At 54.9% G+C, this 230,686-nt stretch carries 210 protein-coding genes, 3 tRNA genes, 1 other RNA gene, 1 pseudogene and 1 other annotated feature (2 of these 216 only partly in view); of the genes and pseudogenes, 104 read left to right on the top strand and 111 right to left on the bottom strand.

Going from position 1 to position 230,686, the window contains the following annotated elements:
• Positions 1 to 354, top strand: partial view of a ribulokinase gene (locus G5574_RS01315; protein WP_164481890.1) — the final stretch only. It extends 1,332 nt beyond the left edge of the window; 354 of the gene's 1,686 nt are visible here — the last part of the coding sequence; the start codon falls outside the window, past its left edge; the stop codon is at positions 352 to 354.
• Positions 355 to 366: 12 nt separating this feature from the next.
• Positions 367 to 1,857 (top strand): L-arabinose isomerase, encoded by a 1,491-nt coding sequence (gene araA / locus G5574_RS01310; RefSeq protein WP_039340462.1) that lies wholly within the window; start codon positions 367 to 369, stop codon positions 1,855 to 1,857.
• A 259-nt stretch (positions 1,858 to 2,116) separates the two neighbouring features.
• On the opposite strand, the gene G5574_RS01305 is transcribed toward araA, so the two are convergent.
• From G5574_RS01305 to G5574_RS01290, 4 genes are all read right to left on the bottom strand, one after another.
• Positions 2,117 to 3,112: a hypothetical protein gene (locus G5574_RS01305; protein ID WP_164481889.1), complete on the bottom strand. Its 996-nt coding sequence runs from the start codon at positions 3,110 to 3,112 to the stop codon at positions 2,117 to 2,119.
• A gap of 240 nt (positions 3,113 to 3,352) precedes the next feature.
• Positions 3,353 to 3,790 (bottom strand): bifunctional diaminohydroxyphosphoribosylaminopyrimidine deaminase/5-amino-6-(5-phosphoribosylamino)uracil reductase RibD, encoded by a 438-nt coding sequence (locus G5574_RS01300; protein WP_110267814.1) that lies wholly within the window; start codon positions 3,788 to 3,790, stop codon positions 3,353 to 3,355.
• Between the two features lie 62 nt (positions 3,791 to 3,852).
• Entirely contained in the window at positions 3,853 to 4,680 is an 828-nt protein-coding gene (locus G5574_RS01295; protein ID WP_033741294.1) for an MBL fold metallo-hydrolase, read from the bottom strand.
• Between the two features lie 73 nt (positions 4,681 to 4,753).
• Positions 4,754 to 5,638 carry an SDR family oxidoreductase gene (locus G5574_RS01290; RefSeq protein ID WP_164481888.1) on the bottom strand — a complete coding sequence of 295 codons (885 nt, stop codon included), beginning with the start codon at positions 5,636 to 5,638 and terminating at the stop codon, positions 4,754 to 4,756.
• A 114-nt stretch (positions 5,639 to 5,752) separates the two neighbouring features.
• Between G5574_RS01290 and G5574_RS01285 the strand changes: the two genes are divergently transcribed.
• The 3 genes from G5574_RS01285 to G5574_RS01275 all read left to right on the top strand — a co-directional run bounded on the left by G5574_RS01285 (position 5,753) and on the right by G5574_RS01275 (position 9,196).
• Positions 5,753 to 6,655, top strand: coding sequence for an AraC family transcriptional regulator (locus G5574_RS01285; RefSeq protein ID WP_039340470.1), 903 nt, complete (start codon positions 5,753 to 5,755; stop codon positions 6,653 to 6,655).
• Between the two features lie 502 nt (positions 6,656 to 7,157).
• Positions 7,158 to 8,141, top strand: coding sequence for a DUF1852 domain-containing protein (locus G5574_RS01280; RefSeq protein WP_006119056.1), 984 nt, complete (start codon positions 7,158 to 7,160; stop codon positions 8,139 to 8,141).
• A 26-nt stretch (positions 8,142 to 8,167) separates the two neighbouring features.
• On the top strand, positions 8,168 to 9,196 hold the full coding sequence (locus G5574_RS01275) for a methionine synthase (protein WP_039340472.1): 1,029 nt from the start codon (positions 8,168 to 8,170) through the stop codon (positions 9,194 to 9,196).
• A 231-nt stretch (positions 9,197 to 9,427) separates the two neighbouring features.
• Here G5574_RS01275 and G5574_RS01270 read toward each other — a convergent pair whose 3' ends face one another.
• Positions 9,428 to 9,595 (bottom strand): con-10 family general stress protein, encoded by a 168-nt coding sequence (locus tag G5574_RS01270; RefSeq protein WP_006119054.1) that lies wholly within the window; start codon positions 9,593 to 9,595, stop codon positions 9,428 to 9,430.
• A gap of 1,182 nt (positions 9,596 to 10,777) precedes the next feature.
• Between G5574_RS01270 and G5574_RS01265 the strand changes: the two genes are divergently transcribed.
• Entirely contained in the window at positions 10,778 to 10,945 is a 168-nt protein-coding gene (locus G5574_RS01265; protein WP_006119050.1) for a con-10 family general stress protein, read from the top strand.
• Positions 10,946 to 11,085: 140 nt separating this feature from the next.
• Positions 11,086 to 11,745 (top strand): hypothetical protein, encoded by a 660-nt coding sequence (locus G5574_RS01260; protein ID WP_164481887.1) that lies wholly within the window; start codon positions 11,086 to 11,088, stop codon positions 11,743 to 11,745.
• 426 nt (positions 11,746 to 12,171) lie between these two features.
• Here the strand turns inward: G5574_RS01260 and G5574_RS01255 are convergent, their stop codons facing one another.
• The 4 genes from G5574_RS01255 to G5574_RS01240 all read right to left on the bottom strand — a co-directional run bounded on the left by G5574_RS01255 (position 12,172) and on the right by G5574_RS01240 (position 18,797).
• Positions 12,172 to 14,502: an FdhF/YdeP family oxidoreductase gene (locus G5574_RS01255; protein WP_164481886.1), complete on the bottom strand. Its 2,331-nt coding sequence runs from the start codon at positions 14,500 to 14,502 to the stop codon at positions 12,172 to 12,174.
• A gap of 400 nt (positions 14,503 to 14,902) precedes the next feature.
• Entirely contained in the window at positions 14,903 to 16,453 is a 1,551-nt protein-coding gene (locus tag G5574_RS01250) for an MFS transporter (RefSeq protein WP_033741284.1), read from the bottom strand.
• 99 nt (positions 16,454 to 16,552) lie between these two features.
• On the bottom strand, positions 16,553 to 17,617 hold the full coding sequence (locus tag G5574_RS01245; RefSeq protein WP_033741283.1) for a Gfo/Idh/MocA family protein: 1,065 nt from the start codon (positions 17,615 to 17,617) through the stop codon (positions 16,553 to 16,555).
• A 10-nt stretch (positions 17,618 to 17,627) separates the two neighbouring features.
• On the bottom strand, positions 17,628 to 18,797 hold the full coding sequence (locus G5574_RS01240) for a Gfo/Idh/MocA family protein (RefSeq protein ID WP_164481885.1): 1,170 nt from the start codon (positions 18,795 to 18,797) through the stop codon (positions 17,628 to 17,630).
• A gap of 196 nt (positions 18,798 to 18,993) precedes the next feature.
• On the opposite strand from G5574_RS01240, the gene G5574_RS01235 reads away from it, so the two are divergent.
• Positions 18,994 to 20,067 (top strand): LacI family DNA-binding transcriptional regulator, encoded by a 1,074-nt coding sequence (locus G5574_RS01235; RefSeq protein WP_033741281.1) that lies wholly within the window; start codon positions 18,994 to 18,996, stop codon positions 20,065 to 20,067.
• A 359-nt stretch (positions 20,068 to 20,426) separates the two neighbouring features.
• Here the strand turns inward: G5574_RS01235 and G5574_RS01230 are convergent, their stop codons facing one another.
• The 5 genes from G5574_RS01230 to G5574_RS01210 all read right to left on the bottom strand — a co-directional run bounded on the left by G5574_RS01230 (position 20,427) and on the right by G5574_RS01210 (position 30,126).
• Positions 20,427 to 21,683: an MFS transporter gene (locus G5574_RS01230; RefSeq protein WP_006119040.1), complete on the bottom strand. Its 1,257-nt coding sequence runs from the start codon at positions 21,681 to 21,683 to the stop codon at positions 20,427 to 20,429.
• A gap of 842 nt (positions 21,684 to 22,525) precedes the next feature.
• On the bottom strand, positions 22,526 to 23,224 hold the full coding sequence (locus tag G5574_RS01225) for a hypothetical protein (RefSeq protein WP_164481884.1): 699 nt from the start codon (positions 23,222 to 23,224) through the stop codon (positions 22,526 to 22,528).
• Positions 23,225 to 23,652: 428 nt separating this feature from the next.
• Entirely contained in the window at positions 23,653 to 25,308 is a 1,656-nt protein-coding gene (locus G5574_RS01220; RefSeq protein ID WP_058709186.1) for a methyl-accepting chemotaxis protein, read from the bottom strand.
• Positions 25,309 to 26,565: 1,257 nt separating this feature from the next.
• On the bottom strand, positions 26,566 to 28,110 hold the full coding sequence (locus tag G5574_RS01215) for a methyl-accepting chemotaxis protein (RefSeq protein WP_162285660.1): 1,545 nt from the start codon (positions 28,108 to 28,110) through the stop codon (positions 26,566 to 26,568).
• Positions 28,111 to 28,695: 585 nt separating this feature from the next.
• Entirely contained in the window at positions 28,696 to 30,126 is a 1,431-nt protein-coding gene (locus G5574_RS01210; protein WP_058701977.1) for a purine-cytosine permease family protein, read from the bottom strand.
• Between the two features lie 286 nt (positions 30,127 to 30,412).
• On the opposite strand from G5574_RS01210, the gene G5574_RS01205 reads away from it, so the two are divergent.
• Positions 30,413 to 31,957: a methyl-accepting chemotaxis protein gene (locus G5574_RS01205; RefSeq protein ID WP_033741269.1), complete on the top strand. Its 1,545-nt coding sequence runs from the start codon at positions 30,413 to 30,415 to the stop codon at positions 31,955 to 31,957.
• Between the two features lie 317 nt (positions 31,958 to 32,274).
• On the opposite strand, the gene G5574_RS01200 is transcribed toward G5574_RS01205, so the two are convergent.
• The 3 genes from G5574_RS01200 to G5574_RS01190 all read right to left on the bottom strand — a co-directional run bounded on the left by G5574_RS01200 (position 32,275) and on the right by G5574_RS01190 (position 35,329).
• Positions 32,275 to 33,342, bottom strand: a complete 1,068-nt coding sequence (locus G5574_RS01200) for a mechanosensitive ion channel family protein (protein ID WP_033741268.1) — start codon at positions 33,340 to 33,342, stop codon at positions 32,275 to 32,277.
• Positions 33,343 to 33,853: 511 nt separating this feature from the next.
• Positions 33,854 to 34,477, bottom strand: coding sequence for a protein phosphatase CheZ (locus G5574_RS01195; RefSeq protein WP_033741267.1), 624 nt, complete (start codon positions 34,475 to 34,477; stop codon positions 33,854 to 33,856).
• Positions 34,478 to 34,654: 177 nt separating this feature from the next.
• Positions 34,655 to 35,329, bottom strand: a complete 675-nt coding sequence (locus G5574_RS01190) for a hypothetical protein (RefSeq protein WP_226374510.1) — start codon at positions 35,327 to 35,329, stop codon at positions 34,655 to 34,657.
• Between the two features lie 287 nt (positions 35,330 to 35,616).
• Between G5574_RS01190 and G5574_RS23845 the strand changes: the two genes are divergently transcribed.
• On the top strand, positions 35,617 to 35,748 hold the full coding sequence (locus G5574_RS23845; RefSeq protein ID WP_269751026.1) for a hypothetical protein: 132 nt from the start codon (positions 35,617 to 35,619) through the stop codon (positions 35,746 to 35,748).
• Between the two features lie 118 nt (positions 35,749 to 35,866).
• Positions 35,867 to 36,553, top strand: a complete 687-nt coding sequence (locus G5574_RS01185; protein ID WP_164481883.1) for an RluA family pseudouridine synthase — start codon at positions 35,867 to 35,869, stop codon at positions 36,551 to 36,553.
• Positions 36,554 to 36,629: 76 nt separating this feature from the next.
• On the opposite strand, the gene G5574_RS01180 is transcribed toward G5574_RS01185, so the two are convergent.
• A complete protein-coding gene (locus tag G5574_RS01180; RefSeq protein ID WP_039340501.1) occupies positions 36,630 to 37,169 on the bottom strand; it encodes a DUF2058 domain-containing protein in 540 nt (179 codons plus the stop codon).
• 225 nt (positions 37,170 to 37,394) lie between these two features.
• On the bottom strand, positions 37,395 to 37,877 hold the full coding sequence (locus tag G5574_RS01175) for a cold-shock protein (protein ID WP_164481882.1): 483 nt from the start codon (positions 37,875 to 37,877) through the stop codon (positions 37,395 to 37,397).
• 267 nt (positions 37,878 to 38,144) lie between these two features.
• On the opposite strand from G5574_RS01175, the gene G5574_RS01170 reads away from it, so the two are divergent.
• From G5574_RS01170 to G5574_RS01150, 5 genes are all read left to right on the top strand, one after another.
• Positions 38,145 to 38,810, top strand: a complete 666-nt coding sequence (locus G5574_RS01170) for a haloacid dehalogenase type II (RefSeq protein WP_164481881.1) — start codon at positions 38,145 to 38,147, stop codon at positions 38,808 to 38,810.
• A 24-nt stretch (positions 38,811 to 38,834) separates the two neighbouring features.
• Entirely contained in the window at positions 38,835 to 39,884 is a 1,050-nt protein-coding gene (locus G5574_RS01165; RefSeq protein WP_054687793.1) for a phosphotransferase, read from the top strand.
• Between the two features lie 14 nt (positions 39,885 to 39,898).
• The gene (locus G5574_RS01160) at positions 39,899 to 41,260 is read left to right on the top strand and encodes an aspartate aminotransferase family protein (protein ID WP_054687794.1); all 1,362 of its coding nucleotides are present in this window, start codon (positions 39,899 to 39,901) and stop codon (positions 41,258 to 41,260) included.
• Between the two features lie 15 nt (positions 41,261 to 41,275).
• A complete protein-coding gene (locus G5574_RS01155; RefSeq protein WP_033741252.1) occupies positions 41,276 to 41,779 on the top strand; it encodes an Lrp/AsnC family transcriptional regulator in 504 nt (167 codons plus the stop codon).
• Positions 41,780 to 42,269: 490 nt separating this feature from the next.
• The gene (locus tag G5574_RS01150; RefSeq protein ID WP_164481880.1) at positions 42,270 to 43,922 is read left to right on the top strand and encodes a methyl-accepting chemotaxis protein; all 1,653 of its coding nucleotides are present in this window, start codon (positions 42,270 to 42,272) and stop codon (positions 43,920 to 43,922) included.
• Between the two features lie 211 nt (positions 43,923 to 44,133).
• Here G5574_RS01150 and yjfF read toward each other — a convergent pair whose 3' ends face one another.
• Genes yjfF through ytfQ form a run of 4 tightly spaced genes read right to left on the bottom strand, consistent with a single transcriptional unit; the run spans position 44,134 to position 48,654 of the window.
• On the bottom strand, positions 44,134 to 45,117 hold the full coding sequence (gene yjfF / locus G5574_RS01145; protein ID WP_164481879.1) for a galactofuranose ABC transporter, permease protein YjfF: 984 nt from the start codon (positions 45,115 to 45,117) through the stop codon (positions 44,134 to 44,136).
• The gene (gene ytfT, locus G5574_RS01140; protein WP_110267558.1) at positions 45,114 to 46,130 is read right to left on the bottom strand and encodes a galactofuranose ABC transporter, ATP-binding protein YtfT; all 1,017 of its coding nucleotides are present in this window, start codon (positions 46,128 to 46,130) and stop codon (positions 45,114 to 45,116) included. Before ytfT ends, yjfF begins: the two co-directional genes overlap by 4 nt.
• Positions 46,123 to 47,643, bottom strand: coding sequence for a sugar ABC transporter ATP-binding protein (locus G5574_RS01135; RefSeq protein ID WP_164481878.1), 1,521 nt, complete (start codon positions 47,641 to 47,643; stop codon positions 46,123 to 46,125). The genes ytfT and G5574_RS01135 overlap by 8 nt, the downstream gene beginning before the upstream one ends.
• A gap of 54 nt (positions 47,644 to 47,697) precedes the next feature.
• Positions 47,698 to 48,654, bottom strand: coding sequence for a galactofuranose ABC transporter, galactofuranose-binding protein YtfQ (gene ytfQ, locus G5574_RS01130; RefSeq protein WP_033741249.1), 957 nt, complete (start codon positions 48,652 to 48,654; stop codon positions 47,698 to 47,700).
• A 665-nt stretch (positions 48,655 to 49,319) separates the two neighbouring features.
• Here ytfQ and ydgT point away from each other — a divergent pair.
• The 9 genes from ydgT to nth all read left to right on the top strand — a co-directional run bounded on the left by ydgT (position 49,320) and on the right by nth (position 56,902).
• Positions 49,320 to 49,535 carry a transcription modulator YdgT gene (ydgT, locus tag G5574_RS01125; protein ID WP_033741248.1) on the top strand — a complete coding sequence of 72 codons (216 nt, stop codon included), beginning with the start codon at positions 49,320 to 49,322 and terminating at the stop codon, positions 49,533 to 49,535.
• Positions 49,536 to 49,642: 107 nt separating this feature from the next.
• Positions 49,643 to 50,086 (top strand): DUF2569 domain-containing protein, encoded by a 444-nt coding sequence (locus G5574_RS01120; protein WP_033741245.1) that lies wholly within the window; start codon positions 49,643 to 49,645, stop codon positions 50,084 to 50,086.
• A 123-nt stretch (positions 50,087 to 50,209) separates the two neighbouring features.
• Positions 50,210 to 50,791, top strand: a complete 582-nt coding sequence (gene rsxA, locus G5574_RS01115; RefSeq protein WP_013025663.1) for an electron transport complex subunit RsxA — start codon at positions 50,210 to 50,212, stop codon at positions 50,789 to 50,791.
• Positions 50,791 to 51,369, top strand: coding sequence for an electron transport complex subunit RsxB (rsxB, locus tag G5574_RS01110; protein WP_033741239.1), 579 nt, complete (start codon positions 50,791 to 50,793; stop codon positions 51,367 to 51,369). Before rsxA ends, rsxB begins: the two co-directional genes overlap by 1 nt.
• Complete coding sequence (gene rsxC, locus G5574_RS01105; protein ID WP_164481877.1) at positions 51,362 to 53,881, top strand: electron transport complex subunit RsxC; 2,520 nt, start codon at positions 51,362 to 51,364, stop codon at positions 53,879 to 53,881. Before rsxB ends, rsxC begins: the two co-directional genes overlap by 8 nt.
• On the top strand, positions 53,882 to 54,940 hold the full coding sequence (gene rsxD, locus G5574_RS01100; RefSeq protein WP_164481876.1) for an electron transport complex subunit RsxD: 1,059 nt from the start codon (positions 53,882 to 53,884) through the stop codon (positions 54,938 to 54,940).
• Between the two features lie 3 nt (positions 54,941 to 54,943).
• A complete protein-coding gene (gene rsxG / locus G5574_RS01095) occupies positions 54,944 to 55,576 on the top strand; it encodes an electron transport complex subunit RsxG (protein WP_006119019.1) in 633 nt (210 codons plus the stop codon).
• Positions 55,569 to 56,273 (top strand): electron transport complex subunit E, encoded by a 705-nt coding sequence (locus G5574_RS01090; protein ID WP_054633871.1) that lies wholly within the window; start codon positions 55,569 to 55,571, stop codon positions 56,271 to 56,273. The genes rsxG and G5574_RS01090 overlap by 8 nt, the downstream gene beginning before the upstream one ends.
• On the top strand, positions 56,270 to 56,902 hold the full coding sequence (nth, locus tag G5574_RS01085) for an endonuclease III (RefSeq protein WP_006119017.1): 633 nt from the start codon (positions 56,270 to 56,272) through the stop codon (positions 56,900 to 56,902). Before G5574_RS01090 ends, nth begins: the two co-directional genes overlap by 4 nt.
• Positions 56,903 to 56,945: 43 nt before the next feature.
• On the opposite strand, the gene G5574_RS01080 is transcribed toward nth, so the two are convergent.
• A complete protein-coding gene (locus tag G5574_RS01080; RefSeq protein ID WP_006119016.1) occupies positions 56,946 to 57,650 on the bottom strand; it encodes a CTP synthase C-terminal region-related (seleno)protein in 705 nt (234 codons plus the stop codon).
• Between the two features lie 597 nt (positions 57,651 to 58,247).
• Between G5574_RS01080 and dtpA the strand changes: the two genes are divergently transcribed.
• Both dtpA and gstA read left to right on the top strand, forming a co-directional pair.
• Positions 58,248 to 59,732 carry a dipeptide/tripeptide permease DtpA gene (gene dtpA / locus G5574_RS01075; protein WP_033741223.1) on the top strand — a complete coding sequence of 495 codons (1,485 nt, stop codon included), beginning with the start codon at positions 58,248 to 58,250 and terminating at the stop codon, positions 59,730 to 59,732.
• Positions 59,733 to 59,885: 153 nt separating this feature from the next.
• Positions 59,886 to 60,491, top strand: a complete 606-nt coding sequence (gstA, locus tag G5574_RS01070; protein WP_174250611.1) for a glutathione transferase GstA — start codon at positions 59,886 to 59,888, stop codon at positions 60,489 to 60,491.
• Between the two features lie 29 nt (positions 60,492 to 60,520).
• Here gstA and pdxY read toward each other — a convergent pair whose 3' ends face one another.
• The 5 genes from pdxY to uraH all read right to left on the bottom strand — a co-directional run bounded on the left by pdxY (position 60,521) and on the right by uraH (position 64,535).
• The gene (gene pdxY / locus G5574_RS01065; RefSeq protein ID WP_006119013.1) at positions 60,521 to 61,381 is read right to left on the bottom strand and encodes a pyridoxal kinase PdxY; all 861 of its coding nucleotides are present in this window, start codon (positions 61,379 to 61,381) and stop codon (positions 60,521 to 60,523) included.
• A gap of 56 nt (positions 61,382 to 61,437) precedes the next feature.
• Positions 61,438 to 62,712 (bottom strand): tyrosine--tRNA ligase, encoded by a 1,275-nt coding sequence (gene tyrS, locus G5574_RS01060; RefSeq protein ID WP_033741218.1) that lies wholly within the window; start codon positions 62,710 to 62,712, stop codon positions 61,438 to 61,440.
• Positions 62,713 to 62,848: 136 nt separating this feature from the next.
• Positions 62,849 to 63,505 carry a pyridoxamine 5'-phosphate oxidase gene (pdxH, locus tag G5574_RS01055; protein ID WP_033741468.1) on the bottom strand — a complete coding sequence of 219 codons (657 nt, stop codon included), beginning with the start codon at positions 63,503 to 63,505 and terminating at the stop codon, positions 62,849 to 62,851.
• A 23-nt stretch (positions 63,506 to 63,528) separates the two neighbouring features.
• On the bottom strand, positions 63,529 to 63,843 hold the full coding sequence (locus G5574_RS01050; RefSeq protein WP_006119010.1) for an MliC family protein: 315 nt from the start codon (positions 63,841 to 63,843) through the stop codon (positions 63,529 to 63,531).
• Positions 63,844 to 64,118: 275 nt separating this feature from the next.
• On the bottom strand, positions 64,119 to 64,535 hold the full coding sequence (uraH, locus tag G5574_RS01045) for a hydroxyisourate hydrolase (protein ID WP_006119009.1): 417 nt from the start codon (positions 64,533 to 64,535) through the stop codon (positions 64,119 to 64,121).
• A 219-nt stretch (positions 64,536 to 64,754) separates the two neighbouring features.
• On the opposite strand from uraH, the gene G5574_RS01040 reads away from it, so the two are divergent.
• The 4 genes from G5574_RS01040 to ycgZ (G5574_RS01025) all read left to right on the top strand — a co-directional run bounded on the left by G5574_RS01040 (position 64,755) and on the right by ycgZ (G5574_RS01025) (position 66,547).
• Positions 64,755 to 64,988, top strand: coding sequence for a YgdI/YgdR family lipoprotein (locus G5574_RS01040; protein ID WP_033741212.1), 234 nt, complete (start codon positions 64,755 to 64,757; stop codon positions 64,986 to 64,988).
• A gap of 31 nt (positions 64,989 to 65,019) precedes the next feature.
• On the top strand, positions 65,020 to 65,247 hold the full coding sequence (locus tag G5574_RS01035; protein ID WP_033741210.1) for a YgdI/YgdR family lipoprotein: 228 nt from the start codon (positions 65,020 to 65,022) through the stop codon (positions 65,245 to 65,247).
• 563 nt (positions 65,248 to 65,810) lie between these two features.
• Positions 65,811 to 66,080, top strand: coding sequence for a hypothetical protein (locus tag G5574_RS01030; RefSeq protein ID WP_033741209.1), 270 nt, complete (start codon positions 65,811 to 65,813; stop codon positions 66,078 to 66,080).
• Between the two features lie 227 nt (positions 66,081 to 66,307).
• Positions 66,308 to 66,547 (top strand): regulatory protein YcgZ, encoded by a 240-nt coding sequence (ycgZ, locus tag G5574_RS01025; protein ID WP_033741208.1) that lies wholly within the window; start codon positions 66,308 to 66,310, stop codon positions 66,545 to 66,547.
• Between the two features lie 144 nt (positions 66,548 to 66,691).
• On the opposite strand, the gene G5574_RS01020 is transcribed toward ycgZ (G5574_RS01025), so the two are convergent.
• From G5574_RS01020 to umuD, 5 genes are all read right to left on the bottom strand, one after another.
• Complete coding sequence (locus tag G5574_RS01020; protein ID WP_033741206.1) at positions 66,692 to 66,895, bottom strand: hypothetical protein; 204 nt, start codon at positions 66,893 to 66,895, stop codon at positions 66,692 to 66,694.
• Positions 66,896 to 67,038: 143 nt separating this feature from the next.
• Positions 67,039 to 67,680 carry a TetR/AcrR family transcriptional regulator gene (locus G5574_RS01015; protein WP_369974372.1) on the bottom strand — a complete coding sequence of 214 codons (642 nt, stop codon included), beginning with the start codon at positions 67,678 to 67,680 and terminating at the stop codon, positions 67,039 to 67,041.
• A 140-nt stretch (positions 67,681 to 67,820) separates the two neighbouring features.
• Entirely contained in the window at positions 67,821 to 68,666 is an 846-nt protein-coding gene (hchA, locus tag G5574_RS01010) for a glyoxalase III HchA (protein WP_033741201.1), read from the bottom strand.
• A gap of 127 nt (positions 68,667 to 68,793) precedes the next feature.
• Positions 68,794 to 70,059, bottom strand: coding sequence for a translesion error-prone DNA polymerase V subunit UmuC (umuC, locus tag G5574_RS01005; protein WP_033741199.1), 1,266 nt, complete (start codon positions 70,057 to 70,059; stop codon positions 68,794 to 68,796).
• Between the two features lie 2 nt (positions 70,060 to 70,061).
• Positions 70,062 to 70,481 (bottom strand): translesion error-prone DNA polymerase V autoproteolytic subunit, encoded by a 420-nt coding sequence (gene umuD, locus G5574_RS01000; RefSeq protein WP_033741198.1) that lies wholly within the window; start codon positions 70,479 to 70,481, stop codon positions 70,062 to 70,064.
• A 663-nt stretch (positions 70,482 to 71,144) separates the two neighbouring features.
• On the opposite strand from umuD, the gene G5574_RS00995 reads away from it, so the two are divergent.
• Positions 71,145 to 71,432 (top strand): helix-turn-helix transcriptional regulator, encoded by a 288-nt coding sequence (locus tag G5574_RS00995; protein WP_155489647.1) that lies wholly within the window; start codon positions 71,145 to 71,147, stop codon positions 71,430 to 71,432.
• Between the two features lie 213 nt (positions 71,433 to 71,645).
• Here G5574_RS00995 and G5574_RS00990 read toward each other — a convergent pair whose 3' ends face one another.
• On the bottom strand, positions 71,646 to 72,512 hold the full coding sequence (locus G5574_RS00990; RefSeq protein ID WP_162285647.1) for a LysR family transcriptional regulator: 867 nt from the start codon (positions 72,510 to 72,512) through the stop codon (positions 71,646 to 71,648).
• A gap of 272 nt (positions 72,513 to 72,784) precedes the next feature.
• On the opposite strand from G5574_RS00990, the gene bla reads away from it, so the two are divergent.
• Together bla and G5574_RS00980 are read left to right on the top strand one after the other, a co-directional pair.
• Complete coding sequence (bla, locus tag G5574_RS00985) at positions 72,785 to 73,666, top strand: class A beta-lactamase (protein WP_052133179.1); 882 nt, start codon at positions 72,785 to 72,787, stop codon at positions 73,664 to 73,666.
• Positions 73,667 to 73,894: 228 nt separating this feature from the next.
• Entirely contained in the window at positions 73,895 to 74,683 is a 789-nt protein-coding gene (locus G5574_RS00980; RefSeq protein ID WP_164481875.1) for a BPL-N domain-containing protein, read from the top strand.
• 249 nt (positions 74,684 to 74,932) lie between these two features.
• On the opposite strand, the gene G5574_RS00975 is transcribed toward G5574_RS00980, so the two are convergent.
• Complete coding sequence (locus G5574_RS00975; RefSeq protein ID WP_110267569.1) at positions 74,933 to 75,157, bottom strand: hypothetical protein; 225 nt, start codon at positions 75,155 to 75,157, stop codon at positions 74,933 to 74,935.
• Between the two features lie 589 nt (positions 75,158 to 75,746).
• On the opposite strand from G5574_RS00975, the gene G5574_RS00970 reads away from it, so the two are divergent.
• Complete coding sequence (locus G5574_RS00970; RefSeq protein ID WP_039341596.1) at positions 75,747 to 76,004, top strand: biofilm development regulator YmgB/AriR family protein; 258 nt, start codon at positions 75,747 to 75,749, stop codon at positions 76,002 to 76,004.
• Between the two features lie 237 nt (positions 76,005 to 76,241).
• Complete coding sequence (locus tag G5574_RS00965) at positions 76,242 to 77,099, top strand: manganese catalase family protein (protein ID WP_039340546.1); 858 nt, start codon at positions 76,242 to 76,244, stop codon at positions 77,097 to 77,099.
• Positions 77,100 to 77,145: 46 nt separating this feature from the next.
• On the opposite strand, the gene G5574_RS00960 is transcribed toward G5574_RS00965, so the two are convergent.
• Positions 77,146 to 78,114 carry an apurinic/apyrimidinic endonuclease family protein gene (locus G5574_RS00960; RefSeq protein WP_110267570.1) on the bottom strand — a complete coding sequence of 323 codons (969 nt, stop codon included), beginning with the start codon at positions 78,112 to 78,114 and terminating at the stop codon, positions 77,146 to 77,148.
• Between the two features lie 326 nt (positions 78,115 to 78,440).
• On the opposite strand from G5574_RS00960, the gene G5574_RS00955 reads away from it, so the two are divergent.
• From G5574_RS00955 to budC, 7 genes are all read left to right on the top strand, one after another.
• Positions 78,441 to 78,617, top strand: a complete 177-nt coding sequence (locus G5574_RS00955; RefSeq protein WP_072021692.1) for a con-10 family general stress protein — start codon at positions 78,441 to 78,443, stop codon at positions 78,615 to 78,617.
• A gap of 234 nt (positions 78,618 to 78,851) precedes the next feature.
• Positions 78,852 to 78,992 carry a hypothetical protein gene (locus G5574_RS00950; RefSeq protein WP_158281337.1) on the top strand — a complete coding sequence of 47 codons (141 nt, stop codon included), beginning with the start codon at positions 78,852 to 78,854 and terminating at the stop codon, positions 78,990 to 78,992.
• Positions 78,993 to 79,129: 137 nt separating this feature from the next.
• The gene (gene katE / locus G5574_RS00945) at positions 79,130 to 81,394 is read left to right on the top strand and encodes a catalase HPII (protein ID WP_039340551.1); all 2,265 of its coding nucleotides are present in this window, start codon (positions 79,130 to 79,132) and stop codon (positions 81,392 to 81,394) included.
• Between the two features lie 465 nt (positions 81,395 to 81,859).
• Positions 81,860 to 83,647, top strand: coding sequence for a malto-oligosyltrehalose trehalohydrolase (treZ, locus tag G5574_RS00940; protein ID WP_164481874.1), 1,788 nt, complete (start codon positions 81,860 to 81,862; stop codon positions 83,645 to 83,647).
• Positions 83,644 to 86,175 carry a malto-oligosyltrehalose synthase gene (gene treY, locus G5574_RS00935; RefSeq protein ID WP_164481873.1) on the top strand — a complete coding sequence of 844 codons (2,532 nt, stop codon included), beginning with the start codon at positions 83,644 to 83,646 and terminating at the stop codon, positions 86,173 to 86,175. Before treZ ends, treY begins: the two co-directional genes overlap by 4 nt.
• 59 nt (positions 86,176 to 86,234) lie before the next feature.
• Positions 86,235 to 88,307: a glycogen debranching protein GlgX gene (glgX, locus tag G5574_RS00930; protein WP_164481872.1), complete on the top strand. Its 2,073-nt coding sequence runs from the start codon at positions 86,235 to 86,237 to the stop codon at positions 88,305 to 88,307.
• A gap of 138 nt (positions 88,308 to 88,445) precedes the next feature.
• Complete coding sequence (gene budC / locus G5574_RS00925) at positions 88,446 to 89,210, top strand: meso-2,3-butanediol dehydrogenase (RefSeq protein WP_033741178.1); 765 nt, start codon at positions 88,446 to 88,448, stop codon at positions 89,208 to 89,210.
• Positions 89,211 to 89,381: 171 nt separating this feature from the next.
• On the opposite strand, the gene G5574_RS00920 is transcribed toward budC, so the two are convergent.
• Entirely contained in the window at positions 89,382 to 89,657 is a 276-nt protein-coding gene (locus G5574_RS00920) for a hypothetical protein (RefSeq protein WP_033741176.1), read from the bottom strand.
• A 701-nt stretch (positions 89,658 to 90,358) separates the two neighbouring features.
• Between G5574_RS00920 and G5574_RS00915 the strand changes: the two genes are divergently transcribed.
• Positions 90,359 to 91,570, top strand: coding sequence for a diguanylate phosphodiesterase (locus G5574_RS00915; protein ID WP_006119001.1), 1,212 nt, complete (start codon positions 90,359 to 90,361; stop codon positions 91,568 to 91,570).
• Between the two features lie 228 nt (positions 91,571 to 91,798).
• Positions 91,799 to 92,032 carry a DUF4060 family protein gene (locus G5574_RS00910; protein WP_006119000.1) on the top strand — a complete coding sequence of 78 codons (234 nt, stop codon included), beginning with the start codon at positions 91,799 to 91,801 and terminating at the stop codon, positions 92,030 to 92,032.
• Positions 92,033 to 92,081: 49 nt separating this feature from the next.
• On the opposite strand, the gene anmK is transcribed toward G5574_RS00910, so the two are convergent.
• Entirely contained in the window at positions 92,082 to 93,203 is a 1,122-nt protein-coding gene (gene anmK, locus G5574_RS00905; RefSeq protein WP_164481871.1) for an anhydro-N-acetylmuramic acid kinase, read from the bottom strand.
• A 282-nt stretch (positions 93,204 to 93,485) separates the two neighbouring features.
• Between anmK and slyB the strand changes: the two genes are divergently transcribed.
• Positions 93,486 to 93,953, top strand: coding sequence for an outer membrane lipoprotein SlyB (gene slyB, locus G5574_RS00900; protein ID WP_006118998.1), 468 nt, complete (start codon positions 93,486 to 93,488; stop codon positions 93,951 to 93,953).
• 46 nt (positions 93,954 to 93,999) lie between these two features.
• On the opposite strand, the gene slyA is transcribed toward slyB, so the two are convergent.
• Positions 94,000 to 94,437: a transcriptional regulator SlyA gene (gene slyA, locus G5574_RS00895; RefSeq protein WP_006118997.1), complete on the bottom strand. Its 438-nt coding sequence runs from the start codon at positions 94,435 to 94,437 to the stop codon at positions 94,000 to 94,002.
• A 143-nt stretch (positions 94,438 to 94,580) separates the two neighbouring features.
• Between slyA and G5574_RS00890 the strand changes: the two genes are divergently transcribed.
• From G5574_RS00890 to G5574_RS00880, 3 genes are read left to right on the top strand one after another with little or no spacing between them, the layout of a single operon-like run.
• A complete protein-coding gene (locus G5574_RS00890) occupies positions 94,581 to 94,823 on the top strand; it encodes a DUF1656 domain-containing protein (RefSeq protein ID WP_164481870.1) in 243 nt (80 codons plus the stop codon).
• Between the two features lie 5 nt (positions 94,824 to 94,828).
• Positions 94,829 to 95,686, top strand: a complete 858-nt coding sequence (locus tag G5574_RS00885; RefSeq protein ID WP_216850765.1) for an efflux RND transporter periplasmic adaptor subunit — start codon at positions 94,829 to 94,831, stop codon at positions 95,684 to 95,686.
• Complete coding sequence (locus G5574_RS00880) at positions 95,683 to 97,683, top strand: FUSC family protein (RefSeq protein ID WP_164481868.1); 2,001 nt, start codon at positions 95,683 to 95,685, stop codon at positions 97,681 to 97,683. Before G5574_RS00885 ends, G5574_RS00880 begins: the two co-directional genes overlap by 4 nt.
• Here G5574_RS00880 and G5574_RS00875 read toward each other — a convergent pair whose 3' ends face one another.
• From G5574_RS00875 to G5574_RS00860, 4 genes are all read right to left on the bottom strand, one after another.
• Positions 97,684 to 98,151, bottom strand: a complete 468-nt coding sequence (locus tag G5574_RS00875; RefSeq protein ID WP_039340576.1) for a hypothetical protein — start codon at positions 98,149 to 98,151, stop codon at positions 97,684 to 97,686. It lies immediately after the preceding gene.
• 142 nt (positions 98,152 to 98,293) lie between these two features.
• The gene (gene sodC, locus G5574_RS00870; protein WP_054633889.1) at positions 98,294 to 98,812 is read right to left on the bottom strand and encodes a superoxide dismutase family protein; all 519 of its coding nucleotides are present in this window, start codon (positions 98,810 to 98,812) and stop codon (positions 98,294 to 98,296) included.
• A gap of 82 nt (positions 98,813 to 98,894) precedes the next feature.
• Positions 98,895 to 99,791, bottom strand: a complete 897-nt coding sequence (locus G5574_RS00865) for an aldo/keto reductase (RefSeq protein WP_033741168.1) — start codon at positions 99,789 to 99,791, stop codon at positions 98,895 to 98,897.
• A 65-nt stretch (positions 99,792 to 99,856) separates the two neighbouring features.
• Positions 99,857 to 100,147 carry a DUF1289 domain-containing protein gene (locus G5574_RS00860; RefSeq protein WP_191091045.1) on the bottom strand — a complete coding sequence of 97 codons (291 nt, stop codon included), beginning with the start codon at positions 100,145 to 100,147 and terminating at the stop codon, positions 99,857 to 99,859.
• Between the two features lie 124 nt (positions 100,148 to 100,271).
• Between G5574_RS00860 and G5574_RS00855 the strand changes: the two genes are divergently transcribed.
• From G5574_RS00855 to rnt, 4 genes are all read left to right on the top strand, one after another.
• Positions 100,272 to 100,874 carry a TetR/AcrR family transcriptional regulator gene (locus tag G5574_RS00855; RefSeq protein WP_164481867.1) on the top strand — a complete coding sequence of 201 codons (603 nt, stop codon included), beginning with the start codon at positions 100,272 to 100,274 and terminating at the stop codon, positions 100,872 to 100,874.
• Between the two features lie 46 nt (positions 100,875 to 100,920).
• Positions 100,921 to 102,018, top strand: a complete 1,098-nt coding sequence (gene nemA / locus G5574_RS00850) for an alkene reductase (protein ID WP_039340582.1) — start codon at positions 100,921 to 100,923, stop codon at positions 102,016 to 102,018.
• 113 nt (positions 102,019 to 102,131) lie between these two features.
• Positions 102,132 to 102,539 (top strand): lactoylglutathione lyase, encoded by a 408-nt coding sequence (gene gloA / locus G5574_RS00845; protein ID WP_033741163.1) that lies wholly within the window; start codon positions 102,132 to 102,134, stop codon positions 102,537 to 102,539.
• Between the two features lie 122 nt (positions 102,540 to 102,661).
• Positions 102,662 to 103,333: a ribonuclease T gene (gene rnt, locus G5574_RS00840; RefSeq protein ID WP_164481866.1), complete on the top strand. Its 672-nt coding sequence runs from the start codon at positions 102,662 to 102,664 to the stop codon at positions 103,331 to 103,333.
• Positions 103,334 to 103,371: 38 nt separating this feature from the next.
• Here rnt and G5574_RS00835 read toward each other — a convergent pair whose 3' ends face one another.
• Positions 103,372 to 103,707: a Grx4 family monothiol glutaredoxin gene (locus G5574_RS00835; protein ID WP_170317969.1), complete on the bottom strand. Its 336-nt coding sequence runs from the start codon at positions 103,705 to 103,707 to the stop codon at positions 103,372 to 103,374.
• Positions 103,708 to 104,071: 364 nt separating this feature from the next.
• Here G5574_RS00835 and G5574_RS00830 point away from each other — a divergent pair, with 364 nt between their 5' ends.
• Together G5574_RS00830 and G5574_RS00825 are read left to right on the top strand one after the other, a co-directional pair.
• On the top strand, positions 104,072 to 104,890 hold the full coding sequence (locus tag G5574_RS00830; RefSeq protein WP_164481865.1) for a C40 family peptidase: 819 nt from the start codon (positions 104,072 to 104,074) through the stop codon (positions 104,888 to 104,890).
• 79 nt (positions 104,891 to 104,969) lie between these two features.
• Positions 104,970 to 105,194 (top strand): hypothetical protein, encoded by a 225-nt coding sequence (locus G5574_RS00825; protein WP_164481806.1) that lies wholly within the window; start codon positions 104,970 to 104,972, stop codon positions 105,192 to 105,194.
• Here G5574_RS00825 and cydH read toward each other — a convergent pair.
• Positions 105,181 to 105,270 carry a cytochrome bd-I oxidase subunit CydH gene (gene cydH / locus G5574_RS00820; RefSeq protein ID WP_100208612.1) on the bottom strand — a complete coding sequence of 30 codons (90 nt, stop codon included), beginning with the start codon at positions 105,268 to 105,270 and terminating at the stop codon, positions 105,181 to 105,183. The two genes, G5574_RS00825 and cydH, sit on opposite strands and share 14 nt — an antisense overlap.
• 282 nt (positions 105,271 to 105,552) lie before the next feature.
• Between cydH and purR the strand changes: the two genes are divergently transcribed.
• Positions 105,553 to 106,578, top strand: a complete 1,026-nt coding sequence (gene purR, locus G5574_RS00815) for an HTH-type transcriptional repressor PurR (protein ID WP_006118983.1) — start codon at positions 105,553 to 105,555, stop codon at positions 106,576 to 106,578.
• Here the strand turns inward: purR and punR are convergent.
• Complete coding sequence (punR, locus tag G5574_RS00810) at positions 106,575 to 107,480, bottom strand: DNA-binding transcriptional activator PunR (RefSeq protein WP_110267577.1); 906 nt, start codon at positions 107,478 to 107,480, stop codon at positions 106,575 to 106,577. The two genes, purR and punR, sit on opposite strands and share 4 nt — an antisense overlap.
• Positions 107,481 to 107,588: 108 nt before the next feature.
• Here punR and punC point away from each other — a divergent pair, with 108 nt between their 5' ends.
• Together punC and cfa are read left to right on the top strand one after the other, a co-directional pair.
• On the top strand, positions 107,589 to 108,791 hold the full coding sequence (gene punC, locus G5574_RS00805) for a purine nucleoside transporter PunC (RefSeq protein ID WP_164481864.1): 1,203 nt from the start codon (positions 107,589 to 107,591) through the stop codon (positions 108,789 to 108,791).
• A gap of 284 nt (positions 108,792 to 109,075) precedes the next feature.
• A complete protein-coding gene (gene cfa / locus G5574_RS00800; RefSeq protein WP_033741158.1) occupies positions 109,076 to 110,224 on the top strand; it encodes a cyclopropane fatty acyl phospholipid synthase in 1,149 nt (382 codons plus the stop codon).
• A 187-nt stretch (positions 110,225 to 110,411) separates the two neighbouring features.
• On the opposite strand, the gene G5574_RS00795 is transcribed toward cfa, so the two are convergent.
• Positions 110,412 to 111,080, bottom strand: coding sequence for a riboflavin synthase (locus tag G5574_RS00795; RefSeq protein WP_033741155.1), 669 nt, complete (start codon positions 111,078 to 111,080; stop codon positions 110,412 to 110,414).
• Positions 111,081 to 111,273: 193 nt separating this feature from the next.
• Here G5574_RS00795 and G5574_RS00790 point away from each other — a divergent pair, with 193 nt between their 5' ends.
• The 6 genes from G5574_RS00790 to G5574_RS00765 all read left to right on the top strand — a co-directional run bounded on the left by G5574_RS00790 (position 111,274) and on the right by G5574_RS00765 (position 115,343).
• Entirely contained in the window at positions 111,274 to 112,647 is a 1,374-nt protein-coding gene (locus tag G5574_RS00790) for an MATE family efflux transporter (protein WP_164481863.1), read from the top strand.
• 152 nt (positions 112,648 to 112,799) lie between these two features.
• Positions 112,800 to 112,876 (top strand) — tRNA-Val (locus G5574_RS00785).
• Positions 112,877 to 112,879: 3 nt separating this feature from the next.
• A tRNA-Val gene (locus tag G5574_RS00780) sits at positions 112,880 to 112,956 on the top strand.
• 10 nt (positions 112,957 to 112,966) lie between these two features.
• Positions 112,967 to 113,043 (top strand) — tRNA-Val (locus tag G5574_RS00775).
• Between the two features lie 344 nt (positions 113,044 to 113,387).
• Positions 113,388 to 114,800 (top strand): pyruvate kinase PykF, encoded by a 1,413-nt coding sequence (gene pykF, locus G5574_RS00770; RefSeq protein ID WP_033741152.1) that lies wholly within the window; start codon positions 113,388 to 113,390, stop codon positions 114,798 to 114,800.
• 306 nt (positions 114,801 to 115,106) lie between these two features.
• A complete protein-coding gene (locus tag G5574_RS00765) occupies positions 115,107 to 115,343 on the top strand; it encodes a major outer membrane lipoprotein (protein WP_006118977.1) in 237 nt (78 codons plus the stop codon).
• 244 nt (positions 115,344 to 115,587) lie between these two features.
• Here the strand turns inward: G5574_RS00765 and G5574_RS00760 are convergent, their stop codons facing one another.
• Genes G5574_RS00760 through sufA form a run of 7 tightly spaced genes read right to left on the bottom strand, consistent with a single transcriptional unit; the run spans position 115,588 to position 122,187 of the window.
• Complete coding sequence (locus tag G5574_RS00760) at positions 115,588 to 116,550, bottom strand: L,D-transpeptidase family protein (RefSeq protein WP_039340609.1); 963 nt, start codon at positions 116,548 to 116,550, stop codon at positions 115,588 to 115,590.
• Between the two features lie 55 nt (positions 116,551 to 116,605).
• Positions 116,606 to 117,022, bottom strand: a complete 417-nt coding sequence (sufE, locus tag G5574_RS00755; RefSeq protein WP_006118976.1) for a cysteine desulfuration protein SufE — start codon at positions 117,020 to 117,022, stop codon at positions 116,606 to 116,608.
• A gap of 21 nt (positions 117,023 to 117,043) precedes the next feature.
• A complete protein-coding gene (gene sufS / locus G5574_RS00750) occupies positions 117,044 to 118,267 on the bottom strand; it encodes a cysteine desulfurase SufS (RefSeq protein WP_054633960.1) in 1,224 nt (407 codons plus the stop codon).
• Entirely contained in the window at positions 118,267 to 119,544 is a 1,278-nt protein-coding gene (gene sufD, locus G5574_RS00745; RefSeq protein WP_133745197.1) for a Fe-S cluster assembly protein SufD, read from the bottom strand. The genes sufS and sufD overlap by 1 nt, the downstream gene beginning before the upstream one ends.
• Positions 119,519 to 120,265 (bottom strand): Fe-S cluster assembly ATPase SufC, encoded by a 747-nt coding sequence (gene sufC, locus G5574_RS00740; protein WP_006118973.1) that lies wholly within the window; start codon positions 120,263 to 120,265, stop codon positions 119,519 to 119,521. Before sufC ends, sufD begins: the two co-directional genes overlap by 26 nt.
• A 46-nt stretch (positions 120,266 to 120,311) precedes the next feature.
• Positions 120,312 to 121,805, bottom strand: a complete 1,494-nt coding sequence (sufB, locus tag G5574_RS00735; protein WP_033741147.1) for a Fe-S cluster assembly protein SufB — start codon at positions 121,803 to 121,805, stop codon at positions 120,312 to 120,314.
• Positions 121,806 to 121,812: 7 nt separating this feature from the next.
• A complete protein-coding gene (gene sufA / locus G5574_RS00730; RefSeq protein WP_006118971.1) occupies positions 121,813 to 122,187 on the bottom strand; it encodes a Fe-S cluster assembly scaffold SufA in 375 nt (124 codons plus the stop codon).
• 391 nt (positions 122,188 to 122,578) lie between these two features.
• Here sufA and G5574_RS00725 point away from each other — a divergent pair, with 391 nt between their 5' ends.
• On the top strand, positions 122,579 to 122,983 hold the full coding sequence (locus G5574_RS00725) for a hypothetical protein (protein WP_006118970.1): 405 nt from the start codon (positions 122,579 to 122,581) through the stop codon (positions 122,981 to 122,983).
• 30 nt (positions 122,984 to 123,013) lie between these two features.
• Here the strand turns inward: G5574_RS00725 and ydiJ are convergent, their stop codons facing one another.
• Positions 123,014 to 126,067 carry a D-2-hydroxyglutarate dehydrogenase YdiJ gene (gene ydiJ / locus G5574_RS00720; RefSeq protein ID WP_058708699.1) on the bottom strand — a complete coding sequence of 1,018 codons (3,054 nt, stop codon included), beginning with the start codon at positions 126,065 to 126,067 and terminating at the stop codon, positions 123,014 to 123,016.
• Positions 126,068 to 126,274: 207 nt separating this feature from the next.
• Here ydiJ and ydiK point away from each other — a divergent pair, with 207 nt between their 5' ends.
• Positions 126,275 to 127,369, top strand: coding sequence for an AI-2E family transporter YdiK (ydiK, locus tag G5574_RS00715; protein WP_006118968.1), 1,095 nt, complete (start codon positions 126,275 to 126,277; stop codon positions 127,367 to 127,369).
• 259 nt (positions 127,370 to 127,628) lie between these two features.
• Positions 127,629 to 127,738: antisense sRNA RprA (gene rprA, locus G5574_RS00710), an RNA gene on the top strand.
• A 205-nt stretch (positions 127,739 to 127,943) separates the two neighbouring features.
• Here the strand turns inward: rprA and ppsA are convergent.
• Positions 127,944 to 130,328, bottom strand: coding sequence for a phosphoenolpyruvate synthase (gene ppsA, locus G5574_RS00705; RefSeq protein WP_033741141.1), 2,385 nt, complete (start codon positions 130,326 to 130,328; stop codon positions 127,944 to 127,946).
• A 439-nt stretch (positions 130,329 to 130,767) separates the two neighbouring features.
• Between ppsA and ppsR the strand changes: the two genes are divergently transcribed.
• Together ppsR and G5574_RS00695 are read left to right on the top strand one after the other, a co-directional pair.
• Positions 130,768 to 131,595, top strand: a complete 828-nt coding sequence (gene ppsR / locus G5574_RS00700) for a posphoenolpyruvate synthetase regulatory kinase/phosphorylase PpsR (protein WP_006118966.1) — start codon at positions 130,768 to 130,770, stop codon at positions 131,593 to 131,595.
• 151 nt (positions 131,596 to 131,746) lie between these two features.
• Entirely contained in the window at positions 131,747 to 132,793 is a 1,047-nt protein-coding gene (locus G5574_RS00695) for a 3-deoxy-7-phosphoheptulonate synthase (RefSeq protein ID WP_164481862.1), read from the top strand.
• 1 nt (position 132,794) lies between these two features.
• On the opposite strand, the gene G5574_RS00690 is transcribed toward G5574_RS00695, so the two are convergent.
• From G5574_RS00690 to G5574_RS00620, 15 genes are all read right to left on the bottom strand, one after another.
• Positions 132,795 to 134,231, bottom strand: a complete 1,437-nt coding sequence (locus G5574_RS00690) for a protein adenylyltransferase SelO (protein ID WP_164481861.1) — start codon at positions 134,229 to 134,231, stop codon at positions 132,795 to 132,797.
• A 91-nt stretch (positions 134,232 to 134,322) separates the two neighbouring features.
• Positions 134,323 to 135,057, bottom strand: a complete 735-nt coding sequence (locus tag G5574_RS00685; RefSeq protein ID WP_006118964.1) for an EAL domain-containing protein — start codon at positions 135,055 to 135,057, stop codon at positions 134,323 to 134,325.
• Positions 135,058 to 135,348: 291 nt separating this feature from the next.
• A complete protein-coding gene (locus G5574_RS00680; protein ID WP_033741136.1) occupies positions 135,349 to 135,807 on the bottom strand; it encodes an NlpC/P60 family protein in 459 nt (152 codons plus the stop codon).
• Positions 135,808 to 135,873: 66 nt separating this feature from the next.
• Positions 135,874 to 136,623 (bottom strand): vitamin B12 ABC transporter ATP-binding protein BtuD, encoded by a 750-nt coding sequence (gene btuD, locus G5574_RS00675; RefSeq protein WP_033741133.1) that lies wholly within the window; start codon positions 136,621 to 136,623, stop codon positions 135,874 to 135,876.
• On the bottom strand, positions 136,624 to 137,169 hold the full coding sequence (locus tag G5574_RS00670) for a glutathione peroxidase (protein ID WP_039340642.1): 546 nt from the start codon (positions 137,167 to 137,169) through the stop codon (positions 136,624 to 136,626).
• Positions 137,170 to 137,184: 15 nt separating this feature from the next.
• A complete protein-coding gene (gene btuC / locus G5574_RS00665) occupies positions 137,185 to 138,192 on the bottom strand; it encodes a vitamin B12 ABC transporter permease BtuC (protein WP_164481860.1) in 1,008 nt (335 codons plus the stop codon).
• Between the two features lie 99 nt (positions 138,193 to 138,291).
• On the bottom strand, positions 138,292 to 138,594 hold the full coding sequence (gene ihfA, locus G5574_RS00660; RefSeq protein ID WP_006118960.1) for an integration host factor subunit alpha: 303 nt from the start codon (positions 138,592 to 138,594) through the stop codon (positions 138,292 to 138,294).
• A gap of 4 nt (positions 138,595 to 138,598) precedes the next feature.
• Entirely contained in the window at positions 138,599 to 140,986 is a 2,388-nt protein-coding gene (pheT, locus tag G5574_RS00655) for a phenylalanine--tRNA ligase subunit beta (RefSeq protein WP_164481859.1), read from the bottom strand.
• 14 nt (positions 140,987 to 141,000) lie between these two features.
• Complete coding sequence (pheS, locus tag G5574_RS00650) at positions 141,001 to 141,984, bottom strand: phenylalanine--tRNA ligase subunit alpha (protein ID WP_033741123.1); 984 nt, start codon at positions 141,982 to 141,984, stop codon at positions 141,001 to 141,003.
• Positions 141,985 to 142,055: 71 nt separating this feature from the next.
• Positions 142,056 to 142,181, bottom strand: a sequence feature (Phe leader region).
• Positions 142,132 to 142,176 (bottom strand): pheST operon leader peptide PheM, encoded by a 45-nt coding sequence (gene pheM / locus G5574_RS00645; protein ID WP_106120997.1) that lies wholly within the window; start codon positions 142,174 to 142,176, stop codon positions 142,132 to 142,134. It overlaps the preceding feature by 45 nt.
• 116 nt (positions 142,182 to 142,297) lie before the next feature.
• On the bottom strand, positions 142,298 to 142,654 hold the full coding sequence (gene rplT / locus G5574_RS00640) for a 50S ribosomal protein L20 (protein ID WP_006118956.1): 357 nt from the start codon (positions 142,652 to 142,654) through the stop codon (positions 142,298 to 142,300).
• Positions 142,655 to 142,698: 44 nt separating this feature from the next.
• The gene (rpmI, locus tag G5574_RS00635) at positions 142,699 to 142,896 is read right to left on the bottom strand and encodes a 50S ribosomal protein L35 (protein WP_006118955.1); all 198 of its coding nucleotides are present in this window, start codon (positions 142,894 to 142,896) and stop codon (positions 142,699 to 142,701) included.
• A gap of 100 nt (positions 142,897 to 142,996) precedes the next feature.
• Positions 142,997 to 143,548, bottom strand: coding sequence for a translation initiation factor IF-3 (gene infC / locus G5574_RS00630; protein ID WP_006118954.1), 552 nt, complete (start codon positions 143,546 to 143,548; stop codon positions 142,997 to 142,999).
• Positions 143,549 to 143,551: 3 nt separating this feature from the next.
• A complete protein-coding gene (thrS, locus tag G5574_RS00625; RefSeq protein WP_006118953.1) occupies positions 143,552 to 145,480 on the bottom strand; it encodes a threonine--tRNA ligase in 1,929 nt (642 codons plus the stop codon).
• Positions 145,481 to 145,727: 247 nt separating this feature from the next.
• Positions 145,728 to 146,489 (bottom strand): DUF481 domain-containing protein, encoded by a 762-nt coding sequence (locus G5574_RS00620; protein ID WP_006118952.1) that lies wholly within the window; start codon positions 146,487 to 146,489, stop codon positions 145,728 to 145,730.
• 351 nt (positions 146,490 to 146,840) lie between these two features.
• On the opposite strand from G5574_RS00620, the gene ghoS reads away from it, so the two are divergent.
• Together ghoS and G5574_RS00610 are read left to right on the top strand one after the other, a co-directional pair.
• Entirely contained in the window at positions 146,841 to 147,143 is a 303-nt protein-coding gene (gene ghoS / locus G5574_RS00615; RefSeq protein WP_006118951.1) for a type V toxin-antitoxin system endoribonuclease antitoxin GhoS, read from the top strand.
• 79 nt (positions 147,144 to 147,222) lie between these two features.
• The gene (locus G5574_RS00610; RefSeq protein WP_033741121.1) at positions 147,223 to 148,116 is read left to right on the top strand and encodes a fructosamine kinase family protein; all 894 of its coding nucleotides are present in this window, start codon (positions 147,223 to 147,225) and stop codon (positions 148,114 to 148,116) included.
• 4 nt (positions 148,117 to 148,120) lie between these two features.
• Here the strand turns inward: G5574_RS00610 and G5574_RS00605 are convergent, their stop codons facing one another.
• Positions 148,121 to 148,657: a YniB family protein gene (locus tag G5574_RS00605; RefSeq protein ID WP_006118949.1), complete on the bottom strand. Its 537-nt coding sequence runs from the start codon at positions 148,655 to 148,657 to the stop codon at positions 148,121 to 148,123.
• A 153-nt stretch (positions 148,658 to 148,810) separates the two neighbouring features.
• Between G5574_RS00605 and hxpB the strand changes: the two genes are divergently transcribed.
• The 4 genes from hxpB to G5574_RS00585 all read left to right on the top strand — a co-directional run bounded on the left by hxpB (position 148,811) and on the right by G5574_RS00585 (position 152,346).
• Positions 148,811 to 149,479, top strand: a complete 669-nt coding sequence (gene hxpB / locus G5574_RS00600) for a hexitol phosphatase HxpB (protein ID WP_033741119.1) — start codon at positions 148,811 to 148,813, stop codon at positions 149,477 to 149,479.
• Between the two features lie 131 nt (positions 149,480 to 149,610).
• Positions 149,611 to 150,201 carry a metal-dependent hydrolase gene (locus tag G5574_RS00595; protein ID WP_033741117.1) on the top strand — a complete coding sequence of 197 codons (591 nt, stop codon included), beginning with the start codon at positions 149,611 to 149,613 and terminating at the stop codon, positions 150,199 to 150,201.
• Between the two features lie 149 nt (positions 150,202 to 150,350).
• The gene (locus G5574_RS00590; RefSeq protein ID WP_006118946.1) at positions 150,351 to 151,742 is read left to right on the top strand and encodes an L-cystine transporter; all 1,392 of its coding nucleotides are present in this window, start codon (positions 150,351 to 150,353) and stop codon (positions 151,740 to 151,742) included.
• 193 nt (positions 151,743 to 151,935) lie between these two features.
• Positions 151,936 to 152,346 (top strand): DUF6515 family protein, encoded by a 411-nt coding sequence (locus G5574_RS00585; RefSeq protein WP_006118945.1) that lies wholly within the window; start codon positions 151,936 to 151,938, stop codon positions 152,344 to 152,346.
• A 53-nt stretch (positions 152,347 to 152,399) separates the two neighbouring features.
• Here the strand turns inward: G5574_RS00585 and osmE are convergent, their stop codons facing one another.
• Positions 152,400 to 152,735 (bottom strand): osmotically-inducible lipoprotein OsmE, encoded by a 336-nt coding sequence (osmE, locus tag G5574_RS00580; protein ID WP_006118944.1) that lies wholly within the window; start codon positions 152,733 to 152,735, stop codon positions 152,400 to 152,402.
• A gap of 244 nt (positions 152,736 to 152,979) precedes the next feature.
• Here osmE and G5574_RS00575 point away from each other — a divergent pair, with 244 nt between their 5' ends.
• From G5574_RS00575 to cho, 4 genes are all read left to right on the top strand, one after another.
• Positions 152,980 to 154,170, top strand: a complete 1,191-nt coding sequence (locus G5574_RS00575; protein WP_006118943.1) for a multidrug effflux MFS transporter — start codon at positions 152,980 to 152,982, stop codon at positions 154,168 to 154,170.
• A 128-nt stretch (positions 154,171 to 154,298) separates the two neighbouring features.
• Positions 154,299 to 155,123 (top strand): ammonia-dependent NAD(+) synthetase, encoded by an 825-nt coding sequence (gene nadE, locus G5574_RS00570; RefSeq protein WP_033741113.1) that lies wholly within the window; start codon positions 154,299 to 154,301, stop codon positions 155,121 to 155,123.
• A gap of 79 nt (positions 155,124 to 155,202) precedes the next feature.
• Positions 155,203 to 155,715, top strand: a complete 513-nt coding sequence (locus G5574_RS00565; protein WP_164483178.1) for a drug/metabolite transporter permease — start codon at positions 155,203 to 155,205, stop codon at positions 155,713 to 155,715.
• A gap of 67 nt (positions 155,716 to 155,782) precedes the next feature.
• Positions 155,783 to 156,646: an excinuclease Cho gene (gene cho / locus G5574_RS00560; RefSeq protein WP_033741457.1), complete on the top strand. Its 864-nt coding sequence runs from the start codon at positions 155,783 to 155,785 to the stop codon at positions 156,644 to 156,646.
• 199 nt (positions 156,647 to 156,845) lie between these two features.
• On the opposite strand, the gene spy is transcribed toward cho, so the two are convergent.
• From spy to G5574_RS00530, 6 genes are all read right to left on the bottom strand, one after another.
• Positions 156,846 to 157,334 (bottom strand): ATP-independent periplasmic protein-refolding chaperone Spy, encoded by a 489-nt coding sequence (gene spy, locus G5574_RS00555; RefSeq protein WP_006118940.1) that lies wholly within the window; start codon positions 157,332 to 157,334, stop codon positions 156,846 to 156,848.
• A gap of 290 nt (positions 157,335 to 157,624) precedes the next feature.
• Positions 157,625 to 158,620: a succinylglutamate desuccinylase gene (astE, locus tag G5574_RS00550; RefSeq protein ID WP_054633910.1), complete on the bottom strand. Its 996-nt coding sequence runs from the start codon at positions 158,618 to 158,620 to the stop codon at positions 157,625 to 157,627.
• Between the two features lie 49 nt (positions 158,621 to 158,669).
• Positions 158,670 to 159,995 (bottom strand): N-succinylarginine dihydrolase, encoded by a 1,326-nt coding sequence (astB, locus tag G5574_RS00545; RefSeq protein ID WP_058708706.1) that lies wholly within the window; start codon positions 159,993 to 159,995, stop codon positions 158,670 to 158,672.
• Positions 159,992 to 161,461 carry a succinylglutamate-semialdehyde dehydrogenase gene (astD, locus tag G5574_RS00540; protein ID WP_164481858.1) on the bottom strand — a complete coding sequence of 490 codons (1,470 nt, stop codon included), beginning with the start codon at positions 161,459 to 161,461 and terminating at the stop codon, positions 159,992 to 159,994. Before astD ends, astB begins: the two co-directional genes overlap by 4 nt.
• Complete coding sequence (astA, locus tag G5574_RS00535) at positions 161,458 to 162,489, bottom strand: arginine N-succinyltransferase (protein ID WP_033741105.1); 1,032 nt, start codon at positions 162,487 to 162,489, stop codon at positions 161,458 to 161,460. Before astA ends, astD begins: the two co-directional genes overlap by 4 nt.
• The gene (locus G5574_RS00530) at positions 162,486 to 163,706 is read right to left on the bottom strand and encodes an aspartate aminotransferase family protein (RefSeq protein ID WP_058701716.1); all 1,221 of its coding nucleotides are present in this window, start codon (positions 163,704 to 163,706) and stop codon (positions 162,486 to 162,488) included. Before G5574_RS00530 ends, astA begins: the two co-directional genes overlap by 4 nt.
• Positions 163,707 to 164,583: 877 nt before the next feature.
• Here G5574_RS00530 and G5574_RS00525 point away from each other — a divergent pair.
• On the top strand, positions 164,584 to 165,675 hold the full coding sequence (locus G5574_RS00525; RefSeq protein ID WP_033741100.1) for a porin: 1,092 nt from the start codon (positions 164,584 to 164,586) through the stop codon (positions 165,673 to 165,675).
• A gap of 68 nt (positions 165,676 to 165,743) precedes the next feature.
• Here G5574_RS00525 and G5574_RS00520 read toward each other — a convergent pair whose 3' ends face one another.
• The 8 genes from G5574_RS00520 to G5574_RS00485 all read right to left on the bottom strand — a co-directional run bounded on the left by G5574_RS00520 (position 165,744) and on the right by G5574_RS00485 (position 174,254).
• Positions 165,744 to 166,649, bottom strand: coding sequence for a bestrophin family protein (locus G5574_RS00520; protein WP_033741099.1), 906 nt, complete (start codon positions 166,647 to 166,649; stop codon positions 165,744 to 165,746).
• 96 nt (positions 166,650 to 166,745) lie between these two features.
• Positions 166,746 to 168,218: a YchO/YchP family invasin gene (locus tag G5574_RS00515; RefSeq protein ID WP_164483176.1), complete on the bottom strand. Its 1,473-nt coding sequence runs from the start codon at positions 168,216 to 168,218 to the stop codon at positions 166,746 to 166,748.
• A gap of 164 nt (positions 168,219 to 168,382) precedes the next feature.
• Positions 168,383 to 169,177 (bottom strand): SDR family oxidoreductase, encoded by a 795-nt coding sequence (locus G5574_RS00510; RefSeq protein WP_164481857.1) that lies wholly within the window; start codon positions 169,175 to 169,177, stop codon positions 168,383 to 168,385.
• A gap of 12 nt (positions 169,178 to 169,189) precedes the next feature.
• A complete protein-coding gene (locus G5574_RS00505; RefSeq protein ID WP_164481856.1) occupies positions 169,190 to 170,257 on the bottom strand; it encodes an ABC transporter permease in 1,068 nt (355 codons plus the stop codon).
• A gap of 16 nt (positions 170,258 to 170,273) precedes the next feature.
• Positions 170,274 to 171,800: a sugar ABC transporter ATP-binding protein gene (locus G5574_RS00500; RefSeq protein WP_164481855.1), complete on the bottom strand. Its 1,527-nt coding sequence runs from the start codon at positions 171,798 to 171,800 to the stop codon at positions 170,274 to 170,276.
• A gap of 10 nt (positions 171,801 to 171,810) precedes the next feature.
• On the bottom strand, positions 171,811 to 172,422 hold the full coding sequence (locus tag G5574_RS00495) for a DUF2291 family protein (protein WP_164481854.1): 612 nt from the start codon (positions 172,420 to 172,422) through the stop codon (positions 171,811 to 171,813).
• A gap of 44 nt (positions 172,423 to 172,466) precedes the next feature.
• Positions 172,467 to 173,402, bottom strand: coding sequence for a D-ribose ABC transporter substrate-binding protein (locus G5574_RS00490; RefSeq protein ID WP_033741095.1), 936 nt, complete (start codon positions 173,400 to 173,402; stop codon positions 172,467 to 172,469).
• A gap of 54 nt (positions 173,403 to 173,456) precedes the next feature.
• Complete coding sequence (locus G5574_RS00485; RefSeq protein WP_164481853.1) at positions 173,457 to 174,254, bottom strand: GolD/DthD family dehydrogenase; 798 nt, start codon at positions 174,252 to 174,254, stop codon at positions 173,457 to 173,459.
• 343 nt (positions 174,255 to 174,597) lie between these two features.
• Here G5574_RS00485 and G5574_RS00480 point away from each other — a divergent pair, with 343 nt between their 5' ends.
• Positions 174,598 to 175,410, top strand: a complete 813-nt coding sequence (locus G5574_RS00480) for a DeoR/GlpR family DNA-binding transcription regulator (protein ID WP_033741089.1) — start codon at positions 174,598 to 174,600, stop codon at positions 175,408 to 175,410.
• 34 nt (positions 175,411 to 175,444) lie between these two features.
• Here the strand turns inward: G5574_RS00480 and cobA are convergent, their stop codons facing one another.
• The 7 genes from cobA to G5574_RS00445 form a co-directional block, all read right to left on the bottom strand.
• Positions 175,445 to 176,275 carry a uroporphyrinogen-III C-methyltransferase gene (gene cobA / locus G5574_RS00475; protein WP_058701711.1) on the bottom strand — a complete coding sequence of 277 codons (831 nt, stop codon included), beginning with the start codon at positions 176,273 to 176,275 and terminating at the stop codon, positions 175,445 to 175,447.
• A complete protein-coding gene (locus G5574_RS00470; protein ID WP_164481852.1) occupies positions 176,272 to 178,893 on the bottom strand; it encodes a nitrate reductase in 2,622 nt (873 codons plus the stop codon). Before G5574_RS00470 ends, cobA begins: the two co-directional genes overlap by 4 nt.
• Positions 178,890 to 182,963 carry a nitrite reductase large subunit NirB gene (nirB, locus tag G5574_RS00465; RefSeq protein ID WP_164481851.1) on the bottom strand — a complete coding sequence of 1,358 codons (4,074 nt, stop codon included), beginning with the start codon at positions 182,961 to 182,963 and terminating at the stop codon, positions 178,890 to 178,892. Before nirB ends, G5574_RS00470 begins: the two co-directional genes overlap by 4 nt.
• A gap of 10 nt (positions 182,964 to 182,973) precedes the next feature.
• Complete coding sequence (locus tag G5574_RS00460; RefSeq protein ID WP_006118921.1) at positions 182,974 to 183,762, bottom strand: ABC transporter ATP-binding protein; 789 nt, start codon at positions 183,760 to 183,762, stop codon at positions 182,974 to 182,976.
• A gap of 10 nt (positions 183,763 to 183,772) precedes the next feature.
• Positions 183,773 to 184,645, bottom strand: coding sequence for a nitrate ABC transporter permease (gene ntrB, locus G5574_RS00455; protein WP_006118920.1), 873 nt, complete (start codon positions 184,643 to 184,645; stop codon positions 183,773 to 183,775).
• Positions 184,645 to 185,907: a CmpA/NrtA family ABC transporter substrate-binding protein gene (locus G5574_RS00450; protein WP_033741083.1), complete on the bottom strand. Its 1,263-nt coding sequence runs from the start codon at positions 185,905 to 185,907 to the stop codon at positions 184,645 to 184,647. Before G5574_RS00450 ends, ntrB begins: the two co-directional genes overlap by 1 nt.
• 259 nt (positions 185,908 to 186,166) lie before the next feature.
• Positions 186,167 to 187,390: a nitrate regulatory protein gene (locus G5574_RS00445; protein WP_164481850.1), complete on the bottom strand. Its 1,224-nt coding sequence runs from the start codon at positions 187,388 to 187,390 to the stop codon at positions 186,167 to 186,169.
• Between the two features lie 951 nt (positions 187,391 to 188,341).
• Between G5574_RS00445 and icmH the strand changes: the two genes are divergently transcribed.
• From icmH to G5574_RS00410, 7 genes are read left to right on the top strand one after another with little or no spacing between them, the layout of a single operon-like run.
• Complete coding sequence (icmH, locus tag G5574_RS00440; RefSeq protein ID WP_033741082.1) at positions 188,342 to 189,559, top strand: type IVB secretion system protein IcmH/DotU; 1,218 nt, start codon at positions 188,342 to 188,344, stop codon at positions 189,557 to 189,559.
• Entirely contained in the window at positions 189,559 to 191,667 is a 2,109-nt protein-coding gene (gene tssM, locus G5574_RS00435; protein WP_033741079.1) for a type VI secretion system membrane subunit TssM, read from the top strand. The genes icmH and tssM overlap by 1 nt, the downstream gene beginning before the upstream one ends.
• A 13-nt stretch (positions 191,668 to 191,680) precedes the next feature.
• Positions 191,681 to 192,379, top strand: a complete 699-nt coding sequence (gene tagF / locus G5574_RS00430; protein WP_058701708.1) for a type VI secretion system-associated protein TagF — start codon at positions 191,681 to 191,683, stop codon at positions 192,377 to 192,379.
• A gap of 34 nt (positions 192,380 to 192,413) precedes the next feature.
• On the top strand, positions 192,414 to 193,541 hold the full coding sequence (gene tagH, locus G5574_RS00425) for a type VI secretion system-associated FHA domain protein TagH (RefSeq protein ID WP_164481849.1): 1,128 nt from the start codon (positions 192,414 to 192,416) through the stop codon (positions 193,539 to 193,541).
• Positions 193,538 to 194,317 (top strand): PP2C family protein-serine/threonine phosphatase, encoded by a 780-nt coding sequence (locus G5574_RS00420; protein WP_058701706.1) that lies wholly within the window; start codon positions 193,538 to 193,540, stop codon positions 194,315 to 194,317. Before tagH ends, G5574_RS00420 begins: the two co-directional genes overlap by 4 nt.
• Positions 194,318 to 194,327: 10 nt before the next feature.
• A complete protein-coding gene (locus G5574_RS00415; protein WP_033741071.1) occupies positions 194,328 to 195,269 on the top strand; it encodes a hypothetical protein in 942 nt (313 codons plus the stop codon).
• Positions 195,270 to 195,313: 44 nt separating this feature from the next.
• The gene (locus tag G5574_RS00410) at positions 195,314 to 196,720 is read left to right on the top strand and encodes a serine/threonine protein kinase (protein ID WP_006118911.1); all 1,407 of its coding nucleotides are present in this window, start codon (positions 195,314 to 195,316) and stop codon (positions 196,718 to 196,720) included.
• Positions 196,721 to 196,749: 29 nt separating this feature from the next.
• On the opposite strand, the gene G5574_RS00405 is transcribed toward G5574_RS00410, so the two are convergent.
• Positions 196,750 to 197,424, bottom strand: a complete 675-nt coding sequence (locus G5574_RS00405; protein ID WP_162835475.1) for a gamma-glutamylcyclotransferase — start codon at positions 197,422 to 197,424, stop codon at positions 196,750 to 196,752.
• A 427-nt stretch (positions 197,425 to 197,851) separates the two neighbouring features.
• Positions 197,852 to 198,082 (bottom strand): putative cation transport regulator ChaB, encoded by a 231-nt coding sequence (chaB, locus tag G5574_RS00400; protein WP_006118909.1) that lies wholly within the window; start codon positions 198,080 to 198,082, stop codon positions 197,852 to 197,854.
• 364 nt (positions 198,083 to 198,446) lie between these two features.
• Here chaB and chaA point away from each other — a divergent pair, with 364 nt between their 5' ends.
• Positions 198,447 to 199,538 carry a sodium-potassium/proton antiporter ChaA gene (gene chaA, locus G5574_RS00395; RefSeq protein ID WP_006118908.1) on the top strand — a complete coding sequence of 364 codons (1,092 nt, stop codon included), beginning with the start codon at positions 198,447 to 198,449 and terminating at the stop codon, positions 199,536 to 199,538.
• A 62-nt stretch (positions 199,539 to 199,600) separates the two neighbouring features.
• On the opposite strand, the gene kdsA is transcribed toward chaA, so the two are convergent.
• Genes kdsA through hemA form a run of 6 tightly spaced genes read right to left on the bottom strand, consistent with a single transcriptional unit; the run spans position 199,601 to position 204,939 of the window.
• Positions 199,601 to 200,455: a 3-deoxy-8-phosphooctulonate synthase gene (gene kdsA / locus G5574_RS00390; protein WP_164481848.1), complete on the bottom strand. Its 855-nt coding sequence runs from the start codon at positions 200,453 to 200,455 to the stop codon at positions 199,601 to 199,603.
• Between the two features lie 25 nt (positions 200,456 to 200,480).
• Positions 200,481 to 201,290: an invasion regulator SirB1 gene (sirB1, locus tag G5574_RS00385; protein WP_033741062.1), complete on the bottom strand. Its 810-nt coding sequence runs from the start codon at positions 201,288 to 201,290 to the stop codon at positions 200,481 to 200,483.
• Complete coding sequence (locus tag G5574_RS00380) at positions 201,287 to 201,685, bottom strand: SirB2 family protein (protein ID WP_006118905.1); 399 nt, start codon at positions 201,683 to 201,685, stop codon at positions 201,287 to 201,289. The genes sirB1 and G5574_RS00380 overlap by 4 nt, the downstream gene beginning before the upstream one ends.
• Positions 201,686 to 201,715: 30 nt before the next feature.
• A complete protein-coding gene (gene prmC, locus G5574_RS00375) occupies positions 201,716 to 202,558 on the bottom strand; it encodes a peptide chain release factor N(5)-glutamine methyltransferase (RefSeq protein WP_006118904.1) in 843 nt (280 codons plus the stop codon).
• A complete protein-coding gene (gene prfA, locus G5574_RS00370; RefSeq protein ID WP_006118903.1) occupies positions 202,558 to 203,640 on the bottom strand; it encodes a peptide chain release factor 1 in 1,083 nt (360 codons plus the stop codon). Before prfA ends, prmC begins: the two co-directional genes overlap by 1 nt.
• Positions 203,641 to 203,682: 42 nt before the next feature.
• A complete protein-coding gene (gene hemA / locus G5574_RS00365) occupies positions 203,683 to 204,939 on the bottom strand; it encodes a glutamyl-tRNA reductase (RefSeq protein ID WP_058708723.1) in 1,257 nt (418 codons plus the stop codon).
• A 216-nt stretch (positions 204,940 to 205,155) separates the two neighbouring features.
• On the opposite strand from hemA, the gene lolB reads away from it, so the two are divergent.
• The 4 genes from lolB (at position 205,156) to G5574_RS00345 (ending at position 209,089) form a co-directional block, all read left to right on the top strand.
• Positions 205,156 to 205,782, top strand: a complete 627-nt coding sequence (lolB, locus tag G5574_RS00360) for a lipoprotein insertase outer membrane protein LolB (RefSeq protein ID WP_006118901.1) — start codon at positions 205,156 to 205,158, stop codon at positions 205,780 to 205,782.
• On the top strand, positions 205,779 to 206,636 hold the full coding sequence (gene ispE / locus G5574_RS00355; RefSeq protein WP_058708725.1) for a 4-(cytidine 5'-diphospho)-2-C-methyl-D-erythritol kinase: 858 nt from the start codon (positions 205,779 to 205,781) through the stop codon (positions 206,634 to 206,636). The genes lolB and ispE overlap by 4 nt, the downstream gene beginning before the upstream one ends.
• A gap of 136 nt (positions 206,637 to 206,772) precedes the next feature.
• Positions 206,773 to 207,720 carry a ribose-phosphate diphosphokinase gene (gene prs, locus G5574_RS00350; protein ID WP_006118899.1) on the top strand — a complete coding sequence of 316 codons (948 nt, stop codon included), beginning with the start codon at positions 206,773 to 206,775 and terminating at the stop codon, positions 207,718 to 207,720.
• A 220-nt stretch (positions 207,721 to 207,940) separates the two neighbouring features.
• On the top strand, positions 207,941 to 209,089 hold the full coding sequence (locus tag G5574_RS00345) for a GGDEF domain-containing protein (RefSeq protein WP_033741053.1): 1,149 nt from the start codon (positions 207,941 to 207,943) through the stop codon (positions 209,087 to 209,089).
• On the opposite strand, the gene ychH is transcribed toward G5574_RS00345, so the two are convergent.
• Positions 209,090 to 209,365 (bottom strand): stress-induced protein YchH, encoded by a 276-nt coding sequence (ychH, locus tag G5574_RS00340; RefSeq protein WP_033741052.1) that lies wholly within the window; start codon positions 209,363 to 209,365, stop codon positions 209,090 to 209,092. It lies immediately after the preceding gene.
• 258 nt (positions 209,366 to 209,623) lie between these two features.
• Here ychH and pth point away from each other — a divergent pair, with 258 nt between their 5' ends.
• Together pth and ychF are read left to right on the top strand one after the other, a co-directional pair.
• Complete coding sequence (pth, locus tag G5574_RS00335; RefSeq protein ID WP_164481847.1) at positions 209,624 to 210,211, top strand: aminoacyl-tRNA hydrolase; 588 nt, start codon at positions 209,624 to 209,626, stop codon at positions 210,209 to 210,211.
• Between the two features lie 107 nt (positions 210,212 to 210,318).
• Positions 210,319 to 211,410, top strand: coding sequence for a redox-regulated ATPase YchF (ychF, locus tag G5574_RS00330; protein WP_033741049.1), 1,092 nt, complete (start codon positions 210,319 to 210,321; stop codon positions 211,408 to 211,410).
• Positions 211,411 to 211,710: 300 nt separating this feature from the next.
• On the opposite strand, the gene G5574_RS00325 is transcribed toward ychF, so the two are convergent.
• The gene (locus G5574_RS00325; protein ID WP_164481846.1) at positions 211,711 to 213,675 is read right to left on the bottom strand and encodes a methyl-accepting chemotaxis protein; all 1,965 of its coding nucleotides are present in this window, start codon (positions 213,673 to 213,675) and stop codon (positions 211,711 to 211,713) included.
• 586 nt (positions 213,676 to 214,261) lie between these two features.
• On the opposite strand from G5574_RS00325, the gene G5574_RS00320 reads away from it, so the two are divergent.
• Positions 214,262 to 215,806 (top strand): methyl-accepting chemotaxis protein, encoded by a 1,545-nt coding sequence (locus tag G5574_RS00320; RefSeq protein WP_033741048.1) that lies wholly within the window; start codon positions 214,262 to 214,264, stop codon positions 215,804 to 215,806.
• Between the two features lie 308 nt (positions 215,807 to 216,114).
• On the opposite strand, the gene G5574_RS00315 is transcribed toward G5574_RS00320, so the two are convergent.
• Together G5574_RS00315 and G5574_RS00310 are read right to left on the bottom strand one after the other, a co-directional pair.
• Positions 216,115 to 216,429: an ArsR/SmtB family transcription factor gene (locus G5574_RS00315; protein WP_006119667.1), complete on the bottom strand. Its 315-nt coding sequence runs from the start codon at positions 216,427 to 216,429 to the stop codon at positions 216,115 to 216,117.
• 14 nt (positions 216,430 to 216,443) lie between these two features.
• Positions 216,444 to 217,562 (bottom strand): alkene reductase, encoded by a 1,119-nt coding sequence (locus G5574_RS00310; RefSeq protein WP_058708727.1) that lies wholly within the window; start codon positions 217,560 to 217,562, stop codon positions 216,444 to 216,446.
• 683 nt (positions 217,563 to 218,245) lie between these two features.
• On the opposite strand from G5574_RS00310, the gene G5574_RS00305 reads away from it, so the two are divergent.
• Both G5574_RS00305 and G5574_RS00300 read left to right on the top strand, forming a co-directional pair.
• Positions 218,246 to 218,797, top strand: a complete 552-nt coding sequence (locus G5574_RS00305) for a GNAT family N-acetyltransferase (protein WP_164481845.1) — start codon at positions 218,246 to 218,248, stop codon at positions 218,795 to 218,797.
• A 118-nt stretch (positions 218,798 to 218,915) separates the two neighbouring features.
• Entirely contained in the window at positions 218,916 to 220,340 is a 1,425-nt protein-coding gene (locus G5574_RS00300) for an alpha,alpha-trehalose-phosphate synthase (UDP-forming) (RefSeq protein ID WP_164481844.1), read from the top strand.
• A 105-nt stretch (positions 220,341 to 220,445) separates the two neighbouring features.
• On the opposite strand, the pseudogene G5574_RS00295 reads toward G5574_RS00300, so the two are convergent.
• Positions 220,446 to 220,943: pseudogene (locus tag G5574_RS00295) on the bottom strand (glutathione peroxidase).
• Between the two features lie 499 nt (positions 220,944 to 221,442).
• On the opposite strand from G5574_RS00295, the gene ycgZ (G5574_RS00290) reads away from it, so the two are divergent.
• The 6 genes from ycgZ (G5574_RS00290) to G5574_RS00265 all read left to right on the top strand — a co-directional run bounded on the left by ycgZ (G5574_RS00290) (position 221,443) and on the right by G5574_RS00265 (position 226,448).
• A complete protein-coding gene (gene ycgZ, locus G5574_RS00290) occupies positions 221,443 to 221,676 on the top strand; it encodes a regulatory protein YcgZ (RefSeq protein ID WP_006119672.1) in 234 nt (77 codons plus the stop codon).
• A 90-nt stretch (positions 221,677 to 221,766) separates the two neighbouring features.
• A complete protein-coding gene (locus tag G5574_RS00285) occupies positions 221,767 to 222,042 on the top strand; it encodes a hypothetical protein (protein WP_033741039.1) in 276 nt (91 codons plus the stop codon).
• Between the two features lie 816 nt (positions 222,043 to 222,858).
• Positions 222,859 to 223,119 (top strand): hypothetical protein, encoded by a 261-nt coding sequence (locus tag G5574_RS00280; protein ID WP_006119675.1) that lies wholly within the window; start codon positions 222,859 to 222,861, stop codon positions 223,117 to 223,119.
• Between the two features lie 641 nt (positions 223,120 to 223,760).
• Positions 223,761 to 225,239: a SulP family inorganic anion transporter gene (locus G5574_RS00275; protein ID WP_058708732.1), complete on the top strand. Its 1,479-nt coding sequence runs from the start codon at positions 223,761 to 223,763 to the stop codon at positions 225,237 to 225,239.
• Between the two features lie 160 nt (positions 225,240 to 225,399).
• On the top strand, positions 225,400 to 226,092 hold the full coding sequence (locus G5574_RS00270; protein WP_164481843.1) for a haloacid dehalogenase type II: 693 nt from the start codon (positions 225,400 to 225,402) through the stop codon (positions 226,090 to 226,092).
• Positions 226,093 to 226,199: 107 nt separating this feature from the next.
• Positions 226,200 to 226,448 carry a DUF2543 family protein gene (locus G5574_RS00265; protein ID WP_006119678.1) on the top strand — a complete coding sequence of 83 codons (249 nt, stop codon included), beginning with the start codon at positions 226,200 to 226,202 and terminating at the stop codon, positions 226,446 to 226,448.
• A 219-nt stretch (positions 226,449 to 226,667) separates the two neighbouring features.
• Here the strand turns inward: G5574_RS00265 and G5574_RS00260 are convergent, their stop codons facing one another.
• From G5574_RS00260 to fdhF, 3 genes are all read right to left on the bottom strand, one after another.
• Entirely contained in the window at positions 226,668 to 228,251 is a 1,584-nt protein-coding gene (locus G5574_RS00260) for an APC family permease (RefSeq protein ID WP_164481842.1), read from the bottom strand.
• An 813-nt stretch (positions 228,252 to 229,064) separates the two neighbouring features.
• Positions 229,065 to 229,547, bottom strand: a complete 483-nt coding sequence (locus G5574_RS00255; protein WP_039340755.1) for a helical membrane plugin domain-containing protein — start codon at positions 229,545 to 229,547, stop codon at positions 229,065 to 229,067.
• Positions 229,547 to 230,686 carry the 3' end of a formate dehydrogenase subunit alpha gene (fdhF, locus tag G5574_RS00250; RefSeq protein WP_164481841.1) on the bottom strand. Its footprint extends 1,827 nt past the window's final position, so 1,140 of the gene's 2,967 nt are visible here — the last part of the coding sequence; its start codon lies beyond the right edge, outside the window; it ends in the stop codon at positions 229,547 to 229,549. The genes G5574_RS00255 and fdhF overlap by 1 nt, the downstream gene beginning before the upstream one ends.

The raw sequence follows: 230,686 nt of genomic DNA, 5'->3' as shown, positions 1-230,686 counted from the left end.
ATGGAGTGCTTCGAGCAGCAGGCAATTCCGGTGGAAAACATTCTTACCCTCGGCGGCATTGCCCGTAAATCCCCCGCCATTATGCAGGCCTGCTGCGACGTGATGAACCGGCCGCTGGATATCGTCGCCTCCGATGAGTGCTGTGCGCTGGGCGCTGCCATCTTCGCTGCCGTCGCCGCGGGCGTTCACCGCGATGTGGAGCAGGCACAGGACGTCATGGCCAGCCCGATTGACGTGACGCTGCAGCCCGATCCGCAGCGCGTCGCGCGTTATCAGGCACTTTATCAACGCTATCAACAATGGTGCGAGACGGCAGAACCCCATTATGCCGCCCGTTCCGCTTCCGCTAAGTAAAGGAGTGGTTTTATGCAACAGTTCAACGTGTGGTTTGTCATTGGTACACAGCACCTCTACGGCGCGGAAACGTTACGTCAGGTTGAACACAATGCCCGGCAGGTGGTGGACGGATTAAATCAGGCGGGTTTGCCTGTACGTCTGACGCTGAAACCGCTGGTCAAATCGCCTGATGAAGCGCTGTCGCTGTGCCGTGACGCCAGTCACGATCAAAACTGTATCGGTATCATTACGTGGTTGCATACCTTTTCGCCGGCCAAAATGTGGATCGGCGGATTGAATGTCTTAACGAAGCCCCTGCTACAGTTTCATACCCAGTTCAATGCCGAGATCCCCTGGGACAGCATGGACATGGACTTTATGAACCTGAATCAGACGGCGCACGGTGGCCGTGAGTTTGGCTTTATTGGTGCGCGCATGGGCCTGCAGCACAGCGTGGTGACCGGCCACTGGCAGGATAAACACAGCCAGCAGCGCGTCGCCAACTGGATGCGTGCGGCGCTGGCCAAACAGGCCAGTCAGCATCTGAAAGTCGCGCGTTTTGGTGACAACATGCGTGAAGTCGCGGTCACCGAAGGCGATAAAGTGGCGGCGCAAATCCAGTTCGGCTATGCGGTTAATGGCTGGGGCGTGGGGGATTTGGTGGAGGTGATCAACAGCGTCAGCGAGGGTGATGTCAATGCGCTGGTTGACGAATATGAAAGCCAGTATCGTTTCTCCGACGTGGCCGCCGCAGGCGGTGAAAAACGGCAAAACGTACTGGACGCCGCACGCATCGAGCTGGGCCTGAAGCGTTTTCTGGACGACGAAGGCTGCAAGGCGTTTACCACCAACTTCCAGACGCTGCACGGCATGACGCAGTTGCCCGGCCTGGCGGTACAGCGCCTGATGGGCCAGGGTTATGGCTTTGCGGGCGAAGGAGACTGGAAGACCGCCGCGCTGCTGCGCATCTTTAAAGTGCTGGCGGGTGACCGTCCCGGCGGCACCTCCTTTATGGAGGATTACACTTACCACTTCTCGCCGGGCAACGATTTAGTGCTGGGTTCTCATATGCTGGAAGTGTGCCCGTCTATCGCGCGGGAAGAGAAGCCGCTGATCGACGTGCAGTTCCTCGGCATCGGCAACAAAGCCGATCCGGCGCGGCTGATTTTCTCCACGCCGGCCGGTCGTGCCATTAACGCCAGCGTGATCGATATGGGCGATCGTTTCCGCCTGCTGGTTAACGTAGTGGACGCGATTGAACAGCCTAAACCACTGCCAAAACTGCCGGTAGCCCGCGCGTTGTGGAAAGCGCAGCCGTCTCTGGCGACCGCCTCTGAAGCCTGGATTCTGGCAGGCGGTGCGCACCATACGGTGTTCAGTCAGGCCCTGACGCTGGACGATATGTATCTGTACGGCGAGATGCACGGCATTGAAGTGCTTGTAATTGATGAGCACACCCGGCTTCCGGCCTTTAAAGATGCGCTGCGCTGGAATGACGCCTATTACCATATGAAGCGTTAAGCACTGCTAGCGAACGCATTAACAAAGTGGCGGGTCAGCCCGTTGGCGGCCCGCTTTTTTATGCGTCGCGCTCAACCTGAGGCACAGCGTTACTGCCCTGATATCGGGCAATAATCCCCCCTGACCGCTGTCTGTTTCCCTTGCCAGTCGATCGGCAAAAGCCGCTGCCGGCCTGGCGATATGACCGCCCGATAACGGGACAGGTTATCTTCGTTAACCTTCCCCTCCGCGAGGCACCGTTACATGGCTGTCATGCGGCTCAGACGTTGTGCGTGAGGGCAGTGTGACGCGGCGTCACGCTATGACTGCCCGTCTGATCGTTAATGTTTTGATAGTGAACGTCGCTGTGGCTGACGCGCGCGGGCCTGTCAGACAGGAAGCGGCTGTCTTGCTCTGTCTGTTGCGTGGGCGTCCCGGCGGCCTTGTCTGCCTTGACCAGAAGCGGCTTCACGGGCGCTGCCGAAGGCTGCCAGGCTATCCGCGCCTCGGTCAGCGTATTTTGGGCCAGATTCTCATTCACCTGCGCCAGCTGCCGCCGCAGCACATTGAGTTTCACTGCGGTCGCCAGCGGAATCTGACGTTCCTGATCCTCCAGCACGCTTAACTGCTGACGGGTCGCATACTGCTGTTGCAGCAACGCGCGGTACTGGCTTTCATAGCCCCAGACCACCGACTGCTCCTGTGCAAACTGCAACGCCGAAATATAGCCTTTGTTCAGCAGCGGTCGCCATTTGTTGACCAGGTTTTGCGCCATGCCAACCTGCGCGGACTCGATTTTGATTTGCTGATCAAGTTGCGCCAGTTGTCCGTTCAGCATAGCGGCCTGGAAGTGGTTATCACTGACCTGTTGCAGTGCCAGCTGCTGCGTGTGGGCCATGTCCTGCAGCAGGCTGCCCTGCTCCAGCTTCAACTGATCGCTGACGAGTTGCATGCCTTTGAGTGCCTGACGGTTTGCCTCGGCGATCATAACGACTGAAGGCACGGAGGCATGCGGCAAATGTTCACTGACGGCAGCGATTTGTCCGGTTGGGTTGGGTGCAGTAGCGGCGCTGAGCGGACGCGCGGACGCGTGTCGGCTGGACAGCACCTGGCGCAGACCGGACGCATGATTGTCGACAAAACAGATCAGGCTCACCGTCCCCACCACCAGCGAGAACAGATTACGCCGCACAAACAGTGAGGCAGAGGAAACGCCGCCAGCCGCGGCCACGCGGGACGACTCAGGTGATGGCTGTTGTAAAAATGGTTTTTCCATTTTTTACCCTTAACTCAGTGCGCGTTGGTGGTCTGTTTACGGGATGTCGCGGAAACGTTTTGCTCTCTGGCGGGCAAAAGGCCTCACCGCACACCTAACATCACATGCCCCGGAGCAGAGATAAAACAGAAGTTCATTTCCAGTCGTTACGCTTTGAAAGGGAATCTCACGATGTTTCACCAGCGGTTCAGGGATGTAAATGCCGATGTCTGGCTAACAGCACGCCTTCTCACCTACATTTTACGCAAGCGAGCGAATTAAATAGGGCGCCAGAAAACACTCAACGTCATTTCTCGCCACCCCCAGCGTCACGCCGATGCCCGCTTGCTTTAAGATCGCAATCCCTTCTCCGCGATTACGCGGATGCGGATCTTCAATGGCGATATAAATATGTCTGGGCCTGAGCCGGGCCAGTGTTAGTGCGCAGGACGGGGTTCTGCCCTGAAAGGCACAGGGCTCTAGCGTGACATAGATTTCGCACTCTTCTACAGGTAACGTAAGTGTGGAAAGTGCATCAGCCTCAGCATGGTACTGACCCGGTGAACGGGTAAATCCGGTCGAGACAACCCGACCATTGTGAACAATTACGCACCCTACCGGTGGGTTAGGTCTGCAATGCGGCAGCGCATGGCGGGACTGCGCCAGCGCTAACAGCATAAATTGTTGTGATTTTTGCATCATTAGCAGGACTCGTCTCATTACCGTTTTACGTCCGTGAGCTTAGCTACAGAACGTAAAACTCAGATAAACTGCCATTCAAATCCCGCAGAGGTCTGGCTGACATGACCTGCCGACGAGCCCGGAAAATGCGAACTAAACCAGCGTGCCTGATGCTCACTCGCCCACGTCATTGCCCAGCGCCGCTGGGCTTCGGCCTGCGCGGCATCAGCACAAAAGCGCGAGGCAAGCTGGGGCTGACTGACCTGCAAATCGTTATGCATCAGGTCACCGGAAAACAGCGCATAATCGCCCGCACTGTGCAGAATAATCGACGCGTGGTCATGACTGTGGCCGGGCGTGGGCACATAGCGCAGCACATCAGCAAACACCGGCTCTTGCGTCACATCGAACGTCTCCAGCAAACCCGCCGCGATAACCGGATTAATGCTGTCCTCTAACAGCGTTTTGCGTGCCGGATCGTGTTGCCAGCCTTTCAACCCGCTATCCGAACAGTAGTAGCGGGCATGTTTGAAAAACGGTGTCCATTTACCGTCCATCCAGTGCGTATTCCAGCCCACATGATCGCCATGCAGATGGGTGATCAGCACGATATCCACCGCGTCAGGATCGACGCCCGCGTCACGTAAGCGCTGCGCATACGGCGTATTCAGCTGATGGGAGAGCGGAGAGCCTGCCCGCTCGCGACCATTGCCGCTGCCCGTATCGATCACAATAAGGTTGTCAGGCGTGCGGACCACCCAACTGTGAACAGAGAGCGTAATCGTTTCCGGCGTTCCGCTCGCTAACGCCTGCGCGGGAAACAGCCATTCCGTGGACAGAGACGCGTCCAGTTCAGGAATTTTAAAGACCTCGCACTCACCCACGCGGTAAACCGGCGTCACAGACATATGACCTCTCAAATCAGGGGGAAAATGATACTGACTCGTCGCATCTTGCCATCTTCCCAGCCGTTAAGCACGCTTAGCCCGGCATGCGTTCAAGATCGGCAATCAATCCCGGCCCTGTGGGCTGCCATCCCAGTTGCGCCCGAGTAAGCCTGCCTGAGGCGGACATATCCTGCGCAACGAAATGACTCAGCCAGCCAAAATGATCGGTAGCTTCAGCGGCTGAAAGGGATATGACCGGCAGGTTGAGGATCCGCCCGAGGGCGTCGGCAAGCACGCGCAGCGTAATGCCTTCTTCGGCGACAGCATGATAACGGCTTCCTGGTCTGTTTTTTTCCAGCGCCAGCCTGTAGAGGCAAACCGTATCGTCAAGATGCACTGCTGACCAGCGGTTTTGGCCTTCATCAATAAAAGCGGAAACGCCTGTCTGTCTCGCCACCTCAATCAGCGACGTAACCAGGCCCTGTTTCAACGGATTATGTACCTGAGATAACCGCACAACGGAAACGTTGACCCCTTTTTCCAGTGCCACTATTGCGGCCAGCTCGGATGCCCGGCGCGGATTAGGATGAAGCGGGTTGAAATAGTCTTCTACGGCAGGTCTTCCCTGCCCCGGCGAGCCCAGTCCCACCGCCGAGGTGATGATTAAGGGCCGTGCGCTTCCTGCCAGTGCCGTGGCCATCGCGGCGATTGCCTGCCGATCGGCTTCACAGTTTGTCAGAAACGTCGAAAAATCATGGTTAAAGGCGGTATGGATCACTCCCTCGCAGCTTGCCGCGCCCCGTTGCAAACTATCGTGATCGTTAATATCCCCCCAAAAGGGCTCGACGCCTGCTTTGCTGAGCCTGTCGACACCCTGCTGATGTCGGGTCAGTCCGACCACCTCATGCCCTGCCGCGATCAGATCGGCCGCAATCGCCGACCCGATAAAACCCGTTGCTCCTGTAAGAAATAGCCGCATGTCTGTTCGTCCTCTTGTCAGCCTTCGCAACCGTGGTTGTCTACTTTACGGTGGAGAAGGAATGCGCTCTATGTGATAACGTCGCTTTTTTATGTCTGACCGTCTGGGATGATCATGGACCCGCTTTCACAGCTCTTAGCCCTGCTTGAACCACAACGTTACGTTTCCGGTGGTGTGATACTGACGCCGGAGATGTCGGTACAATGGCCCGCTCATGATGGCGTGAAGTGCTATGCCGTCGTAGCGGGTGCCTGCTGGCTGACCGTTGACGGTGTTGCGGAACCCTTGCGCCTTAACGCCGGCGAGTGCTATCTGCTCCCGCCAGGCGCACCTTTCAGGCTGGCCACAAACCCGGACGCGCAGACTGTCGATTTTCAGACGGTGCGGTCTGAGATGGTTGCCGTGACAGCGGCAAAGCTTGATGAAACCTCCGCCTGTTTACTGGTAGGCGGGCATTTCCTGCTGACCGGACGGCCCGCACAGATGCTGTTAGGTACGCTGCCGCCAGTGGTGCATATCCGGCGCAGCGCAGACAGAGCCGCCATGCAATGGGCGCTGGAAAGAATGTCACAGGAAGTCCGTGAAGCGCAGCCCGGCAGCGTCCTCATCGTGCAACAGCTGGCATTTATGCTGCTCATTCAGGCGTTACGGCTGTATGCAAATGACCCGCAGCAGTCAGGCTGGCTTGCGGCCCTGAAGGATAAAAAGCTGGGCGCGGCGCTGGCCTGCATGCACCAGCACCCCGAACACAAGTGGACGCTGGCGGAACTGGCAGCCAGGGTGGGAATGTCACGCGCGGTTTTTGCTGAACGATTTAAGCAAACGGTGGGCATCGCGCCCGTCGACTATCTCACGCAATGGCGCATGCATCTTGCCTGCGACCAGTTAAAAAAAGGGAATGGCGGGCTTACCGCGATTGCTGCCGGTCTGGGCTATGAATCTGAGAGCGCCTTTGCAAAAGCCTTCAAGCGTGTCATCGGTGTTTCACCAGGCAAGTTCAGTAAAGAAAACGCCTGATCGGGCGGCCCGAAACCAGGGATGATGGCGGGCTTCAGGGGGATATGGCTGCGCGGGGCTGAAAATCCCTGCGTGAGTACGGTAGCGCTTGCTGCGGGCCTGTACAACGCTCATGAAAGAGGCTCATTAACCTGAATAAATATCACCGCTTTTCCCGCAACATGAGAAACCTTCACATGAGCCGTTTTCATGAGGAGACGGAAACCGGGATATTGGCAGGCCTTACGCCACAAGGGTTCAGGGCGCATTGCATCACGGCACACTCTGTCCGTTTGTCTCCATTACGCGTATGGCAGAGGCTTTACCTCTGTCGACCATGAAGATGGCTCATGTTGTGTTGAAATTAAGTCGCTTTCCCTTCCTCCGCGGCTCTGGCATAAAATATGCTTTATTGACAAACACACAACGTGAAAGCGGTTAAACGAAAAACCAGAATGCAGGCCAGTCTGGATAACTAACAGCCACAGACCGTTTTTCACATCAGAACGCAGGGTGCATCACGATGAAAAAAGAATTCACATTTACGATTAAGAGCAGTGTTTTTGATGAGAATTACAACCCGTCTGAAAATACGCGCATCACCACCAATTTTGCTAACCTGGCGCGCGGGACAAACCGTCAGGAAAACCTGCGCAATGCCTTAACGATGATTGATAATCGCTTCAACTCGCTGGCGCACTGGGATAATCCAAAGGCCGATCGTTATGGTGTGGAACTTGAAATTATCTCGGTTGAGTTAAATATCGAAAACGAGACGCAACGCGGCGCGTTTCCTGTAATTGAAATTCTGAAAACCCATATCGTCGATAAAAAAACTCAGCAGCGTATTGAAGGTATTGTTGGCAATAACTTCTCCTCTTACGTGCGCGATTATGATTTCAGCGTGCTGCTGTCTGAGCACAATAAAAACAATACCGGCTTCAGCGCGCCTGCCAACTTTGGCGATTTACACGGCAATATTTTCAAGTGCTTCGTGAACTCTGCGGCTTTTAAAGAGAACTTTAAAAAGCAGCCGGTCATTTGCCTGAGCGTGTCCAGCAAAAACGTTTATACCCGCACAGGAAACCGTCATCCGGTACTGGGTATTGAATACCAGCAGGATGCCTATTCCCTGACTGACCAGTATTTCCACAAGATGGGCCTGACGGCGCGCTATTTCATGCCGGAAAACAGTGTTGCCCCGTTGGCGTTTTATTTCTCGGGTGACCTGTTGAGTGATTACACCAATCTTGAGCTGATCAGCACCATTAGTACGATGGAGACGTTCCAGAAAATTTATCGTCCTGAGATTTACAATGCTAATTCACCGGCTGGCCAGTGTTATCAGCCAAGCCTGAATCATCTGGACTATTCATTAACGCGCATTGTTTACGATCGCGAAGAGCGTAGCCTGTTAGCGGTAGAACAAGGGAAATTTACCGAAGAGAAATTCATTAAACCCTATAAAGCCGTTCTTGAAGAGTGGTCTGCCAGTTACGCGCTTTGATTAACCGAAATACAAGGTCACCTATTATGAAAACGTTGTTACCTACCTCAACCGCAGGCAGTTTACCGAAGCCATCCTGGCTGGCTCAGCCTGAAACGCTGTGGTCGCCCTGGAAGCTGCAAGGCTCAGAACTGGCTGAAGGGAAAAAAGATGCGCTGCGTTTAATTCTGGACGATCAAATCCAGGCCGGGATTGATATCGTCAGCGACGGTGAACAAACGCGCCAGCACTTTGTGACGACATTTATTGAGCACCTGAATGGTGTTGATTTCGAGAAGCGCGAAATTGTCCGTATCCGTAATCGTTATGATGCCAGCGTACCGACGGTGATCAGCGCGGTTAGCCGTCAGAAACCCGTCTTTATTGACGATGCGAAATTCTTGCGTCAGCAGACTAAGCAGCCAATCAAATGGGCGCTGCCGGGTCCGATGACCATGATTGATACGCTGTATGACGGCCATTACAAGAGTCGTGAAAAGCTGGCCTGGGAATTTGCCAAAATTCTGAATCAGGAAGCCAAAGAGTTAGAAGCGATTGGCATCGACATTATTCAGTTTGATGAGCCCGCTTTTAACGTGTTCTTTGATGAAGTCAACGACTGGGGCATCGCCGCGCTGGAACGCGCTGTGGAAGGCCTGAAGTGCGAAACCGCTGTGCATATTTGCTACGGCTACGGTATCAAAGCCAATACCGACTGGAAGAAGACGCTGGGGACGGAATGGCGTCAATATGAAGAAGTCTTCCCGAAACTGCAAAAATCAAAAATCGATATCGTTTCGCTGGAATGTCAGAATTCGCGCGTGCCGATGGAGCTGATTGAGCTGATTCGGGGTAAAAAAGTCATGGTGGGTGCCATTGATGTAGCAACCAATACCATTGAAACGCCGGAAGAAGTGGCCGCGACGCTGCGTAAGGCGTTGCAGTTTGTGGATGCCGACAAACTCTATCCGTCAACCAACTGCGGTATGACGCCATTATCCCGTGAGGTGGCGCGTGGCAAGCTCCATGCCTTAAGCGCGGGCGCGGCTATTGTCCGTCAGGAGCTTTCAGCATAGTTCACGCGCGGGTAATCTGCAGCAGGTGAGCGCGCTGACGTGACTCGCCTGCCATCCCTGCCTTGTCGTTATCATCCCTTTGTGTAAGAGCAGCCTGGCACTGACCGGGCTTTTTCGTGCGGGGACCGCTGCCGTCTCTGATGAATTAGCCTGGGCATTGATGATGCCTGCGGAAACGGTGGGATCATGGAGCAGTCCCTGCTCCGCTGTTCAGTCCCTTATAAGCCGGTATCAGGAGCCACGATGGCTGTTCTGGCCCCCTTTCTTACCGGCTTCTGAGGCTTTTTCACGATCGTTTTTAAAATTGCCGCCGCTGTTCTGTCCGCCTTTTTTACCGGCTTCAGAAGCTTTCTCTTTATCTTCCGCGAAATTACCTGATCCACCACGATGTTCAGTCATAATATTTCCTCTTCAGGTTAAAGTTGTCTGCTTCTTTGCTTCACCATTTGCATGGCACTGTTAAGGTTATAACGCGCCTGTTAATCTGCAAGCGTGGCGGATAAAACATTCGCCGCTTTGTTTAGCGCTTTTAATACTGCCGCGCAACCGCAACGGAGGGCGGAAAATAAAAGCGAAAAACAACAAGATAATCACCCAAAAACCCGCTTCTCTTGTTTAAATGCGACTGTTTTCATTCGTCAAAAAATTAACAAGAGGTTACATTTAGGCGTGTAGAACGGCAATTTTCAGGCAAAATAAATACTCAGCCTTAGGCTGACATCCCTTCACGGTTAAAAGACAATCTGTTTACGCACCACCAAGTGCTCCCGCAGCATCCCACTCAACCTTTTGCCAGCCTCAGAAAACGACGCTACCACGTCTGACGCCTGCCCTGTAATACCGTGCTCTGCCATTAAGCTTTACCTGTGGGCGTCGGCCACGTGTTAACGGCCTTATTGATCAGGGGCACACTAACGCTGCCTGGAAATAAAAGAGAGTGGTCTGTCGTCAGGAGCAGGTAATGTATTTCAGTCATCCGTCAGCGGCAACAGCGCGCGCTCAGGAAAAGCCACGGCGATTGTGAATATTCATTACTCATCGCGCTCTAAATAAAACCCTGCGCCTAAAAAAGGCTCCCCGCGCCTGTCGCGCGTGTGAATATACCGCTTTATTTTCTCGCCTGGCGGTTTAAAAAGACGACCTCCCGTTTCGTCGGTTAAAACATAACAGGACGCCCCCAACGCCAGCTATGAAAATAGTGGCATTCACTGACATCAAAAAATGCTATCGCGCTCTGTGTGTTGATAAGCGGATTGAGCGTTTCTGTTGGGTAAAAAAAGAAAATGGGATCGTTGCGTGGCAGCCTGAATATGTCGCCGTCAGGCCGACAGGCTATAAAAAAGTTAAGATTCGTCTTAAAAAAATCGGGCAGTAAAGCTGTACATGGAATGAAACTTTCGTACAAATTTAATGCTAATAATCCTCATTTTCAAAGAGTAAAAAACCTTTCAAGACGAAGCGGCATTAAAAAAACCGTTTTTTATTTTTTTCCATTGTATTGTTTCGCATTGGAATTATCAGAAACCATCGACCAAAATGAGGCTTTCCACTGTTAATGATGAAATGAGAGAGGATAGACCCATGGTCAAATATCGTGGCGGCGCAGGAAATTTTGCAGCAAACCCCGAGAGAGCCTCTGAAGCGGGTCGGAAAGGCGGCAAAAACAGTAGCGGAAACTTCAGGAATAACCCCGAGCGTGCAGTAGAGGCGGGCCGTAAAGGGGGAAAAGTCAGCCGTCGTACGGGCTAGTTCCCTTTGCGATTTCGCCCGTCTGCCTTTGCCGCGCTGGCGAGCATCTCTTTATACCTCCACCGAAACGCGCAACGCCAGGAAGGCCGCTTATCTTCCTGGCGCTGGCGCACATCTGATTTTTATAAACAGGAGTTTTTATGTTGTCATCCGACACGCTTTGTGCGCTCACAGGCGCCTCCCTGACCAATGTACGACGCTGGCAACGGTATGGACTTGTTGCTGTAGATCCCGTGACAGACTACTGGACAGAAGGCCAGCTCGAAGAAATCCGCGAAGTCATGTCAGCCAATGCCCACGGCGCAACGGCGCAGGAAATGCACGATGGCCGCAGGCAATCAGAGGGCGTAATGACGTATGGCTGGCCCGCCCGCCGTGGCGAAATCCTGACCAGTCTGGAGTTTGGTTCAGACAGGCAGTTGATCCGGGTTATCCGTAGCCTGAGTCGGGACTTTGCCGGTGACGATTTTATCCGGTCTTTAATGCGTCCACTCTGCAGTTGGCTGCGCGAGGACCAGCGTCGTGGCGCTGCGCGCAGGCTTGCCCGCTTTGAACATGTCACGGAGCATCATCACGCCTGTGTGACCCGCGCAGCCTCTCGCTCGGCCAGCGTACCGCTGTTGCTTGAGATTGCAGGTGAAGTACAGAACACGGATGTGCTGCTTGAGGCCATCCGGTTAACGGCACAGGGCTTTAATGTGGATGTCTGCGTGGACACCTCTGTGCCGCTGCCAGCCCATCAGCGTAAGTCTTACGATCACCATCTGATCTGGCAGGCCAGCCAAATCAGCGTTCAGTAGCCGGTTCACGTTAATGCTGCCCTTCCCCTCTTCATTCCGCAAACAGGTTAGCGTTTTCTCTGCACTCCGCGTGGCTGCGGTATGTTCTCCGGCGCTTTCCCTTGCGTTCTGACACCACCTTGCGTGCTGTTTTGGTGCGGATATGCGTGACCCCAGCCTTACAGTAAACGCGCTCATTTATCCTTCAATCCTGACGTTTTATGAAAGACCGTGGACTAACGCGGGCCATAGCATGGCGGTGATTGCACCGGACAGGTTAGTTCCGGGCCGCCTTTTCCGGTTACGCATCCCCGGCGGTGCACGCCCCCAGTGATGCGCCCCATACAGCTCAATGCCACTGGCGGCGCACAATGCGGTGGCGACGCGATTCTGCGCCCGCTGCGTACCGCTTCTCTCAGAGGGCGCACACGTTCTGTGAATACCGGGCTAACGACGCGTGGCAGAGCCGGCCAGTGCGCTTTCAGGCTGAACGCGTTCGAGCCTGACAGGGGTGCTTTTATAGGCCGGTATACCGCTTTTGGTATCATGGCTGTCCAGCCGTACCAGCACGTTCGCTTCCGGATAATAGGCTGCGACCGAACCATAGGCCATATCGTGCACCACGATGGTCAGCTTATCCATGCGCCTTGAGGTCGGGTTGCCGTCCGGGTCCAGGGCGATGACGTTGACCTGCTCGCCGACGCGTAACTGCCGTTTTTCGGCCTCATCCGGGTTGATAAACAGCACATCCCGGCGTCCTGTTACGCCCCGGTAGCGATCGTTCAGACCATAGAGCGTTGTATTGTATTGGTCGTGGCTGCGCAATGTCGTCAGCACCAGATCGTGGCAGGTCAGTGAGCGTGGATCTTCATTGATGCCCGCCATCACCAGGAACTGCGCTTTTCCTGACGGCGTGTGCCAGATGCGCTCGGATGCGCCATTGGGCAGGCGAAAACCACCCGGTTGTTGAATGCGCTGATTATAGTTTTCGAAGCCCGGAAACACCGCTTCAATGGCCTGGCGGATATTACTGTAATCGCGCGTCATCTTGTCCCAGTCGACAACCGTATCAGGCAATGTGGCTTTCGCCAGGCTGGCCACCAGCAGCGGCTCTGACTTCAGGTGCGGCGAGGCGGGATCGAGCGTGCCTCGTGAAGCATGTACCATCGACATGGAATCCTCAACCGTGACACTTTGCGCACCCGAGGGTTGCTCATCCACCTCCGTGCGTCCCAGTACCGGAAAAAGATAACTGTGCTTTGCCATCAACAGATGTGAACGGTTCAACTTCGTCGCCATGTGCACCACCAAATCCAGATTGCGCATGGCAGGAAAGGTGACCTGTGGGTCAGACATGGCTTCAGCCAGGTTGCCGCCAAGGCACAGCAGCGCTTTAGCACTGCCGTCACGGATGGCGCGAATTGCCTCAACCGCGCCGTGACCGTGTTGTCTGGGCGGCGTAAAGCCAAACACCTTTTCCAGACTGTTCAGCAGACTGTCAGACGGGATTTCGGTAATCCCAACCGTGCGATCACCCTGAACATTGGAGTGGCCGCGCAGCGGACAAATGCCGGCCCCCTTTTTGCCCATGTTGCCGCGCATCAGCAACAGATTCGCGATTTGCTGTACATTCTGTGTTCCGTACTGATGCTGTGTAATGCCCATGCCGTAGCAAATAATGGTGCGATCCGCCTCCGCATACAGTCGGGCCAGATGCTGAATCTCTTCACACTCCATCCCTGAGACTTTCAGAATGTGCGCCCAACTGGTCGCCTCCAGATCGGCCTTCAGCGCCTCGAAGCCCTCAGTGTGTTCATGAATAAAGGCCTCATCCAGCACACCCGGTTCGCCCTGTTCTCTGGCCGTCGCATCCATAGCGAGCAGGAATTTCATCATCCCTTTCAACATGGCCGCGTCACCGCCTACGCGCACTTTATAATAGGTTGACGCCAGCTCGGTTGAGCCCATCGACAGCATCTCGATTGGGCTTTGCGGTGAGGTAAACCGCTCCAGCCCGCGTTCGCGTAACGGATTAATCGCAACAATCGTCGCACCACGTTTTGACACCTCTCTGAGCGTGCCCAACATGCGCGGATGGTTGGTGCCCGGGTTATGACCAATACATAAGACAAGGTCGCAATGGTCAAAGTCATCCAGCTCAACGGTGCCTTTTCCTACGCCGATGGATTCCGGCAACCCCACACTGGTCGGCTCGTGGCACATATTGGAACAGTCTGGGAAGTTATTGGTACCGTATTCGCGGGCAAACAACTGCCAGAGAAAAGCGGCTTCATTCGATGCGCGACCAGAGGTATAAAACTCAACCATGTTCGGATCGCTATAGCTGCGCAGCCGCTCACCTATTTCACGAAAGGCCGTTTCCCATGCGATGGGCTGATAGGTATCGCTGGCCGCATCATATTTCATCGGATGGGTCAGCCTCCCTTCGCCTTCCAGATCCAACGCGCTGCGCGCCCACAAATCGCTGACCTTGTTAGCCGCGAAAAAATCGGGCGTGGCACGCTTACTGGTGGCTTCCCACGACACCGCTTTGGCCCCGTTTTCGCAAAACTCAAAAGAAGACGTATGCTGCGGATCAGGCCAGGCGCAGCCGGGGCAATCAAAGCCCTGGGGCTGGTTCACCCTGAACAGGGCAATGACGTCCTGTTTCACCGCCATTTGTCCCCGAATCGCATCCGCTACAGCTTTTAATGCGCCCCAGCCACCCGCTGAGCCGCCATACGGTTTGACCCCAAAAGTACGATTCGTTTCTTTCATTTTTATCCCAACCTGTGTCAATGACTTTTGCTTAAGCCTGGTACAGGATTGGGAACACGCCTGTTAAGCAGGCCGCAAAGCCTGATTTAATTTTTGCAAAATGTTACCTCGCTGCGGTTAATTGCAGCCCATGCGCTTTTAGTGTCCCAACGGCGTTACCCGCCGTGTTTCGCTTAAAAGGCAGAATTTTAAATCACGCATAAATAGCGAGCCGGCGTCACTTTTCATTTGCATAATCACGGGCAGGCAGCGTCCGCCAAATAGCGGGATAATGACGACGAAAATCATATCCACGCGCGTCGCGTGATATTTATTTATCCGTTCTGCTTATTTCTGGCTGGCCATTGACGCTTCTGGCGGTTTATATTTCTCCGGTGAGTCACGCCAACGGCATGTTCGCTTACCCTTTCAGTTCTGACTTTACAGCAGCATCCTGTAGAGGTTCTTTTTTACTGGCGCCCCAGACATCATCATAGGCATAGCCGGTCAGCGCTTTGATCACCTCACGGGTTTCAGCATCACAGTCTTTAGGTGAGCCGCCCAGCTTACGGCGTGCGACCTCTTTAATCAGCAATTTGTGGCTGCGCTGGGTCAGTTTGAACTGGAACGTCAGCCAGAAACTCACGGCCAGAAGCGCGCCTGTCACGCCTGCCATCAGCAGGACAATGGCGGTGATTGCGCTATCAGGCTGAGCGCCGTTCCCTTTGGCAAACCCGCTTTCCTGGAGCACCACGCCAATAATAAAGATGGCAATCGCGACCGAACTTTTGCGCGTAAGCACCATGACGCCCGCGAAGATGCCTTCCCGGCGCTGACGGGTTACCATTTCATCAATATCGGGAATGAAGCTGTAAATATTCCACGGAATATAATACAGCCCCGCGCGCGCTATCCCCATAAACAGGAAGGCGGCGCTAAATAACAGCACGGGTACATGCCACTGCCAGAGATAAACGGCATACAGAAAAAGCAACACGACGGCAATAGATATATAAGAGAGTCTCAAGGCGTTAGAGGGCGTCATAGAAAATCTGCCCAGCAACAGCATAAATAAAAAGGTGCCGGGGATAGACATAAACATCATATTACTCAGAAGCAGCGAGGCTAATGAGGCATCCTGTTTTAACCCATAAATAACGAAATAGGTAAAAACGGCAAGAAACACATCCATCGCTGTGAACGAGCAGATATAAATGAGCAGGTGCTGACGAAACGCCCGAATTTTAAATGACGAGGCGAGATCCACAAACATGTGTTTCACATGCGAAAGAAAATGACGCGCGGGTGCCGGTGGCTTTTGAACCTCGTCTGCATCCTGAATATCTTTCGCTTCCCAGGTGGTATACCAGGTAATAAATACCGCGACGCAGTAAATCACTGAGAAAATCACGCCCGTCAGTGTATAGGTGATGGCGTTGTCTTTGCCCGTGTATGTCATGATGACGCCAGGTACCGAGACCGCAAGAAAACTTCCCAGCGAGGAAAACATCATCCGCACGCCGGAAAGGCGAGTGCGTTCACTGAAACGGTTGGTCATTTCTGACGACAGGGTTTCCCACGGCACCAGCACCATGGCAGATAACAATTCGATGGTGAGATAGGTGCCAAGATAATACCAGTAGCTCATATCCGTGACCCACAATGCGCCGTACAGCAGCATCAGAGGCGAGGAAATTAACAAGAAGAAACGACGACGGCCGAATTTGCGCCCGGCCCAGGTATGGCCGAAATTATCCGTGATATACCCCATGATCGGACTCAGTACGGAATCAATCACCCTGGCGATGGCGAAGATGGATCCGGCTTCCAGCACCGATAACCCGCAGTAGGTGGTATAAAAAAACAGTAACCAGGCACCTATCACTGCAAAGGCACCGCCCCCAAATAAGTCGGTAATGCCGTAGCCTGTTGCTACGCCATACCCGACGCGACGTTCAGTCGGTTTAACCATTTATCTGCTTCCTGTTCTGGTCGGTGTTTTATAACGGCAAGCCAGTGCCTGCCGTCGCTGTTATCAACAGAATTGGAAAAGAATGGGCGTGCGGGCTGACTACACCGCGTTAGCTAACATTTGGGCTTTGATACACAGTTCAGCCGCTTTAAACGCATGTTCCTGCGTCATGGCGTGCTCGGTGCGATGCAGACAGTCGGTGATCAACTGGCCAAAGAACGGGAAACCCACCGTGCCCGCCACGCTGTAGCGAAACTCACCGTCCTGATTCACCAGGTAAACCACATCCTGCTCGTCACGCGTGAGATCGGTATACTTGCGAATTTCGATGTAACCGTCGGTTCCGAGCAGCGTCATTCGCCCGTCGCCCCAGGTCGATAAGCCTTCCGGGGTGAACCAGTCACAGCGAAAATAGCCGGTTGCGCCATTTTCCCCTGCCAGCATCGCCTCGCCGAAATCTTCAAACTGCGGATGGTGCGGATGGTGAAAATTGCGCACCTGACTGGCAACCACTCGGGCCTGACCATTGCCGGTGTAATAGAGAAACTGCTCGATCTGGTGGCTGCCGATATCGCACAAAATGCCGCCAAAGTAGCGACGTTGATAGAACCAGTCCGGACGACCGGTTCCTTCGCGATGCGGCCCCGTGCCCAGCGTTTGCACCACCCGACCAATCGCGCCCTGTTCCACTAACTGTCCCGCGAAAACCGCGCTCTCAACGTGCAGACGCTCGCTGTAGTAAACCGCATATTTGCGGCCGGTTCTGGCGCACATGGCTTTGGCATCGTCCAGCTGTTCCAGGCTGGTCAGCGGGGCTTTATCGGTGAAGTAATCTTTCCCGGCCGCCATGACTTTCAGTCCCAGCGCACAGCGTTCCGAGGGAATGGCCGCCCCTGCCACCAGCCGCACCTGTGTGTCAGCGAGGATCGTGTCCAGGGAATCCGCCACCTGAGCCTGCGGAAACTGTTGCAGGAACCTGTCGACTTTGGTCGCATCCGGGTCATAAACCCATTTCAGCGTCGCCCCGGCTTCAGTCAGGCCATTGCACATCGCATAGATATGCCCATGATCCAGCCCGGCGGCAGCGATAATAAACTCGCCTGGGTTTACAACCGGCTGGGGTTTGCCTTTCGGCGCGTAGTTCATGCCATCCTTTTGATTCATGGTGTTGTCCTCACGCAAAGTTTTTGCCTAACGGGATCGCATCCTCATCCGCGAAATTTTCCACGGAGGCCTGTTTTTCATAAAAGTGCGGTGCGCTGGCAATCAGGCCACCGGTACGGTAGAAGGTGTCGTTGCTGGCAATCGGCAGCGTGACGGTGGTATGGGTTATAGCCGACTTGTAGATGGCGGTGATTAACGCCAGGGATTGCTTGCCCTGCTCACCGTCTACCAGCGGCGCACGCTGCTGCTCAATGGCCGAGAAAAAGTCATCCACCTGACCGGCATGCAGTGTCCATGTCAAGGACGGGATCTGCGCATACAGCTGGTCCAGTTCGTTTTCCAGCGCGATGTGATGATCCTGTTCCGGAAAGCCGTTTTCCGCCGCCTGATAAGCAACGGGTTGCCAGGGCGCAGAGAGCCGCGCTTTCTCGCCCTGTAAAATGATTTTTTGATCTTCACCGTGATGCACCACCGAGGCCGTCAGCTGTGCCAGCGTGCCGTTCGGGTAACGGAAAATAGCGGCACTGAGATCTTCGACCTCCGCATTGTCATGGGCGACATTGCTCATCATGGCGACCACCTCCGTCGGTGCGCCGAGCATCCATTGCAGCGCATCGATGTGGTGCACAGCATGATTGAGCGTGCAGCCCCCACCTTCTTTTTCCCACGTCCCGCGCCACCACAGGTCGTAGTAGGCATGACCGCGCCACCACAATGAATCAACCTGGGCGTGACAAATCTTTCCTGCCAGGCCGGAATCCACGGCCGCTTTTAACCGCCAGAAGGCATCGGTAAAGCGGTTCTGCGCCACCACGGAGAGCACTTTGCCGCTGGCCTTTTGCGCCGCGATCATGGCATCGCACTCTTCAAGCGATGCCGCCATCGGCTTCTCGCACAGCACATGTTTGCCTGCCTGTAGCGCCGCTATCGTATTCTCGGCATGCACATAAGGCGGCGTGCAGACATCCACCACATCGATATCTGCGCCATCCGCCAGCATGGCGAGATGATCGCTGTACACACGTACATCCTTCAGGCCGTAACGCTGCAATTTATCGCGGGCTTTGTCCGGGTACACATCCACTACCGCCACAATTTTGCCGCGTTCGGGAAACTGCAAAAACGCCTGAATATGTAAATTGGCAATATTACCCATACCTACTATCGCAATTTTTAACATGCCACTTCTCCGTCTTTGATCGTCGCTGTCGTCTTTGCGAGGAACATAGAAAAGCGGCTGTCGTGGGACAAACTGTTTTTGTGAGAATGTTCGCAGAGCGGCAAGGTAGTTTGTGAACAGCATGTAAAACCGCATTACTATCAAGCCACTACGGCTGCAAAAAATTGCAAAAATTGATTGGGACGGGGATCACACTATGGCGGGCAAGCTCAGGATGGACGAAATTTCGGCAAAAACCGGGTACTCTGTCAGTACCGTTTCGCGCGTACTGAGCGGCAAGGCCTATACCAGTGAAAAAGCCCGTAATGCGATTGTGCGCTGTGCACGTCAACTGGGTGTGTTGCACGACATGGTCAGCAGCCGCCTGTTAATTAACGGTCTGGTGGTCTTTGCGCCCGCCCGGACCTTTGCGCCGCGCGGCGATCACTTCTATCTGGAAGTAACGCGCGGGATTGCCGAAGCCTGTGCCAGCCATGATGTGCACATCAGTTACTGCCCACTGGAGGAACAGCGTGCCGATGTGAAACTGTTTCTGGAGAAGGCGGGCGCAAAAAGCAACGATGCGATCATCATCATCGGCACCGACGATCAGGCGATATTCAGCCTGGCAGCCTCGCTGAATAAACCCTGCGTCCTGATAAATTCCCGCGATAAAGACATGAAACTGGATGCGGTCTCCCCCGATCACCATGCGATTGGGTTCAGCGCCATGCAGCACCTGTTTGAGCAAGGGCACCGCCGGGTTTTGACCGTCACCTGTCTGCGCCGTGAAACGCTGTTTCTGCGGCTGGAGGGAATTAAAGACGCGTATCGCCATTTTCACCTGCCCTTTAGCGCGCAGAAGGACCTGATTGTGGTTGAAGCCTATTCTGAGCATGAAACCGAAGCCGCCCTGAATGGCTGGCTGGACGAACATCCGCGTGAGGAGTGGCCCGATGTGATAGTGCCGGTGGGCAAAGGGATTATTACCGGCGTTCAGACTGTGCTGGCGGCACGTTCCTTGCGTATTCCCGAAGATATCTCACTGATGACGACCGATCTGGCAAGTCAGCTGGCGGGCGCGGCCGGCAGGCCGGTGACAGGCTTTGCCGTCCCGTGTCGGGAACTGGGCTACGAAGCCATCCAGCTTCTGCAGAACCGTCTGAACCGGCCCCATGCGCCCGTGTATAATCTGCTGTTGCAGGCAAAACTGATCGACCACGGCACGGTCGCCAATGCCACACGCCATGCGGCGCGGGAGGAAATACGGGACGATCAGACACCGGCCTGAACAGAGGGATGCGGGTTTGCAGCGGGCAAGTCATCTGTTGCAGGCCCCGCTCAACGCTAGCATTTGTGATTAGCCGGCTGACACGGGCACAATAGGCGTGAATTCTCACCGAGCCCACAAGGCAAACTGTGCAAAACAGCCTGCCTTTCCTGCCCACATAGCTGAATACAGGCTTCCCTCTTCACCTCATCGTGCTTTGTAAACCGGTTTGCATCGTAGACCTGCCCTGCCGACGCTCTTGCTGGTTCGGCATCCTGACCTCCCCGCCGGACAGTTATCACGCCTGACCCGATCTTCTGGTTCGTTGCTGCGCATGTCAGTTGCCGTGACCGCCTCCCGTTTGCGCTATACAGGTGCCTTCACGATTTCGCCTGCAAACGTGCCAGCATACGTTGCCTGTTGACATAAATAATGGCGCAGAGCAGGAGGCTCAGCATGGCCGTGCTTATAAATACGCCCGGCCCGGTCATGGCCAGCATCACACCACCCAGTAGCGGCCCGGCAGCAATACCGAGCGTTGACAATGTTGAGGCGCCCAGGTAGGCACCTCGATGTTCTGCGGGTGCCAACTGGTCGAGTAAAATATTCAGGTTCGGCATCAGAATCGCTTCGCCTGCACTAAACAACACGGTGACAGACAGCCAAAGCCAACTATCCGCTGTTCGCAGGGAGAAAAAACACAGCTGTGAGAAAAAGAAAATCACTGCACCCAACAGAATTCGCTGAGGTAAATGCATCCTCGCCATAATGCGGACCAGAAAGGTTTGAAATACCAGCACGGTCGAGGCATTCGTGACCAGTATTAACGTCACCAGCTTTACAGCCGCGTCGCTGTTCAGTAACAGAAGGTACTGGGGCAGTACCGCTTCAAAATGAATAAAAACGATACTGCACAATGTGCTGCACAAAAGCCCGGCCACAAAAATTTTATCTCTGATAATAATTCCCATAACCTGGTGAAGTCTAACAGCGGAAACCTTGTCGGCCGGCGGCGTGTTCACCGGTTTACCCGCCGGGATAAACAGGAGCACGTAGATAAAAAAAGGGAAATAGCTCAGGCCGGTTATCAGAAATGTGCCTTTCTGAGACGTCAGGCCAAAAGCAATGCCCACCAGGGGGCCCAACACCGCAGCGACGTTGACCAGGTAGTAGCGCACTTGCAAAGCCAGTGCGCGGCGGCGACGATCGCCCAGTAAATCACTCATTAACGCACGCAAAGGCGGATCGACCCACGCAAAGCAAACGCCGATAATCATCAGGCCGGTAATAAACAGACCGACTCCCGTCGCCTGCGCCAGAAGGATATAGCCGACTGCCGAAAATCCACAGCCCATCAGCAGAATAATCCGTCGTCCTAACCTGTCCGAAATCTGGCCGCCATACATGCCCAGCCCCACGGATACCAGCGCACTACTGGTCATCGCGCAACCGATGGCAACAGGCGACATGTGGTAGTTCTGTGTCATGATCATTGCGATAAATGGCCAGGCCATAAAATAGCTGAACCGAATAATCAGGGTAAAAATGAGCAGCGCGTGAACTGTCGCCGGAAAGGTTTTTAACGTCTTAAATACACCGGGTTCTACCCTGATTTCAGCGGCGGGCTTTGTTGTCATACGTCACCTTATGATGGGTCTGTTGCACACTGAAGCGTCAGAGAAGCGCACGGCTTGTCAATTAGTAATATAAGTATTCCTCACACGATGCAATATAAAATCACGCTAACTCTTTGATTCACAGGCTTATGACGTATTCAACCCTCGCCACAGGATAATGTAATGAAAAGCCTGTTAATGATTTATAACGTCAGGCGTTAATCCTGAAACAAACACCAAGACCGCCAGGGGCGCAGGCGAGAAACAAGGCGATATTGCGCATCGTTGGAAAATTACGCCTGATTCTCACGTCAGCCTGAATGCGCAGGATGGGTTTTACCCACTCTTTAAAGTTCGCCATCCCATCAATGTAAGGCGGCCATTTTTTCTCCTAACGCAGCGGTTTTTAACTGTTTCCTTACTAAAAGGGACGCCGCGCAGAGATAGCCGTTTTTTTATCCGTACATCATGCAGGCCCGGACGCTGCCTGAAATCAGACACTGTCTTGTCAGTGGTTACCCGACAAAGACCCACTCGATTGTGAATAGCAGGGATTATGTGCTCCGGGAAGAAGCCGGGATCGCCGTCGTTCAGGTGATAAGACCGGTTACACCGGATAACAGGGAACGGCTTACAGGTCGTCATACAGCGGGTCGGTTTCAGAGGAAATGGAGACAGGTCTGCCCGCACCAGGTGTTGCTGCCAGTAGAAAGCTTTAACAGGTTGCATGAAGCGAACAGCGCTACAGGCTGGCTGTTTCACCATGTGCTTGTGTTTTCAGACCGGAAATAACGGACCCTGTTTAGCATAATATGGCACCCCTCAGGCTGGTGATAACAAGGCGCTAAGCGCCCCGAATACCCTTATTGCGGTAGTGCATGCGCAAAGAATTTAACCCCATCAGGCCAGGCGCCCCGATGGCCTGAAAAGGCGGCAGCGGCGTGACCGATCGTCATATTTCGGCTGCCTGCCTGAGTGATATCCGGACCGTCAGCGCGTAATCTTGCCAGCGAGATGCGTGACGGCCTGACAACAGCGATATGACCCGGTCTGTGCTGATCGGGGCTTTCATAGGCGACCACCACCAGCATGCCTTTATTCGCCAGCTGCTGAGCGTGCCACGCATCGCTGACCCTGATCCAGCCTGACTGACGCCCTTCACTACTGTCAAACCAGCGCGTTTGTGCGCTCGCCAGGAAAATCTGGCTGTGCTGAGGCGGCCTGAGCATATAGACGCCCAGGCGTGCGCCTACCGCCGCCGCAAACGCGCTGCAGTGCGTATGATTACCGGGACCAGAATAGGTATCCGGTCTGTCAGGCTTGCCCGTTTCCCAGTTGACGTGATGATGATTCAGCCATAAATGCTCCACGTCCGCATGGTCAAGCACGGCAAGAATCTTTTGCGCGTTGGGCGTGAGCGCGCCGCAACAGGGCGCATCCTGCGGCGGCACGGACTGGACGTTGCCAGCCGGAACCGGGCTGGCGACAGCCGGCAGGGACGGGAAGAGAAAAGCCGCACTCGCAAAGACGGCCAACGCATATCTGCTCAGTGATGGTTTCATAGTGACCTGACTGTATAGAATTAAGGTTCGTCATTGAAAGGGCTCCTTGAGGAAGCGCACGCGCGCGCCCCTTCGCCCGCCATTCCGTGCGGTGAAGCGCCGGAACCCATCGCGCCTGCCTGCACCTTTATTTTACGCCTCTGCCACATCTTCAGGGTTGGGTTTCTGCATGACGAATTGAGTTCTGCCTCCCGGGTTTCCCGCCTGAAGCGGCGAACAGCCTGCATGTTTCTGTCATCGCACACCCGGTCGTGGCGTGCCTCGGTGACGTGACACGTCAGGCGGATTTCAACTTACTCCGGCAGGGGTTTTTTTTGCAAGGGTCACGTTCTGTAAGAACCGCAAGGTCACCACGGAAAATCTGTGGTGACTCCTGCCCGTTCAGAGCCTGCGCCCGTTTTCAGCAGCACAGGCGTTTGTGTTGATTTTCAAAAACTCTGCCAGTTGGTCTCCGCTGCAGCGGGAACAATATTGCTGACAGGGCGCATCATGGCGGGCGGAGCTATCGCGCTTTTCACTTCCTTAAGCGCGTCAGGTCCTGCACGCTGGATAACAAACGTGGCAACCAGGCGGTTTAATGCTGAGGCCTGTTCCATTAATGAACGCGACGCAGAGGATGCTTCTTCCACCAGGGCCGCATTTTGCTGCGTCACATCATCCATTTGATTGACGGCCAGATGGACCTGGCTAATTCCCTGAGACTGTTCCTGGGCGGCGACAGAGATTTCATCGACCAAATCGGTAACCTGCCGGACGGCATCGTTCATTTTGTGCATATTTGTACCCACCCCTTCAGCCTGTACCGCACCGGCTTCCACAAAGCCCATTGACGATTCAATCAGCGCTTTAATCTCGCGGGCTGATGATGACGAACGCTGCGCCAGGTTGCGCACCTCGCCAGCCACGACCGCAAAACCACGGCCCTGCTCACCTGCCCGTGCGGCTTCGACCGCCGCATTCAGGGCAAGGATATTGGTCTGAAAGGCAATCCCCTCAATGAGAGAAATAATGTCGGTAATTTTGGCCGAGCTTTCGCGTATATCGCCCATCGTCGTCAGCATTGTTTTCACCCGATCTGCGCTGTCTTCTGAAATCTCACGCGCATTTTTCGCTAACTGGCTGGCCAGTCGGGTATTTTCTGCCGTCTGACGCACCGTTTCACTCAGCTCTGACATACTGGCAGCCGTTTGCTCAAGTGATGCCGCCTGCTCTTCAGTCCTTGCCGATAAATCCTCGTTACCCGCTGACATTTGCGATGACGCTGTACTGACAGACTGCGCGGCACTTTCTACTGCGTTCAGTGACAGCGACACAGTCTGAATCAGATGGTTAAACGCTTTTGCCGTCAGGCCGATTTCATCAGAGCGTGTGTCATCTGCTTTGAGAGTGAGATCGAGGTTTTCGCTGGCCTGCTCCATCGTCAGGCGCATGGCATTCAGCTGGCGGCGAATGGCTAAAATTGTCTTAACGGTAAAGAACCCCAGCAGCAAAATAGCGGCGGCTGAGCCGGTGATCAGGGTTAACAGCGTATGATGATAGGTTCTGTCGTTTTCTCTGCTGAGCGCATTGGCGAGATTGGTATTGAGCTGAAGTTGCTGCTGATAATTCGCAATGAGCTGTCGGGCTTCGGCGCCAATCCCTGTTGTCCCCTGCAACATTCCCAGAGACACAGCATCATTCTGAGCACGTGAGGCGGCCAGAAAGGCCGGCAGGTCGCGTTCTATTTTATTAATCATCGTAAACGCCTTTTCCGTCATTTGCCTGTCTTGCTCGTTGGACGTGTCCTCTGCAAGGTAGTGCTGATTAAGCGCACGAATATGTTTGATTGTGTCGTTGACTTCTTTTTCGATGACAGCCTGCCTGGCCAGGTCAGTCACGCTCTGATGATGATAAAGGGCGATGATGACGGCATTACTGCCTTCAATCATCTTTGAAATACCGGTGATTGACGGGACCGTATTTTCGTTAACGTATTTGAAGCGGGTCTGAAACCCTTGCGACACGCTGACAGATACGACAACCATAGCAACCAGCGCTGCAGAAAGCAGCGAAAACGTGAATAAAAGACGCTGAGTTATAGTCATTGTTTTTACCTGGTAAAAGAGAAAAGAAATACGTCTGATATGATTCAGAAAAGAGGCCACATACAGACAGTCAAATAAAATATCGGCGCCATAAAAAAATAATCAAACGGAGTTCCCGCTCTGTTTACACGCCATTTATACATGCCTCCCTCCTGAAAAAACAACTCACTGAAAGGCCTCAGTTATTTTTGCAACGCTGTTTTCTAAAAATTTAATGCCGCGCATTTAAAACGTAATAACACCACTTTTTCTGTGCCTGACGTTAAGCCCCCGCCTTTATCATTCATTTTTCCTGTTAAAAGGGAAAAACCATCAAGAAAATTAAAGCAGTATTTTAAATGACATATTTAAATATTTTTTCTTTACGCGGGAGCGCTGTTCTGTAAGGGGGGAATCCTGCATCGCGTCCTCACATTGCAGAGCGGCGTCCTGCTGCTTTCTGATGCGACAGCCAGCCTCACTACACGAAAACGCCATAAAAATACTGTTAAAACAAAAAATTATGGCAAAATCGCGTTGCGACACGTGCCATTAAACCATTACCCTGTCGTTTTCAATACGGGAACATTTCACGTCATCAGCCACGCTGAATGCCTGTACAGTGATGAACCGGCAACGCATAAAACCCTATTTTTAATTTATCCTTAAGCGATAACTCATTACTTATAGCCATAAAAAAAGCCCGGCATGCCGGGCTAACACCAATCAATAAACTGCCACCTTTAGGCCGACACTGTATAGCGCAGCGCAGGAAGTGTAGTTGAGCGCCGCATTATTACTGTAGGGAATACCATAAGAGATGTAATCAGATGTTATTTTTTCGCAAAACTCAATTAAGCGCCGCACTATTTTAATAGCCTTATATCATTTTTCTCTTTTCTGCAATGCTGTGTCATTGCAGCCATATAAACGCTTTGCTGCTGTCTGCTTTTTTAAACGGCATCGTGAACATGAGGTTATTTTTTTACGACGCAGGCGCGGGACATATTTACGTTAACAGAAAAGTGTCTCACAGGCGGCTTTCGCCATCAGCCGGTCAGCGCGCATCAGAAAACCCTGACAGGGGCTGCGCCTCACCGGGCGTTGATTTTCGCAGCCAGGCGCATCCTGTTAGTCACCCGTGTCATGCTGATAATGACTCGCTGTCAGCTGAGACAGTGAGGATATCCCCCTCAACATTCATGACGTTGCATCAGATAACAGGGTTCATCCGGTTACTGCACCGCCCGCCCGGATAGCCCGGCGGGCGGTGATCTGTCAGACCTGAAATGCCTCCACCATGTTACGCAGCGCATGCGCTTGTTCTGACAACGAATGGGAGGCAGAGGATGACTCCTCGACCAGGGCTGCATTGTTCTGCGTTACGCCATCCATCTGGCTCACCGCGATGCTGACCTGCGAAATGCCCTGCATTTGCTCAGAGGAAGCCAGAGAAATATTATCCATAGCCTCAGCCAGCTCGTTCACCCTCCCCACAATATTGACAATGCTCTGTCCGGTCGTAGACGCCACCGTGGTGCCGTTTTCTACCTGACCTACCGCCTCTTCAATCAGCAGTTTGATATCGCGCGCAGCCGTAGCGCTGCGCTGCGCAAGCGTTCTGACTTCACCGGCCACTACCGCAAATCCCCGGCCCTCTTCGCCTGCGCGTGCCGCTTCAACCGCAGCATTGAGCGCCAGAATATTGGTCTGGAAAGCGATGCCTTCAATGACGGTCGTAATATCACGCACTTTCGTTGCGCTCATGGATATGTCCTGCATGGTATCGACCATCCGCTGCACATCCTCTTCGCCGCCTCGGGCAAGACGGGCGGTTTCGCGGGCAGATTCGGCGGTCTGCCGTGCGCCGCTGGTGTTGCTTTTCACCGTGGCCGTCAGCTGCTCCATGCTGGCGGCCGTTTCCTGTAAAGCTGCCGCCTGCTGTTCGGTGCGGGAAGAAAGCTCGGCATTCCCCTTAGAAATTTCATCGGCGGCTAACGCGACAGCGTTCGACGTATCCCGGATATTCGCGACCATGTTGCGCAGGTTGGCCTGCATGACATGAAGGGAAGCCAGCAGGCTGGTCGTGTCGTTGCGACGAAGTGTGACAGGTGACGTTAAATTTCCGGACGCAATCGATGCTGCCAGCGCCTGTGCCTGCGCCGGTTCGCCGCCCAGCTGGCGCATCAGCGTACGGATAATGATAACGCAGGCCATCACAGCAACAACCAGAGACAAAAAGACCATTATCGCCATCAGACTGGCCGTACGTGACGCTGACTCTCTGGCATCAGAAACCGTTTTTTGACTCACCTCCATCTGAATCTCGGAAAGCCGATCCAGGGCGTCCAGCATTTTCCGCTGTACCGGCCGTACCGTTTTCAGCAGGTAATCAATCGTGGCCGCCTGGTCGCTTTGCATCGCCTTCTGGCCTGCCATGGTGATCAGGTTCAGCGCCTGGTCATCTTTAGCGAGCAGGTTCTCCAGGGCATTTTTCCCTTCGGCTGATACATTCTGCGACATGCTGCTGACCAGTTTTTCGCGTTTCGCCAGGTAGTTCGCTTTCTGGTTCTGCACCCGCTCCCACTCGGTTTGCTTCTCTTTTGCATCGCTCAGTAAGGCAATATTTCTTACCGCAACGGACATATCCCGGGCAGCACTGCGCATATCCTGGATCAGATTGTACCGATACATTTTATTGTTGACGGCATTATCCATGTCGTCCCGTGCCTGCCAGAGTGCGTGAAGCGCAATGCCTGTGCAGAGCACAAAAAGCAGGATGAGCAGACTGAAGCCTGCAGCGAGACGTGTGGCAATTTTCATGGTGTTTTCCCCGATAATGTTGCTACTGCTGTGTGTAGTCCGATTTTGCTGAATACATTTGCCGGAAAGATCTCTGCAAATGAAAATGTGTGTTTCCTTCACCTGTCAGTAACGGCTGACAGGGAAATCTATATAGATGACAAAATGGAATTTAGGTGGGACAGAGCGGACAGAAAGCAAAGCCAATACGGCAAAGTCGCGCATAGCGCGGCTGGGAGGGCGAAAACTTATTTTTCAGAATATTGTTAGTAAACATGTCACGATAAAACGCGGCGTATCAGACATCTCCCGACACAGGGGGATCATGCTGTTCGAATGCGATCTCCAGCTTCTGTGAACAGCAGTGTGTTACGTTGACGGCAACGCCCGCAGGCCAGGCGTAACCTCATGAATTCTGTACGGGCGGAGGCGGTTCTGTGCCCGGTTTGCGATGAACATCGACACGGTCAGGATGATTCATCGGGTCCCTTTCGGAAATGCCTGTGACGCGATGTTGTCCGTTGTTGAGACGGGGAAGATGCCGTAAACCGCTTTTCCATTCCCCCGTTAACCCGTCTTACCTGCCGCCAGAAAGCATGGCAACGGCTATTCTGCCGGGGAGACTGAATGGACGGGTGTGCCCCGGCGATCCCAGCGGCGGGCCATCCACCACAGCAGTGCCGTGATACACCAGCCAATACACCACGACACATCGTTACCGGCAAACAGCCAGGTGAGTGAACCATGGTGAAGTGGATTGTCGATAAACGGCAGTTGTACCAGCACACCCAGGACATAAACGGTAATCCCCACCCTGTTCCAGCGGCCATAACGTCCGTCTGGCTGTGACAGCGCAGGAATATCCACTTTGCCCTGGGTGATCACATAAAAATCGATCAGGCTAATCGCGCTCCATGGCACGAAAAACGCCAGTAAAAACAGCAGAAAATGGGTGAACGTTTTCAGAAAAGCGGGTTCACTCAGCAAGGCAATCACACAGGCCACACTGACCATCAGGACCACAAACAGAATGCGTGCACCCCGACCCATTGCGGATTGCTGGCGGAAACCCGAGACAATAGTGGTCAGTGCCATAAAACTGCCGTAAGCGTTCAGGGTGGTGAACGTGATTTTGCCGAAGCAGATAGCGAAATAGATCACCATCGCCATCGTGGGCGTACTGCCCAGGCTGACAATATAGCCAACCTCATTGCCCGCAAACGCCTTTCCGGCCAGCGCCGCGACAATCACACCCAGCGTCATGGACGCCTGCGTCCCCGTTACGGTGCCGAAAAACACTGACCAGAACAACGTTTTCGCGGAGACATTCGCAGGCAAATAGCGCGAATAGTCGGAGACATAAGGGCAAAATGCGATCTGCCATGAGGAGGAGAGCGACACCGCCAACAGGAAATGAGCCAGCGTGAAGTGCTGATTCTGCCAGACAGGCGTTAAGTCATGCGTTACCACCAATGTGATAAACAGATAAGCAAAAGCCAGTACACCAACAAGGCTGGCCAGTTTGCCAAGCTGATGGATCACCCGGTACCCCAGCACCGCAATGACGATGATTAGCGCGCTAAACAGGATCATGCCCGTCGCATTGCTGACATGCACCAGCTTAGCCAGCGCCTGGCCGGCCAGCACGGTACCGCTGGCCGAAAAACCGACGTACATCATGCATACCAGCAGCAGCGGAATGACTGCCCCATAGACGCCGAACTGCATGCGGCTGGTGATCATTTGCGGTAAACCCAGGCGCGGCCCCTGAACCGCATGTAATGACATGATACCTGCGCCCAGGATCTGTCCGACCAGTAATCCCACCAGTGACCAGACCACATCGCCCCCCAACACCACCGCCAGCGCACCCGTAACTATCGCGGTGATTTGCAGATTTCCGCCAAACCACAGTGTGAACTGGCTAAAAGGATGACCATGTCGCTCCCGCAGTGGGATGTAATCAATGGAACGGCTTTCAGAGAGGCGCGGTTTCTCAACGCCTGAATAACCTGCTGCAGATGTTTCGGCTGGCATCATTTCCTCACTGGGCAGTGTATGGGGTGCGTTGCTGTTTACGTCCGGCGGACGCCAACGCAGGGTGACAGTACATGTATAGACAGGCAAGGATAGTGTCATGCTCACGCTGAAGTGACAAGGCCATGCGTCATTGGAAAATGTGATGAGGCCTGTTCGGCAAAATGTGCGCACGAAAAAGCAAAACTGCTTATTTCTGATACGATTTAAACGTAGCCGTAAAAAGTAATGTCCTTTTTGCTACGAACGCAAACACAGCAAATTTAACCTACATAATGAGACAATAATGAAAATATCCACACGCCTTATTGCAGGTTTTGGCCTGCTTATTCTTTTGTTCATCCTGTGCACCGGGATCGCCCAACAGGCCCTGCATCATGCCCGTGAAGGCATGGACGATACCGTCAACATCAAGATGAAAAAGTATCAGTTAGCGCAATCCATGTACGGTGAAGTCAGAGATATGGGCATTGCCGTCAGGAATATCGCGCTGCTCAGCGACACCCAGGCGATGCAGCCTGAAGTCACGCGGATTCAGAAACAGAAAGCGCTCTTTATTGCTAACCGTCAGGCGCTCGGCGCTATCCTGGCAACCGACTCTACGCCGGCGGGTCGTGAGGCTTTCAAAAGAATTACCGACAGCGAAGGACCAACGTTTGCCGCCCTGGATCAGGCAACCAGGCTCGGGCTGGCCAATCTTGATAAAGAAACCACGGACTATCTGTTAAAGGACGTGCGTCCTGTTCAGACTAAGTTACTGAATGCTCTGCGCGATATGACAGAGATTCAGGAGAAAAACAGCCAGGCTGCTGTGCAACAAAACAGCCATTCTACTGCCCGCGCCTCGCTGATTCTGATGCTACTGGCCACCGCTTCTGTGATTGTCGCGGTCGGTGCCTGTGCGGTCACTATCAGCGTGCTGATGCGCCAACTGGGCGGTGAACCGGCACAGGCGCAGGCGCTGGCCGCCTCCATCGCAGCCGGCGATCTGACCGCCACCGTGTCACTGCGCCGCAAGGACACCACCAGCCTGCTGGCCTCCCTTGACGTCATGCAAGCCAGGCTCCGTGCGCTGGTTTCCCAGATTAAAGAGGCTTCGGCCTCCGTTGCGCTGGCTGCCGATGAAATCGCGCAGGGCAATACCGAACTGTCCTCACGTACCGAACAGCAGGCGGCGGCTTTGCAGGAGACGGCTGCCAGCATGGAGCAGCTGACGGCCACGGTGAAAAGCAATACGGCCGGTGCACAGCAGACAGCCGATTCGGCACGTGAAACCGCACAGCTTGCCCGCACGGGCGAATCTGACGTGCAGCGCATGACGCACACCATGCATGACATTTCGGTCAGCGCCACTAAAGTGCGCGACATCACCGCCGTGATCGAAAGCATTGCCTTTCAGACCAACATCCTGGCCCTGAACGCGGCTGTTGAGGCGGCCCGTGCCGGCGAGGAAGGACGCGGTTTCGCCGTGGTCGCAGGCGAAGTGCGCACGCTGGCCCAGCGCAGCGCTACGGCAGCACGTGACATTAAAACGCTGATAGAACAGGCCGTTGAACAGGTGGAAAGCGGCGTGACGGTTGCCTCCTCAACCGGTCAGAGCATCCTGAAAATCGTTGGAATGGTCGGCGAACTGGCTGACGCCATGGATAATATCTCTCTGGCCTCCTCCGAGCAGATGCAGGGCATTTCGCAGGTCAGTATCGCGGTGAGCCAGATGGATGGCGTGACGCAGAACAATGCCGCACTCGTTGAAGAATCGTCTTCGGCGTCACGCTCACTGTCAGAACAGGCGCATGCGCTGCGCGGCATGGTCGCGGCATTCCAGGTGTAAAAAAGGCGGCAACCGCCGCCAGAGAGCAATAAATTCGGCACAAACCACCAGGGACAGGCGGGCGTCGTCATGACAAAGCCTGTCCCTGGCGGACTGTCGACAGCGGCAGTTATCTTGCTCAATCACGCTGTCCGCCAGGAACGCCACCGCCCCGCACGCAGCGGTGCCGCTGTCCGTCCCTGAGACCGGCGTGTCAATGCAGTCCAGACGTCGCGCCCGCCTGTGGCTTAACGCCACACTTTCCTTGCCCCACGCCCGTTTGCCCCACACGGGTGAGCCAGCCTCCTGCCTCAATACAGACGTGAGAACCCCTGGCGTCAGCGCGAGTCCGTCTCAGTCAGCGTTGCCCTGACATGCGGCAGGCTCTGCGGGTAGTTCTGCTGAATAAATTCGATCATTTTTTCCCGCACGTAGCAGCGCAAATCCCATGCGGTGGGCGAATTTTGTGCCGTCATTAATAATCTGATTGTCATGGTTTTTTCAGAGGTGTCGGTGACCTGAAGCACCTGGGTTTGCTGATCCCAGAGTTTGGTTTCACTGAGCACTTTCTCGAAATGCTGACGCAGCGGCTCAAGCGGCAGGGAGTAATCCACATACAGAAACACCGAGCCCAGGATTTGCGCGTTGTTGCGCGTCCAGTTCTGGAAGGCGTTTTCCGTGAAATAGGTAATCGGCAGCACCAGCCGACGGAGATCCCAGATACGCACGACCACATACGTCAGATTGATCTCCTCTATCCAGCCCCACTCTTTTTCCACCACAACAGCGTCATCAATTTTGATCGGCTGGGTAAAGGCAATCTGAATACCGGCAAACAGGTTAACCAGCGACTTTTGCAGCGCAAAACCGATGATGATGCCTGCGACGCCCGCACCGGCCAGGATGGTCGTGCCGAATTTACGCACGCCGGGAAAGCTGAGCAAAATCATCGACAGACTCAGCGAGACCAGGATCACGATGGCCACTTTTTTCACATAAATTAACTGCGTGCGAATCTTGCGGGCACGCAGATTGTTCGACAGATTGATATCGTAGCGAATGAAAAGCATATCCTGCGCCACATTGGTCAACCGAATCAAAATGGAACAAATCGATAAAATGATAAAGATATTGGCGGTGGAGGTGATAAACGCCACGGTTTCAGGACGCAGATCGATGTAGTTAATGCCGATATTGATCAACACCAAGGGGATAAACAGAAACAGCGAACCGCGCAGGTGCTTTTCCAGTGATTTGAACAGTTTTCGGTCCCGGTTCTGCCAGAAGCGGATGAACCTGAGAAAAATAAACCGGGCCAGAAAGCCCACGATAAATGAAAGCGTGACGAGCAATACAGCAGGTATCCATGTTGGCGCACCCGATAACTCCCCAATAAGTAATGGCATCATTTCCCCTTATAGTCCGTCAGCAACCTGAGTTGTCGGATAAGTCACTAAAATCAGTAACCGTTGTGTTCCCGGTTATCTACGAATGAAGTCATTGCGCACATTAGTTTATGAAATTTTTTAACAATTGACTGACCTGTCGGTAAAAAAGCCCTGCCAGCATGCATATGGCCCGAGACAGCCGAATGCAATCTACTGTTATTTATAGCATTTTTATTCTTTCGCGAAGCAGCGGATCGCCGTTCTGTGTGGGGATGTTTATGTCAGCGCAAGCCCTGACAGCCGACGGCCAGGCAGGCATACGCGACTGCCGCCGTTGACAGTACCGCGCCAGGATGCACGGTGCGGCTGGCAAAACGGGAGAAGAAATCTGTCCCGCTGTGCCGTCGGTGTTGCGGAAAAGGCGCCGGTGGGCGGTATCGCTGAGAGGTCGCCCCCCTGCCTGACGAATGGCGCAGGCAACCCTTTAGTATGCCGGAAGAGATGGGTCTTAAAGAGAGCGAGTCCAGCCTTAGAGTCCCAGGCTGGCGAGCAAATCGTCCACGTCATCCTGCGAGGCTGACGGGCTCTCTGATGGCTGTGCAGCAGCCGGTGGACTGGCCACTTTGGCCACAGGCTGTGCGGGCACGTTATCCCTCAGCACCTGAACCAGGTGGACTTCCAGCTCATTCAGCATTTTCGTCATGCGCTGGATAATCTGGCCCGTCAGGTCCTGGAAACCCTGAGCCATCATCACCGCCTGAAGTTGCTGACGGGTGAAACCGGTTAACTGCGGCACTGTGCCAAGCCATGTGCGCGTTTCTTCCGCCAGCGCCCGTGCCGCGCCCTCGTTTTCCGGTGTGATAGCCGTGCTGTTCCAGCGCGCCAGCAGACTTTCCGCCGTATCCTGTAGCGTTGTCTGCGCAGGCTGTGTCAGCTCCACGCAGCCCAGTACCTCACTGGCCGCATTTTCGGTCATGGTCACCACATAGCCCAGACGCGCGCGGGCATCCGGGATCCCGCCCGCGACCTCTGACAGGGTTTGATCGTAGCCCAGTTCACGTAGGCTGTTACGTAAATTACGCAGCATAAAACCTGCACGAATGATCAGTGTGCGCGTATCATCCGCAGATAAAGACAGTTTAAGTTCAGACATCGAAACGCCCTCCGTTCAGAGTTGTGATTAGATTATCGGCAGGCGCGGCCTGAAAATTAATTGCTGTGGTCATTATCTTTATGGCGCAGCGGATAAAGGACGTTGTGAGGCGGATTTACAGCGGAGACTAAGGCGCTTGTTGCACGGCCTGCCGGTTAAAACAGGCCGTACTGCTCACTATTTTTTCAGTAAGCGTGGCAGTTGATTATCCAGCTCCAGCAGGCAGGCATCCATCATCTTTTGCGTCACCTGCGTGACTTTGGCGTAATGGTTGGCCGTCCAGTCATTCAGCGGTGCGGTGACATGCGCGGGTTCACATTCCGCAACCACATAAGGACTCAGGATCGTGCCGCCTTCCGGACGTTTATAAAACAGGACCCGATACGTTAAATCGTAGTTACTGTTGCCGGACGACATATCGGTGTACACCAGCGACCATTTTGAGGCAGCAATGAACAAGGGTTGTGTGTAAGCATAACCCCCGCCATTTTTATTCAGCCATTGCTGGATTTTGACGTCGGCTTTGGGCGTGAAATACGCGGCGGTGGGTTCCGGCATGCTGTCAATATCACTGCCCTTGTAGTTATTCTTATCAAATGAACCCGTGCTGATGCCGCCCCCCAGCACGGCACTCAGTACCGCTATTCCCATTCCTGTCCCGGCTCGGGCCGGCGTGACCTGGCGCAGTTTAACATCCGCGTAGGTATTATTATTCATATCGGTAGGTGCGAAAATCGTGTTGACGGTTAGTGAACTGCCGTTCTCCGCCTTGATCAAATGCGTATTTTTATTCTCCGCACATCCCGTCAGAAAGAGTAAAGCCAGCGTGCCCGTAACGATAATTTTGTTCATCATGAATGCCATTCCCTTTATTCAGTCGCCCTAAATCGTTATTTTTTATGCAGTTATAATGATCACACTGCATTTATCTATAACGGGTATTCATGAAAAACCTTTAGGTATTTTTTATTAACCTTTTTTGACGCCCCGTAACCGGCTGTGTCGCTGCCAGCGCCAGGGAAAGACGGAAAGATAATGCAGCCTGTTGTGGCGCGGGCCCGGTTATCTGGCAGGATGCGCCTGGTCTGTCGCGCCCTGTCGTGATGTCTGTTCCCGCCTGCAACAAGGCGGTGAACAGCGTGTCACGCCCGGAGCTTACTGGCCCGGTGCCCGCAACCGTGCTGATCTGGTCAGATCCCCGCAGTGAACTGATGACGTTCGGCCTGCCGGTAAGCACGCCAGCGATCACCGCGCTGGCTATCAGCCGTTAGCCGCTGTGACCGGCATTAACTAACGCGGCGTGCGCGGGCTTGTCCTGCGCCTGGCGTGATTCGCCTGCGGGCGGAAAATGGGTTACTATCCGCGCCCGCTTCCCTTTGAGGCTGCCTGATGTCTGCCCTGTTCGACGATTTTATTGCGCCGCCCTGCCATGAGACGATCGCGATCCTCTATGAGGACGCGCACCTGCTGCTGATTAACAAACCCAGCGGGCTGCTGAGCCTGTCCGGCAGGCACCCGAAAAATCAGGACTCGGTCCATTTCCGGCTGGCAGCGCGCTTTCCCGGTTGTACCCTGGTTCACCGGCTGGATTTCGGCACCTCCGGGCTGATGGTCATTGCCCGTAATAAGGCGATCAATGCCGCCCTGTGCGCGCAGTTCAGTCAGCGAAGCGTCAGCAAAGTTTACACCGCGCTACTTTGCGGCCACGTTGAACACGATGAGGGAAGAGTGGATGCGCCGATTGCGAAGCAGTTTCCGTTGATGGCGATTTGCGCACGCACCGGCAAACCAGCGCGCTCGCGCTATCAGGTGTTGGCGCGTTTTACGTATGTCCCAGATGACGGGCCGTCTCTGCCGGTCACGCGGGTGCAGTTACGTCCTGAAACCGGCCGCACTCACCAGCTGCGTATTCACTGTCAGCACCTGGGGCACCCTATTTTAGGCTGTGAGTGGTATGGCGGTCTGCCGCCGCACAGCGCACGACCACCCAGACTGATGCTGCATGCCAGCGAGCTGCATTTTACCCATCCTGTCAGCGGAGACGCGATTCAGGCTCGTCATGACAGTCCGTTTTAGGGGGAAAACGCCACGCGGTTATTCTGCGCCCCCGCGACCAGGCGGAGGCGCTCTGAAGCGGCTGATGTCGCGTGGATTACCACATCAAATCGTCTGGCACTTTGAAATCGGCATAAGGATCGTCCTCTTCCTGCGCGTCCTGACTGAGTGCACTGTTTAAGACAATGCTGTCGGGATCGCGCTGCGCGATCTTATCCGCGACGCTGGCCGGAATAATCGCGTAGTGCGGCTCGTCGCTGTTTTCTGCCATCAGACGGGCAATGGCCAGGCGACCGTTAATCAGTTGGGTCTGCACAGGTTTATCGACCATGATTTTTTTAATCAGGTTGTTATCCGTGAAGTTAAAACCGATCTCACCTTTTGCCACGACGATTCTGTTCATTTCAATTAACTGCTTCACCTGCGCTTTATACTCTTTCGCCAGCACCGCTTGTTTATGCTGTTCGCTGAGCTGCCTGTCCCGCTCGATCTGCGCTTTTTTGTTTTCTTCTACGGCTTCTCGCGCTTCGCGCGCCTGCACGCGTGATTTTTTCGCGGTTCTCTGGACCTTGTCCATTTTTTTACTGGTTACCAGTCCCGCTTTTAATAACTGCTCCTGAAGAGTGAGTTTTGTCATTGTCGTCTCTGCATCGGTGAAATTAGGGTGTAGAAGTGAGCCTGAGGCGTTACCGCCCCGCCTTTTTGCGTCGGCAGACAGGCGGAAAGCGCGAGGTCAGGTGCGGATCTGCGGCGCGTGGCAGGTGCGTCATAACGGCGCTGCTGGCGGCGCATGACCTCGCTCCATGAACATCGCCTTGTCGGCCAGGCCGTCGTCCCAGCGGGCCAGCGGCGTTATCGGGCATCAGACTTTGAGCATTTTGACGGTAGCGTCAATATCAATCTCATCTTCCGTGAAGATTAAGGTTGCGCCCTGAAAGGTCGTGATCGCCAGTTTTTTCAGGGTGCGCATCGCTTTCGTCTTTTCTGCTGATTTGGGTCGGATATTATTCATCAGTATTCCCACCGACAGCACCGTGTTTTCTTTATAAATCCCTGCATCTGCCGGAACGTCTTCACTGAAAACAACGTAAGATTTAATCGCGGTAAGTTTGATGCGCTCACCCGCAATATAAATGTATTTACTCTCCGGCAGGACTTTCACCGCAAACGCTGACAGCCCTTTATTATTCGTCGTAGGTTCGAACGTGACCGAGGCATCTTTTTTAATCAGGTCAGGATTGGCAACTTTGATGACATGAAAATAACGGTTATCGCCGTTTTCATCTTTAATAAAACCAAAGCCTTTATCCTGAAACCAGGTAGTAATTGTACCGTTCATCGCCATTGTCGCCTGTTTAATCGTTTATCACCTTAATTTTTGCAGCGCGCAGTGTAAAACACAATGCCCGTACGCACTACGTTTTTGGGCATCATTACGTCCGGTCCCGCCGTTTCAGCCTGCCCCGTCAGTGAGGATCTTCCCCACCACCCGGGCCGATGCCGTAAAGCGGCCGCAATTGAGCAAAAACCCCTTCTTTGTCGCGGTAATAAGAAATTATGTGTTTGTGTCGCGCGATATACTTCTTTCATCCACATGAAAGAGGTTAAGCAAATGATTTTCAGGCCAAAATTTATCAGCTTTGATTGCTATGGCACGCTAATCAATTTCGAAATGGGCCCAACGGCAAAGGGCATTTATGCCGATCGGGTCAGCGAAGCGCACATGGCGACTTTCCTGGCGCATTTTCGTTTCTACCGGCTTGATGAGGTGCTGGGTGCCTGGAAACCGTTTTACCAGGTGATTGAAAATGCGCTTCAGCGCGCCTGTCATGCCCATGGCGTCGTCTATCGGGAAAGAGATGCGCAGACGCTTTATGCTGCCGTGGCCAGCTGGCAACCTCATCCGCATGTGGTTGAGACGCTGACGACGATAGCACAGCATATTCCGTTAGTGATTTTATCCAATTCCATGATCGACCTGATCCCGCACAGCGTTACCCGTCTCGGCGCGCCCTTTCATGCGGTGTACACCGCCGAAGAAGCCCAGGCCTACAAGCCGCGTGCCCGGATTTTTGAGTATATGTTCGACCAACTGGGCTGCGGCCCCGAACAGATAATGCACTGTTCATCCAGTTTTCGTTATGACCTGATGACAGCGTGCGATCTGGGCTTTATGGCCAGGGCGTTTATCGATCGCGGTCATGAGCCGGCCATTGACGGTTACGGTGTGAACCGCCTGACCGACTTCCGCCAGCTTCCCGGCCTGCTGGGCCTGTGATCTCTTCAACGGCAGGGAAACATCATGTCTGAAACTGAGACACATCAGGCTGTCGCTCTGAATACCGCAGCGCCTGCGCTGTCGTTATCTGCCGTACAGGCGTTAGTGGCAGAGCGGTACGGTATGACGGATACCGTTGTGCAGCCACTGGCAAGCGAACGCGACCAGAACTGCTGCATTGAAACCCCGACCGGTACGCGTTTTGTCCTGAAAATCAGTAATCCCGCCGAAGCGAAGGCGATTGTCGATTTCCAGATCGCCGCGCTTGAGCATATCGCCGAGGTGGCACCGGATCTGCCCACACCGCGCGTCGTGCGCACATCAGCGGGTAAGAAATGTGACGTTGTCACGTTACCAGCAGGGAGCACCACGCTGGTTCGTATGCTGAGTTGGCTGGAGGGCACTCAGGTCAGGGATACCCAACCTACCCCCGCACAGCGTCGGGCCATGGCGTGCTGTCTGGGCCGGCTGAATTTGGCGTTGCAGGGTTTTTCACATCCGGCCGCCCGCCACGATCTGCTGTGGAATGTTTCCGCCGCGCATCGCCTGATGGACAAACTGGAGGCAGTCATCGATCCGGCACGGCATCGCCTCGCAGAAAAATTTATGATGCGCTTCACCACCCAGGTATTGCCGCGTCTTGGCTCGCTGCGGGCGCAGGTGATCCATAACGATTATCACCTGTATAACGTGCTGGTTGCGCCAGACGCACAGGATCGTCTCACCGGCATCATTGACTTTGGCGACATGATCTATGCACCGCTGGTAGGGGAAGTGGCCACTGCCGCGGCCTTTCAGATGACCGGCTGTGACGATCCCTTCGCAGGGGCTGCGCAGTTCGTCGGTGCCTACCACAAAACCCTGCCGCTCACCGATCTGGAACAGGCTCTTGTCACCGACCTGATGGCGACGCGTCATCTGATTACAGTCCTGATTACCGAATGGCGCGCGGCCCGCTATCCACATAACCGCGCTTACATCATGCGTCACAATCCTGCCGCCTGGGAGGCGCTGTCGATGCTGGCAGACCTGACCCGCGACACAGCACGTGATCGCCTGCTGGCCGAACTCTGATACGGGAGACTTCCATGAAAAGCACCACCGACCTGAATATGGTTAATGCCTATATCCCCGGGCAGGCCGATGTTGACCCGGTAACCGCGGCGATGATTGACCGCCGCGATGCGTTGCTGGGCCCGGCCTATCGCCTGATGTATGAACATCCTCTGCACATCGTGCGCGGTGAGGGTGCCTGGCTGTTCGATCCCGAAGGGCGCCGCTATCTGGATGTGTATAACAACGTGACCTCGCTGGGGCACTGCCATCCGGCGGTGACGGACGCCATCTGCAATCAGGTCAAAACGCTGGCCACCAACACGCGCTATTTGCATGACACGATTCTGACCCTGGCTGAGCGCCTGCTGGCGACGGTACCTGAAACCCACCTGGCTCACCTGATGCTGACCTGCACGGGCAGTGAAGCCAACGATCTGGCCTTTCGTATTGCCAAAATCCGGACCGGTGGCACCGGAATTATTGTGACCGAAACCGCCTATCATGGCATTACGGACGCCGTCTCACAGTTCTCACCCTCGCTGGGCAAAAGCGTCGATCTGGGGCCGCATGTTCGGCTGGTCCCTGCCCCGCGCGCCTATCACGCCGACGGTGTCGATCTGAGCGAACGTTTTACCCAGGATGTGGAAATGGCCATTGCCGATCTGCAACGTCACGGCATTCAGCCTGCCGCGTTGATCGTGGATTCACTCTTTACCAGCGACGGGATCCTGCCCGGCCCGACCGGCTTCCTGCACGGCGCGGTGAACGCCATCCGGCAGGCTGGCGGCCTGTTTATCGCCGATGAAGTCCAGCCCGGCTTTGGCCGCACGGGCGAAAACATGTGGGGTTTTCAACGTCACGGACTCAGACCGGATATCGTGACGCTGGGCAAACCCATGGGCAACGGTCAGCCTGTTGCCGGTTTACTGGCCACAGCCGACGTGCTGGCGGAGTTTGGGCAGCGCTCCCGCTACTTCAATACCTTTGCCGGTAATACTGTTTCCTGCGCGGCGGCCCTGGCGGTGCTGGATACCATTGAGCGAGAGGGACTGATTGCGCATGCGCGTGAAACCGGGAACAGGCTGCTGGAAGGCATTCGCGGCCTGAGCCACCGGCACGAAGCCATCGGCGATGTCCGGGGGGCGGGCCTGTTTGTCGGCGTGGAACTGGTTTCTGATCGGCAGAGCCGCGCAGCCGACCGCTGGCTGACCAGTCAGGTGGTGAACCGGATGCGGCAAAAAGGCGTATTGCTGAGTGCCTGCGCCATGGGCCATAACGTATTGAAGATCCGTCCTCCTCTGGTGTTGACGGCCGAACAGGCGGAAATAATAATCGACGTGCTCGACCAGGCGTTGACGGACGCCACCGCAGCACGCATGGGCCATTCAACCTGAGAGAATACGCCATCTATGTCACATGCCAGGCTCCCTGACCGCACCGATATCCGGATACTTGAGCATCTGCAACGCGAGGGGCGCTGTTCGATTGTCGAACTGGCTGAGGCAATAAACCTCAGCCCCAGTCCCTGTCTGGCGCGAACCCGCCGTCTGGAGCAGAGCGGCATTATCGCCGGTTATGCCGCCCGGATTTCACTGAATAAACTGGGCTGCAATCTGGTGGTGTTCTCCGAGATCACCCTGGCGAGTCATTACCCTGCTGATTTCCTGCGGTTTGAAACCGGTGCCCGTCAGTATCGGGAGATTGTCGAGTGCTACAACATCAGCGGCGGCTACGATTATCTGTTGAAAATCATCGCCCCCAACCTTTACCGGTTTCAGGATTTAATGGCGCGGCTGCTGGACGACGAAATCGGCATTGCCAAATTCGCCAGCCGCGTGGTGCTCAGGCACCCCTGGCCGTGGCGGGAAGAACCGTTGAGCGAAATTGCCAACGGAAACTGCAGCTGGGAATAGGCAAGTAACGGGCCTGTGCACGGGGACGGGCGTTACCTGAGACATCAACCGTTGAACCGCCTTTCCGTCTGTTTCGTTGCGGTGTGGGTCCGCGCCCTGTCCGGCCGTTTTGCGCCCGCTACCGCTGCTGTCTGGCGGCCATATCGACACAGATACGTTTTTTCCTCACCCGACGGGTTACGCCCTTTCTGAACCTGGCAGTTTACGCCTGTCACGGCTTTTAGCGGTCTCGTTCTGACGATGTGCCGCACGAGGCCATAAGACAACCACTCAGCCGTGCTTTATTTAACAAATTATTCACATGGGTAAATGTTACTCAACGTGAATATTTCACCTAAAGCCTTTGTCGCATAATGCCGATACAACGACTGGCGATAGTTAACCTTACAAAATTTTATACCGATCACCTTCCGACCTTTACGTAAAACATTTTCGCATCAGCTCGCCCATCGGGCTCGTTCATGCCGGGGCCTGACACTATGGAATGCATATGAACAACATCAGAATTGGAATACGGCTTGGGGCCGCCTTCGGCTTTATGGCGCTGCTGGTTATTTTTATGGTCCTGATCGGCGTGATAAAAATTAACTCACTCGGCAACGCCAATGATGAGATCTCGGGCGCGCTCTACAGCAAATCCTCCTCGTCTGCTGCGTTGCGCTATTACACCTCTGATATGAGCCGTCTGGCACGTAATGCCATTCTTCTTAAAGACGTGACGAAAAGAGAGAAAGCCATAAGTGATTACCGTGGGGAACGTCATGAAGTGGATACGCTGATCGCGCAGATGGGCAATCAGGTCAGCACGTCTCAGGGCAAAGCGATTTTTGACCAACTGAACGCCCACTCAGCCCTGTTCCTGCCTTTTATCGATGAGGTTGTCGCGCTGGCTCAGCAGGGAAAAAGTGATGAGGCGACGCAGCTGCTTTTTGGCCCCCGTTACCAGACGCAGGGTGACTTCATGGCGTCGCTGAAAAAGATGCAGACGTTTCAGGAAGCGCGCATGAAATACGCGGCCGACAAATCGGGGGAAGATCGCGCCGATGCGCTGATGATACTCATTATTGCCGGGATTGTTGCGCTGCTGTTGGCCGCCATATCCGCCGCGATTATCACCCGCAGTATTACACGTCCACTGAAAGAAGCGGTTGAGGCCGCCTATCGCGTGTCCCACGGCGATCTGAGTGGTGTCGTCGTAACCACGGGTAAAGATGAAACGGGCAAACTGTTGTCCGCCATCCGCGAAATGCAGGATTCGCTAATCAATACGGTCAGCCTGGTCAGGAAAAACGCGGAGAGTGTTGCCTCGGCCAGCACACAGATTGCTCAGGGTAATGCAGAGCTTTCACAACGTACCGAAGAACAGGCCAGCTCGCTGGAACAGACCGCCGCAACGATGACGCAGTTGGGTATGACGGTCAAAAATAACGTCGACAATGCCCGTCAGGCGGGGCAACTGGCGGTCAGTGTGCGTGAAGTGGCCAATAAAGGCAGTGACGCGACAGAGGCGATCACCGGCACCATGAAATCCATCAGCGACAGCTCCGGCCGTATCGCTGAAATCACCGCCGTTATCGACGGGATCGCTTTCCAGACCAATATCCTTGCGCTTAACGCCGCGGTGGAAGCCGCCCGTGCAGGCGAGCACGGCAAAGGCTTTGCGGTCGTCGCCAGTGAAGTGCGATCGCTGGCACAGCGCAGCGCCACCGCAGCCGGTGAAATTCGCCAGCTGATCGCGGCAAACGCCCAAAGCGTAGGCCAGGGAAATGAACTGGTCGTTCACGCGTCTGAAACCATGTCAGGCATTCTGTCTGCTGTGGGCAAACTGACAGATACGGTAGAAGAGATTACCACTGCCAGTGCCGAACAGGCGCGTGGCATTGAGCAAGTGGGCACCGCCGTGACGGAAATGGACAGCACCACACAGCAGAATGCGTCACTGGTGGAAGAATCCGCGTCTGCCGCATCCAGTCTGAAAGAACAGGCCGACATGCTGTTACAGGCCGTTTCCGTGTTCAGCCTGGGTTCTCCGGCGACCACGGTGGCGACGGCCGGTGTCGCGCCCACGGTCATGTCTTCACGCCAGACGAAGGCGGTTACCACGAAGGCGGACAATGCCGACGACGGCTGGACGAGCTTTTAATAACCTTACCGCGTCGGGTACCGGCGCGGCGGTTTCAAAGACAGAGCCCGGCGGCCGTGCGGGCTTATTCCCCCTGTGCCCGAGTCCTCATCGTTGATGCTCGCGCCTGAGATGACGATAAGGTTGCCGCAGGTTCGTCGCGTCCCTCTTCCCTGCCCGACACCGACAAAAGCGGCGCCGCAGCGCCGCTTTCTCATGCACCTGCCTGACGTCAACTCAGCCGCTTCACCGGTGCATTCTGCTGCCTGTCCCACATTACAGTGAGTAACCGTTGCAGGGCGATAAAGGCAAACAGCAGGATGCCGATGGCGATTTTGGTCCACCAGGAACTGAGCGTGCCGTCGAAATTAATCCAGGTCTGAATCAGCCCCTGAATCAGGACGCCAAATAACGTGCCGAGAAGCGTACCCACCCCACCGGACAGCAGGGTTCCCCCGATGACGACAGAGGCGATGGCATCCAGCTCAACGCCCAGCCCGGCCAGCGCATAACCCGCAGAGGTGTAGATGGAAAACACAATACCCGCCAGCGAGGCTAACGTGGTCGACAACATATAGATTTTGATGGTCGTGGCGCGGGTTGAAACGCCCATCAGCTGCGCGGAAGTCATATTGCCCCCGATGGCGTACACCTGATTACCGAACCGGGTGCGGTGCGCCAGAATCATCCCGCCCCCAACCACCAGCAACATGATCAGCGCCAGCAAACTGAGCCGCCCGCCGCCCGGCACTTTCCAGGCCAGGCCGGAAAGCGTGGCGTACAGCGGATGATCAATCGGAATGGAGTTTTCGGAGACCAGATAGCTGCATCCACGCAGGAAAAACATGCCCGCCAGCGTAATAATAAACGCAGGGATTTTGAGTGCGTCGATTAGCCAGCCCATCATCGCACCAAACAGCGCCCCCATGCAGAGGACCAGGGCAAAGGCCACCAGCGGATTAAGGTGATAATCGCCGATGACTTTGGCCAGGAAGACGCCAGAAAACGCGATGACGGCCCCCACAGACAGATCGATGCCGCCCGACAGAATCACAAAGGTCATGCCCACCGCGATAATGCCCAGAAACGCGTTATCCGTCAGAATATTACAGATGACCCGCGTCGAGGCAAAACCGGGAAACTGGCTCAGGCAAAACAGATAGCCGAGTACAAACACCAGCAGCGTAATCATTAAAGGCAGATGACGTTTAATCATGATGCACGTCTCCGTTTAAACATCGCAATAAAGCGCGGGGATTGCAGCAGCAGTACACACATCACCACCACCGCCTTCACCACCTGATTAAGTTCCGGCGGAAAGCCCGACAGTAAAATACCGGTATTCATCGCCTGAATAATCAGTGCCCCCATCAGCGACAGCAGAATGTTAAATCGCCCGCCCATCAGCGAGGCACCGCCAATCACCACCGCCAGAATGGCGTCCAGCTCCAGCCACAGCCCCGCGTTGTTCGCATCGGCCCCGCGAATATCGGCCGCCACAATCAGCCCCGCCACCGCTGCGCAGATTCCGCTGATGGCATAGGTGGACATCACGACCAGCCAGCCATTCACGCCCGCATTACGCGCAGCGCGCAGGTTGATCCCGACGGCTTCGATAAACAACCCAAGGGCCGTTTTACGCACCAGCAGCCAGACCAGCAGCGCGACCGCAATCGTGATCCAGACCGGCACCGGCAACAGCCAGAGTGCGCCGTTGCCGAACCAGCCCAGGCTGTCGTTGTTAAACGTCACGATCTGTCCCTGCGTAATTAACTGGGCGATGCCGCGCCCGGCCACCATCAAAATCAGGGTCGCCACAAATGGCTGTATGCGTAACAACGCAACCAGAATGCCGTTCCACAGCCCGCAGGCCAGCCCGCTGGCCACCGTGACCAGAATAATAAACGGCACGCTGTGGCCCGCCACGGTCAGCGTGGCCGCCGTCGCGCCGGCAATCGCCATAACGGCGCCGACCGATAAATCGATCCCGCCTGTGGCAATCACTAAGGTCATGCCGACGGCCAGTAAGGCTACCGGCGCAGCCCGGTTGAGGATATCAATCGGGCTGCCAAACAGCCGGCCATCCTGTAAATGGATGGCGAAGAAATTCGTGGCAACCAGGCTGTCGACCAACAGCACCAGCAACAGCGCGATAAGTTGCGGCATGCCTGGCGGCAGCCTGAACGTGCGACGTGTCGCCCGGGTCGGGGTAACCGGTGATTCAAGCATGCTGCGTACCTCCATCAGCAATGGCGTTAACGATTGCCGCCACAGAAAGCGCTTCCAGTGGGATTTCTGCTACCTGTTTCAGATCGCGCATAATGATGACGCGATCGGCATAGCCCACCAGCTCTTCCAGCTCCGAGGAAATGACCAGTAGTGCCAGCCCATCGGCACATAACGATTCAATTAAGCGGATAATTTCGGCATGTGCGCCCACGTCAATGCCGCGCGTGGGTTCATCCAGAATCAGGAACTGCGGTTTTGTCACCAGCCAGCGAGACAACAGCACCTTTTGCTGGTTTCCGCCCGACAACAGCTCGACGGGCTGCTCCGCGTGCGGTGTGCGAATGCCCAGACTTTTAATAAAACGCTCGGCAATCGCCTGCTGCTCGCGTTTCTTGATCGGGCGCAGCCAGCCGCGCTGCGCCTGTAACGCCAGAATGATGTTCTCGCGGACAGAAGCCGCCCCGATAATTCCGTCCGTTTTTCGGTCTTCCGGACAAAAGCCCATCCCCAGACGGGAAGCCTGCGCGGGGGTACGGATCGGTTCAACCCTGCCCTTGATTTTTGCTGTGCCGCGATCGGCGCGGCGAATGCCAAACAGCACCTCTGCGGTTTCGGTCCGCCCCGAGCCCAGCAAGCCTGCCAACCCGACCACTTCACCCGGCCGGACCTGAAGCGTGAAGGGTTCGATCGTGCCCTTCTTACCATAATCTTCGAATGACACGACCGGCTGGTTGCTCTTCAGCGTACTGCCCTGACGCTGCAGCGCGGTCGCCATCAGTTCCCGGCCAATCATCAGTTTGACCAGCTCAATTTGCGGCAGCGTAGCGGTGTCGTGCGTGGCAATAAATTTGCCGTTGCGCAGAACGGTAATGCGATCGGTAATGCGGTAAACCTGGTCCAGAAAATGGGTGACGAAGATCAGGCTCATCCCGCGATGTTTTAACTCTGTCATCAGGGTGAACAGCATTTCCACTTCGCTGGCATCCAGACTGGCGGTGGGTTCATCGAGGATTAATACCTGGGCGGAGAGATCCACCGCCCGGCAGATCGCAATAATCTGCTGCATCGCGACGGAGTAATGACCAAGCGGCCGCGTGACGTCCAGTGCAAAACCGTATTTGCGCATCAGGGCATCCGCCTCGCGCACCATGTGCTTACGATCAATCATGCCGAACCGACGCGGCTCGCGCCCAATGTACAGATTATCGGCCACCGACATATTCGGCAGCATATTCACTTCCTGGTAGACCGTGCCGATACCGATTTTCTGTGCTTCAGCAGTACTGCGCGGCGAAATGGCCTGACCGTTTAACGTAATCGTGCCGCTGTCGCGGGTGTACACGCCGGTCAGCACTTTGATCAGGGTTGATTTGCCTGCGCCGTTCTCACCTAACAGCGCCATGATTTCGCCTTTGCGCAGGCTGAAAGAGACATCGTCCAGCGCTTTCACGCCGGGAAAACCTTTACTGACGCCGTTGATGGCTAAAAGAGGTGATTCATTGTGTGTCGTCATGCTGTCAACTCCGCCCTACATCAAAGAAGACCGCCCCGAAGGGCGGCCTGCGGCTTAGTAACCCATGTTCTTTTTCTTGTCTAACTCGGCCTGCGCGTCAGCAGGTAAAAAGAGTTTTGATTCGGTTCTGATAATTTTGGGTGGCAGGGTGCCGTCTTTTTTGAATTTTTCCAGCGCGTCAAAGGCCGGGCCTGCCATATCTGGCGTCAGCTCGACGTTAGCGTTGGCTTCCCCGGCCAGCATCGCTTTGTAGATATCCGGCACACCATCGATCGATCCGGTCAGAATATCTTTGCCCGGTTTCAGACCGGCTTCTTTGATCGCCTGAATGGCCCCGATGGCCATATCGTCGTTATGGGCATAAACCATGCAGATATTTTTGCCGTTGTTCTCGGCCTTGATGAAACTTTCCATGACTTCTTTCCCTTTACTGCGGGTAAAGTCGCCAGACTGAGAGCGAATCACTTTAATATTCGGGTGGCCACTGATCGCTTCAGCAAAGCCTTTTTTACGATCGATGGCGACGCTCGCGCCGACCGTGCCTTGCAGCTCTACGACATTACATTTTTTATCGCCGACGGTTTTTACCAGCCAGTCACCAATCAGCTTACCTTCCAGAACGTTATCGGCGGTGACAACGGCCTGATAGAGCGAGTTATCTTTTACGACGATGGCGCGGTCCAGCAGGTATACCGGGATTTTGGCATCTTTGGCTTCTTCTAATACCGGCTCCCAGCCCGTCTGCACAACAGGCGCAATAAAGATGGCGTCCACGCCCTGCGCGATAAAGGAGCGCACGGCTTTAATCTGATTCTCTTGTTTCTGTTGACCATCGGCGATCTTTAAATTAATGCCGCGTTTTTTGGCTTCGCTTTTTGCGACATTGGTTTCAGCCGAACGCCAGCCGGATTCTGAGCCTACCTGTGAGAATCCCACTGTCATTTCCGCCGCTAACACTGAGCCACTTAATGCGGCGCTGACCATTGTCGTCAGGAGTAAACGTTTCCACATAGTTTTTCTTCCTCTGAAGGGCGTTTGCTGTACAGGGTAAAGTGCCTGTGTAGCCTGACGTAAAAAAGGGCAGATTAGGGCGACACGCCTCACAAAACTGAGCGATTTAAAGGGGTTACGTTAATTGACGGAATGCTCTCAGCGCGGGCTTATGGACAAAACGCCTGTGTCTTTTTTCAACTTACGTTAAATAAATGTAATAAACAGAATCGCTTAAGTGTGACACTGCTGAAAACGATTACAGCCAGGTGTACAGAATGAGCCATCCCGTTTTCAGCCCCGGGAAAAGTCTGTTTTGTGATTTCCAGCACACACAGAAATCCCCTGTCTCCGGCATGAAACGATTCCGCTGACCGCACTGGCCTGAGGTTTATCCTGATTATGTTGTTATCCGGCCCTGAATCGCAGTTATACACAATCGATTCGTACATAAAAGCAGATAAAAAGTGACTTGTGACTCAGAAATGATTCTTTTAGGTTGGGTCTGGATGCACCGCTTTACAGCGACAGGATTATGGCGACGATCCAAAACCTGATAAAATTCACCTTTAGCGAGCTATGCCCCACGTTTGTCTGATTTTTGCTTTTTTTCATCCGCGGAACTGGACAGCGTTAAGCGGCTCCCTATACTTGGCCTTCTTTCTTATTGATTCGTTATGACAAAAATGACTGCGCACGATTACCTGTTAAAATTTCGCAAAGTGAATAACCTTGAAAGTCTTGAAAAACTGTATGACCATCTGAATTATTCGCTGTCGGACGACAAAGACATTATCAATATGTACCGGGCAGCCGACCATCGTCGTGCTGAACTCGCATCGGGTGGCCGCTTGTTCGACCTGGGCTGCGTACCAAAGTCAGTCTGGCGCTACGTGGTGTAATCCCGCGCATCTCCCCTGTTCCCGCCCTCCTGTTTTCACTGTTGGTTTGCGTCTGTCTTAACATGCTATTCTGACCCGCTGACGACGTTGAAACAGGATGAACCGCAATGACGACCCCGATGACAGCCCCACGTATTGGCGGCTGGCTTTTACTGCCACTGGCATGGTTGCTGATGACGCTGCTGACCACCGCGCTGGTGATGGCCATGTATCTGACGCCACTGTTTGATGCGCAATGGCGCGAAACCTTGTTTAACCACCGTTCGCTGGTGACGGGCTATTGGGCCATTTCATTATTGACCGCCACCGCATTGTGGGCTTACAGCATGTGGGTTGTGTGGATGTTCTTTAAACGTTCGCACCGTCTGCCGCGCCACTATATCGTGTGGTTGCTGATCACCGTTTTGCTGGCGCTGAAAACCTTTGCCTTTACGCCGGTGTCTGATGCACGTGCGTTGCAGACTTTGCTACTCTCACTGGCCGCCGCCGCCGTTTTTGTTCCCTATTTCAAACGTTCCGCGCGGGTAAAAGCGACATTTACTCAGCGATAACGCTGCTGTTTTCGTCAAGAGTTTAATTCTGAGTGCGGTTGGCGGCTGGCAATAATGCGATGGAGTTGTGATGCAGCGCTTTATCAATGATAATAAGCCGCTTTCTGGTATTCAGGCGAAAAAATGACCGATTATCTTCTCCTTTTTGTTGGCACAGTGCTGGTGAACAACTTCGTGTTGGTGAAGTTTCTCGGCCTTTGCCCGTTTATGGGCGTTTCCAAAAAGCTGGAAACGGCCATTGGCATGGGCCTCGCCACCACGTTTGTGATTACGCTGGCCTCCATTTGCGCGTGGCTGGTGAATCACCTCATTCTGGTTCCGCTGGACTTAGTGTATCTGCGGACCATGGCTTATATCCTGGTGATCGCGGTTGTCGTTCAGTTCACCGAAATGGTGGTGCGCAAAACCAGCCCATCGCTGTATCGCCTGCTGGGTATTTTCCTGCCGTTGATCACGACAAACTGTGCGGTACTGGGCGTCCCCCTGTTGAGCGTTAACCTCAATCACACCTTTCTTCAGGCGGCGCTGTATGGATTCAGCGCCTCGCTGGGCTTCTCGCTGGTGATGGTGTTATTTGCCGGGATGCGTGAGCGTCTGGTGCTGGCGAATGTCCCGGCCCCCTTCAAAGGGAATTCTATTGCGTTGATCACCGCGGGGCTGATGGCACTGGCCTTTATGGGCTTTACAGGTCTGGTGAAATTCTGATGAGTGCAATTTGGATAGCGGTGGCGGTACTGAGCGCCCTGAGCCTGGTCTTTGGTGCCCTGCTGGGTTACGCGTCACGCCGCTTTGAAGTCGAAGAAGATCCCATTGTTGAGCAGATTGACGCCGTGTTGCCGCAGAGCCAGTGCGGTCAGTGTGGTTACCCCGGCTGTCGTCCCTATGCTGACGCCGTGGGCAACAATGGCGAAGCCATTAACAAATGCGCGCCCGGTGGTGAGCAGACCATGCTTAAGCTGGCCGCCCTGCTCAATGTTGAGCCACAACCGATCGATGGCGATGACGAGGCCAAAGCGCCCGTGCGTACCGTCGCGTGGATTGACGAAGAAAACTGTATTGGCTGCACAAAGTGCATTCAGGCCTGCCCGGTTGATGCCATCGTCGGTGCCACGCGCGCCATGCATACCGTGCTGAGCGATGTCTGCACCGGCTGCGATCTGTGTGTCGCCCCCTGTCCTACCGACTGCATTGAAATGCGTCCGGTTGCCACCACCACGGCCAACTGGAAGTGGGATCTGAATACCATTCCTGTTCGGGTGATCCCGGTAGAGAGTCATGCTTAATCTGCTTAATTTCTTTAAAAAAGAGAAGATCTGGGATTTTCAGGGCGGGATTCATCCGCCTGAAATGAAAACCCAGTCCAACGGCACGCCGCTCGCTGAATTGCCGCTGCCGCACCGGTTTATCATTCCCCTGAAGCAACATATTGGCCACGAAGGCGAAATTTGCGTTTCCCCTGGCGATAAGGTGCTGCGCGGCCAGCCGCTTACGTTTGGACAGGGCAGAATGCTGCCCGTACATGCGCCCACGTCGGGCGTCATTGACGCTATCGCTCAGCACATGACAGCGCACCCGTCTGGCCTGTCAGAGCTGTGTATTTTTCTGACGCCTGACGGTGACGATCGCTGGATGCCGCTCTCCCCGCTTCCGGACTACCGTCAGCATGAACGCAGCGCCATTCTTAAACGCATACATGATGCCGGCATCGCCGGTCTGGGCGGCGCGGGCTTCCCGACGGCCACCAAACTGAAAGGCGGCCTGCAGGGCGTCAACACGCTGATCATTAACGCGGCTGAGTGCGAACCTTACATCACCGCTGACGATCGTCTGATGCAGGACTACGCCGCCGAGGTGCTGGAAGGATGCCGCATTCTGGCCTGGGTGCTTCAGGCGGAGCGCGTGCTGATTGGTATCGAAGATAACAAACCCGAGGCTATCGCCGCCCTGAAGCAGGCGTTGGGTGGTGAGCGGGATTTACAGATCCGCGTTATCCCGACGAAATATCCGTCCGGCGGCGCTAAGCAGCTGACCAAAATACTCACCGGCATGGAAGTGCCGCATGGTGGTCGCTCTACGGATATTGGCGTGCTGATGCAAAACGTCGGTACGGCATGGGCCGTGAAGCGCGCCATTATCAATGGCGAACCGATCACCGAGCGCGTGGTGACACTCACCGGTGAAGCCATCGCGCAACCCCGGAACGTGTGGAGCCGCTTAGGGACGCCAATCAGCCACCTGTTGCACCAGGTCGGTTTTCACCCTTCACCAGGACAAATGGTCATTATGGGCGGCCCGCTGATGGGCTTTACCCTGCCGTCGCTGGATGTGCCGGTCGTGAAGATCACCAACTGTATTCTGGCCCCGTCCGGCACTGAGATGGGCAACACGCAACAGGAACAGTCCTGCATTCGTTGCTCTGCCTGTGCTGACGCCTGTCCGGCCAACCTGCTGCCACAGCAGCTGTACTGGTATAGCCAGGGGGGCGATCACGATAAAGCCCGTGCCCATCACATTGATGACTGCATTGAATGTGGTGCGTGCGCCTACGTCTGCCCGAGTAACATTCCGCTGGTGCAGTACTATCGCCAGGAGAAAGCTGAGCTGCGCGCCATCGACCTGGAAGCCAAACGCACGCTGGAAGCGAAAGCGCGTTTTGAGGCACGCCAGGCACGACTGGAGCGGGAAAAGCAGGCGCGTGAAGCACGTCATGCTGAAGCCAAACAGCGCGTAGCCCGCAGCGAAAGCGGAGAACTGGCTGCGGCAAAAGCCCGCGCCAGAGCGAAACAATCTGCTGAGAATGAAGATGCCGCTGCCGAGGCACGTCATGCGCAGGCCCGGTTACGACAGGCTGAGGCACAGGCGGAAACCCAGGCGCTGAGTCGTCAGACGACCGATCCACGCAAGGCTGCGGTTGAAGCGGCGATTGCACGTGCCAGAGCGAAGAAACCGGTGACGCCTGACAGTGCGGACACGACTGAAACGGCGGTGGCGGATCCACGTAAAGCCGCGGTGACCGCCGCCATCGAACGTGCCAAAGCGAAGAAAGCTGCCCAGGCGGCGGCTGACGCTGAGACGGCCGACACCGCATCTGAAGATCCACGTAAAGCCGCGGTGACCGCCGCCGTCGAACGTGCCAAAGCGAAGAAAGCCGCCCAGGCGGCTGACGCTAAGACGGCCGACACCGCATCCGACGATCCGCGCAAAGCCGCGGTAGCCGCTGCCGTCGAACGAGCCAAAGCGAAGAAAGCCGCTCAGGCGGCGGCTGACGCTGAGGCGGCCGACACCGCATCCGACGATCCGCGCAAAGCCGCGGTAGCCGCTGCCGTCGAACGAGCCAAAGAGAAGAAAGCCGCTCAGGCGGCGGCTGACGCTGAGGCGGCCGACACCGCATCCGAAGATCCGCGCAAAGCTGCGGTGGCCGCTGCCATTGAACGTGCCAAAGCGAAGAAAGCCGCCCAGGCGGCGGCTGACGCTGAGGCTGCCGACACCGCATCTGAAGATCCACGTAAAGCTGCGGTGGCCGCCGCCATTGAACGTGCCAAAGCGAAAAAGCGCGCTGCCGCACAGGCGCAGGCAGAAGACGCGTCCCGTGAGGCGGCTGTCGCGGCGGCCGAAGCGCACAGGGACGTTGAGCAGGCAGAGAGGGCGCAGGAGCAGGCTAATCATGCCAATGCCGAAGCCGAAGAGGCACCTGAACTCGATCACCCCGCCGATGCGCGTAAAGCCGCGATTGCGGCGGCTGTCGCCCGTGCCAAAGCGCGTAAAGCGCAATCGACATTGACACCTGAGGATTAAATGGCGTTCCGTATCGCAAGTTCACCTTATACTCATAACCGCCGCAGTACCGGCAACATCATGATGCTGGTTATCCTGGCGGCGCTGCCTGGTTTTGCCGCGCAGTGCTACTTTTTTGGCGTGGGAACCTTATTGCAGGTTGTGTTGGCCTCGCTGACAGCGTTGCTGACAGAAGCGGCTATCCTGCGCCTGCGTAACACACCGGTCGCCCCTCAGCTGGCCGACAACTCCGCCCTGCTGACGGCAATTCTGCTGGGGATCAGCATCCCGTCTCTGGCCCCCTGGTGGTTAGTGGTGGTCGGTACGGTATTTGCGATTGTTATTGCCAAACAGTTGTACGGTGGCCTGGGACAAAACCCCTTCAACCCGGCCATGGTCGGCTATGTCGTTCTTCTGATCTCATTTCCGGTTCAGATGACCAGCTGGATGCCGCCAGAAGCCTTACAGGTGATTAAACCCGGCGTGCTGGACTCGCTGAGCATGATCTTTACGGGTCATACCCTGGCGGGCGATACGTTACAGCAACTGCAGTTGGGCGTAGACGGTGTCAGCCAGGCTACACCGCTGGATACCTTTAAAACCGGCTTGCGCGCAGGCCACAGTGCAGAGCAACTGTTAGCCCAGCCCATTTACAGCGGCGTTCTGGCCGGTCTGGGCTGGCAATGGGTCAACGTGGGTTACCTGCTTGGCGGGGTATTCCTGCTGTGGAAAAACACCATTCGCTGGCATATTCCGGCCGCGATGTTGCTGTCGCTGGCCGTCTGCGCCACGCTTGGTTGGTTACTGGCTCCCGCCTCGCTGAACAGTCCGCTAATTCATCTGTTTTCCGGGGCGACGATGCTGGGCGCATTTTTTATCGCCACCGATCCGGTTACCGCCTCCACCACTGACCGTGGCCGTCTGATTTATGGTGCCCTTATTGGTCTGCTGGTATGGCTCATTCGGAGTTTTGGCGGTTATCCGGACGGCGTTGCTTTCGCCGTTCTGCTGGCTAATATATGCGTACCGCTGATTGACTATTACACGCAGCCGCGCGTTTACGGTCATCAAAAGGATTAAATGATGCTGGACACCATACGCAAGAATGGCGTGACCCTGGCTCTCTTTGCCGCGATTACCACCGGCGTTACTGCTGTTGTAAATACCGTGACCAAACCCACCGTCGAGCACCAGACGCAGTTACAGCAAAAAAATCTGCTGGATCAGGTGGTGCCGACCGATATGTACGATAACCACATTCAGCAGGAATGTTACGTTGTCACTGATGCGGCACTGGGTAATGCCAGCCCTCATCATCTTTATCTGGCGCGAAAAGGCAACGAACCTGTGGCCGCCGCCCTGGAAACCACCGCTCCGGATGGCTATTCTGGCGCGATTCAGATGCTGGTCGGCGCGGATTTTCACGGTAAGGTACTCGGCGTGCGGGTGATTGAGCACCATGAAACGCCGGGCCTGGGGGACAAAATCGAGTTACGGATTTCTGACTGGATCAACAGTTTTAATGGCAAAGTGGTAACCGGGCCGAATGACAAAGCGTTTGCCGTCAAAAAAGATGGCGGCGAATTCGACCAGTTTACCGGTGCCACCATTACCCCGCGCGCCGTCGTGAATGCCACCAAACGTACGGCATTGTTAATTGAATCCCTGAAAGGGAAACTCTCTTCGTTACCCGAATGTGGAGACGCCAATGAGTGAAGCGAAAAACCTGCTGGTCGGCGGGCTGTGGAAAAATAACTCGGCGCTGGTGCAGCTGCTGGGCCTGTGCCCTTTGCTGGCGGTGACCGCCACGGCCACCAATGCTCTGGGGCTGGGGCTTGCCACGACGCTGGTGCTGACCCTGACAAACAGTTTTATTTCGGCCTCGCGTCGTTGGGTGCCTTCTGAGATCCGTATTCCTATCTACGTGATGATCATCGCCTCTGTCGTAAGCTGCGTGCAGATGCTGATTAACGCTTACGCCTACGGTCTGTATCAGTCACTCGGTATTTTTATTCCGCTGATCGTGACCAACTGCATCGTAGTGGGCCGGGCTGAAGCCGTGGCCTCGAAAAGCAGTATTCCCCTTGCCGCACTGGATGGCTTTGCTATCGGTATGGGCGCCACCTGCGCAATGGTGGTACTGGGATCGATCCGTGAAATCATCGGCAGCGGCACATTGTTTAACGGTGCGGATCAGTTACTGGGTCCCTGGGCTAAAGTGTTGCGTATTGACGTGATTCATTTTAACTCGCCAATGCTGCTGGCAATGCTCCCGCCGGGTGCCTTTATCGGTCTGGGCATGATGCTGGCGGGGAAATATGTGATCGATCAGAAAATGAAGCAGCGCGCAGCGCGTCGCGCAGAAGACGCGGCGCTTGATGCGCCGCAGGGCAACACGGGAAAAGCCGTGTGAACCAGACGAAACGCATTGAGATTCTCAGTCGTCTGCAGCAGGCCAACCCTCACCCTACGACCGAGCTGCAGTTCACCTCGCCGTTTGAACTGCTGATTGCGGTTCTGCTGTCGGCTCAGGCGACGGACGTGAGCGTTAACAAGGCTACTGCAAAGCTGTACCCCGTGGCGAATACACCTGCTGCGATGCTGGCGCTGGGCGTGGACGGCGTGAAGGAGTACATCAAAACGATCGGCCTGTTCAACAGTAAAGCCGAGAACGTGATTAAGACCTGCCGTATTTTACTGGACCAGCACGGCGGTCAGGTGCCTGAAGATCGCGCCGCGCTCGAAGCCTTACCTGGCGTCGGCCGTAAAACGGCTAACGTGGTGCTGAATACGGCTTTTGGCTGGCCGACGATTGCGGTGGATACGCACATTTTCCGCGTCTGCAACCGGACGAATTTTGCGCCGGGTAAGAACGTCGAGCAGGTCGAAGAGAAACTGTTAAAAGTCGTGCCGAAGGCGTTTAAAGTCGACTGCCATCACTGGCTGATTCTGCACGGTCGTTACACCTGCGTGGCGCGCAAACCGCGTTGCGGGTCCTGCCTGATTGAAGATCTGTGTGAATATCCCGATAAGGTCGAATAAGCCCGGATAACAGCCTGTGACTGGTCACAGGCTGTTTTACTGTTCAGCGCTGACGCTGCGCCAGCGCCGCCCGCATCCAGGCCATCACCAGCGGCGAATCCTTATCCTGTAATGCCGCCCGTTCGGACTGGAATAAGGTGGCGACATAGAAAGGATGATCGGTCAGTTCAATGCCGCGCACATCGCCGTTCAGATCCCAGGACGTGATCCGCATGTTTTTACCCTGCAGCGCCGCACTGAAAGCCGGGTTCACGCCAAAATTGCAATGATAACCTTCATCGCTGGTCAGCGCACCGTAGGCGCTGGCCATACGCGAGCCGGGTGCAAACGTGACCTCCCCTCGCTGTTCGACCAGTGAGCAGCTTAGCGGCGCAATCACCATCCGACCGGTTTCGCTGGTTTCGGCATGACTGGCATCTTCCCAGCCCAATACGTGGCGGGCATAGTCGATAACCGCATACTGAAACCCGCCACAGGAGCCGAGAAAGGGCTTACCGTTTTCCCGTACCCAACGCAGCATGCTAAACACGCCGTCATCGTTTTTATAGGGGCTGCCGGGCACCAGCCAGACGGCATCATGCTGCGTAACGGCGGACAGATCATCTAAATCCGGGGTGGGAATCCAGTCAGGCTCAATCGGGATGGCAAGGTGCGCCGCGGCGCGCGCCAGCGCCAGGGGAATGGATTGATGCGAAACAGCGTCCGGGCGGTAGTCACCCACTAAGGCGAGACGTAAAGATAACGACATAGCAACATCCTTTTTAGGAAATAAAGAGGCTACGTGAGTGCGCGTGCGCTGTCGAGCAGGTGAGCGCATTTTTGCTGGTTTTTTACGCCTGTTAATTAAGGGCCGGACGCATTATTTCCTGATGAAACCATTTTTCTTCTGCTGAAATAACAGCGAATAATGTGAGTTTAATCAACTTTATTGCGCACCCGAGGTCGTTTTGCGTCATAATATGCAGATTATTTCAGCAAAACGACGTCAAAAGCCGCATTTCCGGCGCTTTATTCTGATGAAAGATCACTTTCCAAAGCAAAGCTCTACGCAACCGCCGTTTAGTGGTTAATGTCATTATTGACGATCTGAAAAGCTCCACGCAGGTATTTTGAACCAATAAAAAACCTGAAAACATGACAAAATTTCAATCAGTAATATTTATTTAGGTTTTAACACCATATTGACCCTGTCTGGCAGAAGGTAGAAAACGCTTGCCCTGCCGCCTTTATTCAGCCAAATTAGTCGCCGTTTTTCCCATCTAATAAAAATCTGGCCCATGGTGTGATCACATGGCGCGGACGGAATGCCTGTCACGACGCAGGATATGAAATAACAGAGGTACAAGTGTCAACTGCAAACAAACACACCGACGAGGCCGTCAGCCTTAATGCTTTTAAACAGCCCAAAGCGTTTTACCTGATCTTTTCAATCGAATTATGGGAACGTTTTGGCTACTACGGCCTGCAGGCCATTATGGCCGTCTATCTGGTTCGACAGCTGGGCATGTCGGAGTCCGACTCCATTACCCTGTTCTCGTCCTTTAGCGCACTGGTTTATGGTCTGGTCGCTATCGGCGGCTGGCTGGGCGATAAAGTGCTGGGAACCAAACGCGTTATCGTGCTGGGTGTACTGGTGCTGGCCATCGGCTACGCGCTTGTCGCCTTCTCCGGTCATAACGTCAGCGTCGTCTATATCGGTATGGCGACTATTGCGGTGGGCAGCGGCTTGTTTAAAGCGAACCCCTCTTCCCTGCTTTCCACCTGCTACGAGAAAGACGATCCGCGCATTGATGGCGCCTTTACCATGTTCTACATGTCCATCAACATCGGCTCACTGTTTTCAATGATGCTGACGCCGTGGTTAGCCGAAAAATATGGCTATAACGTGGCGTTTTCGCTGTCGGTGATCGGCCTGGTCATCACGCTGCTTAACTTCCTGTTCTGTAAGCGCCTGGTGAAAGACTTTGGTTCCAAACCGGACTTTGCCCCACTCCAGTTCGGCAAACTGCTGATGACGCTGGCAGGTATTGTGGTGTTGATCGCCCTGGCTAACTGGATGCTGCACCATCAGGCCATTGCCCGTATTCTGCTGGGCCTGATTGCGCTGGGCATTATGGTGATCTTTGCCAAAGAAGCCTTCGCACTGAAGGGCGCGGCACGTCGCCGTATGATTGTCGCTTTCCTGCTGATGGTCGAAGCCATCGTCTTCTTCGTGCTTTACATGCAGATGCCTACGTCGCTGAACTTCTTTGCGATTCGTAACGTTGAGCACACCCTTTTTGGCATTACCTTTGCGCCAGAGCAGTTCCAGGCGCTGAACCCGTTCTGGATTATGCTGGCCAGCCCCATTCTGGCAGCCGTGTATAACAAGCTGGGCGACAAGCTGCCGATGCCGCACAAGTTCGCTATCGGCATGGTGCTGTGTTCTGCCGCGTTCCTGGTATTGCCTGTCGGCGCGAAATTTGCCAGCGATGCCGGTATCGTGTCCCTGAACTGGCTCATTCTCAGCTATGGCCTGCAAAGTATCGGCGAACTGATGATTTCGGGACTGGGCCTGGCGATGGTGGCACAGCTGGTTCCACAGCGCCTGATGGGCTTTATCATGGGCTCATGGTTCCTGACCACCGCGGGTGCTGCCGTCATTGCCGGTAAAGTGGCCAACCTGATGGCGGTGCCTGAAAACGTTACCGATCCGCTGATTTCGCTGGTCACGTACGGCAAAGTGTTCCAGCAGATCGGTATTGCCACCGCCGTCATCGCTGTGCTGATGCTGGTGACGGCCCCGCTGCTGAACCGTATGACGCAGACGACGGAAGCGGAAAAAGCCTGAGTGCGATTTTGACACGCAGCAAAAACCGGGCCTTGCCCGGTTTTTTTGTTTTTGTCGCCGATCGGTTCCTGGTAGATTACTCATGCTAATAACTGGTAATTCTGCCACAGGGGATTACTATGCAAACACGACTCGCAACATGGTGGCTTCATGATGAAACTGTTTTGTAAAGCTGGTGCCTGTTCTCTTTCACCCCATATTGTTCTGCGTGAATGTGGTCTGGATTTCACTCAGGTCAATGTCGACCTGCAAACCAAGCTCACCGAGCGCGGGGATGATTTTCGTCAAATCAACCCCAAGGGTCAGGTACCGGCGCTGCAATTAAGTGAGGGTAATGTCCTGACCGAAGGCGCGGCGATTGTGCAGTACCTGGCCGATCTCAAGCCCGATCGTCATCTTCTGGCCCCCGTCGGCAGCCTGACGCGTTATCACACCATTGAGTGGCTCGGCTACATCAGCAGTGAGTTACATAAGAGTTTTTCACCGCTGTTCCGCAACGATGCGCCCGACGAGTACAAAGCGCTGGTGCGCCGTCAGCTGGAGGCAAAATTTGCCTGGGTAAACGGTGAACTGCAGGACAAGCCGTGGCTGATGGGCGTGCATTTCAGCGTTGCGGATGCTTATCTGTATGTGGTGACGCGCTGGGCGAAAGCGCTGAACCTGGATGTCAGCGCGTTGAACCACCTGCAACAGTGGTTTGCGCGCGTTGAAGAACGGCCATCGGTTCAGGCCGCGCTAAAAGCGGAAGGCCTTATCTGACACGATCAGGGCCGTTACCGGCCCTTTTTTTACAGCTTCTCTGCCGGAAAATAGTGCGTTGGCCGGGCAATAGCGTCCTGCGCGGCAACCAACTGCAGCTCATATTCCCCCATCTCATGCGTTTTCAGCATCACTTCATAGACGGCGGCCGTGACGTGCTCCAGCGCCGCCTGCAGCGACTGTCCGTGCAGCAGATCGACCAGCAATAAGCCGCTGGTTAAATCGCCCACGCCTACAGGCTGGCGAACGCCAAAGTCCACCAGCGGACGGCTGATGTGCCAGGCTTCGTCGGCGGTGACCAGCAGCATTTCAAAGCGATCGCTGCGGCGTCCTGCCCGTGCCAGATGCTTAATCAGCACCACTTTTGGCCCCTGCGTGATCAGCAGGCGGGCAGCCTCAACGGCGGATTCGACACTGGTTACCGTGCGTTCGCTGAGCATTTCCAGCTCCAGCAGATTTGGCGCGATGATATCGCTGGCCGGTAGCGCCATTTTGCAGTGAAACTCCGCCACGCCCGGTGCCACAATGCAGCCCTTTTCCGGATGCCCCATGACCGGATCGCAAAAATACCAGGCCTCGGGGTTGGCGGCTTTTACCTGATGCACGATGTCCAGAATCTTTTCGCCCTGTTCGGCCGATCCCAGATAGCCGCTTAACACCGCATCACAGGTTTTCAGGCGGTCGATATCGGCGATGCCTTTGACGATGTCGGTGAGATGCGACGCCGGCATGACGGTGCCGGTCCAGTGCCCATACTGCGTATGATTGGAAAACTGCACGGTATTCAGCGGCCAGACGTTCACGCCCATACGGCGCATCGGGAACTCTGCCGCCGCATTGCCTGCATGACCAAACACCACGTGCGACTGAATTGCTAAAACGTTTTTCACTTTTTTACCCTGTCGTGCCTTGCCATAAAAAAGGGCCGGAAACCGGCCCTGAAAAGCTACTGCCAGTTGATCAGGCAGTAATGTTTTTTACCGCGGCGTAATAACGTGAAGCGGTTAAACAGCTTGTCGCTGTCGCGGAAGCGGTATTCCGCATCCGACTGCTTCTCACCGTTCAGCGATACGGCATTTGAGCCAATCATGGTGCGCGCCTGGCCGCGTGACGGTACCAGCTCCGCTTTAACCAGTGCCTGCTGCAGATCGTCCTCAGCAGACAGCGTAATGGTGGGCATGCCGTCCTGCGCCAGCTGTTCGAAATCAGCCTCGGTCATGTCACTGAGCGCACCGGAGAACAGACTTTCCGTGATGCGTTTCGCGGCTGCCAGACCCTCTTCGCCATGAACCAGGCGCGTAACCTGCTCGGCCAGTACATACTGTGCACGCGGCGCGGTTCCGCTGTTTTTATCTTCTTCTTCCAGGGCAGTAATCTCTTCAATGCTCAGGAATGTGAAGAATTTCAGGAAACGGTAAACATCCGCATCGGCGGTGTTGATCCAGAACTGGTAGAACTTGTACGGGCTGGTTTTCTTAGCATCCAGCCAGACCGCGCCGCCTTCGGTCTTACCGAACTTGGTGCCGTCCGATTTGGTAATCAGAGGAACGGTCAGACCAAACACTTGGTTCTGATGCAGACGACGTGTCAGATCGATACCGGAAGTGATGTTGCCCCACTGGTCCGAGCCGCCGATCTGCAGCGTTACGCCGTGCAGTTCGTTCAGGCAGGCAAAATCATAGCCCTGCAACAGGTTGTAGGAGAATTCGGTAAACGAGATCCCCTGGTCGTCACGGTTCAGACGCTGTTTGACCGCTTCCTTGTTGATCATCTGGTTAACCGAGAAGTGTTTACCAATGTCACGCAGGAAGGTCAGCACGTTCATATTGCCAAACCAGTCATAGTTGTTGGCCGCAATCGCACTGTTCGCACCACAGTCAAAATCCAGGAATGGCGCAACCTGTTTACGGATTTTTTCGACCCATTCACCGACGGTTTCGCTGGTGTTGAGCTTACGCTCTGCCGCTTTAAAACTGGGATCGCCAATCAGACCGGTTGCGCCGCCCACCAGCGCCACCGGCTTGTGTCCGGCGTCCTGAAAACGTTTCAGGCAGAGCAGCGGTACCAGATGGCCCAAGTGCAAGCTGTCAGCAGTGGGGTCAAAGCCGCAATAGAGCGAAATTGGCCCTTGCGCCAGTTTCTCGACTAACGCGTCTTCATCCGTCACCTGGGCGATCAGGCCCCGTTCTTGCAATTGTTGTATCAGGTTACTGCTGGTCATCACTGACTCCAAATTGATCAGACTGCACCTAGGCTGGTACACAGCTTTCCGCTGAGTTGCGGAAGAAAAAAATGAGGGCTATAGCATAAAGCGCTGACGGCTTCTGTGCCAGCGCTGATAAGGGGAAAGCGCAGTTTTACGGGGCGAGTCGGTCAATTTTCCAGCCGTCGTTATCCCGTTGGTAGAGGAAACGATCGTGAAGGCGATGTTCGCCCCCTTGCCAGAACTCCATGGTGTTAAATTTTACCCGATAGCCGCCCCAAAAACTGGGCAGCGGCACATCGCCCTGCTGGAATTTCTGCTTCAGTTCCAGAAACTTCGCTTCCAGCACACCGCGTGCAGAAATCCGGCTGGACTGACGCGAAACCCAGGCACCGATCTGGCTGTCACGCGGGCGGCTGCTGAAATATTTCAGGACGTCCAGCGGCGACAGTTTTTCGACTTCGCCCAGCACCATGACCTGGCGCTCCAGAAAATGCCACGGGAAATGCAGCGAAATACGCGGATTGTTGGCCAGATGTTGTGCTTTACGGCTGCCGAGGTTGGTATAGAACACCATGCCCTGTTCATCATAATGCTTCAACAGCACGATACGCTGATAAGGCTGGCCTTGTTCATCGACCGTGGCTACCGTCATGGCTGTAGGATCGGGCAATTGTGCCTCGCAGGCCTGCTTTAACCAGCTTTCGAACAGCGCCAGCGGATTATCCGGCAAATCGTTACGACGCAGACCACCGCGCGTGTATTCACGACGCAGGTGGGCAATGTTTTGCAGCATTTCATTGTCACTCATCATGCACACTCACTCAGATAACGTTAACCAGCCGGTTGCAGCTCGCAGTCATTCACGACGATTTTATCGTTGCGCTCAATAAAAGCACCGTTTCCTTTAGACCAGAAAACATACTGTCCGTCGCTGTAGCGGGCCCCGGAGGCAGAAACGGTTTGCGTCAGCGTCAGCGGTTTGCCATCCATGATAAAGCTGACCTGATCTTTAGCGTTATCCAGGGTGACGGTGAGCGGCAAGGTGCCACAGCGATAGTGTAACGTTTCTGGCGCGGGCGACGATTTGTGCATCAGGCTGCAGCCTGACAGCATGACCATGGCAACCACAGTTAATCCTTTTCGCATCAGCGATTCTCCTGTACGTAAAGCAGGCACAACGCGCCCTGCTTTGTTCGGTATGAAGGTTCCGGCACCGGCAGGTTAACCGTTCCGGCACAGAGGGGCAATTTAACCGATGATCGCCCCCGTAGCAGCAAAAGTTTTTTTGTCCGGACGTGGCAAGGTGAAGACTGCAAAGCCAGGGTTTGGTCGGGAAAACGCGACATCGCGCGGCGATGACCAGGGCGGAGGGGGCGAAAGAGACCGGCAACACCCGGGTATTCAGGCGTTGCCGGTGAGGATTAATTACCGCGATAGGTAGAATAGCCGTACGGGCTCAGCAGCAATGGAATATGGTAATGCGATTCACTTTTGTCCATGTGAAATATCACCGGAATTTCCGGGAAAAAGGACGCGTGCTGAACCTTCTGATAATAATCTCCCGTTTTAAATACAACTTTATAATCGCCCGTTTCATATTGTTTATCTGTCGGGAATAGTGCACTAATTCTGCCGTTTTTATCGGTTACCCCTGAGGAAAGCTTAACCCACTTGCCCTGTTCTTTATGTTCGAGGTCAACAGAAATACCGGGAGTCGGCGTGCCGGTCTCCAGATTTAATACGTGTACACTCAGCGGATTCTTCATCGCGGTTGTTTCTGCCGCACAAGCAACGGAACCCATTAATAACGCTGCAACTGCACCCATTTGCCATTTCATTCTCGATTCCTTTTTTCGTTAACCTGTCAACGAGCGTAAAGGGCCGCAGACTAAATACCAAACCGCAGGCGCTAAATGTGAAATTTCTGAGAGGCATAAATACGCTTTAGCTATTCGCGCTTTTTCTGCGCAAGTGCGTTTATTGTTTCGCTCACCGCCCTGCAAAATTCTCAAAAGCGACTATGCTGTTTAATTCAAGGTCCACTTCAAGGAGATGAAATGCATACTAAATCCCTGTCAGCTGCCGTTTTGCTTGCCCTCTCTCTGGCAACGTTAGCCGGTTGTTCTTCCAACCAGTCCATTAAAACGTCAGACGGCCGTACAATAGTGACCGATGGTAAGCCTCAAATTGACAGCGATACGGGGCTGGTGTCCTATCGTGACGCCCAGACAGGCAAAACCGAACAAATTAATCGCGATCAGATCAGCAATATGAGTGAACTTGATAACTAACGGACTCAATCACAGAAATAAGGTGGATAATATGAAGAAGACTCTGATTTTACCGCTGGCAGTTTTGATCGGCATGACCGCATTAACAGGCTGTACCCGCACAAGCTACGCTATTCATACCAACGATGGCCGCACTATTATCAGCGACGGTAAGCCGTCTGAATCTGATGCCGGTTTACTGGGTTATACCGATGCCAATGGTGTGAAACAGCAGATCAATAAAGCGGACGTTAAAGCCGTTTCCGAAGTGCCAAAATAACAGCGTTGCCGCCTGATCAGGGCGGCTTTTTTATTTCCTGCCGCCTCTTCATTGCTTCACCCTCTCAATATCTTTTTATCCGGAAATAACGGTTCGTCGTAAACAGTGTAATAACGACTTACACGGCATGATCAGGGCTCATATATCCTTTTGTCTTTCTGACGCAGGCGCTCGCCTGTTATGGCCTTTTTCATTACTTCTCACTTTGCTTTGCGACAACACAAAAACATTAGCATCTCTTTCTTATGTACATTTTATTTACAGCGTCAGGTTGCGGTCCGGAATGCCGCTGACGGCCAGGTCACCGTGTCAGGGACCTATCGTAATTTCAGGCCAGTTCGCCACTATCTAGTGGTTTAATCACTTCAATTCTGGCGGATAAAACGGGTCTGTATAAATTTTCGCTCGCTTATTAAGGTGTTAGCCTGCGGTATGAAAGTTCACTTTTTTTAATGTTTTCTTTGATAGGTATCACCGAATGAAATCACACTATCGCTATTCATTCCTTTTACTAAACTGATCACTGGGTCGACGACATTCTCACTCACTCTCAGGAGGTGCATATGAATTTTCACGATGAGGCTACCGGTCATAAGATTATTGGTGAAGCTGCGGTGAACCTGGCACTACAGAATGAGGAGATCACGGTGGTTTCACTGATTCGCCAGCTCAGCACGATGGCGGACCATGAAAGCGACGATGAGCGCGTGCTCCTGATCGCCGATGCGCGTAAATGGCTGAAAAGCTTTATTAACGTGGCCACGCGCGAGCGGGCCGAACTCAACTGGATGGTAGTAACGGGCCAGGTTCCCGCCAATGTGACCGAGCATTAACGCTGACAGGTTAATGCGATACCGCGCTTCGCGGACGCCGGATGCGTCCGCGTTTACTGCGTGCCAGCTGTCTGTATTCTCTCTGTGTTCGCTTTCCGCCCTTCTCTCTGTCCCCGCCTGAATCGCGCCGCACGCTTTTTCTGCGAAAATAGCTGTACAAGTTTTATTTTATTGTATAACTTTACGCTACTTTCAACTGACTACTTTTGAACCACCCGAGAACCTCTATGCAACGCAATCATCGCTTACCGCAGAGCGCCGACGATATCTCCCGCTATTTTTCTGCGGCGGGTCTCCCTTCACAGCAGGAAATGCTGGGGCAAATCGTGGTAGATATTTTACGCGCCGGCCAGAACGTGAACCGTAAGTCTATCTGCACTAAACTGCTGCGCCGTCTTGAGCTGTCAGCCAGTCAGGAAGAAGAGCGCCTTTGCCGTGAACTGATTGGGTTGCTGTTTGGTCGTTAAGACGGCCAGTGACTGCCGTGACGGGACGGGGCATCGTTGCGAAGCCGTTGCGGCCTTTTCGCTGCTGCTGCTGGCATTATTGTTGCTGCTGTCGTTACTGTGACGTGATGGCCGTACAGGCTTCCTTGCTTCAGCCCGTCGTCATTAATGGAGTTTATGTGCGAGGATACGGATAGCCTCTTCGCAGGTCTGTCGGGTCGTTTTACAGCTTGTCTGGAGACTTTGCTGGTGCAACGCACCAATAATTTCCTGCAGTGTGAGCGTTTTACCCGGCTGCAGGATGCCTGACACAACGCGCCCTAAAAGCGCGTGAATCTCTTCACCGATGTTTGCCCTGTCATGTTTCACGCATAATCCTCAAATTTTACTTTTTCTGTAACAGCAAAGTGTTTTAGAGAAGGCACACTGTGCCTGTGTCTGGCAGCCCATGGGTGACCGGCCGCCCTGCATGGATGACATAAGGGAATATTTACTTCCTAAATGAGCAAAGATTAATCCAGGATTTTCAGGGCCAGCGCAATCGTAGCCTGTTCATCGTGTACATCCGCCACCTTGCCGGTAACACGCATACCAAAGGCAATACGCAAAATCAGTCCTGCAGCCGTCTCCACATCCAGGTCGCGCCTGATGGAGCCATCATGCTGCCCTTCCTGCAAAAGTGACATCAGAAAGGCCTTATTGCGGAAGATAACCTGTGTAACCTGTTGGGACAGCTCCGCATCCAGCACCTGTAATTCAATAGCACTGCCTACGACCAGACAGCCGGTGCGCCCTTCCGTTGACCGCGAAGAATCCAGATAAAACTGGAGTAGTTCACTTAACTTTGCGCGGCCGGTCGAAAAGCGGGCCAGGCGTCCGCGCAGATCCTCGTTGCGGACCGTGATATAACGCTGAAAAACCAGCAGGAACAACGATCGCTTGTCCTGAAACGCTTTGTAGATACTACCGACAGAAAGCTGCATTGCCTCACTCAAATCGTTAAGCGAGGCGGCATGATATCCTTTCTGCCGGAACACGATCATCGCCTGGTCCAGAGCCTGTTCGATATCAAATTCTCTGGGCCTGCCGCGTTCTTTTTGTTTATTCGCTGTGGATTGTTGGCTGCTCATGACGACCAGTTTGAGAGGCTGCATTTCCGACATTACCCGGAAACGATAGGCAGAACGATTGTATCTCAGGCACCGGGTGCAAGTACACCCGAATCCCACCCCGGCGCATCGTCTGCACAAAGTGCGGTGCAGGCGATGCCGTGGTGGGATAAAAAGCAGGCCGATCAGGCGTTGGCTTTAAGCAGCTCGTCTGCCGCCAGTTTACCAAGCGCGTTCGCCGCAAAGGGACTGTCGCCCGTCAGTACCCGGCGATCTTTATGCACGGTCCCTTTAATATCGCTGTTCACCAGCGTCAGTCCCATGGCCTGAAGTTTCTCTCCGAAGAACCAGGTTAACTGTCCCGGCATGTAGCCGATATCTGGTGTTTGTTTGTCGGTCGCATCGGGGAAGGCGCAAATTTTATAGCCATTAAGCGGATTGTCGCCTTTGTCCAGAGCAAGAAAGGCAGCCGGGCCATGGCACAGCGAAATCAGGTGACGATCGTTGGCCAGCGTCCAGCGGATCACCTCAGCGACGGCTTCACTTTCGGGCAGCCCTATCAGCGCGCCGTGACCGCCCGGAATAAAGACGCCTGCGTACTCTGACCGGGGCGTCAGTGACTGAACGACAGCGTTCAGCGTCAGCGGGGAACGAAACAGCGACAGGCAGTGATTGTAAAAGCCAATGACCACCTCATCCTGCTGGGGCATCGCCCAGTGTTCAAACTTCACCATCTGTCCGGACAATGTCGCCACATCAAACTGGAAACCGGCCTGATACAGGTGATACATCGGAAGCAGCGTCTCAATCGGATGGTTACCGGTGGAAAACAGGGTGTCGTTATCAAGCGGCAGATAGCGCTCGTCGGTGCAGATCACCAGGACCTTTTTATTCCCTGAATACGGCTGGGGATAGTCGGCATCACCGAGATCAGATGTGGGGCGGGTGAACTGGTCAAGTGAGTAGGCAGAAGGAAAAAAGGCGTTATGTTCGGCCCGATCTGCCACCGGCGATTTACTGAGTTCTGACATGACAAAGCTCTCCTTAAGGGGATGGATACCTGTTTTAGCCTAGACCACAACGCCAGATTTAAACCGAGCGGCAGCCCAAACGGCCCCCTTATAAGAGCATTCTGTTGCTGTCATCCCTGCCCGCGCCTTACTTCACCACCGGCAGATCGCTGATGCGCGTGGTATAAGCCGGCGACAGCATTTCGCGCTTCATCGCCCAGCGCTTCTCTGTCCCCTGTCCGGCGAACCACATTTTCCCCTTGCCCGCTTTGTGGATCTGATCGATAACCTGCATCAGATCGTTACGGCCCGGGTTGACCGGTCGCTCATCAAACAAATCCAACTGAGTCACGCCGTGGTCAAAGAAGTCGCTCAGGACAACGCCCGCTTTGATATAGCGGTGGCCCGCGATCCAGATGTAGTCCAGCATGTCGGTCGCCACCCGGATAATGTCGCGCGTATCGTGCGACGGCGTCAGTAACTGACCAGTGGCCTGATTACCGTAAAAGTTTTCACCAACGGCATGGGGGCTGGTGCGCAGAAACACCCCGATTTGTCGGCAGTACTGTTTTTCTTTCCGCAGTTTTTCGGCGGCACGTTCGGCATAGGTACAGACTGCCTCACGCACCTGTGCATAGTCTGAAAGACGGCTACTGAAAGAACGTGAGCACATGATCTGCTGTTTGGTGGGTTCGAGGGCTTCTAAATCCTGACAGGGTTCACCGCATAATTCTCTGACCGTGCGTTCCAGCACCACGCTGAAATTCTTACGAATCAGGCTGGGACGCTGACGCGCCAGGTCTGCGGCCGAGGTTATCCCCATCTCCTCAAGCCGCTGGCTGAGACGGCGGCCAACGCCCCAGATATCCTTGACCGACACCTTCGCCAGCAGTTTTTGCTGGCGCACCGGATCGGACAGATCGACCACACCGTTGGTGTAGCCCGCCCATTTTTTGGCCGCAAAATTCGCCAGCTTCGCCAGCGTCTTGGTAGGGGCAATCCCGACACAGACGTTAAGATGAATTTCTTTTTTGATGCGTTTTTTAATCTGGTGCCCCAGGGTATCAAGCGACATGCAGTGGCTGACGCCGGTTAAATCCAGAAAGGCCTCATCAATCGAATAAATTTCTACCGACGGGGCCATTTCCTCCAGTAGCGTCATGACCCGGGTGCTCATATCCGCATACAGCGCATAGTTAGAGCTAAAGACCTGCACGTTATGGCGGGCAATGATTTCTCGCATTTTAAAAAACGGCACGGCCATGGTGACGCCAAGGGCTTTGGCCTCGGCATTACGCGCAATCACACAGCCATCGTTGTTGGAGAGCACAATAATGGGCTTGCCCTTGAGATCCGGTCGAAACACCGTTTCACAGGAGGCATAAAAATTGTTCACATCGACCAGCGCAAACATGATTAATAAACCGACTTGATCACATAGGTCACAACGCCAAACACTTCGAGCGCGTCTTCTGTGCTAATCACAATGGGTTTGAACTGACGGTTCATTGGCATCAGTTGCAGGCAGGGCTGAAGCTGAAGCCGCTTGACGGTAAATTCGCCCTCAATCGCGGCCACCACAATATCGCCATGAGAAGCCACCAGTGCGCTGTCCACCACCAGCATATCGCCGTCGTTAATGCCCGCTCCGGACATCGATTCTCCACTGACGCGCACAAAGTATGTCGAACTGGGATGCTGAACGATGAGCTTGTTCAAATCAATCCGCTGCTCAACGTAGTCCTGCGCCGGAGACGGAAAACCGCACGGCACCCGCTCGACAAACAGCGGTAATTGCAAAGGCGTGCTCACTTTTGCTGGCCTGATAAATTCCATATTCACCTCTCACGCCAAATTACTGTATATAATTACAGTAATAGCGATCTGCCAGTGCGATCAAGCGAAACCGGAGAGGTTTATGTAAACCAGTTGATGTGGATGGATATTTTTTTCTGCCCTTTTCACCGCCTTATGACAGGCCTGTGCAGCCATTAACCGTACCGGTTGTTTTTTCGCCGGCGCATGCAGAATTCTTCTCTTCGCTGAACGAATGTTTAAAAAGCACGGAACGCTGCCCGTTAGCGACGCGTATTTATTCGCCGCACAACCCGGGCGGAAATAATGCTGACAGCGTTAGCAACATCAATCGGCTAAGCGTACAAGCGGCGCGCAGACGATAACGGAAATAAACAACCGCCTGACCGTGCATAGTGATAAAAATAGCCCTAAGCAAGTCCGAAAAAGGCGTCAAAATAGCAGGCGATAAACGGGGTCTGATTTGCCAGCGCTGTTTCACGCTGCACGCTCGCCCTTTATGACGGGAAAATCACTACAGCCAATCTTTTTTGCAAAAATGAAGACAGGATCGCCGGATACAACGTTCATCTTTTGTGATGTGAACGTGTCTCATCCGGATTAAAAATGACAATAATCATATAGTTAAAAAAATAAGATAACGTGAAATGATTTATACTGTGATATCCAACACGTTTGCCTATCATGCCTGCATTACCGCCGAACACGGCTATCACCGTGGCATTGAAAAAAGCATTGAGAGGCAGAATAAAAATGGAATTGAAAAGTACACAGGGAAAAAAGGTCTATTTAACCGAGCAGGAACTTTCTTTAAGCTGGCTTTTTATGACCGGTATGACGGTTAACCAGATCGCGTACCAGATGGCTTCACCTGTACACGTCATCTATTATCTTAAGCAAAAAATCATGCAGAAAGTAGGCGTGAGAAATAACAGTGAGTTTATCCTCTGGCTGATTCATCTCAGAAAATAAAAAACGTCGCGCTGTTTTGCCCGCATGGCAGGATAATACGTTGCCTCCGCCCGTGTGATGAATACGCACAATGTCCGCGCAGGCATCATCGGTTAACCCTGCGCCGTCATCATGCCGGGATAACGTCACCGCGCGCCTGACTCGCCCTGCGCTTTCCGCCTGCGCCCGTAACCTGAGCGGCGTGTGGGGCGCATGGGCTTGTGACCGATCCGGTCAGCCATTTACCTGCTGCCTTATCCATTCGCGAAATATCTCCATCGATGGCGTCAGCGTTTTTGATCGCAGCCAGGTTAACCAGTAGCCACCGACATCAATCTCAATGTCAAAAGGCCGCACCAGGATGCCCGCCTCCAGCTCCCGCTGAAACATGCAGACCGGCACCAGCGCGACACCGCCCGTCTGAACCGCTGCCTCGACCATCAGCCGCGAGGAGTCGAAAACCGGACCAGTCATTCTGGGGGGCGTGATATTTGCCGCAGTGAACCAGTTGCCCCACTCATCCGCGCGATAAGAACGCAGCAGCGTTTCCCGTAACAGATCGCCGGGCTGCTGCAGCCGACGGGCGATATCCGGCCGGCAAAGCGCAGTCAGCGGTGCGGTAAACAGCGGTTCGTTGTGCGTTGCAGGCCAAGCCCCCGTTCCAAAGCGAATGGCATAATCGATGCCTTCGCCCGCCAGATTCACGACGTTATTATGGGTGCGCACGTTCACTTCCAGCGCAGGATGCTGCTGATGAAAGGCATCCAGACGCGGCAGCAGCCAGCCCAGCGCAAAGGTCCCGACACAGGCGAGGGTCATCACTTCGCGGTATTCACCCCCTTCAAACCGGCGCCAGGCTTTTTCAAGCTGGGTGAACGCCTCGGACACCTCGGCAAACAGCAGTCGGGACTCGTCCGTCATCTCCAGCCCACGCGGTAAGCGCCGGAATAACGTCACGCCCAGCCGCTCTTCAAGTAGCCTGACCTGCTGGCTCACGGCCGCCTGCGAGACGAAAAGTGCCATACCTGCGTGAGTAAAATTCAGGTACCGGGCCGAAGCATAAAAGGCCCGGAGTGCATTAAGCGGAACATCATTTTTCATTGTTAACCCCAGAAATTCTTTTGGCTCCTCTCAAATTATCTCGCTTGTCGATAATTTGAAATCCCTTACTCTTTCCCTCGTCACACTTTTGACAGGCGATATGTCCCGCAATAACGCGACCTTCGTGTAATAACGGGGGGCATCAGGTGGCAGAAACTGACATAAGTTTCACGAGGGGCGCATTTCACACGTTTCGCTCAGTACGCGCCGCTTCCTGAGGCGGTGAGGTGCCGGGTATGTCTGAATGCAGATACACATTAACGGAGGTTTATATGGCTACGGCTCCCCGGCTGCGCATCTGTGCAGCGGCAACCCTACTGGCGCTGGCGGTCCCTTTTGTCGCCGAGGCCCATTTCAATGACGCATTGTTAGCGCAACCTGTCCGGCAGCTGGAACACGCCGCAGGCGGACGCTTAGGCGTGGCGGCGATCGACACCGGTGATGGTTCTGTTTTTACTTATCGTGGTAACGAACGTTTTCCCCTTTGCAGCACCAGTAAAGTCTTTACGGTGGCGGCCATTCTGAAGAAAGCGGAAACCGCACAAGGCCTGCTGAATGAAAACATCGCGATTCGTCACGCCGACCTGGTGAATTACAACCCCGTGACCGAAAAACAGGTGGGCGGCACGATGACCGTGGCAGAACTCAGTGCGGCGGCCTTGCAGTACAGCGACAACGCGGCGATGAATAAACTGCTGACGCACCTTGGCGGGCCGCATGCCGTGACCGCCTTCGCCCGCAGCATCGGCGATAACACGTTTCGTCTCGATCGGACCGAGCCCACGCTTAATACCGCTATTCCGGGTGATACACGTGATACAACGTCACCGACAGCGATGGCGCAGAGCCTGCAAAAACTGGTTTTAGGCACGGCGCTGGCACCAGCTCAACGCCAGCAGTTAGCCGACTGGATGAAGGGCAATACAACCGGCACCTACAGCATACGTGCGGGTCTGCCTGCTGACTGGGTGGTCGCGGATAAAACCGGCAGCGGTGATTACGGCACCACCAACGACATCGCCGTGATCTGGCCACCGCATCATGCCCCGCTGGTGCTGGTGACCTACTACACGCAGACCGACAAACACGCGGCCTCGCGTAAGGATGTGCTGGCCAGCGCCGCAAAAATTATCGCCTCAGGTTATGAAAACTAAGCGACCGTAACGGCGTTAACACGTGATATGGCCTGTCTGTACGGGCTGTATCACGCCGCTGAAAAGGTTTGTCAGGTCAATAAACCCGTTGACAGGCATCCGTCACTTCCCTAAATTGAGCGCTTGCTCAAGTCACCGGTTTACCGCCAGCACGCCTGCCTGAGCACAGGCGACTGGCCGGGATTACGCCGTGCATACCCACGTTATTTAACCGACAGGAAACAACCTATGAGGCTGGCTTATCATGCAATCCTTCGCCCCCGTAACGGAAGACTGACCGCCCTGCTGCTTGTCTTAAGCCTGGTGCCCGGCGCGGTGCTGGCTGTCCCGCCGCCGCTGAACATCGCCGTTTATCGCGGCGCGGCAGGATGTGACGGCTGTTCGGAAATGGTGGTGAAATCGCTCCACGGCCTCACCCGGCCGGTTCGCACAACGTACATCGGCGAGCATGAAACGCTCAGGCTGACGGCACAGAACCTGCGTCAGTTTGATCTCTATATTCAGCCTGGCGGCGGTCAGGATATTCCCGCGGCTTATGCCGCACTGGGAGAGGAAGGCGTCCGGGCTATTCGACAGTTTGTTCGCAGCGGCAAGGGGTTTCTGGGTCTTTGCATGGGGGCCTACCTGGCAGACAGTCAGTGGCTGGGGCTGATTAGCTCACCGCTGGAATCGGAAGTGGGCCGTCCAGGCTCGGGCATTGCTGATGAGGGCGATTACACGATTCGCGTTGACTGGCAGCGTCAGCCAACGCGGTTCTATTATCAGGACGGTCCGTACCTTGAGGGCAATCAAGCCCGGGATGGTTTTACCCCTCTGGCCTTTTACCGGAATGGTGACGTCGCTATCGCCCACTATACGTATGGAAAAGGCACGGTTGTGTTAACCGGACCGCATCCGGAAGCCGACGAGAGCTGGATGGGCCAGGCAGACGGCGGTAAAGACGGCGTTGACACCACGCCCCAGGCAAAAATGTCCCGCCTGTTGGCCGGGTTTGATAACACCCGCCGCGTGCCTTAAGCCCGCACTGCGTGAGTGTCCGTGGCCGGGCGGCGTGGTCCTGTCGTGGCGGTACCGCTTTTCCTGTACGCGATGTGAGCGGCATCCGGATCGCTGCGTAGCTGTCTGTCGTGAATATAACCGGGAGAATCCGGCTGGCGGACAGCTGACGCTCACGTTCCTTAATCCGCCCTGCGCCCGCCAGGTCGCCGTGCCTGACGGCTGGCACGTGAAGGCAATCAGCGTCGCGCATCCCGTCAGGCAGGGAGATTACACGGTGCTGTCGGCCTCCAGCGCATCCTGAATCGCATCCGCCAGATTGGCAATTTCGTTTGCCACGGCCTGCAAATCCCAGGCTGCTTTAGAGCCATTCGCTGACGTCGAGGCGCTGACTGACTCTTTTGCCACTGCCAGCGCCGCCGCAACGGCGACCGTACGTTTGTGTTGTTCCTGCGTCATGCCCGCGGGCGGCAGTGAAAAATAGTCGTTAACCATTATCATGTCCTTGTGATTCAAGAGGCGTAAACCTTAACGCCCTGCGCGTTCATAAGAAAGTAAATTATGACCACGGTTCCCGACAGATTCACACGGCGCTTCCAGGCAACGCGCCCGCCCCGGCCTGTTTGCAGAGTTCACCTGCCAGACGCGGTTCCCCGTCTGCGCTCAGGGGTTATTAGCCTGCTATGTCGACGTTGCCGCCAGGGAGGACGCTGCCGCACACAGCACGCGTGACAGTGATCCGTTCCCGCGTCGCCTGTACAACCCGGCCCGCTCAGAAAAGCCATCTTGTACAAGGTTGTACAACTTTCCAAAGAGGCGCCGCGCAGAGGGCACCCTCAATAATCCCTTAAAAATCAACAGCAAATGTTAATGCTTTTAGATTTTATGTTGCAATAAGCGCCGAAAAGTCATCCGACCACTTAAAATTTTATACAAAAAATTGTACAAACTTGGTTTTTTTGTATAACTTTACGGCGTGATGTTAAGTCACTTGTAACGAAAGGTGCTTTGCACCGCATCTGAAGGTGAGTGGATTTCCACCTTCAGATGCAAAATTTTTCTTTCTAACGATTTTGAGGCCATGATGCAAACGACAACGAATACTGAGTCTCAGATTTCAGACTATTTCATGAACGCGGGTGCCCATTTCACCAGCGAAAAAGATGTGATTGCCGAAACCTGGTCAGAGCTTGCTGCCTATAAGACTCACGTTTCTGAAAAAGACATCGTGCTGGGTTTGATCCACAAACTCGAATGTGAAACCGATGTGACCATGCAGGATATCTATCGTCAGGCCTTGGAGATTGTGCTTCAGCGTACGCCGGGCGATGTCCGTTTTTGATAAGTTGTGATGAAACGCTAATTAGCATGGATGCTTTGCCTTCCCTAAAAATTCGCCCCTGATTCAGGGGCTTTTTTTTTATTTTTTTTCAGCTTACCTCGCCTCTCCTTTCGCGGTAAATCAACAGGTTAAACGCAGCGGCGATGAAGAAAACCTACCTCGCTGCGCTTTATTTCTCTGGCATTCATGACCAGGCTTTTGGCTGTTGATCGATTCCTCACTAACCAGGAGATAACCATGTTTCATCACTCATCAAAGCTGCAGTACCCCGTGCGAGTAGAGAAACCCGATCCTGAATTCGCCATGTTACTCCAGCAAGCCATTGGTGGCGTGGAAGGCGAAATACGTGTGGCAATGCAGTACTTCTTCCAGGCCATGGGCGCACGCGGCGATGCGCGAATCAAAGATCTTCTTATCTCTACGGCAACTGAAGAACTGAGCCATATTGAGATGCTGGGCCATGCGGTGGCCCTCAACCTGGAGGGCGCGCCCCTTTCTTATCAGGAAGCCTCGGCAAAAGATCCCGTGGTGAATGCGATTCTCGGCGGAATGAATCCCCGTCATATCCTGTCATCAGGGCTGGCTGCCCTGCCGGTGAATGCGAACGGCATGCCTTTTGACATGAGCCATATTTACGCGTCCGGCAATGTGGCGGCCGATATGCTGGCAAACGTGACGGCTGAAGCCACAGGCCGGGTACTGGCGACGCGCCTGTACAATCTGACTGAGGATAAAGGCATGAAGGATTTCCTGTCTTTCCTGATTGCCCGCGACACGATGCACCAGCAGCAGTGGCTGGCGGTAATCGAAGATTTAGGCGGCCTGGATGCGTCGCTGCCCATCCCGGACAGTTTCCCACAGGAAGGGGAAGCGCAGGAACATGCTTACTACTGCCTGAATACCTCACTGGATAAACCGTTGCCGAAAGGCCGCTGGAGTGAAGGCCCTTCCTTCGACGGTCGCGGTGAGTTTAGCGCGAAAGAGCAGCCGGATATTTTAGGAGAAGAGCCGCTGCTGGGGAATGCCCGCCCCGGTTCCGGTGCTCAGCAGGCACAAATCGAAGGTGGCGTTCCGCCACTGAAAAAGGGATTGTGATGATCTGAAGGGCCACCGGCCCTTCTTTTTTTGCCCGCCGGTCCTGTCAGGCCACCAGCCTGTGACTTTTTGCCTGCGTGTAAAGCGTTTCTCTGGCCAGGTTCTTCATTTTCACTTCGCACATAATGTCGAAATCGCTATACGACAATGCCCAGTCATTGAGCGTCGCGTTGAAATAATAATCGGAGTGCGCCCGCAGTTTGGTTTTTGGCACCGCCAGTTGCTGCTGATCGGGGAACCCCTTCTCAGGGATAAGGCCCTCCTGCGAAATGGAATAGTGCAATACTGGCCGTACCCCACGCCAGGACTCTGTAATTTGGGCAATACGAACATCATCGGCCTGAATAAACTGATTCTCTTTCACCCAGTGATGATGAATGTCTAACACGACGGGACACAATGCACGGGCCTGAAGCACGTCGTCCAGCGAACAGGATATCTCATCATTTTCTACCGTCAGCATCAGGCGGGCTTCGGGACTGAGACGGTGAAAGGCCTGTTTAAACCCGTCAAAACCCCGTTTGCCATTCATATGGATGTTGATTTTAAAATCCTGAAAGGTTTTGCCGTAGCCCATCAGGCAGGCGCACAGGGCGTGGTATTCCACATCTTCCAGCGCGCGGGTTACTACATCGGGATTGTCTGACGCCAGCACGCTGTACTGTCCCGGATGGAATGACAGACGAATGTTATGCCGTCTGGCCAGTTCACCGCAGCGGGCAAAAAGCGGATACAGTTCCGGCAAAAAACGGGCAAACAGGGGTTTTGCTTCTGGCACGGTGTACAGCGGCAGTAAATCGCTACCAATGCGCATCATTCTTAACGCGTCAGGCTGTGTCGCTATCGCCTCCAGCGTTAAATACAGATTCTGCAAATTAGTTTGCGCGATCTCATAAAGCAGTGCGCCGCCCTGCGCCTTATCCAGGCTGAGAAAACGTGTCCGGGTGGTGGCGCGAAAGGGAAAGAACTGCTTGCCGTCCGCATTTAAGTACTTGCATGCAAAGCCTAATTTCATAGTCACTCCTGAAAGGTATTCAGAAAGTGTAACAGCTAATTTTTAACTCGCCATTTTGGGCAATTTTATCAATAGGTTAATGACCATCTTTCCAGGTAATGCTTCATTAAACCCATTCTGACAGTGGGTGAACGATAAGCGTCACTCATCCCGTCACAGCCGCTCACCCGTAACAGAATATTACTTACTGATTTTTCGGGAAATAATTTACGGAAGCCGCAAAAAGTCTGCGCGTGCAGAGTGGCATAATTTCCTGTAACAACTAAAATGACAGTGTGACTAGCTAGTCCTTTTTATCTTACGGAACACTGATATGAGGTCTGACTATGACACAACAGAAATACAGAGGTGGAGCCGGAAATTTTGCTAACGATCCTGATCGCGCCAGTGAAGCTGGCAGTGCAGGAGGCAAAGCCAGCGGAGGTAATTTCAGAAACGATCCTGAAAGAGCCAGGGAGGCCGGTCGGAAAGGCGGCAAAACCAGCCGACGCACGTCTAAGTAGTTCTGAGTAAGGCGCCTTGAGGAAGGACGACGCCATGGACTGGCACTTTTTCTCTGTCAGTTCCCCCTTTTATCCGCTCTGCACACTATCACCGGCTCTGCTTTGTCTTTTGTCTGACTCAATCACTTCGCCCTTTATCTTAATAAGCGCAGCGGTATAACGCTATGCGTAAAATACCGTATCGCCAGCAAAGTGCGTTAATCACGAGAGGTGACCTGTTTCAGAAAATACCGCATGAAAAATAAACGTGCGACGATTGCCCGGCCCTTCCCCGTCTTTACAGAAAACAATCAAACAAATGAAAAACAACGAAAAAATATCCAAAATTTGCTATTTAATTTCGCTAATAAATTATTTCCGCCTGTGCTTTGCTGAAAATAAAAAAACAGGCATCACACACCGTGCGATATTTAAGCGCACCGGTTAAACAGAATATTTTCAGGCGTAATCGGTGAGGTGTTCTATATTTACAGCCACCTCACGTCGTATAAAAAAAGCTGGAGCAATGTGTCATGTCGAATGAGAAATCTACTACGCCCCTGAATCACCGTGCCCCAACCACCGGCCCCGAATCCTCACAGCCCGGCCTGGGATCATTAGCCCCCAAAGACGGTTCACATCAGCCTCCTGCCGAACCCACACCACCGGGGAAACAACCAACGGCGCCCGGCAGCCTTAAAGCCCCTGAGACGCGTAATGCAAAGCTGGATCAGCTGGAGGTGAACCGCAAAGGCGGCACAGGCAGCGCGCTGACCACCAACCAGGGCACCCGTATTGCAGACGACCAGAACTCATTGCGCGCCGGATCACGCGGTCCGACGCTGCTTGAAGATTTTATTATGCGGGAGAAGATCACCCATTTTGATCATGAACGCATCCCTGAGCGCATCGTCCATGCGCGCGGCTCGGCCGCGCATGGTTACTTCCAGCCTTACTGCTCGCTGAAGGACGTGACCAAAGCCCATTTTCTGAGCGAGCCTGAGCAGATCACGCCGGTTTTTGTGCGCTTCTCAACCGTTCAGGGCGGTGCCGGTTCGGCGGATACCGTGCGTGATATTCGTGGCTTTGCCACCAAGTTCTATACCGAGGAAGGCGTTTTTGATTTAGTGGGCAACAATACGCCCGTCTTTTTTATTCAGGATGCGCATAAGTTCCCGGACTTTGTGCATGCGGTGAAACCCGAACCGCACAATGAGATCCCTCAGGGCCAGAGTGCGCACGACACATTCTGGGATTATGTCTCGCTGCAGCCCGAAACCCTGCACAACGTTATGTGGGCGATGTCCGACCGCGGTATCCCACGCAGCTACCGCACGATGGAAGGCTTCGGCATTCATACGTTCCGCCTGATCAACGACGAAGGTAAAGCCACGTTTGTGCGTTTCCACTGGAAACCGCTGGCCGGTAAAGCCTCATTGCTGTGGGACGAATCTCAGAAGCTGACAGGCCGCGATCCCGACTTCCACCGTCGCGATCTGTGGGAAGCGATTGAAGCGGGTGATTTCCCTGAGTTCGAGCTTGGCCTGCAGATGATTCCGGAAGAGGATGAGTTTAAGTTTGACTTTGATATTCTGGACGCCACCAAACTGATTCCTGAAGCGCTGGTGCCTGTGGTGCGCGTCGGCAAAATGGTGCTGAACCGCAACCCGGACAACTTCTTCGCCGAAACCGAGCAGGTCGCCTTCCATCCCGGTCACATCGTTCCCGGCCTGGATTTCACCAACGATCCCCTGCTTCAGGGCCGTCTGTTCTCCTACACCGATACGCAAATCAGCCGTCTTGGCGGGCCTAACTTCCATGAAATTCCGATTAACCGCCCGGTTTGCCCTTACCACAATTTTCAGCGTCAGGGCATGCACCGGATGGACATTGATACCAATCCGGCCAACTACGAGCCGAACTCGATCAATGACAACTGGCCACGGGAAACCCCACCGGCGGCAAAAGGTGGCGGCTTTGAAAGCTATCAGGAGCGCATTGAAGGACATAAAGTGCGCGAACGCAGCCCTTCATTCGGCGAATACTATTCACAGCCGCGACTGTTCTGGAACAGCCAGACTGCCATCGAACAGCAACATATTATTGGCGCGTATTCGTTTGAACTGAGTAAAGTGGCTCGCCCTTACATTCGTGAGCGCGTGCTCGATCATCTGCTGCGCATTGACGTCACGCTGGCGCAGGGCGTTGCCGCCAATCTGGGGATTGCGCTCAGCGACGACCAGTTGAATACCGCCGCGCCAAAAGAGGTTAACGGCCTGCAAAAGGATGACAGCCTGAGCCTGTACGCGATCCCGGATGGGGATATCAAAGGCCGCCAGGTGGCGCTGTTAGTCAGCGAGGGCGTCAACGCCGATGATGTGCTGCATATCCTGCAACACCTGAAAACGGCCGGCGTGCATACGAAACTGCTGGCGGCGCACATGGGCCAGGTCAGTGCCGACGATGGATCACAGTTACCCATCGATGCCACCTTTAACGGCCTGCCTTCCCTTACGTTCGACGCCGTGATCGTTCCCGATGGCAACATGGATGCGCTGCTGAAAAGCGGTGATGCGCGCTACTTCCTGCTGGAAGCGTACAAGCACCTGAAAGTCATTGGTCTGAGTGGGGAAGCGCGTCGCTTTAAAGCGCAGTTTGACCTGGATGAGAATCAGCAGGAAGACGGCATCGTGGAAGCCGACAATGCTGAAATCGCGCTGATGAATGATTTCACGGCGGCCATGGCCGAACACCGCGTCTGGTCACGTAGCCAAAAGGCGGAAACCATCCCGGCCTGATGGCGCGTCAGCCAGGCTCTCGGGTCTGGCTGACGTTATCGTGACAACGTCACATAAATTCACCTGTTTGACCGCGAAACCGCTGTTTACGGCGGTTTTTTTGTGCATAACGGCACAGGGTTTTATCTGATTTTCCATAAAATTCAGCGAAAACCAGGGCGGGCCCGATGGCGGTGCGTATCAGCCTCGCTGAGGAATAAATCGTGTACAAAGGCGGGCACGCGCAGTAAATGCGGCAACGTAGTCTATGATTAGGGCTTAAGCATGGTGTGAATCAGACGCTGCCTGGCGTCTGAAGCGGTATGACACATAACACTTTCTGAATAGTAACGCAGGCAGAGGTGATGAAGGCGTTCCCCTCTCCTGGGTGCCTGATCTCGTTAACAACATTTTCAACCCGTACCCTCGGCTGATCGATAGCGTGAGGGTGCTTATTGCGTACTTTCTGATTAAAGAGGCAACGGAATGGGATCGACAGCATTTTGTAAGAGTTGGGGGGCGGAGTTTCTGGCCGACGGGAGCGTGCGTTTCCGCGTTTGGGCGACCGGCCAGCAGCAGGTCACGCTGCGACTGGGCGGTCAGGATAGTGCCATGACACCCGCCGAAGACGGCTGGTTTGAACATCATGCCAGCGGCATTCAGGCGGGCGCAGCGTATAACTTTGTGCTGAACGATGGCACCGTTATCCCCGATCCCGCCTCACGCGCGCAGCAGGATGATGTCAGTGGACCGTCGCTGGTTATCGATCCGACACACTATCGCTGGCAGAACACCGACTGGCGTGGTCGTCCGTGGCAGGAAAGCGTGGTCTATGAAATGCATATCGGCACGTTTACGGAAGAAGGTACTTTCCGGGCCGCAATTAAAAAACTGCCTTATCTGGCTGAGACCGGCATCACCATGATTGAGGTGTTGCCGGTCTCGCAGTTTGGCGGCCAGCGGGGATGGGGCTACGATGGCGTGCTGCTTTACGCACCGCATGCCGCCTACGGTACGCCCGACGATTTCAAAGCGTTTATTGATGCCGCGCATGGCTATGGCATTGCAGTTGTACTCGACATCGTGCTTAACCACTTTGGTCCGGACGGAAATTATCTGCCGCTGCTGTCACCCGACTTCTTTCACAAAGATCGCATGACGCCGTGGGGCGCGGGTATTGCCTATGATATTGACGCCGTTCGCCGCTATATCGCGGAAGCGCCCCTTTTCTGGCTGCAGGAGTATTGTCTGGATGGCCTGCGTTTTGATGCCATCGATCAGATTGAGGATATCGCTGACAAGCACGTGCTGACGGAGATTGCTGAGCGGATCCGGGTGGACATTCCTGACCGCCAGATTCACCTCACCACCGAAGATTGCCGTAACGTCATTTTCCTGCACCCCAGGACGGAAGACGGCGGCGTGCCGCTGTTTACGGCGGAGTGGAATGACGACTTCCATAATGCCGTGCATGTCTTCGCCACCGGTGAAACGCACGCTTACTACAAAGACTTTGCCGATCAGCCTGAAAAACGCGTGGCGCGCGCGCTGGCCGAGGGCTTTGTCTATCAGGGTGAGGTGTCCGTTCAGTCCGGTGAGAAACGCGGTGTAGACAGCACGGGACAACCGCCTGTGGCCTTTGTTGATTTTATTCAGAACCACGACCAGGTGGGCAACCGTGCGCAGGGCGAAAGGCTGATTTCGCTGGCCGGCGCTGAACGCACACAGGTGCTACTGGCGACATTACTGTTATCACCGCATATCCCGCTGCTGTTTATGGGGGAAGAGTATGGCGAAACCCACCCTTTCCTGTTCTTTACCGATTTTCATGGTGATCTGGCTAAAGCCGTGCGTGAAGGCCGGGCAAAAGAGTTTGAAGGCCATGCCGGTCATGAGGGCGAAAGCGTGCCCGATCCAAACGACGAAGCGACGTTTGTGCGTTCAAAGCTGGACTGGCGCAAGCTGGAAAGTGAGGAAGGCCAACGCTGGCTGACGCTGACCCGGTCACTGCTGGCAATCCGACAGCAGTCCATTGTCCCGCTGCTGGCCACCGCAGGCGGTCACAGCGGTCAGGTGCTGGCGACCGCCAAGGGCTTTGTTGCCGTGAGCTGGACCTTTCCTGCGGGGACACTGTCCATGGCGCTGAACATAGGTGAGCAGGCCCAGCCGCTGCCTGAAATGCCCGGTGAAACCCTCTTTGTCTGGCCGAAAGCGGCCGATCGGTTGCCCCAACATTCCATCGTAGTTCGTCTGGCTGCGGGAGACAGCAAATGAGTATTCCAACCGCTACCTACCGTATTCAGTTTCGTAACGGCATGACGTTTGATCGTGCTGCGGCGCTGGTGCCCTATCTGAAAGACCTGGGCATCAGCCATCTTTATGCCTCGCCCATTTTTACCGCTACAAAGGGATCCACCCACGGCTACGATGTCACCGACGTCAACGCGATCGATCCGGCCATTGGCGGTCGTGCGGGCTTTGATCGTCTGGTCAGCGCCCTGAAAGCCGCCGGACTGGGATTGATTATTGATATCGTACCCAACCACATGGCGGCCTCGCTGGAAAATGGCTGGTGGCGCGACGTCCTTGAGCATGGTCAGGACAGCCGCTATGCACGTTACTTTGATATTGACTGGTCACGGCGCTTAACGCTGCCGTTCCTGGGTGACGATATCGATACCGTGCTGGAAAATGGCGAGATCAGCGTGAAGCGCGATCCCGATACAGGCAATCCCGCGCTGGCCTATTTCGAAAGCTATTATCCGCTGACCCCGGCAAGCTGGGCAGGCCGAGAAGCGGCGGTGCTCCAGCTCAGCGGCAAAGGCGACCTGGCGGCACTGCATGAGCAGCAGCCCTGGCGGCTGATGTCGTGGCGCGATGCTGCACACGACCTCTCCTATCGTCGCTTTTTCGAGGTCACCGGTTTAGTGGGCGTGCGGGTGGAAGATCCGGCGGTGTTCGAAGATGCGCACCGGCTTATTCTGAGCCTCGTACACAGCGGTGCGGTTGACGGGCTGCGCATTGACCACGTTGACGGGCTGGCCGATCCCAAAGGCTATCTGGAGCAGCTCCGCCAGGCCGCCGGGCCAGATTGTTATCTCACCGTTGAGAAAATCCTGGGCGCCGGAGAACACCTTCCGGCCGACTGGCCCATCTCAGGCACCACGGGCTATGAATTTATCAGCGCGTTGTCTCATGTGCTGGTGGATAATAAAACGCTTGGATCACTGCGTCAGGCCTGGGAAGACGTCAGCGGCGCTGACGTGCAGATGGAAGAGGAACTGCGTAAAGCGAAATGCCTGATGGCAGACCGTAACTTTGCCGGCGAGTTTTCACGTCTGCTGCAGCTGGCCACGGCTATTGCCGAAGATGAACACGTCGCCGTGCGCCCGGACGATCTGCGCAACGCGCTGCGTGAGCTGCTGGTGGCGTTTCCGGTTTATCGTACCTATGGCAATACGCAGGGCCTGACCGCCGATGACCAGCAACGGTTGCAGGCGGTCGCCGCAGACGTCAAGGCATCAGCCCATGCACCGGACAGCCACGCGCTGGATTTCCTGCTGCGCATTATGCAGGGTGATGTGGCGCATGCGGTGACCGGGCAGGCAAACAGCTTCCGTACACGTTTCCAGCAACTGACCGGCCCGCTGATGGCGAAATCCATCGAAGACACGCTGTTTTATCGTCAAAACATGGCGCTGGCGTTGAATGAAGTGGGCGCAGAACCGCTGCAGGCGCAGTTTTCACCGGCGCAGTTTCATGAGGAAATGCAGGACCGCCTTGCGCGCCAGCCCGATGCTCTTTCCGCCAGTTCAACCCATGATACCAAGCGTGGCGAAGATGCCCGTGCCCGTCTCTATACCCTGACAGAAGCACCGCAGCAGTGGGCAGCCTGTGTCGCGCGCTGGCGTGAGCTGAATCGCCCGGCGGTCCGCTCGCTTGCGGAAGGTCCGGCACCCGAAGCCACCGTGGAATGGCTACTCTTTCAGGCACTGGCGGGCGTCTGGCCGCCGACGTTGCAACCGGATGATCGGGCCGGACTGGCCGCCCTGGCCGAGCGCTTTGCCGGCTACGTTGAAAAAGCCCTGCGTGAAGCCAAGCTGCGTACCGACTGGACGGAAAACAATACGGATTACGAACAGGCGGTACTGGATTACGCTCATCATCTGCTCTCCCCTGATAATCAGGCTTTTCTGCAGGATTTTGTCGCCGCATTACAGCCGTTTATTCAGGCCGGGCTGATAAACAGTCTGAGCCAGCGAATTATCAAACTTACCGCACCCGGCGTGCCGGATATTTATCAGGGAAGTGAAGCGCTGGACTTCAGCCTGGTCGATCCGGACAACCGGCGTGAGCCCGATTACGCGGCGCTGGACAAGATGCTGCATGCTGGCATCACCGCGCTGCCCGATACGCCTGAGGGCTGGCTCAGTGGTCATGTGAACCAGTATGCCACGCAGGCATTGCTGAACGCCCGGCAGTCGCACCCCGCGCTGTTTGCCCGGGGCGCGTACCTGCCGCTGACGGCACAGGGCGCCCATGAGGACGCGCTGCTGGCGTTTGCCCGCACGCAGGGTGACGAGGCGATTATCGTGATTACGCCGCGATTGATTTTTAACACGCTACAGAGGCTGACGTCCCCGCCTGCCGGACGCTGGGATGACACCGCGATCCCGCTGCCTGAGGCGCTGGCGCATCGACGCTACCGCGATCTGCTGAGCGGCGAGGAAATCACCCTGACCGACCATATTGCGCTGGACAGGTTAAATAACTTTTGGGCACTGGCACTGTTAGCTTGCTAGAAACAGGCTGGTACAAGGACTAAAACGCCGTTACTGGGTTCGTTAATTGAGAGGGACAGATGTCAAATCATCGTTTTGAAATTACGTCGGGATCGGCCCATCAGCTTGGGGCAAATTATGATGGGCAAGGCGTCAACTTTGCGCTGTTTTCTGCGCATGCAGAACGCGTAGAGCTGTGTCTTTATGATCCCAGCGGCAAGCAGGAGATCGCCCGTCTGGAGCTGCCAGAGTTTACGCATGAGATCTGGCACGGTTACGTGCCGGGTTTACAGCCAGGTGCGCTTTATGGCTACCGGGTGTATGGCCCTTACGACCCGGAAAACGGTCACCGCTTCAACCCTAACAAATTACTCGTCGATCCGTATGCGCGCGAACTGGCCGGAGATATCGCCTGGAATGAGGCGCACTTCGCATATGATTTGTATCACGACGATAAAGATTTGACGTTTGACGATCGCGACAGTGCGCCTTTTACGCCGAAATGTCGCGTCATCGATCCGAACGAATTTGACTGGCAGGATCAGAACCGACCGCAGATTCCCTGGTCAGAAACCATCGTTTATGAAACCCATGTGAAAGGCTTCACCCAACTGAACATGGCGTTACCTCCGGAGATGCGCGGCACCTACGATGGCATGAGCCATCAGTCGACGGTGGGCTATATCAAAAGTCTGGGCATTACGTCAGTAGAGTTGCTGCCGGTGCACTGGTTTCCCGACGATCAACACCTGCTGGATAAAGGGCTGAAAAACTTCTGGGGCTATAACTCACTGAACTTTTTTGCCCCGGCCACACGTTATTTCGGCTCGCGTGGGATTCAGGGATTCCGCGATATGGTGCGCGCCTTCCATGATGCCGGTATCGAAGTGATTCTGGACGTGGTTTATAACCACACGGCCGAGGGCAATGAGCTCGGTCCAACCCTGTCGTTTAAAGGCATCGATAACTTCTCCTACTACCGTACATTACCGGACCAGCATCGTTACTACATTAACGACACCGGAACCGGTAACACGGTCAACACCTCGCATCCACGTGTGTTGCAGATGGTCACGGACTCCTTGCGCTACTGGGCAGAATCCATGCATATCGACGGCTTCCGCTTCGATCTGGGTACAATTCTGGGACGTGAACCGGAAGGCTTCGATCCACGCGGCGGCTTCTTCGACGCCATTACTCAGGATCCGCTGCTTTCCCGATTAAAACTGATCGGGGAACCGTGGGACATTGGTCCGGGTGGTTATCAGGTTGGTGGTTTCCCGCCGGGCTGGGCGGAATGGAACGATCAGTATCGCGATACGGTGCGTGATTACTGGAAAGGCAATAATGTCTCTACCGACTTTGCGGCGCGGTTGCTTGGCTCCGGCGATCTGTATGACCAGCGCGGTCGCCGCCCCTGGGCCAGCGTCAATTTTATCACGGCGCATGATGGCTTCACGCTGAACGACCTGGTGTCGTACAACGAGAAACATAATGCCGACAATGGTGAAGACAATAACGACGGGCATAACGATAACCGTTCGTACAATTATGGCGTTGAGGGGCCGACGGATGACGAAGGCATCAATGCCGTCCGTGAGCGTCAGAAGCGTAACTTCCTGGCCACCCTGTTTTTCTCGCACGGTACGCCCATGCTGCTGGCAGGCGATGAGTTTGGCCGTAGCCAGATGGGCAACAATAACGGCTATTGTCAGGACAGTGAAATTTCCTGGGTTCACTGGGACAATCTGCCCCCTTCCGCCGAAGCGTTACGCGAGTTTACCCGTCACATTATCGCCTTACGTAAAACCCAGCCGTTATTGCGGCGCGAAAGCTGGCGCGATGGCATGGAAATTAAATGGTTCAATGCGGGCGGCGGTCTGCAACAGGCTGAACAGTGGGATGAAGGCTCAACCCTTGGCGTTTATATCGGTCGGCCCGACCTGCAGAATCAGGAAGGAATCTGGTATGACGTGCTGATGTTAATTAATCCTTTCGAGGGTAATGTGCCCTTCCGTATTCCGCAGTTCGGTGACGGCGGCTGGGTGCTGGAGCTGACCACCAGCGATGTGGATAAACGCGGTCTGGTGATTACCAAGGAAAAGGACTTCGAACTGGAAGGCCGCAGTATGGCGCTGTTCAGAAGGCCGTAGGCCGGCGTTAGCGCAACGCGTACCGCGATTGCTCAGGTTAAACTCTGCGCATCCGGACGCGCTGCGCTTGACCTGAGCCTGGTGGCTGCCAGGCTTAAACGCGTATCAACAGAAAAGCAACGCCATTAAGGAGGCAACATGTCCAGATTTACAGGAAAAATCGTTGTAGTGACAGGCGCCGGATCAGGAATTGGCGCAGCGAGTGCAAAACGCTTTGCGGAGGAAGGCGCGTCTGTTGTGCTGGTGGGACGTACCCGGGATAAACTGGAAAAGGTCGCGGCACAACTGTCGGGTCAGGACCATATGGTTGCCGATTGTGATGTCGCTGAAGCCGACCAGGTTCAGGCCCTGGCAAGCCGCGTTGAAGAAAAATATGGCCGCGTTGATGTGCTGGTGAATAACGCCGGGATCATCGTGCAGGGCCGCATTCACGAGATTGAACTCGCTGACTGGAAAAAGCTGATGAGCGTTGATCTCGACGGCGTCTTCCACTGCGTGCACTATTTTATGCCTGCCCTGCTGAAAACCCGGGGCAACGTCGTGAACATTTCGTCAGTATCAGGCCTGGGCGGCGACTGGGGCATGAGTGTGTATAACGCGGCGAAAGGCGCAATCACCAATTTTACCCGCTCACTGGCGATGGACTACGGCACCGATGGCGTGCGGGTCAACGCCATTTGTCCTGGCTTTACGTTTACCGACCTGACCGAAGGCGTTAAGAACGATCAGGCACTGCTTGAACGCTTCTACGACCGTATTCCGCTGCGTCGCGCCGGGGAGCCGGAAGATATCGCTGATGCGATTGCGTTTATTGCCAGCGACGACGCCCGCTACATTACCGGGGCGAATCTGCCTGTCGATGGCGGCCTGACCGCCTCAAACGGTCAGCCTAAACAGGCTTAACCGACTTAAGCAGCTGTTCGCAGCTGCTTTTTTATTGACTGCACGACAGCGCCGCTGCCCGTTATTTCACGGGTTCAGCAACCGCCATTTCAACTTCTGGCATTCACGTCGGGCTGACCGGCGCCCTCCGCCTTCTGACATCATAGTCCCTGCTTTATCACGCAGCCTTATTCAGGATGATTTTGGCGTATGTCGTGTCGGCAGCGGACGGCCACGGGAAGTGAGACGGTTGCCGGCTGTGGGACAGACATAGTGGCTCAGACAGACCGTACACAGAATCGCTTCGGGATGATGGATTTTTGCCACTGTCAGCGCCTGCTGACGGCTATACAGTGAACCAATAAATTCCCGGCCACGGCTGTTATAAAGATGAACACAGCCTTCTTTATGAATGATCCATCCGCTTCTGTTGTATGGACACACATAATAGTAGCTTGATTTAAGCATGGTACTGCCCCCGGTGGTTGCTGTATCAATCAGGTGAGAAAAAGCAAAATATGATTTTATTTAATAATGTAGCGTCATTAACACTAGCTGAGAATTATGCCTAAAACTACGCAGGCAATTATAAAACGGTGGTTTTGAGATTTATTCGCAACCCATCTTCGCCCTTCCGTTAATGTTGTATCAGCATCCTGTTTTACAAAACGGTTTATACGAAAAGTTCGGTTCGCCGTCTTAATCATTACGTTCGGCCTTATCGTCTGGCCTCCCGCTGAGAAAATCATACCAAATCAAGGCACTACCCTTTTTAAATCCCGTGCAGGAGACAATGAAAGAGAAAATTTGATTACCTCGCGTAACCTGACTGCTGAGGCAGAGAAACCGCTTTATTAACCGTTCATAAACTGCAAAAAAGACACCAGGATTTCCTCGCCGGACGTCGAAGTACTGATATAATGGAAACGATGCGATACCACGCTGGTAAAGAAAAAACCAGAGCAAATCGGTTGATGCCCGACAGCGTGTTCTGAACGCTATTAACCCGTCTGTGACAACGGAACCTCACAGGTAAGCACCCTCCTTGCGCCATGCTGGAAACGCCTGGCTCAAACACATTTTGCAACGGGATTCACGCAGGCTCGGGGCCGCCCGGTCTGGGTTTTGGCAATGTGTGCGGTAAAAAGAACAAGAATCTGGAAGACGTTATGTTGTCGACAATTATCTATCGCAGTCACATCGCTGATCATGTTCCACTGAAAATGCTGGAAGGCCTGGTCGCTAAAGCCAATAAAATTAATGAGTCATCAAGCGTTACCGGCATCTTATTATTTAATGGCACCCATTTTTTTCAGGTTCTTGAAGGTCCAGAGAATGATGTACTGGCGGTTTACGAACGTATCTGCCGTGATACCAGCCACCATAATATTGTGGAATTAATGCGGGATTATGCGCCTTCCCGCCGTTTTGGTAACGTGGGCATGGAGCTGTTTGATCTGCGTGAATACGATAAAACCACTGTGCTTAATGCCGTGCTTGAAAAAGGCACAACCAAATATCAGCTGACCTATGAAGACAGAGCGCTTAAATTTTTGCGCACCTTTGTCGAAGCACGGGAAAAAGAGAATTATTTTGAAATTCCCTCAGCGGAAAGCTGGGATTTTATCAGTGATGATGAGGAAGTGCGCGAAGGTGACGACGCGCTGATTAATCACGAAGGCGTCAATTTTGCTTTTCAGGCGATTATCGATCCCCTTGCACGTAAAATCGTCTCGCTGGAAGCCCTGCTTCGGGGCTCGCAGGGCGAAACACAACAGGATTACTTTTCACGCCTCCCGCCGGAGAACATCTACCGCGACGATCTGCAGTCCAAACGCATCGCTTTTGCACAGGCGAAGGCGCTGGGGATAGACGGCATTATGCTGTCAGTCAACCTGTTGCCCATGTCGCTGGTGCTGGTGCCGGATGCCGTAACGTTTCTGCTTACTGAAATCTACGCCCACGATTTGGTTCCTGAGCAGATCGTGGTCGAGTTTACCGAAAATGAAATCATTTCCCGTCCTGACGACTTTGCAGCGGCGCTGAAACAGCTCAAAGCAGCGGGCATCAGCGTGGCACTGGATGATTTTGGCGCGGGCTATGCCGGGCTATCCTTACTGACGCAGATTCAGCCCGACAAAATAAAAATTGATCGCAGCATTATCAGCAATGTGCATAAAAGCGGCCCGAAGCAGGCTATTGTGCACGCTATTTTAGCCTGTTGTTCGTCACTGGAAATTACCGTGATTGCAGAGGGCATTGAACAGCCCGAAGAATGGATGTGGCTGGAAGCGGCCGGCGTTTCACAATTCCAGGGGTTTCTTTTCTCCTGGCCGAAAGTCAACGGCGTCTCCTCTGTTACCTGGCCCGAGTTAAAATAAGACGGTTATCCGCAGGAAAGTGAATTTTTCGTTCTTCCTTGCCGGACTGAAAACGCGCTGCTAAATATTAGAAGCGCGTTTCAGATTGTGTCATCGCATTGCAATAGTCGACGTGCACGCTGTTTTTAAATTATCAAAGATGTTAAGCAGTCAGATGTTCAGTGTTAAAGGCCGAAGTCACGCGCCGTCTTAAGGCGCGCCCCACAGGTACAGCATTTGAGGAACTGAATGAAGCAAATCATCCGCGGTGATAAAGAACCCGTCCATATCGTAGCCGCCTCGCGCGCGCTTGAAGCCCATATGTCCCGCTATGGTGAGGGAAACAAATACCATCCGGTTATCTATTCAATTGCCTATCGCAGCAAATACTACCAGGTTGAAGTCATTACACGACGTGAAACGATCGTCGCCACCGTCATTACCGGCGTGCGTAAACTGACGCACCTGCCCGGCGTGGCCTGATGCTGTTTTACGCGCCTTCTGCTCAGGGGACAAACCTGTCCCCTTTCTCTCAGCGGTAAAAGCGCGGATTCGCCGGATAAATCGCTCCGATGATGCTTTTCTCCCGCGCCCCGGTCACCGCAGGTAAATTGCCCGGCAAACCAGACAGCGTGCGGTAAGCCAGCCAGGCAAATGCCAGCGCTTCCATGTCGTCACCATTAATCCCGACGGTATCGGTTGTCGTGACTTCTGTTCCGGCCAGATGCGCCGCCAGGCGGGCCATCAGCAACGGATTTCGGCTGCCGCCCCCGCATACCAGCAACCGATCGCAGCCATCATTGAGTTGCACCTGTTGCGCAATGGTCACGGCGGTGAACTCGTTTAGCGTGGCCTGTACATCCTGAGCAGCGATGCAGGGAAAGTGGCGCAAATGCTGTTCAAGCCAGCCCAGATTAAACAGTTCGCGTCCGGTACTTTTGGGCGGCACCCGCGCCAGCCAGGGTTCACGCAGTAGCGCTTCGAGTAATGCAGGACTGACCTTACCGCTTCGCGCCCAGTTCGCGTCCTTATCATAGGCTTTCCCCTGATTACGCCATATCCATGCGTCCAGCAGCATATTGCCCGGCCCGGTATCAAAGCCGCGCACGGGCTGCCCCGGAATCAGCAGGGAGAGATTGGCAATACCGCCGATATTCAGCACCATGCGCCGTTCCGTGGCATCCATTAACAGGGCCTGATGAAAGGCAGGCACCAGCGGCGCGCCTTGCCCACCCAGCGCCATATCGCGCCGACGGAAATCCCCGACAACCGTCACGCCTGTTGCCGCCACTATCTGGTTGTTATCGCCAATTTGTAAGGTATTGGGTGCCGCGCTGTGGGGTTCATGCCATACCGTTTGACCGTGACAGCCAATCGCCACCACATCGCTCATCTCCAGCGCCTCGCGCTGCATAAGCGTCAGTACTGCGTCAGCGAATAGCTGGCCCAGTCGCGTGTCCAGTTGCCCCAGTTGCGACAACGTCACTGCCTGGCCCTGACAAATCGCCAGAATGCTCTGGCGCAGATCGGGCGGCATGGGATGGCAATAGCTCGCCTGCTGCGCCACCATATTTTCGTCGATGGCGGCCAGCACGACATCGACCCCATCAAGGCTGGTACCCGACATCACGCCAATGTAGCGTCCTGATTTCATAGCCGTTCCTTTCATCGGGATGAAAAAGTGAATACGCTGCCTGTAGCCTGACAAAATATCGGCCCTGAATCCACGATTACTTTGTTTTAAATCAACAAAGTGTCTGGTGGTTAACGTCCCGGATATTTTTATGATTGATTGAATCATTGTTAAAAATTTGCGGTCTATGCTGTCGACAGCCATGTTTTATTCCGCAGAAGGTTAATTCGCCAGTTTTCTGTCTTATACTGTTTACAGGATTTCGCGATAGAGATGGCGCATTCTTGAATAAAGGAGTTTCAAATGATTAAGCGTTTAATTGTGGTCGCTTTGACTGGTGCGATGCTGGCGGGCTGTAGCAATACCGATACGTTATCGGGCGATACCTACAGTGCCAGTGAGGCCAAGCAGGTACAAAGTGTTTCTTACGGTACCTTAGTCTCAGTTCGCCCGGTTAAAATCCAGGGTGGAGACGACAGCAACATCATTGGGGCCATTGGCGGCGCCGTACTGGGTGGATTCCTGGGTAATACCATCGGCGGTGGTGCAGGACGTAGCCTGGCAACAGCGGGAGGCGCGGTGCTGGGTGGCGTTGCAGGTCAGGGCGTACAAGGCGCAATGAACAAAACTGACGGCGTTGAACTGGAAATCCGTAAGGATGACGGCAATACCATTATGGTGGTGCAGAAACAGGCAGCCAGCCGTTACTCAGTCGGACAACGTGTTGCGTTGGCCACCGACGGTAGTCAGGTTACCGTTTCTCCGCGTTAACGCAGTGACCAACCGACGCCGGTGCCGGTCGCACTGCGCGTCGGTCTTATTTCTCTTTGTTTTGCAGTTCGAGAATATTCTTTTCAAGACGCGCAATCAGCGTCACCATCTGGTTGATTTCGTCGCGGCTGATACCGGAGAGAATGTCATCCCGGGTAATATCAATCACGTGTTCAACCTGCTGAATGACTGGCTCTGCCTGTTGTGTCAGCTTAATGCGTTTGGCCCGGCGATCGTGGGCGCAAGTGGTCCGGGTAATCAGCCCTTTCTCCTCAAGTTGATCCAGGGTTCTGACCAGAGAAGGTTGCTCGATACCAATGGCTTTCGCTAACTGGATTTGCGACTGCTCAGGCGGCAGTTGATGGATATTGTGCAGTGTTACCCAGTGCGTTTGAGTCAGCTCTAACGGCTTCAAACGTTGATCAATCAGTGCTCGCCAGATTCGCACCAGCCTGGACAGATCCGTGCCGAGAGGGGTATCCATGCTATCTCCTTATAATGTATGTACGCAGCTATCAAGCTGCATTGTATAGCATTTTGCAAGCCCGAAGTTTAAATTACAAATAACCAAGTGAACAGTTTCGGCTGAAATTGTTTCACGCACAGGTTCCAGGATACTGCACTGCAATGGATATCATTCGCCAAGGATTTTTCAGCATCAGCCCGCTTTCCGAATTTATTTTCGGCGCCTCACTCTATTTCCCTCCCCTGTTTAAAGCGGTGCTGGCCGGCTTTGTTCTCTGGTTATTTATCCACCCGCTTCTGCGCGGCTGGCTTGCGTCGGGTGAGGTCTGGCATCCCACCCTGTTCGATCTCTCGCTGTTTGTGTTGTGTGTAACAGGCGCACTCTGGTTAATAGCGCACGGATGAAAAAGATGAACCTTTCAGGATTAAAGTACTTTTCTACGTTGATTGTTTTCACGCTGGCGCTTCTCAGCGCCTGGTGGGCCTGGAACTACTATATGCAGTCACCGTGGACGCGCGACGGCAAAGTACGTGCCGAGCTGGTCACGATCACCCCGCAAATTTCGGGACGGATCACGGCACTGAACGTGGTCGATAATCAGTATGTACATAAAGGGGATCGGTTACTGACGCTGGATCCTGTGCCCTGGCAAATCGCTCTGCATAAAGCCGACGCACAGCTGAGCCAGGCGCAGGCCGATATGGCGAAAGCCCAAAATGAATTCAACCGGCGCAGTAAACTGCCGCGCAATACCATCTCGGGCGAAGATCTGGATGTCGCCCGACTGAATGCAGCGGCGGCGCAGGCCAACGTCAAGGCCGCGCAGGCCGCGCGTGAACAGGCCGCATGGAATTTACAGCAAACCACCGTGAACGCCCCCACGGACGGTTGGGTCAGCAATCTGACACTACGTCCCGGCAATTTCGCCACGGCTGGCACTCCGCTTTTTGCGCTGGTGGACAGTCACGCTTTTTATGTCGTGGGCTACTTTGAAGAGACCAAATTGCGCCATATTCGTCCGGGTGCGGCCGCACAAGTGACGCTCTACAGTACGGGCCGGCAGTTATCCGGTCAGGTTGAGAGCATAGGGCGCGCGATTTACGATCAGAGTCTGGACGCCGACAGTGGGCTGCTGCCCGATATCAAGCCGAACGTGCCCTGGGTGCGCCTTGCTCAACGTGTTCCTGTACGCATTCGTCTCGCTGCTCTCCCGGATAACGCTCTGTTAATCGCCGGTACGACCTGCACGATTACGATACAACCATGAATCTCAACGGACTGGCCTGGCAAAACCTGCCCTGGCTGAAAGCGGACAGCAATCAGTGGCGTTATGCTCTGCGTAACGCGACTGCCATGTGCCTGGCCCTGAGCATTGCCTATGGACTGGATCTTAACGAACCCTACTGGGCCATGACCTCCGCTGCGGTGGTAAGCTTCCCGACAATCGGCGGTGTGATCAGTAAGAGTCTGGGACGTATTGTTGGAAGCCTGCTGGGGGCAACGGCCGCCTTGCTGATTGCGGGCCATACGCTTAATGAACCCTGGCTGTTCGCCTTTTTTATCGCAGGCTGGCTGGCGCTGTGTACCTGGGTGGCCAACCACTATCAAAATAATGTCGCCTATGGGTTTTCGCTGGCCGGGTACACTGCGGCGATCATTGCCTTCAGCTGTGTCAATCTGACCGATATCAGTGGCCTGTGGGACATTGCCCAGGCGCGCGTCTGTGAGGTGATTTCCGGGCTGCTCTGTGCGGGTTTAATGATGATGATCCTGCCCAGTACGTCAGACGGTGAAGCCCTGATCTCCGCCCTGAAGCAGATGCACACGCGTCTGCTGGATCACGCCACGCTGCTCTTGCAGGACACCCGGAACGACGAGATTCGTCACGCTCACGAAGCGGTGATTGGCCAGATCCTGACCATGAATTTATTGCGTATCCAGGCATTCTGGAGCCATTACCGCTTTCGTCGCCAAAATAACGTTCTGAACTATATCCTGCATCAGCAGCTTCGTCTGACCAGCGTCCTGTCCAGCCTGCGGCGCATGCTGCTGAACTGGCCAGATGCGCCGGAAGCGCTGTATCTGGCCTTAACACGCATTACGCAGGAGCTGGCAAAACCGGACTGTGATAAGTACCGGCTGGCAGCTTTGTTACGCAGCATCACCCCTGCCAGCGATGGTGATTACCGGCAACGGGCGTTTTGTCAGCGGCTGCGCTACTTCTGCTGGATGTACCTCAATGTGTTGCGCTGGATAAGGCAGCTGGAACAGGCTGATGCCGATACCCGCTTTCAGCCGCCCGCAGTGTCTGCGCTGGCCAGCGAAAGTGACAGCGCAGAAGCCGGCTGGAGTGCGCTACGAACATTCAGCATCATCGTGGCAGGCTGCGCATTCTGGATCGCGACACAATGGACCTCGGGTGCCTCAGCCCTTACGTTTACGGCGATTGCCTGTGTCCTTTACGCGTCGGCCCCTTCGCCCACAGGCAGCATTACGCTGTTACTGAAAACATTGCTCTGGCTGTTTGCTTTTAGCGTGCTGTTTAAATTTGGTGTGATGGTGCAGTTTAATCAGCTGTGGCAACTGCTTGCCATCCTGTTTCCGCTGCTGCTGACGCTACAACTGTTCCGGGTACAGCAAAAACAGCGGGCGGCGATGTGGGGCCAGTTTATTGTTTTTCTGGGGTCGTTTCTGGCCGTCACCAATCCGCCCGACTGGGATTATCAGGGGTTCGTGAACGATAACATAGCGAAAGTCTGCGGTGTGCTGCTGGCCTGGCTGGCTTTCCAGATCCTGCGTCCCAGCTCCGATTCACGCCGCAGCCGTCGCCATATCCAGGCGTTGAGGCTGGCGTTTCTGGATCAGCTTCGTCAGCATCCCCACCGGGATCAAAACCGTTTTGAGTCGCTGATTTATCATAAAATTGGTCAACTCAGTAACAGTAAAGATGAAACGGCGCGCGTCTGGCTACTGCGTTGGGGCGTCGTTCTGCTTAACTGTTCCCATCTCGTCTGGCAACTGCGTGACTGGCAAACAGACACCCCGATACTGAACCAGTACCGGAGCGAAGCATTGCACAATCTGCAGAATATTATGAGCTTACACGGTGTGCAGCATCGCCACCTGGACACCGCGCTGGACGCGCTTCAGGGCCTCACAGAAGAGGCGCTTAGTGTCAACAGTGCCGACGCCAGCACCCTGGCCGGCCTGCTGTGGCGGTTGCGCTGTTCACTGGCGCAGCTGAAACAGGCGATTCCCGACTGATTACTGGCAATACTGCTGGTGCTGCCGGTTAAAATCATCCTGAAGTTGCTGAACGGTTTTTTGCCCTTCGAACCGGGTTTTATCGGCTTCGGAAACAGGCTCAATCACCAGGGCTTTTTCGTCGGGTGAATAGATAAAACGCCGGTAAATCATCGACCCCGTAAAACTTTTGCCCAGGATGCCACCACAAATCATTGTCGTGTTATGCCGGTAAATGGTGGTATCCGTGAAATTGGTTTCCGTGGCGCTGCGCAGAACATTCTGGCAATGCTGCGCTTCAAGCTTTTGCCGCACATCCCGACTGAGCCGTTCACGGCCCTTCGCAATCTCTTCGCAGCGAAGGCGTGCTGAACTGGTATCAATGGTGCGCTGCAGTTCACGTCCTGTTTCTGTGATCAGTTGCGTATCATTGGGTTTATCGCATCCTGCCAGCAACAGACACAGTAGCCAGGCGCCCTTCCATTTCATTTGCACTGCTCCTCAGTTTGTCAGGCTTTGTAACGGGAATCAGTATCATAGGGGGGAATAAGACGATGATGCTACAACAAATTGTCAACAAGCGAAAAGCCGTGATGACGGCAAAATCTGCCGCCATCAGCGACACACAGCGTCAGATAACACCGCAGGCAAACCGTGCCCCGCCACCGCCCAAAGGTTGTGGGTGATCCGCATGGTTATCCCCGCCCACATGCACCATCAACGCTTTGCCTTTCACCTCGCTCAGCGTTTTAATGCGCGGTGCCAGCACCGGATAGGTGGCTTTACCCTGCGCATCGACATAGAGCGCAGGCAGGTCGCCTAAATGGCCCTCAGCATAGGGCCCCAGGTGCTTGCCGGTGTTCGCCGGATCAAGATGCCCCCCTGCCGCCCCCGCGGCCACCCTTTTTCCTTCCGATTCGCCGGGTTCACAACTGCCTTTCGCATGGACATGAAAACCGTGAATGCCCGGCTTCAGTCCTTCCAGCATGGGCGTCAGTTGCAAACCGTATTGCGTCTCTTCAATATTTACCGTGCCGATGGCATTGCCGATTCCCTGCGCCGAAACGGCATGAATTGTCACCTGTTCGCTGGCCGCCTGCGCGGCACCGCAGGCTAACAGCGTCGCTATCGCAATTGCGTTCACTTTCATTGTGGCTCCTTTTTGCTCTGGGGTTCAGCTTAAGCCTGGCCCCGTAGCGCAAAGATTGCCGCAAATTGACGAATGTTTACGCTCAGGGCACGTCATAGCCCAGTGCGGCTTTGCGGATGCGGAACCACTGCTGCCGACTGAGCGTCAGCCCGGCCGCCCCTGCCGCTTCTGTAATGCGATGGGTTTTGCCTGACCCGATGATGGGCAAGGGTTTACTCGGCAGACGCATCACCCAGGCATAGACGACCTGCTCAAGGCTTGATGCCCCGATCTCCTGACGAATGGCTTCCAGCTCGTCGCGCAGCGGCTGAAAATGCGGATCGCTGAACAGACGTCCGCCCCCCAGGCACGACCAGGCCATTGGGCGCAAACGCTGCTGCTGGCAGTGATCCAGCGATCCATCAAGCAGAACATGTTGCTGAACGGGTGAGATCTCAAGCTGGTTGGTCACGAGGCTAAACGGCAAACGAGACTGCAGCAGGGCAAACTGCGAGGGGGTAAAATTGGACACGCCAAAATGCAACACTTTGCCTGCCTGATGCAGGTGCAGAAAGGCTTCGGCAACCTCATCGGCCGCCATGAGCGGGTCGGGGCGATGAATCAACAGCAGATCAAGGCGATCGGTATTGAAATGTCCCAGCGAGCGTTCGGCACTGGCCACAATATGCGCTTTTTCCGTAATGTAATGGCCAATCTGGTGTTCAGGTTTTGCGCGGGTCGCGATACCGCACTTGGTGACGATCTGCAGCCGATCACGTAATCCCGGGGCCTGTCTGAGCGCCTCACCAAATGCGGCCTCACAGCGGTAATCACCATAAATGTCGGCATGATCGACTGTCGAAATGCCCAGTGAAAGATGGTGCTCAATAAACCCCACCAGCTGCTGTGGTGTCATGCCCCATTCCATCAAACGCCAATAGCCCATAATCAGCGGTGAAAAGTCGGGGCCCTGTGGCGCGATGGCTTGCGGTTGTAACATAGTGTTCTCCCTGTGGCCTTGAGGCTGGATGTGTGTCAGGGAGTATAACGGAAATCACCATGCGGTCAGAATAAGGTGGGTTGTTGCGGTTCCTGCGGTTCTTCTTTGTGCTGCTGACGTAACAGGCGCAAACGGCGCTGGTGGCAGAGGCGGAGCACCTCACGCTTTTGACTGTCGCTGTATTGCAGCCAGTTAAAACGTTCCTCACGGCTACGCAGGCAGCCTTTGCAGTAGCCACGTGAATCGGTTTCGCAAATACGCCGGCATGGACTGGGTACCGGAAAAAACTCAAGCTGCTCTGCCACAACGGCCTCTACTGAAACGGTGATACGTCTATTGAAGCCAGAGTCCGGCATTTGTGCAAGAAATAATCATAACTTGAACAATTTATTCACTCTAAATCGCTTTCAATTTAACACTGCGTGCCTGGCGCGCGATAAAAGTTTGCATTAGACCGATTGGTCTACCAGGATGACCCCCATGAATAAGATGCCGCAACGTAATGAAACCCGGGAACACCTGCTGACGACAGGCGAATCGCTTTGCCTGCAACGGGGCTTTACCGGCATGGGCCTGAGCCAGCTACTGGATCAGGCGCAGATCCCTAAGGGATCGTTTTATTACTATTTTCCCTCTAAAGAAGCCTTTGGCGTGGCGTTGCTTGAGCGGTACTTTGTCCGTTACCTGCAGAACCTTGAGCAGCAGCTCTTCCAGCCTGCGGGATCGGCGGGTGAGCGATTACTGGCCCATTTTCGCCATGCGCTCGATCTGTTTGAACGGCAGGGCAATATTGTGGGCTGCCTGAGCGTAAAATTATCAGCCGAAGTCTGCGACCTGTCAGAGCCTATGCGCATAGCCTTGCAGCAGGGAGCCAGCCACGTTATCGCCGCCTATGTTAAGGCGCTGACGCAGGCACAGCACGAAGAGGATTTATCTCTGCCCTCGCCTCCGGAGCAACTGGCTGAACTGCTGTATGTTCTCTGGCTGGGTGCGAGTTTACAGAGCAAGCTATCCCGTAATGCACAGCCTATGCGGCTGGCCTTAATTACCATCGAACAGTGGCTAACAAAACCGCTGGTTTAAAAAAACCACCATTTGTAGACGACCGGTCTACTTGAAAGGAGTTGTTATGGCGAGTACTCAGTTGTTTCGTCCGTTAAAAGTGGGCGCAATTACCGTTCCTCATCGTGTCTTTATGGCCCCACTGACACGTTTACGTAGCATCGAACCCGGCGATATCCCGACGCCGTTGATGGCCGAATACTATCGCCAACGTGCGGGTGCGGGGTTAATTATCACTGAAGCGACTCAGGTCTCCTTCCAGGCGAAAGGTTATGCGGGCGCGCCAGGCCTGCACACGCAGGAACAAATTGCCGCGTGGAAAGTCATCAATGAAGGCATTCATCAGGCAGGCGGCCACAGCGCAGTCCAGCTTTGGCACACCGGCCGCATTTCACATAACAGCGTTCAGCCTGAAGGTAAGGCACCGGTTGCACCGTCCGCCATTCCGGCAGGCACCCGCACCTCATTGCGTGCTGAAGACGGCAGCGTGTATCGCGAAGATACCTCGATGCCGCGCGAGCTGAGCGTCAGTGAAATCCAGCAGATTGTGGCGGATTTTGGTCAGGCAGCCGCCAATGCGCGTGAAGCTGATTTCGACCTGCTGGAACTGCACTCTGCTCATGGTTATCTGATGCATCAGTTCCTGTCGCCGTCGTCTAACCATCGTACCGATGCCTACGGCGGCAGCGTGGAAAACCGTGGCCGTTTTGCGCTGGAGGTCGTCGATGCCGCCATTGCTAACTGGTCCGCAGACCGCGTAGGTATTCGCGTGTCGCCTGTTGGCAGTTTCCAGAACCTGGATAACGGTCCGAACGAAGAAGAAGATGCGCTGTGGTTTATCGCTGAGCTGGCGAAACGCAACATCGCTTATCTGCACATGTCCGAACCGGACTGGGCAGGCGGCACGCCTTACAGCGATGCGTTCCGCCAGAAAGTGCGGGATACCTTCCCGGGCGTCATCATTGGTGCCGGCGCTTACACCGTCGAAAAAGCCGATGACCTGATCAGCCGTGGCCTGATCGATGCCGTTGCGTTTGGTCGTGACTACATCGCCAACCCGGATCTGGCGCAGCGTTTACAAAAAGATGCTCCGCTTAACCCACAACGTCCCGAATCGTTCTACGGCGGTGGCGCAGAGGGCTATACTGATTATCCTGCGCTGTAAAACAGCAGGCAGCCGTGAGAAGGTGTCACGGCTGCGGTTATTGTTTGGCGATGATCGTCGCTATACTGCGTATTTATGTCATCCGGGGATGACGTTTTTTTAAAGAGGAAATTATGCGTTTACTTCATACCATGCTGCGCGTTGGCGATTTACAACGCTCAATCGATTTTTACACCCGTGTGCTGGGCATGCGTCTGCTGCGTCAAAGCGAAAATGCTGAATATAAATATACGCTTGCGTTCGTCGGCTACACCGAAGAGAGCGAAGGCGCGGTGATTGAACTGACCTATAACTGGGGCGTAGACAGCTACGACCTGGGGAATGCTTATGGCCACATTGCGCTGGGCGTTGATGATGTCGCGGCAACCTGTGAACGTATTCGTAACGACGGCGGCAACGTGACCCGTGAAGCGGGCCCGGTGAAAGGGGGCTCCACCATCATCGCCTTCGTTGAAGATCCTGACGGTTATAAGATCGAGCTGATCGAAAACAAACATGCCGGTCACGGCCTCGGTAACTAACCGTTACCGCCCATCAGCCTGCCTCCTGCAGGCTGATTCTTACTTCCCTCGCCCACATCTGCTGCAGAGAGTGCGCTTTTTTGGCATACTACGCGCTGCCCTTTTTCTGCAATGAGATCCTGATGCCTGAATCGTCTTCCCCCAACGCACTCAATCAACGCTTTCGTGGTTTTTATCCTGTCGTGATCGATGTTGAAACGGCGGGCTTTAATGCGCAAACCGATGCGCTGCTGGAAGTCGCTGCCATCACCCTGAAAATGGATGATGAGGGTTGGCTTCATCACGACGAGACGCTGCATTTTCATGTGGAACCCTTTGTCGGTTCGCTCCTGCACCCTGAAGCGCTGGCGTTTACGGGCATCGATCCCACGAATCCTTTGCGCGGCGCAGTCAGCGAATATGAGGCCCTGCATGCCATTTTTAAAATGGTGCGAAAAGGCATCAAAGAGACCGGATGCAACCGCGCCATCATGGTCGCTCACAACGCCACGTTTGATCTGAACTTTATGAATGCGGCGGCGGAACGTGCGGGCCTGAAACGCAATCCCTTTCATCCCTTTGCGACCTTCGACACGGCTGCGCTGAGCGGACTGGTGCTGGGCCAGACCGTGCTGGCGAAAGCCTGCAAAGCCGCAGGAATGGCATTCGACAGCAGTCAGGCGCACTCCGCGCTCTATGATACACAGCAAACGGCGACCTTATTTTGTGAGCTGGTTAACCGCTGGAAACGGCTGGGAGGCTGGCCGTTAGCTGTAACGGAAGCGTCGGCGACGGGTGGAGAAACAACCGAGTAACGCGCGTAAAAAAGGCCGACGAGGTCGGCCTTTTTCAGTTATTCCGCTTCTTTAAACTTCTCAGCGGTTTCTTTGATTAACGGCTGCAACTCGCCGCGCTGGAACATTTCAACAATAATGTCGCAGCCGCCGACCAGTTCGCCATCAACCCATAACTGCGGGAACGTGGGCCAGTTGGCGTATTTTGGCAGCTCTGCGCGAATATCCGGGTTCTGCAGAATATCCACGTAAGCAAAGCGCTCACCACAGGCAGACAACGCCTGGACCGCCTGCGCAGAGAAACCGCAGCTTGGCAGTTTCGGCGAACCTTTCATGTACAGCAGGATCGGGTTTTCTGCGATCTGGCGCTGAATTTTTTCTACAGTACTCATTATTGCCTTCCTTAATTCGTCACTTCGTGTTTCTTTATTGTAGCGACTTCACGCCAGGACTGAAAACGAGATTTTGGCTCGTCCGACGTTAAATCGCCATGTTTGCTAAGTAGGCTGGTCAGGCATTCGCAGGAAACTGTGACAAAGACTATGAATGTATTCATAATTTGCAATGAATTTGCTGTTATAAGAGACTGAAATTCCTGATTTATGCCTGATTTTTATCCAGGCCATCAATTAATAAAAAAAGGACTTACTCTTTTAAAAAAAACTGGACTAGAATGACTTCGGCGCTGATCGGTGATCAGATTTTTCTTAACTTTGTCAGAGACCTGTTTGATCTGACAGCTTAACCAGTAAACGGACTATGCGTTCAATCATTACGCTTCTTATTCTGGCTTTTGCGCAACTCTTCTTTAACATCGCTGCTGCCTCCCCGCATGCGACGGTTAAGGCCAGCTTGCATAAGGTAGAGAAAAAAAGTGCGCGCGACGATGATCGGCGCAAACGACGCGCGGTTAAAGCCTCATCTAAAAAAAGTCGCACCTCCGCTGTTCAGAAAGTCAGTAAGACCACGAAAACCAGCAAAACGACCTCTCACACCACCACGCACAAAACGCTCGCTAAAACGACTGCCTCGCACAAGACGCTGAGCAAAAAAGTCGCCGCCAATGCCGCCAGCAAAAAACGGTATGGTCATCAACGTGCTGCGAAGGCGTTAACGGCAGACAATACCGAAACCGGCACCATTAAAATGAGTAAAGCGCATCGCCAGCGTTACCAGAAAGCGCGTGAAACGGCGATGGCAAAACTGATGGGGCAACTTGGCAAGCGTTATCAGTGGGGAGGCAAATCGCCCCATACGGGTTTTGATTGCAGTGGCCTCGTATGGTACGCCTACAAAGACGTCGTGAAGTTTAAGATCCCCCGTACCGCTAACGAAATGTACCATCTGCGGGATGCAGCACCGGTCAACCGCGAATCCCTTGAAAAAGGCGATCTGGTTTTCTTCCGCATCAACGGGCGTGGAACCGCAGATCATGTCGGGGTTTACCTGGGCAACGGTAAATTCATTCAGTCACCGCGTACCGGTAAAGATATTCAAATCAGTGCGTTGAGCGAAGATTACTGGCAGCGCCATTATATTGGTGCGCGTCGCGTTATGACGCCAAAGACCGTTCGCTAAACGTCCTTCATACAAAAAAGCCGGGAAAGGCAACTTCCCGGCTTTTTTATTGCCCACCTCACCCCGATTGTGCAGCCGGATGTTCCAGGCGAAAATGCCGCACCTGCCGGTGATACGGTCTGACAGACAGGACGTATCACCGGCAAGGCTGGACGCGCAGTCAGCCAGTCAGCCAGCCAGTCAGCCAGCCAGTCAGCCAGTCAGCCAGTCAGCCAGTCAGCCAGTCAGCCAGTCAGCCAGTCAGCCAGTCAGCCAGTCAGCCAGTATAGCGTCGCTGCAAACGAATGCGGCTAGTGCAGAATAGCGGTGAAGCTAAACGCGATGATCATTAACAGTGCGGCTGCCGTCGTCATTAATGACAGTTTTAAATCGGTACTCATCCCCTCTCCTTTAACCCTGACGTTTGTAAGGTGAAAGCATTTTCACATACGCGTGGGTAAAAATCTCGTTTTATCCGCACAGCCTTGTTAGAATCCCCCCTTTGTTGCGCAACAGCGCGCAATATCGGTTGCGTCCGCGCCCTTTTCAGACGTTATTTCCTGCCCTGATGACTCAATACCGGACAGAAAAGCGATGTTTTTCGCAGAAATAACCGTCCGCTGACGCAAACGTTTAACAATATGCTTATCAATAATTTAGATAGGCCCGGGAGTTCGATTTACATGGCAACAATTAAAGATGTGGCGAAGCGTGCGGGCGTGTCCACCACGACCGTCTCACACGTCATCAATAAAACGCGCTTTGTCGCAGAAAATACCTGCGAAGCGGTGTGGGAAGCGATTCGGGAACTGCATTATTCTCCCAGCGCAGTCGCGCGTAGCCTGAAGGTGAATCACACCAAAACGCTGGGCCTGCTCGCCACGTCCAGTGAAGCGCCCTACTTTGCTGAAATTATCGAAGCCATTGAGAATCACTGCTTCGATAAAGGCTATACCCTGATTTTGGGCAACGCACATAATGACCTGCAAAAACAGCGCGCCTATCTGTCGATGATGGCGCAAAAGCGCGTTGACGGGCTTCTGGTGATGTGTTCAGAGTATCCGGATGATCTGCTGCAAATGCTGGAAGCGAACCGCAATATTCCGATGGTGGTGATGGACTGGGGCGAATCCCGTGCCGACTTTACCGATACCGTACTGGACAATGCTTTCCAGGGCGGTTATCTGGCAGGACGTTATTTGATTGAGCGTGGTCATCGCGATATTGGTGCCATTCCCGGCCAGATGGAGCGTAACACGGGAGGCGGTCGCCATGCCGGTTTCCTCAAGGCGCTGGAAGAAGCAGGTATTCAGCCACGTGCCGAATGGATTGTGCAGGGTGACTTTGAACCCGAATCTGGCTATCAGGCCATGCAGCAGATTCTGTCACAGAAGCAGCGCCCAAGCGCCGTATTCTGTGGGGGCGACATCATGGCGATGGGCGCAATCTGCGCGGCCGACGAAATGGGCCTGCGCGTGCCGCAGGATATCTCCGTCATCGGTTACGACAATGTGCGCAATGCGCGCTATTTCACCCCGGCACTGACCACGGTGCATCAGCCTAAAGCCCAGTTGGGTGAGAAAGCGCTGGAGATGTTGTTAGATCGCATCACCAGTAAGCGGGAAGAGTCGCAGACAATTGAAGTCCACCCGACGCTTATTGAGCGACGTTCGGTGGGCTATGGTCCTTATCGCGATTATCGCCGTTAATCCTCGCTCAACCACTCCTGATTTAGCGTTTGCGCATCGCCCAGGTACTGGAGTAACCACCCCAGCGCCGGTGATGCGCGATCTTCCGCCCAGCTGACGCAGCAGGGACTTTCCGGAAACGCCTGCGGTAAGTTCAGCTCTGCCATCTCGCCGCTGTCCAGTAAGGGCCGCGCTAAATGGCCCGGTATCATCGCGACACACAAACCGGCGCGCACACAGTCCAGACCGGTTTGCCAGTCCGGGACCACCAGCCGGCGTTGGTTATCCAGCGCCCAGGTCATACGACGCGGTAACGCGCGCGACGTATCTTCCAGCACCAGAGAAGGCCAGTTGCGCAACGCCTCATCATCTAGCGTAGCAACCTGCGTCAGAGGGTGCTGACGCGCCACCACGCAACGCCAGTTCAGGGTGCCCATATCGCGAAAGGCGAAACGCCCCCCCACCGGAATCGCCTGTGTCGCACCTATCGCCACATCCACTCGCCCGTCTGCCAGCGCATCCCAGACGCCGTTAAAGACCTCATAGCTGATGTGCAACTCCATGTCGGGAAAATGGCGGTAAAAATCCCTGACAAACTGCCGGGTCCGCTGCGGTTTGACGATGCAGTCGACGGCAATACCAATCTGACCGCGCCAGCCGTTGGCGAGCTGTTGACACTGACGTCGTGTGGCATCCATTTTTTTGATAACGCTGCGCCCTTCCCGCACAAAATGCTCGCCCGCCGGGGTGAGAATCACCTCCCGGTGCTGGCGTTCAAACAGCGGCACAGCCAGCCAGGTTTCCAGCTGGCGAACGGTATAGCTGATGGCAGAAGGCACACGGTGCAGTTCCTGGGCGGCCGCGCTAAAGCTGCCACCGCGTGCGACCGCATCCACCACTTCCAGCGCATATTCAGACCACATAATTTGCCTTCAAAATTTTTAACAGCAACAGGCAAATTTTACCGTTTCACAGCGTGAAGTACAGCTTTTACACTGCCCCGCGTTTATTCTGCAACTGATGAGAACCCGATGTCCGCTTCAAAAGGCTTTATTCCCTATCTTGCCGTGCTCAGTATGCTGGGCTTTCTGGCAACCGATATGTACCTGCCCGCCTTCGGCGCTATGCAGCAAAGTTTTAGCACGTCAGCCGGGATGATCAGCGCCAGCATGAGTCTGTTTCTGGCCGGTTTTGCCTGTGGTCAACTGGTCTGGGGCCCCTTATCTGATCGGTTGGGGCGTAAGCCGGTGCTGCTGGCAGGCCTCGTCCTGTTTGCTCTGGGCTGTGCGGGTATGTTGTGGGTAGATAATGTGATCCTGATGCTGGTACTGCGTTTTGTACAGGCTATCGGCGTGTGCGCGGCGGCCGTCAGCTGGCAGGCGCTGGTCGTTGATCGCTATCCTCAGTCACAGGCCAATAAAGTCTTTGCTACCATTATGCCGCTCGTCGCGCTGTCTCCCGCCCTGGCGCCGTTACTGGGCGCCTGGCTGATCGGCCATTTTCACTGGCGCGCCATTTTTGCGGTGCTGACGGGAATTGCTGTGGCGCTCATCCTGGTCACGCTGCGCCTGCCTTCGCCGCAAAAAAATCAACGTTCCCCTGCTTCGCAGCCTGGGTTTCTGACGCTGCTGCGCGCACGTGCCTACAGCGGTAACGTACTGATGTATTCCGCCTGCTCGGCCAGTTTTTTTGCATGGCTGACGGGTTCGCCGTTTATTCTGGCTGAAATTGGTCTGTCTCCTGCGGATATCGGGCTCAGTTATATTCCCCAAACCATCGCCTTTTTAATCGGCGGGTTTGGCTGCCGTGCGCTGCTCAACCGGTTTTCTGGCGCAACGCTGCTGCCGTGGCTGCTCGGCGTCTATAGTCTGAGTGTCGGGGCGCTGTTTGCCGTCGCGCTTTCGGGAAGCCCGTCACTCACGGCGTTACTGGTGCCGTTCTGCGGCATGGCGCTGGCAAATGGCGCGATTTATCCGATTGTGGTGTCCAGTGCGCTGCTGCCCTTCCCAAATGCCACCGGGAAAGCGGCGGCATTGCAGAACACGCTTCAGCTCGGACTCTGTTTTGCCGCCAGCCTTGCGGTGTCCGCAGGCTTGATCCAGGCTCTGTTTACGACCACGCTAATTATGATGGTGACGATTGGTCTGGCATGGATGGGCTATCAGTTAAAGCGCCGCGCCGGCGCACAAACTGATATTGCCTCATCTGCACATCCCTGCCAGGATAATCACTGAGGCAACGATTTGCGTGTTACCCGTTTTCACTGACTGAATCAGGGTCTGCCAGTGTGCCTCCTCTGCCAGACCCACTCGCACTGTCATCATAATAAAAATGTTTCACACAGCCTTCAGGCTGTGACGGCATCTGTGTGAGCAACGCTGCATGGATACCGACGTTTTCTCTTCTCTGTACCCTTTTTGTTGTCTGGCGCAAGGCGTCATCTGTGACTTTTCTCATAATCCTGAGAAACAGCTCCTGCTTTTTCTCAGGTTCTGACGGTTCTGATGATGGAGTGGCTATGAGTTCATCATGTGTAGAAGAAGTAGGCATCGAACGTAACCATTGGTATCGCATCGTTCAGGAGTTACTGCAAAAAGCCGATATTGAAATTAACGGTTCGCGGCCCTGGGATATTCAGGTTAAACACCCCGATTTTTTCAAACGCGTTCTGCAGAAAGGATCCCTGGGCTTGGGCGAGAGTTATATGGATGGCTGGTGGGAATGCGAGCGGCTGGATATGTTTTTTCATCGGGCGCTGAAGCATAAACTCGACGAGCAACTGCCGCATCATATTCAGGACATCCTGCGTATTGCGCTGGCGCGTCTGGTGAACCTGCAATCCAAAAAGCGGGCCTGGCAGGTGGGTAAAGCCCACTACGATTTAGGCAACGATCTCTTCAGCCTGATGCTGGATCCTTACATGCAGTATTCCTGCGCGTACTGGAAAGACGCCACCACGCTTGAGGCGGCGCAGGAAGCCAAACTCGATATGATTTGCCGCAAGCTGCAACTCAAACCGGGAATGCGCCTGCTGGATATCGGCTGCGGCTGGGGCGGCCTGGCGGCCTTTGCCGCCAGAAATTATGGCGTGAGCGTTCAGGGCGTAACCATCTCGGCAGAGCAACAAAAACTGGCTCAACAGCGCTGTGAGGGGCTGGATGTCCAAATCCTGTTGCAGGACTACCGCGATCTCGATCAGCAGTTTGACCGCATTGTGTCCGTGGGCATGTTTGAACATGTCGGGCCTAAAAATTACCCCACCTATTTTGCTACGGTCGATCGCAACCTGAAGCCTGACGGGATTTTCCTGCTTCACACAATAGGCGCGATCAAAACGGATATGCATGTCGATCCCTGGATTGGCAAATATATCTTTCCGAACGGCTGCCTGCCCTCTTTGCGCCATATCGCCGACGTCAGCGAACCCCATTTTATTATGGAAGACTGGCATAACTTTGGCGCGGACTATGACACGACATTGATGGCCTGGCACGAACGCTTCTTACATGCCTGGCCGCAGCTTGCCGGGCGCTATGACGAACGCTTCCGCCGCATGTTCACGTACTATCTGAATGCCTGCGCGGGTGCGTTTCGCGCCCGCGAGATCCAGCTATGGCAGGTGGTGTTTAGCCGAGGCATAGAGGGAGGATTGCGCGTAGCACGGTAACAGGACGCGCTGCGGTTTAGCGCCGCGCATTGCCCGAACCGGCTCAGGTCGGTTGGCTGAGATGCCGGGGCGACGAAACGCGACGGCGCGTCAGCGGTTTCCCGATAAAAAAGCAGCCCTGATAACAGGGCTGCTTTTTTTGCAATACCCGCATGCGGATGACAACAAGATTGTTGCCAGGCGGGCCTTATTCGTGATCGGCTTCCGGCTGATCGGCCTGCTCCGCAAGTGCCTTCACGGCAGCGGCTTCACGCTGCGCCAGCACGCGCTCTACCGTATCCACAATGGCCTGTGTATGGGGATCGATTTCAATGTTGACCCGATCGCCAAAGGTTTTGGCTCCCAGGGTGGTACGCTCCAGCGTTTCAGGAATCAAATGGACGCAGAACTTCGTTTTTGTCACATCACCCACGGTCAGACTGATGCCATCAATGCCGACAAATCCTTTGTGCAGGATGTATTTCATCTGCAGAGGATCCTGAATCCTGAACCACACTTCGCGGTTGTTTTCAGAGCGGATAATTTTGCAAATTTCTGCCGTGGTCATGATATGGCCCGACATCAGGTGTCCGCCAATCTCATCACTGAATTTGGCCGCGCGTTCAATATTCACCACGTCGCCCTGGCGCAAGTCGCCCAGATTGGTCACGCGTAAGGTTTCTTTGATCAGGTCAAAACTCACCAAATCACCGTTAATCTCGGTAACGGTCAGGCAACAGCCGTTATGGGCCACGGATGCGCCAAGTGCCAGTCCTGGCACCAGTTCAGCGGGAAGCCGGACAACATGAGTACGGAATAAACCTTTATCTTCAATGGACACGATTTCTGCGGTGCCCTGCACAATACCGGTAAACATAATCTTTGCCTCTGTGAAGTTTGCCTCCAGTTTATCACAGGCGCGCTTAACTTTTAGATTTCAACGTGCTGAGAGATGCGCAACCGCAAAGCGTGACAAAGATTGGAGAAATCGGCTGCGGCAGTTACACTAGTGCCGACTTCGCCTGAAGTCGTCCTCATTTCCTTATTAATCACACAAGTCAGGTGTTTACGTGCAGAAGTATTTAACAGAAGCGCGTCAATTGCTGGCCCTCGCGATTCCCGTTATCCTGGCTCAGGTGGCGCAAACCGCGATGGGATTTGTAGATACCATTATGGCCGGCGCCGTCAGCGCCACGGATATGGCCGCCGTCGCTGTTGGCACGTCCATTTGGCTTCCCGCCATCCTGTTTGGTCATGGTGTTTTACTGGCATTGACGCCGACCATTGCGCAACTTAATGGTTCAGGTCGCCGCGAGCGCATCGCTGAACAGATTCGTCAGGGGTTTTGGCTGGCGTTTTTTCTCTCATTGCTCATTATGCTGGTCCTCTGGAACGCGGGCTATTTTATTAGCTCGATGCACGATATCGATTCGCTGCTGGCTGAAAAAGCGGAAGGTTATCTGCATGCCCTGCTGTTTGGCGCGCCGGGTTACCTGTTTTTTCAGGTGATGCGTAACCAGTGCGAAGGGCTGTCTAAAACCAAGCCCGGCATGGTGCTGGGCTTTCTGGGATTGATGCTCAACATTCCGCTCAACTATGTCTTTATCTATGGGCATTTTGGTATGCCCGCGTTGGGCGGTGTGGGCTGTGGCGTCGCCACCGCCTCCGTTTACTGGGCGATGTTTATCTGTATGCGCTTTTGGGTGCGGCGCATGCGCAGCATGCAGGATATCCGGCCTGAACAGCGCTGGTCATCGCCCTCGGCCGCCATTCTGAAACGTCTGGCCGGTCTGGGCCTGCCTGTCGCCCTGGCGCTGTTTTTTGAAGTGACTCTGTTTGCCGTGGTGGCGCTGTTAGTCTCCCCGCTGGGCATTGTGAATGTGGCCGGTCACCAGATTGCCCTGAACTTCAGCTCACTGATGTTCGTGCTGCCGCTGTCACTGGGCGTCGCGACAACCATTCGCGTGGGCTATCGTCTGGGTCAGGGATCAACCGAACAGGCGCGCGTGTCCGCCTGGACCGCGCAGGGCGTGGGCGTGAGTATGGCCGTGCTTACGGCGATCTTTACGGTGACCTTCCGCCATCACATTGCGCAGCTCTATAACGATAACCCCGACGTAGTGACGCTGGCTGCTCAACTGATGATGCTGGCCGCCATTTACCAGATTTCGGATTCCATTCAGGTGATTGGCAGCGGTATCCTGCGCGGTTACAAAGACACAAGGTCTATTTTCTTTATAACCTTTATCGCCTACTGGCTACTGGGGCTGCCTTCAGGGTATATCCTGGCGTTGACCGACTGGGTGGTGCCGCGCATGGGCCCGGCAGGATTCTGGTGTGGGTTTATTGTCGGCCTGACCTCAGCCGCCGTCATGATGCTGTGGCGGGTTCGGCGTTTGCAGCAACTCCCGGCCGCGTTAATCCTTTCGCGCGCATCGCGTTAAAAGCAGAACGGGCCGTAACAGGCCCGTTACGTTCAAAAAAACGACGCTTCGCACAGATGATGTTCATTCATTTGCAATTTTGCGTTTTTCCCCTTGCCAGCCTTCTGCGCTGTCGTTAATATTCGTCCCCGCTGTCGCCCTGACAGCATGTTGCGCTCTTAGCTCAGTTGGTTAGAGCACCACCTTGACATGGTGGGGGTCGATGGTTCGAGTCCATTAGAGCGCACCAAGTGCGTCCGTAGCTCAGTTGGTTAGAGCACCACCTTGACATGGTGGGGGTCGGTGGTTCGAGTCCACTCGGACGCACCAAATTTATTTTGCGCTCTTAGCTCAGTTGGTTAGAGCACCACCTTGACATGGTGGGGGTCGATGGTTCGAGTCCATTAGAGCGCACCACTCTTTTACTTCCTTTCTTCACTTGCGCAACGACCCATTTCTTGATTTACATTGCCTTTACGTACTGTTTTTCGATTGGTTTTCGCATACTTAGTGATTATACTGGCCGCGTTGTTTACTTGAAAGGTTTCAGCGACTACGTGCTTATGACGATAATTAAGATTGTTTGCGCAACAACGTCCCGGTGGTTAAGCCAACTAACCACGCAACTTCTCTGCACGCCTTGCCTTCGTCACCTATTCTTATCCTGTATCACCCTTTTCTCTTTCAACCAGCGTTTTCATTTCGGTGCGCTGTCATCGAAACCCTATTTATCATCCATCACAACTTACAGATAACCCGTCATGAAAAAGACTAAGATCGTTTGTACTATCGGCCCAAAAACCGAATCCGAAGAGATGTTGACCCAGCTGCTTGAAGCAGGCATGAACGTGATGCGTCTGAACTTCTCGCACGGCGACTATGCAGAACACGGTCAGCGCATCACCAATATGCGTGCTGTCACCCAAAAAACTGGCATTCCTGCCGCTATTCTGCTGGATACCAAAGGTCCGGAAATCCGCACCATGAAGCTGGAAGGTGGCAATGATGTGTCACTGAAAGCTGGCCAGACCTTTACTTTTACCACTGACCAGAGCGTGATTGGCAACAGCGAACGTGTTGCGGTGACGTATTCTGGCTTTGCCAACGATTTGAAAATCGGCAATACCGTTCTGGTTGACGATGGTCTGATCGGCATGAAAGTGACTGAAGTCACCGAAAACAGCGTCATCTGTGAAGTCCTGAACAACGGTGATTTAGGTGAGAATAAAGGTGTTAACCTGCCAGGCGTTTCTATCCAGTTGCCTGCGCTGGCCGAGAAAGACAAACGCGACCTGATTTTTGGTTGTGAACAAGGCGTTGATTTCGTTGCCGCGTCCTTTATCCGTAAGCGCTCTGACGTGCTGGAAATCCGTGAGCACCTGAAGCAGCACGGCGGCGAAAATATTCAGATCATCTCTAAAATTGAAAACCAGGAAGGCCTGAACAACTTCGACGAGATCCTGGATGCGTCTGACGGCATCATGGTCGCCCGTGGCGATTTGGGCGTTGAAATCCCGGTTGAAGAAGTGATCTTCGCGCAGAAGATGATGATCAAAAAATGTAATAAGGCGCGTAAGGTTGTTATCACCGCCACCCAGATGCTGGATTCCATGATCAAGAATCCACGCCCTACTCGCGCAGAAGCCGGCGACGTAGCGAACGCCATCCTGGACGGGACGGACGCCGTCATGCTGTCGGGCGAAAGTGCGAAAGGCCGTTATCCGCTGGAGTCGGTCACCATCATGGCGACCATCTGTGAGCGTACCGACCGCGTGATGAAGCCGCGCATTGATGAGCAGAATGACAACCGCAAACTGCGTATCACCGAAGCGGTGTGCCGTGGTGCCGTTGAAACCGCCGAGAAGCTGGAAGCGCCACTTATCGTTGTCGCAACAGAAGGCGGTAAATCAGCGAAGGCCGTGCGTAAGTACTTCCCTAACGCCACCATCCTGGCCTTAACCACCAATGCCACCACAGCGCGTCAGTTGATTCTGAGCAAAGGTATTGAGACGCGTATGGTCAGCGAAATTGCCTCAACCGACGATTTCTATCGTCTGGGTAAAGAAGCGGCGCTGGAAAGCGGTTTTGCTCAAAAAGGCGATGTTGTTGTGCTGGTTTCTGGCGCGCTGGTGCCAAGTGGAACCACGAATACCGCATCGGTACACGTGCTGTAATACGGGGTTTATGGCTTTATTATCGAAAGCGCCTTAAAAGGCGCTTTTTTTATGGGCTTTGTAATACAGATTCCTGAAAACGCCAGCCCAAAACAACAATAAAAATGCCCCTGAAATTAAGGTTAATCCGATTAAATCTCTCTGTTTTAGCTAAATTTTTTTATCTTCTTCTTTGATCCGCTGTTTCTTTGAGCGAACGATCATGTTTAAGCATGTTCTTATCAAAAAATTATTCTCAACTTAAAAAGCTTTGTGTAATACTTGTAACGCTACATGGAGATTAACTCAATCTAGAGGGTATAAATAATGAATCGTACTAAACTGGTACTGGGCGCGGTAATCCTGGGTTCAACTCTGCTGGCTGGTTGCTCAAGCAACGCTAAAATCGACCAGCTGTCTTCAGACGTTCAGACTCTGAACGCTAAAGTTGACCAGCTGAGCAACGACGTGAACGCAGTGCGTTCTGACGTTCAGGCTGCTAAAGATGACGCAGCTCGCGCTAACCAGCGTCTGGACAACCAGGCTCACTCTTACCGTAAGTAAGAGTTCTGGTTTTAAAAATGGTGCCCTTGTGGCACCATTTTTTTTGTCTGCTGATCCGCAACTAACGCCTTCTCTTTCACTAATGCCGCATCGTTCGTCGACAGCACGTTTGCCCTGTCCTGCCTCGTTTACTGTCGCGACTGTCCGTTAGCCCCATTCCGCATCGGTTATGTCCAGGCAGGCCTGTCGCCTCAATCTGCTTCGGTTACTGCACTGACAGGACTCGCGCCCTGTCCCGCATTAATTAGTGTGCCGACAGGACGCTTGCCTCATCCCGCACCGGCTCACCGGCACTGACCAGCACCGGCATGCCCGAACGGCGCGTCAGTGTAGCGTTAATTAAGGCCTGGTCACTTTTCTCGCTTTTCATAAACGTCCTGAAGCCAGCACTTAAGGCCAGAGGCGCGGTTTGCGGATCGTCTTTCTCGCTGCGCGACAAGGGCTGATGGACTTCAACGTAACGTTTGCCATCGGGCTCAACGGTATATTTCACCGGTTGGTTAATCACCTGCACACGCGTTCCCACCGGCACCGCATTAAACAGCGCTTCAATATCGTCCGTGCGCAGGCGAATACAACCCGAACTCACGCGCATGCCGATACCAAAATTGGCATTAGTACCATGGATAAGATATTGCCCGGTTCCCCGCGCCATACGCAACGCATGCAGCCCCATAGGGTTATCCGGGCCTGCGGGCACCACTGCAGGCAGGGTAATGCCCTCTTTCGCGTAGCGCTTGCGAATATTCGCGGTAGGCGTCCAGGTGGGGTTGGGGATTTTCTGGCTGATGCTGGTCACCATCACGGGCGTCATGATCCCCATCTGACCGATACCAATCGGATACACAATGACCTTGTTTTCACCTTTTGGGTAATAGTACAACCGCAGTTCCGCCAGGTTTACCACAATGCCTTCGCGTGGCGTATCCGGCAGAATCATCTGTAGCGGAATGGTCAGCTGCGTACCCGGCCTGGGCAACCACGGATCGGTGCCTGGGTTCGCTTCCAGCATGCCCAGCAGGCCAACCTGATAACGCGCAGCGATATCTTCCAGCGGGCGTTTATTATCTGGCACCTGGGTAACAAGATTTTCACCTGTCAGGCGGCTGCCAGGCGGCGGCAAGGGATATTCGGTAGCAAAACCGGGTGCAGAGAGCCCAAAACAGGTCAGCAGCAATGCACCGGCTATATAAAAAGCAGGTTTCATGCGATGTTCTCATCAGACAGTAAAAAGACGCCGGATGGCGTCTTTGGAGTGTATCTTAGCTGAGGTTCTGAGCGGTATGGCGAATTGACTTAATCATCGCCTCCAGCCCCTGCGAGCGCGTCGGCGTGAGGTGCTGAACGAGGGCCAGTTCGCTGAACCAGTGGCGAACGTCCAGTGCCACGATTTCAGCGGGTTGCAGGTTCTGATAAAGGCTAAATACGATAGCAATCAGTCCCTTAACGATAGCTGCATCACTGTCACCTTCAAAGGCGATCGTACCGTCTGCCTGCGGGGTCATCTTGATCCACACCTGACTCTGACAGCCGGTAATGGCATTTTCAGGCTGGTGCAGTGTTTCAGACGATTCCGGGAGTTTGGCACCTAATTCAATGATGTACAGATACTTCTCTTCCCAGTTAGCGCAACGATTAAAGTTGCGCACCAGTTTCTCTTTTTCTGGCAACGTGGCCATGAATCACTCCGTTTACGTTGTTCAGCCGCCCAGCAGGCGATGAATACGCGTCAGACCTGCCGCCAGCCGATCCACTTCGTCTTCACTGTTGTAGAACGTGAAAGAAGCGCGACACATCGCGGGGACCTGATAATGGCGCAGCAGCGGCATAGCGCAATGGTGGCCGGTACGAATCGCAATACCGTACTGATCAAGGAAGCTGCCGACATCAAAGGCGTGATGTTTGCCCAGGTTAAAGGCAATCACACCGGTACGCTGCTGCGAACCGTAGATCTGGATATCCGGCACGGAGGCGAGCTTATCAAGCGCATAATTCATCAGGATTGTTTCCCGCTGATGAATCGTATCCAGTCCCAGCGCCTCAACATACTCCAGCGCGGCGCCCAGACCAATGATGCCACCGGTATTCGGCGTTCCGGCTTCAAAACGCCACGGTGCCGTATTCCAGGTGGTGCCGGTGGGCAGCAGGACTTCGCCAATCATCGATCCGCCCCCTTCCCAGGGCGGCATGATGTCCAGCAGCGCCTTGCGGCCATACAGCACGCCAATGCCCGTTGGGCCATAGAGCTTATGGCCGGAGAACACATAGAAGTCGCAGCCGATATCCTGTACATCGACAGCGCTGTGCATCACGGCCTGCGCCCCGTCGATCAGGGTAACCACACCTGCTGCCCTGGCCTGCGCGACGATGGCTTTGACCGGATTCACCGTACCAAGCACATTGGACACATGGGTGACCGCCAGCAGGCGCGTGCGGCTGTCAATCAGCCCCGCCAGTTGATCCAGCGCCAGCTCACCGTTGTCGGTCAGGGGCAGTACCCGAATTTCCGCACCACAGCGTTCAGCCACCATCTGCCAGGGCACGATATTCGCATGGTGCTCCATCTGCGTGATAATCAGGTTATCACCGGGTTGCAGTTGACTGCCCGCCCAGCTGTTGGCAACCAGGTTGATGCCTTCCGTCGTACCTTTAACAAAAACGATTTCTTCCGCAGAAGCCGCATTCAGAAAACGTGCCGCCTGTTCGCGAACGTTTTCCATATCGCTGGTTGCCTGCTGGCTGAGCGTGTGAATACCGCGGTGCACGGCGGCATAGCCGTGCTGGTAGAAATGGCTTTCGGCATTGATGACCGACAAAGGACGCTGTGCGCTGGCCGCGCTGTCAAGGTAAGCCAGCGGATGACCGTTGACCTCACGCTTCAGAACCGGAAAATCCGCTCTGATACGCTCGAGATCGAAGTTCATCATGAGTTGTCTCCTGGAAAACGCTGAGCAATGCGCTGGAGCACCGCCTGGCGAAGAACGGGGTTCTCCAGCGTTTCGGTTAACTCAGCCGCAAAGGCGTGAATGATCATGGTCTGCGCGGCGTCCTGCTCGATACCGCGCGAACGCAGGTAGAACATCTGCTCGTCATCAATACGGCCTACGGTCGCACCGTGGCTGCATTTAACGTCATCGGCATAAATTTCCAGCTGCGGCTTGGTATCCACTTCGGCCAGGCGGCCTAACAGCAGATTGTTGTTGGTCATCTGACCATCTGTCTTTAACGCATGCTGCGCCACTTTGATGTGGCCGTTAAACACCGCACGCCCTTTGTCACGCACGATGGTTTTGTGCATCTGACGGCTCAGGCAGTGGCCTTTGTTATGCTCAAGATAGGTGCGGGTATCCGCCACTTCCTGATTCACGGGCAGCACCAGACTGTTCAAAGAAAGCTGGGTGTTTTCACCATTGAGCTGCGTACTGGTGTTATGACGGCTTAAACCCGCACCCAGTAAGAAGCTGGTGCTGGTCACCTGCGCATCACGGTTAATCACGATGTCATTATGGGCAAAGTGATAACTTTTAGTGCTTTCAAAGGCCAGCTTGGTGTGCTTCAGCGTAGCATTATCAGCGACAGCGAAGCTAAAGCGACCGCCGGTGAAGTGCGCGCTGTCGTTCAGCGTGACATAGTGCTCGATGACTTCCGCTTCTGCACTCTCTTCCAGTTGCAGATGATGACGGTAATGAACGGTGTTCATGCCATCATCTTTGCCGCTGGTGATGTGCAGCAGGTAAAGCGGACGTGAAGCCGCCTTACCGCGCGGCAGACGAATATGAGTCACTTCTTCAGCCAGGCTTTCCGTCAGATGCAGAAAGACTTCGGGCTGAACCGGCGCAGGCAGATCGCGACGCTCAGCGGCAACGCTGTGCTGAATCTCGAAAAAATCAGTCCCGGTCGCACTCAGCGCAGACTGGAATTTGCCGTCGACAAACACCAGACGAATAGCATCCAGCGGCAGAGCCAGCGCTTCAACCTGTGAAGCACTGACGTCCTGAGACTCAGGCAATACAAAGTGCTGTGCCAGCAGGCCATCCAGCGGCGTGTATTTCCAGTTTTCATGCTTGCGCGTGGGCAAGCCCAGACGCATTAACTGCTGCCAGTGCTGCTGTGCCTGCATGGAGCGCAGTTCACCGCGCGATTCAAACAGGTGGTGCCACTGTTGCAGCGCAGTATCACTCTTCGTCGGTAAGCCAGCCATAACCCTGCTCCTCCAACTGTTTCACCAGCGAGAAGTCGCCAGATTTCACGATTTTGCCCTGATACAGCACATGCACAAAGTCAGGTTTGATATAGTCCAGGATACGCTGATAGTGCGTGACGATGATGAACGCACGCTTCTCATCGCGCAGGCTGTTTACGCCGTTAGCCACGATTTTCAGGGCATCGATGTCGAGACCGGAGTCCGTTTCGTCCAGAATGCACAGATCGGGCTCAAGCGCGGCCATCTGCAGAATATCGTTACGCTTCTTCTCACCGCCGGAGAAACCGACGTTGACAGAACGGGTCAGCAGATCTTCAGGCATCTTGAGCAGATTAATTTTCTCTTCGATGAAATCCTGGAAATCAAAACGATCGAGCTCATCCTGCTGACGGTATTTGCGCACTGCGTTCACAGAGGTCTGCAGGAAAAACTGGTTGCTGACGCCAGGAATTTCAACCGGATACTGGAACGCCATGAAGATCCCTTCACCCGCGCGCTCTTCCGGCTCCAGCTCCAGCAGGTCTTTGCCTTTAAAGGTCACTGAACCGCCGGTAATTTCATAGTCTTCACGGCCAGCTAAGGTCGCAGACAGCGTACTTTTACCTGAACCATTCGGTCCCATGATGGCATGAACTTCGCCTGGTTTAATCTCAAGGTTCAGACCACGTAAGATCGCTTTGTCTTCAACGCTAACCTGTAAATCTTTAATACTTAACATACTTATTCCTTCACATTGCTTCCGGCAACGCGTGTGACGGCGTCAATCAGCCCACACTGTGCTCAAGGCTGATGGCTAACAGTTTTTGTGCTTCCACTGCAAATTCCAGCGGCAGCTCAGAGAATACGTCTTTACAGAAGCCGTTCACGATCATCGAGATAGCATCTTCTTCACTGATGCCACGTTGCAGACAGTAGAACATCTGATCTTCGCCGATACGTGAAGTGGTCGCTTCATGCTCCAGCTGGGCGGTGTTGTTGCGGGTTTCAACATACGGGAACGTATGTGCTCCACAATCTGGCCCAATCAGCATGGAATCACACTGGGTAAAGTTACGTGCGTTGGTGGCCGTCGGCATGATTTTCACCAGGCCACGGTAAGTGTTCTGGCTTTTACCGGCAGAGATACCTTTGGAGATAATGGTCGACCGGGTGTTTTTACCAATGTGAATCATCTTGGTACCGGTGTCCGCCTGCTGGCGTCCGCTGGTTAAGGCGACGGAGTAGAACTCGCCCACGGAGTGATCGCCACGCAGGATACAGCTCGGGTATTTCCAGGTAATGGCCGACCCGGTTTCCGACTGCGTCCAGGACATTTTACTGTGGTCGCCTTCACACAGCGCACGCTTAGTCACGAAGTTAAGGATACCGCCCTCGCCTTCACCGCCCGGGAACCAGTTCTGCACGGTGGAGTATTTCACTTCCGCATTCTTGTGGATGATCACCTCGACCACCGCTGCGTGCAGCTGATAGCTGTCACGGACCGGTGCAGAACAGCCTTCAATGTAGCTGACATAGCTGTCTTCATCAGCAATCAGGATGGTGCGTTCAAACTGACCGGTTTTCGCCGCGTTAATACGGAAGTAGGTCGACAGCTCCATCGGACAACGCACCCCTTTCGGGATGTAAACAAAGGTACCGTCTGACGCAACCGCTGAATTCAGGGCAGCGAAGAAGTTGTCGTTGGGTGGGACTACCGTGCCCAGATATTTCTTCACCAGTTCCGGATGATCGTGAATGGCTTCACCGAACGAGCAGAAGATAATGCCCTGTTCCGCCAGCTTGCTACGATAGGTGGTGGACACCGACACCGAGTCAAAAATGGCGTCAACCGCCACTTCCTTGCCTTCACGCACCGGTACACCCAGTTGGTTGAAGGCGTTTTCCACTTCCTGCGTCAGGTAATCGTTGGCAGGCGCCGCGCCTGAAGCCTGCGTGGCTCCCGGCTCCGACGCACAGGTATCGTCACAGTTGCCGCACGACGGCGCGGAATAGTAACTGTAATCCTGATAGTCGAGCTTTTCGTAGTGCGCTTTCAGCCAGTGTGGCTCTTCCATTTCCAGCCAGGCACGAAAAGCTTTAAGCCGAAACTCCAGCATCCACTCTGGCTCGTTACGCTTAGCCGAAATTGCGCGCACGACATCTTCATTGATGCCGTTGGCAAATTCTTCGGTTTGCAACTGGGTAAAGAAGCCCTCTTTATAATTGAGCTTGCCTTCCCACATTTGTACATCGTCAGATGTTTCGCTGTGTCGTGACATATTTCACTTACTCGACGCCAAAGCTTTCACCGCACCCGCAGGCGTGTTGAGCTTTAGGGTTATTGAATTTAAAAATTTGATTCAGGCCTTCACGGACGTAATCCACTTCAGTGCCATCGATAAATGGCATCGCCTGAAGCGGTACAAACAATGTTGCGCCGTAGTAGGTAAACTGCAGGTCGTCATCTTCTGGTTGCTTCACCAGATCCATGACATAACCAAAGCCGGCACAACCGGATTGTTTAATCGCTAAACGCAGGCCCTTGACTTCTGGGTTTTCTGCGGCCAGATTTAGAATTTGTTTCGCTGCGGTTTCGGTCAGCGTTAACCCTTTCCACACATATTCGTCAGGTGAGAAAGAGTCTGCATTCACGGATGACATGTTGCTACCTCTTGTGAGTCCGGACCTTTTCAGGCTATCCCCCTATGGTAGTGATCTCACTGATCACTTCAACCTCTTGTTTTGCAGGGATAATCATTAGATGCTGTTTTTAACAGCGCATTTATTAAGCATAGCGTCTTCAGCCAGGCTTGCATTCGCAAAACAGGCAGGAAGCACGACCCCGTAACCTGTTAATAACTGGTGAATTTTAAAATCATCACTTTATGATAAACCCTTTATTGATAGGTTACGCCTTTCTGTGTTGTAAACAGATTGTTATTTCCGATTATACCGACAGGTGAAATAAATCGGAAAAAAATTCTCATTTGCCAATTGCAATCGCTGTTCAGTTGAATATGATAATTATTATCATTCAGCATCAGGATGCGTTATGTCGTTATCGGTTTCCGCCTGGCTTCAGCACAAACTTGATGAATACCGTTTTTCGGTTCGCGATCTCACTGTCGATTTTTACCTGGCGCAGGCCAGACTTGACCGGGCTGAGTGTACCGTTCAGCAGTTACGTCAGTTCAATGATACCTGTCTGGATATGGCAGAACTTTGCCAACTGAACGGTGACGACCAGAGTTATTTGCATGCCATGGGTAAGCTTCATCACCGACTGGTCGTAGAAATGCAAAATCCCGACCGGGATCGGCTGTTTCGCATTCAGGCTTACCAGCTGGCAAGACTGTCACTGACCCGGCTATGCCACCAGCTGGCCATTACAGGTGAATGGGAACAGGCGACGGTGCTCCAGAGTAACTTTGTCAAACATGCAGGCTGGATATTCTAATCCAGCCTGCGGTTGACGTCTCCTGCCTTTTTACACCAGCTCAAGCAGAGCCTGAAGCGGATGGCGCATGCCATTGCCTTCAACACGTTTAACCTGGCTCCGGCAGGAAAAACCGGTTGCCAGACAGCGTTGACGCGGCAGCTTTTGCAACTGCGGATGCCATGAGAGCGCATATATGCCCAGCGAATTGTCCAGATTTTTGCTCTCGTGTCCGTAAGTGCCCGCCATGCCACAGCAGCCCACGTTGATGTTTTCCAGCTTTGCACCAAAACGTAAAAAAATCGCCTGCCACTGACCGGGCGTTGCAGGCAAGGCGGTGACTTCGGTGCAGTGCGCAAACAGATACCAGGCTTCGCCGCTGGCAATCTGGACGTCACGTTCCTGCACCGCATTCTGCAACCATTCATGCACCAACAGCACATTGAAATCGCCCCGCGCCTCCCCCAGCGTCTGACGATATTCATCGCGATAACACAGGACCGTGGCGGGATCGATGCCGACCATTGGCATGCCCAGTCGGGCGACGCGATTAAGAAAATCAGCGGTTTTACTGGCCGTGCGGGCAAAACGTTGTAAAAAGCCTTTAACGTGCTGTGCCTTACCGTTTGGCGAGAAGGGCAACAGAACAGGTTGATAGCCGAGTTTCTCAATCAGCCTGATAAAGTCGCTGACCAGCCGGGCCTCATAGAAGCTGGTAAAGGGATCCTGCACCACCAGCACCGTTTTCGCCCGCTGCGCCTCCGTCAGCCCTTCAAGCTGTTCCAGCGTCATCTGCATTGCCGGATGGCCGCTCAGCTGCTGTTTGAGAGTGGGTGAGGAAAGCAAGGGCAAATCCACCATGCCAATGTGCGTTTTGCTGAACGATGCGGCCCAGGGCTGTTTAAGGAAGAAGTTAAAGACCGTAGGCGCTTTTGCCATCACGGGCGCATAGCTTTCCACCGCGGCCACCAGATGATCGCTCAGGGGACGAAGATAGCGCGTATGATAAAGCTGCAAAAAACGCGAGCGGAAAGCCGGCACGTCAATTTTAATCGGGCACTGGGTTGAACAGGCCTTACAGGCCAGGCAGCCTGACATGGCGTCCTTCACTTCATGCGAAAAATCATATTCCCCTTTATTCGCATACCAGGTGTTCCGCATGCGGCCAACCAGCCCCCGCAACGACAGTGTCTTCTCCGGCAGTTTTTTCTCCAGCATCACCGGATCCACGCCCTGCTCTGCCAGCAAGCGCAGCCATTCGCGTGTTAAGGTGGCGCGCCCTTTAGGTGAATGAATGCGGTTGCGCGTGATTTTCATCGAGGGGCACATCGGGCTGCGCACGTCGAAATTGAAGCACAAGCCATTACCGTTACATTCCATCGCGCCACGCCAGGTGTCACGCACCTGTACAGGAATCTGGCGGTCATAGCTGCCGCGTTTGGTGGCATCCACCTGCATCATCGCCGCATCGCTGTTGTAAGGCGTACAGATCTTGCCGGGGTTCAGCCGGTTATCGGGATCGAACGCCGCTTTGATACGGCGCAGTTCGTTGAACAGGGTGTCCCCGAAGAAGGCCGGACTGTATTGCGCGCGAAAGCCCTTGCCATGTTCGCCCCACAGCAGACCGCCATAGCGCGCGGTCAGTTCGACCACCTCATCAGAAATCTGCTTCATCATCATTTCCTGATGCGGATCGCACATATCCAGCGCCGGCCGGACATGGAGCACGCCCGCGTCCACATGGCCAAACATGCCGTAACTCAGGCCATGGCTGTCAAGAAGCGCCCGGAACTCGACGATGTAGTCGGCAAGGTGTTCCGGCGGCACGGCCGTATCTTCGACAAACGGAATCGGCTTCGCCCGCCCTTTCGCATTGCCCAATAATCCCACCGCTTTTTTACGCATGTTATAAATGCGTTCGATGCTGTCCAGGTCGTTACAGCGTTGATAGCCAATGACGCCGCCTTCCTGCTGCGCGATCAGCGCATCAAGTCGGCTGCACAGTTGCGTCAGTTGCTGCTCAATTTTCGCTTCGTCATCCCCGGCAAACTCCACAATATTCAGCCCTGACATCGTTTTGTCGGGAACATCGGTGATCAGCGCTTTCACGGAGTGCCAGACGATGTCCTCCCGTGCCAGATTGAGCACTTTCGAGTCCACCGTTTCGACGGAAAGAGCCTGCGCCTGTACCATCAGAGGCGCATTGCGCAAAGCAGAATCAAAGGAGTCGTATTTGATATTCACCACGCGCCGCACTTTAGGCAGGGGCGTAATGTCCAGCCGGGCTTCACTGATAAAGGCCAGCGTGCCTTCTGCGCCGCACAGCAGGCGCGTCAGGTCAAACGTTTGCATATCGTCGCTAAAGACATGACGCAAATCGTAGCCGGTCAGGAAGCGGTTCAGTTTGGGAAATTTTTCCAGAATCAGGTCACGCTGTTCGCGACATCGCGTCAGAACCTGCTGATAGATGCGGCCCTCTGGCGTGGGCGTTTGCGCCAGGCTTTCGGCCAGCGCCGTGGGCATGGGCCGGGTATCCAGAATATCGCCCCCCAGCAGGACCGCCCGCAAACCAAGAACATGATCAGAGGTTTTACCATACACCAGCGATCCCTGGCCGGAGGCATCGGTATTGATCATGCCGCCCAGCGTAGCACGGTTACTGGTCGACAACTCTGGCGAGAAAAAGTAACCAAACGGTTTCAGATACGCGTTAAGTTGATCTTTAACCACGCCCGCTTCTACACGCACCCATCCCTGTTCGGTGTTAACCTCCAGGATACGGTTCATGTAGCGGGACATATCCACAATAATGCCCTGATTCAGTGACTGGCCGTTAGTGCCGGTCCCGCCACCGCGCGGGGTGAAAACCAGACTCGAGAACGCCGGGTCCCCCGCTACGCGGGCAATCAGCGCGACATCAGCCGTCGAGCGCGGAAACAGCACCGCATCGGGCAGCAGCTGATAGATGCTGTTGTCGGTTGAGAGAGAAAGCCTGTCGGCATAACTGGTGGCGGTGTCGCCGGTGAAGCCCTGTTCTTTGAGGGTTTCAAGGAATGTCAGCACCCGCTGGATAAGACCCGGTGCCTGAGAAATCTGTGGGATCATGATTCTGTGACCAAAGATGTTGTGTAGGTTTGCGTCTGTCGCGTGCGTTAATCTCCTGTTTTATCACATTTCTGTCAGCCCTGTCGTTTTTTCAGGAAAGGCTGAAACCATTTCTTTACAAGCCTGTTTAAACGCCCTCAAATAGCTCATGATGACGGGTCACTGTCATCCCCTGCGTTGACGGATCTCAAAGAGGTAATGCTTAAGATGAAAAGCCTGGAACGGCAGATAGACCTTCCCCAAATGTTGTTCACTCTGATATTCATTTTGCTGTTGATTGCCGCCTGCTTATGGGTGGTGCAACCTTTTATCCTCGGCTTCGCCTGGGCCAGCATGGTAGTGATTGCGACCTGGCCGTTGATGCTGAGAATTCAGCGACTGCTCTGGGGCCGGCGTTCTCTGGCCGTCATTGTGATGACCATTCTGCTTCTGTTGCTGTTTATTATTCCGGTTGCCCTGCTGGTGAACAGCCTGATTGATAACAGTGCTCCGGTAATTGCCTGGGCGACGCAGGGCCATATGCTGCCGACGCTGAGCTGGCTGAATGACATTCCTGTGGTCGGGGAAAAACTGTATGCCAGCTACCAGAAACTGGTGGCCGGCGGGGGTGCGGCCATCATGGCCAAGCTTCAGCCTTACGTCGGTCGTACAACAGGCTTCTTTGTTGCGCAGGCCGGACACTTTGGCCGGTTTATGATTCATCTGGCCGTGATGCTGCTGTTTAGCGTGCTGCTCTACTGGCGCGGTGAACAGGCGGCGCTGGGAATTCGCCATTTCGCTGTGCGCATGGCGGGCCGTCGCGGTGATGCCGCCGTTTTGCTGGCCGGGCAAGCCGTACGTGCGGTGGCGCTGGGCGTGGTGGTGACTGCGCTGGTACAGGGCGTGCTGGGCGGTATCGGGCTGGCCATCTCCGGCATTCCTTATGCGACCTTGCTGACCGTCCTGATGATCCTCTGCTGTCTGGTCCAGATTGGTCCCCTGCTGGTGCTGGTGCCCGCCATCGTTTATCTCTACTGGAGCGGCGATACGACCTGGGGCACGGTGCTGCTGGTGTGGAGCTGCGTCGTCGGAACACTGGACAATATTTTGCGTCCCGTGCTGATTCGTATGGGTGCCGACCTGCCGCTGATTCTGATTTTATCCGGTGTCATTGGCGGACTCATCGCGTTTGGCATGATCGGACTGTTTATCGGCCCCGTCGTGCTGGCCGTCTCCTATCGCCTGGTGTCCGTCTGGATGAATGAAGTGCCCAGACCACCGGTCGATCCGCTCAAAGCCCTGGACGAAAAGACGGATCAATAGGCCCTGTTCTGCATTTCATATGATTAGTAGTGGTTAAGTAGGCTGGCTGATTAAGATATCACCAGCCTTTTTTCCATTAGTAGTTTTTAAGATAAAACGCATATTTAGCGCTTTAAGCCCATTTTTCGGCCTGAAATGATTATTTTTCATACATAATAACTCTCCTGAACGCTCTTAATGATGGTAAAAATATTATTTCCTTTAAACTAATAAGAGGATTCTTAAAGACGCCAGCAAGCGGTATGAATAACATATTTAACAAGTTTGAAATCAACTCACTGATTTCTAAACACCCTTATTTCCCCTGAGTAGCGTAAAGAATTGCTGTGTGTAGTCTTTGCCCATCCCCTGTGATGGGCTTTTTTTTTTGCCTGTCGAAAAGGGGTTGCGCCCCTTTTTCACCGGTCAGGTTGTATGAACAGGCCGAAGAGCAACCTCGCCCCTTATACGCTTTCCGCGCAAGTGATATCTCGACAACCGGAGCGGGTCAGCACTGATCAACCCCGTCTGTTTTTCCGCCGGGAATAAAAAAGCCAGCTTGCGCTGGCCTTAAAATAACAGTGTAAACGTCGCGTCAGGCAGACTTATTCAGGGCCGCCAGGCTCAGCCACGTTTCCACGACGGTATCCGGGTTAAGTGACAAACTGTCGATGCCCTGCTCCATCAACCAGGCCGCAAAATCCTGATGATCCGAAGGCCCTTGTCCACAAATACCGACGTATTTACCCTGTTTTTTCGCCGCCTTGATCGCCATGGACAGTAAGGCTTTCACCGCCTCATTGCGTTCATCAAACAGGGCAGACACGACGCCGGAATCACGATCGAGCCCCAGCGCCAGCTGCGTCATGTCGTTCGAGCCAATGGAGAAGCCGTCAAAGTGCTGTAAAAACTGCTCCGCCAGCAGAGCATTTGACGGGATTTCACACATCATAATGACCTTCAGTCCGTTCTCACCCCGCTTCAGGCCCTGGCGACCTAACTCTTCGACCACCGCCTGCGCCTGGTCCACCGTACGTACAAACGGCACCATGATCTCGACATTGGTCAGTCCCATGTCATTTCGCACCCGCTTCACCGCTTCACACTCAAGCGCAAAACAGTCGCGGAAGCTTTCTGACACGTAACGGCCAGCGCCGCGGAAGCCCAGCATGGGGTTCTCTTCTTCCGGTTCGTACCGTTCCCCGCCGACCAGATTGGCGTATTCATTGGTTTTGAAGTCGGACAATCGCACAATCACCCGTTTGGGTGCGAATGCCGCGCCCAGGGTCGCGATACCTTCAGTCAGGCGCGCAATATAGAACTCGACGGGATCGTCAAAGCCTTTCATCAGCTGACGGATGTGTTGCTGCAACGCCGGCGGTTGTTGGTCAAACTCAAGCAGCGCTTTAGGATGCACACCGATCATGCGGTTGATGATGAACTCCAGGCGCGCCAGCCCAACCCCTTCATTGGGTAAGCAGGCAAAATCAAAGGCGCGATCCGGGTTACCCACGTTCATCATCACCTTCAGCGGCAGGTCCGGCATGGTATCGACCTGCGAACTGGTCACGTCAAAATCGAGCAGTTCGTCGTAAACATAGCCGGTATCGCCTTCCGCACAGGACACGGTCACGGTATGACCTTCTTTCAGGCGCTCGGTGGCATCGCCGCACCCGACCACCGCCGGAATTCCCAATTCACGCGCTATAATCGCGGCATGACAGGTACGCCCCCCGCGATTGGTGACAATAGCGGAGGCCTTTTTCATGATCGGTTCCCAGTCAGGATCGGTCATATCGGTCACCAGCACGTCACCTTTTTCGATACGGTTCATTTCGCTGATGTCATGAATCACCTTAACCGGCCCGGCACCAATGCGATGGCCAATTGCACGGCCTTCAATGACCACATTTCCCTGGCCTTGCAGGGTGTAACGCTCCATCACCTGACCATTTGAGCGCACGGTTTCCGGTCGCGCCTGCACGATGAACAGCTTGCCGGTATGCCCGTCTTTTGCCCATTCAATATCCATCGGGCGCTTATAGTGCTGCTCGATCAGTACCGCCTGCTGTGCCAGCGCCTGAACTTCGCTGTCGTTCAGGCAGAAGCGGTCGCGTTCCGTTTCCGGCACATCCTCGATTCGCACCTGCTCGCCGTGCTCACGTGAATCGGCATACACCATCCGCACTTTTTTCGAGCCCATGTTGCGGCGCACGATTGCCGGACGCTTCGCGGCCAGTGTGGGTTTATGCACGTAAAACTCATCCGGGTTGACAGCGCCCTGCACCACCATTTCGCCCAGACCCAGCGCCGCCGTGATAAACACCACCTGATCGAAGCCAGATTCCGTATCAATGGTAAACATCACGCCTGATGCGGCCAGATCGGAACGGACCATACGCTGTATGCCTGCCGACAGGGCAACACCCCGGTGATCGTAGCCCTGATGAACACGGTAAGAGATGGCACGATCGTTAAACAGGGATGCGTAAACATGTTTCACCGCTACCATCACAGCTTCGATGCCCTGCACGTTCAGAAAGGTTTCCTGTTGTCCGGCAAAGGAAGCATCGGGCATATCTTCTGCGGTGGCCGAGGAGCGTACGGCAAAAGAGGCCTCGGCATCGTCTGCTGAGAGCTGTTCGTAGGCCGACAAAATGGCGGCTTCAAGTTCAGGCTGGAAGGGCGTTTCGACGACCCACTGACGAATCTGCTTACCTGCTTTCGCCAGTTGATCAACATCATCAATATTGGTGTCATCCAGCAATGCATAAATACGCTGGTTCAGACCGCTCTGCTCAAGAAACTGATTAAAGGCCCAGGAGGTGGTCGCGAAACCATTGGGTACCGAAACCCCCAGAGAGGACAAATTGGTAATCATCTCACCCAGAGACGCATTTTTGCCTCCTACCCGATCAACATCATGCATGCCAAGCTGGTTGTACCAGAGTACTAACGGCTGTTCGCCTTTATTGGACATTGAACTGATCCTTTATTAATGAATGGGCACATGGAAAATCCTGCTATTAACACAATCAGCCTGGCATAACGTTTTGGCAAACACGATCTGTTGAATCGTTAAAGCAGATTCTGCACGGCAGTTTCAGACTATAACCCGCTTTTTTAAGACGTTGCGCAAAGGATATTTTTTATCACAACCCACTCATTTAAAAGTGTTTTTCATTTCAGTGCCGCCTGAAGCGTCGTTTTTGTTGCGCAACAAGGCGGGTGAAAAAGGCAGCTTCAGGCGCGATTTTCATGGCAAATCTGTGGCGGAGAAAAGGAATATTTTCTGTCGGTTATGCTAAAACTGTACGACAAATGGTTAAGCCAGACTTCACATGCCCCCGCTGGGATTCGCGCGCCTGAACTTAACCCTGCTCCGTCTTTTCACGACTTCCTTGCACGAGGCATGCTCCATGACCACCGACAGAAGCGTTTTTTATATCTCCGACGGCACTGCGATTACCGCCGAAGTGTTAGGCCACGCTGTGCTATCGCAGTTTCCCGTAAACACCAACAGTGTCACCCTGCCGTTCGTTGAGAATGTTCAGCGCGCGCAGGCGGTTAAAGCGCAGATCAATGCCCTTTTTCAGCAAAGCGGCGTGCGTCCACTGGTCTTTTTTTCTATCGTCACGCCGGAAGTGCGCGACATCATTCTGCAAAGTGACGGGTTTTGTCAGGACATTGTTCAGGCGCTGGTCGCTCCGCTTCAGCAGGAGCTTGGTCTCGCACCGGCACCGGTCGCACACCGAACGCACGGACTGGATGCCAGCAATCTGGGTAAATACGATGCGCGTATTGCGGCGATTGATTACACCCTGGCACATGATGACGGCATTTCACTGCGCGGCCTGGAAGACGCGCAGGTCATTCTGTTAGGCGTTTCCCGTTGTGGTAAAACCCCCACCAGCCTCTATCTGGCGATGCAGTTTGGTATTCGTGCTGCGAACTATCCGTTTATTGCCGATGATATGGATAACCTGAAACTGCCGCCCGCTCTGCGCCAGCATCAGCATAAACTGTTTGGTCTGACAATTGACCCGGAACGCCTGGCGGCCATACGTCAGGAACGCGCGGAAAATACCCGCTATGCTTCCCTGCGTCAGTGTCGACTGGAGGTGGGCGAAGTGGAAGCGCTGTTCCGTACCCACCAGATTCGCTATCTCAACAGTACCAACTATTCCGTGGAAGAGATCGCCACCAAGATCCTCGATATTATGGGCCTGACGCGCCGCATGTACTGATCCGCCGCCGGCAGCGCCCTGTAACGTGGCGCTGCCGTAATTTTGCCTGCGATTGTCACGTTGGTGCTTGAATTCACAAGCTAATGGTTTATTGTGACCCTCATCACTTCCCGGTATTCCACCGCTGCGAAGAACACATTTAGAGAACACCATGAATAAAACTGACGAACTGCGCACGGCGCGCATTGGCAGCCTGATCTCTCCTGCCAGTCTGGCAGCTGAATATCCGCTTTCCTCCGCCATGGCCGATAATATCACCGCAGCACGCAAGCGCATTGCGCGCATCCTCACGGGCGACGATCCCCGTCTGCTGGTCGTGATTGGTCCCTGCTCCCTGCATGACCCGGTGGCGGCTTTAGACTATGCCCGGCGTTTAAATGTGCTGCGCGAGCAGTATCAGGACCGGCTGGAAATCGTGATGCGGGCCTATTTTGAAAAGCCACGTACGGTGGTCGGCTGGAAAGGCCTGATCTCCGATCCGGATCTGGACGGTAGCTTTGATGTGAACCGCGGCATCGGCATTGCCCGTAAGCTACTGATTGATATCAACGCCCTCGGCTTACCCACAGCAACGGAATTTCTGGATATGGTGATCGGGCAGTTTATTGCCGATCTGATCAGCTGGGGGGCCATTGGAGCCCGCACCACTGAAAGCCAGATCCATCGTGAAATGGCCTCTGCGCTCTCCTGTCCTGTCGGCTTCAAAAACGGCACCGATGGCAATGTGCGTATTGCTGTGGATGCCATTCGCGCTGCCCGAACCAGGCATATGTTCCTGTCGCCGGATAAACAGGGGCAGATGACCATTTACCAGACCAGCGGCAACCCGCACGGCCATGTGATTTTACGTGGCGGTAAACAGCCCAATTATCATGCCGCCGATGTCGCCGAGGCGACTGCCTGCCTGAATGAATTCGGCTTAGCGCCACAGCTGGTGATTGATTTCAGCCACGGCAACTGCCTGAAACAGCATCGTCGTCAGCGCGACGTTGCTGCTGATGTGGCTGAACAGATCAAAGGAGGTTCACGCGCGGTAGCGGGCGTGATGATCGAAAGTTTTATCGAAGAAGGCAATCAGAAAGTGGTGAGCGGTGAGCCCCTGACGTACGGTCAGTCCATCACCGATCCCTGCCTCAACTGGCAAGACAGCGAAGCTGTACTGGCCCTGTTAGCTGAGGCAGTTTCTCACCGTTTATAACTTAGCTGGAACAACTGACTTCCAGTGATTTGCCCCAGTCCGGCGGCCGTTGACGATACTCAGCGGCCGTCGCGTCACTGAAGGGCTGCTGAAGCGCCTGATGTAAACGGGCCAGCGCCCCGCTCTCACCCTGCTCCGCCGCCTCGATCGCCTGCTGTGCCAGATAATTTCGCAATACCAGCGCCGGATTGGCCGCTTTCATCACCTGCTGGCGCGTCGCATCGCTGACCTGCTCCTGCAACAAACGGGTGCGGTAATCCTGATACCAGCGATCAAAGGCAGCGCGATCGATAAATTCATCCCGTAACGGCGATCGCTGTTCTGACTGCTGCGTTTCACTGAGCAGGCGGAACGTCAACGTATAATCGCGCCGTTCCTGACTCATTAAGCTGAGCAGACCGGTCAGAATCGCGTTATCCCCTGCCTCTTCGGTCAGAAAGCCCAGTTTCGCCCGCATCCGCTGGCCCCAGACGCGCATCAGTTCGTTTTCATAACCGCTCAGCGCCTGCTTTAGCTGCTCGGTACTGAGTAATCCTGACAGGGCATGCGCCAGACGATTAAGATTCCACAGACCGATCATCGGCTGATTCTCGAAGCTGTAGCGCCCCTGATAATCACTGTGATTACAGATAAAGTCCGGCTGGTAGTCATCCAGAAAACCGTAAGGGCCGTAATCCATCGTCAGGCCAAGGATCGACATGTTGTCGGTATTCATCACACCATGCGCAAAGCCCACGCTCTGCCACTGCGCAATCAGGCGTGCTGTGCGCAGGACGATATCGGCGAACCACAGATAATAACGGTCGGCGTCCTCCGCCAGATGCGGCCAGTGATGACGAATGGCATACTCCGCCAGCTGTTTGACCTTGTCAGGCTGCTGGCTGTAAAAGAAGTGTTCGAAATGGCCAAAGCGCAGATGACTCGGCGCGATCCGCATCAGCATTGCACCGCGCTCAGCGGTTTCACGGTAAACCGGCTCATCGCTGATGGCTATCGTTAACGCGCGCGTGGTCGGGATCCCCAGATGGTGCAGCGCCTCCGAGGCCAGAAACTCACGCACCGTCGAGCGCACCACAGCACGACCATCGCCCATGCGAGAATACGGCGTCAGCCCTGCGCCTTTTAAATGCCAGTCGAGACGGCTGCCATCTTGCTGGCGCTGCTCACCCAGCAGAATGCCGCGCCCGTCACCCAGCTGACCTGCCCAGACGCCGAACTGATGGCCACTGTATACCTGCGCCAGCGGTTGCATACCCGGCAACAGTGACGCACCGTACCAGACACCGTGCCCCTGCCCGGTAAACAGATCGCTCTCCAGCGCCATTTCGTGCGCCAGCGGACCGTTGTGATATAACAGTCTGCCACCGGCAAGCGGGGTGGGATGTAAGGCGGTATAAGTACCCGAAAGCTCTCGAAACCAGCTGTTGTCAAAGACCATGTCTACTCCCAAACGACACCGGGTATCGTATGATAAAACCCACAGTGTAGCGTTGATAGCCGGGATTAAACAGGCGACAGTCGTGCAAATATCAGGGAGAGTGCAGGAATTGCTCGGAGTAGATCAAGGACTCAAACGCATCAGATTTCACCACCGGGAACAAGGCACCCTGCAGATGCACATTACTTAGATGGCTAACTTTATCCAGTAAAATTTCGTCATCTACGCCACAAATAATCATCCGATCGCAATGGCTACGGAAATTATCAATGATGCTTTGCATAAATGGTAAAAAAGAAGCACGTTTAGCAAGCGACTGAATAAAGTGTTTATCCAGCCTGATACAGCTAAACAGATTATCGTAAACGGCAGTCGTCGACGATTTCCCCGCGCCAAAATGCGACAGAGACAATTTAAACTCACCATATAACGCCGCGAGAAGCGGATTATTTTTTCCCAAATGGAGCGAGAGAAACGTTTCGCTGATATCCAACCTTAAAAAGGGCAGTTGTTTTATTTTACGCGTCAGAAACTCACTTTCGAGCAGGGTGCTTGCCATGCCCTCGTCTGTGGGCATAAAGGCCAGCAGGTTGTGCGTTTCGAAAAAGGTCTGATGCTTTTCCAGTAACGAAACCTGCCGCTGCAGCAGGCGCAGGCGCTGTGTCTCATCAAGCTGCGGCAACAGAACATCCTGCGGCAACGTGATAGGCGCACTTTCGTGGACGAACTGGGTAGCCAGCTCAATAGCGGTTAAGTGCCCTTCCTGGGAACAGGCGGCATAAAACCAAATTTCCGACTCATAGTCGGCCGACAGATGAATTTTCATTTTACAGCCAGTATATGTGGCGATAGTGCATCGTATATGATTAAAAACTTACTGGCAATAGTAGCAAAGGACTGATGAGATAGATATTTTTAGGCCATTACTGGCTTTAGTTTTAAGAAAATAAACTTTAAGCCAAATAATTTTTGGGACAATTCTGTAAAGTATGAAAAAGATTCCCGCTCCCAATGTTATAAATAAAATGAGTTGGTTAAAGCCAAATTAGGAATATTTTTTAGATCCGGTCATTTTCTGAATTAATCCGCACTAACCGGGCGGGCTTAGGTTGACAAATTATATGCGTCGCGCCTGCCAAAACACTTTCCGCCAGTAGACATTATCCAGCGAGGACCGAATGACGCCCTGACTGGTTGAAGCATGGATGAAGGCGTTATCCGTGTCGTAAATGCCCACATGTAAGCCATTTTCGCCACTGCCGGTCCTGAAGAACACCAGGTCGCCGGGCAGAAGGTCCTCTTTGCTGATGCGCGTGCCGATATCACTCTGGGCGGCGGTACTGCGTGGGAGCTGCAAATCAAACTTATCCCGAAATGTCAGATAGACAAAACCCGAGCAGTCAACGCCCTTGCGGCTCATGCCACCATAGCGATACGGTGTTCCCCGCCAGCTCCCCAGTTGATCGTTGAGCTGCGCGATAACGGTAATGGAGTCAGAGAGGCGACCATTGACGGGCGGTGCACGATGGCTACAGCCCACCAACAGTAACACCACGAACAGCAACCCCATGCGCATCACAGCTCATCCTTAATCAGTTATAACGGGGTAAATGTAGCGGCAAAGCCCGCTGCGTGGCAAGTCTCAGGGTAAAACCGTTAGCAGCGGACGGCCTTCCAGGGTGAGTTGTCGGAAAGGGATACCGTAGAGTGGCGTGAGCTGTTCCGGACGCAGGATTTCACAGGGTTTGCCCTGTGCCACAACAGCGCCCTGATGCAACAGCCAGACCCGATCGGCATGCCACAGGCTGTGGTTAAGGTCATGGCTGCTGGCAATCACACAAACCCCTGCACGACAGAGTTCCTGAATCAGATTATCGACAGCGTGTTGCTGCGCCACATCCAGCGCCGTCATGGGTTCGTCAAGAATCAGCAGTTTACCGTCCGCATTAATCTGCGGATCGATTTGTGCCATGACCGCACAAAGCCGGACGCGCTGCCATTCGCCCCCGGAAAGCTGATTCAGCGGTCGGGAGAGTTTTTCTGTCAACTGCAGCCGGGCGAGTAAGCTCATTAACCGCGCATCATTGTGTGGTCCTGAAGACGCCAGATGCAGACGAAGATAGTGATAAACCGGCATCATGCCGGGTGGCAGCTGCTGTTGAGGCAGCCAGCCGCGCACCCGGGCCAGCGCCGGTCCGGGCCAGTCAGCCAGCGCTTTATCCTGTAAAGTCATCTGACCGGTTATCGGCTCCAGACCGGCCAGCGCGGACAACAAGGTGCTTTTGCCCGCGCCATTCGGCCCCACCAGATGGATCAGATGCCCGGCATGAAGCGCACCGCTCACCGGTTGCAGCCGTCCGGCAACGGCAGCCGCTTGCAGGCTGAGTAACACCTACTTAGCCAGCGCGACCTTAATCGTTTCCAGAATAATCGGGTCTTCTGGCGACATATCGGGTGAGAAACGCTGGATCACGCTGCCGTCACGCCCAATCAGGAATTTTTCAAAATTCCACAAAATATCCCCTGGCGCTTTTGGTGCCCGGCCTTTACTGACCATACGCTCATAAAAGCCACTTTCTTCCGGCCGAACGGCATCCGGTTTTGCGGCCACCAGCTGCGCATAAAGCGGATGACGATGTTCACCATTCACCTCACATTTTTCGAACAGAGGAAAGGTCACACCGTAGGTGGTGCTGCAAAACGTCTTGATTTCTTCGCTGGTGCCGGGTTCCTGCTCCAGGAACTGATTGCACGGAAAACCCAGTACACTGAAGCCCTGGTCATGCCAGGCTTCATGGATATTTTCCAGTGCTTCGTATTGCGGCGTTAAACCACATTTCGAGGCCACGTTCACCACCAGCAGGACGTTGCCCTGCCAGGCAGACAGCGTGGTTTTCTCACCATCCAGCGTAACCAGTTCAGTTTGATAAATGCTCATACGGGGTTCCTGTGGTTAAGACTTGTTTGTCAGCCCAGGCTGACGTGTCGATTTGACTAACAGAACGATAAACAATGGCGCACCCAGCGTGGCCGTGACCACGCCAACAGGCAACTCAGCCGAGGCCAGTGCCAGACGGGCAATAATATCTGCCCCCAGCAGTACGCTGGCCCCTGCCAGCGCGGAGGCCGGCAGCAACGCACGATGATCGTGCAATCCCACCAGGCGTAACAGATGAGGAATGACCAGCCCGACAAATCCTATCGCCCCGGCCAGCGCAACGCTTACCCCGACCAGCCAGCCCATGGCCAGCACCAGCAGATTACGCCAGCAGACCAGAGACAGTCCTAACTGGCGCGCGGAGGTCTCACCGAGGGCCAACAGATTGAGCGCGCGGGCCGCCGTCATGCTGGCCAGAATCACCGGCAATAACGCCAGCATCATCCAGCCATAACGCCAGTCGATGCCGCTGAATCCGCCCATCATCCAGTACATCAGTTGGCGCAAATCGAGACTGCTGCTGAAATACACCGCCCAGGTCATCATCGCGCTGCAAATCATGCCCAACGCTACGCCGGTGAGCAACAAACGGCTGACGGATAAATGGCGGTGGGCAAAGTGCAGCAGAATCAGCGTAATCACCAACGCGCCCGCTATCGCCGAAAGCGAGAGGCTCCATAATGCGCCGCCGCTGAACAGCACGCCCGCCACCAGGCCAATGCCTGCCCCGCTGGACACCCCCAGCAGGCCGGGCTCGGCCAGCGGATTGGTAAACAGCGCCTGCATCATCACCCCGCTCAACGCCAGCGCCGCCCCCACCAGCATCACCGCGACGGTACGGGGTAAACGTAACTGGCCGACAAACAGCCTGCCGCTCTCACTCCACCAGGCGGCAGGCCCTATCCAGCGCTCGCCTGCACACAGGCTGACCGTAAAAAGCGCCAGTAGCAGCAGACTCAGGCCCACCAGCCATTTTTGATTTTGCCGTGTGCTGTGCCGTGCAAGTTGTTCAAGCTGGGACATAAGCGGAATTGATCTGGGTAACAGGGAATTGATTGTAAAAGGATTGCGAAAAAAAGAAATGAAAAAGGCCGCTTGCGCGGCCTTTTTAAAACACTGGGATCAGTCACTGTCTTTGGGTGTGGCGTTCTCAACGCGACTTTTAAGCTTCTGCCCTGGACGGAAGGTGACTACGCGACGTGCAGTAATCGGAATATCCTCTCCCGTTTTTGGGTTTCTGCCCGGACGTTGGTTTTTGTCACGCAGATCAAAATTACCAAACCCCGACAGTTTAACCTGTTCTCCATTTTCCAAAGCGCGGCGAACCTCTTCGAAAAACAGCTCCACTAACTCTTTTGCATCACGTTTGCTCAGCCCGAGTTTCTCAAACAGGTATTCTGACATCTCAGCTTTTGTAAGCGCCATAGGTTCAATCCCTCAAGGTTGCCTGGAATCGCTCTTTTAATGCCGCAACGCATTTGGCAACCGTCGCGGCAATCTCCTCTTCTTCGAGTGTCCGGCTGGTATCCTGCAAAATCAGGCTGATTGCGAGGCTCTTATAGCCCTCGGAAACACCCTTACCTCGGTACACGTCAAACAAGTTTACGCCAACTACCTGATTTACGCCAACTTTCTTACACTCTGCGATGATATCTGCTGCGGGCACGTTTTCCGCCACAACAACGGCGATATCTCGGCGGTTTGCCGGGAAGCGCGAAATCTCTTGCGCATCAGGCAGGACGCGGTCTGCGACCTTATTCCAAAGCAGTTCAAAGACTAAGGTGCGACCGTTGAGATCCAGCTTACGTTCAAGTTCGGGATGAACCACTCCGATAAATCCGATTCGTTCATCATGCAAATAAATTGCCGCACTTTGTCCCGGATGTAACGCCGGATTCGCTTCTGCACGGAAAGTGATGGCGTCGAGCTTACCGGTTAAATCCAGTAATGACTCTAAATCGCCTTTCAAATCATAGAAGTCAACCGCCTGGCGCGCCAGATCCCAGTGCTCTTCGAAGCGATTGCCACTCAGTACGCCGGCCAGCATCAAATCCTGACGGATACCTAAATCTGCCTGTGTATCAGGCACAAAACGCAGGCCGCTCTCAAACAGGCGCACGCGGCTCTGCTGACGATTCTGGTTATAGACCACGGCGCTCAGCAAACCGGTCCACAGCGACAGACGCATGGTGGACATATCGCTGGAAATCGGGCTTGGCAGCAGCAATGCCTCTTCGCCGGGATGCAGCAACTGCTGGACTTTTGGATCCACGAAGCTGTAGGTAATGGCCTCCTGATAGCCTTTATCCACCAGCAGCATCTTCGCGCGTTTCAGCGACAGGTTGGCTTCACGGTGCTTCGTCATTACCAGCCCGGCCTGCACCGGCACGTTCGGGATATTGTTGTAACCGTAGATGCGCGCAATCTCTTCCACCAGGTCTTCTTCGATAGCCATATCGAAGCGCCAGGTCGGTGCGACCGCCTGCCATTCCTGATTGCCTACGTTCACCTGACAACCGAGGCGGGTCAGAATGTCGGTCACCTGGGCATCGCTGACCACATGACCGATTAAGCGATCCAGCTTCTCACGACGTAAGGTGATGGTGGCAGGCACCGGCAACGCGGCCTCTACCGTCTGATCGATAACCGGACCGGCTTCGCCGCCACAGATGCTCAGCAGCAGCTGCGTCGCCCGCGCCATCGCCTTGTGCTGCAGCGCCGAATCCACACCACGCTCGTAACGATGTGAAGCATCCGTATGCAAACCATGACGACGCGCCCGGCCGGTAATCGCCAGCGGCTCAAACCAGGCGCATTCCAGTAAAATATTTTGCGTTTCGGTGTTTACGCCGGAATGCTCACCGCCAAAAATGCCGCCCATCGCCAGCGCTTTCTGGTGGTCAGCAATGACCAGCGTATCGCTGCTGAGTCTGGCTTCTGTACCGTCCAGCAGCGTGAGTGCTTCGCCCTCTTCTGCCATGCGCACCACGATCCCGCCGTCAAGACGATCCAGATCGAAGGCATGCATCGGCTGACCCAGCTCCAGCAGCACGTAGTTGGTGATATCCACGACCGGATCGATAGAGCGAATACCGCAGCGGCGCAGTTTCTCTCTCATCCACAGCGGCGTTGCTGCGGCAACGTTCACGCCTTTGACCACCCGGCCTAAATAGCGAGGACAGGCATTGGTCGCGTCAACGCGAATCGGGAAGGTATCGGGAATCGTGGCAGTGACCGGCTCGATGGCGGGCGTATTCAGCGGCAGGCCGTTCAGGACCGCAACATCCCGAGCGATGCCCATGATGCCCAGACAGTCAGCGCGGTTAGGCGTCACGCTGATTTCGATGGTGTTGTCATCTAACTGCAGATAGTCACGGATATCGGTGCCCACAGGCGCATCGGCAGGCAGTTCAATAATGCCATTGTGATCATCGGAAATACCCAGCTCCGAGAACGAGCACAGCATGCCTTCCGAGGGTTCACCGCGCAGCTTTGCGGCTTTGATTTTGAAATCGCCCGGCAGAACGGCACCCACGGTGGCGACGGCCACTTTCAGGCCCTGACGACAGTTCGGCGCACCGCACACGATATCCAGCAGACGATCGCCCCCGGTGTTGATTTTGGTCACGCGCAGCTTGTCGGCATTCGGGTGCTGACTGCACTCTACGACCTCACCGACCACCACGCCATGAAACGCGCCAGCCACTGGCTCAACGCCATCCACTTCCAGACCCGCCATGGTGATTTGTTCTGACAGCGCTGCGCTGTCAAGGGCTGGATTTACCCATTCGCGTAACCAGAGTTCACTGAATTTCATTGGATAACCTGCCCTTACTTAAATTGTTTGAGGAAACGTAAATCATTTTCGAAGAATGCGCGTAAATCGGTCACGCCGTAACGCAGCATGGTCAGACGCTCCATGCCCATACCAAAGGCGAAGCCCGAGTAGACTTCCGGATCGATACCGACGTTGCGCAGCACGTTAGGATGCACCATGCCGCAGCCCAGCACTTCCAGCCACTTGCCGTTTTTCCCCATCACATCCACTTCCGCAGACGGTTCGGTGAACGGGAAGTAAGACGGACGGAAACGGATCTGCAAATCTTCCTCAAAGAAGTTGTTCAGGAAATCGTGCAGCGTGCCTTTCAGGTTGGTGAAGTTGATGTTCTTATCGACGATCAGGCCTTCCATCTGGTGGAACATCGGCGTGTGCGTCTGATCGTAGTCGTTACGGTACACGCGGCCCGGGGCGATAATGCGCAGCGGCGGCTGCTGGTTTTTCATCGTGCGGATCTGTACGCCGGATGTCTGCGTACGCAGCAGGCGAGTGGCATCGAACCAGAAGGTGTCGTGATCGGCACGTGCCGGGTGATGGCCGGGGATATTCAGCGCGTCAAAGTTATGGTAATCGTCTTCAATTTCCGGGCCGGTCACCACCGCAAATCCCAGTTCACCAAAGAAGGTTTCAATGCGATCGATAGTCCGGGTAACCGGATGCAGCCCACCGTTTTCGATACGGCGTCCCGGCAGCGAGACATCGATGGTTTCCGCCGCCAGACGGGCGTTGAGCGCCGCCGACTCCATCGCTTCTTTGCGGGCATTCAGACGATCTGTCACCTGCTGTTTGGCTTCGTTAATCACGGCACCGGCTGCTGGACGCTCTTCTGCTGGCAGCTCACGCAACGTGGTCATCTGCAAAGTCAGATGCCCTTTTTTCCCCAGATATTCGACGCGCACCGCGTCAAGGGCGGCGATATCGGTCGCCCCGTCGATGGCCGCCGTGGCGTTCGCCACCAGTTCTGCTAGTTGGGACATGTTTTCCTCTTTTTCCAGTCAGGCTGGTTAGTACTTGTTGGGACCTGCCGGTCCAATATGCCAGCGCCAAAAATAAAAAAGCCTCCACGTGGGAGGCTTTCAGCGCGATTTTTCGTTTCTTTTCTTATGCGCAAAAGCCCCTGATTGTCAGGCGCTAAAGTAAAAAAAGAAACGGAAAATAGCAGCATTCATGCTTGCGTTACCTTGTCGTGATACTCAACGGCACTATTGAAAAGCGCAGAGGCGAAAAAGTCAATCTTTTGCTCAGGTTACAGGTAATAAAAAAGGGAGCAAGCTCCCTTTTTCAACTGACTTACGCCAGAGCTGATTTCGCTTTTTCTACCAGTGCAGTGAATGCCACTTTGTCGAATACAGCGATGTCGGCCAGGATTTTACGGTCAATTTCAATGGCTGCTTTTTTCAGACCATTGATGAAACGGCTGTAAGACATACCGTTCTGACGCGCCGCTGCGTTGATACGCGCGATCCACAGCTGACGGAACTGACGCTTACGTTGACGACGGTCGCGGTAAGCATACTGACCAGCTTTGATAACAGCCTGGAAGGCAACGCGGTAAACACGTGAACGTGCACCGTAGTAACCTTTAGCTTGTTTTAAGATTTTTTTGTGACGTGCGCGAGCAACTACACCACGTTTTACACGAGCCATTTAGCTCTCCTGTTTAATATTCTGAATTAATTAAAAAAATTTACTTATGCGTACGGCAGGCAGGCAACAACCAGACCCAGATCGCCTTTAGACACCATGCCTTTCGGACGCAGGTGACGTTTACGCTTGGTAGATTTCTTAGTCAGAATATGACGCAGGTTCGCGTGTTTACGCTTGAAGCCGCCAGAAGCGGTCTTCTTGAAGCGCTTAGCCGCGCCACGTACAGTTTTAATCTTTGGCATTTTAAAAAATATCCACTTCGCATTGTTGATAACATGACCCAGACAGGCGAACAACAAACCGCACAACGCGAGCGCTGCGCGGTCATTGCTACTTGAATGCCTACTGTTTCTTCTTAGGTGCGAGCACCATGATCATCTGGCGGCCTTCGATCTTCGAAGGGAAGGATTCGACAATAGCCAAATCCAGATCATCACACAGGTCTTTACGGACGCGGTTAAGCACTTCCATACCGATCTGCTGGTGCGCCATCTCACGACCGCGGAAACGCAGCGTGATTTTGGCTTTATCGCCTTCTTCCAGAAAGCGAATCAGGTTGCGTAGTTTGACCTGATAGTCGCCATCGTCGGTTCCAGGACGGAATTTAATTTCCTTAACCTGAATAACTTTTTGCTTCTTCTTCTGTTCCTTAGAAGATTTGCTTTTTTCATAGAGGAACTTGCCGTAATCCATAATGCGGCAAACCGGCGGTTCGGCGTTCGGGCTGATTTCAACTAAATCTACACCCGCTTCCTCAGCTTTTTCCAAAGCTTCGCGTAGACTGACAATACCAAGTTGCTCGCCTTCAACGCCTGTTAAGCGCACTTCTGTTGCGCGAATTTCACTGTTGATGCGATTCGGACGCGTAGGTTGTACTCGTTTTCCGCCTTTAATACCTTATTCCTCCAATTGGTGAAGATTGCGGCTGCGAATCTCTTGCTGCAGCTTCTCAACAAACACATCGACATCCATCGACCCAAGGTCTTTACCACGGCGGGTGCGAACGGCCACTTTGCCAGCTTCCACCTCTTTATCACCACAGACCAACATATAAGGGACGCGACGTAATGTGTGCTCGCGGATTTTAAAGCCTATCTTCTCGTTTCTCAAGTCCGCTTTCACACGAATGCCAGCATTCTGCAATTTACGTGTCAAAGTCTCAACATATTCTGCCTGACCGTCGGTAATATTCATGACGACAGCCTGCACTGGTGCCAGCCAGCTAGGGAAGAAACCGGCAAACTCTTCGGTCAAAATACCGATAAAGCGTTCCATCGACCCCAGAATCGCACGGTGAATCATCACGGGCGTCTGACGATCGTTGTTTTCACCCACGTAAGTGGCATCCAGACGTTTAGGCAGGGAAAAGTCTAGCTGAACTGTTCCGCACTGCCAGGCACGGTCAAGGCAATCGTATAGAGTAAATTCAATTTTCGGGCCGTAGAAGGCGCCCTCACCCGGCTGGTATTCAAACGCAATGTTGTTTTCATTGAGCGCCGCAGCCAGATCCTCTTCTGCACGATCCCAGGTTTCATCAGAACCGATGCGTTTTTCAGGACGGGTAGACAGTTTCACCACGATCTTTTCAAAGCCAAAGGTGCTGTACATGTCGTAAACCATGCGGATACAGCTGTTCACTTCGGCGCGCAGTTGATCTTCCGTACAGAAAATATGGGCATCATCCTGAGTAAAGCCACGAACGCGCATCAGACCATGTAACGCACCTGAGGGTTCATTACGGTGGCAGCTCCCGAATTCGGCCATACGCAGTGGCAAATCGCGATAGGATTTCAGCCCCTGATTAAAGATTTGCACATGACCCGGGCAGTTCATTGGCTTGATGCAGTACTCACGGTTCTCCGAAGAGGTCGTAAACATCGCATCTTTGTAGTTTTCCCAGTGACCGGTTTTTTCCCACAGCACGCGGTCCATCATGAACGGACCTTTTACTTCCTGGTACTGGTACTCTTTCAGCTTACTGCGGACGAACACTTCCAGTTCACGGAAAATTGTCCAGCCGTCATTATGCCAGAAAACCATACCCGGCGCTTCTTCCTGCATATGGTAGAGGTCGAGCTGTTTACCGATCTTACGGTGGTCGCGCTTCGCCGCTTCTTCCAGACGCTGCAGATAGGCAGACAGCTGCTTTTTATCGGCCCAGGCGGTGCCGTAGATGCGCTGCAACATTTTGTTGTCGCTGTCGCCACGCCAGTAGGCGCCTGAAATTTTCTGCAGTTTGAAATGGTGACAAAAACGCATATTCGGTACGTGCGGACCGCGGCACATATCGACGTATTCTTCATGATGATACAGCCCAGGGCGATCATCATGGCTGATATTCTCGTCCAGGATGGTGGTCTTATAGACTTCACCCCGCGCCGCGAAGACATCGCGCGCTTCCTGCCAGCTGACCTTCTTCTTCACGACATCGTAGTTGGTCTCAGCCAACTGATGCATGCGTTTTTCCAGCAGCTCAATATCTTCCTGGGTCAGCGTGCGATCGATGTCGACATCATAGTAGAAACCGTTGTCGATAACCGGACCAATAGCCATTTTCGTGTCGGGCCACAGCTGCTTAATGGCATGGCCTAACAGGTGCGCGCAAGAGTGACGGATGATTTCAAGACCCGCTTCGTCTTTTGCAGTAATAATGGCGACAGACGCGTCGTCGGTGATGGGATCAACCGCATCGACCAGTTCACCGTTCACTCGTCCGGCGATACAGGCTTTGGCCAGACCGGGGCCGATATCAAGCGCGATGTCCATCACGCTGACAGGGCGATCATAAGTGCGCTGGCTGCCATCAGGAAGCGTAATTACAGGCATAGAATGTCCTTAGTTGCAGTGGTAAGCCACACGAAAGCCTACATACAAAATTGAGTAGTTTGATTCACCTGGCGTGAAATCAGACCCACATTGTCGGAATGTCGCCAGGAAGTTGATGCGGCACGAATAATAGCAGTTTTCAGACGTGAGCAAAACCCATGCCTTTCCGCTAACTCTCAGACAGATCAAAAAAAAGCGGCCAGGCCCCAGGCCAGACCGCTTCTCCGTCAGACAGAGTTAACGCGGATTACATCGCGTACGTCAGCATGACCGTGGTTTTGGTATCCGTATGGTCGGGCGCAGACTCAGGTGGATTGTTGTTCCAGGTGACGTTATACGCCAGTTTCAGGGCGAAATGGTCGTTAATCGCTACCTGTAAGCCCGTTTCAGAGTTCACTGTCGTATCGTCACCCAGTGAGCTCAGCACGGAAACACCCTGAATGAATTTGGTGGTATCTGTCAGCTGCCACTGGTAGCTCACCGCACCGTAAGCCAGCGCCTGCGTTTTATGGCCACCTTCGCGGTAATCGTCGTAACGGACACCAGGACCGAATTCCGCACGCAGTGAATGCACCGGGCCATTCAGGATCTGACGACCATAACCGGCGGTCAGGACATCGCGTCCGTCATAACCATTGTAACGGTCACTTAACCAGCTTGCCTGACCAAACAGGTAGTCATAGGCGCTCATGTTGTAACGCGAACGCGCACCTACGTTATAGGTTTCGGACGAGCGCTCATCGTTTGCAGAGGTATTCGCGGCATTGCCCCACAAGCTGTAGGCCATTGATTCTGTATACCAGGTCATGTTGGTCTGTGCGGTCAACGATGAGCTGGTGGTGTTACCGGTTTGCGCCAGGTAACCTGCAGAGGCCGATCCTTCAAAAGGCTTTTTCGCCGTTGAAGGGTCATCCATCGCGGTGAAGACCGCGTTATCGGCCAGCGCCTGGTGACAAAACGCTCCGGCAGAGAGCAATAGAACAGCAGACAGCTTGTTAAAGGCGTTCATTAAGTGTGATCCGTGCAACAGTTTTGAAAACGAAGATTCTGAAGGGTTTCCCGGTGCGATCAATCCCCTTTACCGTAACTTTTGTAAAGAGATATGAATTCGCTCAGAACATCATGCATTAGCGTAACGTCCCGTATTTGCTGGACGTTAACCTGAGTTCGGCGCGCATTATAGAGTTGTTTTTGCCAAATAACATCTGTTCGTTTACATGATTTACATACGTTCGGGTCGCCAGCATCCGCACAAACGGTAAACAGTTTAGTCCGAATTGTTGGCTCATCCCCTTCATTATTCGCCTGTTTTTTCACCCTGTACTACGCTGTGTGATATTTAACCCTTTCGAGGTGCAAAATGAGCAGTGGAGATCTACATCGCTATGTCGTGACCTTTCATTATCAGGAAGCCGGACTCAGTGACGTTCTGAACCTGACCGGTGCTCTGACATCAGGGGGCTTCTCTACCACGTTAATGGATGACAGTGGCACCGCCCATGAGCTTGGCACCAACAGTTTTGGCATTGTCACCACACTGGATGAGGCCGCGCTAAAACAGCAGGCTCTTGCCGCGGGCGAAAGCGCGCTGGGCCAGAAACCCGACGTGACGTTGACCACGCTTGACGACTTTCTGCGCCAAGCAACAGGTGCCGCAGACTAGTCTGTGCACACGCGCAGATTTTTATCGCGTGCGTCCGCGTTACAATTGAACTCAGGCAGCGAATAAAGAGGATAACCCGATGTGGTCAGCCATTAGTCGTCTGTTAAACGAGCAATTTGGCAACGCCGAAATTACCCAACGTCACGAACTCCCCGGGGGGGATGTGCATCCCGCCTGGCTCATCCGCTATGGTGAGCAGGATGTGTTTGTGAAGTGCAACAGCCGCGATAAAGTGTCCCTGTTTAGCTGGGAAGCCGATCAACTCGCCCTGCTGCGCCGTACCCAGACGGTCCGCGTTCCGGACGTTTATGGCGTTGGCAGCGATCGTGACTACAGTTTCCTGCTGCTGGAATATATCAAACCTCAGCCCCTGGATCCGCAGAGCGCCTACCAGTTAGGCCAGCAGTTGGCGCGTCTGCATCAGTGGAGCGAGCAACCTCAGTTCGGGCTTGATTTCGATAATAATCTGACCTCTACACCACAGCCCAACAGCTGGTTGCGGCGCTGGTCAGTTTTCTTTGCGGAGCAACGAATCGGCTGGCAACTGCAGATTGCCGCTGAGAAAGGCATTCTGTACGGCGATGCCGAACGGATTATTGATTGTGTGCAACGGACCCTGGCGTCCCATCACCCTCAACCTTCCCTGCTCCACGGCGATCTGTGGCCAGCTAACTGTGCGGGCAGCGAGACTGGCCCCTGGATTTTCGATCCTGCCTGTTACTGGGGCGACCGGGAATGCGACCTGGCGATGCTGAGCTGGTTTACCGATCTGCCGAAGGCGATCTTTGACGGTTATCACCAGAGCTGGCCATTACCCGATGGCTTTTCGCAGCGTCAGCCGGTTTATCAGCTTTACTATCTCCTGAACCGGGCCAACGTGTTTGGCGGCAACTGGCTGGGCGCGGCGCAGTTTGCCGTGGGCCAGTTGCTGGATGACGATGCACGGGCAGCCGGTCAGGTGAAACCGGCCTGATCGTTTAGAGAAAACCAAGCAGAGAAAGCAGAAAGTAACCGGCGATGGCAATCACCAGCGGCAGGATGTAGAGCGGGAAAATCTGCAGAAAAATGGTGTGGCGCGGGACCCGTACCTTTTCTTCCAGCTGCTGCCGGGTCCGGCCATCGCTGCCTTTTGCCTGCTCAAGAATCATCTGATCTTCAATCCCTTCCCGCACATGGCGCACCTGACGTCCCATGCGCGCACCGGACGCTTCCAGCGCCAGCCCGACAAAAATCAAAATATAGATAAACCAGAAGCCCAGATTCATCTGTCCATTGAACTCGGGCACCGGTGAGTTTTGCCAGAACACATTCAGAAACGGCGTATTAAAGCGAATCATATCCACCATGACATGAATGAAATCCAGCATCACGGCATCAATACCGGGTTTCTTTTCACTGTGCTTAAACAAAAAGCTCAGCAGTGAAATGATGGTAGACAGCAACGCGAGTAAAAAAATCACCCAGCCAGCGACACGCTTAAGGATGGCAATGCGGCCAGCCTGTTGATAGGTCATGATATCTCCTGAACCCAAAATCCCATTTGCTTCAGTCTACCTGCCCTTGCAGAATTTTCCCAAAAAAAAGAGCGGTCTGCGCCCGTTTCGCCTCATCTGCGCACCAACCCTGTGTTCATGCTAAGGTAGCCTGAACTTTTTAAGGAGCGACACATGTCTTACCACCGCCCTGTTTTTGCAGCTTTATTTGATATGGATGGATTGTTGATTGATTCTGAACCTCTCTGGGATCAGGCTGAAATGGACATCTTCTCAACCCTGAATATCGATTTGACCCGACGCCACGAATTACCTGATACGCTCGGATTACGTATCGATCAGACGGTGCGCATGTGGTACGAAACGTTGCCCTGGTCGGGACCGAGTCAGGAAGCGGTCACACAGCGTATCATCACCCGTGCAATGGAACTGATTGCGATAAACCGCCCGCTTCTGCCCGGCGTTGAGTCCGCCCTCTCATTGTGCAAACAGCACGGCCTTAAGACCGGCCTGGTTTCCGCATCGCCCCGCTTCATGCTGGAACAGGTACTGGCGATGTTTAACCTGAAGCACTATTTTGATGTGCTGTCTTCCGCCGAACATCTGCCCTACAGCAAGCCGCATCCGCAGGTCTACCTCAACGCCGCCGAGGCGCTGGGCATTGATCCGCTTCACTGCGTCGCGCTGGAAGATTCGGTGAACGGCATGGTAGCAAGCAAAGCCGCACGAATGCGATCAATTGTGATTCCGGCAGCCAGCCATCAGGATGATGCCCGCTGGGCGCTTGCCGACGTGAAGCTGAGCAGCCTGACGCAGTTAACGCGGGAGCATTTGCAGGCTTAACCGCAAAGGCGCTGTAACCTGTTGCATCCCCTTAAAAAATTAACGCTTCGTTACAGCGTCACAGGTTCTCATTTACTGGATAAATTCCTATACTGGATGCATTGACAGTTTCTTTTGCAGCCAGGTTTATCATGACGGCCGAAGGCCATATCTTTTTTGCTGTTGCCAGCGCCATTTTTGCGAAACGGGCCGAGCTCACCCCGGTGATGGCTCAGGCGGACTGGTGGCATTTAATTCCCGCCAGCCTGCTGACCTGCCTGCTGCCTGACATCGATCATCCTAAGTCATTGCTGGGCCAGCGCCTGCGCTGGTTGTCGCATCCCATTGCCCGGGCATTTGGTCATCGCGGGTTCACCCACAGCCTGCTTGCCGTCGCGGCTGGCCTGTGGCTGTTTCAGATTAACGTGCCGAAAAGCTGGCCGGTGCCCGCCGATGTTCTGCAGGGCATGACGCTGGGTTACCTGAGCCACATTGTGGCCGATATGCTCACTCCGGCCGGCGTTCCTCTGCTCTGGCCCTGTCGCTGGCGTTTTCGTCTGCCCATTCTGAACAGCCAAAAAGGCAATCAACTGGAGCGCGCTCTGTGCCTGTGCCTGATGGCTTACGCGCTGTGGTTCCCGCCAGGGATGCCTGCGTTTGGCGAAAATGGCTGGCCCACTCAGGTATTTGATACCTTGCAAAACGGCGTCAGCCGCCTCCTGTCCGGGCATTCCGGCTCCTGAGCCACTGGCCGCTCAAGCAACGTTATAAGCTATTCCATTTGGATATAAGATCGCACTAAATTCACCTGATACCATTTCCGGACACCTGTATGAACAATAACTACTTTTGCTTTCCTTACCAGGGGAATGCTGCATGATTCGGAGTTTCTATGGATATCCCTTTAACGCTTAATATCATTGCCTTTGTGGTGCTGCTGCTTCTGCTGTCACGCCTGAGCCGCGCCAACTGGAGTCTGTCAAAAAAAGTGCTGGTCGGGTTAGTGTTTGGCGTCGCGTTTGGCCTGGCGCTGCAGTTTATTTACGGCAGTAACAGCGATACGGTCAAAGCGTCAATTGGCTGGTTTAACGTGGTCGGTAACGGCTATGTCCAGCTGTTGCAGATGATCGTGATGCCGCTGGTCTTTGTCTCAATTCTGAGCGCGGTGGCGCGCCTGCATAACGCCTCTTCGCTGGGCAAAATCAGTTTCCTGACCATTGGGGTGCTGCTGTTTACGACCGCGATTGCGGCGCTGGTCGGGGTTTTCGTGACCGGGCTGTTCCATCTTAATGCAACCGGCCTGGTACAGGGTGCCCAGGAAACGGCGCGTCTGAGCGCCATCCAGAATAACTATGTAGGCAAAGTGGCCGATCTGACGGCGCCGCAGCTTATCCTGTCCTTTATCCCGAAAAACCCCTTTGCCGATTTAACCGGTGCCAGCCCCACCTCGATTATCAGTGTCGTCATCTTCGCAGCCTTTTTAGGCGTGGCGGCCCTGCACCTGCTTAAAGATGACGAAGTGAAAGGGCAGCGTGTCCTGACGGCGATCGATACGCTGCAGTCATGGGTGATGAAGCTGGTGCGCCTGATCATGAAACTGACGCCTTACGGCGTGCTGGCGCTGATGACTAAAGTGGTTGCCGGATCGAACCTGCAGGACATCATTAAGCTGGGTAGCTTCGTGGTCGCATCCTATCTGGGCCTGGGCATTATGTTTGTGGTACACGGTCTGCTGCTGTCCGTAAATGGCATCAACCCTATGCGCTTTTTCCGCAAAGTCTGGCCCGTGCTGACCTTTGCCTTCACCAGCCGCTCCAGTGCCGCCAGCATTCCGCTGAACGTGGAAGCGCAAACCCGTCGTCTGGGCGTGCCGGAATCCATTGCCAGTTTCTCGGCGTCGTTTGGCGCTACGATCGGGCAGAACGGTTGTGCCGGTCTTTATCCGACCATGCTGGCCGTGATGGTAGCGCCGACAGTGGGCATTAACCCGTTTGATCCGCTGTGGATTGCCACTCTGGTGGGCATTGTGACGTTGAGCTCAGCGGGCGTTGCCGGTGTCGGCGGTGGCGCGACTTTCGCGGCGTTAATCGTGCTGCCCGCGATGGGCCTGCCCGTCACGCTGGTCGCACTGCTGATTTCGATCGAGCCGTTGATCGATATGGGCAGAACCGCGTTGAACGTGAATGGTGCAATGACCGCAGGTTCCCTGACCAGTCGCTGGCTGGGCCTGACAGACCGACGCGTTCTTGAGCAAGACGAACACCGTGAATTAGAGCACAGCTAATCACAGCTGACCTGGCACCCGGTGCCAGGTCTTCTCCCTTTTCCCTGCCTGTTTCTCCTTATTTCCCCTCTCTCTTTACATTCACGTTAAGGAAACGTTAAGCGTGGTAAAGGGGCAATAATACGTGCGCTTTCTGCTTGTTTTTGGACGCTAAAAGGAGAATTCTGCAGCGAGTCACAGCAGGAGAATGCACATGAAAACGGTTATCGCTTCATTCCTCGCGTTAGCGATGATTACGCCCAGCGCAGTGTTTGCGCGCCCCGGCGACTGGGGGCCCGGCCCTCACTGGTACCGGCCCGGCCCAGGCTGGCATGGTCCTGCGCCACGCTGGCATGGTCCTGACCATTTCCACGTTCTGCCACTGGCGGCAACGGCGGTTCTGATTGGGGGATTAACCTACTATTTGCTGAATGGCAGTTATTATCAGCGACACGGTGATGAGTACGTGGTTGTTGAGCCGCCTGCTCCGACCTATGTCAGCAGCGTCGGCGGTATGCGGGTGCTGGATTTTAATGGCCGACGGTTCTACGTGCAGGACGGGCATTACTATCAGCGGGAGATTAACGGCAGCTACGTTGAAGTGCCGCGTCCGGCTGGACTGTAGAGATAAAAAAACGGCTCGCCATAAGCGAGCCGTTTTTTCAGGTCAGCAAAAATTTACTGCTTAACCTGCGGATCGGTATCGTATTCAGCACAGCTCTGGAAGCCGTAGTTCATCACGCGACCCATATCGTTATAGCTCACGAAGTAAGTCTGTGCTTTACCGTCACGCTCGCCAATCACATAGGTCTGACAGGTACCGCGCGCATGCACCATGGTGATTTCAGTTGAAGCAGGGCCAGCAATCTGACGGACCTGCTGGCGGGTCATGCCTTTTTTGACGTCCTTAACCACTGGCTTAGTCACGTAGCTTTCCGCACGATCGTAAGTCGTACAACCAGAGAGCGCAGCCAGCGTCAGCGCTGCAGCGATACATCCCATCACTTTATTCATCTTGTTGTTCCTCATTTTTTGTCCATGTGGTGAAAAGCCTGGAACATAAAACGGTTTTTATCAAGTTAATGACAGACTTAAACTCAATCTGTCTCGCGGGATTTGTTAAAATGCGCCGGAACAGACCAGGCATGCTGGCTCACTGCACCATTGCGTGTTGGCCAGTGCCGTTTTTACAGGCACAAAAGACGCGCTGAATGCACTTTTGTGACAACGTCACTTAAACATTATCATCAGAGGCCAAATGACGCTTTCCTCACCCAACCGGCTGGTTTACGCCATCACCCTGGGATTACTGGCTGCGCTGGGACCGTTGTGCATCGATCTGTATCTGCCCGCCCTGCCGCAGTTAGCCAGTGACCTGGCTACGCCAACGTCTACCGCACAGCTCAGCCTTACCGCTGGCCTGCTGGGACTGGGCGCCGGTCAGCTTCTGTTTGGTCCCATGAGCGACAAATTTGGTCGTCTGCGCCCTCTGACCCTGTCACTGACGTTGTTGTTTATCGCGTCGCTGGGCTGCGCCCTTGCCCAGACTATCGATCAACTGTTACTGGCTCGTCTGTTTCAGGGATTAGCGGGAGCGGGCGGTGCGGTGCTGTCACGGGCGGTTGCGCGCGATATGTATAATGGCCATGAACTGACGCGCTTTTTTGCGCTGCTGATGCTGGTTAACGGCCTTGCCCCTATTGGCGCCCCCGTACTGGGCGGTGCCCTGATGACCGTGCTGGACTGGCGCGGTATTTTTGTTGTGCTGAGCGGCATCGCCATTTTGCTCATCCTGCTGGCGCGCGGGAAACTGCATGAAAGTCTGCCCGTTGATCGGCGGAGTCAGGGCTCGGTTTTTGCTGCTTATGCTGCACTGGGGCAGGTCATCACCCACCGTGCCTTTATGGGTTTCTGCCTGACGCAAGGGTTTATGATGTCGGGCATGTTCGCCTATATCGGCGCATCGCCGTTCGTGCTGCAGGAAATCTATGGTCTGTCACCCCAGGCGTTCAGCTTTTGCTTTGCCGCCAACGGTATCGGTTTAGTGATTGCCTCACAGACCAGCGCCCGCCTCTGCCCGCTGTGGGGTGAATATCGCGTCCTGAAAGGCGGCCTGATGCTGGCATTCGTGGCCTCCAGCGCGCTGCTGGCCGCCGGGTTAACGCACGCCCCGCTCCCGCTGCTGCTGGTTGCGCTGTTCTTTTCGATTGCCAGCAATGGTGTCATTGCCACCACCGCCGCCTCACTGGCGATGCAAAGTCAGGGGCAACGTGCCGGTAGCGCATCGGCTGTCATTGGCGTGACGATGTTCACTCTGGGCGCACTCGCCGTGCCGGTAACCGGGATGGGCGGCACATCAGTAATCAGTATGACGTTGACGATATTTGGTTGCTTCATGCTGGCTATACTGACCTTTATCGTTTTGGCAAAAAAACCTCCGCTGAGGTAAAAATTGTCGGATTCAGACCAGCAAAAAGAAAACATCACCCGCTTTGGCTTGTTGTTTTCGGGGATGCGCGTTAGCTTTAAGACAGGCTTTGTATTGTGCCGGCTGGCTAAAGACTTAAGGAGATGTTGATGTCACTGCAGCAGGAAATCATTACCGCACTGGGTGTGAAACCCACTATCGATCCGCAGCAGGAAATTCGTACCAGCGTGGATTTCCTCAAAGCGTATTTAACGCGCCACAGCGGCCTGAAGGCGTTAATACTCGGTATCAGCGGCGGACAAGATTCTACCCTGACGGGCAAGCTGGCCCAGATGGCGATCACGGAGCTTCGCCAGGAAACAGGCGATAACGACTACACCTTTATCGCGGTGCGTCTGCCTTACGGCGTGCAGGCTGATGAGCAGGACTGCCAGGATGCGCTGGCCTTCATCCAGCCAGACCGCTCGCTGGTGGTCAATATTAAAGAAGCGGTGCTGGCCAGTGAGCGCGCGCTGAAAGACGCCGGCATTGTGCTGTCGGATTTCGTCCGCGGCAATGAGAAAGCCCGTGAGCGTATGAAAGCGCAGTACAGCATTGCCGGTATGACCAAAGGCGTGGTGGTGGGCACCGACCATGGCGCAGAAGCCGTCACGGGCTTCTTTACCAAGTACGGCGATGGCGGCAGCGATATTAACCCTATCTTCCGCCTCAATAAGCGCCAGGGCAAACTGCTGCTGAAAACGCTGGGTTGCCCGGAACATCTGTATCTGAAAAAACCGACCGCCGATTTAGAAGACGATCGCCCCGGTCTGCAGGATGAAGTCGCACTGGGCGTCACCTACGACATGATCGATGACTACCTTGAAGGGAAAACGATCGATCCGGACAGCGCGAAAATCATTGAAGGCTGGTATCTGAAAACCGAGCACAAACGTCGACCGCCTATCACTGTTTTCGACGATTTCTGGAAATAACGCCGCCGACCCTTGCCGCCCGGCAAGGGTTGCCTTAACTGCTGAAACCCCATGTCCGTAACGTTACACGAACGCCACCCTGACCGGGCTGAGCGCAATTTTACTCTGGAGTACGACCCTGGGTCTGCTGCGTAGCGTCAGTGAGGCTTTTGGCCCCACCGGCGGTGCCGCCCTGATCTATTCCATCACCGCCCTGCTGTTGTGCCTGACAAGAGGCCTGCCCGATCCGCGTGTCCTGCCCCGTCGCTATCTGCTGGCACTGGCGGCAGCCCTGGCCTGGGCGCTTTATAACAATGTGACACGCCGTCATGCATGCGGTAGCAACGGTGTTTCACTGTTTTTTATCGTCACCGCGCTGGCGCAAGTGCTGTTCGTGGATGCCTCTACCGCCGTGGCCTACTCTGCCTGGAACGACGGCATTCAGCAGGGAAATTTGCCCCTGCTGGCGACCGCCTCCTGTTTTACGCCCGTGCTGTCCGCCTTGCTGGCCAGCTTATGGCTGGGCCTGACACCGCCCGCCAGCTTCTGGCAAGGTGTTGCCCTGATCACCGCAGGCTCGCTGATCGGCTGGCGGGCAACATACCGGTTATGAATCTGAGGCTGGCGATCATTTGACCTGCCTGTTATGCTGTATGGACAACCAGTATAGGGAGTTCGTTTTGGCAAGACGTGCAGCAACCCACCGCCTCGAATTTGATGCGGCAGCGATTTATGAATACCCGGAACATTTGCGTGAATGGCTGGAAGGCTTGCCCAACCTGCCCGGCGTGTATACCTTTCATGGCGAAAGCGACACGCTGCCGTTATACATTGGCAAAAGCGTTAACCTGCGTTCGCGCGTCATGTCTCATTTCCGAACACCTGATGAAGCCAAAATGTTGCGCCAGTCGCGACGCGTTAGCTGGATCCCCACGGCGGGCGATCTCGGCGCGTTGCTACTGGAGGCGCAGATGATTAAAACTCAGCAGCCGCTCTTCAATAAACGCCTGCGCAAAAATCGCCAGCTCTGCTCGCTGCAAATTACGCCCGAAGGGAAACCACAGGTCGTGTATGCGCGCGATGTCGATTTCAGTCAGTCGCCCAACCTGTTTGGTTTATACCGCAGTCGCTTCGCTGCCCTGGAACGGCTGAAACAGCTGGCCGATGAGTATCAGCTTTGCCACGGCTTATTAGGTCTGGAAGCACTGAGCCCCAGCCGGGGCTGTTTCCGCTCAGCGTTACGCCGCTGTGCGGGTGCCTGCTGTGGCAAAGAGTCCGTGAGCGATCATCAGGACCGACTGTTGGCGGCGCTGGAAAACGTCCGCGTCTTCTGCTGGCCCTGGCAGGGGGCGGTGGCGCTGGTGGAAGAAGGGAAACAGATGACGCAGATTCATGTCATTGACCACTGGTTCTATCTGGGCTCAGTTGACTCGATTGAAGAAGCCAGACGGCTGAAACGGGGTAAAGGCGGGTTCGACCACGATGGTTATAAGATCCTGTGCCGTCCGGTGTTGTCCGGCCAGTATCCGGTCATTCCGCTCTGAAGCGCCTGCTGACGGCACAAAAGGCGGACATATGACGACCTGCAACGCAACCCTGAGTTGACCGCGTGACGCGACAGAACCGCCCTTTTCCTTAACCGCCTTCCCGCTGGCGCGCGTGCATAAAAAAACCGCCGACACTGCCCACGCAACGTGGACAAGGCCGGCGGTCTCAGACCGGTTTTAGTGATTAACCCGAAGCTTATTCAGCAGGGGCCGGAGCCGCTTTGTCATGCATCGGGCGTTTTTCAGTCAGATGCTTTTCAAAATTCGCGTTGTACTGCTTTTTCTGCTCTGGCGTCAGTACGTTGTACAGTTTGTTCTGGGTTTCCATCATTGCCACCGCGTTCGCTTTGGCGTTGGCGGTCATTTTCTCCGCCTGGGCTTCGGCCTTCGCTTTGTCGAAGCTGTCAGAGGCGATAATCGCATGGTTAGCGCGACGCTCTTCGATTGACGGGCGCTGCATCTCGCCACGGCCCGCTTTCATAATTTCATGCATTTTTGTTTTTTGTTCTGGCGTCAGATTCAGTCCGCCAAACATCATGTCCATCCCACCCCGGTGCATCGGCTTGTGCATCGGTTTCTCACTGCCTGCTGGCGGTGGCGTCAGGTTATCCGCTTCGGCATGCACTACAGATGCCGCACCAAATGCCAGGGTAGAAGCCAGTAACAGAGAAGTCAGTTTACGCATAACAGTGTCCTTTTTTACTTGTTCACTTTCGTTACGACAGCGCGCTGTCGCGTCTTCGGAAACAAGCATACGACGTTGAACGTCAACTACTGCGAGTGAGCGTAAAAGCGTGAAAGCACAAAAGTCATATTTCAGGCGATCATGGAGGGAATAAGAAGAATGGCGTCAGGAATTGCAAAAGAGTATGAATAATCAGGAAATTTCGGATAAATCGTGGAGAATTGTAATGCCTTTAGCAGTAAAGCGGAAGGTCTCTTCCGCTCTTTTTTTATACTGCGCGGTGAGACCGTTCAGAGAGGTAACGCCTGAGTCTGCTCGCTCTCTTCAATCAGCATTAAACCCGCCCGCAATCCCAGCGCGACATGGGGATTGGGAAAGAGCACGTATTCCCGCGCCTGCTGGACAAAGTAGCGCGTCTCGCCATCCTCAGCTAACAACGCCCCCTGCGGAAACGCGGTAAAATTTTTCGTGTCATCCGGCATATGCAGCTGAAACGCCTCACTTAAGCGCGTGATCTGCTGGCAGACCCGATAACGGCGCGGGCGACCGGCGGGCTCAGGCAATGTTTCACCATACAGCAGAGCAGCCAGGGCCTGAGACGCGGCGCTGAACTGCGACAGATCGTTTTCGCCAAACGGCCGCGCCTGCCCCAACTCCAGGGTGCAGCTGGCTGCGCCAAAATGTTCGCAGCTGAAATGGGTAAAGGTGCCCCCCGGCGAACGATGAAATACCAGCGCATCCAGACCGGCTGCGCCCAGCCAGTGCAAAAACGCGTCCGGCCAGGGACGCGGATTATGCGGCAGTACGCCAAAGCGGGGATGGTAAGAGCCGCGCAGTGCCGTATGCATATCCAGGTGCCAGCGAGTTTCGTCACATGCCCCCCGCTGCCAGAAGTTTTCCAGCGTTTGTTCCAGCCGCAGCACCCGCCGCGCTTCATCGCCATCATCAATCTGCTGCCAGCGGCCACCAAACAGTCGGTTAATGTCACTGGTCACATAACGCTTCCCCGCGCGCAGCGCCGAAGGATTACCTAACACCACCAGCATACGCTGCTGAAGTGGTTTTTCGCCCCGGAGTAAAGGCGTGATGAGCTGATTAAGGATTTCAACCGGGGCGGTTTCATTTCCGTGAATGCCCGCAGAGAGTACCAGCGCCTGGTTAACCGGTGCCTTTGGCTCCATAAGCAAAAGACCATGGTATAACCACTGCCAGCGAAGATGCGCCGTCTCACCGCTACGCAAACGTGGCGCTTCACCCGACAGCGTTTGCTGCAAAAAGTCCTGCATTGTTTCTCCTTAAAAGCGGAAGCGGGCAACCCTGACGGCACCACCTGCTTCACTGCTGAAATGTATACACATTTCCTAAGTCTAGCAGCCTGGTCAATTCATCAAGGGCAACCCGCCCTTCTTCCAGTAATTGCGGATCGCCTAAATCGCTTTGCGTCAGCCTGTCGCGATAGTGCTTATCGACCCACCGGTTCAGCGTGGCGAACACGTGATCGTTCATCAGCACCGCCGGGTTAACGGCCTGGCGCTCCTCGGGGGTTAATACCACGCGCAACCGCAGGCAGGCGGGGCCGCCACCGTTGTGCATACTTTCCCGCAGGTCAAACACCTGCAGGGACTGTAACGGACCGCCGCCTTCCACCTGTTCACGCAGGTATTCCCAGACGCCGGGATGCTGGCGCGACTCTTCCGGCAGCACCAGCATCATGCTGCCATCCGGGCGCGTCAGCAGCTGGCTGTTAAACAGGTAGGTACTGACGGCATCCTGCACGGAGACCCGGGCTGTTGGCACCTCCAGGGCGACAAAACCCGGCACACGGTCGCGCAGTTGCGCCAGTAAACCGGGCTGATCAACAAAAGCCTGCTGATGGCAAAACAGCAGCTGCTGATTGCTCACGGCAATGACATCGTTATGGAAAACGCCCTGATCGATGACCGCCGGATTTTGCTGCGCAAAAATGACTTTTTCAGGCGAGAGCTGATGCAGGCGGGCGACCGCTTCACTGGCTTCACGGGTTTGCCGGGCCGGGTAGCGTCGGGGGGCCGTATCAGACTGGCCGTCGCGACCATAGATAAACAGTTGTACACCCGCGTCACCATAGTCGCCGCCCAGACGGTTATGGTTGGCCGCCCCTTCATCGCCAAACCTGGCCACCTGCGGTAGCGCATCATGCACAACAAAATGTCGCGGATCGCGAAACAGCGCTCGCAGCAGAGCGGCCGTTTGCGGGGCTTCAATGGAACGGTGAAATTTGTTGTTGAGATTCGCGACGGTGAAATGCACCCGACGGTCAGCGCTGTCGGCTGAGGGTGATACCGTTGCCGCATTGGCCACCCACATCGCCGAGGCCGAGCTGGCGGCTGACAGTAACGCGGGGGCCGTTTTATGGGCTTTTTCCAGGACCTGCGCATCGCTGCCGCTAAAACCCAGCTGACGCAGCACGGCAATGCCGGGCCGCTCATGCGGCGGGATCACGCCCTGAACAAATCCCATGTCGGCCAGCGCTTTCATTTTCAGTAAGCCCTGCTTTGCCGCCAGCCGCGGATTCGACGGCTGGTGTTGATGGCGCGTCGAGGCTTCGTTACCGAATGACAACCCCGCGTAATGGTGCGTCAGTCCGACCAGCCCATCAAAGTTGGCTTCTGTGGCTTTCATGGACGACCTCCTTGCGGTGAAAAATCCAGGCCCGGTGACAGTGTTGCCGGAAGCGTAAGCTGCGGCGATTCCAGCGAGGCCATCGGCCAGGCACAATAGTCTGCGGCATACCAGGCGCTGGCGCGATGGTTACCCGAGGCGCCAATCCCGCCAAACGGTGCCGTACTGGCAGCGCCAGTCAGCGGCTTATTCCAGTTCACAATACCGGCACGCGCTTCCAGCAACAGCTGGTCAAACTGCTCGCGGGAAGGTGAAATTAACCCGCACGCCAGGCCGTAACGCGTCTGGTTAGCCAGTTGAATCGCCTGCGGATAATCGTCGTAACGCATCACCGCCAGTAGCGGGCCAAATACTTCTTCATCCGGCAAATTGTCTACCGCGGTCACGTCAATAATGCCGGGCGTTAACAGCGCCTGTTGCCGGTTGGGCCAGCGCATTGCCAGCAGTATCTTGCCGCCCGCTGCGACGCGCTGCTGCCATTCGGCATAAATTTTTTCGGCAGCGGCGCAGGAGATCACGCTGCCCATAAAAGGTTGCGGATCGGCGTTCCAGGCGCCGGGTTGCAACCGCCCGGCCACCTCAACCAACCGTGTCAGGAAGGCATCACCGGCCGCGCCCCGTTTGACCAGTAAGCGGCGCGCGCAGGTACAACGCTGGCCTGCCGTGATAAAGGCTGACTGAATGGCGATATGCACCGCCCCGTCGATATCCGCGGGATCGTCCACGATCAGTGCATTGTTACCGCCCATTTCCAGCGCCAGCATTTTTTCAGGCTGCCCGGCAAACTGGCGATGAAGCTGATAACCGGTATGTGCGCTACCGGTAAACAGCAGGCCGTCAATGCCCTGCTCAGCCGCCAGCGCCTGGCCGGTTTCACGTCCGCCCTGCAGCAGTCCCATGACGCCATCTGGCAGGCCCGCCTCCCGCCACAGCTGTACCGTTCTCTCAGCGGTGGCCGGCGTCAGCTCGCTGGGTTTGAACACCACACAGTTACCGGCGAGCAAGGCGGGCACAATGTGACCATTCGGTAAATGGCCCGGGAAATTATACGGGCCGAATACCGCCAGCACGCCATGAGGACGATGACGCAGGGCATTTTCGCCCTGTTGCTGCTCCCCGGTGCGAGCGTGATAGGCTTTAACGGAAATCGCAATTTTGTTGATCATCGCGGTCACTTCCGTCAGCGCTTCCCAGCGCGGTTTCCCCGTTTCCTGCGCAATGCAGTCGGCCAGGGCGGTTTTATGGTTCTCGAGTTGTACCGCGAAACGTTCAACGATGGCCTGACGGGCGGCAAAAGGCTGTCTTGCCCACGCCGGAAAGGCCGACCGGGCCGCCTGGCAGGCCGCTGTAACCTGCTCCGATGAAGCCGCGCACCCCTGCCACAGCGTGTCGCCGCTGACCGGGTCCTGTTTGGAAAAGTGATCTGACTCGCCAGCGAGCCACTGTCCGTTAATCAGGTGCGTCATGCCTTTTTCTCCTCACTACACAGCGTCACTACGCGCAGGCTGTCACCCGGCTGGCACTGCAACGCCTGTAACTGTTCGTCATTAAGCTGAATATGTTCAGCGCTCGGATCGACCGGTATGAGTGCGACACGAAACCGGTGATAATCGGTGTTGGCGACCAGACAAAGTGGCGCATCCTGCCGGGCCTCGCCTTTTCGTGCCGTCAGTAACCGACTGTCCCGCACGGCGCGGATGTCATCAATGTCACATTCCAGCGTCGGCCCGCCATCAAAGATGTCAATATACTGGCGGTAGCGGAAACCCTCCGCCTCCAGTACCGCCCGTGCAGGCGCGGTTTTAGGATGGACCTGACCAATGACGGCCTGCGCTTCCGGGGTTAAATAGTGCAGATAAAGCGGGTGCTTGGGCATGAGTTCCGCAATAAACGTTTTCTGCCCGGTACCGCTCAGAAAATCGGCTTTGCGAAATTCCATCGAGAAAAAGTGAATGCCCACGCTGTCCCAAAACGGGGAATGCCCCTGTTCATCGCTGACGCCGCGCATTTCGGCAACCACCCGCGCCATAAAGCAGTCGCGAAAGTTCGCCATAAACAGAAAACGGGACTTCGATAACAGATAACCGTTTTTACCGTCACGATAGTCGGGATCCAGAAACAGCGTGCAGAGTTCGCTACTGCCTGTATGGTCATTGCTTAATGACAGTGTCGGCAACGTGGCGTACACGTTCAGCTCTTTTGAGGCATGCACCTGTGTGCCGACCCGAAAGTTGTACCAGGGTTCCTGTAGACCTACAGCCACCTCAATGGCGCAGATCCCCACCGCGCGATTGTCCTGGCTGTCAGCCAGCACAAACACATAGCCCTGTTCAGCACGCGGCAGCGTGCCCTGCCAGGTATGCAGCGAGCGTTCGATTCGGGCCTGTAGCGTGGCGCTGTCAACCGGCAAGGAGGTCAGTCCGCCGCCTGTTTTTGCCGCCAGTGCCATCAGCTGACTCAGATCATCCCGCTCGACCGGACGAATCACCATCATGATGCCTGGCCCTTAAACAGCTGTTCACAGGCCTGGGCAAAGCGCGCCATACCGGTCTTTACTTCCTGTTCGCTGATATTCAGCGCCGGCGCAAAACGCACCACGTTAGCCCCGGCGATCAGTACCATAACGCCCTGTTCAGCGGCGGCGAGGTTGATCTGTTTGGCTTTCCCCGCAAAGTCGTCGTTCAGTACGGCCCCAATCAATAACCCTAACCCGCGCACCGTTTTAAACAGATGCAGACGTTGATTGAGGTCATTCAGCGCCGCCACAATCCAGTCATGGCGCATCTTCACGCCGTCCATCACTTCAGGCCGGTTAATCAGTTCCATGACTTTCCCTGCCACCGCGCTCGCCAGGGGATTACCGCCATAGGTTGTGCCATGCGTGCCCACGCCCATCACCTGCGCCAGGTCTTCACGCGTTAACATGGCACCGATGGGAAACCCACCGCCCAGCGCCTTGGCACTGGTCAGGACATCCGGCGTCACGCCATAGTGCATATAGGCGTACAGCGAGCCGGTCCGGCCAACGCCGCTCTGCACTTCATCGAAAATCAGCAAGGCCTGATGTTTATCGCACAGTTCACGCAGGCCGCGCAGAAACGCGGGCTCTGCCGGAACAACACCGCCTTCCCCCTGAACAGGTTCGACAATGACGGCACAGGTCTGATCGGAAATCAGTGCGGCAGCAGACGCAAGATCGTTAAATTCCGCGTGCTGAATATCTGCCGGAAGTGGCGCAAAATCTTTGGAATAGGCAGGCTGCCCTCCCGCAGAAACGGTAAACAGCGTGCGGCCATGAAAGGCATTTTTAAATGCGACGATGCCGCTTTTATGGTTACCAAACCGGTCATGTGCCACTTTTCGGGCCAGCTTCAGCGCCGCTTCGTTTGCCTCTGCCCCGGAGTTACAAAAGAACACACGGTCAGCAAAGGTGGCATCGATCAGGTGTTTCGCCAGACGTAAAACGGGTTCATTGGTGTATCCATTGCCTGTATGCCACAGACGTGAAGCCTGCTCCTGAAGCGCCTGCTGAAGCGCGGGATGCGCATGGCCCAGCGCATTAACGGCGATACCGCCGGCGAAATCGATATAATCTTTTCCCTGCTGATCCCAGACGGTTGAGCCCTCTGCGCGGACCGGTACAAAACTGGCGGGTGCATAAACCGGCATCATCCAGTGATCAAAATCATGACGCGAAACCTGCAGTGGCATAGTCCTTCTCCTGTACCCCAGGGGTAATCTGTTTGTTTGTTAAATGTTAAGAATGTAAAGACTCGTCCTACGATAGATTGCAGATAGCGTGCCAGCCAAGGACTAAAATGCATAAAATGGAGCGCATAACCAATTATCAATAACTTACGTTCAGAATCTATTCACTTAAAATGCATAAATAGTGAATAATAGTCTGAGGGAGACGGGATAGTAGCGTTTTTTAAAGCGGAATTATGCAACGGCGATATGAAATATTGCTTTTGTGATCGCTGATAAATTATTTGTTTAAAAGCGTGCAAAGTGCGCCTCACAATGGGGCGCTTGCATGGTTGTTGTGCAAAACAAAAGAAAACTATTATGACCGGGATGAATTAACTCAAATAAAAGACAAAAGAATGAACTGGAATAAATCACTCCTGGTTTCATAATTTATAATTATTCATCTGTTTTTTTATTTTATTTCCAGGGTGACTATCAGGAATTTAATAACCTGTACCAGGCCAGAATTACAATTACTACGCAGACTAATGATATGGAACCTGTCCTTTTTAGATTATTTTTTAGTCATAAAAGGTTGATTATTTCACCACGGTCGCTAGCGCTTTCGTTTTTTTACTGGTCTGAACAGGGCACGTTAATGATATAAATCAAATGATTGTTATATATGATATTTTCTTCTTTTTATTGCCAGATAATTCATAAGAAAAAACAATGATACCGGCCACAAGCCAGTCAGCAAAAGCGTTTTTATCGTTTAGTTCCCTGAAATACACATTTGGTTACACTTATTGCGCTAGGCTGGATTAACAATTTGTGTCATTTTCTTTTCACCCCACCAGAGGGGCAAATAATAAGACAACCACAGGGTAAATAATAAATGATGAAGCGCACTTTAGTGGCGGCATTAATGCCGTTACTGATCGGCCTGCCGACTGCTCAGGCCGCACAAATTTATAATAAAGACGGAAATAAGCTGGATTTACAAGGCAAGGTTAACGTTTCGCATTATTTTTCAGATGATCCGTCAAATAATGGCGATCTCACTTCCTATGCCCGCATCGGTTTTAAAGGCGAAACCGCCATCACCGATCAACTCACTGGCTATGGTTTCTGGCAGTACCAGTTCAGCGTCAAAAACTCTGAAGGTGCAGATGCCAACACCGGTAACAAAACCCGCCTGGGTTATGCCGGGCTGAAATATGGCGAACTGGGTTCACTGGACTACGGCCGTAACTACGGTCTGGTTTATGACGCATTAAGCTACACCGATATGTTGCCGGTATGGGGTGGAGACTCTGCCTATAACGACGCCTTCCTGACTGCTCGCTCAGGTGGTGTACTGACCTGGCGCAATAAAGACTTCTTTGGTCTGGTGAAGGGCTGGAACATTGCGGCACAGTACGAAGGTAAGAACGATCGTACCTCGACCAACAATGCCGGTCTGCAGGTGAGCCGTGCGAATGGCGATGGCTTTGCTTTATCTACCTCATATGACTTTGATTTTGGTTTGAGTTTTGCTGGCGCTTACTCAAGCCTGCAACGTACTCAGGCACAAAACGCAGCGACTTTTGGTCGCGGTGACAAAGGACAGGTATGGGCAACATCTGTTAAGTATGATGCTAACCAGATTTATCTGGCAGCAATGTACGGTGAAACGCTTAACGCCACACCGATGCCTTCCAGTGCGACCGGTTTCGCTAACAAAGCACAGAACATGGAGTTTGTTGCGCAATACCAGTTCCTGAATGGCTTACGCCCTTCATTAAGCTACGTCACCTCAAAAGGCAAAGACATTGAAGGCATCGGTGATGCCGATCTGTATAAATACTCTTCTGTGGGTGCAACTTACTACTTCAATAAAAACATGTCGGTGTACGGCGAATACCGTATTAACCTGCTGAAGAAAAATAATCCGCTGGGTCTGGCAACAGATGACATTACAGCGGTAGGTCTGGTCTACCAGTTCTAAGCGTTACCCCCTCATTGTTAAACGGCCCGGCCTGTGTCTGACGGGCCGTTTCTCTTTACCCCGTCCTCTCAGCTCAGGCGATAGTGACAGTCCGGCTGCATCGGTTGGGGCAGATCCTTCTCTCCCGACATTTCCCGCAAATTGATTTCTATGTTGATGCAGATAGCATCCATCGGCAGATGGTTATTCTTATAGCCAAACGGCATTTCCAGCTCTTCCGCCAGCGTATCGAGTGACAAAAAAGTGTAGGAAATAAACATCGACACCAGCGGCGTCATCGCATGCAGGTCCGGCGCCAGCGCAAACGGCAGCAACGCACAAAACAGATAAACGGTACGCCGTAGCAGCAAGCCATAGGCAAACGGCACCGGCATGCTGGCCAGCCGTTCACATCCTCCCAGCACTGCCGCAATCTGGTTGAGGTTGTTGTCAATCGTGCTCCAGACAATATCGCTGATTACCCCTATTTGTCGCTGCTTTGCCAGCCACTGCGACAATTGCAAATGCAGCATATTTGCCGCCGAGTGCTGGCCCAGCAGCACCTCGGCCTCGCTGCCCAGCAGGCGCGTCAGGTCGTCACGTGCATCCGTATGACGGAGTTGATGTTTCAGACTGGCACAGAATGCCAGCAGCATGGCCTGCACCCGCTCCGCATCTGCCGGACAGAAGGCAATAACCTGACGCAAAATATTACGGCAGGCAATCAGCAACGCCCCCAGTAACAGGCGGGCCTCGCTAAATCGCGCATAGCAAACGCTGTTACGGAAACCCAGAAAGATAGCGATGGAGACGCCCAACAGGCTGAACGGCGCCAGCGTGAGCTTAATGCCCAGGGTTTCATACCAGTCCAGCAACGCCAGGGCGAGCAGCGACATTAACAGGTTAAGAAACAGGCGGAACAGGATATCGGGCAGAACAGAGCCATGCCAGGCAAACAGGCGGATAAACCAATGGTTAGGTGGTCGAAGAATCATGGTGTGCAGATGAATGGGTATTTTTGCCGATTCTGCGAGTGTGCGTGTGCTTTTACCAGTGAAAAAGTGTGACAAAAATCACACTTTATTGTGACGTTAGTCGCTGAAGCTCAGCGGATCGGTAACCGGCGAGCGCGCCTCCGCCTGTTCCGCGGGCGGCTCATCCAGCGACAACGGCGGCTGGACCCTGAGGATGATCCAGTTGGACGTGACGCGCTGTTGTTTACTGTCTTCGACCGTAACCGACAGATGGTAAGTATTGCTGGCCCCTGGCGTGCTGTCCCACGGCGGCACAATCACGCTCCAGCCGTCCGTTGCACTGTTGTTCGGAGGAGCAGTCAGACTCAGCGCCGCCGTGTCGCCCTGCCAGCTCAGCCCCTTAATCGCATGACTGGCGCGTACCTGCAGCTTAAGTGGAACGCTCTCGCCCGGATTGAGCTGCCATGGCGGCGTCGCCAGAAACACGGAGAGGGTTTTGCGCTGCCGGTAAGCCATTACCGGCGTTTGGCTGCGCGTGACGGTATCGTAGCGACTGCCACGCAACGAACGCATCTCGGCGACGTTACTGGCATCCAGTTGGCGGCTTAAAGCCACGCCAAAACGATAATTCAGTTTCAGCCCAACCTGATCCTGGGTCTCGCCGGCACTGCTGGTTTTGTGGCTGGCCGTGAAGGTCACCAGCGGCACGGGCGTGTAAGACAGCCCGAGCGAGAGTGCCGCCGGATTGTGGTAACGATTACCGCTGTTAAACAGATCAACCTTTTCACCCAGATACTGCTGATAACTGAATGACACGCCCAGTTGACGGTAAAAAGGAAGATAGCTTTGAGTGGTGATGTCGTAACCTTCGGCCATGCGGTATTGCTGGCTGCTGTCACGATTGCGCCATCCTGAAAGCGGATGATAGTAATTAGCGGAGAGCCGCAGGTTGTTGCTCCAGGCTTCCGTTCCCACCGATGCGCGCTGGAGGCCGCTGCGAAAACTGCGATCGATAAAACTGTTGTAGCCTAACAGCCAGTTGCCCAGATCCCAGCGCTGGCCCAGTCCCGCATTACCGACCACCCCTTCCACCGTATCGTGCAGACCAAGCTGACTAAACGTCAGATAGCGGTTTTCATCGGCCAGCGGACTAAACAGATTACCGCCGGTCCCGTCAAAATTGCCGTCCATGTCGACTTTCAGGTCGAATTCTGCATTGCCGTAGGGAGAGAGCAGCGACTGCCCTTCCGTTTCCACCCGCGTCGCAACTTCGTCACGCAGATGATTAAACGCCCACTGCCCGGCCTGCTGACCAAAGGTCACATCGCTGCTGCTTTCACTGGCTTCTGCAATGCTTTTCGCCGCCTTCGCCAGTTTTTCACTCCACTGATGATCCTCCTCGACATGCCCCAGCGACGGAAGATCGTCAAGCGACTGCCGGAAACGAGCGGGATCGCCAAATGGGGTGGCAGGAATCTGACTGTCGGCTTGCAGCGCACGAACAGGGGCGGCGGCGATGGCCGTCATGACAGTCAACGCGAGAAGAACAGGTCTGTAAATCACATCATCAGGTCCGGGCATAAACATTATCAGGTGGTTTCTCAACGAGAATGACAAAACCAGCGCAGACTATTTTAGCATAATGTGACCCAGATTAATGATTTGAAGCGATATTTGTGCTCAGCGAAGCGGCAAACCCCGCATGAAACGGGGTTAAGATAACCCCTCACCGACGTAACGCGCCGGGGAAAAGATCAGGAGAAAATCAATCCGCCGTCCACATTGATCGTTTGCCCGGTAATATAGCGCGCATCATCCGAGGCCAAAAACGCCACCAGCCCGGCCACATCCTGCGGCTGTCCGGCGCGCTTCAACGGAATCGTGTCGACCCACTCCGCCATCAGCTCGCCTTTGCCATAGGTTTTCTTATCGCTGCTGAGAATGGCTCCCCAGGCCCGATCGTTGTAATCCCACATTTCACTTTCAATAATGCCCGGGCAAAACGCATTCACGGTAATGTTCCAGCGCGCCAGTTCCAGTGCCAGACTTTGTGTAATACCGATTACCCCCATTTTACTGGCGGCGTAATGCGGCGTGTAGATAAAGCCTTTGCGTCCCTGGCCGGAGGACGTATTGATCAGGCTGCCGCCGTTTTGCTGCACCATGTATTTGGCCGCCTCACGACAGCACAGCCAGACACCGGTGGTATTGACGGCGAGCACGCGCTCGAAATCGCTTTTCGGCAACGCATCAAACGCATCAATGGTGATAACCCCTGCGTTTTGAATCGACACGTCAATGCCGCCAAAACGTTCTGCGGCCTGCCGGTACAGGCGTTGTACCTGCGCTTCATCCGTGACATCCGCCTGCAGGGCCAGGATAGCGGCCCCGGTGGCGCGAAGACTGTCGGCCGTGGCAAATACCCGATCAGCGTTGGAGACCATCACAAGGTTTGCGCCGTCCTGGGCAAAGCGGGCGGCGATGCCGGCACCAATCCCGCGGCAGGCACCGGTGATCACCACGGTTTTTCCACTAAAATTGCAGTTCATGCTGCTTCCCTGTTATCCATGACTGATATCAGCCCGTGGCGTGACCGGCTGCTTTTTTTCATGACGACGCAGCAGTATCACTTTGCTCTGCAGGCGCTGCTGGAACTGGTCAATCACCACGGCGGTCACTATCACCACGCCCTTGATCACCATTTGCCAGAAATCACTGACGCCCATCATGACCATGCCGTCAGCCAGAAAGACGATAACAAAGGCCCCGATGATTGAGCCGGAGAGACGACCGCGTCCCCCCGCCAGCGCGGTACCGCCCAGCACCGTGGCACCGATAGCATCCATTTCAAACATATTGCCGGTCATCGGATGCGCAGTCTGTAACTGGGAGGCAACGATCAGGCCGACCAGTGCGGCACACAGGCCCGAAAAGGCATAGACGAATACTTTCACTTTGATAATCGGCACACCGGCCAGCCTTGCGGCCGGTTCATTGCCGCCCGTCGCATAGATGTAGCGACCAAGCGGCGTTTTACGGGTGAGATAAAGGCCAAGCAGCAGGAAGCCGATCATCAGCCAGATCGGAATGTACACGCCCAGGAAGGTGCCCGATCCTAACCACGCGAAGCCGGTGTTGCCTAACGCAGGCAGGCCCACCAGGTTGGCATAGGTCGCGCCATCGTTAAACAGCAGCGCCGCGCCGCGGGCGACATACATTACGCCCAGGGTACAGATGAAGGGGGCGACGCCCAACCGGGTAATTATCGTCCCGTTAAGCATGCCCACCAGCACACCAAACAGCGCTACCACCAGAATCACCTCCGGCACGTTCAGAAAGAGCCGGTTCCCGTGCCATAACGGGATGCCTGCGGTCAGCAACGCCCCCGCGACCATACCGCAGATACCGGCAACCGCGCCCACCGAGAGATCAATGCCGCCGGTCAGGATCACCAGCGTCATGCCAATCGCCAGCAGGCCGGTAATCGCCACATGCTGCGTCATGATCAGTACGTTAGAGGGCGTCAGAAAATTCGGTACCATGACGCTAAAGAAACCGACGACGATCAGTAAGGCAATAAAGGTACGCACCTTGAGCATATACATATAAAGCAGATATTTTTGGTTCATGGAGTTCTCCGGCACCTCAGGCTTGCGGGGTTGATGCGCTAATCAGTTTTTCGCGCGTGGCATCCGCGCGGGGAAGATCGGCAGTAATACGGCCGTCGGCCATCACCAGAATGCGATCGGCCAGCGCCATGACCTCATCCAGTTCAGACGACGAAAACATGACCGCCAGCCCCTGTTGCGCCAGCTGACCAATCAGGTGGTACACATCGGTTTTGGCGCCCACATCAATGCCGCGCGTGGGTTCATCGAGCAGGACAACCTGAGGACCGGTCATCAGCGCTTTGCCCAGCACCACTTTCTGTTGGTTGCCGCCGCTCAGCGAGGTGATGGGCAGTTCGCTGTCGCTGACTTTAATGGCCAGTTGCCGAATCATCTCATTCACCCGCTGCTGCTCCCGTTCAGGGTTTACGAGGCCCAGCGCGCGTCGAAACCCGCGCAGGCTGAGATCGGACAACGTCATGTTGGCGGTGATCGACATCAACCCCACGATGCCTTCGCCCTTGCGATCCTCCGGCACCAGCGCAATACCACGCCTGAGCCGCTGCTGAAAATTACAGGTATCCAGTCGCTGCTCACCCAGACAGATATGCCCGTCCTGACAGGGCTGTAGCCCGATCAGACCTTTAAACAGCTCCGTTCGCCCGGCACCCAGCAGACCATAAATCCCAATCACCTCGCCTTTGCGCAGGCTAAAACTGACTGCATTCAGGCGGTAACCGCCGTTCTGATGCAGCGCCGTCAGCCCGTCGACTTTCAGTACCGTTTCGCCCTGTACGGCAGGCTGATAGTCGAAATGTTTTGTCTTGTCGCCCACCATTTGCGCAATGATCCAGGGCACGCTGGCCTCGCGCACCTCCCGTTCCGCAATAAAGCGCCCGTCCCGGAAAATGGTGATGTGGTCGCCAATTTCCATCAGTTCTTCCAGCCGATGGGAGATATAAATGATGGTGACGCCACGTCGCTTGAGTTGCTCAATCACGTTGAACAGCACTTTGACTTCCGACTGACTCAGGGCGCTGGTGGGTTCGTCCATGATCAGCACGCGCGTGTCCTTTGACAGCGCCCGGGCGATCTCTACCAGTTGTTGATGACCAATGCCTAACTCATCCAGCGGCGCACAGGGATCGACGTCCAGCTCCAGCCGCTCCAGCAGCGCCTGGGCCAGCTGATACTGGTACTTTTCATTGATGACGCCGCGCTGAAAGAATTCGTTGGCGATAAAGACGTTGTCCATCACGTTCATATTGGGGAACAGGTTCAGTTCCTGAAAAATAATGCTGATGCCCAACTTCTCAGCCTGATGAGTGGAACTGAGCGTAACCGGCTTGCCATCCAGCCAGATTTCACCTGATGAGGGCGTTTCAACCCCCGCCAGCATCTTCATCATGGTGGATTTGCCTGCGCCGTTCTCCCCGATCAGCACATTTACTTTGTTGCGATACACCCGATAATTGACCTGATCCAGCGCGGTCACACCGGGATACACGCGTGACAGGCCACGCGTTTCAATAATGACGTCGTCTTGCGGTTGCGCTTCAGGCATGATCACCTCCTCACTGACGCGTAATCTGGGCTGGCGTGATAGCAGGAAGGGCGCGCGGAATATCCCAGCTACTGAACACCCCTACCACCTGGACGTGATCACCGGTTTTGATATGGCTGTCCTTCATCATGTTGACGGCCTGCTGATTAATGGCTTTGCCAAAATCACTGAACAGGTCCTGATTGTTGAAGTCCTGATAGCTGATGCCTTTATACGCATCCCGCAGCGCCGTACCACGAATAATCGGGCCCGTCTGAATAGTGACAGTGTCACCCGATGCATCTTTGACTTTCATTTTGCCGTTGCGCGAGGTGGTCTCCAGCGCCGTCACATCGCCGCTGACACTGACACTAAAGACACAGGGGTTTTCGCTTTGTGAGCGATAGCCGAGCGCCTTACAGGCGCTGTCCAGATCCTTCTCTGCCTGCAGCCGCTGCATCAACTCGCCCAACGGTCTGGCCTGAGCGACGATCTGCGGAACCAGCTTCTGCTGCCAGAGGGCGTGGATGTTGGCCATGTGCGGATTGGGGGGATTCTTGAGATCGGCCAGTTCCTGCTGCGAGACAATACGGCAGCCGCTCAGCGCGGCGACCACCAGTATCAGACAGAGTCGGTTGTACATACATTCTCCCTGGCGCCCGTAAAGACGGGCGCAATACGCGTGAATTACGACTTGTAGTTAAAATCTTGTACGTTTTTGGCATTGTCTGGCGTGATCAAAATGCCGCGGAACATCACACGTTGTTTCTCCGGCTTGACGCCCTTCTGGATGTAGTTATCCAGGTCAGTCATGCCCTGCGCGGCAATCGCCTGGGCCTGCAGCATGACGGTGGCTTTTAAGGTCCCGGCTTTCACCGCATCACGCTCGTCATTGCTGCCGTCAATCCCGACCACGACCACATCGTTGCGGCCTGCCGCTTTTAGTGCGGCAATCGCGCCCAGCGCAACCGGACCATTACCGCAAATCACCCCTTTTACGTCCGGGTGGGCCTGTAAAATGCTGTCCATGATGCGTTTGCCGTCGATAAGCGTGCCTTTGGCATCCTGACGGGCGATGCTTTGCATATCGGGATACTGTTCCAGCACCTGGTGGAAGGATTTTGAACGGGTGACGCAGTTATTGTCTGCGAGGTTACAGGTCAGCTCGGCATACTTGCCTTTCTCACCCATTTTCTCGACAAACACGTTGGCCACATCCGAACCGGCCTGAAAATTGTTATGGGTGATTTGTTCCAGCGCCACATCGTCTACCGGGATTTCGCGATTGATTAACACCACCGGTATCCCGGCGTCTTTCGCTTTCTTAATGGCCGCGACGCTGGCTGTCGAGTCCGCGTTATCCAGAATGATGCCCTGCACTTTTTTGCCGATGGCCGCATCGATCAGCTCGTTTTGTTTTTTGACATCCTCACCATGAGACAGCACCGAGGTTTTGTAGCCCAGTTCCTGCGCTTTCAGATTGGCCCCCTTCGCTTCTGAGGCGTAATAGGGATTATCCAGGGAGTTAACCAAAATCATGATGGTGCCCTTTTCCACGGCAAGCGCCGCGTGGGAAAACAGGCAGGCGGCAATCGAAGTACAGAGCAACGTCGTTTTTTTCATGGTGATGTCTCGCTATTATCGTTGTGGCAGGGAAAAGATGACGGGCCGGTCGCCTTACCAGATGGTGAATCCACCGTCGATCATCAGGTCAGCACCGGTGATCATGTCGCTGCCATTGCTGGCAAAGAACAGGACGGCGGCGGCAATTTCGTCGGTATAGGCAAAGCGGCCTAAGGGGATGAGTTTTTTCATTTCTGTGCCCTTCTCACCGCGCCAGGCTTTTTCGCCCATGGGCGTCAGTACCACCGTCGGTGATAAGGTATTGACGTTAATGCGGTGCGGGGCGAACTCTTTCGCCATCACCTTTGTCATACCCAGCAGGCCAGCTTTCGCCGAGGTATAGGCCACATGGTTGTCGATAGCGATGGAGGCCGCCTGAGAGGCGATATTAATAATCTTGCCGCCGTTGCCAGCCCGGACCATGCGTTTCGCCACTGCCTGCGAGCACAGAAAAGGCCCGGTCAGATTGACGGCGATCTGCTTTTGCCATTCCGCAAATTCGGTGTCCAGCACCGGCTGGAGCATCACATAGCCCGCGCAGTTCACCAGAATGTCGATATGTCCGTAGTGGTTTTCCACCTCCCCGAACGCCCGTTTAACGTCGGCAGGTTCCGTCACATCACAGCACACCAGTTGCACCGGCTGACCGGCGAACGTCTCACGCAGGTGTTCCGCTTTTTCGGCTTCAAAAGGCGGATAAAGCAGCGCCAGGCGAGCCCCTTTCTTCAACAACATCTCGTTACTGGCCATGGCAATGCCGCCCAGACCGCCCGTCACCACGGCTACTTTGCCGCTGAGATCCATGTTGTTGTCTACGCCATAACGCAGGTTAACGTCATATTCACTGCTCATCCGACTGTCCTCTCAGGTTTTTAATTCCCCACAATCATTTTCGAACAAAAATATATGCTATCGAATTGATGGTTAATGTGGCTAAGATCAAATTTCGCGAAAATGCCCTTCAGGCAGCGACAGCCCGTTAAAATCCCGTGATCCAGATTACAGATCCCGTGAAACAGGCGGTGCAAACAGTGACAGGGTGAGAGACAGGAGGCGACAATAAGTCACATTCATTTTCGTTCGAAAACACACAGAGAATCGGCGCTCACTCGCCAACGCGAAACCGGCAAGGTAAACTCTTTCACAGCGCGTGAATGCACGAAGCCCGATGCAAGTAAAAGAGGGAGCATTTCGATTGAAAAGCAAAACTGAGCAGTTAGCTGAAATGCAGCAGCGGCGTGAAAAGATTTTAGAGATGATTCGGGAAGACGGCACGGTAACGGTTAAAGCGTTAACCCAAACTTTTGGGCTTACCGAGGCCACGCTGCGGACCGACCTGCGCATGCTGCAAAAACAGGGATTTGTACAACGCTATCATGGTGGCGCAACGCTGATGACCGGCAAGCAGAACACCGGCCTGTTGCAGCTTGAACGTCAGACGCATCTGGAAGAGAAAGACGCCATTGGTCGTCTGGCCGCGCAGCACATCGAAAATGGCGATACGGTGATTTTCGATTCCGGTACGACAACGACGGCGATTGCCGATGCCATCAGCCACATTCGCCGTCTGTCTGTGGTCACCACCGCCGTCAACATCGCCCTGAAACTGGGCGGTGAGCCGGGCATTAATGTGTTGCTGACAGGCGGCACCTTTAAGTTTCCGACGCTGTCAACGTCGGGCGAGAAAGCGGCCAGCTTTTTTGAAAATGTGCTGGCGGAAAAGCTGTTTCTCGCCACCGCCTGTATTTCGCCGCGGCTGGGCCTGAGCTTTCCCAGTGAAACCGATATTAAAGTGAAAATGGCGATGATTAACTCCGCCAGTACCGTTTATGTCGTGGCGGACTCCAGCAAAATCGACAAGGTCTCGATGTTTGCCCTGCCCTGCGACTGGAGCCACATCCACTATCTGATCACCGACAGTGGGATCAGCCCGTCGCATATTGCGGCCTTTGAAGCGCTGGGCGTCAGGGTGCTGGTTGCGCCCACTCCGACCCGCCGGTCAGGATAGTCTGTCCCTGATTTTTCCCCCGACGCCGTCATCGTCAGTGCGATGCCGTCACGCTCATCGCCGTCTCGCGCGATTGGGCAGCCATAAGATCGGCACGGTAATAGCGCACCACGTCGCCCACAATCAGTAACGACGGTGACACCGGTTTTTGCTGTTCGACCGTATCAGGCAACCCGGCCAGCGTGGTGATCAGCACCCGCTGGTCCCGGCGCGTACCGTTTTCAATGATTGCCACCGGCGTCGCCTCACTGCGGCCATATTCCCGTAACCGGGCGCTAATCACGCTGCTCCAGCTTAACCCCATGTAAAACACCAGCGTCTGATTGGTGGCGGTCAGCGCCGCCGCATCCAGCTGCGGTTCGCCGCTGCGCCCGTGCCCTGTGATAAAGCGCAATGACTGGGCGCAGTCACGGTGCGTCAGCGGAATGCCGCTGGCAGCCGCACAGCCCACGGCGGCGGTAATGCCGGGTACCACCTCGCAGGCAATATTCGCCTGCTGCAGGCTGACCATCTCTTCGCCGCCACGGCCAAAGATAAAGGGATCGCCGCCTTTTAACCGCACGACATTGCGCCCGCTGGCGGCCAGATCCACCAGCAGTTGATTGATCTGTGCCTGCTTCAGGCCGTGATGACCCGGCTGTTTACCGACGTCGATACAGAGCGCGCTGCTGGCGACTTCCGCCATCACCGCTTCGCTGACCAGGCGATCATAAACCACGACGTCCGCGCGTTGCAGCAAACGCAGCGCCTTGACTGTCAGTAGCTCCACATCCCCCGGCCCAGCCCCGACCAGCCAGACCTTGCCCGGGCTGGACGCGTTTTCCGGCGCCAGCAGTTTATCTAAAGCGTTGATCGCGATCGTCATTCTTCCTCCGGTACAGCAACGGAAAGCAAAAGGTGTTTTAGCTCCGGCAGACAGGAGCCGCAGTTAGTACCACAGTTGAGTGCGTTACCCAGTGCCTGGGTGCTGTGACAGCCCTGTTTAATCGCCTGTAAGATCGTGTTTTCTCCGACGCCAAAGCAGCTACAGATCGTCCGGCCAGCCACGGCACGTTGTGCCGATTGTCCCGCCAGCAGAGCATGCCGTTCCGCCGCATTCGCCGGCGCCTGGCGAAAAGCCTGCGCAACCCAGTCATGATCGATCGCGGGTAACGACGCGCCGGCATAAAAGGCCAGCTGCAGCTCTCCGTTGCGCCAGGCCAGCAGGCGGTAATGCGGTTCCGCCGCATGGGCGGTTTGCCGTTGCAGCCCGTCCAGCGGGATCGTTGCCGTGAGCCACTGTTCTGGCGAACCGTCTCCGGCCAGGCTAAAACGATGCGCGCCCTCATAGGGTGTACGCGCCCAGTAGCGCAGCCCGTCAGGCGGGCTTACGTCGCGCTGCCAGAGCCAGCCCTGCCAGCGGGTGTGGAGCGGCTGGATACGTACGGCGGTTTGTTTAAAGGCAGGCTGTGCCGAGACCGGACAGCGGGTTGAGGCCACCAGCCCGCCGACCGTGCCCTGCAGGCTGAACTGTCGGTTCCAGTGCATAGGGACAAAGATCTCACCGCGTCGCAGACCGCTGTCCAGCGTCACGCGCACCGTCATCCAGCCCGCGTCGGACTGCACCCGTGCCAGTGCCCCCGCGCACAGGCCATAGCGTTGTGCGTCCTGCGGATGCAGTGCTGCAAACGGCTCATCACAATGCTGCATGAGCCGGGGAACCAGACCGGTGCGTGTCATGGTGTGCCACTGATCGCGGATCCGTCCGCTGTTCATCAATAACGGATACGCCGCCCTGCACGCGACGGGCTGCGGCGTGGCCGGTGGCAACAGGCGGGCTTTACCATCAGTATGGTAAAAGTGCCGGTCGCTAAACAGCCGCGCGCAACCCTGGGGATAGCGGGCGTTGACCGGCCACTGCACCGGCGTCAGCGCATCCCACTGTGCGTCGCTCATCCCGGCCAGACCGCTGATATCAAACGCGCGCTGGCCGTTGTTCTCAAATCCCGACAACGCCGCGTGTTCGCGGAAGATGGCTGCCGGATGCGTCCAGGCAAAACCTTCATGAAAGCCCAGACGCTGGGCGACCTGGGCGAGTAACCACCAGTCCGGTTTCGCTTCTCCGGCCGGGGGCATAAACGCGCGCTGGCGGGAAATCCGGCGTTCAGAATTGGTCACGGTGCCGTTCTTTTCCCCCCAGCCCTGCGCGGGTAGCAAAATATGCGCAAAGGCGGTGGTATCCGTTTGCGCCAGTACGTCTGACACTATCACCAGCGGACAGGCAGCCAGCGCCCGTGCAATGCGATTGCCTTCTGGCATCGAAACCGCCGGATTGGTGCCCATAATCCATACGGCTTTGATCGCCCCGCGATCAATGGCGTCGAACAGATCGACCGCCGTCAGGCCGGGCTGACGCGCCATACGCGGACTGCGCCAGAAACGCTGTAAACGGTCGCAGTCTTCCGCAGTGAAACTCATATGAGCCGCCAGTTGGTTGGCCAGTCCGCCAACCTCCCGCCCGCCCATCGCATTCGGCTGTCCGGTCAGCGAAAACGGGCCGCAGCCGGGTCGGCCTATCTTGCCGCTAAGCAGATGCGCATTGAGAATGGCATTGTTGTTGTCACTGCCGCTTTGTGACTGGTTGATGCCCATACACCATAAGGTCACTACGCGCTCATGCCGGGTAAACAACCGGTAGAACGCCGCGATCATGTCGTGGCTGATATCACAATGGGCTGCCACCGTCGCACAATCCCACTGCCGCGCGGCCTGTAAGGTTGTGTCTACACCGTCCAGATGCGGCAGCATCGTGGCGTCAATGCCGCCATGCTGTTCCAGCCAGTGCAACAGGCCCGAAAACAGGGCCGGATCGCTGCCCGGCCGGAGCGGTAAGTGCAGATCGGCGAATTCACAACTGGCCGTGCGGCGCGGATCGATCACCACAACCTGCATCTCAGGGCGCTGCGTTTTTGCCTGCTTCAGGCGCTGAAACAGCACCGGATGAGCCCAGGCGGCGTTCGAGCCGACCAGGATAACCACCTCGGCCTGATCCAGATCCTCGTAACAGCACGGCACGGCATCCGCGCCGAACGCCCGTTTATAGCCCGTCACCGCTGAGGCCATGCACAGGCGTGAATTGGTATCGATATTGGCGACGCCGAGAAAACCTTTCATCAGCTTGTTCGCCACATAGTAATCCTCGGTCAGCAACTGGCCGGAACCGTAAAAAGCCACCGCCTCCGGGCCGTACGTATCGATAATCCTGCGCAGTCCGTCAGCCGCGGCATCCAGCGCCGTCTCCATGCTGACGCGCTGGTGATGAAGCTGAGGATGCAGCAACCGTCCGGCCTGTGTCAGGGTTTCGCCCAGCGCCGCGCCCTTCACGCACAGCCGCCCGGCATTCGCCGGATGACTGGCATCGCCCCGGACCTGAGCCGACGCGCTCTGCGACTGCGTGACCTCGACGCCGCAGCCCACACCGCAATAAGCGCAGGTGGTTTTCATGATGCCTGCGCCATCAGGTTAAGCGGACGGTTGGCGACCCACACCTGGCCGTCCTCCAGTTTGACCGGCCAGCAGCGCAGTTGATGCTGAGGGTTATCCAGGCTCTGTCCGTCCCGCAGGCGCACCCGCTGTTTGTAAAGCGGAGAGATCACCACCGGCTCCCCGGCAACATCGCCAAGGATGCCGCGTGACAGCACGCTGGCTTCGCTGCCTGGCTCACGATCCTCCAGCGCATAACAGTCATCACCCAGACGGAATAAAGCAATACGGACGCTGCCAAGACGGGCCCCAATGCCGGCCTCTGGCGGGATGGCCTCCAGTGGACAGATTTCGCTCCAGGGTTCGGCGGGCAGATGCATCAGGGGAATACCGCTGGCCTTGTGGGGCTGGCGTTGTCCGCGCACGCGCGCATAGTGCAGCGTTTCATCCGGGTGATCGCTGTTCACTGTGGCGGTAAACAGCGCACGTCGCGAAGGATCGGCCAGCGTGGTCTGCCATTCGCACTGCCAGGTGTCTACCACCTGTTGCATGTCCTGTTCCAGCGTGGCGGCGATCCCCAGGCTGTCATGAATCACCACCTCACGCAGGTAGTCCAGCCCGCCCTCCATGTTATCCATCCAGACGCTGGTACGCTGCAGGCGATCCGCCGTGCGCACGTAGAACATCAGAATCCGGTCGACGTACCGGATCAACGTGTCATCGTCCAGATCGCTGGCAAACAGTTCCGCATGGCGTGGCTTCATGCCGCCATTGCCGCAGACATACAGGTTCCAGCCGTTTTCCGTGGCGATGACCCCGATATCTTTACTTTGCGCTTCCGCACATTCGCGGGTACAGCCGGACACGGCCATCTTGATCTTATGTGGTGCGCGCAGGCCCTTATACCGGTTCTCCAGCGCGATGGCGAAGGCGGTAGAATCCTGCACGCCATAACGACACCAGGTCGAGCCAACGCAGGATTTCACTGTACGCAGGGATTTTCCGTAGGCATGACCGGTTTCAAAGCCGGCTTCCAGCAGGGTTTCCCAGATAGCAGGCAACTGGTCCAGTCGCGCACCAAACAGATCGATACGCTGGCCGCCGGTGATTTTGGTATAGAGGTCGTAACGCGCGGCCACTTCGCCGATGGCGATCAGGCCCTGTGGCGTGATCTCACCCCCTGGCACGCGCGGCACTACCGAATAGGTGCCATCTTTCTGGATATTGGCAAAGTAACGGTCATTCGTGTCCTGTAAGGGTAAATGGGCCGGTTTCAGCAGGTAATCGTTCCAGCACGAGGCCAGCAGCGAACCCACCAGCGGTTTACATACCTCGCAACCACAGCCCCGTCCGTGGCTGGCCAGCAGCTCGTCAAAGGTTTTGATGCCATTGATACGGATCAGGTGATACAGCGCCTGGCGGGAATAGGCGAAGTGCTCACAGATGTCTTTTTTAACGGCGACGCCCTGGTTTTCCAGCTGAAACTCCATTACCTGTTTTACCAGCGCAGCGCAGCCGCCACAGCCGGTTGCCGCTTTGGTGCAGCTTTTAATACTGGCCATCTCGCCACAGCCGCTCTGCACCGCCTGGCAGATATCGCCTTTACTGACGTTATGACAGGAGCACACCTGGGCGCTGTCCGGCAGCGCAGCGACGCCCAACCCTTTGGCCGGCGCGCCATTTAATACAGGCAAAATCAGCGCTTCCGGTGCTGCCGGCAGCGGCATGTCATTTAACATCGTTTGCAGGAGGGTGGCATAGTCGCTGCTGTCTCCTACCAGCACGCCGCCCAGCAGTCGTGTATTGTCGGCGCTCACGACGATCTTCTTGTAAATGCCTTTTGGTCCATTGGCCCAGTGGTAGCTCAGGCTGCCCGGCGTTTTGCCGTGCGCATCGCCAAAGGAGGCGACGTCTACGCCCAGCAGCTTCAGTTTGGTGCTCGTGTCGGCACCAGTGAACTGCGCGGGTTCGGCCGCCAGATGCCCGGCCAGCACTCGCGCCATCTGGTAGCCCGGCGCTACCAGGCCAAAAATCTGCCCGTTCCACAGCGCGCATTCGCCGATGGCATAAATGTCGCTGTCACTGGTCTGGCAATGGTCATTGATGGTAATGCCGCCGCGCGGCCCCACGCTGATGTCGGCACTGCGGGCCAGCTCATCACGCGGACGGATACCGGCAGAGAACAGCACCAGGTCGGTGGCCAGCTCGCCGCCATCGGCAAAGTGCAGCACCAGACTGCCGTCAGGCTGGCTGGCAATTTGTTCGGTCTGCTTCGCGGTATGTACCGTCACGCCCAGCGCGTCGATCTTTTGCCGCAGCATCAGCGCCCCGCCTTCGTCCAGTTGCACGGCCATCAGGCGCGGCGCAAACTCAACCACGTGGGTCTCCAGCCCAAGCTGCTTCAGCGCGTTGGCGGCCTCCAGGCCCAGCAGCCCGCCGCCGATCACCACGCCGCGCTGACTCTGGCGGGCACAGGCTGCGATGGCATCCAGATCGTCCAGCGTGCGGTAGACAAAGCAGCGCTCGCCGTCATGGCCGGGGACCGGGGGGACAAAGGCGCGCGAGCCGGTGGCCAGCACCAGCTTATTCCAGGCCAGCTCACGGCCCGTGCTGTCGCGCAGGCTGCGCTGCTGGCGATCGATCGCCTCTACCCGGCAACCGCTACGCAGTTCAATCGCGTTTTGGGCAAAAAATTCCTCGCTTACCAGCGACAACTGCGTGGCCGTTTTACCGGTGAAATACTCGGAAAGGTGAACCCGGTCGTAAGCCTGATAGCGCTCTTCGCCGTAAACCACCACGTGATAATGTTGATGCAGGTTACGATCGACCAGTTGCTCCAGAAAATGGTGGCTGACCATGCCGTGACCCACCACGGCTAATACAGGTTTCGTTTGGCTCATCACAGGGTTTCCTGCAGCCAGCGGCTGCGTTTCAGGTTCATCAAGGCCGAACAGCGTATTCACAGAAACCGGTCCGGCATTATGGAGTTGGTTCAGCAGCGCACCACTTTGCTGGCAGTCGCCATACAGCAGCACGCCGTTCAGCCGGCCGTCTTTGAGGAACAGGCGGCGATAGTGCCCGGCGATCGGGTCAAAACTAGTGACAGACGGGGCTTCGCGAACGTCACCGGCGCTAAACAGGGAAATACCGCTGACTTTGAGACGGGTGCCCGTGGCCGCGCTGTAGAAATCCGCCTGAGGCCGATCGGCCAGTTGCGCCGCCAGAATCTTCGCCTGGGCCAGACAGGGCGCGACCAGACCGAAGGTCTCGCCGCTGATTTCACAACATTCGCCTAGGGCATAAATTCCCGCGTGCGCACTGCGCAACTGGCGATCCACCAGTATGCCGCGCTGGCAGGGAATCCCGGCGGCCTGCGCCAGGGCGATTGCCGGCTGGACACCAATGGCCATCACCACCTGCTGCGCCGCCAGCACCCGGCCATCGTGGAGGATCACGCTATCCGTCCGGATCGCCGCAAGGCTGGTATTCAGTTCACAGCGAATGCCGCGCGCCCGGAGCTGGGCCAGCAGTAATTCCCCTGCCCTGGCGTCCAGCTGTCTGTCCAGCAAACACGACTGACGATGAATCAGCGTAACCTGACGCCCCTGCGCCTGAAGGCCGGCGGCCGCTTCTATACCCAGAAAGCCGCCGCCGACCACCACGACCGGACCCTGCCCCGCCAGCAAAGTGTCTACATCCTGCAGCGTGCGAAAGGTGCTGACATGCGGCAGGTCGCTGCCTGGGACAGACGGCCGACAGGGCTGCGATCCGGTCGCCAGTACCAGGCGGTCCCAGTGCAGCAGGCGCTGGTCGGTGCGTAAGGTCCGCTCAGCGACATTCACCTGTTCCACCGTCTCTCCCGCCAGCAAGGTCATGCCGTGACGGTGATACCAGTCAGGATCGTGGATCAGCGTTTGCGCAACGGTGGTTTCCCCGGCCAGCAGTGGCGACAACAGCACACGGTTATAGTTGCCGTGCGGCTCACGGCCAATCACGGTGATGTCGTAACGCGTCGGCGCCAGCTGCAACAGGGTTTCCACCATGTGCATGCCCGCCATCCCGTTACCCACAACCAGCAACCGTTGTCTCATGGTGTCGTCCTTATGCCGCCGAGGTCTGTTTTTCGTAGAGAAAATGCAGCACTTTCTGGCGCAGCTGGTGATAACGCACGTCATCCGCCAGCGCCACGCGTGAACGCGGTCGGGCCAGGTCAATCGTCAGGATGTCGCCCACCTGCGCCGCCGGGCCATTGGTCATCATCAGCACCCGATCGGACAGCAACACGGCTTCATCCACATCATGGGTAATCAGGACGATGGTGGTGTTCAGCGCCTGCTGGATGCGCATGACGCTGTCCTGCAGATGCGCGCGCGTTAAGGCATCCAGCGCACCGAAGGGTTCGTCCAGCAGCAGCACGCGAGGTTTCATTGCCAGCGCGCGGGCGATGCCGACGCGCTGCTTCATGCCGCCGGAGATCTCGCCGGGGCGCTTATGCATGGCATGACTCATTTGCACCTGGTTGAGGTTGTGCTCGATCCAGTCACGTCTTTCGGCTTTGTTCATCTTGCCTTTGAACACCTGCTCGACCGCCAGCTCAACGTTTTGATACGCCGTCAGCCAGGGCAACAGCGAGTGGTTTTGGAACACAACGGCGCGCTCAGGGCCGGGGCCGGTAACTTCGCGGTTATCGCACAACAGGACACCGCTGGTAGGCCGGGTTAAACCGGCGATCAGGTTGAGCAGCGTGGATTTACCACAGCCAGAGTGACCGATCAGGCTCAGCGTTTCCCCCTGATGAAGATCAAAACTGACATTATCGAGCGCCAGAAAATCGCCGCCGGAGGTGGTAAAACGCTGGCTGACCTGCTGTACACGAATGATAGGTTGCATAGTGTTCCCCTTATTTATCCCAGCTAAAGCGACGCGCCAGCAGCATCAGTCCCTGCTCCAGTAGCAGGCCGACGACCCCAATCAGCAAAATGGCAATCAGGATGTTTTCAACATTGAGGTTGTTCCACTCGTTCCAGATCCAGAAGCCGATCCCCAGGCCGCCCGTCAGCATTTCGGCGGCCACGATCACCAGCCAGGCGATGCCAATCGACAGGCGGACCCCGGTCAGCACCGCTGGCAGAACGGCGGGAAACAGGATGCGGCGCAGGATGGTCCATTCCGACAGTTGCAGCACGCGCGCCACGTTGAGGTAATCCTGGGGAATGCGCTGTACGCCTTCTGCGGTATTGATAATCATCGGCCAGATGGAACAGATAAAAATGGTCCAGCTGGAGGCCGGTTCGGCCCGCTGAAACAGCAGCAGGCCGATAGGCAGCCAGGCCAGCGGGCTGACCGGGCGCAGTAGCGCGATAACCGGATTGAACATGCGTGCCACAAAGGTAAAACGCCCCAGCAGAAAGCCTGCGGGAATCCCCACCAGCGCGGCCAGACCAAAGCCGACAGCCACGCGCTGCAGCGAGGCCAGCACATTCCAGCCGATGCCCTGATCGTTGGGACCGTTGTTATAGAACGGATCGGCGAACAGGACTTTCGCCGCCTCCCAGGTGGCGTACGGGCCGGGAAAGCCTTTGCTGGAAAGCGCCGCAATCTGCCAGATCAGGAGCAGAAGCAGCACACCGCACAGCGCGGGAATGGCACGCTGCAAAAACGGACGCAGGCGCGCAGGTGAACGCATCTTTTTTGGCGTCACCTGAAGGGGCACCACGGTGGCGTGGGTGGGCAGCGTCTCAGGCTGCGCCAGCGAGCGAGTCTGGGTTTTCATCACGACCTCTCTTTATGGTTAATGGCAAAGCTGGCGGCGTAAGCGGCAGGATTCGTGCCATCCCATACCTTGCCGTCCATCAGGGTACTGCTGCGCATCTCACTGCCGGGCAACGTGACGTTGCCGACAGCGCTGGCAGCCTGTTTGTAGATATCGATCTGGTTGATCTGCTTTGCGACAGCCAGGTAGTCCGGATCCTGGGTCAGCATTCCCCAGCGCTTAAGCTGGGTAAGGAACCACATACCATCGGACAGATACGGGAAACTGACGCTGCCGTCATGGAAGAAGCGCATCGCATGCGGATCCTGCCATTTCTGTCCCAGCCCGTTTTCGTACTGGCCGAGCATGCGGCCTTGCAGAATCTCAGGTTTGGTGTTGATCCAGGCGCGCCCGGCCAGCACCTGCGCCGTTTCGCGGCGGTTATCATCGGAGGCATCGATCCAGCGTGCCGTCTCAAGGACAGCCGCCGTCAGCGCGCGCGCCGTATTGGGGTTCTCTTTCACCCACGCGGCGCGGGTGCCGAGAATTTTTTCGGGATGATCGGGCCAAATCTGCTGACTGGTGGCGACGGTAAAACCAATATCGTCGCTGATGGCGCGCTGGTTCCACGGCTCGCCCACACAGAAGCCGCTCATATTGCCAATCTTCATATTCATCACCATCTGCGGCGGCGGCACGACGACGGTGCGCACGTCATCAAACGGATTGATACCGGCATTCGCCAGCCAGTAGTACAGCCACATCGCGTGGGTGCTGGTCGGAAAGGTATGGGCAAAGGTGAGACTGCCTTTGGCCTGGCTGTCGATGGTCTTTTTCAGGCTGGCGGCATCGGTAACCTTCTGCGCTTTCAGCTGGTTCGACAGGGAGATCGCCTGGCCATTGTTATTAAGCGTCATCAGGTTCGCCATCGCATGCTGCGGGCCGGCAACGCCCAGTTGCAGGCCATAGATCAGGCTGTACAAAACGTGTGCCGCATCGAGCTCACCGGAGATCAGCTTGTCGCGGACGGCTGCCCAACTGGCTTCTTTACTGGGCTGTAGCGTCAGACCATATTTTTTGTCAAAGCCTTTCACCGAGGCCATGACGACCGGCGCACAGTCGGTCAGCGGAATAAATCCCACCCGCACGGTGGCTTTTTCTGGCGCATCGGAACCCGCCGCCCATACGGCGTTGCGCAATCCCGGCAACAGCCACAGCCCGCCAACGGCGGCGCTGGATAACAGCAGTTGACGACGAGACAGTGAAACTGGCGATTTGCTCATTTTTTGCCACCCTCAGGAAATAAAAAAAGGCGTCCTCTCCACTGATTTCACAGGGAGATGGACGCCTTTATCCAAAGCACTCGCTTTACCGCCGTTGGCAAAGCAAATGCACACACTCTGTAAGGTAAAGCAAACCGCGTGCCAGCTTTGAAACGGTCCTGCGCGGGCGCTTCAGGGTTTTCTCTGGCGAGTTTTTAACCGATTTTGCACATTGGTGACGCAGATCACGCACAAGCATTGTGCAGCTAACGCTTTCGAGTTACCTCTTCATCGTGGCGGCCACCGTGACAATCGCCTGAGCGATTTCCGACAGCCGTTTATTCTGATCCATCGCGCTTTTACGCAGCCGTTGCCAGGCATGCTCTTCACTCAGCCCATGCTGCTGCATCAGCCAGTTTTTAGCCTGGTCGAGCAGTTTGCGCTCTTCCAGCGTGGCGCGCAGAGTGGCCAGCTCATTGGCCTGATGCTGCAAACGCTGGGACTGCTCCGCGATCAACGACAGCAGCGAGCGACCGAGCTGGGGCGCCAGCCCGTCGCTGTTCAGCGCACCGGACTCGGCAGGCAGCCAGTCCGCCCCGGAGACATATAACGTAAAATTGCAGCCCGACTGTGCCACATGCAGGGGTTCAGCGGCCTGATGCTGTGCCAGTGCGATCGCCTCGCGGCAGCGCGACATCAGCGTGGCTGACAGCTGATCCTCCAGCAGTTTCATTTGATCGATACGCTGTGACAGCAGTGAAAACCACTGCGGTGCGCCGCTGTCATCCCGCCGCCCGTCGGTACAGGCAATGCGCCGCAGTCGTTCAATCTCGCGACTGGCCTGCGCCAGCGGCTGCCAGTGGTGCAAAACCGCCTCATCAGCAAACTGCTGGAATGTCGAAAAACTTTGTTCCTGTGCTTCAATTAAGGCCACCATGGCGCTGCGTTGCTCTGCGCTGAACTGGCCGGCGGCAAAGCCGGCCGCTCCCAGAGCGCGTTCCTGTCCCGCCAGCTCTTTGCCCTGCATAAAGCTGAACAGCGCAATGAGCGCGCGGGTAATGTCAGGATGGCTGGCGGTGTCGGCGGCTTCAAAGACCAGGTTCAGTAAGCTACGGATAATGGTGTTGAATGCCGCAACGGCCTGCGCGTGCGCAATCTGTTGTTGCGTAATCTGCTGGCGCAACGCCGGTAACCCGGCCAGGGCCTGCAGCGCGGCGGCGATCAGGTTACAGAACCGGCTGTATCCCGGCTGGGCTTCGGCTTTGGGTAAGGCCTGGCAAAAATCCCGTTGGCAGCGCGTCACATCCTGCTCACTGGCGAGCCGCTGCTCACCGTAAAGCCGGCCTTCAGAACAAATCCACAGAGTGCTCGCCCCCCGCTCACGCTGAAGCTGATGCACCAGTTCGCTGACGGTGGTAATGAGTTTACCGGTCTGGCGAAGGCGTTGCAGGCTGGCAATATCGCTTTGCCGTGAGGCCTGCACCCAGCTCAGTGCGTCATCCATTGCTCACCCCCTTTTCGTACAAAAAAGGAGTCAAGCAAAAGCCGTGCCGTTTCCGCCCCGTCTTTTCTTAGCCTGACGGCTTGTGCCGCACGTTCCGCCCTTTCCGTTTCTCACTGCGGTGTAAAGTGGTTAACGCGGCTTATTCTTTTACCCAGGCCGCCGGGCCGTGGCAGGGATGGGATCACCCGCGTTTTTGAGGCGAAATGTCGCGAGTAATGCGCCCGATACTGCCCCGGAGGCGCCATCCCTGAAGCCCCTGCACAAGGAACGGGCTAAACGGCCATTACCATGCTATATCATTGGGTGCAATGGTTTGAATTCTCAAAAGTCTTAGGTAGACTGAGCGCTGTAAAGAGTGACCATGAGCGGCCTTGTCTCTGAACAGATCACCTGCCCGGCTGTGCGCCTCCCGATGAGGAGGCGCGATACGTGTGATAAACATCGTGCAGGCAGAGACACTGACGTGAGGAAAAGGGTGAAAAACCATTTAGCGTTTTGCCCGTTAGCTGCATATTTTTTGTCCGGCAGCAAAACGCCCCCTCCTCGGTCAATGCCGATTCGCCGGTGACGTGCAGTGGAACGTGCGCGCCCTGTTCGGGACATGCCCACCGCCCTTGCCTGAGTCAGGCCGCGCGGGCAAAGGCTCAACACAGCCCCGGTCTACCCCGACGTTGCCGATACGGATATGCCCTTGCGGTGATATCCGCGGGCAGGCTCCCGGCGAGGTTGAGCTGACCACCGGTGTGAACCGTCGTCCTGACGGTGACACGCGAGGCAGCACGCATTTGCATGGCCAGATAACTTAACCCCTGTGCGTTGACGTGGGTGGCGACAGCAGACACTGCGGTCCTGTCACGACGGCAACCTGGATCATGAACTGATGAAATTTAACCCCTGCCGTCCTGCGCATACTGCCGGACGCGCAACGCAACGCGGGAAGTACACACAGCCATGAGCGTGGAATCTTCACCGCGTGAGGTGACGACCTCTGGTCGCGAAAATTTGTTACTCAAAGCGGCCGCGCCTCTGCTGAATGCGGTGGTGCAAATTCGTCAGGCTGCTACCCACGATGACCCGGCAGGTTTACGTCAGTCTTTGATTGATGAAATCCGCCTGTTTGAACAACGCTGCAAGCAGGCAGGCCTGCCGTTTGAGATGATCATCGGTGCACGGTACTGTGTGTGCAGTGCCCTGGATGAAGCCGCCGCGCAAACGCCATGGGGCACGCGCGGCGTCTGGTCCGGCAACGGCATGCTGGTGACCTTCCACAATGAAAGCTGGGGCGGCGAAAAGTTCTTCCAGCTGCTTTCACGCATTTCACAAAGCCCTCAGCAGCACCTTTGGCTGCTGGAAATTATTCATTACTGCCTGCTGCTGGGTTATGAAGGGCGTTACCGGGGCAGTGAAAAAGGCCGGGCGCAGTGCGACAGCCTGCGGGCAAGGTTAAAAGCGCTGATCGACGAAACCCGTGCGCAGCAAACCACGGAGTCCACGCCGCTGGTGCAGGTACATCCGCTGGTTAATACGCTGGCCCGTCCGATGGTGCCACTCTGGGCCTGTGCCATGCTGGTCGCCCTGATCGGCTGCCTGATTTACAGCGGACTCAACTGGCGGCTCGGCAACGCGGCTGAGCCTCTGCTGCGCAGTCTGTATAATATGCCGTTGCCACAAATCATGATGAATCGTCGCCCTTCTTCGCCACAGGCGCTGCTCGACTTACGTCAGCGGTTAAATGACGTGATCGCCGCCGGCCAGCTCGAAGTCAGCGACGGTGCGTTTGGCAGCAAAGTGATTATCCCGGCAGACAAGCTGTTTGCCGAACAGGGCACGGTGATTAATCCGGTGGGCCGGGCGCTTCTGGCGCGCGTCTCCGCAGCGATGAAAGACGTCAAAGGCACCATTCTGGTGTCGGTGTTTACCGACGATCAGCCTGTTGACGGCAGTCGGTTTGCCTCAAACTATGAATTCTCTTTCGCCCGTGCCCGGGCGATTAGCCAGTTACTGCAGGTGCAACTGGCCGATTCACACGTGCTCCGGTCAGAAGGCCGCGGCGACAGCGATCCGCTGCTGCCCAACGACAGTAGCGAGAACCGTACCCGTAATCGCCGTGTTGAAATTACGCTGTTTGCCGCACCTGAAACACTGAGTACTCACCAAGGAACACCCTGATGCGCGCTTCTTTCCGCTTATTCTTAACGCATCGGCTGCTGTGGAGCTTTATTGGCGTCACGGCACTGAGTTGCCTGCTGTGGATGCTGGGACCGCTTATCGCGTGGAATGAAACCCGCCCGCTTGAACCCGCGCTACACCGCAAGATTGTGGTCAGTCTGCTTTATCTTCTCTGGATTGGTTTCCAGCTAATTCCTGCGCTGTACCGTGCCTGGTTCAACAGTCGCCTGCTTGACCGGTTGCAGGTCGCAGAGAGCGACGATCCGGCGGAACGGCAGGCCACTGAGGCGCTGCTCAGCCAGCGCTTTAGTGAGGCGGCCATGCGCCTCAAGCGCACCCATTTTGGCCGACGCCAGGGCAGCCTGTGGGCACGGATTAACGCCAATTACCTCTATCAGCTCCCCTGGTATCTGATGATTGGTGCGCCGGGTGCTGGTAAAACCACCGCTCTGCTCAATGCCGGCCTGAAATTTCCCCTGACCGATACGTTCGGCAACGAGGCCGTTCGCGGCGTCGGCGGTACCCGGCACTGCGACTGGTGGTTCACCGACAGCGCCGTGTTGATCGATACCGCCGGGCGCTATGCGTTACAGGAAAGCCAGCGGGCACGCGATGCCAGCGAGTGGCAGAGTTTTATCAATCTGCTGAAGCGCTATCGGGCGCGGCAGCCGATCAACGGCGTCATCCTGACCATCAGCGTCGCGGATTTACTCAGCGATTCGGCTGAGGCGCGTTACGAACAGGCGAACGCGCTGCGCGAACGGCTGAACGAACTGCATCAGCACACCGGTATTCATTTTCCCGTCTATGTCATGGTGACCAAAACCGACCTGCTGAAAGGCTTTATGAGTTATTTCGGCAGCATGGAGAAGGCCCGCCGCGATGCTATCTGGGGCTTTACGTTTCCCTGGGAAGCCGGTAAGCCACACAAGCAGGACTGGCATCTTCACTTCGAGGGGCAGTTTACCCAGTTAGAACAGCAACTGCAGCAGCAACTGGCCGGGCAAATGACCCATGAGCGCGACCTCAATGAGCGGGCAGAATGTTTTCTGTTTCCGCAGGAGTTTGCTTCGCTGCGTCCCCTGCTCAGCGAATACCTGGACAGCATTTTTTCCCCGCGTTCTGAGACCGTGGCCTGGAATCCTCGTGGGCTGTTCTTTACCAGCGGTACACAGGAAGGTTTGCCTTTTGACCGCGTGATGGGCGAGCTGAGCCGCAAACTGCAACTGCGTCAGGCGGGGGCACACTCGATTGCCGCCTGGGATCGGGTCAACCGCAACAGCCCTATTCCCGGCAATAAAGGCCAGAGCTTTTTTATTCGTGATTTGCTGAGCAATCTGGTGTTTAAAGAAAGTGGCCTGGCGGGCAGCAATCGTCGCTGGGAATACCGTAATCAGCTCCTGCACTGGATTGGCTACGGTATGCTGGCCGGGGCGCTGGTAATCATGAGCGGACTGTGGTTGATCAGCTACTATCAGAACCAGCATTATCTGCAGCAGGTTACCGCGCGCGTACCGGCAATTTCTGCACAAAGTCAGCAAGTGATACATCAGCCCGCTGATAATATTTTTGATCTGCTACCCTTTCTGAATAACCTGGTGAAGTTACCGGTGTCCGACCAGTTTTCTCTCGATAATCCGCCGCTTACTATGCGGGCAGGCTTATATCGTGGCAATCAGGTCAGCGATGCCGCCTGGGCGCTTTATCAAAATGCGCTTAAGTCTTTACTGCTGCCCCGGGTCGCTCAGCAGATCACCAACCTGCTGCGTAACGATCCCGGTGATGACAATGAATACAGTCGTAATGCGCTCCGCGCTTATCAGATGCTGTATCAGCCCAGAAACTACGATGGGGAATTTCTACGGGCCTGGCTACTGCAAAATCTGCAGCGTTCGTTACCTGAAAAGGTCAGCGCGCGGGATTTGCAGCAGCTTGACTGGCATTTAAGCCAGCTACTCGATCAGCAAATTCAGTCTTCACCTTATGCGCGTGACAATGCGCTGATGATGCGCAAGCTGGCTGATAATTTGAACAATGCGGGGCGCGGCGGCGCGGTACTGGCGATTGCCCCCGCGAAGGCACAGCGCCCGACAACGCATAATCCATAATGGCGAGGTGAACATGTCTGTATCTCTGGCCCCTGGCTGGTTTGGCAAACTGCCCTCAACAGGGGACTTTATACATCATCGGCTCACTGAACAGGTCATCACGCCGTGGAATCACTGGTTTCAGCAGGGCCTCATTCACTGGCATCAGCAGGACGCGGCCGTGAGCGCCGATTTTCTGCGCGCGCCGGTGTGGAATTTTGTGTTACCGATCACGCCAACGCGTCAGCAGGTACAGATGGGCTGCCTGTTACCGTCTTGCGATCGTGTGGGGCGCGCCTGGCCGCTGCTGGCCTTGCTGAGCTTTCCGCTCAGTCAGTGGCATCCGGCACAGTTAACGATCTCGGGAGACTGGTATCAGGAGTTGGGGGCCACGCTGCTGAATGCCGTGACTCACGGCCTGAGCCCGGACCAGCTCGATCAGCACATCCAGGCCCTGGCTCCGCTGATGGTCCCGGTGCAGCAGCCGTCAGATATTATGGATGTAATCGGTTTCGCGGACCTGCCCTGCACGCTGAGCTGGCAGGACGTCGCCGAACATTTCGACCCGCAGCAACACATAAGTTACTGGTGGAGCAACCGCAGTGACGGTTTCGTACATGCGACACACAAGCATAGCGGTACCCTCACGGCAGAACTGTTCTCATTACTGTTTAATCCGGCAGCAGGTGCACAGCCGGGACGCAACGGCCTCTATCCACCGATGTTCGAGTGAGACGTTGCCTTTGTCCTTCATAACGGGATAGCTCATGCAATTTACCATCGTTCAATGCACGTCTGATGTGCCGGTGAAAACCGTCACGTTTCATCCGCCGGGCGGCACGATCGGCCGCAGTCAGGATAACGATTTGGTGTTACCGGATGAAGCCCGTTCTATTTCTCGTCTGCAGGCGCTGGTGCACCTGTCCTGTAACGGAGAGTGCCGCCTGACTAATCAGGGCAGCGTGACACCGGTCGAACACAACGGTGTGCCGCTCAGCCGGGGAATGCAGGTGAGCCTGAAACACGGGGATGCTCTGCGCATCGGCGACTATGCCATCGACGTACGTGACCCCTCGGTACAGGGCATCAACAGCGATCCGTTGGCGTTTTTTAGCCATGCGGGCCCGCAGACGAATCCGCTGGATATCCCCGAATTTACTGAAGTCGAAGAGGTCGCTCAGGAACCTGTCGCCAGACGCCACGACCACCGGGGCGATGCCAGGCTGGCCATCGATCCCCAGGCCGGTGAGTCCCGATATGCGCCCTCGCCCGCCGCACACGATCACGACAACCTGGTCGCGGCGCTGCTTGACGGTATGGGACTAAGCAACGGCCACAATACGGTGATTAACGAAGAACAGATGCGGACCACTGGCCGCATGTTAAGTCTGTTTTCGCAGGGCACGGTGGCATTGCTGTCGTCGCGCTCTATCCTTAAACGGGGCGTCAAAGCGGAAATGACGATGATCCTGAACGAAGCAAATAACCCGTTCAAGATTCTGCCCTCGGGCAAAACCGTATTGATGCAGATGTACCAGAGCCAGATGCCGGGCTTTATGCAGCCTGAACAGGCGGTACGGGATGCGCTGGTGGATCTGCAGGCACATCAGTTGGGCATGATCGCCGGGATCCGCGCCATCATCGCCGCCATGTTGCAGTCGTTTAATCCGCAGGGGCTGGAGGAGCAGGCGAAGTCAGACGGTGCCGTGTCAAAAGTCCCGTTTACGCCTTATCAAAAAGCCGCACTGTGGGACTATTTCACTCGCCGCTATCAGCGCACTGCGGGTGAAATCGAAGACGATTTCCATACGCTGTTTGGTGAAGCTTTCCTTCATGCTTACGACATGGAGGTGAATCAGTACAAAGATTCCCAGACGCGTACGGATGATGCATGAATATCGCGTTTGCCCAGCGAAGTCAGCAAGGTCAGCGTGATGAACATGCGGATCGCACCGGTGTGGTACTGAATGCCCATCAGGCCAGCTTCGTGGTATGCGACGGCGTAGCGGGACTGCCCGGTGGGGAACAGGCGGCACAACTGGTATGCGACAGCCTGCTGACTCAGTTGCACACCTGTCCGCACCTTACCCTCGCCTTCACACAGCAGGCGATAGAAACGTGCCGCTCTGTGCTTGAAATCGCACAGGGTAATAATCCGAATTTTGCCACGATGTGCACCACGCTGGCGGGCCTGTTTATCGACCGCACCCGACAGCGCGCATGGTGGGCGCACGCGGGCGACAGCCGGGTTTACCACTTTCGGCATGGCGTGCTCAATGCGGTCACCCGCGACCACAGTCTTGTGCAAAAACTGAGCGAGGCAGGCTATGAAAATACCGGAATTAACAGTAATTTACTTTATAATGCGCTCGGCACAGAACCTGCCCATCCTGTGAGCTTTTCTGACGAAATACTGCTGGAAGACGGCGATGCGTTTTTAGTCTGTAGCGACGGGTTTTGGCTCAATCTGACCACCCGGGAAATGGAGCAGACCTTGCGCATGGTGAATGCCTGTGAAGAGTGGCTGACGTTGATGGAACATGCCGTGAGCCGTGAAGTAAAGAAAGATAATCTGAGTGCGCTGGCCGTGTGGATCGGCGAACCGCAGGAGGCCACGCTGCTTTATTCGCTGGCTGACTCAACCCGTTTTCTGCCCTCTCGTGATGGATGAAAGAAACGCTATGAAAGTGTGGTTGCCCGCTCTGGCTACCTTGTTGATGGCCTTTACTGCGCAGGCGGAAAATTATCGCGTGGTGTACTCACCCAGCCTCGAACTGGAAGTGTATATCGACAACGTTGAAGGCAAAACGCCCGACGACTGGTGCCAGGAGACACTGCCACTGCGTATTGTCTCGGGTAAGAGCCAGAATGCAGAGATCCTTAAATCGTTCCTGCCGCGCGTCGGGACACTGTTAGCGAATCAGTGCAATGAACTGGACGTTCTGCCCTGGCAAATGACCAACAGCCAGGGCAGCGTGCTGGCTTCCGGCAGCGCCAGTAAATTGCAGAACTGGCGTCTGATTGTGAACGCCGATGCCGCCACAAGCAGTAACGTTCCGGTTGTCGCGTCGCGGCCAGCAGACAGCACCCCGTTACAGCATTTTGCGTTACCTGATGGCTGCCGCTTTCGCACCGCATGGGACGAAAACGGATTGTCGATCTTTGTCCCGCAAGGCGGTCGGTTGCGCTGCTCGTCGGAAGGCTGGCTCGAAGGCAACAGTGATATTACCGTCAGTGGACACGGCCAACCGCAGACGCTTGCCGTCACGTTTTACCAGGGTTACCCGATCGCCAGTCTGGCCATTGCCGGTAACGCCCTGCAAATCGTTAGCGTCAATAAACAGCGCATGATTGTGACCCGTGCTGATGCGCCTGACAGCTGGCTGGTGCTGCCTTTCGACGATACGCAACATCTGTGGCGCTTTGAGGGCACCCTTCTGGTCAGAGCGGATAAAGCCACTGCGCAGCAGAATGCCAGCGCCCTGTCTGCACGGCTCGACACGCTGCGTAGCCGGTGGGCAGGCAGTTTACCGTCACAACAGAAAGTGAATGTGTTACTTGTGGACACCTTGCGCGCGGATCAGGTTGATCCCGGCGCAGGTGCCTGGCGTAACATCCATTAATTATCGCGTTGCCTGGCAAGCAGGCCCAGTTCAGAGAGTCCACTATGTCGGCTAATGACAATCAGAAAGCAGTACCGAATGCCTTGCCTGACGGATATCGCTTTAACGAGTTCGAAATCAAAGAAGTGATTGGCGGCGGCGGTTTCGGCATTGTCTATCGCGCATGGGACCATCAACTTGAACGCACCATTGCCATTAAAGAATACATGCCTGTTTCGCTGGCGGTCAGGACGGCGGATATGTCGCTGGAATTGCGCGGTGAACGTTTTCAGAAGCTGTTTAATGCCGGTCTGAACAGCTTTATTCAGGAAGCCCGACTGCTGGCACGCTTCAATCATCCGGGCCTGTTGCATGTCCTGCGCTTCTGGGAACAAAACGGCACCGCCTATATGGGCACACTTTACTACAACGGCATGACGTTGAAAGAGTGGCAGTTAACCAGCCATGAGTCTATCACCGAAGACTGGATTCGCCGCTTACTGCCGCCCTTGCTGGGGGCTATCAATACCATTCATCAGGCTGGCTATCTGCACCGTGATATTTCGCTGGATAATATTCAGATTCAGGAAAATCAACTGCCGGTGCTGCTCGACTTTGGCTCTGCCCGCAAAGAGATAGGCAATCTCTCTGATGAAACCGAAATCATGCTGAAGCCGGGGTTTGCCCCCATTGAGCAGTACAGCGAAGAAGGCGAAGGTGAACAAGGCCCCTGGACAGACATCTATGCGCTGGGCGCGGTACTGCACACGCTGATTACCGGCTCCCCGCCGCCGGTCAGCGTGGTGCGCTGCATTGAAGACAACTATCAACCGCTGGTAGTGCGTAAGCCTTCAGGCTATTCGCTGCCGCTGCTGCATGCCATTGACTGTGCGCTATTGATGAAACCGCACGATCGTCCGCAGAGCATCGACGTGTTTGCTGCCCTCATTGCCTTACCGGTCAGCGATGTGGAGGCGGTCGTTAACAGTCTGCAACAGCGCAATGACGCGCAAAACCAACTGGACGCAGCCGCGGCCGACACGGTCCCACCGGTGGTCCTGGCGATGAATCACGGGGCGACGATGGCGGAACCGCTGACCGGACGCACAGTGCGTCGTCTGTCACCGGGGCTTCTGGCGCTGGCCGCCGTTGCCGTTATTGCCGTCGGCGCGGTGGTGTGGGTTGAAAACTCGCAAACCGCTTCGGTGCCGCAGGTGGCGAAACGCAGTGCTGCACCAGCGACCGGCACGGTGCCCGCGGGCCTGGCGATGGTTTACCTGAAACTGGCCGGTGATGAACAGGTGGTCCTGAACGGTCAGCCCGTGGCCTTGCACGCCAGCAGCAACGGTTTTGCCGTGCTGAACCTGGCGGCAGGCCAGTACCGCATTGATGTGCATGCCGGGAATACGACGCGCAGTCAGTCCGTGGTAATTGACAGACCGGGCACCTGGCTGATTAACCCAACCCAGTGACCGGATGCTGCTGGCCTGGCGGGCGCGGATTACGCCTGTCTTGGCCAGTGCTGCTGCAGTTCACGCACCTGGTGCGCCAGGCGGATCAAATCGTCCTCCTGCATCCCGCGCTTAGTCAGTTCTTCTTCCAGCGAAAACAGGTACTGGGCGTTCGAGCCTAACGGTCCACTGGCCGCTGCGATCAGGGGCGCAACCGCCTGAGGACAGGTATCCGGTTCATAAAGCGGATGACGCGGATCCATAATAAAAACCAGCGCCGTCACGCGGCGTTGATCGTCCAGCACCAACTCACACCAGGTCGGCAAATAGCAGCCGGTGATCATTTCACGCTTCCACAGTAATGCCAGTTCGTCGTGCAGCCGTGATTCCGGCAGGCGAAATGCCAGTCCCTGCGTGATGCCGCCCTCTTTCAGCGCCAGCATGCGCCCCGGATGGGAAGCCGTGCCGCGCCCGGCTGTGAGGCGTAAGCAAAAGGCACGGTGCCAGCCGTGCAGCGAGGCCGATGCCACTTCATCGGCTTCAAATACCGGGTTCCACATCAGAGAACCGTAGCCGAAGATCCATACCGGGCTGTGATCGGGCCGACATGCCAGGGTTGCCGCCAGCGACGCCGCGCGCTGTTCACAACTCCACAGTAATGTCTCCTCAATATCACCAAATGATGTTTTACAATCCGCTTTTAATAAAAATTCCCGGGTAAGCAATGCGACCTCCTCGACTTTCACCACGTCCTGTGTAAGACACTCCTCGGTTCTGTTGCGTGAACATTCACAAATTTACGCTGTATTCATTAAACTGACATTAATTATTAACAAAATCAGTTTCAAGTAAGAGTGGGAATATCCGCTAAAAAATAGCCTTTATTTAACTATTAAAAGCGGCAGCTATAACACCCAAAAAAAGTGTTTTACAGCGCGTAAAACGGTAAGGGCTGATGAGTTTCTTCACGGCATCCTGGCGTTCAGGATAACCCCTGCTCGCGCAACGTGAAGTAAACATGCGTAACGTGGGCGCGACAAGAAGCCTGAAACGTGGGCGATCAGAGGGAAGAAATGCGCGTGAGAACGGACATGATGCTGGCGGGACGGGACATATAAACGGGCCTGCTGTTCAGGCCCACAACGCAACACACTATTTTTTGGGATGCCATTTATCGTCATCCCCTTTTTCATAGTCATGTTTCACCGCTGACCAGGCCACTTTATGGGCCACTTCCTCGCGTGATTCATTGCCTCGTCGGTCATCGGGATCCTTATATTGTGACCAGGCATTGTTAAAGGCCTGCTGATAGATATCCTGGGCATGCGCTGGCAGGACGTGCTTAACGCTTTCTGGCAGGTCGCTTCGCTTAGCATAAGGCATCGTTTATCCTCCTCTAACATGATGGTTTATAAGTCTGGCGCAGATAAGCCAAAATGCAAACTGTGGTTTCTGCGCCTCTCCGCTTGTTATTTCTCTGTTCCGGCATTAACGATCACCTTATTGGGATGTATTTTGCAATAATGCGGAAGATTATCGCGAAAGAGGATTTGCTTTATGACTGATTTATCGGACAAAAGCGGGAATAAATTTTTATAAATCCCTTTTCAGGCTGAATGTGTGTGAAAGTAAAAAGCGGTAAATTTTCACCTGCTGTTCGATTGAAAAGTTACACTGCCTGACTTATATATTTCCCTGTCAGGGTGGGTAAATGAATTGCCCTTTTATTCAGCAGCGAGGAGAGTGAATGCCTTTACATGAAAAAACACGTCACAAAGAGTTTTCACTGATACTTCCCCTTATTGCCCTGGGTGTACTCTATTTTTTTGGTGCACAAACCTCACTCCCGCTCGTCGTCGGCATTAATTTACTGGCGCTGGTTGCTATTCTCAGCAGCGCGTTCAGCGTGGTGCGTCATGCGGATGTGCTGGCTCACCGCCTGGGCGAACCCTATGGTTCCCTGATCCTCAGCCTGTCTGTCGTGATTCTGGAAGTCAGCCTGATTTCGGCACTGATGGCCACCGGCGATGCGGCACCTGCGCTGATGCGCGATACGCTCTACTCGATCATTATGATCGTGACCGGCGGGCTGGTGGGCTTTGCCTTACTGCTGGGCGGCAGAAAGTTTGCGACGCAATACGTGAATCTGGCCGGGGTAAAGCAATACCTGATCGCTATTTTTCCGTTAGCCATCCTGGTGCTGGTGTTTCCGAATGCCTTGCCGGGCGGAAATTTCACCGCTGCGCAAAGTTTACTGATTGCCGCTATTTCTGCCGCGATGTATGGCGTTTTCCTGTTGATTCAGACCAAAACGCACCAGAGCCTGTTTGTCTATGAGCACGAAGATGACAGTGATGATGGCGATCCTCACCACGGTAAACCCTCTGCGCACAGTAGCCTCTGGCACGCCATCTGGCTGATCGTGCATCTGATTGCGGTGATTGCCGTCACCAAGATGAATGCTAACCCGCTGGAGCATCTGCTGACCGACCTCAACGCACCGAAGCAGTTCACCGGCTTCCTGGTGGCGTTACTGATCCTCTCACCGGAAGGTCTGGGTGCCATCCGGGCCGTCCTGATGAACCAGGTACAGCGCGCGATGAACCTGTTCTTTGGCTCAGTGCTGGCCACGATTTCGCTGACCGTACCGGCGGTCTCTATTATTGCAACGCTGACAGGCCAGGAATTGATATTCGGTCTGGAACCGCCGCAGATGGTCATTATGATTGCCTCTCTGATCCTGTGTCAGATTAGCTTCTCAACCGGCAGAACGAATGTGCTGAATGGTGCCGCGCACCTGGCCTTATTTGTCGGCTATCTGATGACCATCATGCTGTAATCTCACAAAACTGAGACGAAAAAAAGAGCGAGAATTCGCTCTTTTTTCGTCTGCACTGCGGCTTATTTGCTGGTGTCCAGTGCCGGGAAGGTTTTCACCAGATCGTCAATCGCCTTCATCTGCACCAGGAACGGTTCCAGTTTATCCAGCGGTAACGCCGAAGGACCGTCGCATTTGGCGTTGTCCGGCTCCGGATGGGCTTCAATAAACAGGCCCGCAATGCCCACCGCCATACCGGCACGCGCCAGTTCGGCCACCTGAGCACGGCGTCCGCCTGAGGCGGCACCGAACGGATCGCGCGTTTGCAGCGCGTGCGTCACGTCGAAAATAACCGGCGAGTTATTCGTCACCTTTTTCATGACGTTGAAACCCAGCATATCCACTACCAGGTTGTCGTAGCCAAAGTTACTGCCGCGGTCGCAAAGAATAACCTTGTCGTTTCCGCCTTCGGCAAACTTGTCCACGATGTTGCCCATCTGGCCGGGGCTGACAAACTGGGGCTTCTTGACGTTAATCACCGCGCCCGTTTTCGCCATCGCCTCAACCAGATCGGTCTGACGCGCCAGGAAGGCCGGCAGCTGAATCACATCAACAACATCCGCCACAGGCTGAGCCTGCGCCGCTTCGTGCACATCGGTGATGATTTTCACGCCAAAGGCCTGCTTCAGCGCCTGGAAAATCTTCATGCCCTCTTCCAGGCCGGGGCCACGGTAAGAGTGGATGGAGGAGCGGTTGGCTTTGTCAAAAGACGCTTTGAAAACGTAAGGAATGCCGAGTTTGTCGGTCACGTTTACATAGTGCTCGCAGATGCGCATCGCGAGGTCGTAGGATTCCAGCACGTTCATGCCGCCGAAGAGAACAAATGGCAGATCGTTTGCGACCCTGATATCACCAATACTGACAACTTTCTGTGTCATGCCCTTTCCTTATCTGGGGTGACGCTTAATGCAGCGTCACGCGTTTTTGTTCGATTGCGTGAATCTGGACTTTAATCATTTCGCTGACCGGATCCTCAGGACACTGTTCAACGAAGTAGGTTAAGTCCGTTAACGCGATATGATCGCACTCAAGCTGTGCATAGATTAATCCCCGATCGCGAATTTCATAGGGATCGTCCGGGTCAATGCGCAACAACACCTGGCTGACGTTCAGGGCCAGCTCCATCTGCTTCTCTTCCATCAGCGCCGCTTTCAGCGTATCCAGCATTTTGCGCATTACGCTGACGGTTTTGGCTTCATCGAGATCGTCATCATACAGACGCGCCAGCGGGCTGATATTGCCTTTCAGCCATACTTCGAGCGTGTGCGTATCCAGGGTTTCCCCGTTGAAGGGATTAATCAGCCATTTGTCGCCATCCAGCCAGTCGGCGCGCAGAATCAACTGCGTCGGGAAAATCACCGGCATCAGGGGCAGTTCCAGTTCCGCCGCAATATGCAGCAGAATCACGCCCAGTGACACGGCGGTTCCCTGACGGGTTTTCAGCACTTTATCCAGCCAGAGTGCATCAGACAGATTATACACGCCGCTGGCACCGCCAAATTTCCACTGCTTGTAAAACAGCTCCAGCAGCTTTTCGAGCTTTAAATCCGCATCCTGTTGGTCGCTGACGTAATCCCGGGCTTCAGCCACTAACGCCGCTAACTGTTGTTCGACCGACAGGGTCGGAAAATCGGTGCGAATGGCTTTGGTTGCACCCATCACCGCCTCACAGAGCGGTGTTTCACTGTAATCGAGTTGTTCGGTGGAGCTCATACTATCCCCAATAACGGCATTTTACTCAGTGCCAGCTTAATGATCGTCACCAGCGCGATTAAGGCGACCACAAAGGCTATCCAGCGGGTGCGATCAGAACGAGGGCGGCGGCTCAGCGCCACGGACCCAAGGGCAATATAGATAATAACGCCTAACAGCTTCTCCGTCAGCCAGCTTCCCTGAGGTGAAAACGGATAGAAGTGGGTCAGCATTACCAGCGCTGTGCCGCTCAGCAGCAGCAACGTGTCGTTGACATGTGGAAGAATACGGACCCAGCGGCGTTGCAGTATGGCTGCGCCAACGCGCTGCCAGTAGAAGCGCAGCAGAAACAGCGAAACCGTGATCGCCACGGTCAGCAGATGCAGATTTTTTAGCAGTGGGTAATAAGTAAACATCATTCATCCCTGTGATTTTACGTTGCGGCACTATACCGGTATCGGCGCGGTCTGCCCAAATGTGACCCGGGGATTGCCACCGTAATCCTTCACCGTGTCCACCGCCTGATAGTGGTGCTGGCACATCAGTTGACGCACCGCCTCATCCTGCTGCCAGCCATGTTCCAGGAGCAGCCAGCCACCCGGCTGTAACCAGGCGGGTGACTGTGCGATCAGCCACCGGAGATCGGCCATGCCCGCCTCATCTGCCACCAGTGCGCTGCGCGGTTCAAAACGCACATCGCCCTCCTCCAGATGGTGATCGCTGGCATCAATGTAAGGCGGATTACTCACGATAAGATCAAATCGGGTCGGGGTGAGCTGTGCAAACCAGTGGCTGTGCACAAACGTCGCGTTAGCTATCGCCAGATGCGCAGCGTTATCCTGCGCCAGCGCAACGGCAGCAGGGACACGATCAACGCCGATCACGGTGCAATCGGGCCGCTCGCTGGCAATCGCCAGGGCAATGGCGCCGGTGCCCGTGCCGAGATCCAGCACGCGCGCAGGTGCGGCAGGCAATCGGGCCAGCGCCTGTTCAACCAGGATCTCGGTATCCGGCCGCGGGATAAGTGTGGCGTCGCTAACCCTCAGCGGGAGCGACCAGAATTCGCGCTCGCCAACTAAATGGGCGATCGGTTCTCCCCGGGCGCGCCGTGCCAGCAACGCCGTCAACTGTTGTAACTGCGCGTCACTGAGCAGGGTTTCATCAAAAGCCACCAGCCAGCTGCGGGGTTTGCCTGTGACATAACCCAGCAGGATTTCCGCATCACGCTTCGGGCTGTCGCCCCCACACAGCGTGGCAACCGCCTGTTTGAGCCAGTGGCGAATATCCATTAATCCTGACCGGCCAGCGCCGCCAGTTGGTCAGCCTGGTATTCCTGAACGATGGGTTCGATCAGGCTGTCCAGTTTACCTTCCATGGTTTCATCCAGACGATAAAGCGTCAGGTTGATGCGGTGGTCGGTCACACGGCCCTGCGGGAAGTTATAGGTGCGGATACGATCGGAACGGTCACCGCTGCCCAGCAGGTTACGGCGGGTGCTGGCTTCAGCTTCGTGACGTTTTGCCATTTCGGCCGCATGAATACGTGCGCCCAACACCGATAAGGCTTTTGCCTTGTTCTTGTGCTGAGAGCGTTCATCCTGACATTCCACCACAATACCGGTCGGCAAGTGGGTAATACGGATCGCGGAGTCGGTGGTGTTAACGTGCTGCCCACCGGCACCGGAGGAGCGGAAAGTATCGATTTTTAAATCTGACGGGTTGATCTCGGGCAGCTCCGCTTCCGGCAGTTCAGGCATCACCGCCACCGTACAGGCAGAGGTATGAATACGGCCCTGGGATTCCGTCTCGGGTACGCGTTGTACGCGATGGCCGCCGGATTCAAATTTCAGTCGGCCATAGGCGCCGTCACCCATAATACGGGCAATCACCTCTTTATAGCCACCGTGCTCACCGTCGTTAGCGCTGACGATTTCCACCCGCCAGCGACGTGACTCGGCGTAACGGCTGTACATACGGAACAGGTCACCTGCAAAAATGGCCGCTTCGTCGCCGCCGGTACCGGCACGGACTTCGACAAAACAGTCGCGCTCATCGTCCGGATCTTTCGGCAACAGTAACAGCTGCAACTGTTGCTCCAGCGCGTCGGTTTTCTCACGTGCCGCCTGCAGCTCTTCCTGCGCCATATCGCGCATTTCAGGATCGTCGAGTAACATTTTAGCCGTCTCGATATCATCCTGGTTCTGCTGCCAGTCGCGGAAGCAGCGCGTGACATCGGTCAACTGAGCATATTCACGCGACAAAGCACGAAAGCGTTCCTGATCGGCAATGACGCCTGCATCGCCCAGCATCGCTTCCACTTCTTCGTGGCGCTCCTGCAGCGCTTCCAGTTTCGCAACAATAGAGGTTTTCATTTAACTGTGGGATTCCCGTAACAGAAGACGACAGCAGTGTGCCTAATCGAGACCCAGGCTGTCGCGTAAAATCTGCAGGCGTTCGCTGTCGCCGTCGCGCGCGGCCTGCTGAAGAGATTTGGTCGGTGCATGAATCAAACGGTTGGTCAGCTTGTGGGCCAGTTCCTGCATCACTTTTTGCGGATCGGCACCCTGCTGCAGCGCCTGCAGCGCACGGCCTTCCAGTTCAGCGCGGATATCATCCGCCTGAGCACGGTATTCACGAATAGAGTTGACCGCGCCCTGGGAACGCAGCCAGGCCATGAAATCGCTGCATTCCTGCACCACGATACTTTCGGCCTGCACCGCAGCGGCTTTGCGCTGGGCAAGGTTCTGCTCAATGATGGCCTGCAGATCGTCAACGCTGTAGAGATAGGCATTCGCTAACTTGCCCACTTCCGGCTCTACGTCGCGCGGCACCGCAATATCCACCAGCAGCATTGGCTGGTTACGGCGCGCTTTGAGCGCCCGTTCCATCATGCCTTTACCAATGATGGGCAAGGGACTGGCGGTGGAAGTAATGACGATGTCGGCATCGGCCAGGCGTGCGTCGATGTCCGCAAGGCCAATCACTTCCGCGCCCACTTCTTTCGCCAGCGCGTCCGCGCGTTCGCGGGTACGGTTGGCAATAATCAGTTTTTTGACCTGATGTTCGCTCAGATGACGCGCCACCAGCTCAATGGTTTCTCCCGCGCCAACCAGTAACACGTTGACGGTGGAGAGGGACTCAAAGATCTGCCGCGCCAGCGTACAGGCGGCAAAGGCAACGGAAACGGCGTTCGCGCCGATCTCCGTTTCCGTACGCACGCGCTTGGCAACCGAGAAGGTTTTCTGGAACATACGTTCCAGTTCACTGCTCAGTGCATGACCGCGCTGCGAATCGGCAAAGGCTTTTTTCACCTGACCTAAAATCTGCGGCTCGCCCAGCACCAGCGAATCCAGCCCGCTGGCGACGCGCATAAGATGACTGACCGCCTCATTGTCCTGATGCCAGTAGAGGCTGTTACGTACATCCTCTTCATCAAGCTGGTGATAATCACACAGCCAGCGCACCAGACGTTCCTGCAGATCGACCTGTTGCTCTACACTCAGGTAGAGTTCGGTTCGGTTACAGGTGGAGAGCACGACGCCACTCTGCACCATGGGCTGGGATAACAGGCTGTCTAAGGCCTGTTCCAGCGACTCCGGCCCGAACGCAACGCGTTCGCGCAGAGCAATGGGTGCAGTTTTGTGATTGATTCCGAGAGCGAGCAGCGTCATGGCGATTTAGGTTGGGTTGTCCCAATAATGTCAGGGTTTTGTGAAGCGCATTCTACAAGATGCAGCAGATCAAGAAAAGCCATACAAAGGCTATGACTGTAATAAGATTAAGCCGATCATAGCGATTTTGCCGTATAACAGCATTGACGGTTAAAATGCGGATGGTTAGCGTTACCTGTTACCAATGAAAAATGAGTCCGAGGAGATGACCACTTGATGCTTACTTCCCCACGCAATCTGTTGCGCCTTTTACCCCTGGCCGGTGCTGTTCTGCTGGCTGCCTGTAGCATCAATAAACCACAAGGTCCCGGCCCGAGCGCCACTGCGCCCCAATGGCAACATCATCAGCAAGCGGTCAGTAAAGTGACGCAGTACCAGACGCGCGGCGCGTTCGCCTATCTGTCGGACAAACAAAAAGTCTATGCCCGCTTCAACTGGCAGCAGACCGCACCTGACCGTTATCGTCTGCTGTTAACCAACCCGTTAGGCAGCACAGAACTGCAGCTGGATGCGCAGGGTTCTGTGGTGCAGATCGTGGATAGCCAGGGCAAACGCTATGTCAGCAACGATGCGCAGAAGATGATCTCGCAGCTGACCGGCATGGATATTCCGCTGACCAACCTGCGTCAGTGGATGATGGGCCTGCCGGGCGATGCGACCGACTACCAGCTTAACGATCAGTATCAGTTGCGCAGCCTGAACTATCAGCATGATGGCCAGACCTGGCAGGTGACCATCGCCGGCTACGACAGCAACGTCACCCCTGCGCTGCCCGCCAGCCTGGAGCTGAAAGAAGGCGATCAGCGCATCAAGTTACGTATGGATAGCTGGACGCTGAAATGATCACCACCTGGCCTGCTCCGGCAAAACTGAACCTTTTTTTGTACATCACCGGGCGCCGGGCGGACGGTTACCATAACCTGCAAACCCTGTTTCAGTTTCTGGATTATGGCGACAGTCTGGAGATTGTTCCCGATCAGAGCGATGCCATTACCCTTCTCACGCCCGTGTCCGGCGTGCCGGATGCTGAAAACCTGATCGTGCGTGCCGCCGACATGCTTAAGGCGGCTGCCCGCGAGAAGGGAACGCTGCCGGCGCAGGCGGGTGCGCGGATCGCCATTGAAAAGCGTTTGCCAATGGGCGGTGGACTGGGTGGCGGTTCTTCTGACGCCGCTACGGTTCTGGTGGCGCTTAATCATCTCTGGCAAACCGGTTTTTCGCCGACGGAACTGGCACAGATGGGCGTGAAACTGGGTGCGGATGTCCCGGTGTTCGTTAAAGGGCACGCCGCCTTCGCCGAAGGGGTCGGCGAGGTGCTTTCTCCCGCATCGCCTGCCGAAAAATGGTATCTTGTTGCCCATCCCGGCGTCAGCGTGGCCACGCCGGTGGTCTTTAACGATCCGGCACTTCCCCGTGACACGCCCGTGCGCACTTTATCAGCACTTTTACAGGCCCCCTTTCTTAACGATTGCGAATCAGTAGTAAGAAAACGTTTTCGTGAGGTTGATGAGCTTGTTTCATGGCTGCTAGAATACGCGCCGTCGCGCCTGACAGGGACAGGTGCTTGTGTGTTTGCTGAATTTGACACCGAGTACGCTGCTCGCCAGGTGCTGGAACTTGCCCCGTCATGGGTGCGCGGTTTTGTAGCCCGAGGCGTTAACGTCTCGCCGTTACAGCGCACTCTGCAAGGCGATTAGCGATAGCGTGACTGTGTCACCCTGTTCCAGATACAGCACGTTTCGCACTCACATACCCGTGTGAACGATCACGACAGTATTCGCCGGTTACTGTCATGACGTTCATTCTCTGGACGCAAAGCCTGAGGTTCTTCTCGTGCCTGATATGAAGCTTTTTGCTGGTAACGCCACCCCGGAACTAGCACAACGTATTGCCAACCGCCTTTACACCAGCCTGGGCGACGCCGCTGTCGGTCGTTTCAGTGATGGCGAAGTAAGCGTACAAATTAATGAAAATGTACGCGGTGGTGATATTTTCATCATCCAGTCCACCTGTGCTCCCACCAATGATAATTTGATGGAACTGGTCGTGATGGTCGACGCGCTGCGTCGTGCTTCAGCTGGTCGTATTACCGCTGTTATCCCCTACTTTGGTTATGCCCGTCAGGACCGCCGCGTGCGTTCTGCGCGTGTGCCTATTACCGCCAAAGTCGTGGCTGACTTTCTTTCCAGCGTCGGCGTTGACCGTGTTTTAACGGTTGACCTGCACGCTGAGCAGATCCAGGGCTTCTTCGACGTCCCGGTTGATAACGTCTTCGGCAGTCCCATTCTGCTGGAGGATATGTTACAGATTGGCCTGGAAAACCCGATTGTTGTTTCGCCTGACATTGGCGGCGTGGTTCGTGCCCGTGCTATTGCGAAACTGCTGAACGACACCGATATGGCCATCATCGACAAACGTCGCCCGCGTGCGAACGTTTCTCAGGTCATGCATATCATTGGTGACGTTGCGGGCCGTGACTGTGTGCTGGTCGATGACATGATCGACACCGGCGGCACACTGTGCAAAGCCGCGGAAGCGCTGAAAGAGCGCGGTGCCAAGCGCGTGTTCGCGTACGCGACGCACCCTATCTTCTCCGGTAACGCGGTGGAAAACTTACGTAAATCTGTCATCGATCAGGTTATCGTGTGTGACACCATTCCGTTATCCGAAGAGATGAAGTCGCTGCCAAACGTCCGTACCCTGACGCTGTCAGGCATGCTGGCCGAAGCCATTCGCCGCATCAGTAACGAAGAGTCCATTTCGGCAATGTTCGAACACTAATCTTCGCAGGCCGGACACGCTGTCCGGCCTTTTCTTTTGTCTGTACCTCTCCCCTTCCGACAAAGCTGCTTGATTCACAGAAATTTTCGTTATGAGTCACCGCCGTTATTGTCACGCTTACTACGAAAAACTCTTTCGCTGAAATTATCTTATCTGCTCTTTTGCCATTCTGCGTTGAGTGGTACTTTGCCCGCACTTTTTATTGCGATCGTTTTCCACTATGAACCTCGACGTCTATACGTTATTTATTTGCGAACTCTACGTACTGGGGTTTATGAGTCTGATCCTGGCATTTGCCTGGGTCGGTTCGCATTACGATCGCACGCTGGGCTATGTTTGCGTGGCCATTTTACTGACGCTGGTCGCCTTTATTCTCAGTAGCCTGCGCAGCCAGGGCTATCAGTTTTTACCGGTGGCCATGAGCAACGTGTTGCTTATGCTGGCTTACGGGGGATTGTTCAGCGCGTTTCGCACATTTTGCGGTAAGCAGCCGGGGATGAGTGGTCTGGTCGGAGCGCTGATCTGGTCACTGCTCTGCCTGATTCCGGGATTTTATTACAGCTTATCGCTGCGCGTACTGGTGCTCTGCCTGCTCTGCATCGGGTATACCGGAGCGCTTATCTATTTTCTCTGGCTGGCGCGGCGCAATATGGATGCAACGTTCTGGCCTGCCCAGCTCCTGCTCTGGATTCACCTGATATTCCATGTGGCTCGCATATTTCTGGATAATTCCCGCCCGGTTGGCGTTCAGGGCGCGATAAGCGGATCGAATTTCTCCGTCTATGTGATTATGGAATCCATGCTGTTTGTCATTGGGTTTACCGTGACGATTCTGGCGATGGTCAATGAGCGGACGCGCAATGCGCTGAAAGCGGCTTCACTGCACGATCCTCTGACCAATATCTGGAACCGTCGTGCGCTGTTTACCGGGGCCGAGGTGATGATTAAAGCCTGTCAGAAGCAGAATAAAGCGCTGACGGTGGTGTTATTCGATCTGGACCATTTTAAAGGTATTAATGACCGCTACGGGCATCATCAGGGCGACCAGGTTCTGATTGATTTCAGTCACCGTGTGTCCGGCATGCTGCCTGAAGGGGCGCGCTTTGCGCGACTGGGCGGCGAAGAATTTGCCGCCCTTCTGCCGATGATGTCAGCGCAGGCTAACGTCTGGTGCGAGCAGGTGCGCCAGGCGATCCACCTTTCCCGACCGGGGCAGATTCCCTATTCCGTCAGCATTGGCTTCTCTACCGCCGACAATCGCCACATTGATTTTGGCGAACTGATGGCGCTGGCTGACAAAGCGCTCTATCAGGCAAAAGCCAAAGGCAGAAACCGAACCCAACCCTGCCTGACGTTGCCGGGAACGTGATTATGACGAGTGATGGCTGCGGCGGCAGCGTTTATCGCCATAATGCCGCTCCCAGTAATAGCGATCTTCGACTTTCTCACGACCGCTAATGCAGGCACCGGCCAGCCATAACAGTGCGCCAAAGAAAATCCCAAACATCGCGCCCTGCGCCAGTATCTGCGGCAGATTTAAAGAGGGAAGTTGGTTGATAATCGAAAAACCAACGCCGAGTACCATGGTCACTAAGCCCAGTGCCATTAAGGCATTTCCTGCCATACGTGAGTGATGACGTTTCATCTTTCACCTCCTGACGGTGCGGTCCGATGAGCGCACACAATGTTAACCTGTCAGTAGTTTAGGCAATGACAGCAGGCTAATTTGTGCACTTCGTCACACTCAGAGCAGGATAAGTGTGACCAAAGCATAATTACAGCTTATTGATTTAGATGAAAAACAATTAATCACAGACACTAATAATTCGTGGCTCACACTTTGTGATCCGCAGCCTGGCACAGTAAACTACTGCCCTTTGGTGATAACAGCAGGATATTCCTTGTGAGCAGCATTAAACTGATTGTCGGCCTGGCGAATCCCGGTGCGGAATATGCCGCCACGCGCCATAACGCGGGTGCGTGGTATCTGGATTTGCTGGCTGAGCGGCACAATCAGTCGTTAAAAGAAGAAGCCAAATTTTTCGGTTATACGGCGCGACTGGCGCTGGCGGGCGAAGATGTCCGACTGCTGGTGCCCACCACCTTTATGAACCTCAGCGGCAAAGCGGTCGCGGCGATGGCGACCTTCTACCGTATTGCGCCCGAAGAAATTTTAGTGGCGCACGATGAACTCGATCTGCCACCGGGCATTGCGAAATTCAAACAAGGCGGCGGTCACGGCGGTCATAACGGCCTGAAAGACATCATCAGCAAGCTGGGCAATAATAATAACTTTCATCGTCTGCGCATCGGTATCGGCCATCCCGGTGACCGCAACAAAGTGACCGTATTTGTGTTAGGCAAACCGCCCGCCAGCGAGCAAAAGCTGATCGATGACGCCATTGATGAAGCAGCGCGCTGCACCGAACTGTGGCTGAAGGAAGATCGCATTAAGGCAATGAACCGCCTGCATGCCTTTAAGCCTGTCTAATCGCCCCGATTGTCGCGAATCTGTGTATAATGCGCGAAAATTATCTTACGTTTCCGGCAGCGCCTGCGTTCAGGCGTTGCCCATCCAGCTATAAAGGGTATTAAACCATGGGATTCAAATGCGGTATCGTGGGCCTGCCAAATGTCGGTAAATCCACTCTGTTTAACGCGCTGACAAAAGCGGGTATTGAAGCGGCGAACTTCCCCTTCTGCACCATTGAACCCAACACGGGCGTTGTGCCTATGCCTGACCTGCGTCTGGATCAGCTGTCCGAGATCGTCAAGCCACAGCGCGTGGTTCCGACTACCATGGAATTCGTCGATATTGCCGGTCTGGTAAAAGGTGCATCGAAAGGTGAAGGCCTGGGCAACCAGTTCCTGACCAATATCCGTGAAACCGAAGCGATCGGACACGTGGTTCGCTGCTTTGAAAACGACAATATTATCCACGTGAATAATAAAGTCGATCCGGCTGATGATATCGAAACCATCAACACCGAGCTGGCGCTGGCGGATCTGGACACCTGTGAACGTGCACTGCAGCGCGTGCAGAAAAAAGCTAAAGGCGGCGATAAAGACGCGAAAGCGGAACAGGCGGCGCTGGAGAAATGTCTGCCTCATCTGGAAAACGCGGGCATGCTGCGCGCGCTGGATCTGACCGATGAAGACAAAGCCGCCCTGCGCTATCTGAGCTTCCTGACGCTCAAGCCCACGATGTACATTGCTAACGTCAACGAAGATGGCTTTGAAAACAACCCGTACCTGGATAAAGTGCGCGAAATCGCCGCCAAAGAAGGTTCTGTCGTTGTGCCAGTCTGCGCCTCTGTCGAATCTGATATCGCCGAACTGGAAGACGAAGATCGTGACGAGTTTATGGCCGAGCTGGGCATCGAAGAGCCAGGCCTGAACCGCGTGATTCGTGCCGGTTACGCACTGCTGAATCTGCAGACCTATTTCACCGCCGGCGTCAAAGAAGTACGCGCATGGACTATCCCTGTTGGCGCCACCGCCCCACAGGCCGCCGGTAAAATCCATACCGACTTCGAGAAAGGCTTCATTCGCGCACAAACGATCGCGTTTGAAGACTTTATTACCTATAAGGGTGAGCAAGGCGCGAAAGAAGCGGGCAAGATGCGTTCAGAAGGCAAAGAGTACATCGTTAAAGATGGCGATGTGATGAATTTCTTGTTTAACGTCTAATCCTCACCGTGAAGTGAACTGCACGTGAGTGAACAGGGTTGTGAAAGCCACGCGAATGCGTGGCTTTTTTGTTTTAAAGCTTCACAGAACAGGTTTGAAAAAAGCCACTAAAACATTGAGGATCAAACGCAACGTAGGCTGAATTTTCCGTCTTGAAAATAAGGCGGCAAATAAGCAATCTGACGAGGTGTGATAAATCACAACAAGAAAGCCCGGGTTCACTTTGCTATTACCTTAGTTGTTATCCCTGCTTAACAGAGACTGGCGCAGGGCCTTCCTCGTCGCGGCGCCAGCAGTGATTTACCGTGACGAGGAAAGTGCCTGCAGCACTTTCAGCTCGGCGACCGCTTCCTGCATGGCATCCATACCTGCCGTTAAGGTGCGCAGATTATCCAGCTGTTTCGCCATCCCTGCCCGTTCATGACGGCTTCGATCGCTCATGGCGGCAATCGCATCGGCAGCCTGGATACTGCGGTCTGCCATGTCCGTCGCGGTTTGTACCGTGTTTGTCGCGACATCGCGGATACGCGAGATCGTGTCGACCGCATCATTAATGTTGCTTGCGGTCGCTTCAGCCTGCTCTTTCGAGGATTGCGCCAGGCGCCGAACCTCCCCTGCCACAACGGCAAATCCTCTGCCAGCTTCCCCCGCGCGTGCAGCCTCGACAGCGGCATTGAGCGCCAGAATATTGGTCTGGAAAGCGATATTGCTGATGCCGTGCGTAATAACGTTGATGCCGTTAGATATCGCTTCCAGATCGTCCAGCCCGCCCCCCAGGCGCCCTTGTGCCTGCTGGCTTTCTTTGGCGAGAGTGCTGATAGCGCGAATGCTGCTTTCGGCCATCGACAACGCTTCGCTCTGGCTCTGGGTTGCCGCCTCAAGTACCGGCAGCGCCTGAACGATAGGTGCCAACTCCTGCTGATAGTTCACCACGCGAGCCAGCACGCCCGACTGGACGCGGTTTAGCGCTTCCCAGCGACGTAACGCGCGCTGCGCATAGTGCGCGGCATAGCTGGCATATTCCACCGGAAATTGCGCCATGGCGTTTACGTTATGATTGAAGAATACCAGTGCAGACAAGGTCTGATTGATCGGTACGCCCAGAATTTCACCAAAGCTGGAGAACCCGGCCGCCGGGATGCCTTTAAAGAAATGCGCATCGTGCAGCTTATCGGGATTGCCCTGTCGGCGCAGTATGCAGTCATTCATCAGGACCGCCGCCGGTTTGCCGTGACGTTGCGTAAAGGCCTGCCAGTCCCGCAGCGTAGCCTGTTTAAAATCGGTTTCACGCATTAAGTAAAGCCGATCGCCAAACTCCAGATCGCAAAAAAACTGTACACTGTGGCTGTCCATCTTCGCTACAGAACGAATGAAATACGCGTCACTTACCTTCACCGCAAACGTTAAACCTTTCAGACGCTCCGTCAGCTGCTGTTCATTGCAGCCCAGATGTTCAGCCAGTGCCTGGGTGAAGGGCTGTTGCTGCCCCTGTGGGTTGAACACGGAAGTCAGGGTACGCTTAACCGGATCCGCCTCGGCAATCAGCCAGCTCTTGTTCAGTGGCTCGAAGTTCTGACTCTTAAAGGGTGAAAAGGACTTACCCGCCGCCATTTTGCAGAAAACAATAACGGCTTTCCCCTGCAGTACACGCCCGCCAGCGCCAATCCATGTCCCGTCAAAGGTGACGCGTCCACCGGCGGATCCGCCGATTGCCAGGCAGGGAAAGCGGCCCGTATTATACCAAGCCTGCATTAAAAACCCTTCCGATGCAGACAGGCCGTCACAGTAAATCATGGCAAAGGTACGGTCAGCAGAGAGCGGCATGCTCAGCCTCAACGCAGCCAGCTCATCCTGGATGGCACGAATGCGGTCCGTCGCCGTGTGGGTATCGTGAAGGTGCAGATCGACCACATGTGTTTCATGCTCTGCAATCAGGTTACGGGGTAACCAGAGCCAGCTGCCTTCCTGCCCGTCGCCTTTGCAGTACGTTGTTTGCTTGCCGCTGGCGCTGAGCGCTCCGTTAGAGGAGAGCGTAATGACGGTCAAATCTGTTGATGTAAAGCGTTGCCATGCCTGACTGACCTTATGAAAATCGGCCTCTGGCGGCACAAACGTCAGCAAAATACCCGCAGCACGACTGCTGAGGCCTGCTGCAGAGAGCGAAGTGGGTAAGCTTTCACAGTTAAAGATCCCGTTGGCGGGCTGAGATCCCCCCGCAAAACGTGAACCGGTTAAGCTTCTGGTCATTGTCTTGATGACAGACATATTGTTGTTTCCACTGTAATTAAAAGGAATGCACGTACTGGTGTCGTAAAAAAGCACACAAATGACTGAGTAATAATCAGCTTTGACGCTTCAGTCTCAGCCCCAACATTGAGCTGAGCATGCGTTATCGACACAGGAGGCAATTGCTTCAACGATTACTGCGATTATTGTTATTGATGGGTCAGTGCTGGACAGGGCGACGGTTGTGACAGGCTGGTTCTCTGCATTTTCATTGGGATGCCTGCCCGCAGTTAAGATGCGCACAGAACCGCCGCGCCCTTTCCGCCCGGACGCCTTCATGGCCAGCGCAGTGATCTGCCCTTCTGTTTAGTCATGCTAAAACCCGTCACGCCGTAAGACAGAGGGGAAGACATGACTTTTTTACTGCGATTTACCGATGCTTTGATGACGGGAGGGATATAAGAAAAACCTATGAATAATGCGTCTTAACTCATTGACAAAATTTAATTTTTACAGAAATTACCATGACGTGTTTTCTTACATTTAATTGTCCTGGTTTCGATAAAGGTTGGTCTGTCTGTGCCGAAAGATCACCGTCCCCCTCTCCCTTTATCAGGATAGATTTATGAAGATCGCAACACGGCTCGGTTTGGGTTTTGGCACGTTAATCATTTTTTTCTCCTTGTGCATAGTGGTAGCCATTCATTCTTTATACCAGTCTAAAAACACCCTTGAAGCCATTGTTCAGGGTGATATGAAGAAAACAAAATTAATCACAGACCTGACACTTATTCAGCGTGATATGGCAATCACGGTAAGGAATCTGTCCTTATTTACAGATGAAAAAGGTCTTGAAGAGCAATCCGCTCGTCTTGAAAAATTAAAAGCCCGGTTTGTTGACAGCAGTTCTCAACTGGGCCAGATGATTGACCAGTCGGGCAGTAACGAGGAAAAAAAAGCGTTTGAGGCAATCGAAAAGAGTCAAAAAAATGCCCTGGACTCCTTCAGTAATACTGTTCCTCTGGCATTGGGGAAAAATAACGCAGCAACAGTGAAATTTCTTCTTGATACCGTCAGACCAGCCCAGAACCCCCTGATTGACGGACTCACCTCAATGGGCGAAGTGCTCACTCAGCGCTCTGATAATGCCGTCAGTCAGAACAGTAAGACAACGGAGCAGGCCTATATTATTTTGCTGGTTCTGCTGGGCATTGCGGTCATTTTGGGCTTGCTGACGGGAAGTTACCTGATTCGCAAGATTATGCGTGAACTCGGCGGTGAGCCGGTTACAGCGCAACGGCTCGCTTACGCTATTTCACAAGGGAATCTGACCTCAACGGTTCAACTGCGAAAAAATGATGACCGCAGCCTCATGGCGTCTCTCGACGCGATGCAAGCCAGACTGCGCGGGATCGTGTTGCAGATTAAAGACGCCTCCGCGTCCGTTGCGCTGGCGGCCGATGAAATCGACCGGGGAAATACAGAACTCTCATCACGAACCGAGCAGCAGGCTGCCGCGCTGCAGCAGACCGCCGCCAGCATGGAGCAGCTCACCAGCACGGTGAAGAGCAACACAGCCGGTGCGCAGCAGACCGCTGAATCTGCCCGGGCAACAGCAGAGACCGTTAACGCCGACAAGTCCAAGGTCAGCCACATGACCGATACCATGCACAACATCCATGAGAGCGCAGTCAAGGTCCGTGATATTACGTCCGTGATTGAAAGCATCGCTTTTCAGACCAACATCCTGGCGTTGAATGCCGCCGTGGAAGCCGCGCGTGCAGGTGAAGATGGTCGCGGATTCGCCGTCGTGGCTGGTGAGGTGCGGACACTTGCCCAGCGTAGTGCCACGGCCGCGAAAGACATCAAGCGTCTGATTGAACAGGCCGTCGCACACGTTGACAGCGGCGTAGAAATTGCCGCGCTAACCGGGCAGAGCGTCCTGAAAGTCATGAGTATGGTCAGCGACCTGGCTGAAGGGATGGACTCGATTGCCCGGGCCTCTTCTGAACAGCTGCAGGGAATTTCAGAAGTCAGCGTGGCAGTGAATCAGATGGACGGCGTCACACAGAATAACGCGGCGCTGGTCCAGGAATCGTCAATGGCCTCCCGTTCGCTGTCTGAACAGGCCCAAACATTACGACAGATTGTTGGGTCGTTTAGCGTCTGAACATTCAGGTAACGCCCGCGTTCCAGGCTTCATCAGGAAGGTACAGGGACAATCACATCTGCCTGGCGCAGGTCCACAGGCTGTGGTATCTGCGACAGATTCCGGCGCGTGTTGCGAAGGGATGGCGCTTTGTATCGTGACTTATTCAGGCTGCCCTAAACGTCGCAACGGTAAAAGAGAGTGGCGCTCATGCGCCCTCTCTTCCTCGCCAGCGAAATGCGTGAGCCTGGCGCTGATTTTCATGCATGTCCTGATGTGCCACAACGCAGCGTTACCGGACGTCCGTATGACTGTCGTTGACAAGCCGCCTACAGATCCTGCAGGGCCTGGATAATTGACGTATTCATCTCATGAACCGCCTCTTCACGCCGGCGATAGTATGTCCATTTACCGACCTTGCTTGCCTCAAGCAGGCCGGCATCATGCAGCGCTTTCAGACATAACGAGGTGGCGGGCTGTGAGAGGCCCGCTTTGTCCTGAATAAGACTGGCACAGACACCGTACTGATCGAAGGGATACAGCTGAGAATAGTCAGCAAAGGCTTCGTCAGGGCGTTTAAGCCATTTGAGCACCGCAACCCGTGTCGGGTTAGCCAGTAATTTAATGGCATTTTCAGGTGTCATGCCGTCTCAGAACCTCAAGCAGAATAGAAAGGGTAGTCAGTATAGCCTTTCTCACTTCCACCATACAGTGAGGCAGGATCCGCGTTGTTCAGCGGGTAGCCCATTTTGAAACGCGCCGGTAAATCCGGGTTAGCGATAAACGTGCGCCCGAAGCCAAACAGATCGCCCCATCCCTTTTCCAGCATACGTTCGGCCTTTTCCCTGGTATAACGTCCGGAATACATGATGGGGGAACGGAAGGTTTCACGCAGCGCAATACGGAAGCTTTCGGGCATCTCCGGACTGTTGTCCCAGTCCGCTTCGGCGATAGACAGATAGCCAGTTTCAAGCTCGTTTAGCATCTGCGCAGCACGAATGTAGGTAGCATGCGGATCGCGTTCAACCAGCCCCAGATAAACGCGTTCTTCCTCTGTGCTTGAGAACAATGGCGCGAAACGTACGCCGACACGGTGACTGCCAAATACCGCACTCACCGCTTCGGTGACTTCACGCAGAAAGCGCAGGCGGTTATCAAGGGAGCCGCCATATTCATCGGTACGGAAATTGGTGTGTTCAGAAATAAACTGATTGATCAGATAACCGTTGGCGGCATGCAGCTCGACACCGTCAAAACCGGCTTTTTTCGCGTTCTCTGCTGCCGTGCGGTACATCGCCACAATCGCTTTGACTTCCGATGTGGTCAGTTCGCGCGGCATGCTGGGTTCCGTCAGCATACCGGCACCAGGTCCGGTTTCAATAAAGACCCGTACGCCGCTGGCGGCAACGGCGGAAGGAGCAACAGGCGGCTGTTTACCGGGCTGCAACGCATTGTGCGATACGCGGCCCACGTGCCAGAGCTGGCAAAAGAGCGTTCCGCCCTCTGCATGCACAGCGTCGGTGACGTTTCGCCATCCCGCAATTTGTGCGTCGCTGTGAATGCCAGGCGTCCAGGCATAGCCCTGCCCGCGCGGTTCAATTTGCGTACCTTCGGTGATCATGAAGCCCGCGCTGGCACGCTGGCGATAGTACTCCACCATCATCCTGCCGGGAATGTTGCCCGGCTGCTCGCTACGGCAACGGGTCAGGGGTGGAAGCGCAATGCGGTTACGCAACGTGAGATCACCCAGCGTCAGGGGCGTGAAAAGAGACGACATAATTAACATCCTTAAAAAGAAACAGGGTCGGCATTATATTTACACATTTAAATTTGTAAATATGTAATGTGTGCGGTTATCTCCCGTTGTCATGATGACTCTGCCAGATTGCCTTCACCGCGCCCTTCACCTAAGCGTTACCGTTATCCTCACGGCGGAACGACCGGGCTGATGGTGGCTGTTTCGGCTTTTTTGCGGCAAAAATCAGCATCACTCCGCCGGTCGGAAAATCCCTCACTGCCCTTTATCAGCGCAGTATGAACGGATGCAGCCTCGATGATGAACGCAGCAAAACAATGGCGGATTGGCGCATAAAGCAGAAGATAGCCGCTTTATACTCTGTTAAATCGCCAGAACCGGTCACCTGAAACGCGACCTGCGGTACAGCTCGGGCAGAGACGAAGGCGAGTCGCCTGCACATAACATTGCTTCTCTGTCCCGTCCTCAGCATATGCATGCCGCCCTTTTCAGGAGAGAGGACAGGGATATATCAGGCTGGGGATAGGACGGCACGTAATCTTTGCGCCACGGGGGCTTCTTCACTGGCACAGGCCCCATGCCTGCGCCCTTTCCTTTGCACCCTTTTTACACCGCACCCGATCTTTTTTACGCCACTTTTACACGCCGGGCGCTTAAATCAACGGCACCGGGCGCTGAGGCGTCCATGTAAAAGGAAACCGTTGATGAAATGTGTGAATGCGGCCTCTTTCCTGCCGGTTTGTGGTGATGCCGTGATTGCGGATCTTGCCGAGCAGCAGCGGCTGCGCCTGCTTTCTCCCCGTAAATGGTTCAGAGAGACAATGGAGGTCAACACCGATCCGGCCATTCTCAATCCGCGGCTGATTGCCCAGTGGCTGGGTTCGGCTATTCCCGATGCACGTCTGCTGACGCTGGCGCTGAACAGCAGTCTTTGCTTTGGCCTCTATCGTCATACCCGGCAGATCGGTTTTGCGCGGGTCGTTACCGATATGGCCGAAACCTGGGTTATACAGGACCTGTTTATCTCGCCAGAGTATCGCTATATCGGGCTGGGATCCTGGCTGCTCCACTGCTGTCTGACCCACCCTGGCGCCAGTGGCTGTCATCGCATTATTGCACTGAGCGACAGCGCCCAGGACTTTCTTGAACGCAACGGATTCATTTGCCATGCCTCACTGCCGGGTCTTTATCTCAGGGCGGTTGCGCCTTACGGCCTGAGCGACTCGTTGAGCGCTGACCGCGCCCACCACCATTAAGCGGACAGGACGCTTTGCCATGTGTGGCCTGCTGCAGTTTTTCATCCGACCTCAACCCGATCACGGCTGGACGCCGGGCACGGCAACTGATGCCCTGCCCGCCCATAAGGAAAACACCATGTCAGGTTTTATCCTGGTATCACATAATCATTCACAACGTTCCACGCTGTCTGCAATTTATGAAGGTCTGCTTTCCCGCCACGGCGGACTCTGGATAAGCTGGGATGGTGAGACGACGGTGCTGCCTTCTGATGCACCAAGACCGCTGAGCATTCAGCAGAAAGGCCCTTACGAAACGCTGACCTTTCCTCTGTCTTCCGCCGAAGTGAAAGAGGGTTATCACCATTATATTCATCAGGGATTGTGGCCGGTTTTCCACCAGCGTCCGGATTTGGCCCGCTTTTCTGCTGACGGCTATCGGGAATACAAAAAGATTAACGAAGCCTATGCGCGGGTCATCTGTGATAACGCTATGCCCGAAGACACCATCTGGATACAGGATTACCATCTGCTGGGCTGCGCCCATTACCTTCGTGAGGCCGGACTGACTAATCCTGTGGGCTTTTTCCTGCACCAGCCCTTTCCCTCAGGCACGATGTTTGAAGCGATTCCCGACTGGCGCTGGCTCACGCAGTCGCTGCTGTGCTGTGATCTGCTCGGCTTTCAGACCGTTCAGGACCTGAACAACTTTATCGTCTGGCTGGAAAGCGAATTCCGCACCGAGCGCCTGAGCGTAGACAGCGTTCGTGTGCAGGGGCGGATTGTAAAGCTCGGCGTCTTTCCTGTCGGGATCGATCTGGACGATGTGCGCTGCCTGCGTGACAGCAACAGCTGTGCGTTTATGGAAATGCAGTGTCGTGAAAGCTTACCGGAAAACACCGTTCTGAGCGGCGGTCATCTTGATGAAAGCGCCGGGCTGCCTTACCGCATCAGCGCGGTAGAAGTGTTACTGCGCAAACATGCCGTCTATCAAAAAAATATTACCCTGCTGCAACTGGCCCCGCCTGCTGCGGGCTACGCGGACCGGGCAGCGGCTGTCACGCACACGTTAGAAACTCTGTGCGGAGAATGTAATGGCGTGCATGGCATGATGAACTGGTATCCCGTGAATTGCCTGACGCATGCCTACAGCCGTGAGGAGCAGGCGGGTATTTATCGTGCCTCACGCGTCGCGCTGGTCACGCCCCTGATGTCAGGCATGAGTCTGATGGCGAAGATGTATGTGGCCCTGCAGGATCCGGAAAACCCAGGTGTGTTGATCCTGTCACAGTTTGCGGGCGCGGCGGAGCAGATGGACGGCGCGCTTATCGTCAATCCCTACGATCCGGATGCCATGGCCGATGCCATTCACAGTGCTCTGCTGATGCCGCTGCGTGAACGGCGACACCTGCACGCGCGCCTGATGAAGGGGTTACATCTGCATGACAGCCATCACTGGGCAGAGGCATTTCTGTCTGTGCTGGGCGGCATGCCGGTCATTCCGGGCACGGTTATGGCAGCCGCGCCCGCGTTGCGTCTGAGCAGCAGCCGGGTGCGCTACTGAGGTGACAGGCAAACGCTGCGCCAGTCAGCCCCCCTGGCGCCGGTTGCGGCACGGCAGACAACCTGACCGGGTCTCTGTCCTTTGCTGGCACGCCAGATCAACGCTTCACATCACAGCCGCTGTGCTTTCCAGCGCGGCAACAATCGCGGCTTCCATTTTTTCAGGAGAAGTGATGGGGGCAAATCGTCTGAGCGGTTTACCATCACGCGCGATCAGAAACTTAGTGAAATTCCACTTAATCCGCCCACCCAACACACCTGGCAATGCCTGTTTCAGGAAACGAAACACCGGGTGCGCTGCGGCGCCGTTGACCTCGACTTTCTCGAACATCGGGAAGCTCACGCCATAGTTGATATGGCAGGTCTGTGCGATATCGTCGGCATTACCGGGTTCCTGCCTGCCGAACTAGTTGCAGGGAAAGCCCAGTACCACCAGCCCCTGATCGACATACTTTTTGTAAAGCGCTTCCAGGCCTGCATATTGGGGCGTGAAGCCACAATGACTGGCGGTATTCACCACCAACACCACCTTGCCAGCGTAGTCGGCCATCGTAATGCGCTCGCCATGTAAACGGGTAGCACTGAGTTGATAAAAGGCCGTCATAGTGTAATCCTCAGAGAAAAAACATTTACCGCCAGGACTGGCGCGCCGTACATAACAACACAGGGGCCCGGCAAGCCGACTTTTGATCGGCGGCGAAGGCGCTGGCAACAGGATGTGACCCGGCCAACCCGTTTTATGGCACACCCTCTTCGCGCTTAGCCAGGGATAACACTGGCCAGGGTATTTAAAAAGACGTGGCCAAAGCATAACAGAGAAATACGCCTGTCATTAAACCAGCGATGTACAGCGGAACGATGTCGCGTTAAGAAGAAAAAAGGCCCGGCCCCCATGTTTACAGGCGTTTGTTGCCTGTCCCGTCAGAGCGGCTGTCTGGCTCATCCTGTCCGTTTCTCCCAACGTCATTGGGCGATCAGTTGCTTTGAAACCTGATGATTTGGCCTCTAAAAATCAGAACCCCAAATAAACCTGTACAATGACTGATTTGTTGTATAACTTAGATCTATACACTCAGCATAATAACTGTACAATGGAGAAACTTATGCAACACAGACTGCCCGTAACTGGCGTAAGTAAAGATGTTTCATCCTTCTTCAGCCGCGCATCACTGCCCTCACAGCAGGAAACGTTGGGCGTTGTTGTGGTTGAAATACTCAGAGCAGGTCGTACGCTGAACCGCAAAGCGCTTTGCAAGTCGCTCATTGAACGTATGAGCCATGTTTCTTCTCCTCAGGAAGAAGAACACCTGCAGGAGCTGTTGCGCCTTCTGTTCTGATACTGGCTGGAACCTTCTGAAAGGGACTTTGCGGCACAGTGGCTGATATACACGACAGCCGGGCAGGCAAAACTTATTCAGAGAGTAATAATGACATACAGTAAAGATGAAAAACTCCGTGACACACTCATTGGAGAGGCTGCCCTGGCATCCCTTGAGGAGCAGGGCAGCGTCACATTCAAGAGCGTGCTGGAAAATCTTGATGCCATCATGCGTTCTTCTGACAGCGAAGAGAAAAGCCGCGCAGTCAGCATGGCCATCAGTGAAATTAAAGCCGATATGGCCGCTCGTCGCTCTCCTGATGACAGGGACGATGATCATGCCGCCCATCTGTCACAAGATGCCGATGAAACCTCACGGAACTGATCGTGTCTCAGCGTCATACACGCCTGTCAAAGCAAGTCATTCACGATTAACGACACAAGCAGGCTGTCTGTTTGGGGACGAAAACAGCGTTGAAGCGCTATCCCTGCCAGGCAAGGCTTTCTGTAAGACAAAACGTATCGTATTACCGTGACCGGAACGACACCAGAGAGAGTAAGGCCCGATATTCTACGCACGTAGCTTACGGCGACAGGCCCGACTGCGACGCAGATAAGAAGATGCCTGACGTGAAGCGGATATTAATGCATCTTTTTCATAAGCCGGATAATGAGTTCACCGCAGTCAGCGCGCGTTTTTGCCTCTACGGTATGTTCACTCATCGTCTGCAAGGCCCTCGTCAGGTCTTCAGGCATGACAGTGCCCTCCCGTCTCAGGAGCTGGCTGACGGTTCTGCCTACCAGAGCAAGCACCTCTTGTGAAATATCGTGCTCATTGTTTTTCAATCGTCCTCCCGGCAGGTGTATAAACATACAGTTTATCACTTTTCACCCCACCACCCAACCTCGGCTCTTTCTTGCGCTTTCAGGTTAAGACAGTGCAAATGAAACTGAACACCCGAAGAGATTACGCTAACCGTAATAACTTTAAATGAAAAAGATTTTCTCCCTTCCGGTCGCAGTGCCATTATGTTCCCTTTAACGCACGAATAACAGACCTGGCCTGGGTTACGCGTACCTGTTTCTGAGTGCATCAGGACAGAACAGGGTAAGTGCTGAATATTTTAAGCAGGCATTATCTGCGGGGACGACTACAGTCAGTGGTGAGGTTGTCATAAATCGTACTTATGGAGGATTGACCGTGTTACTTCAAGACGACGAGAAAGGCCACGTCATTATTGGCGAAGCAGCATTGCACCTGGCGCTGGCTGACAGGGAAATAAACATTACTTCTCTGATGAATGAACTGAGACGCATGGCAACAGACAATTGCAGCGACGATCGCCTGAGTAAAATCCTGGAAGCCAGAACATGGCTAAGAGCATTTTTAACGCCCGGTCTCGTAAAGCAGCCAGTGCCCTACCTGCAGACACTTGCAGGCCTGAACGAAGAAAAGAAATAACGCCAATGGACGTAGTCCGGCCCCGGCCGGAAGACGACGATACGAGATAACCTCATCGGTCTCGCGCGAGCGTGTACCGGCCGGAGATACTGTCAGGGACGACACTTCACGGCATGTTGCGAATAACCACGGTGTTGTCTTTTGCTCCTCATGCGGTCAAAACACGTTCTGTAAACGAAACGATCGCGTCAAACACGCGGATACAGCCGGCTGACGACGCGTGGCGCTTTCTTTTCGAGTACGGCCGCCCCCTTTCCTCACTGTGTTCCCCTGACACTCGCTTTCGGGTTGACTTTGCAGCCCGTCAGAAATACGCAGGACGATTTAACGTTGACCTGCGTGTCGTTTTGTTTATAGTGAGTCGCTGTTCTGCTCAGGAAAGCACCATTTTGCCCCCTGACAGGCATCGCCGTCTGCCCCGGATATCGCGTCCCGGCAGGAATGTCCTTCCTGAAAGCCCCTTATGGCCGTAAAGGAGAATTACCATCATGCGTCTTACGCCACCCTGAGTTTTCCCCCTTCCCTGGCGCACCGGCTTAACCGATCGCGCACGCAATAACATCCCGACTGCGGATGTGCTTTTGCATCACTAAATTTTGCCCGCATGGGCTTACTTTCATCTAAAAAGCTGAGAAATCAACATGTTGCTGTCCTCGACGCGTAAGGACTGGCTGGGTAACGTCCGGGGTGACGTCCTTGCCGGTATTGTGGTCGCGCTCGCCCTTATTCCAGAAGCGATCGCCTTTTCGATTATCGCTGGCGTAGATCCCCAGGTCGGACTCTACTCCGCGTTCTGTATTCCCTTCGTTATGGCCTTTCTCGGTGGCCGACCGGCGATGATTTCGTCGGCCACCGGCGCGATGGCGCTGCTGATGGTCACGCTGGTTAAAGAGCACGGCTTGCAGTATCTGCTGGCGACCTCCGTGCTGACCGGCCTTCTGCAGTTGCTGGCAGGCTATCTCAGGTTAGGCAGTCTGATGCGCTACGTCTCCCGCTCGGTGGTGACCGGCTTCGTCAACGCGCTGGCCATCCTGATATTTATGGCCCAGTTGCCGGAACTGACTCATGTGAGCTGGCAGGTTTATGCCCTGACCGCTGCCGGGCTCGGCATCATTTATCTTTTCCCCCGGATCACCAAAGCCATCCCTTCCCCCCTGGTCTGCATTATTGTTCTGACTGCAATCTCTGTATGGCTCCATCTGGATGTGCGCACCGTCGGCGATATGGGCAGGCTGCCCGACAGCCTGCCCGTGTTTCTGATCCCGGACATTCCGCTGAATCTGCACACCCTGCTGATCATCCTGCCTTACGCCGCAGGCCTGGCTGTGGTGGGATTGCTGGAGTCGATGATGACCGCCACCATCGTGGATGACATGACCGATACAGGCAGCGATAAAAACCGCGAGTGCAAAGCGCAAGGGATCGCCAACATCTGTACCGCCTTTATTGGCGGTATGGCGGGCTGCGCCATGATTGGTCAGTCGGTGATTAACGTGAAGTCAGGCGGCCGGGGACGGTTGTCCACCCTGACGGCGGGCGTGGTGTTACTGCTGATGGTAGTCTTTCTGCGCCAGTGGGTATCTCAGATCCCGATGGCAGCCCTGGTCGCCGTGATGATTATGGTATCTGTAGGAACCTTCTCCTGGCAGTCGATTGCCAACCTGCGCACCCATCCCATGTCCACCAGCGTGGTGATGCTGGCCACCGTCGTCGTTGTGGTCGCCACTCACAACCTGGCGCTGGGTGTGCTGATCGGCGTACTGATTGCCTCGCTGAACTTTGCCACTAAAGTGGCGCGCTTTATGGCGGTGTCCTCTGAACGGCAAGGTAACACACGTATTTATACCGTGACGGGCCAGGTCTTTTTTGCCTCGTCCGATCGCTTCACCCGCCATTTTGACGTCAGCGAGGAGGTGGAACGCGTCATTATTGATGTCACCCATGCACATTTCTGGGACATCACGTCAGTGAGCGCGCTGGACCGCATCGTGATCAAGTTCCGGCGGGAAGGCACGGAGGTCGGGCTGCGGGGAATGAATGCGGCAACGCAAACTTTGGTTGACCGCTTCGGCGTGCATGACAAACCTGACGAGGTTGAAAGACTGATGAACGGTCACTGAGAAACAGGGCTGGGGCTGTGGGTCCCAGCCACTGGATGCGTGGCCAGACGCGCCACGCTTTCCCGCAGTTGAGTGTTTCGGATGGGCCTTCTACGCTTAAGCCTGACCAGATGGGCGTTACTGTACCGTCTGTTTATATTCAACGGTTAACGGAGGTCAAATGACAGACACGACTGTCACCCGTAAAGATACCCACACGCTTTTTTTTGATGTCAATGAAACCCTCCTGGATACCGCGCCGTTAAAAGCCTGTGTGGTGCGTCGTCTGGGCAATAAACCCGAACGCGCAGAAGCCTGGTTCACTTCGCTGCTGCATTACTCGCTGGTGGAATCCGTCACAGGCAGCTGGCACCGCTTTGGTGATATCGCAGAAGCCGTGCTGCAGATGACCGCCGAACGCTATGGGATCACGCCTTTACCTGACGCTACTTCGCTGGCTGACGCCTTATCGGCCATGCCGGCTTTTCCTGACGTTGCTGACGGTTTATCCGCATTAAAATCGCACGGCCTGACGCTGGTGGCGTTGACGAACTCGTCACAGGCGCTGGCTGAAAAACAACTCAGTCAGGCGGGGCTAAGCTCTTTTTTCAGCCGGGTGCTCAGCGTCGAGTCATTACAGGTCTATAAGCCGGATTTGCGCGTTTATCGCTGGGCAATGGATGAAATGAAACAGCCAGCCACATCATGCATGATGGTAGCCGCGCACGGCTGGGATGTCGGCGGTGCGAAGCGCGCGGGGATGAAAACCGCCTTTATCGCGCGGCCGGGACAAACGCCTTTCCCGTTGGCGCCTGAACCCGATGTGATCGTCAGGGATATTGGCGCGCTTGCCGCTGTGTTCACTCACCGGTGAAACAGAACCTGCCCCGCGGTAACGACAGCCCGCAGGGCAGAAAAACCCACGCAACCCTGCTATGATCGCCGCCTGAAAGCAGTAAGCACTTTCCCTGAGGACCTGATATGACCCCTGATGTTCCACTCAAGTATTATGACATTGCTGAAGAATACGCGGCAGAAACAGCAACGCCGGTCAGCGAGTCAGAACATGATGCGCTGGCGCACTACTTCCAGTTACTGATTACCCGGCTGATGAATAACGAAGCGATCAGCGAAGACGCGCAGCAGGAGATGGCCGCCGAGGCAGGCATTGATGCGGCGCGTATTGACGAGATCGCCACCTTTCTGAATCAATGGGGCAATGAGGACTAATGTCGATAACTGATGCACGGACGTGCATCAGTTTTATGGGCTGCCTGTCCGCTTTCTGTTTCTTTTAATATATGGACTCAAAAAAAGGATTTTTCACACTCAGCAGGAGCAAGAGGAACGGCACAATGCCTGATGTGGGCGGTCAAGAAAGTGAATGTCACACGGAGCGCCGTCATGAAAAACTGCACCTGTGCCGGGCACAGGCGCAGACGATAAACGCTAGGACGCGTGTTTGCCGAAGGATACCGACTCCTCCTCCTCATTGGTAATATTAGGTTTCGCCAGGCTGGCGCTCACGCCCCAAAAGTAGCAGACCAGGGATGCGACAATGATAAGGATCATGTCGAATGGCGTGCTAATCACGCCGCTCCCGCCGTAGGTACCGAGCATGGAAATCACCATCACCACAATGTAGTAAGCCAGCAGCCACCAGGCGCAACGCAGATCCTGACTGAAGTCGCTGTTCTTCTTACCAAAGACGGCGTAAGCGACCCAGGCAATAATCAGGATCGGGATAAGAATCTCATTGACCGACCAGCCGCTCCAGTAAATCAGGAGCGTACTGGCTACAAACGCCAGCGGACTGAGCAGCCCGGCTATCGGCAGGCGAAACGGGCGCTGCATGTCCGGCAGGTGACGACGAAATGCGCCCAGCGTGATCGGGCCCGGCATATAGGTAAAGACGGTGGCCGAGGTGACCGCACCGATTAATCCGCCCCAGACCTGAAACTCAGAAGGCAGCGTCCAGGCGATGGCCAGCAGCAGCGATAACCACAATGCGCCGCGTGGTACGCCCGATTTTGCATCCACTTCACCAAACACTTTAAACAGATGACCGTTACGCGCCCAGGCAAACAGCACGCGCGCAGCCCCCGCCAGATAGATGTTGCCGGTTCCGGCCGGAGAAATCACGGCGTCGATAAGAATCAGGTTAATCAGCCAGGTCAGTCCCAGGCTGCGCGCTAAATCGGCATAGGGCGACTGGAACACCTGCTTCAGCCCGGCCCAGCCATGTTGTGACAGTAAATCGGCCGGCACCGCGCCCATAAAGGCATACTGCAGGGCCAGGTAAATCACGAAGCTGACGGCAATGGCAATACCAATCGCCAGCGGTACGTTGCGCTGTGGGTTTTTAGCTTCACTCGCAAAATCCACGGCCTGGCGAAAACCAAGGTAGGCGAAGACAATCCCTGCCCCCGTCAGCGAGCTAAAAACACCATGCGCCCCGCCCGGCGGTGCTGGCGGAACGTCAAGATTCGGCGCATGAAAGTAAAGCAGGAGCGTAATGATGGTCAGTACCGGCACGATGAATTTGAAGGTGGTAACAATGGTATTCACACGACCAAAAAAACTCACGCTCCAGTAGTTAAGCAGGAAAAATACCACCAGCAGCCCAATCTGCACCACAAACCCTAATCCCGTTGGGCTGCCGTCCGTATGCCCCAGGGCAGGCCACCAGTAAATCGCGTACTGACGAACGGCCTCCACTTCCACTCCGGCGGTGCTGGTATACGCCAGCAGAGAACTGACACCAATGACAAAGCCGACGATATTGCCGTGCGAATAGTTGGGATAGCGCACAAAACCGCCTGCGCGCGGCAACGCCGAGGAGAGCTCGGCGTAAACCAGGCCAATCATCAGCACAATCACCGCACCCAGCACCCAGGCCCAGCCGGTATGGCTGCCTGCATAACCGGAGCTGTTAAGGGCGGCATACAGCCAGCCCGACCCGATCATGGAGCCGATGCCCAGTAACGACAGATCGACCAATCCTAATTTCTTTTTAAGTCCCGTGGACGCCATAATATGCCCCTGTATGATTTTGATTATTAGATGTTGTGCGTGGGAATAAAGCATATTGTGTGCCAGCACTATTTTACTGTCGTGATGGTTTATGTAAGAAACATTCTGGTTCACATAAGCAGGCGATAAAGGGTTTCAGGCGATGCTTTCTACGGAAATAAACAGATCTGTCGACAATCAGGGCAAAATTAAGCAGGAGATCACGGTGCAAGGCGCACTGCAATGATCCGAAAAATATATTGTGAAGGTAATTGAAACATTCCGTCACCGGTAAAAAAGTCATGACACAGTTTTGGACGCCTCTGAGCCTGAAAGCCGGTGAAACAGCCCCCTGAGAAACTGACGCGCTACCTTCTGCCCTGCCTTAGTCAGGCTTTGTACGCCCGCCGTTCGCATTTTGCCGGGCCATCCGATGCGGGAACGCCGGACGCAAAAACAGGCTTTCCTCATCCTCATTAATACGATCAATAAGAGCGGGCAGTCACAGACGGCGTTTTTTTGCACCAGGCCAACACGTAAAGATGTGTTCTGGCCTGCCGGGAATAAAAACAGATTGGTCAGGCGGCACGGAACTTTTTTATCTGGCCCGCTGATGGTGTGTTAATACCCTGTCCGCAACATGAAGGGAGAATAAGTGAGAAAATGGCGCAGTGCGGTGCCCTTATTTAAACAGCGGATGTCAGTGAATCATCTTTATTAAACGGGCACATTTTGCGCCTGTTGCCAGCGTCCTGAACGGATCCGGTAATCCAGCCCGTCCGGGCTGGATTACCGGCACAACAGGCTCCCGGGAAAGCCACCGTTACCCGATACTCAACTTTGGGTAGGCTTCCCACTATACCGGCTGATCGGTTTTTCAGACGGCTGTTTCATCTCACGTCCAAACGCGCGGACGCCTGCCAGAGCCGGTTTAATCCCGCGCCATAACTCTTCATCTTTCAGTAATCGGATGATGCCGCGGATGCCGGGTGCGCTTTTGTCTTCCCCGGCCAGTCCGGCCCCCCGCATCGCTTTTGCGGCATTAACGATCCCCAACAGCACAGGATTGAACTCTTCGGGGGGAATCGTTGCCAGCGCCTTAAAGACCAGGGACAGATTCTGCATGGCATTAAGCGCTCCAGGCTGGTTCAGGCCGTCAACCAGCACACCGGCAATCTGGGTATTGGCATTGACGATATCTGTAGCCAGACGCAGGAAGCCATGTTGATGAAGGCTTTCCAGCAGCGTGGCAAGGGCTTCGTTTGCTGTGGGCTCGGTGCGCGTGGGCGGCACGTCATACTTTAGCGGTTCAGCCATTAAAACTTCTCCGGATGGGCGGTGTGTTCAGGCGGCAGCGTATAACCTGGCTGACGCCATTTATCCTCAACGGGCAGATGATCGCGCGGCGTGCGGTGCCCATGGCGAAAATTGTGCGACGGCAGCGGTGAAGCGTGAGGAGGACGCGCCAGCTTCTCCAGGCGAATGGCAATTTCTTTATAGGCTGGCGTCTGCACGTCAGGATCGTGATGATCCCCCGTGAGTCCGTTTACGCCCGGCTTACCATGATGTATCGGGATAAAAAGGATATTACCTGCCACGCGTTCAGTAATGATCACCGGCACCTCAAGCGCACCGCGCCGTGACGTCAGTCTGACCCAGTCGCCTTCCTGCAAGTGACGCTCCTGCGCCAGTGCGGGGCTGATTTCAACGTACCAGTGAGGCGACAGCGAGGTGATTCGTCCCCCCGCCCCCGTCTGGTTGGTGGCCTGAAAATGCTCCAGCATGCGGCCGTTGTTAAGCAGCAGATCATAATGGGCATCGCTCTCCTCGGCAGGCGCTTCCCACTGCAACGGATAGAGCCGCGCTTTGCCATCGGGGAAGTGAAAACCGTCGGTATAGAGCAACGGCGTGCTACTGCCGTCGGCGCTGACAGGCCAGAGCTGTGACTGCCAGCCCGCCAGCCGGTCATAGCTGACGCCGGCAAAGATACCGGCGATGCGCGCCGCTTCCGCCATAATGTCGGCGGGATGCTGATAATACCAGGGATGGCCCAAGCGGCTGGCGAGTTCGGTCAGTATCCGCCAGTCGGGACGACTGTCGCCTAAGGGCGGTAGCACCTCGTAAAAGCGCTGAATACGCCGTTCGGTGTTCACAAACGTCCCCTCTTTTTCGACGCTCGGGCAGGCAGGCAACACGACATCCGCAAATTCTGCCGTCCGGCTCATAAAGATATCCTGCACCACCATAAAATCGAGCCGACTGAACGCCTCATGGACTTTTGTGGAATGCGCATCCGCAAATGCCGTTTCTTCACCAATGATGTACATCGCTTTCAGCGTGCCCTGATGCGCCTGCTCGATCATCCGGTAATTATCTGCGCCCACTTCCGCCGAAAGCGCTTCCGGATCGACGCCCCAGGCCGCCGCCCATTTTTGCCGCACGGCCGGATCCGTGAC

Source organism: Pantoea stewartii, assembly GCF_011044475.1.
Lineage (GTDB): Bacteria > Pseudomonadota > Gammaproteobacteria > Enterobacterales > Enterobacteriaceae > Pantoea > Pantoea stewartii.
Note: the sequence above shows the minus strand (reverse complement) of the source record. Positions and strands in the feature narration are given on the sequence as shown.

Coding starts and splice junctions, on each gene's coding strand:
- G5574_RS00725 (WP_006118970.1), top strand. CDS start 122,579: ATGTCGTTATCGGTTTCCGCCTGGCTTCAGCACAAACTTGATGAATAC.
- G5574_RS00695 (WP_164481862.1), top strand. CDS start 131,747: ATGAATAAAACTGACGAACTGCGCACGGCGCGCATTGGCAGCCTGATC.
- katE (WP_039340551.1), top strand. CDS start 79,130: ATGTCGAATGAGAAATCTACTACGCCCCTGAATCACCGTGCCCCAACC.
- G5574_RS00470 (WP_164481852.1), bottom strand. CDS start 178,893: ATGAAAACCACCTGCGCTTATTGCGGTGTGGGCTGCGGCGTCGAGGTC.
- G5574_RS01220 (WP_058709186.1), bottom strand. CDS start 25,308: ATGACTATAACTCAGCGTCTTTTATTCACGTTTTCGCTGCTTTCTGCA.
- G5574_RS00955 (WP_072021692.1), top strand. CDS start 78,441: ATGACACAACAGAAATACAGAGGTGGAGCCGGAAATTTTGCTAACGAT.
- cfa (WP_033741158.1), top strand. CDS start 109,076: ATGAGTTCATCATGTGTAGAAGAAGTAGGCATCGAACGTAACCATTGG.
- G5574_RS00765 (WP_006118977.1), top strand. CDS start 115,107: ATGAATCGTACTAAACTGGTACTGGGCGCGGTAATCCTGGGTTCAACT.
- G5574_RS01170 (WP_164481881.1), top strand. CDS start 38,145: ATGATTTTCAGGCCAAAATTTATCAGCTTTGATTGCTATGGCACGCTA.
- punR (WP_110267577.1), bottom strand. CDS start 107,480: ATGTGGTCTGAATATGCGCTGGAAGTGGTGGATGCGGTCGCACGCGGT.
- punC (WP_164481864.1), top strand. CDS start 107,589: ATGTCCGCTTCAAAAGGCTTTATTCCCTATCTTGCCGTGCTCAGTATG.
- gloA (WP_033741163.1), top strand. CDS start 102,132: ATGCGTTTACTTCATACCATGCTGCGCGTTGGCGATTTACAACGCTCA.
- nadE (WP_033741113.1), top strand. CDS start 154,299: ATGTCACTGCAGCAGGAAATCATTACCGCACTGGGTGTGAAACCCACT.
- G5574_RS00685 (WP_006118964.1), bottom strand. CDS start 135,057: ATGAAAATTCATCTGTCGGCCGACTATGAGTCGGAAATTTGGTTTTAT.
- astA (WP_033741105.1), bottom strand. CDS start 162,489: ATGATGGTGATTCGTCCGGTCGAGCGGGATGATCTGAGTCAGCTGATG.
- G5574_RS00495 (WP_164481854.1), bottom strand. CDS start 172,422: ATGTACAACCGACTCTGTCTGATACTGGTGGTCGCCGCGCTGAGCGGC.
- G5574_RS01295 (WP_033741294.1), bottom strand. CDS start 4,680: ATGTCTGTGACGCCGGTTTACCGCGTGGGTGAGTGCGAGGTCTTTAAA.
- cobA (WP_058701711.1), bottom strand. CDS start 176,275: ATGACGATCGCGATCAACGCTTTAGATAAACTGCTGGCGCCGGAAAAC.
- G5574_RS00485 (WP_164481853.1), bottom strand. CDS start 174,254: ATGAGCAGTGAATATGACGTTAACCTGCGTTATGGCGTAGACAACAAC.
- G5574_RS00285 (WP_033741039.1), top strand. CDS start 221,767: ATGACATACAGTAAAGATGAAAAACTCCGTGACACACTCATTGGAGAG.
- G5574_RS00990 (WP_162285647.1), bottom strand. CDS start 72,512: ATGAAAAATGATGTTCCGCTTAATGCACTCCGGGCCTTTTATGCTTCG.
- hchA (WP_033741201.1), bottom strand. CDS start 68,666: ATGTCAGAACTCAGTAAATCGCCGGTGGCAGATCGGGCCGAACATAAC.
- G5574_RS00855 (WP_164481867.1), top strand. CDS start 100,272: ATGAATAAGATGCCGCAACGTAATGAAACCCGGGAACACCTGCTGACG.
- sufS (WP_054633960.1), bottom strand. CDS start 118,267: ATGAACTTCGATCTCGAGCGTATCAGAGCGGATTTTCCGGTTCTGAAG.
- G5574_RS01285 (WP_039340470.1), top strand. CDS start 5,753: ATGGACCCGCTTTCACAGCTCTTAGCCCTGCTTGAACCACAACGTTAC.
- G5574_RS01245 (WP_033741283.1), bottom strand. CDS start 17,617: ATGAATCAAAAGGATGGCATGAACTACGCGCCGAAAGGCAAACCCCAG.
- treY (WP_164481873.1), top strand. CDS start 83,644: ATGAGTATTCCAACCGCTACCTACCGTATTCAGTTTCGTAACGGCATG.
- G5574_RS01255 (WP_164481886.1), bottom strand. CDS start 14,502: ATGAAAGAAACGAATCGTACTTTTGGGGTCAAACCGTATGGCGGCTCA.
- lolB (WP_006118901.1), top strand. CDS start 205,156: ATGCTTACTTCCCCACGCAATCTGTTGCGCCTTTTACCCCTGGCCGGT.
- G5574_RS01275 (WP_039340472.1), top strand. CDS start 8,168: ATGAAAACGTTGTTACCTACCTCAACCGCAGGCAGTTTACCGAAGCCA.
- osmE (WP_006118944.1), bottom strand. CDS start 152,735: ATGAATAAAGTGATGGGATGTATCGCTGCAGCGCTGACGCTGGCTGCG.
- G5574_RS00960 (WP_110267570.1), bottom strand. CDS start 78,114: ATGAAATTAGGCTTTGCATGCAAGTACTTAAATGCGGACGGCAAGCAG.
- ppsR (WP_006118966.1), top strand. CDS start 130,768: ATGACCACCGACAGAAGCGTTTTTTATATCTCCGACGGCACTGCGATT.
- G5574_RS01235 (WP_033741281.1), top strand. CDS start 18,994: ATGGCGGGCAAGCTCAGGATGGACGAAATTTCGGCAAAAACCGGGTAC.
- rnt (WP_164481866.1), top strand. CDS start 102,662: ATGCCTGAATCGTCTTCCCCCAACGCACTCAATCAACGCTTTCGTGGT.
- umuC (WP_033741199.1), bottom strand. CDS start 70,059: ATGTTTGCGCTGGTCGATGTGAACAATTTTTATGCCTCCTGTGAAACG.
- ydiK (WP_006118968.1), top strand. CDS start 126,275: ATGAAAAGCCTGGAACGGCAGATAGACCTTCCCCAAATGTTGTTCACT.
- G5574_RS00595 (WP_033741117.1), top strand. CDS start 149,611: ATGACGGCCGAAGGCCATATCTTTTTTGCTGTTGCCAGCGCCATTTTT.
- yjfF (WP_164481879.1), bottom strand. CDS start 45,117: ATGATTAAACGTCATCTGCCTTTAATGATTACGCTGCTGGTGTTTGTA.
- G5574_RS00490 (WP_033741095.1), bottom strand. CDS start 173,402: ATGAAAAAAACGACGTTGCTCTGTACTTCGATTGCCGCCTGCCTGTTT.
- bla (WP_052133179.1), top strand. CDS start 72,785: ATGGCTACGGCTCCCCGGCTGCGCATCTGTGCAGCGGCAACCCTACTG.
- sufC (WP_006118973.1), bottom strand. CDS start 120,265: ATGTTAAGTATTAAAGATTTACAGGTTAGCGTTGAAGACAAAGCGATC.
- prmC (WP_006118904.1), bottom strand. CDS start 202,558: ATGGATATTCGCCACTGGCTCAAACAGGCGGTTGCCACGCTGTGTGGG.
- G5574_RS00965 (WP_039340546.1), top strand. CDS start 76,242: ATGTTTCATCACTCATCAAAGCTGCAGTACCCCGTGCGAGTAGAGAAA.
- G5574_RS01090 (WP_054633871.1), top strand. CDS start 55,569: ATGAGTGAAGCGAAAAACCTGCTGGTCGGCGGGCTGTGGAAAAATAAC.
- G5574_RS01050 (WP_006119010.1), bottom strand. CDS start 63,843: ATGCGAAAAGGATTAACTGTGGTTGCCATGGTCATGCTGTCAGGCTGC.
- G5574_RS01015 (WP_369974372.1), bottom strand. CDS start 67,680: ATGCAGCCTCTCAAACTGGTCGTCATGAGCAGCCAACAATCCACAGCG.
- G5574_RS01270 (WP_006119054.1), bottom strand. CDS start 9,595: ATGACTGAACATCGTGGTGGATCAGGTAATTTCGCGGAAGATAAAGAG.
- G5574_RS00950 (WP_158281337.1), top strand. CDS start 78,852: ATGAAAAATAAACGTGCGACGATTGCCCGGCCCTTCCCCGTCTTTACA.
- ispE (WP_058708725.1), top strand. CDS start 205,779: ATGATCACCACCTGGCCTGCTCCGGCAAAACTGAACCTTTTTTTGTAC.
- G5574_RS00760 (WP_039340609.1), bottom strand. CDS start 116,550: ATGAAACCTGCTTTTTATATAGCCGGTGCATTGCTGCTGACCTGTTTT.
- G5574_RS01215 (WP_162285660.1), bottom strand. CDS start 28,110: ATGAAAATTGCCACACGTCTCGCTGCAGGCTTCAGTCTGCTCATCCTG.
- G5574_RS01190 (WP_226374510.1), bottom strand. CDS start 35,329: ATGAACAAAATTATCGTTACGGGCACGCTGGCTTTACTCTTTCTGACG.
- tagH (WP_164481849.1), top strand. CDS start 192,414: ATGCAATTTACCATCGTTCAATGCACGTCTGATGTGCCGGTGAAAACC.
- G5574_RS01205 (WP_033741269.1), top strand. CDS start 30,413: ATGAAAATATCCACACGCCTTATTGCAGGTTTTGGCCTGCTTATTCTT.
- slyA (WP_006118997.1), bottom strand. CDS start 94,437: ATGGATACCCCTCTCGGCACGGATCTGTCCAGGCTGGTGCGAATCTGG.
- G5574_RS00445 (WP_164481850.1), bottom strand. CDS start 187,390: ATGGATGACGCACTGAGCTGGGTGCAGGCCTCACGGCAAAGCGATATT.
- G5574_RS01080 (WP_006119016.1), bottom strand. CDS start 57,650: ATGTCGTTATCTTTACGTCTCGCCTTAGTGGGTGACTACCGCCCGGAC.
- pdxH (WP_033741468.1), bottom strand. CDS start 63,505: ATGAGTGACAATGAAATGCTGCAAAACATTGCCCACCTGCGTCGTGAA.
- G5574_RS01230 (WP_006119040.1), bottom strand. CDS start 21,683: ATGACAACAAAGCCCGCCGCTGAAATCAGGGTAGAACCCGGTGTATTT.
- araA (WP_039340462.1), top strand. CDS start 367: ATGCAACAGTTCAACGTGTGGTTTGTCATTGGTACACAGCACCTCTAC.
- ychF (WP_033741049.1), top strand. CDS start 210,319: ATGGGATTCAAATGCGGTATCGTGGGCCTGCCAAATGTCGGTAAATCC.
- G5574_RS00505 (WP_164481856.1), bottom strand. CDS start 170,257: ATGAACCAAAAATATCTGCTTTATATGTATATGCTCAAGGTGCGTACC.
- G5574_RS00690 (WP_164481861.1), bottom strand. CDS start 134,231: ATGGTCTTTGACAACAGCTGGTTTCGAGAGCTTTCGGGTACTTATACC.
- ycgZ (WP_033741208.1), top strand. CDS start 66,308: ATGCAACGCAATCATCGCTTACCGCAGAGCGCCGACGATATCTCCCGC.
- G5574_RS01175 (WP_164481882.1), bottom strand. CDS start 37,877: ATGGCGATGAACGGTACAATTACTACCTGGTTTCAGGATAAAGGCTTT.
- G5574_RS00510 (WP_164481857.1), bottom strand. CDS start 169,177: ATGAACTGCAATTTTAGTGGAAAAACCGTGGTGATCACCGGTGCCTGC.
- G5574_RS01280 (WP_006119056.1), top strand. CDS start 7,158: ATGAAAAAAGAATTCACATTTACGATTAAGAGCAGTGTTTTTGATGAG.
- nemA (WP_039340582.1), top strand. CDS start 100,921: ATGGCGAGTACTCAGTTGTTTCGTCCGTTAAAAGTGGGCGCAATTACC.
- rsxG (WP_006119019.1), top strand. CDS start 54,944: ATGCTGGACACCATACGCAAGAATGGCGTGACCCTGGCTCTCTTTGCC.
- G5574_RS00530 (WP_058701716.1), bottom strand. CDS start 163,706: ATGCCACTGCAGGTTTCGCGTCATGATTTTGATCACTGGATGATGCCG.
- G5574_RS01195 (WP_033741267.1), bottom strand. CDS start 34,477: ATGTCTGAACTTAAACTGTCTTTATCTGCGGATGATACGCGCACACTG.
- G5574_RS01265 (WP_006119050.1), top strand. CDS start 10,778: ATGGTCAAATATCGTGGCGGCGCAGGAAATTTTGCAGCAAACCCCGAG.
- astE (WP_054633910.1), bottom strand. CDS start 158,620: ATGCAGGACTTTTTGCAGCAAACGCTGTCGGGTGAAGCGCCACGTTTG.
- G5574_RS00620 (WP_006118952.1), bottom strand. CDS start 146,489: ATGAACGCCTTTAACAAGCTGTCTGCTGTTCTATTGCTCTCTGCCGGA.
- G5574_RS00915 (WP_006119001.1), top strand. CDS start 90,359: ATGTTGTCGACAATTATCTATCGCAGTCACATCGCTGATCATGTTCCA.
- G5574_RS00860 (WP_191091045.1), bottom strand. CDS start 100,147: ATGCCGGACTCTGGCTTCAATAGACGTATCACCGTTTCAGTAGAGGCC.
- sirB1 (WP_033741062.1), bottom strand. CDS start 201,290: ATGAGCTCCACCGAACAACTCGATTACAGTGAAACACCGCTCTGTGAG.
- G5574_RS01150 (WP_164481880.1), top strand. CDS start 42,270: ATGAACAACATCAGAATTGGAATACGGCTTGGGGCCGCCTTCGGCTTT.
- kdsA (WP_164481848.1), bottom strand. CDS start 200,455: ATGACACAGAAAGTTGTCAGTATTGGTGATATCAGGGTCGCAAACGAT.
- G5574_RS00315 (WP_006119667.1), bottom strand. CDS start 216,429: ATGACACCTGAAAATGCCATTAAATTACTGGCTAACCCGACACGGGTT.
- G5574_RS01290 (WP_164481888.1), bottom strand. CDS start 5,638: ATGCGGCTATTTCTTACAGGAGCAACGGGTTTTATCGGGTCGGCGATT.
- G5574_RS00585 (WP_006118945.1), top strand. CDS start 151,936: ATGAAAACGGTTATCGCTTCATTCCTCGCGTTAGCGATGATTACGCCC.
- G5574_RS00460 (WP_006118921.1), bottom strand. CDS start 183,762: ATGCAACCTATCATTCGTGTACAGCAGGTCAGCCAGCGTTTTACCACC.
- ihfA (WP_006118960.1), bottom strand. CDS start 138,594: ATGGCGCTTACAAAAGCTGAGATGTCAGAATACCTGTTTGAGAAACTC.
- G5574_RS00970 (WP_039341596.1), top strand. CDS start 75,747: ATGCAAACGACAACGAATACTGAGTCTCAGATTTCAGACTATTTCATG.
- sufA (WP_006118971.1), bottom strand. CDS start 122,187: ATGTCATCCGTGAATGCAGACTCTTTCTCACCTGACGAATATGTGTGG.
- G5574_RS00255 (WP_039340755.1), bottom strand. CDS start 229,547: ATGGCTGAACCGCTAAAGTATGACGTGCCGCCCACGCGCACCGAGCCC.
- G5574_RS00910 (WP_006119000.1), top strand. CDS start 91,799: ATGAAGCAAATCATCCGCGGTGATAAAGAACCCGTCCATATCGTAGCC.
- G5574_RS01180 (WP_039340501.1), bottom strand. CDS start 37,169: ATGACAAAACTCACTCTTCAGGAGCAGTTATTAAAAGCGGGACTGGTA.
- rsxD (WP_164481876.1), top strand. CDS start 53,882: ATGGCGTTCCGTATCGCAAGTTCACCTTATACTCATAACCGCCGCAGT.
- sufE (WP_006118976.1), bottom strand. CDS start 117,022: ATGGCCACGTTGCCAGAAAAAGAGAAACTGGTGCGCAACTTTAATCGT.
- sufD (WP_133745197.1), bottom strand. CDS start 119,544: ATGGCTGGCTTACCGACGAAGAGTGATACTGCGCTGCAACAGTGGCAC.
- G5574_RS00410 (WP_006118911.1), top strand. CDS start 195,314: ATGTCGGCTAATGACAATCAGAAAGCAGTACCGAATGCCTTGCCTGAC.
- ydgT (WP_033741248.1), top strand. CDS start 49,320: ATGACTGCGCACGATTACCTGTTAAAATTTCGCAAAGTGAATAACCTT.
- G5574_RS00825 (WP_164481806.1), top strand. CDS start 104,970: ATGTTCCAGGCGAAAATGCCGCACCTGCCGGTGATACGGTCTGACAGA.
- gstA (WP_174250611.1), top strand. CDS start 59,886: ATGAAACTGTTTTGTAAAGCTGGTGCCTGTTCTCTTTCACCCCATATT.
- ytfT (WP_110267558.1), bottom strand. CDS start 46,130: ATGCTTGAATCACCGGTTACCCCGACCCGGGCGACACGTCGCACGTTC.
- purR (WP_006118983.1), top strand. CDS start 105,553: ATGGCAACAATTAAAGATGTGGCGAAGCGTGCGGGCGTGTCCACCACG.
- tagF (WP_058701708.1), top strand. CDS start 191,681: ATGTCTGTATCTCTGGCCCCTGGCTGGTTTGGCAAACTGCCCTCAACA.
- ppsA (WP_033741141.1), bottom strand. CDS start 130,328: ATGTCCAATAAAGGCGAACAGCCGTTAGTACTCTGGTACAACCAGCTT.
- G5574_RS00865 (WP_033741168.1), bottom strand. CDS start 99,791: ATGTTACAACCGCAAGCCATCGCGCCACAGGGCCCCGACTTTTCACCG.
- prfA (WP_006118903.1), bottom strand. CDS start 203,640: ATGAAAACCTCTATTGTTGCGAAACTGGAAGCGCTGCAGGAGCGCCAC.
- G5574_RS00300 (WP_164481844.1), top strand. CDS start 218,916: ATGTCAGGTTTTATCCTGGTATCACATAATCATTCACAACGTTCCACG.
- G5574_RS00525 (WP_033741100.1), top strand. CDS start 164,584: ATGATGAAGCGCACTTTAGTGGCGGCATTAATGCCGTTACTGATCGGC.
- glgX (WP_164481872.1), top strand. CDS start 86,235: ATGTCAAATCATCGTTTTGAAATTACGTCGGGATCGGCCCATCAGCTT.
- G5574_RS00310 (WP_058708727.1), bottom strand. CDS start 217,562: ATGTCGTCTCTTTTCACGCCCCTGACGCTGGGTGATCTCACGTTGCGT.
- G5574_RS00880 (WP_164481868.1), top strand. CDS start 95,683: ATGAATCTCAACGGACTGGCCTGGCAAAACCTGCCCTGGCTGAAAGCG.
- G5574_RS00830 (WP_164481865.1), top strand. CDS start 104,072: ATGCGTTCAATCATTACGCTTCTTATTCTGGCTTTTGCGCAACTCTTC.
- G5574_RS00260 (WP_164481842.1), bottom strand. CDS start 228,251: ATGGCGTCCACGGGACTTAAAAAGAAATTAGGATTGGTCGATCTGTCG.
- slyB (WP_006118998.1), top strand. CDS start 93,486: ATGATTAAGCGTTTAATTGTGGTCGCTTTGACTGGTGCGATGCTGGCG.
- rplT (WP_006118956.1), bottom strand. CDS start 142,654: ATGGCTCGTGTAAAACGTGGTGTAGTTGCTCGCGCACGTCACAAAAAA.
- G5574_RS01240 (WP_164481885.1), bottom strand. CDS start 18,797: ATGTTAAAAATTGCGATAGTAGGTATGGGTAATATTGCCAATTTACAT.
- nirB (WP_164481851.1), bottom strand. CDS start 182,963: ATGAGACAACGGTTGCTGGTTGTGGGTAACGGGATGGCGGGCATGCAC.
- sufB (WP_033741147.1), bottom strand. CDS start 121,805: ATGTCACGACACAGCGAAACATCTGACGATGTACAAATGTGGGAAGGC.
- G5574_RS01300 (WP_110267814.1), bottom strand. CDS start 3,790: ATGCAAAAATCACAACAATTTATGCTGTTAGCGCTGGCGCAGTCCCGC.
- ychH (WP_033741052.1), bottom strand. CDS start 209,365: ATGAAACGTCATCACTCACGTATGGCAGGAAATGCCTTAATGGCACTG.
- treZ (WP_164481874.1), top strand. CDS start 81,860: ATGGGATCGACAGCATTTTGTAAGAGTTGGGGGGCGGAGTTTCTGGCC.
- btuC (WP_164481860.1), bottom strand. CDS start 138,192: ATGTCCCAGCTTGAACAACTTGCACGGCACAGCACACGGCAAAATCAA.
- G5574_RS00380 (WP_006118905.1), bottom strand. CDS start 201,685: ATGTTTACTTATTACCCACTGCTAAAAAATCTGCATCTGCTGACCGTG.
- G5574_RS00980 (WP_164481875.1), top strand. CDS start 73,895: ATGAGGCTGGCTTATCATGCAATCCTTCGCCCCCGTAACGGAAGACTG.
- G5574_RS01165 (WP_054687793.1), top strand. CDS start 38,835: ATGTCTGAAACTGAGACACATCAGGCTGTCGCTCTGAATACCGCAGCG.
- G5574_RS00680 (WP_033741136.1), bottom strand. CDS start 135,807: ATGCGCATGGGGTTGCTGTTCGTGGTGTTACTGTTGGTGGGCTGTAGC.
- pykF (WP_033741152.1), top strand. CDS start 113,388: ATGAAAAAGACTAAGATCGTTTGTACTATCGGCCCAAAAACCGAATCC.
- rsxB (WP_033741239.1), top strand. CDS start 50,791: ATGAGTGCAATTTGGATAGCGGTGGCGGTACTGAGCGCCCTGAGCCTG.
- G5574_RS01135 (WP_164481878.1), bottom strand. CDS start 47,643: ATGACGACACACAATGAATCACCTCTTTTAGCCATCAACGGCGTCAGT.
- thrS (WP_006118953.1), bottom strand. CDS start 145,480: ATGCCTGTAATTACGCTTCCTGATGGCAGCCAGCGCACTTATGATCGC.
- ydiJ (WP_058708699.1), bottom strand. CDS start 126,067: ATGATCCCACAGATTTCTCAGGCACCGGGTCTTATCCAGCGGGTGCTG.
- G5574_RS01185 (WP_164481883.1), top strand. CDS start 35,867: ATGTCTGCCCTGTTCGACGATTTTATTGCGCCGCCCTGCCATGAGACG.
- G5574_RS01200 (WP_033741268.1), bottom strand. CDS start 33,342: ATGCCATTACTTATTGGGGAGTTATCGGGTGCGCCAACATGGATACCT.
- G5574_RS00890 (WP_164481870.1), top strand. CDS start 94,581: ATGGATATCATTCGCCAAGGATTTTTCAGCATCAGCCCGCTTTCCGAA.
- G5574_RS01210 (WP_058701977.1), bottom strand. CDS start 30,126: ATGCCAGCCGAAACATCTGCAGCAGGTTATTCAGGCGTTGAGAAACCG.
- chaB (WP_006118909.1), bottom strand. CDS start 198,082: ATGCCTTATGCTAAGCGAAGCGACCTGCCAGAAAGCGTTAAGCACGTC.
- pheT (WP_164481859.1), bottom strand. CDS start 140,986: ATGAAATTCAGTGAACTCTGGTTACGCGAATGGGTAAATCCAGCCCTT.
- ntrB (WP_006118920.1), bottom strand. CDS start 184,645: ATGAAAACCCAGACTCGCTCGCTGGCGCAGCCTGAGACGCTGCCCACC.
- G5574_RS01035 (WP_033741210.1), top strand. CDS start 65,020: ATGAAGAAGACTCTGATTTTACCGCTGGCAGTTTTGATCGGCATGACC.
- tyrS (WP_033741218.1), bottom strand. CDS start 62,712: ATGACCAGCAGTAACCTGATACAACAATTGCAAGAACGGGGCCTGATC.
- budC (WP_033741178.1), top strand. CDS start 88,446: ATGTCCAGATTTACAGGAAAAATCGTTGTAGTGACAGGCGCCGGATCA.
- G5574_RS00575 (WP_006118943.1), top strand. CDS start 152,980: ATGACGCTTTCCTCACCCAACCGGCTGGTTTACGCCATCACCCTGGGA.
- G5574_RS01120 (WP_033741245.1), top strand. CDS start 49,643: ATGACGACCCCGATGACAGCCCCACGTATTGGCGGCTGGCTTTTACTG.
- G5574_RS00415 (WP_033741071.1), top strand. CDS start 194,328: ATGAAAGTGTGGTTGCCCGCTCTGGCTACCTTGTTGATGGCCTTTACT.
- ghoS (WP_006118951.1), top strand. CDS start 146,841: ATGAGCAGTGGAGATCTACATCGCTATGTCGTGACCTTTCATTATCAG.
- G5574_RS00305 (WP_164481845.1), top strand. CDS start 218,246: ATGAAATGTGTGAATGCGGCCTCTTTCCTGCCGGTTTGTGGTGATGCC.
- ycgZ (WP_006119672.1), top strand. CDS start 221,443: ATGCAACACAGACTGCCCGTAACTGGCGTAAGTAAAGATGTTTCATCC.
- G5574_RS00520 (WP_033741099.1), bottom strand. CDS start 166,649: ATGATTCTTCGACCACCTAACCATTGGTTTATCCGCCTGTTTGCCTGG.
- anmK (WP_164481871.1), bottom strand. CDS start 93,203: ATGAAATCAGGACGCTACATTGGCGTGATGTCGGGTACCAGCCTTGAT.
- sodC (WP_054633889.1), bottom strand. CDS start 98,812: ATGAAAGTGAACGCAATTGCGATAGCGACGCTGTTAGCCTGCGGTGCC.
- G5574_RS00450 (WP_033741083.1), bottom strand. CDS start 185,907: ATGAGCAAATCGCCAGTTTCACTGTCTCGTCGTCAACTGCTGTTATCC.
- G5574_RS01250 (WP_033741284.1), bottom strand. CDS start 16,453: ATGGTTAAACCGACTGAACGTCGCGTCGGGTATGGCGTAGCAACAGGC.
- G5574_RS01030 (WP_033741209.1), top strand. CDS start 65,811: ATGAATTTTCACGATGAGGCTACCGGTCATAAGATTATTGGTGAAGCT.
- ytfQ (WP_033741249.1), bottom strand. CDS start 48,654: ATGTGGAAACGTTTACTCCTGACGACAATGGTCAGCGCCGCATTAAGT.
- G5574_RS00610 (WP_033741121.1), top strand. CDS start 147,223: ATGTGGTCAGCCATTAGTCGTCTGTTAAACGAGCAATTTGGCAACGCC.
- tssM (WP_033741079.1), top strand. CDS start 189,559: ATGCGCGCTTCTTTCCGCTTATTCTTAACGCATCGGCTGCTGTGGAGC.
- G5574_RS00795 (WP_033741155.1), bottom strand. CDS start 111,080: ATGTTTACCGGTATTGTGCAGGGCACCGCAGAAATCGTGTCCATTGAA.
- umuD (WP_033741198.1), bottom strand. CDS start 70,481: ATGGAATTTATCAGGCCAGCAAAAGTGAGCACGCCTTTGCAATTACCG.
- icmH (WP_033741082.1), top strand. CDS start 188,342: ATGAGCGTGGAATCTTCACCGCGTGAGGTGACGACCTCTGGTCGCGAA.
- G5574_RS00975 (WP_110267569.1), bottom strand. CDS start 75,157: ATGGTTAACGACTATTTTTCACTGCCGCCCGCGGGCATGACGCAGGAA.
- G5574_RS00275 (WP_058708732.1), top strand. CDS start 223,761: ATGTTGCTGTCCTCGACGCGTAAGGACTGGCTGGGTAACGTCCGGGGT.
- pheS (WP_033741123.1), bottom strand. CDS start 141,984: ATGTCCCAACTAGCAGAACTGGTGGCGAACGCCACGGCGGCCATCGAC.
- G5574_RS00605 (WP_006118949.1), bottom strand. CDS start 148,657: ATGACCTATCAACAGGCTGGCCGCATTGCCATCCTTAAGCGTGTCGCT.
- G5574_RS00325 (WP_164481846.1), bottom strand. CDS start 213,675: ATGTCTGTCATCAAGACAATGACCAGAAGCTTAACCGGTTCACGTTTT.
- astD (WP_164481858.1), bottom strand. CDS start 161,461: ATGACGCACCTGATTAACGGACAGTGGCTCGCTGGCGAGTCAGATCAC.
- rsxA (WP_013025663.1), top strand. CDS start 50,210: ATGACCGATTATCTTCTCCTTTTTGTTGGCACAGTGCTGGTGAACAAC.
- astB (WP_058708706.1), bottom strand. CDS start 159,995: ATGAAAGCCACAGAAGCCAACTTTGATGGGCTGGTCGGACTGACGCAC.
- G5574_RS00270 (WP_164481843.1), top strand. CDS start 225,400: ATGACAGACACGACTGTCACCCGTAAAGATACCCACACGCTTTTTTTT.
- G5574_RS00500 (WP_164481855.1), bottom strand. CDS start 171,800: ATGCCTGAAGCGCAACCGCAAGACGACGTCATTATTGAAACGCGTGGC.
- G5574_RS01225 (WP_164481884.1), bottom strand. CDS start 23,224: ATGAAACCATCACTGAGCAGATATGCGTTGGCCGTCTTTGCGAGTGCG.
- G5574_RS00320 (WP_033741048.1), top strand. CDS start 214,262: ATGAAGATCGCAACACGGCTCGGTTTGGGTTTTGGCACGTTAATCATT.
- G5574_RS00420 (WP_058701706.1), top strand. CDS start 193,538: ATGAATATCGCGTTTGCCCAGCGAAGTCAGCAAGGTCAGCGTGATGAA.
- G5574_RS00670 (WP_039340642.1), bottom strand. CDS start 137,169: ATGAGCATTTATCAAACTGAACTGGTTACGCTGGATGGTGAGAAAACC.
- G5574_RS00345 (WP_033741053.1), top strand. CDS start 207,941: ATGAACCTCGACGTCTATACGTTATTTATTTGCGAACTCTACGTACTG.
- G5574_RS00265 (WP_006119678.1), top strand. CDS start 226,200: ATGACCCCTGATGTTCCACTCAAGTATTATGACATTGCTGAAGAATAC.
- G5574_RS01040 (WP_033741212.1), top strand. CDS start 64,755: ATGCATACTAAATCCCTGTCAGCTGCCGTTTTGCTTGCCCTCTCTCTG.
- G5574_RS00875 (WP_039340576.1), bottom strand. CDS start 98,151: ATGAAATGGAAGGGCGCCTGGCTACTGTGTCTGTTGCTGGCAGGATGC.
- rpmI (WP_006118955.1), bottom strand. CDS start 142,896: ATGCCAAAGATTAAAACTGTACGTGGCGCGGCTAAGCGCTTCAAGAAG.
- G5574_RS00995 (WP_155489647.1), top strand. CDS start 71,145: ATGCCTGCATTACCGCCGAACACGGCTATCACCGTGGCATTGAAAAAA.
- cydH (WP_100208612.1), bottom strand. CDS start 105,270: ATGAGTACCGATTTAAAACTGTCATTAATGACGACGGCAGCCGCACTG.
- G5574_RS00920 (WP_033741176.1), bottom strand. CDS start 89,657: ATGCTTAAATCAAGCTACTATTATGTGTGTCCATACAACAGAAGCGGA.
- uraH (WP_006119009.1), bottom strand. CDS start 64,535: ATGAAATGGCAAATGGGTGCAGTTGCAGCGTTATTAATGGGTTCCGTT.
- G5574_RS01305 (WP_164481889.1), bottom strand. CDS start 3,112: ATGGAAAAACCATTTTTACAACAGCCATCACCTGAGTCGTCCCGCGTG.
- G5574_RS01260 (WP_164481887.1), top strand. CDS start 11,086: ATGTTGTCATCCGACACGCTTTGTGCGCTCACAGGCGCCTCCCTGACC.
- chaA (WP_006118908.1), top strand. CDS start 198,447: ATGCCTTTACATGAAAAAACACGTCACAAAGAGTTTTCACTGATACTT.
- G5574_RS01155 (WP_033741252.1), top strand. CDS start 41,276: ATGTCACATGCCAGGCTCCCTGACCGCACCGATATCCGGATACTTGAG.
- hemA (WP_058708723.1), bottom strand. CDS start 204,939: ATGACGCTGCTCGCTCTCGGAATCAATCACAAAACTGCACCCATTGCT.
- spy (WP_006118940.1), bottom strand. CDS start 157,334: ATGCGTAAACTGACTTCTCTGTTACTGGCTTCTACCCTGGCATTTGGT.
- G5574_RS01160 (WP_054687794.1), top strand. CDS start 39,899: ATGAAAAGCACCACCGACCTGAATATGGTTAATGCCTATATCCCCGGG.
- hxpB (WP_033741119.1), top strand. CDS start 148,811: ATGTCTTACCACCGCCCTGTTTTTGCAGCTTTATTTGATATGGATGGA.
- G5574_RS00885 (WP_216850765.1), top strand. CDS start 94,829: ATGAACCTTTCAGGATTAAAGTACTTTTCTACGTTGATTGTTTTCACG.
- rsxC (WP_164481877.1), top strand. CDS start 51,362: ATGCTTAATCTGCTTAATTTCTTTAAAAAAGAGAAGATCTGGGATTTT.
- G5574_RS00590 (WP_006118946.1), top strand. CDS start 150,351: ATGGATATCCCTTTAACGCTTAATATCATTGCCTTTGTGGTGCTGCTG.